Origin of the sequence: Erythrobacter aureus, assembly GCF_003355455.1 — a bacterium.
GTDB lineage: Bacteria > Pseudomonadota > Alphaproteobacteria > Sphingomonadales > Sphingomonadaceae > Qipengyuania > Qipengyuania aurea.
Genome location: NZ_CP031357.1, coordinates 1,515,552 through 1,742,479 on the forward strand (window position 1 = coordinate 1,515,552; position 226,928 = coordinate 1,742,479).

Genomic DNA, 226,928 nt, shown 5'->3' on the forward strand with positions numbered 1-226,928 from the left:
GAGACCGTGCCGGGCCTGTGAGAATCCTCCTGCGGCACGAACCGCGTTCCCTGCCGCGCATCGACGCGATAGCGAACTCTGATCAGGGACGCGTTTCTCAGTGAACCGGGATCGAAGGTCACATAATGGACGTGCCCGTCAGCCTTGGTGGAATTCGGGAAATTGAACGCCCAGCCGCCCTCTGTCTGCATCGGGGCCAGCGGCATGTTCAGTGAATAGTTCTGGCCACGGATGATCGGACCGATTTCCCAATCCATAGCGGGAGGGGTGGCATGAGCCGCGATGCCGGTCTGGGCCAGCGCCAATGCGATCAGGGCGAAGAAGTATCTCATAGACGCACAATAGGCGCGCTGGCCTGTTTCTGCGCTGAACGCTGCGTTCTGGCTCTCTCAATGTCAGGCGCTCAGCCGGGCGGTTCGATCACGCTGTCCGGTTGACGTCGCCCGCGCGGGCGCGCCTGCGCGCAATGACAAACAGGATGGTGGGCCAGAAGACGGTGTTGAAGATATCCAGCCATGGTTCCAGTCGGCTGGCGTTCGGGCTTGGTCCGAAAATGTCCACGATCTCGTTCCCGACCGCGAAAAGATAGACGAGTGCAATGGGCACTCTCGATCGCATGCGATGGCGGAAAAGCAGGGCTGCCACGACAAATATCAACAGGCCGGCATGGATGTGCAGCAGATCCTCTGATGCCCCGAAGGTGTCCGACAGCCACCGCTTCCCATCGCTATATAACCAAGCCAGCTTCGTCATGGTCGGCAGTTAGGTCCAGCGTGCGAGTTTGTCATGCGGTAACTGGCTTTCTGGGACGGCCTGCGGGCAGGCACCCACCCGGCCACCCATTGGCGACGGGTGTCTCCGCGCACGAATGATGGCGAGTGGGCGCAAATCCTCGCTGTCCGCGCTCCACCTCATTGGGAATTACCTCGTGAGCTTTTTGTAAGCCAGCCGGGTGGGGCGGTCCGCCGCATCGCCCAGACGCCGCCGCTTGTCTTCCTCATAAGCCTCGAAGTTCCCCTCGAACCACTCCACGTGGCTATCGCCTTCGAAGGCGAGGATGTGCGTGGCGAGCCGGTCGAGGAAGAAGCGGTCGTGCGAGATAACCACGGCGCAGCCTGCGAAATTCTCGATTGCCTCTTCCAGCGCGCCCAGCGTTTCGACATCGAGGTCGTTCGTCGGCTCGTCGAGCAGCAGGACGTTACCCCCCTCCTTCAGCATCTTGGCCATGTGCACGCGGTTGCGTTCGCCGCCCGAGAGCTTGCCGACATTCTTCTGCTGGTCCGGCCCCTTGAAGTTGAACGCACCGACATAGGCGCGGGTCGAGACGTCGTGGCCGTTGACCTTCATGTAATCGAGCCTGTCCGAGATTTCTTCCCAGACATTGTTCTTCGGATCGAGGTGGTCGCGGCTCTGGTCGACATAGCCCAATCGTACGGTGTCGCCGACTTCCACCGTGCCGCTGTCGGGTTCTTCCTTGCCGGTGAGGATCTTGAACAGTGTGGACTTGCCTGCGCCGTTCGGCCCGATCACGCCCACGATGCCACCCGGCGGCAGCATGAAGGACAGGTTTTCGAAGAGCAGCTTGTCGCCATAGGCCTTGGAAATGTTCTTGGCCTCGATAACCTTGCCGCCCAAGCGTTCGGGGACCTGGATGACAATCTGCGCCTTGCCCGGCTTGCGATCGCCCTGGGCATCCTGGAGCTGTTCGAACTTGCGGATACGCGCCTTCGACTTGGTCTGGCGCGCCGAAGGGGTCTGACGGATCCATTCGAGTTCGCGCGATAGCGCCTTCTGCCGTCCGCTTTCCTCACGGTTTTCCTGCTCGAGGCGTTTGGCCTTCTTTTCGAGGTAGGTCGAATAATTGCCTTCGTACGGATAGTAGGAGCCGCGATCGAGCTCGAGGATCCAGCCCACCACATTATCGAGGAAATAGCGATCGTGGGTTATCATCAACACCGCACCGGCATATTCCTTGAGGTGGTTTTCCAGCCATTGCACGCTTTCGGCGTCGAGGTGGTTGGTCGGTTCGTCGAGCAGCAGGATCGAGGGCTTCTGGATCAGTAGGCGAGTGAGCGCCACGCGGCGCTTCTCGCCGCCGGACAGGTCGGTGACCGGCCAGTCTCCGGGAGGGCAGCGCAGGGCTTCCATTGCGATCTCGAGCTGGTTGTCGAGTGTCCAGCCATCGACCGCATCGATCTCCTCCTGCAGCGTGCCCATCTCTTCCATCAGGGCGTCGAAGTCGGTGTCTTCCTGGGGATCACCCATTTCGGCGCTGATGGCGTTGAAACGGTCGACTTTGTCCGCGATTTCGCGGGCACCGTCCTTGACGTTTTCCAGGACGGTCTTGCTCTCGTCGAGCGTAGGTTCCTGAGGCAGGTAGCCGACCGTGATATTTTCGCCCGGCCACGCTTCGCCGGTGAAATCGGTGTCGATCCCGGCCATGATCTTCATTAGCGTCGACTTGCCGGCCCCATTGGGGCCGACAATGCCGATCTTCGCGCCCTGATAGAACTGCAGGTTGATATTGCTGAGCACCGGCTTGGAAGCGCCGGGGAAGGTCTTGGTCATGTCCTTCATGACAAAAGCGTATTGGGCGGCCATCGGGCTGGGTCCTCGGGATAGAAATGGAAGGGCGGGCACATCCGCCCGCGAGATTTGCAGGCGCAGATAGTCGCACCGGGGCCAAGGGGCAAGCACTCCGGAAGCTCGACAGGTTGCAAGCTACACTTGCCGATCATTTCAAAAATAAAGTCGCATCTTTAGTGGACTTTTCCACCAAAACAGCCGATTTCGGGCGAGAATCGGGGGTATTACTTACACCAACAATTAACCGCGCCTGCCTATTCGATGGGCAGGAGGGGCAGGGGCATTCCATGCGCGAACAGATTATGGGTCTGATCACACCGACGATGGCGATCGTGTTTCTCGCGGTCTTCGTCATCATGTGGTGGCGTGGGAAGATGGGCGCTTATGTGCTTGGTTTTGCTGCGGGCTACCTCTTCTTCGCGCTCGGCTTCGCGGCTACGCATCTGCTGGACACCGGTTCACCTTACGTTTTTCACGTCACGCAGTTCTTCTACTCTATGAGCGTCGCATCGGGTGCCTGGGCGCTTACCAAGCGCGCAAACCAGCCCAATTACCTCGGGGTTCTGCTGACGATCTACGGGTTTTCGGCGGCGACACTGGCGGTCGCCGTCGCGACAAGTCCGGATATTTCGTCCCGCCTCATTATCGTCAATGTGGGGTATGGGGCGATGTATCTCGTGCTCGTCATGGCGCTGCTCGGTGCCCAGCGGCGAGAAGCGATCGACAAGCTACTCATCCTGATGCACGCATTGCTGGCTGCGCAGTTTATGATCCGCCCCGTGCTCACGCTTTTGGTCGAACAAAGCATCCCGGCTGACGTTTATCGGCAGTCGATCTATTATTCGGTTCTCAACCTGTCTTTAGCGGTGATCTCGCTTATGACCGCGATGGTGCTGGTTGGGGCCTGCGTCTACGACCAGATCAAGGCTGTGCGCGAACAGGCCGAGCTGGACGGGTTGACCGGCCTGCGTACGCGGCGCGCGTTCGAGCAGAACGTGGTCGAAATGATCGAACGGGCGAAGCTGGAATGCGTCCCCGTTGCCCTGGTCGTGGCCGATATCGATCATTTCAAGGCGGTAAACGATGTCTGGGGCCACCAAGTGGGCGATATGGCGATCAGGCAGTTCGGCGATGTCATCAAGAGCACCATCCGCGAGACGGATATTGCAGGACGAATCGGCGGCGAGGAATTCTGCATTCTCGCCTGGAACTGCAACGCAAAGGCTGCCGAGGCGCTGGCCGAGCGTATCCGTAGCGATTTCGCGCAGGTCCAGGTCGTCGGAATGCCGGACGACCATCGCCTCACCGCCAGTTTCGGCGTCGCCGGGCGCGGCGAGGGCGAAGGGTATGGCAGGCTGTTCGCGCGGACCGATGCGGCGCTTTATCGGGCGAAGGAAGGCGGGCGGAACCGCACGGTACGCGACGGTGCGGGCAAGAAGCGCGCCATCATCACTCCGATCAACAAGACAGCCGGCGAATTGCGCGAGGTGGGCACCTAGCCGAAGCTCTTGCGTAGCAGCGCTGGCAGCATTGCCAATTGGAACGCCGGACGAAGCAGCAGAAAAGCGATGAAGCTAGCCCAGAGGCCATGGTTTCCGAGCGGCCAGCTCAGCCACAGAAAAAGGCCGTAAGCCGCCACAGCCCCCGCCATTGAGCTCAGAAGCGCACGAGTCCAGCTCGCGCCCACGAACACGCCGTCGAGTACGAAGCCGGCGAAGCCTGCCAGCGGTATCGCCACCAGCCACGGCCACAGCCTGCGCGCCTCGGCCGCAACCGCAGGCGTCGCGGCGAAGCTGTCGGTGATCATTCCGCCGAAAAACGAAAAGACGATCGCCAGCAAGATCGCCACGCCGAGGCAGCGCAGCAATATCGCCCGAATATGAGCGGTGAATCCTTGCCTGTCCGCGGCTCCGGCGCGCTCGCCATTGAGAACCTGAGCGGCGTTTTCGAACCCGTCGAGCAAGAGCGCGGCGAGCACGAAAAGCTGGTAGACTATGCCATTCGCGGCCAGCACCACCGGGCCGCGTTCGGCGCCCAGGCGAGTGAGGGCGGCAATTGCGATCATCAGCACGACCGTGCGCAGAAACAGATCGCGATTGACGGCGAGGAAGGGCCTTAGTGCGCGGGGCGACAAGCTTGTCCTAGCCGCCAGCGCGGCGCGGATGTCGCGACCCGCTAGGTGCCAGATCAGCGCGGCAGTCACGGTCAGCTTGGCGAACTCCGCGATGAAGCTGGACCAACCGATTCCCGCGATTCCCCAGTCCAGTCCCAGCGCCAGAAAGAGGCCCAGGGCGACGTTGAGAAGATTGTAACAGACCTCGATCGCCAAGACTTGTCGCATTTGTCTGCGCCCGATGAGAAAACCGATGAGGGCGAAATTGACCAACACCGCAGGGGCGCTCCAATAACGGATATCCGCATAAACGATGGCGGCGGAGCGAACCTGGGCCTGCGCGCCCAGCGCATCGAGCAGCAGCGGCATCAGGAACGGTTTGGCGACCAACAGCAAAGCGGCGATCGACAGACCGACGACGAGCCCCTTCAGCAGCACTTCAGCCTGCGCCCGCGCGCCCGAACGTGTGCTTTCCTGCGCGACCAGGCCGGTCGTGCCGGTCTTGAGAAAGTTCATCACGGTGAACAAGGCGGCAAACAGTTTCGCGCCGACGTCGACCGCGCCTTGGGTCGGCGCATCCCCGAGGCGCCCGACGATCCACATATCGCCCACGCCGATCAGCGCGGTCGCAACATTGGTAAGCATGGCGGGCAGCGCGATTGCCCAGATCAGGCGGGCATCGATGCTGGAAGAGCCGGAGGTGTTCAAGCGGTGCAACTCCCGCGCTGTCGCTCGAGCATTTCCGACGAGATCCGCCCGTGGGCGGCTTGGGTCATGAAATGCTGGTCGGGGAGACTGGATTCGAACCAGCGACCCCTTGTACCCAAAACAAGTGCGCTACCAGGCTGCGCCACTCCCCGACCGATTTCTTCCGCAAGGCGCCAGGCTTGGTGGGCCCGGCAGGACTCGAACCCGCGACCTAGCCGTTATGAGCGGCCAGCTCTAACCAACTGAGCTACAGGCCCCAGCCACGCCGTGCGGAACAGCGCGCCTAGCCTCGCCGAGAGAGGCTTGCAAGCGCTAGGAGTCGACTGCCGCCATGATTTCCGCAACCGTGGTCGGCCGCACCCCGCGCGAATCGAGATAGGCGTAGACACCCGTAGCCAGTCATAGAGGGTGTCGAGGTCGTCCTCGTCGCGCACATAGGGCGTATGACCCGGGGCCAAAGACGGGCTGTGGAAGCTCAGCACCAGAACCGGGAGGCCATCGTCGATCGCGATGTCGCAGCCGCGAAGAGCCTCGTCCAGCGAAACTCCCTCGGGTGTCAGGGCTATGCGTTCGAGCATGCCGGTCTTGGCGAGGAGCCCCCCTAGTCGAGGCAGCTTTTCGACAAGCGGAAAGATCTGCGGTCCCTGTTGGCGCAGCATGCCCCAGAAAACCGTGGTGAGTGGAAGTTCGAGCAATCGTCTTTCGGGATCGACCCAGTAGGGCGTCACTGGGTGGCGGCTGTAGTCGGGTCCATGACGGCGCGAATAATTGTAGCGTGAGCGGACCGAACTATCTATCGCAATGCCCTGTGCGCAAAGATAGCGGGCGGTCTGTGTGCCGAGGCCATACCGTCCAGCACGATAGATCAGCGGTGCTGCCTCGAACCCCCTTTCGATCGCATCGCGCAGGCGCCGGAACTTCTCTTCTTCGAGCGAGGGAGGCAGGTTGCCGGCAAAACTGTTTCGAGTGCAGATTTCCTCTTTCAGCGGGGGATTGACCCAGGGGTGCAGTTGTACCCCCACTTCGGCTTTGCCGCGCGCCACGGCATCGCCGATAATGTCCTGCGCTTGCCGATCTTTCGCGATTGGCCAGTCCACAAGATAGACCGGCACCACGCCGATCCCTTCACAGAATTGCTGGAACTTCGCGATCCAGCGCACATGGGCAAGGCCATACCCATCGCTGCGGAAGCTGTCGTTCCACTCGAACTCTTCCTCGGTATCGACCGTCAACAATGTGCGTTGGCCGAAGCCATCCGCGAACCTGGCCATCTGAGCAGGCTTCGGCGGATCGAGGAGATTGGCGTTTGAAATAGCGGACGTATCCTAGCCGGTTGCGCGATCTGGCGCATCGGCAGGGCTAGGCAGCGTCCGGTTGTCGGTCAAGAGCGGGAGGCTCAGGACCAAGACGTCTTCCATGCGTGAGAGGTCGCCGCCGGCTGCGCGGGCCTCCGCACGGGCAAGCCGCAGCGAGAAGCCTGCCCCGAAAATACCCGAGCTCAAAGTGCTGCCGCCCGAGCGGACTTCCGATGCGAAAATGTTGTCCGCATCCGCCAGCTTGGCGGGAAGTCCCGCGCGAAGCGTTACCTGTTCATCGTCGAGTCCCATGACAAGCGATACGGTTTCCCCGGCACCGGTCGCGCCGGCGAGCGTTGCCAACACCCGCCAGCCGAGCATCTCCGCTTCTTTCTGTGCGAGCGCGAGCGCGGCGGGTCGGTCGGCGATGCGAGCGTCGAAACGCGCCACGCGCGGGCCCAGCACGGTTTGCAACTGGTCCAGTTGCGCGCGGACGATGGCCGCGAAATCGCTTTCGCCCGACTCCAGGTCGAGCTCTCCGGTTTCAAGCCGGGCCAGCCGGTCCAATTCATCGAACCCGGCCAGGATATGCGCGGAATCCCCTGCGATCGACGCGGCAAGCGAGCGGTATTCATGCGGTGTCGGGCCGAAAACCTGCTGCTGGATGACCTCGGCATAGCCTTGCATCGCATTGACCGGGGTGCGCAATTCGTGAAGCAGTTGGCGCAGGCGGTCGGCCCCCCGCTGGGCTCGATTGTCGAGGGGAGCAACCGCGCGGCGAAACCGCCCGACATAACCATAGAAGCGGCCATCGCTGTGCGTGAAACGGGGGGCGGCATCGACGATCCACTCACCCTCGATCGTCTCCGCACCGCGCAGATGAACCGCCACGCCCCGCACGGGCTGGCGATTGACGAATGCCGTCGCAAAATCTTCCCCGGCTTGCGTACCGTTGCGGCGCTGCGACAGGTCGATCCCGACAACCATCGGCGCAATATGCGGCTCTGCCCAATCGACGCGGCCTTCCGAATTGGTCCCGAAACTGAAGGTGTCGAGCGGTTTGCGCTGGGGGATATCGTCGAGTTCAGCCAGTGGGAGCGTCGGCGCGTCGCCTGAGGGCGAAGCGGGGGCGCGCGTCTTGCGAAAGCTCTCTATCCGTTCGACCAAGGCCCGGATGTTTTCCGATTTACCTGCGGGCTCGCTTGGCCCGCGCTGCATGGAAGCTTCCCCAACCGCGCCAGGTGGGGCGGAAGGGGGGGGCTCTTCCAGCGGATCGTCGGAGGCGCCGTTTTCATTCGCGGGGCGCAATACCAGCGGTTCGGGCTCATGCAGGTCGAGAGGGCGCGCCTCCGGCTCTTCGATCTGTTGGGGCCGCTCCGGATGGACCGGCACGGGCAATGCGCGATCCGACACGCCGAGCCGATCGAGAATACGAATCGCCGCCTCTGGCAAATCCTTGCGATGGCGCAGGAAACCACGCGCGCGGATCGGCAAACGGGGAATGAGCTCTGCCCACTCCTCCCCCGTGAGCCGCGCACGATAAAGCGCGGCCCCGGCGATCGAGGGATGGGCTTCGCCGAACCAGCGGACCAATTCGGGATTGCGGAAGCGCCAACCATTCTCGCTCAGGATGGCGGCCCGATCAGCCACGGATATGACTTCCGCCAGCGCGATCAGGCGCAGATATGCCGCCGCCTTCAGCGCTGGATCGCCCGCCTGCGGACGCTCTCCGAGCAGATCGAGCAACTGGCGGAACTGCGTTTTCGCCGCACGCTCGCCGGCGGCGCGGTGGCGCAGCACGGTGGCAAGGCGGTCGTCGAAATGCATCGGTTCTCCGGAATCGGTGGCGGCAGGCGGGCCTTACCTTGTCGCAGCCCAGGGTTTCTACAGCTGTAAAACTTAGGCTGAACGGAAAGTTGCCTGCGCGTTGCAAAGCGGGACAATTGCTGGCAAAGATAATAATGTTAGCCAAGAGGGCTGCATCGCGTTGTCAACATTTCGTGGAAGTTTCGCGATGCCCTGCCTTTGGCAAAAGGGTAGCAGGGACACAATCTATGGCCAATCTCGACGATATAGACCGCCGGTTGCTGGGTGAACTCCAGGATGAGGGGCGGATCACCAATGTCGAGCTAGCCCACCGGGTGGGATTGACGGCTCCGCCATGCCTGCGCCGCGTGCGTGCATTGGAGGAAGAGGGGGTTATCAAGGGCTATCATGCCGATCTCGATCCTTCGAAGCTGGGCTTTTCGATCACGGTCTTCGCCATGGTCAGCCTCAAGAGCCAGGCCGAAGATGCGTTGCGTGAATTCGAAGCGGCCATGAAGGACCTGCCCGATGTGCGCGAAGTGCACATGCTCAACGGCGAGATCGATTTCATAATCAAGATCGTCAGCAAGGACCTGCAGAGCTTTCAGGAGTTTCTGACCAGCAAGCTGACCCCGGCGCCCAATGTCGAGAGCGTAAAGACCTCGCTCACCATCCGCACCAGCAAGCACGAACCGGGTGTTCCGTTGTGAGCGGCGCCGAGCGGATCGAGGGGCATTGCCTGTGTGGCGCGGTCACCATCGCGCTCGATGGCCCCAAGCACGAGATTGAAATCTGCCAATGCGACATGTGCCGACGTTGGGGCGGTTCTTTCTACAGCGCACAGACGGGTGAAAATGCCGAGGTTTCCGGCGATGATGCTATTACTGCTTACCGTTCGAGCGAATGGGCCGAACGCGCCTTTTGCTCGAAATGCGGCAGCAACCTCTGGTACCGCTTTTTACCGACCGGCAATCGCAGTTTCTCCGCCGGCCTGTTCGATGCGGCGGTTAAATTCGCCGTCGAGAAAGAGATTTTCGTCGATGAGCGCGCCGATTGGTGCCGGATCGAAGGCGACCATCCGCGCCAGACCGGTCAAGAAGTGATTGCCGAGGCAGAGGCGGCGGGCTTTCGCTTCGACTGATCCGCGCGATGGCGGGACCGAAAGCGATAAGCCCGCCTTCGCTCAGTCTCGATCCCCGCTCTTGATGATGAGCGTGTCTATGGGAAGGCTGCGTAGCAGTTCGCTGGCCGTGCTGCCGATCGTCGCGTGCCTAAGGGCGGATTCTCCATGCGTTCCCAGCACAAGCAGACCCGCTTCGCTTTCACGGATTTCTTTCGCCAGCGCACCGCCGGGACTTCCATAGACGAGGTGGGGCGTGACCCTCTTTTGCGTTTCAGGTCGCAGCTCGTTCATGAACTCCCTAAACACCTTGCTTTCGGCCTCTCTCACCTCGTTACGCACATATGCGGCCTTCTGCCACCCTTCGAACGGCACACGATACGCGTGGATCAACTGGAAATCGGCATCGGGAAACAGGTCTGCGGCATCTTCGAGAGCATAGCGGGAGGGTGGATAGAAATCCGTTGCTGAAGCGATCTGGTTATAGGAATCGACCGGGCGGCTCTTGACCACCAATGTGGGTATCGAGGAGTGGCGGATTACGTAATCCACTGCCGTTCCCAGAAAGAAGTCCCGCATGTTGTTGAACCGTGCCACACCGAGCACGATCAGCATGGCCTGTTCTTCTTCGGCAATGCCAACGATTGCCAGATCGGCGCGCTCTATCGGGTATCGGAATGTGACCCGCGCATCCGGATGCGGAAGTACCGAGCGCATCCGTCGGTCAAGCTCGCCTCTCGATGGAGGGTCGCCCAAAGCCGGGTCGAGAGCATGGACGAGTATGACCTCTGCGTCCCACTCCTCCGCCAGGCTCAACGCCCGGTCAATTGCCCGATCCGCTTCTGCCCGGAAGTCCGTACCGACTACTATCTTTTTACTCATGGCTATACCTTTTGAATGATATACCCATCCTCGGTTTCCGGGTACCACGCGATTACCGGGGGGACAAGAAATTCAGCCGATCGCGTATCGACAAGGCAGGCTGTTTTCCCGAAGGTCGGCGCAATGGAATCTCAGCTACACATCCCTTATTTGAGAGAGGTCATCCTCTTCCTTGTCGTGGCCGGATTCGCGGTTCCGCTACTGCAACGCAGGGTCAGCCCGGTTCTTGGCTATCTGATGATAGGCGGACTGATCGGCCCGTATGGCCTGGGGCTTCTGGCAGAAGCCTTTCCGCTTGCCGCGTTTCTGGTGATCGACGATCTCGACGGCGTACGGGCCTTGGCGGAGATCGGCGTCGTCTTCCTCCTGTTCGCAATCGGTCTCGAATTGTCGCTCGATCGCTTGTGGTCAATGCGCCGCCTGGTGTTCGGACTGGGCAGTGCCCAAATTCTCCTGACGGGCGTGGTGATCGGCGGGGTGGCGTATGCCTGGGGCAATTCCGGTCCGGCTGCGCTCGTGCTGGGTGCTTGCCTTGCGCTCTCGTCCACGGCGATCGTCATGCAGTTGCTGATCGAGAAAAGCCGCCTCACCACCCCGGTGGGACGATCGGCGTTTTCAGTCCTCCTGATGCAGGATCTGGCGGTCGTGCCCATCCTTTTCATTGTCGGAGTGCTGGGCACGGTTTCCGAAGGGCAAGGGGTTCTGGGTGGGCTGGCCCTCGCGCTCGGCGAGGCGGCTATCACTGTCGTGGTCATCTATGCGGTAGGCCGTTTGGTGCTGCGGCCCCTGTTCCGGGCCACCGCGCAATCCGGAAGCCGGGAAGCGTTCATGGCCATGATCCTGCTGATCGTTCTGGGTACCGCAGCCATTACCGGAGCAGTCGGCCTGTCCATGGCGCTCGGGCGTTCCTTGCCGGTCTGCTCATTGCGGAGACCGAATACCGGCATCAGGTCGAAGTCGATATCGAGCCGTTCAAGGGCTGATGCTCGGGCTGTTCTTCATGTCTGTCGGCATGGGTATCGATTGGCGGGTTCTGATGGAAACGCCCCTGTTGATCGCTGCGTCGGTCATCGGCCTGATCGCCATAAAGGCGGTCTTGAATGTGAGCCTTTTCCTCCTTTGGAAAACCCCGATCCACCGTGCGGTGGAAGCCGGTCTCCTTCTGGCCCAGGCTGGTGAGTTTGCCTTCATCGTGGTGGGCCTGGCGATGTCTCTTGACCTGCTCCCGGGAAGCACGGGCCAGTTCATGTTGATCGTCGCGAGCCTGACCATGGTTCTGACTCCGGGACTGGCCGAGCTTGCCCGCAAGCTGGCGGACAGGATCGAAAATCGCCAAAACGAAAGACATCCGGATGCGGCGGATCAGATGGAGGATATGGAGGGACATGTTTTGATCGCGGGCTTTGGAAGGGTGGGCCGGATGATTGCCTCGATCCTCGATCGGGAAGGGCTCCCCTATATCGCGATCGACAAAGACCCGATCATTGCCTCCGGAGCCCGTGCATCCGGGTTGCCCGTGCGATTTGGCGATGCGTCGCGGCTGGAGATCCTTCAGGCCAACCATGTAAGGCAGGCCGCAGCCTTGGTCATAACCCTCGGGGACGCGAAGAATACGGAATTGCTGACCCAGCGCATGCGAGAAGCGGCGCCGCATGTTCCGCTGTTCGTAAGGGCGCGGGACAAGGAGCAGGCCGATCGCCTGACCGATGCGGGGGCAACCGCCGCAGTCCCGGAAACGGTCGAGGCAAGCCTCCAGCTCGCCGCCAGACTGCTCGAGGGATGTGGTTTGGATGACGAAGTCATCCAACGCCGCCTTCAGCTCGAGCGCGCCTGAGAGCGGTTCCCGGTACGACGGAATAGATCGACGTGGGGCAGAACGGTGTCGGCGGGGCGAGTTTCCGCGTCGACACGAGGAATTCCGGAATATGCGTGGCACCGCCCCTGCCGGGCCGGGGTGCCGACGTTAGCTCTCGCGTGTTTTAAGCCACTCTTCCAACCACTTGATCGAATACTGGCCGCTCTTCACGTCTGGTTGCTGGAGCAGTTCCTGGTGTAGTGGGATCGATGTCTTCACGCCTTCGACCACCATTTCCTCCAGTGCGCGCTTGAGGCGCATCATGCAGCCCTCGCGCGTGCGCCCGTAGACGATCAGTTTCGCGATCATGGAATCGTAGTAAGGCGGAATGCGGTAGCCCTGATAGAGGCCGCTATCGACGCGCACATGCATGCCGCCGGCCGCGTGGTAATAGGTCACCTCGCCCGGGCTGGGGGCAAATGTCCAAGGGTCCTCCGCGTTGATGCGGCATTCGATCGCATGGCCCTTGAACTCGATTTCGTCCTGCTTGACCGAGAGCGGATGACCCGCCGCGATGCGGATCTGCTCGCGCACCAGATCGACTCCGGTAATCGCTTCGGTCACAGGATGTTCGACTTGCAGGCGGGTGTTCATTTCGATGAAGTAGAACTCGCCGTTTTCCCACAGGAACTCGATCGTGCCCGCGCCGCGATAGCCCATGTCACGCATGGCCTGCGCGCAAACCTCGCCCATGCGCATGCGATCGTCCTCGCCCAGCACGGGGGAGGGGGCTTCTTCCAGCACCTTCTGGTGGCGGCGCTGGAGCGAACAGTCGCGTTCGCCGAGATGGATGGCATTGCCATTGCCGTCGCCAAAGACCTGAAATTCGATATGGCGCGGATCGCCGAGATATTTCTCGATATAGACGGTGGCATCGCCAAAGGCTGCCTTTGCCTCGCTACCGGCCTGTTTCATCAGGCTTTCAAGCTGGTCTTCGCTCTCGCAGACCTTCATCCCGCGCCCGCCGCCGCCGCTGGCGGCCTTGATGATGACCGGGTAGCCGATTTCCGCCGCGATTTCGCGCGCTTCTTCGATCGTTGACACTGCGCCATCGGAGCCGGGGACAAGCGGCAGACCCAGCGCGCCCGCAGTCTTCTTCGCCTGCACCTTGTCGCCCATCGTGCGGATATGCTCGGGCTTGGGGCCTATCCACGCGATATCGTGCGCCTCGACGATCTCGGCGAATTTGGCGTTTTCAGAGAGGAAGCCATAACCCGGATGGATCGCATCCGCATGACTCACTTCGGCTGCCGAAATGATGTTCGCTATATTGAGATAGCTGTCGGTGGCGGGGGGCGGGCCGATGCAGACGGCATGGTCGGCCAGGCGCACATGCATGGCATCGGCATCGGCGGTGGAGTGCACCGCGACCGTCTCTATGCCCATCTCATGCGCGGCGCGGTGGATGCGCAGCGCGATTTCGCCGCGGTTGGCGATCAGTATGCGGGAGATACTCACGATCGACCTCAGCCGACGACGACGAGCGGCTGGTCGAATTCGACCGGCTGGGCGTTCTCGATCAAGATCGCCTTGACCGTCCCAGCCTTGTCGGCGGTGATCGGGTTCATGACCTTCATCGCCTCGACGATCAGCAGCGTCTGGCCTTCCTTGACGCTGTCGCCGACCTTCACGAAATCGGCCGCGCCGGGTTCGGGGGCGAGATAAACCGTACCGACCATGGGCGACTTGATCGCACCCGCGGTGTCGGCGGCCGGCGCGGTGTTTTCGGGGACGGGGGCGGCAGGAGCGGGCGCTGCGGCCGCCGGGGCGTGCATCGGCGCTGGAGCGGCAGCCATTGGAACGCCGCCTCCCCGCGCAACACGGATCTTGCGATCGCCATCTTCGACTTCGATTTCGGTGAGCCCGGTGTCGCCCAGCATCTCGGCGAGTTCGCGCACGAGTGCGGTGTCGACATTCATGCCGGATTTGCCGGCGCTGCCTTTACGATCGGCCATGGAACCCCTTGTGTGTTGTTTGCGCCGCCTATGCTCTGCGCGGAGGCGTAGGGCAAGGGGTGAGCGCGCGAATTAGAGCGCCGCCGCCTTCTCCAACGCTACGGCATAGCTGCGCGGACCCAGCCCCTTCACTTCGTCCACCGCGCCCATGCCGACATACGATATGTGACGGAATTCCTCGCGTGTGGCAGGATCGGAGAGGTGAACCTCGATTACCGGCACGTCGATTGCCCGGATTGCATCCAGCAGGGCGATGGACGTGTGGGTATAGGCGGCGGCATTGAGCAGCACAGCCTTGGCGCCCGTTATACGAGCCTCGTGCAGCCAGTCTACCAGCTCGCCCTCATGATTGGTCTGACGGAAATCGATAACGAGCCCGAGTTCGCGCGCCTTGTCTGCCAGCATCGCTTCGATATCGATCAGCGTATCGGAGCCGTAAATATCCGGCTCGCGCGTGCCGAGCAGGTTGAGGTTGGGGCCGTTGAGGACGAAGACGATGTCGGTCATGCGCCGGGGTTAGCGGCTGTATGTCCAGGCGAAAAGCGAAAGGTCGGCTCACGACGCGATTGCGGACATTCTCTACCCCGCTAAAACGAAGAGATGAAACGCCGACTTATTCTTGTTGCCTCCATTGCCGGAGTGGTGGGTATGTGGGCTGGCTGGGAGCTTCAGACCTTCTTCTCGATAGATGGCTGCCTCGATGCCGGTGGGCGCTGGGACTATCAGCGCGGGCTTTGCGAGGGCATTATACCCGATGAATGATAAGCGTCCGCCAACGACCCGATAGCGGACTTAGTCGTCTTTCTTGGTGGGGTCAGGTCCAAACATCGTCTCGTTGAACCATTCGCTGAGTCTCAGGCCGCCCTGCCAGAGAAACCAAAAGGCGATCCCACAGCCGAACATTATCAGGCCGATTTTAACATCGCTCCAATTGTAACCCCACCCAAATTCGAAGAAGGAGTCGGCGACAGCAGCGATCGTGAATAGCCCAACGAATGCCAGCCAAATCGGTATAAAAATTCGACCATAGCCTCGGTTGAAACGAGCCATTTTATGAGCGAACGAACCGAGCGACATAATTTTAGACTAGTATCGTAAGTGGCAGCTTTCCACCCCGTAGTCGACTTCTCAACTATTGATCCACCCCTTTCACCTTCCCCCATTGGCGCGCGGCGGTGTAGCCGAGGTAGCCGGTGCCGAAGAGGGCGTAGAGCGCTTCGGGGAGGGCGGCGAGGTAGCGCGTCATGCCTTCCCCGATTGCACGCGCCGCGATGGGGTCGAAGGCGGCGATCACGCCCATCGGCACGCTGAACAGAATCAGTGCGTACATGACGTAGAGAAAGCTCGGCCGTGCGCGGCTGGTCCAGGGATCCCGGCTCTGCGCCTCGGCGATGATCGCCGACAGGCGGGCTTCGATCTGCTTCAATTCTTGCGTGCCTTCCAGCGCGAGCAGCTCCAGCTTCGCTTTTGCGCGCGCTTCCTTGTCGGGAATCACCTTGTCGATGATCGAGGTGATGGGACCAATGAGCGTTTCCAGTAGCGACATGGCGTACCTCCGATTAGGAAAAAGGTTGCGAATAACCATATCGGTTCGTGTAGGAAAACGGTATGTCCGGAACCGGTCCTTCCGATAGGGCGGTAAGGGCCGGTCGTGGCCAAATGACCATCGACCATCAGGCCGATTCCTCCTTCTGCCGAGGTGCGACAAGCATATCTTCGCATCCGCAGGCGCATCGTCGGGCACTACAACCCTGAAGGTCTCGCTCGGCTCCGCGCCTGCGAGTGATCGGAAGGATCCTAATCGTGAAGGGAAACCACTGGTCGGGATGACTGGATTCGAACCAGCGACCCCACACCCCAGTATGGTGCGCTACCAGGCTGCGCTACATCCCGAAACCAGTGGAGGCGGCCCTATAGGGTGCGGTTTTGTGCATGGCAAGCACAGTTCGCAGGCAATTCGTTGCCCCGGTCCCGCATTGCTGCTAACCGCCCCGCACTTCCGCATGACGGAGCGTATCAGCCGCTTGAACGCGCGGCTGACATCTCCCAATTACGGATCAGACAGACACACTTCTCCGACAGGTATTCCTCACGATGATCGATATTCTCGCCGCCGCCGGAAGCGCCGCCGCCGAGCCGCCCGCCTGGACCGGCTGGGTTCTGCCGCTGGGTATGCTTCTGATCCTGTGGTTTCTCATCCTGCGTCCGCAAATGCGTCAGCAGAAACAGCATCGCGAACGGGTTGCCGGGCTCAACAAGGGCGACGAAGTGGTCACCGCGGGCGGCCTCGTCGGAAAAATAACCAAGGTCGAAGAGCAATTCGTCCATGTCGAACTTGCCAAGGGCATGACCGTCAAGGCGGTTCGCAATACGATTGGCGATGTGCTGTCGTCGCGCGGCAAGTCCGCCGCGAACGACTGAGGCGGGAGCGCAGTTTTCCATGCTCGACTTTCCCACCTGGCGTAAGATCTGGCTCTGGCTGATCACCGGCCTGTGCGTCTTTGCCGCATTGCCCTCGCTGTTGTCGGCAACCAGCGTGCGTTGGCCCGATGCGCTGCCCGATCCGATGGTCAATCTCGGTCTCGATCTCGCCGGCGGCAGCCATATCCTGCTTGAGGCGGATGCCGCGCAGGTTGCGGCGCAGCGGCTAGAGAACATGGAAGAAAACGTGCGCGGCACCATGCGCCGTGCCGAACCGCGTATCCGTATCGGCGACGTTTCGACCCGGGACGGCAGGCTGAGCTTCATGCTCGACGATTCCAGCGAAGTGGATCGCGCGCGTGAATTGCTGCTGCCTTCAATAAATGGCACGGGCCTCGTGCGTGAATGGGATCTGACGGTCGAGGACGGCAACCGCATGATCCTCACGCCCACCTCTGAGGGGATCGACCAGGCCGTTAGCGATGCCATGGAGAGCGCGACCGAAGTGGTGCGCAAGCGCATCGACGAGCTGGGTACGCGCGAACCGACGATCATCCGCCAGGGCGATACGCGTATCGTGGTTCAGGTCCCCGGCCTTCAGGACCCCGACCAGCTCAAGGCGCTGCTTGGCCAGACTGCCAAGCTCGAGTTCAAGCTGGTCGACCAGAACGCCCTTCCTTCCGACGTGCAGCAAGGCCTTGCCCCTCCGGGATCGGAGATCTTCCCCTACGCGGAAACGAGCGATTTCGCGGGCAGCTCGCTCGCGGTCCGCCGCTTGGGCGGCATTCGCGGCGACAATCTCACCGGCGCCCAGCAGAGTTTCGACCCGCAGACCAATGAACCGGTGGTCAACATCCAGTTCGACACCGACGGGGGCCGTCGCTTCGCCAAGCTGACGACCGACAATGTCGGCAAGCCTTTCGCGATCATCCTCGACGGGCAGGTTCTGTCGGCGCCCAATATCAACGAACCGATCCGCGGGGGATCGGCGCAGATTTCGGGTGGCTTCTCGGTCGAAACCGCGAACCAGCTGGCGATTTCGCTGCGTTCGGGCGCGCTGCCGGTCGATCTGGCCGTTATCGAGGAACGCACCGTCGGGCCTGATCTGGGCGCGGATTCGATCAAGCGCGGCATGCTGGCCATGGCAGTCGGTTCGGTCATGGTGATCGTGTTGATGATTGCTACCTATGGCCGCTTCGGTGTCTATGCGACCGCGGCGCTGGGTATCAACGTGGCCATGTTGCTCGGCATCATGGCGGCGCTCAACACCACGCTGACGCTGCCCGGTATCGCCGGCTTCGTGCTGACCATCGGTGCGGCGGTCGACGCGAACGTGCTGATCAACGAACGTATCCGCGAGGAACGCAAGCGCGGACGGCGGGTCATCGCGGCGGTCGAGAACGGCTATAACGAGGCCAGTCGCGCGATTTACGATGCCAACATCACCAACTTCATTGCCGGTGTGCTGCTGTTTCTGTTCGGATCGGGTCCGGTACGCGGTTTCGCGGTGGTGCTGATCATCGGACTGTTCACCAGCGTCTTCACCGCAGTCACGCTTACCCGCATGTGGGTTGCCGGATGGCTGCGCAAGGCCAAGCCCAAAGACATCGTGCTGTAAGGAGGGCGACGATATGAAACTGCTCAAGCTCGTCCCCGACGACACCAACATCAAATTCCTCAAATGGCGCGTGCCTTTCTTTGCGATCAGTATTCTGCTGATCGCGGCGAGCTGGGCGCTCGTACTCACCAAGGGTCTTAATTACGGCGTCGATTTTGCTGGCGGCCTCGAGGTGCGCGCGACCTTCACGCAAAGCACGGAGGCACCGATCGCGGAGCTGCGCAGCGAGGTCGAGGCCCTCGGTTATGGCAGCCCCGTGGTCCAGCGTTTCGGCGAGGACAATCAGGTCTCGATACGCGTACGCCTTCCCGACGAGGTTTCGGCCGACAAGGAAGCCGCGCAGGAAGCGGCCAATACCATCGTCAGCACGTTGCAGGCCGAGTACGACGATTTCCGGCTCGACGGGAACGACAACGTCTCGGGCAAGGTCTCGGGTGAATTCCGTGAGAAAGCCGTCTTAGCATTGCTCGCGGCGATGGGCGCGATCGCGCTTTACATCTGGATCCGCTTCGAATGGCAGTTCGGCGTGGGTGCTCTGTTCGCGCTGTTCCACGACGTCAGTCTGACGCTGGGCATGTTCGCGCTGTTCCAGCTCGAATTCAGCCTGCAGATTATCGCGGCGATTCTGGCTATCATCGGTTATTCGCTCAACGACACCATCGTCATTTATGACCGTATTCGCGAAAACCTGAAGAAATTCCGCAAGATGGAACTGCCTGCGCTGCTCGATCTGTCGGTCAACGAAACGCTGGCCCGAACAGTTATGACCTCGCTCACCTTGCTGGTTGCATTGCTGCCTTTGCTGCTGTTCGGCCCGGCCAGCCTGTTGGGCATGGTCGCGGCAATCACGCTGGGGCTATTCGTGGGTACGTACAGCTCGGTCTATTCCGCCGCGCCGATCCTCGTCTGGCTGGGCGTCACCAGTGACAGCTTCGTGCCGACCGAAACGGTTGCGGACCAGCAGGAAAAGAAGGCGCGCGGTCTCGTTTGAGAACGGGTTCGATGCCGTCGCTTCTCGGCGCTTAGGCGTGCGAGGGGCGGCGCATCACCCTATGAGACGGGCGTAGTACTCGGCCAGCGCGCGTCCGTTTGCTTCCCAACTGAAATTCGCCGCGGTTGCCGCGACTACCTCGGGGGAATGTGGCCGGTCGGCGACCAGTTCGATCCCCTCGCGGATCGCGCGGCAGTTGCGCGCCACGATGACGCCTGCCTCGGGTGAAGTCACGACCTCGCGCGCGCCGCCCGCATCGGTGATGACGATCGGTGTGCCGCAGGCGAGTGCCTCGATCCAGGCATTGGCCAGTCCTTCGCTGGCAGAGGGCAAGACCATCGCATCGGCCGCGGAAAGGATCGGCGGGAGCATTGACGGCGCCAGGCTGCCGAGAAAATGGACGCGCTCGGCCACGCCAACCTCTTTCGCCAGAGCGCGCAGGCTCGTTTCGTCCTCTCCCTTGCCGACGAGCAGCAACCTTGCTTTCGGCAGGTCTGCGAGCGCCTTTATAACGAAAGCCTGGCCTTTGCGCTCGATCAGCGCGCCCACCGTGACGAGCAAGAGGTCGTCTTTGGCGATCGGGACCGAAAATGTGTTGGTTAACCGGGCACGCAGCCCCAGGTGATCGAGCGGACGGAACAAGTCGCGGTCGAGCCCGGTATAATGCACGGTGATCTTCTCGCGCTCCATCCCAAGCGTAGCCATGTCGTCGGCCAGCGCCTCGCAGACGGCCAACACGCCCGTCGCTTCCCGCGCGGTTTCGAGTAGAGCTTCTCTACCGTAAGCGCGTGCACCCCAGTGATGGATGTCTGCGCCGCGCGCCTTGACCGAAAAGGGCAGGCCCAGATCGCGCGCGATCATCATCGCTGCCGGACCGTCCGGATAGAAGAATTGTGCATCGACGAGGTCGAATGGCCGGTCGGCGTGCAGACGCCGCGCAAGTGGGAGAACCGACTTGGCGATCAGCCTCGGGTTAAGCCGGCCGCCGACCTTGGGAAGCAGGCGGAAGATCGGGCGATGGATCTCGAAGCCGAATTCGTGGCCGTTCCGGGCCGCTGCTGCCAGCGGTTTGTACCGTCCCAGGGCCACGGGTGGCAGGCCGATCGGGTTGATGACGGTCGCGTCCCACTGCGTATCGCGCTGCAGCGCTTCCAGCGATTTCGCTACGAAGATACCGAAACGCGGATGGAGCGAGTTGGGGAACAGTGTCGAAAGCGACAGGACACGGCGGGTTTTTCGCACGCTCACAGGCGCCGCACGAGCATTTCGGCAACCGCAACCCACGCTGGATTGTCGACGACCTGCTGTTTCTCGCCGTGGCCGGGAGGGAGGAGGCCAACGAGCGATCCCTGCCGGTCGATAAGGCGCCCGAAGGCAAATCGGCCGCCCTTTTTCGGTACGAGCACATCGCGGTTGATCGCGCGTCCTAGCTCGGCGAGGTCGAGCTGGCGCAACCAGAGCTGGTCGCCGGGTCGGTATTCGCCGTGAGGATAGTCGATGTCGAGCACCATCAGCACACCGTCGCCGCCGAGGTCGATTGCAAGCAGCGCATCGCGCGTCGCGGGCAGGGCTTCCGGCCCGTCCTTGGCCAGCGCGGCGACCACTTGCGGATGATCCGCCTTCTCGCTGCGCACCAGCATTTCGGGATCGACCTCGAGCGCGGCGGCGATACGCTCCATCCATTTGAGCGAGAGATTGCGCATGCCGGTTTCCAACCGTCCGACCGTTTGAGGCGTAGTCGGCGGATCGCAAGCCGCAGCCAGATCGGCGAGCGTCCAGCCCTTCTGCTTGCGGATGTCGCGGATACGGTTGATCACTCGGCCAATCCCCTGATAACCGATTTGGTTTTTGACCTTTCCTACATGAACCGAAGCAGCGCAAGGAAAAATCTCCCCACAAGGAGATCCCGATGCCCCGCCAGCTTGTCGAACGTGAATTGACCCCCGAAGGCCCCCGCCGCGGAGATGGACGGCGTGCGCGGCAGCGTAGCGTTACCGTCAATCTAGCCGAAAACCCGCTCACATGGTTGCATGCGCGTGGTCATCTGACCGATCGCCAACTGGACGCTGGTGAGCGGGTGCGCGCCGATTACGAGCATGCGCAGCTCGCGCCATCGGTGACCATGCGCTGGGACCCGGTTCGCGTGGATGGGGGCTCGGCCGGCAATGGCCTTACCGAATCGGAACGCAAGATCGCGGCGAAGGATCGCTTCGATCGAGCGATGGCGGCGGCGGGGCCGGGTTTGCGCGATATCCTTTGGCGCGTCGCCTGTGCGGGCGAGGGACTTCCGGCGGCCGAAAAGGCGCTGGAATGGCCCGCCCGCAGCGGTAAGCTGGTGCTCAGTCTAGCGCTCGACCGGGTGGCTGAATTCTATCGCATCCGGTGAGGCGGGCTCTTTATTCCAAGACGGTGGTCCATGCGGTCCATATCGGGGGAAACGCTTTCCACCGGTCCTATTCCAGACATCCAGCCTATTGCTGTCCGTACATGAAGCGTTCCTCGGCGATCTTGCCGTCCTTCACGGTGTAGAGACCGACTTCCTTCATTTGGCTGCGTTCGCCGTCGATGGTCACGTCCATCTCGTAATTTACCGCGAACTGGTCGCCGAAGACATAGGGGCCATCGGTGTTGCTCGAATGGACCTCGGCATTCTCGTTCCACCAGGCATGTTTCTGCAACAATTGCTCGCGTCCCTCGACGCGCGACATGGGGCCGTCATTGGGTTCGAGGCTGACGATATCATCGGCCCAATAGGCCTGGTAATCGTCGGCCCGTTCTTCCGCGACAGCCTGGGTGAAGTCTTTCGCCATCTGGTCGATTGCCATCTCGCATTCCTTTCGGTGCCCGTCCGCGAGCGAGAGTATCACACATGCTCCGAGTCGGCGTCGACTAATCGAGGCTGTCGGAAACGCGTCGCCGTAGCTCGGGCAAGACCTCGTCCGCAAACCACGGGTGCTTGCGCATCCAGATGGCGGAGCGCCAGGCGGGATGGGGCAGGGGGAGGTAGCGCGGTAGAAAATCGCGGAAGGCGTGAACGCGATCGGTCATCGAAAGCTTGCTTGCGTTCGGCAGGTAATGCGCCTGTGCATAAGTGCCGACGAGCAGCGTCAGCCGCTCTTCGGGCAGTTGCTCCAACACGCGGCCATGCCATTGCGGCGCGCATTCGGGGCGGGGCGGCTTGTCGCCGCCGCTGGCCTTACCGGGATAGCAGAAGCCCATCGGCACCAGCGCGACACGAGCCGGATCGTACATCTGCTCCTTGGTAAGCCCGGTCCATTCGCGAAGGCGATCGCCGCTGGCATCATCCCACGGAATACCGCTTTCATGGACCTTCGATCCCGGAGCCTGGCCGATGATGAGCAGCCGCGCGGTGGATGAGAAACTCGCTACCGGCCGCACGCCATGCGGCAGGTGCTTGGCGCAGGTTCGGCAGGCCGCAATCTCGGCCTGCAGAGTCATGCCTCCACTTGCTCGGCGAGTTCCAGCCAGCGCTCCTCGGCCGCATCTTTCTCGGCGCGCGCGTTCTCCAGGCCCTTGGAGATATTGGCGAATTTCTGCGGGTCGGCGCTGTAGAGATCGGGGTCGGAGAGGATCGCCTCGCCCTTTGCGATCGCCACTTCGAGTTCCTCTATCCGCGCGGGCAGCAGCTCGTAATCGCGCTGGTCCTTGTAGGAGAGCTTGCTCGACTTGGGTGCCGGGGATGGGGCTGGTGTCGGCTTGCTGGCCTGCTTGGCGGCCTTCGCCTTGGTTGGGACGGGCTGGCGGCGCTTGCGTTCCCAGTCCTCGTAACCACCCGCGACCACATCGACCTTGCCCGTGCCGTCGAGGCCGAGCGTGATGGTCACGGTGCGGTCGAGGAAGTCGCGGTCGTGGCTGACGATCAGCACGGTGCCCTCGTAATCGGCGATGACCTCTTGCAGGAGGTCGAGCGTCTCGAGGTCGAGATCGTTGGTCGGCTCGTCGAGCACTAGGAGGTTCGAAGCCTTGGCGAACTCGCGGGCGAGCAGCAATCGCGAGCGTTCGCCGCCTGACAGCACCGCGACCTTCATGTCGACGATCTTTGGGTCGAACAGAAAGTCCTTGAGATAGGCCTGCACATGCTTGCGGTTGCCCCGCACGTCGATCCAGTCGCCGCCTTCTGCCAGCACCTGCCGCACGGTCTTGTCCGCCGTGAGAAGCTGGCGTTGCTGGTCGATCATCACGCCCGTCAGCGTCTTGGCGATTTCCACCGAGCCGCTGTCTGGTGCCAGTTCGCCGGTGAGCATTTTGAGCAGCGTCGTCTTGCCCGCACCGTTCGCGCCGACAATGCCGATCCGGTCGCCGCGTTGAATACGCAGGCTGAATGGCTTGACGATCGTGCGGTCGCCGTAAGCTTTGGTAATGTCCTGCGCGACGATCACCGATTTGGACTTGAAGTCTTCCTCGGTCGCCAGCTTGAGCTTGGCGGTGCCGCCAGCGGAGATCATCGATGCCCGTTGGGCGCGCATCTGCCAGAGCTTTTCGAGCCGCCCCTGATTGCGCTTGCGCCGCGCGGTCACGCCGCGTTCGAGCCAGTGCGCTTCCAGCTTCAGCTTCGCGTCCAGCTTCTCCGCCGCGCGTGCTTCCTCGGCATAGACCTGCTCTTCCCAGGCCTCGTAGCCGCCGAATCCCACTTCCTTGCGCCGCAGATTCCCGCGGTCGAGCCACAGCGTTGTCCGCGTGAGGCGCTTGAGAAAAGTGCGGTCGTGGCTGATGACGAGGAAGGCGCCGCGATAGCGCTCGAGCCACCCTTCCAGCCAATCGATCGCGCCGAGGTCGAGATGGTTGGTGGGTTCGTCCATCAGCAGCAGGTCGGGGTCCTGCGCCAGCGCGCGGGCGATCGCGGCGCGGCGTTTCTCGCCGCCGCTCGCGCCCTTGGTCTCGCGGCTCATATCGATGCCGAGCTGCCCGGCGATTGCCTCGACTTCGTGTTCCTGCGGCGCGTGTTCGCCCGCCAGCGCCCAGTCCATCAGCGTGGCATGGCGGGACAGGTCGGGGTCCTGTTCGAGCAGGACGATGCGCATCGCGGGCTTGGTCTTGCGTGTTCCGGAATCGGTTTCGATCACCCCGTCGATCATACGGAACAATGTGGTTTTTCCGACGCCATTGCGGCCGATCAGCGCGATCCGGTCGCGTGGGCCGATATGGAGGTCGAGCGGATCGCGATCCGGCCCGCCGAACAGCCATTTGCCGCCCTGTTGCAGGGCCATGCCTTCGAGGCTGAGAATGGGAGGCTGTGCCATAGGCCGCGCGAGGTAGGCGCGCGCGGCCCCGGCTGCAAGCGTCTAGCGTTCGCCGTGCTGCTCCTCGACCATGCGGGCAACGTCGGCCAGCAGCGCGGGCGCGTCGTAGACGATGCCGTCCTTGATCGTCCAGCGCACGCCGCCGACCTGTTCGATCGCGCCGGTCTCGTAATTGAGCCGCGTATGGCCGGTGCCGTAAAGCACCTTCAAGTTGGCCAGCGGGTTTTCGGGCACGATCACGAGATCGGCGAGCTGGCCCACCGCGATCCGCCCCATCGGTGGTTCCTGCCCGCGCGGTTCGTAAATCTCGCGCGCGCCGTCGATCGTGGCGGCCCGGATGACCGCGAGCGGGGAAAGCCCCGCCTCGCGCAGCATTTCGAGCTCGCCGATATAGGCGAAACCCCAAGTCTGGTAGATATAGCCGGGATCCGATCCCGCCGTGACGCGCCCGCCGCGATCATGGAAGTCCTTCGTCAGCTTGAACCATTTGGAATAGAAATTGCGCCAGGCGGTCTCGTCCTCGCTGGTCCAGTCCTTGTAATAGCTACCATGATTGGTCGCGCTGGGCGCGTAGAATTCCATCAAGGAAGGCAGGCTGTATTTCGCATGCCAGTCGCGGGTTTTGGCCGCCATGACATCGCGGCTGGCAGAGTAGATATTGAACGTGGGGCTCAGCGTGACGCCGCTTTCGACGAGCGCATCGACATAGTCGTCCCATTTCTCGCTTCCCGGTTCGACGGCCTGCGGGGCAAGCCGCGCCACCCAGCCGAAGCGCGCCTGTTCGTCGAAGTAATTGTAGTCTTCCGGGTAGTGGGGAAGACCCTCCTTCAGCAGACTTTCGAAATGCCCGTAAAAATGGGTTGCTCCGCCGAGGCCCAGTTCCACGGCCTTGCGGGCGTTCACTTCCGCCACGCCGGTCTGCGCGAGATGGGCAACCGTGCCCATCTGTTGTAGCTTCGCCTCATCGAGTGCGGCTTCGAGCACCGCTGGAGTGGCCGAATTGAAGAATTTGATGCCCCAATAGCCCTGCGCCTTGGCCCAGCGGACCCATTCACGCGCCTTGGCGGGGGTATCGGGATTTCCACCAGACCATTTGTCGCCAAAGACGGCGTAAGGGATCAGGCGCGGGGCAACGATGGTGTTGGCGGCGCTGCGGCGGGCATCGGATAAATCCGGTTTTCCGGGACCGAAGTAGAAGCTTACCCCGCGCACCGTGGTGACGCCATGAGCAAGCCAGAGTTTGTAGCCGTAGGAGGGTTGGGGCGCCTTGGCCGGATCGCCATTATGTCCGTGCGTGTCGACGAAGCCGGGCAGGACATACATGCCCTTGGCATCGATAACGCGTTGGACTGTCCGGGCCTCGTCCTTCGGCGCGCCGCCAGGGTAGAGCGCGGCAATCCGGTTGCCTTCGACCAGGATATCGATCGGGCCGGCGGGCGGGGCGCCGGTTCCCTCGATCACGGTCGCGCCGCGGATCAGCAGTTTGTCGAAGGGGCCTTCGCCTTCCTGCGCCGAGCGGTCGGGCACGGATTCCATCTGCGCGGCGAGCGGTTGCGCACCCATTGCGGCCAGCGATGCGAATACGACTTTCCAGAATTTCATCCGTTTCCCCTCTTTCGATCCAGGGGCTAGCGGCATGTGCGTTTGGAGGAAAGCGGGAACACATCCGTTCAGCAAGCCGTAAAGCGGAAAGGCCGACAACCGGTTCGACCAGTGAGGAGCACCTTTATGATCCGTTTCGCCATCCCTCTTCTTGCCGCCGCCGCCATGGCCCCGGGCGCTCAGGCCGCCGAAGTGCAGATTGCCAGCCAGGGGCCGGTCGTCGAGCTGACCGTCAACGAGATCGTCCACCGTGCACCCGACGTCGCGCAGATCGGAGCGGGGGTATCGACGCGTGCGCCCACTGCGAAAGCGGCGGTGCAAATGAATGCTGAGGCAATGGATAAGCTGATCGCGCAACTGCGCAAGCTCGGCATCGAACGCCGCGACATCCAGACTTCAAACTTCAACCTCAATCCAAATTACAATTACAACCGGGAGACGGGCGAGCAGACATTCGCTGGCTATAACGTCAACAATCAGGTGAACGTGAAACTGCGCGACCTGAAGCGCGCGGGCGAGGTTCTCGATGCGCTGGTCGGCGCGGGCGCGAACAATATCTATGGTCCCAATTTCATGCTCGAGGACGATGTCGAGGCCAAGGCCGAGGCGCGTCGGAGCGCGTTCAAGAGCGGGCGCACCATGGCTGAAGACTATGCAAAGATGGCGGGATATTCCGGTGTGCGCCTGCTCGAGATTTCGGAGAGCTTCCAAAGTTATGGGCCGCGCCCGGAAGCAATGGTCAAGATGGCGAGCGATGCCGGATCAGATCAGGCGACACCCATCGAGCCGGGCGAGGTGGGCACCGGTGTCACTATCACGGTCAAATACGAGATGACCCGATAGGCTGAATGCCGAGCGTCGTGGACATTCACACCTTGTTCAATGCGTCGGGCTTAGGCAGGTAGGCATCATGAAACGCATTGCTACCTCCTTGTTGGCCTTCGGGCTGATCGCGGGTCCGATCATGGCCGAACCTGCTTTCGCGCAGCGTCGTTCCGAACAGGGCGAGGCGCGTCGCGAGATGAGTGCGGGCAATATCATGCAGTTGCGCGATATCGAGGCACGCATCCTGCCGACGATGCGGGGCGCGGAATATCTCGGCCCGGCTTACGACTCCACGGCGATGGCCTACCGGCTCAAGTTCTTGCGTGACGGACGGGTCATGTATGTCGATGTCGATGCACGCACCGGCAGGGTGCTGCGCCGCAGCCGCTGAACCAGTGCGGCGAAACTGCGTTCAGGTTGACGCGTTCATCTACATGAACGAAACGCGGACCAAACTATCCGAGGACGGACATATATGCGTATCCTGATCGTCGAGGACGAGCCCACGCTCGGCCAGCAGCTCAAGTCGACGCTCGAACAGAACGGCTATGCGGTGGACCTGTCCACCGATGGCGAGGATGGTCACTTTCTCGGCAGTACCGAAGATTACGACGCGGTCATTCTCGACCTGGGCTTGCCGGAAATCGACGGGCTGACCGTTCTGGGCATGTGGCGTAAGGAAGGGCGGAAATTCCCTGTCCTGGTGCTTACCGCCCGCGATAGCTGGAGCGACAAGGTGGCCGGCCTAGACGCCGGCGCCGACGATTACCTCGCCAAGCCCTTCCAAACCGAAGAGCTGATCGCCCGCTTGCGTGCGCTGATCCGCCGGGCATCGGGTAACACGTCGAGCGAGCTTACCGCGGGCGACGTGCGTCTGGATACGCGCTCGGGCCGCGTTACGCTGAAGGGCGAGCCGGTCAAGCTGACCGCGCAGGAATACAAGCTGCTGAGCTATCTCATGCACCACAAGGGCAAGGTGGTCAGCCGAACCGAACTGATCGAGCACATTTACGATCAGGATTTCGACCGCGATTCGAATACGATCGAGGTTTTCGTTACCCGCATCCGCAAGAAGCTGGGCGCGGAAGTGATCACGACGATCCGTGGACTTGGGTACAGCCTCGACGACCCCGCCGACCAGCCGCGCGCCTGAAGGAGCGTCTGGCGGGCGGTTGATCGGCGGGCTGGCCCCGCCATCGGGCGCTGCTGCCGAAAATTCGGCGACCATCGTCACGCCAAAGGCGAAACGCAGCCTCGCGCGGCGGATGATGGCGATTGCCGCGTTATGGATAGGCGTGTTGCTGCTGGCGGGTGGGTTTGCGCTCGATCGCACCCTGGTCCGACTGGTCGAGGACAATTTCGACGAGCAGCTCGAATATGTGCAGACGGCGCTGATTACCTCGGCGGAAATAGACAGTTTCGGCGACGTCCAGCTTTACCGCTCGCTCGGCGACCAGCGTTTCCTCGAGCCCAATAGTGGTGTCTACTGGCAGATCACGGGGGAAGGGCATCAACCCTTTCCGAGCCGCAGCCTGTGGGATCGCAGCCTGGAGGTCGAAGGGGGGTATGTCGATGACGAGCCCCATTTCTACGATTCCGATCAGTTCGAGGGCGAACCTCTGCGGATGGTCGAACGTACGGTGATCCTGCCCGACAGCGATACGCGCTGGACCTTCGCAGTGGCGTCGGCGCGCGACGAGCTCGACTTTCAGATCAGTCGTATTCGATCGATCCTGTTCTGGAGCTTTGCTGTCCTGGGCATCGGCCTGCTGGCGATGGCGATGCTGCAGAGCTGGTATGGTCTTTCGCCCCTGCGCCGCGTGCGTAATGCAATCCAGGCCATGCGCAATGAAGGGGCCAACCGCATTACCGAGCCGCTTCCGCTCGAAGTCGAACCCCTGGTCGACGAAATCAACGCGCTGCTTGCCCATACCGAACAGCAGGCCGAAGAAGCGCGGATGCATGCCGGCAATCTTGCCCATGCACTCAAAACTCCACTCACCGTGCTCACCAATGCTGCAACCGCGCGCGATCCGAAGCTTTCCGATCTCGTTTGCCGGGAAACCAAGACCATGCAGCGGCACGTTGAGCATCATCTGGCGCGTGCACGCGCGGTTGGCAGACGTGCTTCCGGACATTCGCGCGCCGAAGTCTGGCCGAGCGCTGAAAGCGTGCTGCGCGCGGTAACCCGCATTTACGAGAACACCCGCTTCGATCTCGATGGTAATCGTCAGGCTGTGGTTTCGATCGAGCGCCAGGATCTCGACGAAATTCTCGGTAATCTGATCGAGAATGCGGCGAAATACGGCGGGGGCAGTGTTTTCGTCACCATCGATGCCGATCGCGAGGCGCAAGACTGCATAATCTGGATCGAGGATGACGGTACAGGGATCCCGCAAAACGAACGGACGCGGATCTTCGATCGCGGCGCCCGGCTGGATACGGGCAAGCCCGGGACGGGGCTGGGCCTTGCCATCGTTCGCGATGTGGCCGAGATCTACGGCGGGTCGGTGGAGCTGGATACAAGCGAGGATTTGGGTGGCTTGCTGGTGAAGCTGACATTGCCAAGAAGTGCGCAGTAAACGGCTTGGCGCCGACCGAGTACGGTCGCTTCAGACGAAGCCCGTTAGCGAGTTGCAGCCTGTTCGTGGTGGCGGATAACCTCGTCGATGATGAAACGCAGGAATTTCTCGCTAAACTCGGGGTCGAGCTCGCTTTCCTCGGCAAGTCTGCGCAGCCGCGCGATCTGTTCCTGTTCGCGCGCAGGGTCGGCCGGGGGCAGGGTCACCTTTGCTTTATATTCGCCGACGGACTGCGTAATCCGGAAGCGCTCGGCCAGCATGTGGATGAGCGCGGCATCGATATTGTCGATACTCTTGCGAAAACGGGCCAGGATCGGATCGGGCTGGGACGATGTGGTCATGCGATCAGGCTAACACCAAATCCCGGCTTGCCAAGAAAGCTTGGGCAGACCATGGCCAAGCCGAAATGTCTGCCGACGTAATCCCCCTGAAGCGCAAGGAGCCGGAAGGCTCCATCGAACCCATGCTGGCGTTGACCGCGAATGGCATGAACCAGGTCAATCAGGTTATCCTCGACCGGATGCAGAGCGAGGTGCCGCTGATCCCGGCGCTGGCGGGTCATCTGATTTCGGGGGGCGGCAAGCGCCTGCGCCCCATGCTCACGCTCGCCGGGGCGGAACTGGTGGGTTACAGCGGGGCGCGCCACCACAAGCTCGCCGCCGCCGTGGAGTTCATCCATACGGCAACGCTGCTTCACGACGATGTCGTCGACGGCAGCGATTTGCGGCGCGGCAAGGCGGCGGCCAATATCATCTACGGCAATCCCGCCACCGTGCTGGTGGGCGATTTCCTGTTCAGCCGCAGCTTCGAGCTGATGACCGAGGATGGCAGCCTCAAGGTCCTCAAAATTCTGTCGGGGGCCAGCGCGATCATCGCGGAAGGTGAGGTCGACCAGCTTACTGCTCAGCGCAAGATCGACACCAGCGAGGAGCGTTATCTTCATATCATCCGCGCCAAAACCGCTGCCTTGTTCGCCGCAGCCAGCCGGATTGCCGCCGTCGTAGCCGAATGCAGCGATGAAAAGGAGCGCGCGCTCGACGAATACGGCCGCAATCTCGGCGTCGCCTTCCAGTTGGTCGACGATGCGCTCGATTACGATTCCAACGCTGCCGCCATGGGCAAGGATCGTGGCGACGATTTTCGGGAAGGCAAGATGACGTTGCCGGTGATCCTCGCTTATGCGCGCGGCAGCGAGGAGGAGCGCGCCTTCTGGAAAGCCGCTATCGGTGGTTTCAAGACGAGCGACGAGGATCTCGATCACGCCATCGCGCTTATCGAGCGCCACAACGCCGTGGACGATACCAAGGCCCGTGCCCGCCATTTCGCGCAGCGGGCAATCGATGCGCTGTCGATCTTCCCCGACAGCAAGGCGCGCCAGGCGATGACCCAGGCCGCGCTGTTTGCGGTAGCGCGCGGGTACTGATCCGTCTTAGGGCCGCAGGCGTGCCCGATTTGCCCATCCATTCCGTCCTGCCCGACCTGCTCGGGGCTGTGCGCCAGCAGAGCGGAGCGGTCCTCGTCGCGCCTCCGGGGGCGGGCAAGACGACGGCGGTCGCCCCGGCGCTCTTGGGCGAAGACTGGTGCACGGGGACCATCATCCTGACATCGCCGCGCAGGGTCGCTGCGCGCGCCGCTGCCGAACGGATGGCCCAGATGCTTGGCGAAAAGCCCGGCGAGACGATTGGCTACCTTACCCGGCTCGACAGCAAGCGCTCCGCAAAAACGCGCGTTCTAGTCGTGACCGAGGCGATATTCGTGAACACGATTCTCGCCGATCCGGAACTTGCGGGTATCTCCGCCGTGCTGTTCGACGAGGCGCATGAGCGGCATCTCGACAGCGACCTCGGTCTTGCGCTCGCGCTTGAGAGCCGCAGCATTCTGCGCGAAGATCTGCGTGTGCTGGTCATGTCGGCGACTATCGACGGCGCGCGGTTTGCCGAGCTGCTAGGCGCCGGTGCATCGGTCATCGAAAGCGAAGGCCGGGCACATCCGCTGCGCGTGGAATGGCTCGGTTCGTCGCCGCAGGTGCCGGTGGAGGATGCCATGGCGCAGGCCATCGCGACCGCATGGCGCGAGGAGGAGGGCGATATCCTCGCCTTCCTGCCCGGCGTGCGCGAAATTGAACGGACGCGGGAGCGCGTGGAGGCGCGCTTACCGTCGGCAATCGTGCTGCCGCTCCATGGCCAGGTCGACCCGGCCGGTCAGCGCGCCGCGATCCGCCGCGATGCTGAAGGACGGCGCAGGATCGTTCTGGCAACGGCCATCGCCGAAACGTCGCTGACGCTGGATGGCGTATCGGTTGTGGTCGATGCCGGATTGTCGCGCCGGGCCGAATTCGATCGGGCGGCGGGGACCACGCATCTCGTCACGCATCGCGCAAGCCAGGCGGCGGCTGCACAGCGTGCCGGGCGCGCGGCGCGGCAAGGGCCGGGCGTAGCCTATCGGCTGTGGGAAGAAGCGGGCCATGGTGGACGTCCCCGCTACGATCCACCCGAAATGCTGACCTCCGACCTTGCGCCCTTGGTGCTGGCGCTCGCACAATGGGGGAGCACTGATCCCGCAGAGCTGGCGTGGCTCGATCCACCGCCCTCCGCATCGGTCAGCGCGGCGCGGGAAACATTATCGGCCTTGGCAGCGCTCGACGCGGAAGGCCGGATCACCGAACGCGGCAGAAAGCTCGCGCAACTCCCGCTCGACCCGCAGGGAGCGGCGACCGTGCTGTTCGGTGCCGAGCATGGGGCTGCCGATCAGGCTGCGCGGATCGCCTTGTTGCTGCAGGAGCGCGGGCTTGGGGGGCGGGGCGACGATCTCGAAGCGCGCTTGTCCCGCTGGAATACCGATCGCGGGCCGAGGGCGGAAGCGAGTCGGAAGCTTGCAGGACGCTGGGCGAAACGTGCCAAGGCACTTGCCGATGACCAGCGATCGACCGCGCTGCCTCCACCCGGGATACTGCTCGCGGCAGGGCGACCCGAGTTTATCGCCAAGCGCCGCGACAATTCGGGAGAGAACTGGGTTGCTGCTGGTGGGCGCGGTTTCGTGCTCGATCCTGCATCGTCCCTGGCGCGAGCGGAGTTTCTGGTCGTCGGCGATGCGCAGGGGCAGGCGAAAGGCGCGCGAATTACCTCGGCCATCGCGCTCGAAGAAATCGATATCGAGCGATGGCTGCCCGATCGGATCGAGCGCAGGCAGGTGTTGCATTGGACCGGAGAGCGCGTCGAGGCGCTGCTCGAACGAAAGCTCGGCGCGATCACGCTTGCGCGCGGCCCGGACCCCGCGCCCGATCCCCAGGCCATTGTGGATATGCTTATGGAAAAGGCTCTGGAGAATCCGGCAAAATTGCTTCCCGCCGAGTTGCTGGCTCGCGCGCGTTTCGCTGGTGTCGAGGGGCTGACAGGCCACGGACTGGCAGACACCGCGGAGATCTGGCTGGCGCCCCTGCTGCAAGGTCGGCGCGATCTTCGCCTGTCCAAGGGAAAACTGGTCGATGCTCTGCTCGGTCAACTCGATTGGGACAGCCGCCAGCGGCTCGACCGGCTTGCTCCGCGCGAATTCACCTCGCCCGCAGGTACGAGGCACCGTATCGACTATACCGGCGACGATGCCCCCAGCGTCGAAGTCCGCGTACAGGCGCTGTTCGGGCTAGAGCGCCACCCGATGGTCGGCGACACGCCGCTTCTGCTGAAGCTCACCAGTCCCGCCGGGCGACCGATCCAGTCGACTCGCGACTTGCCTGGTTTTTGGCGGGGAAGCTGGGCGGATGTGTGCAAGGATATGAAGGGCCGCTACCCGAAACACCGCTGGCCCGAGGAACCTTGGGCGGAAAAGCCCAGTTTGAAGACGAAGAACGCCTTTTCACGTTCGGAAGGTTGAATTACAGGGCAGTTCCATGACCGCGAGAATCTACCAGCGACCGAAAAACGCCATGCAGTCGGGCAAGGCCCGCACCGATGAATGGGTGCTCGAATTCGAGCAGTCCGAAGCGCGCCATGCCGATCCGCTGATGGGGTGGACGGGCAGCGGCGATACGCAGGCGCAAGTCTCGCTGACCTTTCCGAGCAAGGACGAGGCGAAGGCCTATGCCGAAAAATATGGCGTATCTGCCCGTGTGCACGCGCCCCCTCCGAAGAGCCTCAAACTCCAGGCCTACTCCGATAATTTTCGGTAGCTGATAGTCATTGCGAGGAGCCGTAAGGCGACGCGGCAATCCAGTAAGCACAGGACTGGATTGCTTCGCTTTGCTCGCAATGACTGAGAGCTTGAAACTGTGCCAACATACCGCCATATGGCGCTTCGGGAGTCGGTCGGACGTTAGCGTTCGCTCACCGGGTCAGGTCCGGAAGGAAGCAGCCCAGGTGGATTGCGGCGGGTCGGTCGGCTCCTTTATATTCCTTTTATGACCGAAAAGACCAGCATATCGGCAACGCGATGGCCGACGCCGTTCGAACGCTGCGATAGCGACTGCCTGCATCTTGTGCGGGTCCATTATCCATCGTGTAACTCTATCTCCTACCCCGATGGCCCGCGCTATGATCTCAGCAGCTATGTCGGTGACGATGTATGCAGGATCACGGTCTTTTCGGAAGCGGATCGGACGGTTTACTGTATCATCGCCAACGTGGAGGCCTTGCGCATACATGACGAGCGCGACCTTCCGCAGTTCGACTGGGCCGGAGATACCGGCACGACGGTGCGTCTGGTAGGTTCCGAGCTGCAGCGAAGCGTCAGCGGGATCGTATGCGGGAATGCCCCCTCCTATCTGATCATTACAGGAAACGACTGCGTCGAGTTTCTTGCGACCGGCGAGGTGATGATCGAGGAAGTGGGGGCCGTCGCCGATAGCGGTTGAACATTGCCGATGTCGGCATGACTTTTGCCGCGCCAATGCCTACCTAGTGAGGCATGGGTGATTCACCGGACAATCCAGATGGTCTTCCTTGGGAGAGTGGGGCCGAAGAGGCCGACGCGCCGAGCGCGGCGGAACTCGAGGAGGCTGGGCAGGAATCGATCTTCGGTGTGACGCCGACTTCGGGAACCGGCGCGCAACCCGTTCCCGAACCCGCAGGCGCTGATCGGGCCGATAGCGAGGCGCCGAAGGCCGCACCGGCGCAGCCTTACCGCGTGCTCGCTCGCAAATACCGCCCGCAGACCTTTGCCGAACTGATCGGCCAAGAAGCGATGGTGCGCACACTGGCCAATGCCATCGCCCGCGACCGGCTGGCGCATGCCTTTCTGATGACCGGCGTGCGCGGGGTGGGCAAGACTTCGACGGCACGCCTGATTGCCAAGGCGCTCAACTGCATCGGTCCGGATGGGCAGGGTGGTCCGACAATCAGCCCCTGCGGCGAATGCGAGCCATGCCGTGCGATTGCGGAAGGCCGCCATATCGATGTGATCGAGATGGATGCCGCGAGCCACACGGGCGTCGACGATGTGCGCGAGATCATCGAGGCGGTGCGCTATGCTGCGGTTTCGGCTCGCTACAAAATCTATATCATCGACGAAGTTCACATGCTTTCGCGCAATGCGTTCAACGCGTTGCTCAAAACCTTGGAAGAACCACCCGCGCATGTGAAACTTCTGTTCGCGACGACCGAAGTCGAGAAGCTGCCTGTCACGGTTCTCAGCCGCACACAGCGTTTCGATCTGCGGCGCATTCCGGTCGAATTGCTCGAAAGCCATTTCGCCGAAATCTGTCGCAAGGAAGGTGTCGAGGCCGATGCCGAAGCGCTGCATATCGTGGCCAATGCGGCCGAGGGTTCGGTTCGCGATGGACTATCGATCCTCGACCAGGCGATCGCCCATGCCGATCTGGATACGGAAGGCAGGGTCACCGCGGAGCGTGTTCGCGACATGCTCGGCCTTGCGGACAAGGGTGCGCAGCGCAGACTCTTCGCGCATATGCTGGAGGGCGAGGGCAAGGCGCTTCTCGACGCGATCGACGAGCAGTATGCGCTGGGCGTCGAGCCTCTGGCGCTTATGCGCGCCCAGATGGACCTGGCCCACCGCATTACCGTGGCGCAGGTTTCTGGGGGCGAGCCCGAAGGAGTCAGTCCCGACGAACGCGGCGAGCTTGCGGGCTGGGCCAGCCGGGTTCCGGTGGCGCAAATGCACCGTCTGTGGCAGTTGCTGCTGAAAGGACATGAAGAGGTACGCGTAGCGCCCGATCCCCTGGTGGCATTGCGGATGGCGCTGTTGCGCACCCTGCATGCCGGACAGATGCCCGATCCCGGCAAGCTCGCGAAGAAAATCGAAGCGCTGGCCGAGGCGGGACCCGTGCCCGCGCCGACGGGATCGGATACCGCCCCCGCCGATACGCCTCGGGCGTCACTCGATTGGGAGCGCCTTGTCGAGGCGATTGACGCATCCGGCCTGATGCAGGAAGCCAGCATCATGCGCTTGCAGGTACGCGTGGTCGAGCTTGAGGATGGCGTGCTGCGATACGGACGCGATGCCAAGTTCTCGGACGATATCGCTCCCGTGCTGAAAGAAACGCTGCACCGCCACACCGGCAGGCGCTGGACGGTGGAAGAATTGCCCGACGGTGCGGGACGGCCATCGCTGGTCGAGGTGCAGCAGGCGGAGCGTGAAGCCGCTGCTGCTGCCACTCGTGCGCATCCGCTGGTAAAGGCCGCCTTCGATGCCTTTCCCGATGCCGAATTGATCGAAGACAGCGGCGCATCCTCCGAGCGCCGCGAAGTACCATGGAGTAGAAAAGCATGAACATGGAAGAGATGCTCGCGCAGGCTCAGAAGGCCGCGGAAACCATTCAAAAACAGATGGGCGATGCCCAGGCAAAGCTTGACGAAATCGAAGTGGAAGGAACGGCCGGAGGTGGCCTCGTCAAGGTGCGTGCCAGCGCGCGCGGTCGTATCATCGGCGTGACGATCGACGAGAGTTTGATGAAGCCCGAAGAGAAGCAGATCGTCGAAGATCTCGTAACGGCGGCGTTCAACGATGCGCGTGATCGGGCAGACCGCGTATCGGGCGAAGAAATGGCCAAGATCCAGCAGGATGTCGGCCTGCCGCCGGGGTTCAAGCTTCCCGGCATGTGAGGCCGTGGGTGTGGCCGACGCTGCACATTCCGCGAAAATCGCCCCCCCCCCGCTTCGCCTCGCTCCGCTACCGTACCGCGTCGGTCTTAAGCACCGCGCACATCGATATCGGGTGCACCCGCCTCACGGTCTTTCACGTGGACATGAACCTTTGGTACTCATGCAGCGGGCACGCGGAGACGCGCGCGCGACACGTCGGGTCATTTTTCCTAAGAAATTTACAGGAATGACCGTCAGCATCCCGGTCTGAGATGCTGACGGTTGTATACGGCCCCTATGCGTTGCGCGGGTGAGGCTGGCGCTCGAACACGAGGTCGCGCTCTTCGTCGAAACGTCGCCATCCGTCCTGCAAATCGCGGATCAGCGGCGTATCGCATCGGGTGCATTTCGTCCGAAAGTGCACACCATCGTGCCAAACACGCCGCCGATTCACGCGATGATCGCTGATCCTGCAAACCATCGAATCGAACATCATTTTGACTCCAATGGGAAATTGATATTTCCTTGCGCTTCGAACTAGAGTTAATAGATTATAATCATGACGTCCGGATTGTAATTTCACGTCATCCACATGACTTTAATTGCCGACGTTGCGCTGTGGGACAGGGCTCACCATATTCCCGAGGAATGGCCAGACCGGCTCCATTGGAATTGATAGATGACCCAGACCTTTCCCCTCCTTCCCCTGCGCGACATCGTGGTGTTCCCCGGCATGGTGGTTCCCCTGTTCGTCGGACGCGACAAATCTGTGGCCGCCCTTGAGGCGGCCATGGAAGGCAGCAAGGATATTTTCCTGCTCGCCCAGCTAGATCCCGGTTGCGACGATCCTGAACGCGACGATCTGTTCGATGTCGGCGTTGTCGCGCAGGTTTTGCAGTTGCTCAAGCTGCCCGACGGGACGGTACGCGTGCTGGTACAGGGAACCGCGAGGGGGGTATTGAGCGAGTTGACGCCGAAGGGCGGTTATGTCGAGGCTGCGGTTTCGATCTCCGAGACCATGACGGCATCCGGCAGTGAAGTCGTTGCGATGATGCGCCAAGTGGTCGAGCAATTCGGTGAATATGCCAAGCTCAACAAGAAGTTGGGCGAGGAAGCTGCCGAACAACTGAGCGACATCGACGATGCGGGCGAATTGGCCGATACGATCGCCGCGGCAATCAGCGCCAAGGTTTCCGACAAGCAGGCGCTGCTGGTCGAAAAGGACCCGCTAAAGCGGCTGGAAATGGTCATGTCCTACATGGAGGGTGAGCTTTCGGTCCTGCAGGTCGAGCGCCGCATTCGGGGCCGCGTGAAGCGGCAGATGGAAAAGACCCAGCGCGAATATTACCTGAACGAGCAGCTCAAGGCAATTCAGAACGAGCTTGGCGGCGACGATGACGGCAGCAACGAAATTGCCGAGCTGACCGAGAAGATCGCCAAGACCAAGCTCAGCAAGGAAGCGCGCGAAAAGGCCGAGGCCGAGCTCAAGAAGCTGCGCAGCATGCAACCGATGAGCGCCGAGGCGACGGTCATCCGGAACTATCTCGACGTTCTGCTCGGCTTGCCATGGGGTAAGAAGAGCAAGGTCAAAAAAGATATCGGCAAGGCGCAGGAGGTGCTCGATGCCGATCACTATGGCCTTGAGAAGGTCAAGGATCGGATTATCGAATATCTCGCGGTTCAGGCGCGCACGCGCAAGCTGAAGGGGCCGATCCTGTGCCTCGTGGGGCCGCCGGGCGTCGGCAAGACCTCGCTCGGCAAGAGCATCGCCAAGGCGACCGGGCGCGAATTCGTTCGTCAGTCCCTGGGCGGCGTGCGCGACGAAGCCGAAATCCGGGGCCATCGGCGCACCTATATCGGATCGCTGCCAGGCAAGATCGTCACCAATCTCAAGAAGGCAGGTAAGAGCAATCCGCTGTTCCTCCTCGACGAGATCGATAAGCTTGGACAGGATTTCCGTGGCGATCCCGCTTCGGCGCTGCTCGAAGTGCTGGATCCGGAGCAGAACAACCGGTTTCAGGACCACTACCTCGAACTTGATCTAGACCTCTCGGACATCATGTTCGTCACCACCGCGAACAGCCTCAACCTGCCGCAACCCCTGCTGGACCGGATGGAGATCATCCGTCTGGAAGGGTATACGGAAGACGAGAAGGTAGAAATCGCGAAGCGCCACCTGCTGCCCAAGCAGATCGAGGAGCACGGCCTCAAGAAGGGCGAGTTCGAGCTGACCGAAGACGGACTGCGCGACTTGATCCGGTACTATACGCGCGAGGCGGGTGTCCGCACGCTCGAGCGCGAACTGGCACGGCTGGCGCGCAAATCGCTGCGCAAGATTCTGGAGAACGAGGTCGAGAGCGTCACGATCACGCCCGAAAATCTCAGCGACTTTGCCGGTGTCCGCAAGTTCAAGCACGGCATGAGTGAGGAAGAGCCGCAGGTCGGGGCCGTTACCGGCCTCGCATGGACCGAGGTCGGCGGCGAACTGCTGACGATCGAAAGCGTGACGACCCCCGGCAAGGGCGAGATAAAGACTACCGGCAAGCTGGGCGAGGTGATGAACGAATCCGTTGCGGCCGCCTTCAGCTTCGTCAAGGCACGCGCGCCGCATTACGGCATTAAGCCGAGCCTGTTTCACCGGCGCAATATTCACATCCACCTTCCCGAGGGCGCAGTGCCCAAGGATGGGCCGAGCGCGGGTGTGGGAATGGTCACGTCCATCGTCTCGACGCTTTCGGGCATTCCGGTCAGGGCGGATGTCGCCATGACCGGCGAGGTAACCTTGCGGGGACGGGTGCTTGCTATCGGCGGCCTGAAAGAGAAGCTGCTGGCCGCCCTACGTGGTGGGATCAAGAAGGTCCTCATTCCGGAAGAGAATGTCAAAGACCTCGCCGAAATTCCGGGCAATGTGAAAGACGGTCTCGAGATTGTACCGGTCGCTCATGTCGATGAGGTGCTGGCGCAAGCCTTGTGTCGCGTCCCCGAGCCCATCGAATGGACCGAGGCGGACGACCTCGCCAGTCAGCCCGACCACGCGCACCAGGTGCCATCGCCAACCGCGCATTAACATAGGACATGCTGCGCTGCAGCGAATCGTGAAGCTTGCCTCGGGGTTGCCGAGGCCCTTTTCACGGCGGTGCGGTGCAGCATTGTATGGTGAACCCGCGCTTCATCCTGTTTTTGTTCGGTCTGGCCCCGAAAACCGCCGGTTTTTACGGAATTTGCCTTTGACACTTCGGCTAAAAAACTCTCAATTCGTCCGCCTTCACCGAGGCGATTCAGCCAACCTAATCTGACGATAAGAACAAGGGGGTTTACACCGATGAACAAGAACGACCTGATCAGCGCAGTCGCCGATTCCAGCGGCCTTTCCAAGAGCGATGCCTCGAGCGCCGTCGAAGGTGTTTTCGATGCAATCACCAAGTCCCTGTCGAGCGGCGACGAAGTCCGCCTGGTCGGCTTCGGCACTTTCTCCGTTGCCAAGCGCAAGGCTTCGACCGGTCGCAATCCGCGTACCGGTGAGCCGATGACCATCAAGGCTTCGAACCAGCCGAAGTTCAAGGCAGGCAAGGGCCTCAAGGACGCTGTGAACTAAGCGGAACCTCCTGACCGACGCACCGCCACGCCTCGCGGTGCAACGATAGGGATCGAACTTCGCCGCGCTTTCCAGAACGGGAAGCGCGGCGTTTTCGTTGGCATTGTGAGACTGAAGCTAGTCGAAAGAAATCAGGGCCATGGGGGGCTGTTCGGTGCGCGGCGTTATTTCCCACGTCAGGACCTGATCGCCGGAATGATGGCTGGGACCGGCGTCAGTATTGTTCGCCAAAATACGCCCATCGGTCACGATCGAAAACCGGCCCTCGGCGATTGCGATCCGGGGAGGGGTTTCCTCGTCTTTCGGGGACAGGTCGGCTAGTCCGGCCATGCCGGCTACCATCCCCTGCATCGGATTGCCGTTGCCTTTCGCGGCAAAGCCCGGCGCATCGATCCGCACTTGCCTTTGGTCGCGCAAAATGACGCTGACGAAGGTATTCGCCATGGCGAAGCGTTCGATCGTCGGAAACGAGAAGTCGTGCGTCAGTCGGCCGGAGATCGCGAAATCGACCTCGAACAGGCCGTCGCCTTTATATTCCACAGTGTTCCAGCCGCGCTGACGCTCCAGTTTTTCGGCGAGCTCCTGCGCAGCGTCCGGATCCGACGGATCGATCCCGCCCAGGAACGCCTTCATCTGCTCGGCCTTGCGCTTCTTCCTGGCACGGCGGCTTTCGGCTTCTGCATCCCACTCGCGCTTTTGCTCGGCAATTTCCGCGCTAGTGCATTCGCGGGCTTCGTAATCGTCATCGAGGCACGCGGCCTCGAATGGTTCGTCCGTTTCGCTACCCATCTCTGCCAGTTTGCTCAGCGCGAGCATCTGGATTTCCCCATCGTAGCGATAGGCAAAGCTACCGTCTTTCATGAGCTCCAGTTCGCTCGTGAACTGGCCTGGCGAGAGAAAGCAGCCCGACAGCGCCAGGCTCCCCACACCGGCGAGCGCGACCGTGCGAAACCTTTTGGTCAGCATTGTTTCCTTCCCCAATGGATTACTCCCGCGTGGCGACGGCGTAGAGCGCGATCGCGCCGGCATTGGAGACGTTCAGGCTTTCGATCCGGTCCCCGATCGGTAGCTTGGCCAGCGCATCGCAATGCGATTCGATATTATGGCGCATCCCTTCTCCTTCGGCACCCAGTACAAGCGCGACGGGGCCTGCGGGCAGGGCTTCGGCCAGCGTTGCCTCGGCCGTTCCGGTCAGGCCGATGCGCCAGTATCCGGCTTCGGCCATCTGTTCGAGCGCGCGGGCCAGGTTGACGACGCGCACCCATGGCAAGATTTCGAGCGCACCCGAAGCGGCCTTGCCGATGACGCCGCCTTCGGGCGGGGCGTGGCGATCCTGCGTCACCAGCGCCGCGGCGCCGAAGGCAGCGGCGGAGCGCATGATCGCGCCGACATTGTGCGGATCGGTGACTTGGTCGAGCACGACGATGGGCCTGGAGGGGTCGCCATCGAGGATCTCGTCGAGATGCATGTCTTCCAGCGGAGCGCATTCGAGCACCAGACCCTGATGCGGGGCATCCTTCGCTACCAGGCGTGCAAGATCCGTGACATCGGCGTATTCCAGCGGGAAATCGTCGGGCAACTCTCCGTCGAGCGCCTCAATCGCTTCGCGGGTAGCCCATAGCTTTCGATGCACCCGATCGGGATTTTTGAGCGCGGCCTCGACCGCGTGTCGCCCCCATAATCGGACCTGGCCCGTGCTCGCGCGCCCGCTCCCGCGACCGCCCTTCATCCGGCCTGCCCGTCCTCTCAGTGCGCGCTTGCGCTCACCCTTCGCCATCGAATTCGTCCTGTATGCAGCTTTGGTTGCGCCTGTGCCAGCGAGGGCATTGACAGGCAAGGCTCGCTTCGCCAAAGGGGCGCCTCTCGGCACGGGATCGTCAACGCGATCCCTCGATTTCCTAAGCGAAATGGCCCGTGTGGACAGGTGGCCGAGTGGTTAAAGGCAGCAGACTGTAAATCTGCCCGCGCAAGCGTACGCTGGTTCGAATCCAGCCCTGTCCACCACCGCCATCCAAAAACCCCGTGATTTGAAGATCTGATGGATATTCGCCCTTCGCTCGGTTTCCGCCTGCGCAAATTGCTCAGAATTTCCTCGTTCGCGCAGGACACGGTGACCCCGCTAGTTGGGGGCTCGTCGCAGATTCCTGGATGCTGAATGGTCTCACGGCAGACAGCTCCCGGCTCGCTATTCTGCCTCAAGAGATTCCCAAATACGCCGCACGACCGGGCGCTTATTGTGGCGCGAGCCGAAGATCATGATTTCGAGCTCGGCCGAATAGTCGTGCGAAATCGGATCGAGAGCCGTGTCCCCGCGAATGTGCTCCGCGATCGATTCCGGCAACCAGGCTATGCCTAGGCCTTCGCGCGCAGCCGTGGCCAGGCTTTCGGCTAGAGTGGCTCGGTAAACAGTCCGTAATCGACGCTCAAACTCGGCACCGCTGAGCACGTTTCGCAACACTCTCGCCATGATGGAGGTCGGACCATATTCCAGCAGCGGTATCGGCCTTTCGTTATCGGGTTCGAGAATGTCGGCGAACTTCGCCGCATTGCCATAGGGCAGGACGCGGTCGCGCGAGATAACCAGCCGCGGATAATCGTCGACATCGACATTGAAGGGAATGGCCGCGTGATTGTAGCAGATGAAGAAGTCGCACGTGCCGTTGCGCAAGGCGTAGAGATATTCCTCGATGGTACGCGTTTCCGGAACGATGGCTGCTTCGAAGGGGGAGACCTTGCGGTGAAGCTCTGCGACCAGGCGTGGAAGGAAGTTCAGCGCCAGCGTGTGCAGGCAGGCGATCGTTATGCCGCGCTCGCCGATACGGGCATAATTGGCTGCCGCAGCCTGCGCCTCGCTTGCCTGTTTTATGATCGCGCTTGCGCTGCTCATGAATTCGGTTCCGGCGGCAGTCAGGCGGATCGGATGCTCGGTCCGGTCGACCAGTTCCGCACCCGCCCAGGCCTCGAGTGCCTTGATGCGCCGACTGAGTGCGGATTGGGTAACGTAGCGCGCTTCCGCAGCTCTGGCGAAGTGGCCAATTCGCGCAACCGCGGCCAGGTCTTCCAGCCATTTTAGCTCCAAAGCCCTTGCCTTTCATGATCTTGCATTTTTCGCATTGAAGGTAACGAAATCGGAACTGGAAGTCGATTTCAATTTGCTGCCTCGTTCGGACCGGCTCGGCGGATTGGCGCCGCACCCAAACGGAGGGGGCAAATGGGGAAATTATCGTCAATTCGCGGCTCGTTGACGGTCCTTTCGATGTCGGCGATGGCGATGCCGATTCAGACCTACGCTCAGGACGCGACGCAGGGCGACAACAGTCTGGATCCGGTCGAATTCCTCGAACTGCCACGCGTGGCGAGCGTATCGGCGTCACACGACGGCCGCTATCTGAGCTATGTCCTCTCGGCGCCCGACTGGGCCGAGGACGAGACGGTCGAGACGCTCCGAATCCTGCGCTGCGGAGATGACGGATGTGCCGGGACGGCGCTGAACAATCTGCCCGAAAGCCCCGAGACCGAAGCGATTTGGCGCCCCCGATCGCATCAATTCGTCGTCGTTGCCGAAGTCGAGGAGGAGGGTGGTGACCAAATCCATTTCTTCGACCCGGAAACGGGCGAAGCATCGCAGGTCACCAATCATCCAGGTGGTGTGCGTCAGGTGAGCTGGCTGCCCGACGGGAGTGCGCTGATCTACGAAAGCGATGCAGAGGCCGAGGACGACGCGGCAAACGAATGGAGCATCGAACCCTTCGGGAGCGCCGATGCCGACGCGCTCTACCGGGTCGACATGACGAGCGGCGAAACCAGCGTGGTTTTCGCGAGCGCCGGCTTGATCGAGGGCTATTCGCTTTCCGAAAATGGCCGCTACCTGATCGTGCGCCAGCGGTTCGACCCTGTAGCGGAAGACCGCGATGCAGCCGAACTTTGGCGGATCGACTTGCGCAGCGGCGAATCGCGCCAGCTGACCGACAACCGTATCCGGGAAAACGGCGCCCGTCTCGCGCCCGATGGCGAGACGTTCGCTTACATCGCCTCCGTCAATGCGGGGGCGAGCCCTATTACGAAGACAATCTGTTTGTGCAGGCGGTTGGCGAGAAGGCGCCTCGCCTGCTGTTTCCGCATGAGCCGCTCGAAGTGCAGGACTTCGAGTGGGACCGGTCAGGGAGTCGATGTGGGTGGTGGGCAACAGTGGCCTGCGGTCACAGCTCTATCGCGTGCGCGTCCGGGATGGCGCACTGACTCAAGTAACCTTCGGCGATCACTCGCTGAGCGATTGGACCTATGACTCGGAGAGTGGGCGGCATTTCGGGCGCTTCGCCAACGAGCACAGCCCGGGTGAAATCCATGAGATCGACCCGCGGACAGGCGTCTTGCGGCAAAGGTCTGCAATCTACTCGACTGCGCTCAGTGGGGTTACGCTACCGAAACAGCGGGCGTTCACGTGGTCGGCCGCCGACGGACAAGAGCTCGAGGGACTGTTGGTGTATCCGGTCGGATACCAAACGGGTCAACGCTACCCCTTGGTGACGATCACCCATGGCGGCCCGCGCTCTTCGGCGCAGTTCGGAAGCTGGAATGCATCGCGTTATGTGCCGGTGCTCGCCGGGCAAGGTTACGCCGTTTTCCTGCCCAACCATCGGGGCGGCACTGGCTATGGCGATGCATTCATGCGTGCAATGGTCGGGAATTACTTCCGCAATGCGCATACCGACGTGCTGAGCGGAGTGGACGCATTGGTCGCGAACGAGATCGCGGACGCGGACCGCCTGATCAAGATGGGGTGGAGCGCGGGCGGTCACATGACCAACCGCTTGATCACCATGACCCATCGTTTCGTGGCGGCCTCGTCCGGTGCCGGCGTTGCCGACTGGGTTTCGCTGTTCGGCGAGAGCGACCGCAGGTCGGGCAGGATACCCTGGTTCGGCGGGACGCCCTGGCAGGAAAACGCCCCGCTGCCATCCTACCGTTCGCAATCGCCGGTGTTCGACGCCTGGAAAGTCCGCACGCCGACATTGTTCTGGAGCGGCGGAGATGACGAGCGCGTACCCCCTACCCAGGCGATCCTGATGTTTCGTGCAGTGCGTGACACGGGAACACCGACCGCGCTCTATCTGGGTAAGGGCGAACCGCACAATTTCCGGCAACCGTCGCATAAGCTGTTCAAGATCAATCGCGAACTTGCGTGGTATGCGGAGCACCTTGGACGGGACGCCTACGAAGCGGACCTTCCGGCAATCGATCCCCGCACCGAAGACAGCGGCAGCGATGGGACCGCGCCATGATAACCGACGACAGCGTGACCCTCGGTCTCGGGCCGAAGGCGCTCATCATGGTGTTCTTCACCACCGCGGTCGGTGTCCTGCTGGTGGTGCTTGGGTATGCCTTGGGTACCTACGCGGAGATCCTGACAGCCGAGTTGATGGGCATGATCGGCGGATAGGCTGACGAATCATTATGCAGAAACGCAAACAGATCTTGGCGATGAGCAACTCGTCCGCGTTCTTTGTGGAACCGCCGGACCCACCCTGTCTTGCCCGCTATCTCGTCGGGCTTACAGGCAAGGAACGCCCGGTCATCGTCCATGTCGGCGCGGCGAACGGCGACTCATCGGAGAAGGTCAGCAAGTTTTGCGACCTCGGCAGGCGCGCCGGTTTCGACCCACGCCATCTCAATCTCTTCGCGCTCGAGGACGACAATCCGGACACGTTCTTCAAAGGCGCAGATGCAGTATATGTCGATGGCGGTTCGACGCGGAATCTCCGCACTTTGCTTCGCGAATGGTCTGCCGACGACGCATTGAGGCGCGCCTATGAGAGGGGGGTAGTGCTGTCGGGGGCGAGTGCGGGCGCGAACATCATGTTCGAATGGGGAATGACGGATTCGGTCAAAACACGGATCGAAGCGATACGCGGGATAGGCCTGCTCAAGGGAACGATCTCGGTCCATTCCGACGCGCGCAGCGATCGCGGCGAGGCGCTGGAAAGGCACCTTGGTGGCGCGGATGCGACCTATCCGGCCTATGCCCTTGAAGACGGCACGGCGCTGCATTTCGAGGATGACGCTTTTGCGCGGGCGCTAGCCATAAAAACTGGCGCCTGCGTGGCGATCGACGAATATGGTAACGGCGCCACGCCCGCGCAGGCCGAAGACCTGGCGCTTATACGCGGGGCAGACATATTATGACAAATTTGTCGCAGCTAACGCATTTTCACGCGCGCAGCCTTGCATTGTTAAGAAATTATCTTTCAGTTTGAACGTCTTGCGTTTTCTGCATCACCTTCCGCTTTTTCGGAATTAGATGAGGTTCAGGGTTTTGGTCAGTCTTGTTCGGACGGAACCAGCGACGGGTTCCGTTCGGGGCTGGCCAATGAATGTCGGACAGGGAGTATAGTAAGATGAAACGATCGCATACGGTAGCTGTAAGCACATCGGCGCTTGCGCTCGCATTGTGCATGGGTGGGCAGGCTTCGGCGCAGGATGCGGCCACGCAAGAGGCGCCCCCCACAGGCCAAGATGTCGAGCTGGCCGCCGATGGTGCGCAGAACGCCATCGTCGTGACAGGTACACGTATCGAGCGTACGATCGAAGAGAGCGCGGTGCCTATCCAGGTGCTTGGCGCCCAGGACCTTGAGGAATCCGGCACCACCGACCTGGCTGAGGCGGTACTCCAACTGCCCGGCGTGTCTGAAGCGGTATCGCCGCAAGGGTCGAACAACCAAATCCAGACCAGCGGCCTGTCCACAATCAATCTGCGCCGTTTGGGCGATGACCGCACTCTGGTGCTGGTCAACGGAAAACGCGCGGTTTCCAATTCAGGAAACTCCGACCGCGTGAGCCTGTCGACGCTACCGTCCGGTTTCGTCGAGCGGGTGGAGGTGCTGACCGGCGGCATGTCGGCTGTTTATGGATCGGATGCCATCGCCGGGGTAGCCAACTTCATTCTCGAGGACGATTTCACCGGCGTGAGATTGGACAATCGCTTTTCCTGGGCCGATGCGAATGGCGGGGAGGAATATCGACTCAACCTGCTCGCCGGCACCGATTTCGCCGATGGTCGGGGCTATGTTCTGCTGGGCATGGAATATCGCGACGAAGAGGAAGTATTCGCCGATGCGAGCCGTCCGCTGAGCATCGCCGCACTCGAATTCGACGATCCGATCCCGTCGACTGGGAGCGATGGCTGGACCAATGAAATCAACTATCCGGGGTGCTTCGGCGAAGACACCGATCGCCACTGTATCCTGCCCAGCGGCAGCATCTCAACCCCTGGCGGCGTGTTCGAAGGTGACGCTTGGTTCGTTAACGGGCGCTGGTTCAATGACAAGTCGTTGAACCCTGGCGATCGCCCTGCTGGTTCCGATTTTTATTCCGATTTCGATGGATACAATCTCCGGCCCGGTCGCTCCAATCTGCCCCAGCGGAATATTTTCAACGCCGCGTTGACGACAAGTTTCGAATTTTCCGAGGCAGCAAAGTTCTCGTTCATCGGGTCTTATTCGGACGTCGATACAACCTATTACACTGGCTACGAGACTCTCAACGACAACGATACGCTCGGCGACGGCACCGATATCGGTAACATCTCGAGTAGCCACCCCTTCATCCCGCCAGAGGTTGAAGAGACGCGTAGCGGATCGGTGAGCTTCGACCGTCGTTTGGTGGAACTCGGAGAACAGGCCCGCATAAACGACCGCAGTACCTGGCGGTTCATCGCCGATGTCTCTGGGGCGCTCACCGACCAAATCGATTACGAGGTGTTCGGTACATATGGCCGCTTCAAACAGAAGCAGCGCAATCCTAATGAATATAACTTCCGCAATGCGCGTTTCGCACTCGATATAGAGTCGGACGGCAATGGCGGTTTTCAGTGCGTGAGCGAGGTTGCTCGTTCCGAAGGCTGCGTCCCGCTGAATATCTTCGGTGAGGGAACCATTTCGGCGGCGGCGGCCGATTACATACGGTACAACGGCTATGCGGAGCAGATGCGCGAGCAATACACGGCTGGCGCATTCGTCAACGGGACACTGTTCGAAATGCCTGCGGGCGGCGTGAAGTTTGCCGCCGGTGTGGAGTGGCGGCGCGAAAGCCAGGAAACGTTTGGCGATCCCGATGGCGACGATTTCGCCGGGGTCAACGGCATTCGCGATCGCGACGACGGGGCGGTGCGTGGTGGGACTTATGTCCCAGACATCGATTTCGACGTAACCTCGCTTGCCACCTTTCCGAGCGTCAAAGCGAGCTACGAGGTCAAGGAAGCCTATGCCGAACTCGACGTTCCGGTGTTCGATGGCTTCAACATCCAGGCTGCGGCGCGCGCTGGCGATTACAACACGATCGGCACGATTTTCAGCTATAATCTCGGTGCCGTTTGGCAAGCGAGCGACGATATCCTGTTCAGGGCACAGTTCTCGCGTTCGCAGCGTGCGCCGAATTTGACCGAGTACTTTTCGCCCCCGCGTCCCGATGCTGACGATCTCGACGATCCGTGCGATGGCCTGCGGCCCGACGGCACCGGAATCTCCAGCATCGAAGGCAGCGGCGCCGAGAATGCCGATATTGCTGTCGTTACTCGAAATTGCCTCACCGTTCCGGGAATTCAGAACTTCTTCAACGAACTCGCGACCGATGACGACCCGAACAACGACAACGATCCTTTCGATCCAGGCAGTTCGACGCAGGGGCCGAATGCAGGCAATCCCAACCTGTTCGAGGAAACAGCCACGACCATTACCGCTGGCTTTGCGTTTACACCGCGTTTCATCCCGGGCCTGACCCTTGCTGCGGATTATTACCGCATCAAGATCAAGGATGCGATCGCGTCGGTCGACACGCAGGACATTGTGTCGCAATGTTTTGCATCGCCCGAATACGATCCTTCCAACCCTGCTGGAAGCAACCGTTTCTGTGGCTTGATCACACGTGACACGATGGGTGAAGTCATCGAGGTGCTGAATTTTCAGGAGAACCTCGAAACGGAAGTGGTCGAAGGGATCGACGCACAACTGCTCTATCGGTTCGAGCCCGAGTTCATTCCTGGGCGTTTCGACATCGATTTCCGCTATGCTCACTTCTTTAAGCAGGAAACCGAATTCGTCGGAATCGGCGATGTCGTGCTGACGAATAGCGAGCTAGGCGAGATCGGTAATGGCGAAGACGAGTTCCGTCTGCGGGTGGGCTATCGCACCGGTCGCTTCCGGGCGAGCTACACGGTCACCTATCGCGGTGGCGGAGTGGACGATATCCTGAACCATCCCAATTCCACCGATGACCAGTACTTCAAGGTCGGAGATCAGGACTTTCATCGGATCTACCTGGCCTATAATTTCGGACCGGACGAACAGTTCCGCCTCTATGGAGGTGTCAACAATCTGTTCGACAATAAGGGGCCTCTGGTGCCATCCGGTCTGGACTACGGATCGAGCTACAACCTCGACACATCGCTCAACGATGTTCTGGGCCGCGAATTTTACGTGGGTGCGCGCGTCCGGTTCTGAGGCTTCTTGGCGATTCTTTCCTTTGCGCTCCGTCGGTGTCGAACCGGCGGGGCGCTTTCTTCTTCAACGTTCGCGCAGCTAGGAAAACGTCGGTGCCGACGTCGATGCGGATCGGAACCGGAATTCGCCATTTTGGGTTGGAATTGAGGGGTATGCGGCACCCTGCGGCAGGACGGTAGCATTTCGGGTATCCCGTTCGTCTCCGACCACGTTCGCATTTCCAGCGTGGCGAGACCGAGCTTAGCTTCGCTCGAACCAATAGAGAGTGCGGGTGGGCAGGACATCGACTGTCTTGACGATCCGAGCGCGCGCGGAAAGTACTTTGGCGAACATGTCGTTCCGGTATTCTGGAAATATATCCGGCCGTTGAGAGAGCAGCACCTGCACCATCGGGTCGTCCTTATGGGGAAACTCGATCACTCCGGTCGGGGCGAGCGAGAGCAGCCAGTCGACGGCCATATCCAGGGGGACGTTTCGTCCGATCGCGATATGGTGGATGAACGCCAGCGCGAGGAGGGCGTCGGGTTTGGCCCTTTGCGCGAGGCCCTTGCGCTCTGCCTGGCCCCAGCCCTGGTTCGGACTGGGATTCGCCGCGTCCAGCCACACCGGGAGTAGATCGAGGCCCTCGGATTGGGCACGGCGATAGGCGACTTCCAGCGCACCGTGATCGAAATCCAGGCCGATCACTTTCTTCGCACCCGCATTTAGCGCGGCTTTCGAATAGTCTCCGCTGTTGCATCCCAGATCGTACAACAGGTCGGGTTCGACCTTGGCGACCATTTCCTGGACGAATTCATGCTTGGCCTGCGTTTCGGGCGCGGCATAGCTGGTATTCTGGGCGTAATCGTTCCAAACCGTTTTGTGAGACGGCACATCAAGTTTCGCGATCGTCGACCGCAAGCCGCGCAGCATCGCTTCGAAACTTTGCTTTGGCAGCCGCGATTTGCCGAACTTCGCCGAACTGGCGGCCGAATTCGAATATCTGCGCTGCATCGCCGCCTGGGCAATTACGTGGGTTAGAATTGTCCAGTTGAACCGCTTGCTCCACGGGAGCAGCTTGGCCAGATCCTCGGGGGCTATCCCCTCAAGCGAACCGCGAAACCAGTGATTGGGCTGCACGTCGAGCACGGACCACATGAGCAGAGGGTTGAGGAACTGCATGCAGAACTGACGGTGCCCCGCCCAGATTTCCCCATCCTCGTAAGGCCGGATGGAAAGGTGGTCGATGAACTTCGGCCTGACGCCATCGAACTGGATATTGTATGCCGTTGCATCGCTGAGCGTGAACCCCGACCTCAGCAGGTCCAAATGCAAGTCCAGATGTGCCAGTGCGGCTGCCTTGTGCAGGCTGAAGCTCCATTCATAAGGGTATGATACGAAGGGGAGGCGGGGGTGTTCCAGGAGCATGTCGGCTTCTTCGAGGCCCCATGCCGGAGCCTGGTCGGTTATATCCGCGAAGTCGACCAGCATCCCATCAGCGATGAGCTTGCGGAAAATGCCCGATGTTTCAGCCTGGCGAAAGCTATCGGCAGCGGTCCCCATGACCGTGCGAAACACCCTGTCATCCGCATATATTACCCGGCCGCTGGGATCGCGAAACGATCCCGCTTCGACACTGACTGCCGGATTCATTCATCGACACTCGTGTCTTTGCGGGAAAACAGCGCTTTGACTTTGAAAAGCGACGTTCGGAAAAACAGGGTAGCACCGGCGACCGCCCCGATCGCGGCTTGCAGAATAATGCTGCCGGTAGCGGGATCGATATAGGCATGAGCCGGTGAGGAGAGGCTCAAGATTGCCATGCCGCCCGTGATCGAGATGAGAACTTTAGTCTGCATTGGAAACCCCGTTGGAACAGTTCGAATTCGCCCGAAATATGAACGAAATCACCTAACATCTCCTTAAGTCAGGGTTCGAAACTCGGTAATTCCCGCCATTCTGTCGGTGTACCCATAGCGTCGATATAGGCGGCGCGCGGCGCGATGGAGGGTGGCCGTGGGGCGGATGCAAAATCCCGGTTCCGGAAGTCCGCCATCAGCTCGTCGAGCGCATGGGTGCCCGGGATTTCGCCGGAAGCTTCGCCGGGGATACGAATTGCGTAGAATGTCGAAAACGACATGATCTCTTCGCGCGGTGAGAGTGGTGGCGCGTCGACTATCGGCTGGCTAGGCGCGATCCGCGACCCGTGATCCCCATGAAACAGGATTATGGCCTCGCGTCCCGCCGGTGTTCGATCGAGTTCGTTCAGAAGGTCGCTCAGCTTTGTCTGCAGGCAGCGGACCTGATCGGCATAAGCGCGTTCTCTGGCGCTCGTTGCGCCCGGACCATGTTCGTCCAGCCATTCGGATTCCGGTTTGACCGTGCAATCGGGCCGGAGGATATAGGGATCGTGTGGCAATAGAATATGAGCGAAGCGTGCCTCGCCACGGCGCAAGGTCGCCAGATCGTCGATGAAGGTGTCGAGCATTTTGAGCGATGCGAGGGGAAACAGCTCACTGCGATTTGCTAGCAGTCGGGTGTTATTCCCACCCCGGTTTTCCTCGAGGACCTCGAACACGCTTACAACCATTCTGACGGTCTGCGAGAGGTTGAGGATCGTGTATCCGAAAACCTTGATGCGATCCGTCATGCTCAAATCGGTATCGAGCATGGACGTGAGATGCGAACTTTCGAAGGTCCGGCACTGGCTCATCTTCTGATTTACGCAAAGGTCGAAATAGGCCGGAAGGACCGCGCTGATAGCGTAATCGCGCTGATCGAGGTCGGTGAAATACGGCAATTGGGCGGGAGCGACATACTGCACGCCGGCTGCAAATTCGGAATCTTTCCGCGTTCCATAGGTAAAGAGAGTGGGGAGGGAGTTCAGCGTCCTGGCATGACGGCTGTAGGCACGGGGATAGACCTGGAAGCCCTCGCGGATGAAGAAATCCGCCTGCTCCTCCCGGAGATCCCTGTAATATTGCGGGCCTAAGGCCATCCCGTCCAAACCGAGGTAGGAATCGAAGATGATGTGGATCAGGGCGGGGCGATCCGACGGCCCGTTCGGCCGTTGCTGGGTGGCTGCCGTCTCCCTGGAGGGATCACCGGCACCATGATCGGCGGACGCCATGCCGAACGCTTGAAACACGATGACCGACAGCGACGCAGAGAAGAAGACCGTCAGGAAGAGATCGTACCAAAGGTAGGAAATGAGCGCGAGGGCGGCAAACGCAATGAAGAAATGAAGCGGATCGATCCCAAAACCGAGGTCGATCGCTATCGTTGCGAAAAGGGGAGTCAAAACGTGTCTGAGAACTGGCCCGAGTTCTTGAGTGAGCACTCCGAGCACCGCACCGATGGCGCCCAACCCCAGAAAAGCCAATGCGACTTCGCCAGTATCGATCGGATATCCATTGAAGGTCAACAGGTTGAGTAGAATGGCCCACAGAACCAAGACCCAAACGATATGACCCATCATTCGCGCACGCTTGGGCCTGGCGCTTGTGCTCATGGCTTTGGCCTTGGTGATGCAGGGAGATTTTGCTTTCGCCGCCTTCGCGAAGGCCTCGGTAGGCAGGCGTGGGTTCGACCTTGGCTCGACATTCTGCCGCTTTTGCGAAACTTGGTTAATTTCGCGTTGATCGCCCCGCATCCCGTCGGTGCGGCAACGAATATCGGGGTCAGCCCGCTCGCGATTCCAGGTCGGCCGTGTCGCGCAGGACAATTTCCCGGCGGGACGGCAAATCGATCGCCCCGGCACCGCGCAACCGGGTCAGTTGCCGACTGACCGTTTCGATCGTGAGGCCGAGCACATCGGCGATCTGCTGCCGGGAAAGCGGCAGGGATACGGTGGTTTCCGGCCCCGAAGCCTGGTTCGTGCCGAGCCGTTCGGCCATTTCCAGCAGGAAGCTGGCGACTTTCTGTTCGGCATTCATTCGACCCAGAAGCAGCATCCAGCGCCGGGTCCGATCGAGTTCGCTCAGGGTTCTTTCGAGCAATTTATGCTCGAGACGCGGATGTTCGCGGGCAAAACGGTCGAAATCCGTCCGTTCGAAAACGCAGATATGAGCATCGGTCAGCGCCTCGACCCCATAGGGCGAGGTTTTACCGAAGGGACGACCGAGGAAGTCGGAAGGATAGACGAGCCCCAGGATCTGTTCCTTGCCATCGGCGGAATGCGAAGAGAGCTTCAAAACGCCTTCGATCACATTGGCCACGAGAACTGCCTCGTCGCCTTCCCACATCAACTGCTCGCCGGCAGACAGTTTCCGGCGCCGTCCGATTCCGTTGAGCAGGGCGATTTCGCGCTCGTCGAGATCGGCGCAGATCGCTCGGTTGCGAATGGCACAGGCGTCGCAATAGCTCTTGGGAAGGGGATTCTGCGTGTCGTGCATCGTCCCAGCAGTATCGGTTGCCCAGGGCTATGTGAAGTGGGTGTTTCGGATCGCACGCTCCTCATGCTTGCGGGCGGGCCAGAGCGCGCCTAGTCAACCGTCATGACCAAGAAGATCGAATTAACCGGGCGCCCTGTCATATCTTCCACCGGGCTTTTCACGCCTGAAGAGACCATCACGAACGAAGAGCTGGTCGAAAGCTTCAATGCCTATGTCGAGCGGTTCAATGCGCAAAATGCGCAAGCGATCGATGCCGGCGAGATGGAACCGCTCCAGCCGAGTTCGGTCGAATTCATCGAAAAGGCCAGCGGGATCAGGGCGCGCCATGTGATGGCGAAAGACCCGATCCTCGACCCCGAGGTCATGGCGCCGCGCTGGCCCGAACGGTCGAACGAGGAGCTTTCGATTCTGGCCGAAATCGGGGTGAAGGCTGCGCGTCAGGCACTGGAGCGCGCCGGGCGCGATGCCGCCGATGTCGATGCCGTGCTGTGCGCCGCATCGAATATGGAGCGGCCCTATCCGGCCATGGCGATAGAGATCCAGCGGGAACTGGGCATCGACGGTTTCGGATTCGACATGAATGTGGCCTGTTCCTCTGCCACCTTCGGTATTCAGACGGCGGCGGATTACGTCCGTTCGGGCAATGCCAGAAGCGTCCTGGTTGTGAGCCCGGAAATCACCAGCGGGCACCTCAATTGGCGCGATCGTGACAGCCATTTCATTTTCGGCGATGTGGCCACGGCGGTCCTAGTCGAAGATGCCGCAATGGCTCCGGACGAGCACTGGGATATTCTCGGGACCAGGCTCAAGACGGTCTTTTCCAACAACATCCGCAACAATTTCGGCTTCCTCAACCGCGCCTCTCCCGAAGGACAGGGGAAGGCGGACAAGCTGTTCGTCCAGGAAGGGCGCAAGGTGTTCAAGGAAGTCGTTCCGATGGTCGCCGAGATGATCGTGACCGAGGCAGACAAGCTCGGCCTCGACCCCCGGGGGCTCCGGCGTTTGTGGTTGCACCAGGCCAATGCAGGGATGAACCGCCTGATCGCGCAGCGTGTTTTGGGGCACGAGGCCAGCCCGGACGAAAGCCCGACCGTGCTCGACACCTATGCCAACACGTCGAGTGCAGGCTCGATCATCGCCTTCCACAAGCACAATGAAGACCTTGCGGAAGGCGATGTCGGCCTGATCTGCAGTTTCGGGGCCGGCTATTCCGCCGGTGCGGTGTTCGTGCGCAAGATGGCATGACACCTTGTGACCCTTCGCCACAGGGCCTAGGGCTCGGCAATGGCAGGTAACCTTCTCGATAATCGTGGCCGTGGCGATGTTCGCTGGTCATGGCCTCCGATCCATCCCGAGGGACGCAAGTTCGGCATCATTGCCGTGGTCATCAGCCTGGTCTTCCTGATCGGCCTCGACTGGGAAATCGTGGGCTGGCCGCTATTGTTGCTGTCGCTGGGCGTGTTCGCCTTCTTTCGCGACCCCGAACGCGTGGTCCCGCAGGACGACGGGCTGATCGTCGCGCCGGCCGATGGGCTCGTGACCCTGATTGCCGAAGTCGATCCTCCCACGGAAATGATCGTCGATGATGGCAGCGGGCATGCCGGGCTCGAACCGGGCAAGGTCACCCGTATTTCGATTTTCATGTCGGTATTCGACGTCCATATCAACCGCGCGCCGATCGCCGGGACGATCCTGCGGGCAGTCTATATACCGGGCAGCTTCGTCGATGCAGGTCTGGACAAGGCGAGCGAGGAAAACGAACGGCAGCACATTCTGATCGAGCGGACGGACGGGCTCAAGATCGGTTTCACGCAGATCGCCGGACTCCTGGCGCGGCGGATCGTGCCTTTCGTGAAACCCGGCGATATGGTCGGCATTGGCCAGCGCGTCGGACTGATCCGTTTTGGTAGCCGGGTCGATGTCTATCTTCCCTCCGGCACCGATTCCAAGGTCCTGCTCGGCCAGCGGACCGTCGCGGGCGAGACGGTTCTGGCGGAGATCGGCTCGCAAAAACTGATCGAAGGTGTTTCTCAATGAATGGACTGTCGGACGATCCACACGGCGGTAGCCGACTCGGGCCGAAGGCGAGCGAGGACGAGCAGCCGACCCAGGTTCACACGCGCGCATTGACGCTGCGCGCCATGATACCCAACGCTATCACGGCTGCCGCATTGGGATCCGGCTTGACCGGAATCCGGTTTGCCATCGACGCCAATTGGGGCGCTGCCGTGGTGGCGGTGATCATTGCGGGCTTGCTCGATGGCCTCGACGGCCGGATCGCCCGGGCGCTCAAGGCGCAATCGCGGTTTGGGGCCGAACTCGACAGCCTTGCCGACTCGTTGAGTTTCGGCACGGCGCCCGCCATCATCATCTTTCTCTGGTCGCTATCGGCGGAGCCGCGCATCGGATGGTTCGCGGCATTGGCGTTCGCGATCTGCTGCGCCTTGCGGCTCGCGCGGTTCAATGCGCAGATCGACGTGTCCGACCAACCGCACAAATCGCTCGGTTTTCTGACCGGTGTGCCGGCGCCGTTGGGGGCAGGGCTGGCCTTTGCGCCGTTCTATTTGTGGATGGCGACCGGGCTCGATGAGTTACGCAATCCGATTTTCGTCGGCGTCTGGCTGGTCGCTATCGCGCTGCTGATGATTTCCAACATGGCGACGCCGAGTTGGACATCGATTCGTCCACGCCGCGGAATCCGTCTCGAGGTGCTGGCGCTGGTAGGGCTGCTGTTCGCCGCTCTGCTGGTCGAGCCCTGGTGGACGCTCAGCGCTATTTGCGCAGGCTACCTTCTGCTCTTGCCCTATACGTTGTTTCGCTACGCGCGGATCAAGCGGCGCGGCTGACTCTGCCTGTCGGACTGCGCGCCGGAGCGAAGCGGTTGGCGGTACTGGAACCGCAAACCGGCACTGCCGGGCGCAAGCTTGGCAGAAGCGGGGCGTTCTCGCCGTTCAATTCGCGCCGAAGCGTGCCGAAAGCGGACCACCAGCGCAATCCGCCGTCGGCAAGCACGCCCGCAACCACCACCGCGGCGGCGGCGAAGAGGGTGATGAGCAACAGTGCGAACATTTCAATTCTCCTTTCCCGGCTGTCGACAAAGCTGTTGACAGCGCGGGGAAACTTGGTGGACAAACCCGTCATCGCCGCCGCCAGTTCCGGCGAGGAGAACAATGTTCTCTTTTTGTTCCTGAGTGTCAAGCGCTTTTCGCGTCCGGATTCCAGATTTTTGCGGTGAATCGAGGGTGGATTTCTCTCTTCGACGAGGCTAAAGGCGCGCGGTCCGCAGAGAATGGGTCGATTCCCGACCGGTTTCATGCGGGCAAATCCACATGGAAGGCGCACATACCGGTGCCCGCCGCGGGACATGACCGCATTCGGGTTCCAGCTTTCCAGAGGTATAACCGGAAAGGAATATGACTATGGCGGCTCCTACCGTCACGATGCAGCAATTGATCGAGGCCGGCTCGCACTTCGGCCACCAGACCCACCGTTGGAACCCGCGCATGAAGCCGTACATTTTCGGCGCGCGCAACGGCATCCACATCATCGACCTGTCGCAGACCGTGCCGCTCTTCGCCCGCGCGCTCGACTTCGTGCAGCAGACCGCGCGTTCGGGCGGCAAGGTGCTGTTCGTCGGCACCAAGCGCCAGGCGCAGGACGCGATCCGCGAAGCTGCGCTCGCTTCGGGCCAGCACTACGTCAACCACCGCTGGCTCGGCGGCATGCTGACCAACTGGAAGACCATCAGCGAACGCATCAAGCACCTCAAGTCGCTCGACGAGCGCCTCTCGGGTGACACTGCGGGCCTGACCAAGAAGGAAGTGCTCGACCTTACCCGCAAGCGCGACAAGCTCGAAATGTCGCTCGGCGGCATCCGCAACATGGGCGGCATTCCCGACGTGATGTTCGTGATCGACGCCAACATGGAAGACCTGGCCATCAAGGAAGCCAACGTCCTCGGTATCCCGGTGGTCGCTGTGCTCGACACCAACGTCGATCCCGAAGGTATCGCCTTCCCGGTCCCGGGCAACGACGACGCTGCCCGCGCCATCCGCCTCTACTGCGAAGCGGTCGCCGAAGCTGCCAAGAGCGGCAAGGGCGAAGGCATCCAGGATTCGGGTGCCGATGTCGGCGCCATGGAAAACCCGCCCGAAGAAACCGTAGCGGCCTGAGGCCCGGAAATGTGGCCGGGGAGCGCAATCTCCCCGTCACACAAGCGATCTACGCGCCGGGCGGCTCGAGAAGGGCAGGCCCGGTGCCCGCACACTGACTTTATACGAAGGAAATTATCATGGCTGCATTCACTGCCGCTGACGTGAAGGCCCTGCGCGAAAAGACCGGCGCGGGCATGATGGACGCCAAGAAGGCCCTCGAAGGCGCCAATGGCGATATCGAAGCCGCTGTCGACGCCCTGCGCGCCAAGGGCCTCGCCACCGCTCAGAAAAAGTCGAGCCGTACCGCCGCCGAAGGTCTCGTCGGCGTTGCCGTCGAAGGCACCAAGGGCGTCGCCGTCGAGGTGAACTCGGAAACCGACTTCGTCGCCAAGAACGACAAGTTCCAGGATTTCGTGCGCAAGACCACGCAGGTCGCGCTCAACGCATCGAATGACGACGTCGAAGCACTCAAGGCCGCCGCCTATCCCGATGGTGGAACTGTTGCCGACAAGCTGACCGACAATGTCGCGACCATCGGCGAGAACCAGCAGGTTCGCCGCATGAAGACCGTTTCGGTCACCAAAGGCGTGATCGTGCCCTACATGCACAACGCGGTCGCACCCGACCTCGGCAAGATCGGCGTCCTGGTGGCGCTCGAGAGCGAAGGCGATGCCGCCAAGCTCGAAGAGCTCGGCAAGAAGCTGGCGATGCACATTGCCGCCGCCTTCCCGCAGGCGCTGACCGCCGAAGGCCTTGATGCCGACGTGATCGAGCGTGAGCGCGCGATCGCCCGCGAAAAGGCTGCCGAGAGCGGTAAGCCCGAAAACGTCCAGGAAAAGATGGTCGAAGGCGCGATTGTTAAATACGCCAAGGAAAACGCTCTGCTCAGCCAAGTCTTCGTGATGGACAACAAAACCCCCATCGCGCAAGTCGTCGAGCAGGCCGCCAAGGATATCGGCGCGAAAGTCGAACTGGTGGACTATGTCCGTTTCCAGCTCGGTGAGGGCATCGAAAAGGAAGAATCGGACTTCGCAGCGGAAGTCGCGGCGGCCGTTGCTGGATAATCTTGGGCACTGTGTAAAATACCGGACTGGAAAAAAGACTCCGAGTATGACCAATTAGCCCGGCCCGTACTTTTCGGGTCGCTCGTATTCGGGAACGGTCGTCGTGCTTCGGTGCGGCGACCGTTTTCGTGTCGACGGACGGATTTATGCGGGTTTGGTAGGCGCTTTCGATCTGCAGCCTTACGCTGCCAGCGTGGAATTCACGGCGCCAACAGCGAATCGCAACCGGCGAAAAACCAGCGGGATCGTCGCAGGCGCGTGGGTCGGGGAAATCGTCCGGCCCACAGTCCACTTACCGCTGGCGCACTTGGCAGCAGCCCGCTGGGGCTCTAAGGCCGCGCAAACTTGATGCCGAGCGAGAATCCATGCCCTTATCGACCATGAAACGTGTCCTGCTGAAGCTTTCGGGCGAGGTGCTGATGGGCGATCAGCAGTTCGGTATCGATCCGGCGTTCGTCATGGAACTGGCCAAGGAAGTGAAAGCGGCCAAGGAGACTGGTCTGGAGCTCTGCCTGGTCATTGGGGGGGGCAACATCTTTCGCGGGATGGCCGGCGCGGCTCAGGGGATGGACCGCGCCCAGGCCGACTACATGGGAATGCTGGCCACGGTGATGAATGCGCTGGCGATGCAGAGCGCGCTGGAGCAGCTCGGGGTTCAGACCCGCGTACAGAGCGCCGTGCAGATGGATCAGGTCTGCGAGCCGGTGATCCGCCGCCGCGCCGAACGTCACCTTGAAAAAGGTCGCATCGTGATCTTCGCTGCGGGCGTCGGCGCCCCCTATTTCACCACCGATAGCGGCGCGGCCTTGCGCGCTGCGGAAATGAATTGCGACGCGTTGCTCAAGGGCACCAGCGTCGATGGGGTCTACGACAGCGATCCCAAGAAAAACGCCGATGCCAAGCGCTACGACACAGTGACCTACGGAAAAGTCCTCGCCGATAATCTGAAGGTGATGGATGCCAGCGCGGTCGCCCTATGCCGTGACAACAATATCCCGATCGTCGTCTTCTCGATCCGCGAGAAGGGCAACCTTGCCCGGGTCATCGCGGGTGAGGGCACACAGACGATCGTGCAGAACTGAGACAATTCAGAGAGATAGAGGAAACCGCCATGGCCAAATACGACAAGACCGATATCGAGCGCCGCATGAAGGGCGCCGTGGAAAGCCTGAAGGGCGATTTGTCGGGCCTGAGGACGGGGCGGGCGAATACCAGCCTTCTCGATCCCGTGGTGGTCGAGGTCTATGGTTCGATGATGCCGCTCAATCAGGTCGCCACCGTCAGCGCGCCCGAACCTCGCATGCTCAGCGTGCAGGTGTGGGACAAAGCGAATGTGACTGCGGTCGAAAAGGGTATCGCCAAGGCCAATCTCGGACTCAATCCGATGATCGACGGGCAGAATGTGCGCCTGCCGATGCCGGATCTGACCGAGGAACGCCGCAAGGAACTCGCCAAGGTCGCGGGAGAATACGGCGAGAAGGCCAAGATCGCGATCCGCAATGTACGCCGCGACGGCATGGAAGCGCTGAAGGACGACGAGAAGAAAAAGGAAATCTCGGAAGACGAGCAGAAGCGCGGCGAGACCGAGGTGCAGAAGCTCACCGATCAATATGTCGCCGAATGCGATGCCACGGTGCAAAAGAAAGAACAGGAAATCCTGTCGCAGTGATCGGCTTGCTCCCCGCCTCCATTCGCCTCGGGCGAAGCCGAGAGGCGTCGGCGCAAATGTGTCTCGAATTCCTCTCGAGGCTGTGTTTCGCAACCGCTCGATACGAACGGAAATTTGCGTGAGGTCCCCTGACAGAACCGCTCGTCACGTCGCCATCATCATGGATGGCAATGGCCGCTGGGCGAAGCGCAAGCACCTCCCGCGGGCGATGGGGCATCGCAAGGGTGTGGAGGCAGTGCGCGAACTCGTGCGCAGCCTTAAGGACACGTCTATCGAGTGCCTGACACTCTACGCGTTTTCGTCCGAAAACTGGAAGCGACCCGAAGACGAGGTCGATGATCTGATGAACCTGATGCGCAAGTTCATCAAATCGGATCTGCCTGAATTCATTGCCAATGACATAAAACTCCATATTCTCGGGAATTGGCAGGGGCTTGCGCCGGATATTGTCGAAATGCTCGAGGATGCGCTGCAAAAGACGTCGAAAGGGTCACGCACGCTGGCAGTCGCCTTGAACTACGGTTCTCAGGCCGAAATCACGCAGGCGGCGCGCAAGGCCGCCGAAGCAGGCGAAGTGACCGAGGAGGCGATCGAGCGTCACCTCTACAGTGCCCCGCTCCCCCCGCTGGACCTGCTGATCCGCACCAGCGGCGAAGTACGCTTGTCGAATTTTCTCTTGTGGCAGGCGGCTTATGCAGAGATGCTGTTCATCGACGTGCTGTGGCCGGACTTCACGCCCGATCACCTGAAACGCGCGCTGGCCGATTTCGCGGAGAGGGAGAGGCGATTTGGCGGACGCTGAGACAGTGGCGGAAGGGACCGTTCGGAAAAACCCCGATCTTCCCGTGCGGATCGTTTCCGCCGCGGTGATGATCGCGCTTGCGGTCGGGGCATTGCTGGCGGGCGCTCCATGGTTTGGCTGGTTCATCCTTGCAGTGGCGCTCGTCACCATGCTCGAATTCGTCCTGCTGGTGATCAAGGCTACGCCGAACGTGTCCTATCGCCTTGCAGGCATACTGGCCGGTGCGATCTATATCGGCATAGCGGGCTATATGCTCTCGCGGTTTCCGATCCCGATCGTCGTCGGCGTTGTTGGCGCGGTCGTCTCCGTCGATACCTTCGCCTATTTCTTCGGCCGCACGCTCGGCGGGCCGAAAATCGCTCCCTCCATCAGCCCGTCGAAGACCTGGGCCGGGCTGTTGGGCGGCATTGTCGGAGCGTCGGTGTGGATCGCGGGCTGGATCTATTTCGTGGCCAGAGCGACGTCGGGCGACAGTACGATGTTCTTCGATCTTGCCGAAGCGGGGCAGATTCTTGCTCTTGGGGCAGTGACGGCGGTTGCGGCCCAGGCTGGCGATTTTTTCGAAAGCTGGCTCAAACGCAAGGCCGGGGTCAAGGACAGCTCCAAGCTCATCCCGGGACATGGCGGCGTTTTCGACAGGACTGACGGGATGATCCCCGTAGTGTTGCTGGCGGGCGCGTTGCTGGGCGCGGCGCGGTGAAGCGTTCGATTTCGATCCTTGGCGCGACCGGTTCGGTCGGTGAACAGACGCTCGATCTCGTGCGCCGCAATGCCGAGAGCTGGAAGGTGACCGCCCTGACCGCCAATTCGAACGTCGCCGAGCTTGCCAGGGCGGCGCGCGAATTCCGCGCGGATATCGCCGTTGTGGCGGACGAACGCTATCTCGGCGACCTGCGCGATGCCTTGGCGGGAAGCGGGATCGAGGCGGCCGCCGGCCGCGCTGCGCTGTGCGAAGCGGCCTCGCGCCCGGTCGACATCACCATGGCGGCGATCGTCGGCTGTGCCGGGCTCGGTCCCGTCATGGCGGCGATAGAGCAGGGCGGGACAATCGCGCTCGCCAACAAGGAAGCGCTGGTTTCGGCGGGCGAAGTGATGACCGCGGCTGTTGCGAAACACGGCGCGACGCTGCTGCCGGTCGACAGCGAACACAATGCGATTTTTCAATGCCTGCAGGGTGGCGAGATTGGGGATGTCCGGTCGATCACGCTGACCGCCAGCGGCGGCCCGCTGCGCATGATCGAAGACCTTTCCGCTGTGACGCCCGAACAGGCGATCGCGCATCCCAATTGGGACATGGGCGCCAAGATCAGTGTCGATAGCGCGACCATGTTCAACAAGGGGCTCGAGCTGATCGAGGCGCATCACCTTTTCCCGCTCAAGCTCGACCGAATTCGCATTGTTGTCCATCCGCAGAGCGTGATTCACTCTCTGGTAGAATACCGCGACGGGTCGACGCTGGCCCAGCTTGGTCCGTCGGACATGCGCGTTCCCATCGCCTCATGCCTCGCCTGGCCCGCGCGGATGGATACGCCGATGGAGCCGCTCGATCTGCCTGCCATCGGCGAGATGACCTTCTTCGCCCCGGACGAGGTACGTTTCCCCGCGACCAGACTGGCGCGCGAGGCGGCCGAGGCGGGCGGGGCCGCCCCGGCAGTGCTCAACGCCGCAAACGAGATCGCGGTGGCGGCCTTTCTCGATCGTAAGATTGCGTTCAGCAGGATCGCGGTATTGGTCGAAAACGTTCTGAACCAGAACGATCTGCCCGATGCACCGCGAACCCTCGAAGAGGTCTTGCGCGTTGACGAGGATGCACGCCGCCGCGCCACCCGTATTCTGGAGCCTGTCTGACCCGTGGAAGTGAACCTGCCTCTTTGGCTCTATTATGTCATCGGGTTTCCGTTGCTGCTTGGGCCGCTCGTCACGATTCACGAGCTGGGTCACTATATCGTCGGCCGCTGGTTCGGCGTTCATGCCGAAGCGTTCTCGGTCGGATTCGGTAAGGAAATCTGGGGTTTCACCGATAAACGTGGCACGCGGTGGAAGCTTTCCGCACTCCCGCTCGGGGGGTATGTGCAGTTCAAGGGCGATATGAACCCCGCCAGTATTCCCGATGCCGAGGCGGTGGCGCAGGCCAGCGTTGAAGAGCGCCGGGGCAGTTTTCACCATGCGGCGCTGTGGAAGCGTGCGCTGATCGTATTCGCGGGACCCGCGACCAACATTCTTCTCACCCTGGCGATCTTCGCGGGGTTTTTCGCCTTCTACGGCAAGCCGGTTCCGGCCGATGCGGACGGCCAGCTCACCGTCGCCCGGTTCGCCGAGATATCGCCCGCACGTGCAGCCGGGATCGAGGTGGGTGACCGGATCGTGGCGGTCGAAGGTGAGCGGATGGAGGATTTCCGGGATGTGCAGGATTCGATCATGCTCTATCCTGGTCGCACGCTCGACATCACGATCGAACGCGACGGTGCCGAACAGACCTTTGCGGTGCCCGTGCGCAGCGTGGAGATGGAGGATCGCTTCGGCAATGTGTCGAAGGTCGGGCTGATCGGGGTCGCCTCGGGTGCAGCCGGTTTCGAGTTCGAACCACAGGGTATCGCCTCCTCGCTGGGGCTGGCTGTCGACCATTCCATCGGCATCGTCGACATGATGGTCACCGGGATCGGCCAGATTTTCACCGGCGAGCGTTCGGTTCAGGAGCTTGGCGGCCCGGTCAAGATCGCCAAGTTTTCGGGCGAGCAGCTCAGCCTTGGGGCCATGGCCTTCATCAATTTCGTCGCACTGATTTCGCTTAACTTGGCATTCATCAACCTCCTGCCAATCCCCGCTCTCGACGGCGGGCACCTGGCTTTCTACGCGGCGGAAGCAGTTCGCCGGAAGCCGGTGGGTCCCCGTGGAACCGAAGTGGCGTACCGCGCCGGCGTGGCCCTCGTGCTTATGCTGATGGTGTTCGTCACGATCAACGATCTGGTGACGCTTCCCGTATTCGGGAATTAGCCGGGGAAAGGGAGCGGGATACCGGCAATTCGCCGCAGCAAAGCTTGATTGGTGGAGACGCATCGGGCAGGGGACGGCATGGCCGCCCCGCACTGTGCGGCCTGACGCCGGATCGGGGCTGCGACAGCCGGATCTGCTTGTATGGAAACGAGGACGGGAATCTCCTTGTCGATGACTAATTTTGCTTATGCCGCCACGCGACGCAAGAATCCTGCCGCGCGGCTGGCCATGGGGTTGCTGGCCGGGACCATGCTTGCCGGGGTGCCGACCATGGCTTTCGCGCAGGAAGAAGCTGCCGAAGCTGCGGCTCCGGCGGTCCAGCAGGACATCGTCCAAACGATTGCCGTCAGCGGCGCGCAGCGGCTCGAACCGCAGACCATTCTGTCCTACATCAAGCTTCGTCCGGGCGATGCCTGGTCTCAGGCTGCTGGCGACGGGGTCCTGAAAGATCTCTACGCGACCGAGCTGTTCTCCACCGTCAGCGTGGTGAACAATGACGGCAATGTAGTCATCACCATCGTCGAAAACCCGGTTATCAACCGCATCATTCTCGAAGGTAACAAGCGCCTCAAGAACGACAAGATCCTGCCCGAGATCAAATTGTCTCCGCGGCAGATATTCACCCGGTCGAAGGTGCGTGCGGACGTGGCCCGCATTATCGAGCTGTACAAGCGTCAGGGCCGTTTCGCGGCGACGGTCGAACCGAAGATGGTCGAGCTGTCGCAGAACCGCGTCGATATCGTGTTCGAGATCAGCGAAGGTCCCAAGTCCAAGGTCCGCCAGATCAACATCATCGGCAATGAAGCCTTTTCCGATGGCAAATTGCGTGGCGAAATGGTCACCAAGCAGGCGCGGCTGACCAGCTTCCTCAGTTCGAACACCAGTTACGATCCCGACCGGCTGGCCTTCGACCAGCAGAAGCTGCGCCGGTTCTATCTGACGGAAGGCTATGCCGACTTCCGCGTCGTTTCGGCCGTCGCCGAATTGACGCCCGACAAGCGCGATTTCATCATCACCTATGTCGTCGAAGAAGGTGAGCGGTACAAATTCGCCGACGTGACCGTGGATTCCCAGATCCGCGATTTCGACGACGACGCGATGGCGGCCCGGCTGCCGATGCGGGCTGGCGACTGGTACGACGCCAAGCTGGTCGAGGATACGGTCGAGCAGCTCACAGAGCTGGCGGGTACTTTCGGCTATGCCTTTGCCGAAGTGCAACCGGAGTTTCAGCGCAACGCTGAAGACCTGACGATGGAGGTCAACTTCGTCCTGCGCGAGGCTCCGCGTGTTTATGTCGAGCGGATCGACGTCAACGGCAATACGCTGACGCAGGACAAGGTCGTGCGGCGTGAATTCCGTCTCGCCGAAGGCGATGCGTTCAATTCCTTGTCCGTCGCGCGTTCGGCCGCGCGCATCAATTCGCTCGGCTATTTTCAGGAAAACTTCGAGATCAATCAGGTCGAGGGCAGCGCGCCCGACAGGATCGTTCTCGAGGCCAATGTCGAGGAACAGGCGACTGGCGAGCTGCAGCTCTCGGCTGGTTTTTCCAGCATCGAGAATTTCATTCTCGCGGGCTCGATCCGTCAGCGCAATTTTCGCGGTCGCGGCCAGACCATCGGCCTCAGCCTGAACTATTCGCGCTATTCCAAATCGGCGCAGGTGAGCTTCAGCGAACCCTATGTGTTCGATCGCAACATTTCGGCCGGCGTCGATATCTATCGCCGCGATCTCAACAGCTTCAACTTCCGCAATCAGGAACGCAATACAACGTATGAGCAGTCGACGACCGGCTTCTCGGTCCGTGCCGGTGTACCGCTGACGGAGTATCTGAGTGCGATCGGCAGCTACACATTCAACTATGACGATGTGTCGCTCGGGGACCAGTTCTTCACCAACGGTGAATGCGACATCACGCGGGCCAGCCGTTTCCTATGCGAAGCAATCGGCGAACGTTCGAGTTCGATCCTTGGTCTGACCTTCAACTACAATACCCTCAACAGCCGTCTGCGTCCGAGCCGCGGTGAAACCATTAGCTGGACTACGGAATTCGCTGGTCTGGGCGGTTCGGAAAAATATGTGCGCATGCGTACCCGCATGGCGAAATACTGGCCGCTTGGCAGTGGCTTCGTTTTCTCGCTGGCAGGGGAAGGCGGCTGGATTCGCGGCCTCGAGGACAGCAATCGGCCGGGTGTCGACGATGTGCGCCTGACCGACCGCTTTTTCCTAGGCGAGCCGCAAATGCGTGGCTTCGACATTCGCGGTATCGGACCGCGTATCGTTCGCCTCAATTACATAACCGATCCGGACAATCCGGATGGTCCGCGCATCCTCACCCCCCTGGAAGAAGCCCTTGCATCCGATCAGCGGTTCGACGACTCCGTGGGTGGTAAAGCCTATTATCTCGGTCGCGCGGAGCTGGAGATTCCGCTCGGCAGCGGGGCTCGCGAAATGGGTATTCGCCCGTCGATCTGGGTCGATGTCGGTTCGCTGTTCTCGGTTGTCCAGCCGCTTTTGGTCGATCAGCCTAACGGGCGCCAGATCCGCGTCGGGGACCAGCTGGTGTATACGGGGCCGTTGCTCGATGCCGATGGGGACCCCATCCTCGACAATAGTGGCAATCCGGTAATTGGCGAAACATTCGATCCTACCGCGCCTGACGGTACACCCAACCAGCCGGCAATCGATCCCTTCAGCTTCTATCGAGAGGTGTTTGTCGGGGATTCGGCCAGTCCGCGCATATCGGCGGGTATCGGGGTGAACTGGAACTCGCCCTTCGGTCCGTTCAGGATCGATATATCGCAGGTTATCAAGAAGCAGCCTGGCGACGACACAAAGACCTTTTCCTTCAATGTAGGAACACAATTCTGATGAAACTTTTCAGCAAGACCATGGCAGTCGCGGCCATCGCCGGCGCTGCCGCCATCGCCACTCCCGCCGCGGCGCAGATCAGCGGCAATATCGGCATCGTGAATGCGCCAGCGACCATCGCGGCAAGCGACGCGCTGCGTACCGCCTTCCAGCAGATCGGCACGACCTATTCGGCCCAGATCACCCAGATTCAGGAAAAGCAGCAGCAGGTTCAGACCCTGTTGCGCCAGCTCGATACGAATGGCGACGGCAGCCTGGATCAGGCAGAGCAGCAGGCCGCTCAGAGCGCGCCGCAGGCACAGCAATTGCAAACGCTCGAGCGGGAGATCGCCCAGCTTTCGAACCAGGTCGAATCGGCGCGTGTTTATGCCATTCAGCAGATTCTGCAGCAGTACAGCGCCAGCCTGCAAACCGTCGCTTCGCAGAACTCGGTTCAAATGATCCTCGCGCCCGATGCCGTGATCTACACCGATCCGGCGGCCAATATGAACGACAAGGTAGTCGCCGTGCTTAATCAGCGCGTACCTTCGGTCCAGATCACGCCGCCCGAAGGCTGGCAACCGGCGCAGCAGGCGGTCGGTATCTACCAGGAAGTCCAGCAGATTCTCATGATCGCGTCAGCGCGCCAGCAGCAGGCTGCTCAGCAGCAACAGCAGCAAACGGCCCAGCCGACCGGACGCTGACGATAAAGAACGACGGGGGCAGGGTGATGAGCGAGACTGGTTTCGACATCGTCGAGGTGCTTAAGCGGTTACCGCATCGCTATCCTCTGCTCCTGGTCGATCGGGTCGCGGAACTGGTCGCCGACGAGCGTATTCACGCGGTCAAGGCGGTCAGCTTCAACGAGGATTTCTTCCAGGGGCATTTCCCCGGCGCGCCGATTATGCCCGGCGTCCTCCAGATCGAGGCGTTGGCGCAGGCTGCGGGTGTGCTCGCGGTGGAAAGCCTCGGCCTCGCGGGCTCGGGCAAGCTCGTCTATTTCATGGCGATTGAGAATGCGAAGTTCCGAGCGCCCGTGACGCCGGGCGTGCTGCTCGATCTCAAGGCCGAATTTGTCCAGAAACGTGCCCGTGTGTGCAAATTCGCGGGCGAGGCTTCGGTCGACGGCAAAGTGACCTGCGAAGTTCAGTTTACCGCCATGATCGCGGACGCGCCCGAATAAGGTTGCCAAATTCGGCGCTCGCCGCTATGCGCGCGCCTTCTCCACAACACAGCTGGACCGGTCGGAACCGTTCCGAGGCTAGAAGGACGTTTACAATGAAAGCCGAAGGTCACCCCGATTACCACATGATCACGGTCAAGATGACCGATGGCAGCGAATTTCAGACGCGCTCCACCTGGGGCAGCGAAGGCGATACGCTGACGCTCGATATCGACCCGACCAGCCACCCGGCATGGACCGGCGGCACCAAGCAGATTCAGGAAGGCGGCCGCGTCGCAGCCTTCAACAAGCGTTTCGGCGGCCTGTCGCTCAAGAAGAACTGAGCGCGGCAAGCCTCGATGGCATTGCGAAGGGCGGTCCTGCCGGGCCGCCCTTTTTGCGTTAAGGGTTCATTCGGCGCAATCGATACAACGCGTGGCGATGGGGCGGGCCTCCAGGCGTTTGCGCGCGATCTGTTTGCCGCACTGGCCGCAAATGCCATAGGTGCCGTTTTCGATCCGCAACAAAGCCATGCGGATTTGCGCGATTTCCTGGCGCAAAACTTCATCGATACCCTCAAGCGCTTCGTCATCCGCAAGGTCGACGGCTTGCTCACTCGAATCCGCTTCGAGCGGATGGCGCAAGTCGTCTTCGATGACTTCGGCACGCTCCAGCAAATCCCCTAGTCGGTTCTGCAATTTTTCGCGGATGTCGCTGTACTCGGTCATGAATGCACTCCCATTATCGTGTCTGGGGATCAAACTAACACGAAATATGGGAATGAAATTTGTGCTGCATCAATTTTCATTCGGCTCGAAACGCATGACTCCTACATATGGATAAGCCCCGCCATTCGCCGGATGGTCCTGTCCATCGAAAACGGGAATCTCGGGCAGGTCATAGATCGTCATGCCGTTGCCACAGGTCAGGTTTAGGCCGTAACGATCGGGCTCCGATCGCAACTGATGAAAGGGATGGATGCCACATTTGCGGCAGAAGCGGTGCTTCGCCTTCGGCCATCTCACCACCCCCAGGGCTTTTCGCGGTACCATTTGGTAATCACGTATTTGAGCCCTTTGCGTACTTTCATTCCGTGATGGATCGTGTTCGGATTTTCGCTGAGATCGGGGCGGCGATTGTTCCAGCAGACCAGCTTCCCGGCTTCGGGTTGAAAAGTCTTGCGAACCGCTTTGAAGCGGGTTGCGCCACCGGCTTCGACCTCGTTCAGATAGATCATGAAGGTCCAGGTGCGCTGTCCGGCAACCGAGCAGTATCGCGCCCAGTCGGCCCCACCGGGATTGAAGTAATCGCAATGCGCCTTGAATTCCTGCCCCACGTCATAGCGCTGTCCCTGCAGAGGCTCGCCATGGGCGGGATCGATGCCATTGAGATCGAACAGTAGCGCTTCGAGCCGTTCGACCGCCGCTTCATCTCCATCCAGGTCGCATGTCTCGCTGGTGCGAAAGTAACGGTCGTCGCCGGCGTCGGCGAGGGTGGAGGGCCGCCGCCCCTGTTCGATGAGTCGAATCAGTTCGGCCCGCAGTTCCGGGGGCACGAAATCGCGCAACTGGAAAAGGTCGAGCTTGTCACTCGGCACACGCTGCAGACCGTCGCGCTCGAGCAGTTTTTCGACGGAAGATTCGCCCGGTCCCTTCATGCCCGCAAGGATAGCGTCGGCGATGGCGCGCACAACTGCGAAAGAAAATTGCGCGCAATTGCGCCTTTGACGTTTTTCGCTTCCCAATCCCCGCTCATTGTGCAACAGGCACGCGCCGTTACGCAGGGCGGCTTGACGCTGCCACACTCATGCGTATCAGGCCCCTTCCCGGACGGTTCCGGGGGCATGTGGCGATCGTAGCTCAGTTGGTTAGAGCGCCGGTTTGTGGTACCGGAGGTCGCGGGTTCGAACCCCGTCGATCGCCCCATCTTTTCCCCCTGTCGCAGCCGTCCTTCACAGCTCTTTGGGGGCACGCAAGGCATGACGGCTTTCTGGACCGAAGCGGATTTCGATGACCATGAACTCGTACAGGTTGTACGAGACGCGAAAAGCGGTCTGACTGCCATTATTGCACTTCATTCGACTCACCTCGGCCCGGGCGCGGGCGGGACCCGTTTCTGGCACTATGCGGAACCGGCCGATGCCATGCGCGATGCGCTGCGCCTGTCGCGTGGCATGAGCTACAAGAACGCGATGGCCGGACTGCCCATGGGCGGCGGTAAAGCGGTGATCCTGGCGGACAAGGATAAGACGAAGACGCCGGAAATGCTTGCGGCTTTCGCCGATGCGGTCGAAGCGCTGGGCGGCCGGTATGTCACAGCCGAGGATGTGGGCATCTCGGAAGCCGATATGGCCGCCGTGGCTCAGCGCACCCAACATGTTTCCGGCCTTCCCGTGGAAGGAGAGGATACGGCGGGCGGCGATCCCGGACCGTTTACCGCCTTGGGTATCTTTCTCGGCATCAAGGCTGCGGTGCGGCACAAGCTGGGCAAGGACAGCGTCGAGGGTGTTCATGTCGCGCTGCAGGGCACCGGAAGCGTCGGCGGCGGCGTTGCGCGCCTGCTCGCCCGCGACGGCGCGAAGCTGACTCTGTCGGACATCCACCAGGACCGCGCCGAAGCGCTGGCCGCCGAACTGGGTGCCGCCACCGCTGCACCCGATGCGATCATGTCGGTGGCCTGCGACGTGTTCAGCCCCAACGCCTTGGGGGCGATTCTCGACGAAGAGGGTATCGCGCGGCTCGATTGCCAGATTGTGGCAGGCGGCGCGAACAACCAGTTGCGGCGTCCCGAACACGGCCCGATGCTTGCCGAGCGCGGTATCCTTTACGCGCCGGATTACGTGATCAATGCGGGCGGGATCATCTCGGTGACGCTCGAATATCTGTGCCGCCAGGACAAGGCGCCCTGCGACATCAACGAAGTGCGCAAGCGCATCGCGCTGATCCCAGGCCGGCTCGAACGGATCTGGCAGGAAAGCGATCGCGGTGGCGGTTCGCCCGATCAGGTTGCCGACCGTATGGCTCAGGAACTGATCGGTCGCTGAACTGCGCTCTTGCGAGGCCGGATGAGCGCTGCCAAAGCGGAGCTGGACGGTATATTTCGATGCATGGCTTCGCCAATCCCAAGCGCTTTCTATCGCTCGCAAACTGGCTGACCCCGCTGTTGCTGGTCGCCGGTTTGCTGGTGAGCGCGGCTGCGCTCTACTGGGGGCTGTTTCGCGTTCCACCGGACCGTCTCATGGGTGAGACAGTACGAATTCTCTTCCTCCATGTTCCCACCGCGTGGCTGGGGATGGGGGGGTGGACCGCCATTGCCGTTTCCAGCCTCGTATTTCTGGTCTGGCGTCATCCCCTGTCCGCGCTGGCCGCACGCGCCGCAGCGGTGCCGGGCCTCGTTTTCACGCTAATCTGTCTTGCCAGTGGTTCTATCTGGGGACGGCCGACCTGGGGCACCTGGTGGGTGTGGGACGGGCGGTTGACCAGCATGCTGGTGCTTGCCTTCCTTTACCTTGCCTATATGGCGTTGGCGCAGGCGGCTGAGCGTGAAGGCGTATCCCCGCGCATTCCGGCGATTTTCGGGCTGCTCGGGGCGATCAACATCCCCATTATCAATCGCAGCGTGGTATGGTGGAATTCGCTCCACCAACCGCCCAGCATCACCATGGGCAAGAGCGCCATCGATGGCGAGTTTCTCGTCCCCCTGCTGGTCGCCGTCGCGGGGTTTTCCCTGCTGTTCGGCGGCGTGGTTTTGGCCCGCATGCGGGCGCTGCTCGCCGATATTCAGGCGGAGGCGCGCCTGCGCCGCAAGGCGATGGAGGCTGCGTGATGCGCGAGGCGCTCGACCAGTGGGATTTCGTGATCGCGGCCTATGCGGTTGGCGTGGTGGGCACACTCGTCATGATCGCCTGGGCGTGGATCGACATGAAGCGCGCGGAGAAGCGCCGCGAAGAGAGCAGGCGTAAATGAGCGCATTGAAACCCAAGCATCAGCGTCTCGTACTGGTCGTTCTTGCGCTCGTCGCGCTGGTCGGCGCGGGGCTGCTGGCGGCCTACGCGTTGCGCAGTCAGGCGAGCTATTTCTACCTCCCCGAGCAAATGCTGGCCGACCCGCCCGAAGTGGGGCAGGCGGTGCGGCTTGGCGGAATGGTCGAAGAGGGGTCTCTTCAAACCGCAGATGACGGGATCACATTGACCTTTGCCGTTACCGGCAACGAGGGGTCACGCGTACCGGTACGCTTCAGCGGGATCGCGCCGGACCTGTTCGTCGAAGGCTCGGGCGTGGTGGCCGAGGGGCGCCTGGGCGCCGATGGCACCTTTGTCGCCGACAATCTCCTCGCCAAGCATGACGAGAACTACGTTCCGCGCGAATTGCAGGAAATGGAACAGCATCAGGCGGCCAAAATGGCCGAGGAAACTACCGTAGGCCTCGAATGATCGCCGAACTCGGTCTTGCCGCCCTGTGGCTCGCCGCCGCGCTTGCCGCGTTGCAGATGATCGCCGGCTTCATGGCGGTGCGCGATGACGGCAAGGGTGAACTGGCCGGACTGATCCGCCCTGCGGCCATCATGCAGGGCGTGCTGGTGACTCTATCGTTCGCCATGCTCGTCTGGCTGTTCGCGATCACCGATTTGTCGGTGAAGTTGGTTGCATCGAATTCGCACTCGATGAAGCCGTTGATCTTCAAGCTGTCGGGCAGTTTCGGCAACCATGAGGGCTCCATGCTGCTGTGGGTCATGGTCATGGGCTTGGCGGGCGCGCTGATCGCGCTGGTCGAGCGACGCCTCCCCGAGCGCACCATGAACGCCACGCTCGCCGCGCAAGGGGTGGTTGCGCTTGGCTTCTACGCCTTCTTGTTGCTCAGCTCGAACCCGTTCGAGCGCATGCCGAACCCGCCGGCGGAAGGAATGGGACTGAATCCCCTGCTGCAGGATATCGGCCTCGTCTTCCATCCGCCGACGCTCTATCTGGGCTATGTCGGCCTGTCGGTTGCCTTCAGCTTCGCGGTCGGCGCGCTGCTGACGCGGCAGGTGACACCGGACTTCGCACGCGCAATGCGGCCCTGGGTGCTGGGCGCCTGGGTGCTGCTGACGATCGGCATCACGGCGGGCAGTTACTGGGCCTATTACGAGCTGGGCTGGGGCGGCTGGTGGTTTTGGGACCCGGTGGAAAACGCCTCGCTGATGCCATGGCTAGCCGCGACCGCGCTGCTCCATTCGGCCAGCGTGCTTGCGAGCCGCGATGCGCTGCGGACCTGGACCATCATGCTCGGCGTGGTCGCCTTTTCGATGAGCATGGTCGGTACCTTTCTCGTGCGTTCGGGCATTCTTACAAGCGTCCACGCCTTTGCCGTCGATCCGGAACGCGGGACGTTCATTCTCGTCCTGCTCGGCATCTTCATCGGCGGCGCGCTGCTCCTGTTCGCGATGCGCGCGAATACGATCAACGAGGGGCAGCGCTTCGCGCTCGCCAGCCGCGAAGGGGCGTTGGTTTTCAACAATGTCATGCTGAGCGCGATCCTGGCCATTGTGCTCCTCGGCACGCTCTATCCGCTGTTGACCGAGGCCTTCGATGTACGCGTTTCGGTCGGGCCGCCCTATTTTAACCCGGTTGGGGCGATTTTCACTATCCCCATGCTGGCGGTGATGGCGGTCGGGCCACTGCTACGCTGGCGGCAGGACCGGGTGGACCGGATCGGCAAGGAGATTGCGCTTTTCGCGGCGTTGGTGCTGGCCGCGCTGATTTTGTTCAGCCTGTTGGCGGAAATTGCCCTGCTCCCACTGCTCGGGCTGGCGCTCGGCCTTGGCCTTGCGGTTGCGAGCCTGCTGCCGCTGCGCGGGCGCAAACTCTCGCGTACACCTCTCGCGACATGGGGCATGGTCGTTGCCCATTTCGGCATCGCGGTCGCCCTGATCGGCATGGCGAGCGAAAGCGCCTTTACCGAGGAACGGCTTGCGGCGGTGGAGGAGGGGGGAAGCGCGACGGTTGGTCCGTGGACAGTGGTGTTGCAAGGCGTGGAACCTGTCGCCGGCCCCAACTGGACGGCGATCGAGGGGCGTCTCTCGGCAAGCTATAATGGCGGTGAAGCGAAGGTCCTCGCCCCGCAGGCCCGCAATTTCTGGGCGCCGCCACAACAGACGACCGAAAGCGCGCTGGTCACACGCTGGAACGGCCAGCTCTATGCCGTGGTCGGCGATCGCGCGGCTGATGGCCGGTGGCAGTTGCGTTTATGGTGGAAGCCCTTCGTCACGCTGATCTGGTATGGCGGGCTACTTGTCGCGCTCGGCGGTGTCCTGGCGTTGATCGGCCGGTTATTGAGCGACCTGCGCCATCGCCGCCTGGCGGCGCGTATCGCCGAACGGCGCGCCGATAGGGAGGCTGTAGCATGAGCTGGCGCTTGTGGGTTCCGCTATTCGTTTTCGCGCTGTTCGTCGGCCTTGCCGCCTATCAGCTCACTCAGCCGAAAGACGATTTCGTCGAGAGCCGTATGGTCGGCGAAGAGTTGCCCTATTTCGATCTTCCGCCGGCGATGGAGGGTGCCGAGGGTGTCTCGAACGCGACATTCGCCGATGGCAAGCCGCGCCTGCTCAACATCTGGGCGAGCTGGTGCCTGCCCTGCATCGCCGAGGCGCCGCATCTCGAAAGCCTGAAAGAGCAGGGGGCCGAAATCGTCGGCGTCGCGATCCGCGACCGGCCCGAGGATATCGCGCGCTTCCTCGCCCGGCATGGCAATCCCTACAGCCGGATCGGGCGTGACGATCTATCCGAAGTCCAGCTTGCCATCGGTTCGTCCGGCGTGCCCGAAACCTTCGTGATCGATGGCAAGGGCGTGATCCGCTATCAGCATATCGGGGATATTCGTGCCGACGATGTGCCGGTGTTGCTCGCCGAACTGGAGAAAGTGCGATGATCCGCGCACTCGTTTCGTCGATCGTTCTGGCTCTGGCGATCCCGCTCGCCGCGCAGCAATCCATGCCGCCCGCGCCCTATGCGTACCGTCAGCTCGACGATCCGGCACAGGAGGCGGCGGCGCAGGAACTGATGGAAACGCTGCGCTGCCTCACATGCCAGTCGCAATCGATCGCGGATAGCGACGCGCCGATGGCGGGCGACATGCGTCACCAGGTCCGCATCCGCATCGCCGCAGGCGAAAGCCCTGGCGAAATTCGCAGTTGGCTGATGCAGCGCTATGGCGATTATGTCAGCTACAAGCCCGAAGTCAGTTCGACCACCTGGCCGCTATTCGCCATCCCGCTGCTGATCGTACTTGTCGTGGGCGCTGTCCTGCTCGGTCGGTTCCGGAGGCGGGCGTGAACTGGCTCCCGATCCTCGTCCTCGCGCTCCTGGTCTTCGTACTGGCGATCTATGCGCTTAAACTGCGCCGCAGCCTGTGGATGCTGTTCGGTTCGACATTGCTCTTCGGGCTTGCGGGCTACGCCACTCAGGGCAATCCCGGCCAGGCATCCGCTCCCGCCGGGGCCGCACTGACGGCGGCGCCGGAAACCGGTGAACTGCTCGTCGAGGCTCGCCGCGAATTCTACGGCGGCGGCCGTGCACCCTCCCGTTTCGTCGTGACCGCCGACGCGTTCACGCGCCGCGGCCAGCATGACCAGGCGGCCAATTTCCTGCGCAATGCCGTTGCTGAGAATCCCGGCGATGGCGAAGCATGGGTCGCGCTGGGCAATGCCTTGGTGGAACATGCCGACGGACGGCTCACCGCAGCGGCCCTCTACGCCTTCTCGCGGGCCGAGCAGGTGGCACCGAACAATCCGGCGCCGACATATTTTCTCGGCCTTTCCTATTTGCGAGCGGGAGAGCCGGGCAAGACGCTTTCCTTGTGGCGCGAATTGCTCGAATCCGCTCCCGCCGATGCGCAATGGCGTCTCCCGCTTGCCGCGCGACTCGCGCGCCTTGAAGGCCTTTTGGGCGTTTCGCCTCGTGGAACGGCGGAAGAGCAGGAGTAAAAACAGCGGTTTGCGCGATATGTTGCGAGCGCAAACCTAGGCTGCTAACGCCCGCGCCTTCGCCCTAATGGCTGAGTGACACGATGCTGTCGGAACCCAATCTTTCATGAACGACACCGCGCAAGCGCAAGACCCGGTCCCCGAAGGTAGGCTTTCCAAAGCGGGGCACGGCCATGGGCACGGTGCGTCGAAAGGCGCACTGGCGATCGGGGCGATCGGTATCGTCTTCGGCGATATCGGGACGAGCCCGCTTTATGCTTTTCGCGAAACCTTTTCCGGCGCGGCGAATATCGCGATCGACCGGATGCACGTGCTTGGCGTGGTCAGCCTGATCTTCTGGTCGATGCTAATCGTGGTGGCGATCCAGTATGTCACCATCCTGATGCGTGCGGACAATAAGGGGCAGGGCGGCAGCCTGGCCCTGGTCGCGCTGCTCAGCCGTCATATCGGCAAGTCCCGGTGGGGCTGGCTGGTCGTACTTCTGGGCGTGTTCGCCACCTCGCTGTTCTATGGCGACAGCATGATTACGCCCGCGATTTCGGTGCTCTCGGCGGTCGAAGGGCTAACCGTGGTCGATGAAGGTCTGACCTCCTACGTCATCCCCATCGCCCTCGTTCTGCTCGTATGCCTGTTCCTTCTGCAACGGCGGGGCACCGCGAAAGTCGGAGCTCTGTTCGCGCCGGTCATGATCGTCTGGTTCCTCACGCTCGGCGGTCTCGGGCTCAACCAGATCGTTCAGAACCCCGACATTCTGTGGGCGCTCAACCCCTACTACGCGGTGATGTTTTTCGTAACCGACGGGTTCATTGCCTTTCTCGCGATGGGCGCGGTTGTCCTGGCGGTGACGGGGTCTGAAGCCCTCTATTCGGATATGGGGCATTTCGGCCGCGGGCCGATGCGTTTGTCGTGGTTTGGCTTCGTCATGCCGTGCCTGCTGCTCAACTATCTCGGGCAGGGCGCGATGATCGCGGGCCTTCCGCCGGAGCAGGCGGCGGCAGTGGTCAAAAACCCGTTCTTCCTCCTGGCCAGCGAGGAGTTCCGTCTGCCGCTGGTGATTCTCGCCACGGTCGCCACTTTCATCGCCAGCCAAGCGGTGATCTCGGGTGCCTTCAGCATCACCCATCAGGCGATGCAATTGGGCTTCATGCCGCGCCTGTCGATTCGCCACACCAGCGAGACCGAGGCCGGGCAAATCTACATCCCGGTTGTGAATTGGGCTTTGATGGTGGCGGTTGTCATCCTGGTGCTCACTTTCCAGAGCTCATCCAATCTTGCGAGCGCTTACGGTATCGCCGTAACGGGTGCGGTCACCATCGACACGCTGCTGATGGGCGTTCTGTTCGTGGGCGTGTGGAAATGGAAGTGGTGGTACGCGGCGCCGGTCGTGATCTTCTTCCTGATTATCGATGGGGCGTATTTCGCGGCGAACCTGTTCAAGGTTCCAGATGGCGGCTGGTTCCCGCTGGTCGTCGGCCTTGTCGCCTTCACCTTGCTCACCACCTGGGCGCGCGGGCGCAAACTGATGCGCGACCGCATGAGCGAGACCGCGCTGCCGATCGAAATCTTCGCCAAAAGCGCCAAGAATTCCGCCACTCGCGTGCCGGGCACCGCCATCTTCATGGCCAGCCAGACGGCCGGGGTGCCTTCCGCCCTGCTGCACAATATCAAGCACAACAAGGTGCTGCATGAACGCGTGGTGATCCTGACCGTGCTGATCGCCGATGCGCCCTATGTCGATCCCGAGGAACGCTGCGAATATCACGATCTCGGCGACGGCTTCTATCGCGCCATCCTGCATTATGGCTTCATGGAAGAGACCGACGTGCCTCAGGGGCTGAAGAAGATGCAGCGTTGTGGCGGTGAATTCGATATGATGCACACCAGCTTCTTCCTGTCGCGCCAGACGCTGCTGGCCAGCGACAAGCCCGGCATGCCGATCTGGCGCGAGAAAATCTTCGCCTGGATGCTGCGCAATGCCGCCACTGCAATGGATTTCTTCCGCCTGCCGACCAACCGGGTGGTCGAACTGGGCAGCCAGGTGGAGATTTAGCGGCTTGGTGGGACCAGGGATTTTCGCAGATAGTGCGAAGCGTGTCCTCTGGGGCGGCCTTCCAATGTTGCCATAAGCTCGTAACCGCTTTTTTCGTAGAACGGCTTGGCTTGCCAGCTCGTCGTCTCAACCAGCGCCAACTCACAGCCCTGTTCGCGTGCAAGTGTCTCGGCTCGCTCGACGAGTTGCGCGCCGATCCCCGATCCGCGTGCATCCTCGGAAAGCCACAGCAATTCAATGTGCAGCGTGTTCCAGTAACAGGTTCCACGCAGGCCGCCGACGACCTGACCCATCTCGTTTGATGCGACGACGTGAAACCGAACCTCATCCTCATTCGGTTCAAGATCGGGAATTGCGCTGCGATTGAAGGTGGCGATGCCATCGCTCAGGGCCTGTGCGACGGCATCGGGCGGTGTCAGGTAAACTTCAATCGACATTCAAGTACGCTCCCGGTTGCGGTCACGCCGTCGGCGGTTCGTCCTTTATCACCTCGTCCTTTTCCGCCAGCGCCAGGCCATGCTTCAGCAGCATCGGGATCTGGGTGAAGGTGAACAGGAACGAGAGTGGCATGAACACCCACAGCTTGGCCCAAAGCCAGCTTTCGAAGCTCAACTGCATGCGCAGGACTTCGTTGAGGCCCGCCATGAATAAAAAGAACAGACCCCAGTTGCGCGACAGCTTGAGCCAGCCTTCGCGGTTCAATCCTTCGAAGGCGGCCTCGAGCAGGATTTGCAGCAGCGCCTTGCCACGCAGCCAGCCGCCAATCAGCAGCACGCCGAACAGCAGGTAGATCGCGGTCGGCTTGATCTGGATGAATTTTTCGTCCTGCAACCAGATGGTCAGCCCGCCAAAGCCCACGATCAGCGCGGTCGACAGGATCAGCATCGGGCTGACATGGCCGAATTTGAACTTGCTGAAAACCAGCGCCGCGACAGCCGCGATCATGAAGGCGATGGTGCCGTAGATCACCGCGGCGATCTCGCCGAAGGTCGAAGTCTCCGGCGGCTGGTAGAACTTGTAGACGCCGAGGAAGACCAGCAACGGGCCATAGTCGACGAGGATGTTGAGCCAGCCCGATTTCGGTTTGGGATTGGTTTCAGCTTCGGTCATTTCTTCCCAATCAGTCATTGCGAGGAGCCGCGGGCGTCGCGGCAATCCATGGTGCATCGGAGGCCGCAGGTTCCCGGGTGATCGATTGCCGCGCGGCCGCGCCGCTCGCAATGACGCTGAAAGGACCCATCATGCCACTCCCGCGATCACACGGGCGACGAGGTCGGGATCGAAGGGGCGCAGATCGTCGATCTTCTCTCCCACGCCGATGGCATGGATTGGCAGGCCGTATTGCTCGGCCGCCTGCACCAATACGCCGCCGCGCGCCGTACCGTCGAGCTTGGTCATGACGATGCCGCTGACGCCTGCGACCTCCTTGAACACATCGATCTGGTTCAAGGCGTTCTGGCCGTTGGTGGCATCGAGCACCAACACAACGTCATGCGGCGCTTCGGGATTGAGACGGCCGAGGACCTTCCTGATCTTGGCCAGTTCGTCCATCAACTCGCGCTTGTTCTGGAGGCGCCCTGCGGTATCGACGATGAGTACGTCGGTACCGATCTCGGTCGCCTGCTTGACCGCATCGAAAACGATACTGGCCGGATCGCCGCCTTCCGGCCCGCGCACGATCGGCACACCGACACGGTCGGCCCAAGTCTGTAGCTGGCCGATGGCGGCGGCGCGGAAAGTGTCCCCCGCCGCCAGCATCACCGCATAGTCGTCTTCCTGGAACAGGTGGGCGAGCTTGGCGATCGTGGTGGTCTTGCCGCTGCCATTGACGCCGATCACCAGCAACACTTGCGGGCGCGGGAAAGCGGTGATTTCGAGCGGCTTGGCGACAGGGCGCAATATCGCGGCGATTTCCTCGGCAACGGCTTCCTTGAGTTCCGTCTCGCTGATTTCCAGACCGAAGCGCTTATCGCGCAGCCTCTCGCGGATACGCGCGGCAGCCGAAGGGCCGAGGTCCGACAGGATCAGCGCGTCCTCGACATCGTCCAGTGTCGCATCGTCGAGCTTGGCCGTGCCTACGACCTCGGTGAGATTGCTCGTCAGCTTTTCGGAGGTCTTGCGAAACCCTCCGAACAGCCGGTCGGTCCAGCTTTGCTTGTCACTCATTGCAGAAGGCCATTCTCGAATGTGGTCGGCGTCACAGTGACCAGGTCACCGGCGGGAGTGCCCTCGGGCACGGAAACACGAGCGAAATGCGGCGTGTAGCCGGTCCCGTCGCGTTCGGCGAGGACCGCGTTCGGCTTATCGACGAGCGACGCCAGCCACTCATCGCGCCTTGCACTCACCGCCGCGCGCAGTTCGGCGGCCCGGCGCCTGATCTCGCCACGCTCGACCTGCGGCATGCGCGCGGCGGGCGTGCCTGGGCGGGGCGAATAGGGGAAGATGTGTCCGTGCACGATTTTCAACTCGTCGATGATCGAGAGGTTTGCCGCGTGATGCGCGCCGGTTTCGGTCGGGAAGCCCGCGATCAGATCCGCACCCACCGCCAGATCGGGACGAAGTTCCCTCAGACGGGTAATCAAATCCACCGCATCGCCGCGAAGGTGTCGGCGTTTCATCCGTTTCAGGATCAGGTCGTGCCCGTGCTGCAGCGAAAGGTGGAGGTGCGGCATAAGGCGCTGTTCGTGCGCGAACAGTTCGAACAACAGCGGATCGATTTCGATCCCGTCGAGCGACGACATCCGCAACCGCCCAAGTTGCGGGAAGGTGTCGAGCACTGCGAGAGCCAGCTTCCCCAGCTCAGGTGTGCCGGGTAGATCGTGCCCCCATGATGTCACATCGACGCCGGTCAGCACCACTTCGCGCGCGCCAAAGTCGAGATGGCGTTCCACCTCGGCAAGCACCTGCACGATCGATAGCGAGCGGCTCGGCCCGCGCCCCTGAGGGATGACGCAGAACGTACAGGCGTGATCGCAGCCATTCTGCACCGCGATGAAGGCGCGGGTGCGGTCCTGCGGGGCAGGGGGTGCTTCGGAAGGTACGTTCCAGGCGCGCGGATCGAGCTTGGCTTTGTTGGCGACGAGGCCGTCGACTTCCGGCATGGCGGCGATTTGGCCGCGTTCGATTTCGGCGGCGCAGCCCGTGACAAGCAACCGCGCATCGGGATTCGCGCGCCGGGCGCGCCGGATCGCCTGGCGAGTCTGGCGCACGGCTTCACTGGTTACCGCACAGCTATTGACGACCACGAGATCGCGTTCCGCCGAAACCATTGCGCGGATCTGCTCGCTTTCGGAGATATTCAACCGACAACCGAGCGAAATGACCTGCGCCTCGCTCACGCGAAATCGTCCCATTCGAAACTGCCGCGATAACTTTCGCTGGCCGGCCCGGTCATGCGGATGCGCTCGCTATCGTCCCATCCAATGATCAGATCGCCGCCGGGCAGGGTCACTGTCACCTCGCGCTCGACCAGGCCGCGGCGCATGGCGTGTACTGCGGTTGCGCAGGCGCCGGTTCCGCAGGCGCGTGTGAGACCGGCACCGCGTTCCCATACCCGCAGGCGGATATGCCGGCGGTTCTCGATAGTGGCGACATTGACGTTGATGCGCTGCGGGAACAGCGGATCGGTTTCGATCTGCGGTCCGATCACGTCGAGCGGAACCGCATCGGTGTTTTCGACAAAGAAGACTACATGCGGATTGCCGACATTGACCGCGCCGGGCCGGTCCAGGCCTTCCCAGCCGACCGGCATGACCGCTGTGTCCATGCCATAGGCAAGGGGGATCGCTTCCCAGTCGAAGCGCGGTTTGCCCATATCCACGCTTGCGCCCCCATTTGTCGGTTCGACATGGATCGTCCCGCCGGACGTTTCCACGCTCGCAGCAGATCCGTGGAGCAGTGCGGCGGCACGGCTGGCATTGCCGCATGCCTCCACTTCGCCGCCATCATGGTTGAATATTCGCATCCGGAAATCGGCAGCATCGCTGGGCTCGAGCAGGATCAGCTGGTCGCAGCCGATTCCGGTGCGCCGGTCGGCGAGGGCGCGCGCTAGCGCTGTATCGATAGCGGGAACGGGGTGCACCCGGGCATCGAGCACGACGAAGTCGTTGCCCAGTCCGTGCATTTTTGTGAAATCGACGCGCATTGCGCCGCTGCATCTATGCACTTGGCGCCACAGCGTCCAGTGTATGCGTCAGCCCGCGAGCTTGCCGCCCCCGCTTCGCGCTTCGCGAGAGGTGAAATCGACCTTCGTGACGTTGTCGTGTCCGTCCTTGGCCAGAAGGTTCTTGGCCCGCAGCCTTTCGATGACCTGTTCGGACGGCTCGGGCCGTCCATAGTGATAGCCTTGGCCCTTCATCTTGCCCATGCGCTTGAGCGCCTCGAGAACCACTTCGTCCTCGATACCCTCGGCGGTAACGGGCAGTTTGAGCCCGTCGCTCATGGTCAAAATGGCGTCGATCAGCTTGGCGCCGTGCTCTTGGTCCTTGAGTTCGGAGATGAAGGCGCGGTCGATCTTGAGACGGTCGAATGGCAGGCTGCGCAATTGCGCCAGACTCGAATAGCCGGTGCCGAAATCGTCCAGGCTCACGCCTACACCCTGATTGCGCAGGCTGCTGATCATCGAACGGACCATGCCGACATTCTCGTGCAGACAGCTTTCGGTAATCTCGATATCCAGCCGGTGGGGCGGGAAATTGTGGCCGACAAGCAGCTTGAGCAGCTTCTGTGCGAACCACGGATCGCGCATCTGCACGGGAGAGATGTTGACCGAGAGGGTCAGCTTGGGATCCCACGACAGGGCATCTTCGAAAGCCCGCGCGATAAGCGCTTCGCTCATGTCGCCGATGACGCCGATCTCTTCGGCGATCGGGATGAAGATGTCGGGGCCGACCACGCCCATTTCGGGCGATTCCCAACGCGCCAGCATCTCGAACCCGACCAGTTCGCCGGTCTCCAGATCGATCTGTTGTTCGTAATAGGGGCGGAATTCGCCATTCGCGATTCCCCGGCGAATGCCCGCCTCGAGTTCATTGCGGAAGCGTAGCTCGTTTTCCATCGACGGTTCGAACCAGTAAAAGCGGTTCTTGCCCTGCTTCTTGGCATGATACATGGCGATGTCGGCCTTGTGCATCAGGTCCTGCGCCGATGAAGTGCCTTCGCGCACGTTATCGAGTTGCATACTGGACGCCAGTCCAAGCGACATCGTTACGTCGATCGTCGCTTCTCCGCTTTCGACCGGGCGCGCGACATGCTGGATCATCCGCGTGGCGAGCTGGTCGATGCGGTTGGGTACTTGCGGATGATAGGGGACAACGCACACGAATTCGTCGCCGCCCAATCGTGCCAGCACACCGCCCTCCGGGAGTATCCGTTGGATCCGCGCAGCCGTGTTCCGCAGCACTTCGTCGCCCGCTTGGTGGCCATGAAGGTCATTGACCTGCTTGAAGTTGTCGAGATCGATAGCGATCGCGGCGAGCGCCCGTTCGCGGCGTTCCAGACCGACGAGAAGATCGGCCAACACCCCAGTGAAGCTCCGCCGGTTGTGGCAGCCCGTCAAATGGTCGATCTGGGCAAGGCGCCGCGCCTCCTCTTCGGATACGCGCCGGGTTCGCAGTTCTTCGGTCAGCGCCTTGTAACGATTCCAGCCCAGCAAAATCAGCGCGATATTCAGCAGAAGAGCATTGCTTAGTGCCACATCGGGCGAAGCGGCCTGACCGTTCCATGCTTTGACGAGGTTTGGCACGACTATTCCCGCCGTGCCCACGAAGAGGATTATGGCCGCGAACGCGATTCCCAGCGTGACGAGGTCGTGATCTTGACGAGCGCTGGCTTTGCCCGTTCCGGCGGGTCCATTACTGGCCATATTTGCGCTCCTCCCGACCAAACCGTCCCGTGGGACCGTGTCACGCAGAGACCGATAGGGCTTATCGCCTAAAAACCCGTTAATCGGGTGTTTTTCGCGGGGGGCCGGTTACACGGTCTGGCCATTGTGTGCAGGGCGCGTTACCCGCGCCGTTACGGAACCGAAATTGAAGGAGCAGCTTTCCCGATGCGCTATTGGCTGATGAAATCCGAACCCTTCAAATATAGCTGGGACGATCTCGTCGCCGAAGAGGAGGGGACTTGGGACGGAGTGCGCAATCATCGCGCCAAGAACAACCTCGCCGCGATGGAAGTGGGCGATCAGGCATTCTTCTACCATTCGCGGGAAGGCCTCGAAATCGTCGGCATCTGCGAAGTGAGTGTCGCGGGGATTACCGATCCGACCGATCCCGAAGGCAAGTGGGCGGCGGTCAAGGTCAAACCCAAGACCAAACTGCCGCACCCGGTAACCCTCAAGCAAATCAAGGCCGAACCCAAGCTCGCGGATTGCGAACTGGTCAAGCTGTCGCGCCTCTCGGTCGCCGAAATCAAGCCCGACGAATGGTCGGTGATCTGCGCCATGGCGGGGATCTGACCGAGCCAGCCGAAAGAAGGAGGCGGGCGCGTGCAAAAGCGAAGCTCCCTCCGCGGCGAGGTTCCGCCGCTTGACCTAGCGGTTGCGTAATCCGCTAACGCTCGCGCCGCTTGCGGCGAGCTGCTCGATATCGATCGTGCAATGGATCAGCCGCAATCCGCCACGCCCCTGCGCATCGACCAGCGCATCCTTGAACTCCTGAGTGGTCGCCGCGCGGGCAGACCAGCCGCCGAAAGCGTTCGCCAATGCCGCAAAGTCGGGATTGGCGAGGCGGGTGGCGCTAATTCGCTCCTCGCCCGGGAATTCGCGTTCCTGATGCATGCGGATGGTCCCGTAGGCGGAGTTGTCGACCACGATGACGATGAGGTTCGCGCCATGCTGGACGGCGGTTGCCAGTTCCTGTCCATTCATCAGGAAATCGCCGTCGCCCGCCACGGCGACGACCGTGCGCTGCGGGAAACGCAGCGCGGCCGAGACCGCTGCGGGAACGCCATAGCCCATCGCGCCGCATGTCGGCGCGAGCTGTGTCGGAAGGCCCTCGTAACGCCAGTAGCGGTGCCACCAGCCGGAGAAATTGCCCGCGCCGTTACAGATGATCGTGTCGGCGGGGAGCGTGTCGCGCATGAACTGGACGGCCTGACCCATGTCGAGCGCGTGATCGTTCGGATGCGCGGTCGCCCAGGCTTCCCACTCGGCATGCGCCTCGCGACCCGCGTCGAAATCGATCGCATCGCCCTGGTCCCATAGAGCCGCGCTTTCCGCGAATTCGTCCATACTCGCACAGATCGCCAGATCGGCCGGGTACACGCTGCTCGGCTCGTTCGCATCGGGATGGACATGGACTAGCTTGCGATCCGATGCGGTAAGCGGGGGTACCGTGTAGCCGTCGGTCGTGGCCTCGCCGAGCCGTGCGCCGATGGCGAGGACAAGATCGGCACTCTTCACCCGTTGGACGAGTTTGGGGTTAGGGCCATAGCCGAGATTCCCAGCATAGACCGGGCTCGAGGGCGAAATCGCATCCTGCCGCCGGAAGGCCGTTGCGACGGGGATGCCGAGGCGCTCGGCGAAGAGTTGGAAGTTCTCGCGTGCCTTCGCGTTCCAGCCCGCCCCGCCGATGATCGCGATGGGTGAAGCGGCATCGGCGATCAGCGCCATCATCGCCTGCATCGCATCGGGGCAGGGGGCCTGCGCGGGACGTGCGACGCACGGGCGCGGCTTGCTATCCGTATCGCGGCTCAGCATGTCTTCTGGTAGAGCGAGCACCACGGGACCGGGGCGACCGGACATTGCTGTGGCGTAGGCGCGGGCGACATATTCGGGGATGCGATCCGCGCTGTCGATCCGTGCCGCCCATTTGGCGATGGGGCCGAAAAAGGCGCTGAAATCGACTTCCTGAAACCCTTCGCGATCGCGCATTTCGCTATCGACGTCACCGACGAACAGGATCATCGGCTGCGAATCCTGCATCGCGACATGGACACCGATGCTGGCATTCGTCGCCCCCGGCCCGCGGGTGACGAAGGCTACACCGGGCCGGCCGGTCATTGCCCCGTCTGCGCAGGCCATGAACGCGACGCCGCCTTCCTGCCGACAGGTGACCACATCGATCGCATCCTGCCGACCGAGCCCGTCGAGCACTTGCAGGAAGCTTTCTCCCGGAACGGTGAAGATGCGATCGCAGCCCTGCTCGGTCAGGCAATCGATCAGGAGCTGGGCGGCTTGCGGTGTGTCGGGCGCTGTCATGACAGCGGCGATTAGCTCGCCAATCGGAGCGGTGCAATCGCTGCAAACATGGTTAATTTTTGCCAAAGCGTGCCAATTGGGGACAGGTCGGACTCGAGAGGATACCGAATGGTTAAAATTTCGTTAACCCGGCATCATGAGACGCGCATTGGTCCTGACGAGCGACGGCAACCGGCACTGGTTCCGGGCCACCCTGCCGCAGCGACGCCGTGGTTTTGCGGATCTACCCCAGGGCAAGACGATCGACTGGCGCCTGACCGCCGAGGATGTGCGCGGCGTGGCGACGACTTATTTCGCCACCGTGGCCGCGGTGCTGGCCTTCATCGTCTAGGTTTCAGACTCTGACTGTCGCAACCGCTTCGGCGGCTTCGTTCTCTGCGGCGATCAGGCGCTTCGCCAGCCATGCCGAAACGAGACACATGGCTGCGCACAGCAGGATCTGTTCGGTTATCGGCACGCCTGCCGCGCTCAAGCCCATGGCCACGAGCGACCCGACCACCATTGCTCCCGAGTTTACGATATTGTTGGCCGCGATAGTGCGCGAGGCCTTGTCGGGCGAAACGCGTGTGGTGAGGAAGGCGTAAAGCGGCACCACGAACATCCCGCCTGCGACCGAAATCCCCAGCAGACACAGCAAGAGGACGTTGGCCATCGGCCAGGCAACGAATTCACCGACGCTCAGCAGGCGGCTTGGCTGGTCGGCCTCCCACAGCTTCGCGACGACGTAGAAGGCCACGACGAAGACGCCCATCGCGATGACCGAAACCGGCGAGTACCGTGCCGATACCCGTCCCCTGAGCAGCGCATTGACCGCCACCGATCCGATCGCCACGCCGACCGAGAAGACCACCAGAAACAAGCTCGCCACTTCGGGGCTGGCCATGATCGTGTTCTTGGCCAGCGGCGGGAACTGGATGAACAGCACTGCGCCAATCGTCCAGAAGAAGCTGATCGCAAGGATGGCGTAATAGACTTCCGCATTGTGCATCGTATCGCGCACCAGCTTCACCGAAGCGCGCAGAATGTGCCAGTCGAGCTTCTCGACCTCGCCCATGGGCGGAGCGGGTGGCACCTGGCGGCTGACCAGATAGCCGATACAGGAAATCACGATGATCCCGATCGCCGCCCACCCCGTGTAATCGACTGCCAGCGGGCCGGCGAGGATCGTGCCCATCAGAATGGCGATATAGGTGCCCGCTTCGACCAGCCCGGTGCCTGCCAGAACCTCGTCCTTCTTCAGGTGCTGCGGCAGAATCGCGTATTTGATCGGGCCGAGAAAGGTCGACTGCACCCCGGTCAAAAACAGGGCCAGCAGCAGCAGCGGGATGGCCACCGTGTGGACGAGGATGCCCTGCCAGGCCATGTAGAGGCCGGTCGCGCCGATCATCATCAACCCGATCTCGCACAGTTTCACCGTGCGGATGATCTTCGCCTTGTCGCGCATGTCGGCGAGCTGTCCCGCCAGCGCCGAAAGGATGAAGAACGGCAGAATGAACAGGCCCGAGGCCAGGCCGCTGAAACTCGCTTCGGTGGCCGGGTCGCTGTAGACCGCATACACAACGAACAGGACCATGGTGGTCTTGTACAGATTGTCGTTGAATGCGTTGAACAACTGCGTGACGAACAGCGGCAGGAACCGCCTGCGGCGCAGCAAATGCGTGGATGTAAGCATGACCCCCCGGGGCGAAACCCATTCTTCCGATCGACTCTAGTGACCTCGCCGTGGCGGACAAGGAAATTGAGCGGCTTTTGCGACGGGGCGAATGCCGCTAGGCAGACCCACACGATGCTGAACCTGCCCAACATCCTTACGCTTTCGCGCATATTCGCGATCCCGCTGCTGGCCTATTTCCTTTGGTGGCCGGGCTGGGAAGCGGGCTATCTGATCGCTTTCGGGCTTTACTGCCTGATGGGCGTTACGGACTATTTCGACGGCTATCTCGCGCGGACAAGCGGGACGGTGTCGAAGCTGGGTATCTTTCTCGATCCGATCGCCGACAAGATCATGGTCGCCGCGGTGATCCTCGTCCTGGCGGCGCAGGGCGTGCTGCGCGGTCCCTATGTCGGCGACATGCATGTCATCGCCGGGCTGATTATCCTGATGCGAGAGATTGCGGTGTCGGGCCTGCGCGAATTCCTCGGCCCCTTGCAGGTGTCGGTGCCCGTGTCCAAGCTCGCCAAGTGGAAAACGACCTTCCAGATGGTCGCGCTCGGCTCGTTGATCCTTGGTCAGGGCCTGCCGAGATGGGCCGTGATGCTGGGCGAAGTGGAAGCGAATGTCCCGCATACTGTAGGGCTCACGACGCTATGGGCGGCTGCCGTACTGACGGTAATTACCGGCTGGGATTATCTGCGCGTCGGCCTCAAACACATGGATTGAAGGCCCTCGCGGCGGGAGCCTAACCCGCGCGCAGTTCTTCGGCCAACAGTTCGAAATCGTCGCGGCGGGGCGAATTCTTGCGCCAGATCAGGGCGATTTCGCGCGTGGCGTTCTTGCTCTTGAGCGGGCGAGCGACGACTTCCGTGCCGTTGAGAATGCCCGCATCCACCGCCATTTTGGGCAGCATGGTCAGGCCGAGATCGTTGTCGACCATTTGTACCAGCGTATGGAGGCTGGTGCCGATCATCGTCGCAGAAGCGCGCAATTCGGGGCGGTTGCAGGCGGCCAGCGCGTGATCCTTGAGACAATGGCCGTCTTCGAGCAGCAGCAGGCGCCCTTCGTCGATCATGCTCGGCGGAATGATGTCGGGCGGATCGCGCGGATCGTCCTTGGGGAAGGCGACATAGAGTTCGTCATCCGAGATATGCGCCTTCTCGACCTCGCCGGTGGCGAAGGGAAGGGCGAGCAGAACGCAATCGACGCGCCCGTGCTGGAGCGATTCGACCGCGTCCTGGCTGGTTTCCTCGCGCAGGAACAGCTCAAGGTCGGGCCGTTCCTTGCGCAGGCGCGGCAGAAAGCGCGGCAGCAGGAAGGGCGCGATTGTCGGGATGACGCTCATGCGTAGCTGCCCGGCGAGTGGCTTGCCCGCGGCCTGGACCAGGTCGGCCAGTTCCTCGGCCTCCCGCAAGATGCGGTGCGCCTTGTCGACCACCTGATTGCCCAGCGCCGTGAAGCGCACAACGCGGCGGCTGCGCTCGACCAGAGTCACGCCGAGCAGCGACTCTAGCTCGCGAATGCCCGCCGACAGCGTCGATTGCGACACGAAGCTGGCCTCCGCCGCGCGGCCGAAATGGCCGTGCTCATGCAGCGCGACGAGATATTGGAGCTGCTTGAGGGTCGGAAGGTAGGTGCTCACTCTGCTGCCTGCGCTTCGACCATGCCCGCATGAACTTCGTCGACATGGGTCATCAGCAACCGTCCGTCCTTGACCGCGAAAGCGAGCCTGCCTTCGACCAATTCGAGCGCATCCTTGCCGAAGACGTCGTAGCGCCAGCCTTCGAGGATCTTGAGGTCGCGCACGCCGGCGGCAAGCGCTTCCATTTCGTCGGCTTTGGTCAGCAGACGGGCAGCGACATCGATTTCGCGCGCGCGGATCTTGAGCAGCAGCTTGAGCAGATCGGCGACCAGCGCGCCTTCCTTGCCCAATGGCGCGCCGCGTTTCGGCTTATCGGGCATTTCGTCTTTCGGCAGCGGCTCCGCCTTTTCGAGCACTTTCATAAGACGCTTGCCGATGTCGTTGTCTTTCCACGCATTCGACAAGCCGCGAACCTTGGTCAGATCGGCCTGCTTCTTGGGGGGGTGGCTGGCGATATCGGCCAGCGTTTCGTCGCGCATGATGCGCCCGCGCGGGATGTTCTTGTGCTGCGCTTCGCTCTCGCGCCAGGCGGCCAGCGCCTTGAGACGCCCGAGCACGGCAGGGTTGCGCCCCGGCGAACGGATGCGCTGCCAAGCCTTGCCCGCGTCGTTGGCGTAATTTTCAGGATCGGCGAGTTTTTCCATCTCGGCATCGAGCCAGGCCCCGCGACCGGTCTTGATCAGCTTCTTGAGGATGCGCGGGAAGATCTGCGCCAGATGGGTCACGTCGCCGATCGCATATTCGATCTGGCGGTCGGTCAGCGGGCGGCGGCTCCAGTCGGTGAAGCGCGCGCCCTTGTCGATCGTCAGGCCAAGCCAGCTTTCGACGAGATTGGCATAGCCGATCTGTTCCGACTGACTGATCGCCATCATCGCGATCTGCGTGTCGAAGATCGGCTGCGGTGTCCGCTGCGTGAAATTGTAGACGATCTCGACATCCTGCCCGCCGGCATGGAAGACTTTGAGCACCTCGTCATTGTCGCACATCAGATCCCACAGCGGGGCAAGGTCGATTCCGTCGGCCAGTGGATCGATCGCCGCCGCTTCTTCCGTATTGCCTATCTGCACCAGGCACAGTTCGGGCCAATAGGTGTTTTCGCGCATGAATTCCGTATCGACGCAGACGAAATCGCTTTTCGCCAGACGCTCGCACAATTCGGCGAGCGGTTCGGTCTCGGTAATCAGATCGTGTATTTTCATCGTGTCTTTTCGTGTTCTGTCGGGCGGAGTACCGCCCCCGGGGCAAAGCCCATACGGTGGCGCGGGGTCATCCCGCATGCGCAAGGTAGCGGGATTTGCGCCCGGCCTGCAATCGCGCGGGCGGCGCTATGCACCGCCGTGACGCGCGCCGCTTTAGACCTGCCATATGCGCGGTCAAGCGAGTCTTAACGCTTGCGAGCTATCGCTGCGGCGCATGGGACGGATCGATTCACTCGAGCATTTCCACGCGCAGGCGGCAGGCCGGCCGTTCGATCATGTGCGCTTCCGGCTCGCCTATCCTCACGCTGCGCAACTGCTTGGTCATACGCTCGCGACGGAGCGCTGCTTCGCATGGGAGAATCTCGGGGCTGTCATCGACGAGGGCGACCGATCGCTGATCGAGATTCGCGAAGACGGTCCGGCGGGGCGTTTCAGGCCGCTCGCCGAATTGCCAGCGAGACTCAGCCCTCTGGTCTCCTCGCTCGGCGAAGCGAAGCGCTGGATCATGCTGCGCGATCTGGGGCGCTGGCCCGAGTTCAAGGGGCTGGTCGAGGAAGTGCTGGCGGGCATTGCCCCTATCGCAGGCCCCGTGACGGGCGATCTGCTCAAGCCTGTTGCGTTTCTTTTCGTCAGCTCGCCCGGCCTGCTCACTCCGCTGCATTTCGATCCCGAATACAACATCCTGTTCCAGATCGCGGGGCGCAAGCGCTTCAGCGTGATCCCGGCGGAATGCGGGCTGCCCGGCAAGGCCGATAATGAGCGGTTTCATCGTACGGGCGACAATCTCCTGCCGTGGACGCCGCAGCTAGCCGAAAGCGCGCTTCATTTCGATATCGGGCCGTGCGATGCCCTGCATGTCCCGTTCAAGGCGGCGCATACGGTAACGGTTGGCGATGCCCCATCGATCTCGCTCTCGGTGACCTGGCGCTCACGCGACAGCCTGTTGCAGGATGATGCCTGGGCGATGAACGGGCTTCTGGCTCGTTGCGGGGTGCGGGTGCCCACACCTGGCAAACGGCCCTGGGTCAGGGCCGGGACGTTGCGGGCCTTGCGCCGCGCCCGTATCGCCTAGTTCCAGGCCAGACGAATCTTGACAAATCGGCCCCCGATGGCTGTTAGGGGCGCGTTTTCGCGCGGCGCCCGGATGCGCGCGCGGCCCCAATCAATTTCCGGCAGAAAGATCGAGCTTTTCATGCACGCCTACCGTACCCATACCTGTGCCGCGCTGACCAAGGACAATGTCGGCGAAACCGTCCGCATGTCCGGCTGGGTGCACAACAAGCGCGACCATGGCGGCGTGCTGTTCGTCGATTTGCGCGATCATTACGGCATCACCCAGATCGTGGCCGACGAAGACAGCCCGGCGCTCCCGATCCTCGATAAGATCAAGCTGGAATCGGTCGTCACCATCGACGGAACCGTCAAGGCGCGCGCCGACGTAGCGGTGAACCCGAACCTGCCAACCGGCGCCATCGAGGTGTTCGCGCGCGAGGTGAGCGTACAGAGCCGTGCAGACGACCTGCCGCTGATCGTCAATTCGGCGGAAGACTATCCCGAGGAGACGCGCCTCAAATACCGTTTCGTCGATCTGCGACGCGAGCGGGTGCACAACAACATCATGCTGCGCAACCAGGTCATCACCAGCCTGCGCCGCCGCATGACCGACCAGGGCTTCAGTGAATTCCAGACCCCGATTCTGGGCGCTTCCAGCCCCGAAGGCGCGCGCGACTATCTCGTGCCCAGCCGTCTTCACCCGGGCCGCTTCTATGCGCTCCCCCAGGCGCCGCAGATGTTCAAGCAGTTGCTGATGGTCGCCGGGTTCGATCGTTATTTCCAGATCGCGCCCTGCTTCCGCGACGAAGACCTGCGCGCCGATCGCAGCCCCGAATTCTACCAGCTCGACTTCGAAATGAGTTTCGTCACGCAGGAAGACGTTTTCCAAGCGATCGAACCGGTGCTCGCAGGGGTGTTCGAGGAGTTTTCCGGCGGCAAGAGCGTGACGCCCGCCGGTGAATTTCCCCGCATCCCTTACGCCGAAGCGATGCTTAAATACGGCACCGACAAGCCCGATTTGCGCAACCCGCTCATCATCTCCGACGTTACCAGTCACTTCGAAAAGTCGGGCTTCGGCCTGTTCGAAAAGATCGTCGGTGGCGGCGGCCGCGTCCGCGTGATCCCTGCTCCGGACACGCATGAAAAGAGCCGCAAGTTCTTCGACGAGATGAACGACTGGGCGCGCAAGGAAGGTTTCGCCGGCCTCGGCTACGTCACCCGCAAGGGCGGCGAGTTCGGCGGGCCGATTGCCAAGAACCACGGTACCGAAGGCATGGAAAAGCTCTATGCCGAACTCGGTCTTGGCGAAAACGATGGCCTGTTCTTTGCCGCGGGCAAGGAGAAGGACGCCGCCAAGCTGGCCGGCGCTGCGCGTACCCGCGTCGCCGAAGTGCTCGAACTGATCGAGGAAGGCTGCTTCAAGTTCTGCTGGATCGTCGACTTCCCGATGTTCGAGTATGACGAAGAGCTCAAGAAAATCGACTTCAGCCACAATCCCTTCTCGATGCCCCAAGGGGAGATGGACGCGCTGGAAACCAAGGATCCGCTCGATATCCTCGCCTGGCAGTACGATATCGTTTGCAACGGCTACGAGCTTTCCTCGGGCGCGATCCGTAACCACCGCCCGGACATCATGTACAAGGCGTTCGAGATCGCGGGCTACAGCCAGGCCGATGTCGATGAGAACTTCAGCGGCATGATCGAGGCGTTCAAGCTCGGCGCGCCGCCGCATGGCGGCTCGGCACCGGGTATCGACCGTATCGTGATGCTGCTGGCCGACGAGCCGAACATCCGCGAAGTCATCGCTTTCCCGATGAATCAGCGCGCGCAAGACCTGATGATGGGCGCGCCCAGCATCGTTTCGCCCCGACAATTGCGCGAATTGAACATTCAGCTATCCCAGCAGGCGCGCGAAGCGGTATCATCCGGTAATGCCGCCGAAGCCACCGACGTAAATGGAAATGGCGCCAGTCGTGACGAGCTAGGGCGCGACGAGAACGGCTGACGAGCAAAAAAGGCGCGGGGGAATCCGCGCCTTTTTTCTTTAAGTCGAGCCCTGATCAGTCGTACTGTTTCTCGATCATGTCGCCGAAACGCTCGCCTTCGCAAATCTCGCTGTAGCACTGTTGTACGATGGTCCGTTCCTGCGCTTCGAGCTGGCCGCTTTCCAACGCTTTTTCAAACTTGCCCTTGATGTAATCCTCGCCTTCTTCGACCCGTTCGGCGGCGGCTTCGTCATTGCTTTCGAATGCCGAGGTGATCGATTGCCACAGTTGGTGCGCTTCGCCAGTCAGGGTGCCCTTGGTAGTAAGTTCGTCGCCCTGCCGCTCGAGCTCGGCATTCATCTGCGCAAGCGTCTGTTCACGCTGTTGCAGGCGTTGGGTGAGGGCCTGCTTTAGTTGCGGACTGTCGGCTTTGTCGGCAGCTTGGCGATAACCTTCGACCGAGTCGAAGGTGGTATCGGTGAGACTTTTGAATACGGTACTTGCCATGATTTCGCTTCCCTTTGCAGTGTCGTGCATATCGAATAAACGACCGGGAGAGACCATGGGTTCGAGCTATCGGACGAGTTGCCCTTGCGCTGCGCCGCGCCGTTCATTAGGGCGACAGGCAATTCAATAACCCCCAAATCTGAGAGGGACAAAAATGAGCGATACTGCCGACCGCGTGCAGAAGATTGTCGTCGAGCACCTCGGCGTCGAGGCCGACAAGGTCACCCAGGAAGCCAGCTTCATCGACGATCTGGGCGCAGACAGCCTCGACATCGTCGAGCTGGTGATGGCGTTCGAAGAAGAGTTCGGCGTCGAAATCCCCGACGATGCGGCCGAGAAAATCACCACCGTCGGCGACGCGACCAAGTATATCGAAGAGCACAAGGGTTAAGCCCAGCGCTTTTCAGAACCCGCGCTTGTTGCGGGAACGGACAGGCCCGACCCGATAACGGGCCGGGCCTGTTGTCTTATCTGCGGAGAATTACATGCGTCGTGTGGTCGTAACCGGACTTGGCCTCGTCACTCCCCTGGGCGGTGACGTAGAGACCTCATGGAAGAACCTGATCGCGGGCAAGAGCGGGGCTGGGCCTATTACCCGTTTCGATACCACCGGGCAGAAATGCACCATCGCCTGCGAGGTGAAGCCGAAAGACCATGAGGACGGGTTCGATCCGGATAAGCGCGTCGATCACAAGGTCCAGCGCCAGGTCGATCCGTTTATTGTCTACGGTATCGATGCCGCCGGCCAGGCGCTCGAAGATGCCGGGCTCGCCGAGATGGACGACGATCTCAAGCTGCGGACCGGCGTATCGATCGGTTCGGGCATCGGCGGCCTACCCGGGATCGAGAGTGAATCGATCGTCCTGCACGAGCGTGGCCCGGGCCGAGTTTCTCCGCACTTCGTCCATGGGCGCTTGATCAACCTCATCAGTGGCCAGGTTTCGATCAAATACGGGCTGATGGGGCCGAACCATGCCGTGGTAACGGCGTGTTCGACCGGTGCGCATTCGATAGGCGATGCGGCACGCATGATCGCGCTCGATGATGCGGATGTGATGCTCGCTGGCGGTGCGGAAAGCACGATCAATCCGCTGGGTGTTGCCGGTTTCGCACAGGCGCGTGCGCTCAACATGAGCATGAACGACCGCCCCACCGAAGCAAGCCGCCCGTATGACAAGGATCGCGACGGCTTCGTTATGGGCGAGGGCGCCGGTGTCGTGGTGCTGGAGGAATACGAACACGCCAAGGCGCGCGGCGCGACGATCTATGCCGAAGTGGTGGGCTATGGCCTGTCGGGCGACGCCTATCACGTCACCGCGCCGCATCCCGAAGGCAAGGGTGCGGAACTCGCCATGCGGATGGCGCTGAAGAAGGCGGGGCTCGACGCGACCGATATCGACTATGTCAACGCGCACGGCACCTCGACCATGGCGGACACGATCGAGCTGGGTGCGGTCAAGCGCGTTTTGGGCGACGATCTCGGCGGCGCTTCGATGAGTTCCACCAAGTCGGCTATCGGCCACCTGCTCGGCGGAGCGGGCGCGGTAGAGGCGATCTTCTGCATCCTCGCGATCCGCGATCAGGTGGTTCCGCCCACGCTCAACCTTCACAATCCCGATGAGGGCACCGAGGGCGTGGACCTGGTCCCGCTCAAAGCCCGGCAGCGCGAGGTAAAAGCAGCCCTCAACAACAGCTTCGGTTTCGGCGGCACCAATGCGTCGCTGATCGTCAAGAAGGTCGATTGATGTGAAGAAAGTCGGCTGCCTTGTGGCAGGCGTCCTCGCGCTGCTCTTGGCGGTGGGTGCGATCTGGTTCCTTTCCGGCTGGTGGGGCGATGCAGAGGTCGAAGAGGATACGAGCTTCATCGTCCCTTCGGGCGCAAGCTTGACATCGGTCGCCGAAAAGCTGGCGGATGAAGGTCTGATCGGCGACGTCGACGGCTTTCTGATTCGGGCCAAGATATTCGGATCGTCCGATCCGATTATGGCGGGCGAGTTTCTACTTCCCGCTGGCGTGAGCAATGCCGCGATTCTCGATACCTTCCAGCATGGTGAGGTAATCCGCCGGTTCGTCACGATACCCGAAGGCATGCCCTCGATCCTGGTACATGAGCGCCTGATGGCGGAGGAGTATCTGACGGGCGAAATCCCCGTTCCGGTCGAAGGCTCTGTCTTGCCGGATACGTACGATTTCGAGCGCGGCGAGGCGCGTAGCGCGGTGCTCGCACGGATGCAGGCGGCGATGCAGAATTACCTCGCCGAAGCGTGGCCCAAGCGCTCTGCCGATATCGCTGTCGATAATATCAGGGACGCCGTCATCCTGGCTTCGATCGTCGAAAAGGAAACCGGAAAGCCGAGCGAGCGGCGTATGGTCGCAGGGCTATATTCGAACCGGGTGAGGGACGGCATGTTGCTGCAGGCCGACCCGACCATCATTTATCCGATCACAAAGGGTAAGCCTCTGGGCCGCCGCATCCGCCAATCGGAAATCGCCGCGATCAACGATTACAACACTTACACGATGGTGGGGTTGCCCAAGGGGCCGATCACCAATCCCGGTCGCGAGGCGATCGCAGCGGTGCTGAATCCCGCCGAAACAAGCGCACGCTACATGGTCGCGGACGGCACGGGCGGCCATGCCTTCGCCGAAACGCTGGAAGAGCATAACCGCAATGTGGCAAAGTGGTTCGAAATCCGCCGCGAACGTGGGGAAATGTGAACGAAGCCGGTGACGCGCCGCTGATCCTTACCGCGCTGCTTCCGCGGGATTTGCATGCCCGCTTCACCGCCCTGAGGGACGCGCATTTCCCGCCGGAGCGCAATTTTCTCGAAGCCCATGTGACGCTGTTTCATGCCTTGCCTGCAATGTGCGAGGCCGAGCTGTGCAGCCATCTGAAGAGGATTGCCGGTGAATTCGCGCCGGTAAAGGGGCGGGTCGATGGTCTGATGCCGCTCGGCGGTGGTACCGCTATCAAGCTGTCGAGCCCCGACATGCTTTATCTGCGCGACATGATCGCGGACCATTTCCATGGCATGCTCACCGGTCAGGATCGGCATCGTCCCGCGCTTCATGTCACGATTCAGAACAAGGTTGCCGTCACGGAAGCACGGGCTTTGCAGACGGCGCTGGCGGACACCATCGAACCGCACGCCTTCGTCTTTCGTGGCCTCGCTTTGTTCCGCTATCGCGGGGGACCCTGGGAGGCGGTGAAAGATTTTGCGTTCAGGGGGAGCGGCGGGGCGTAGCACGTCGGCGAGGGGCATCGGTGCGCCGCTTTCGCGGGGGCGATGATCGATGGTTATGTACTGGCGCATGGTGCCGCTGCCATGCCTAGGTGGATACGGCGTCGCCCGATGTGTTTGGTCGCGGGCTGGTGACCGGGACCGGGCGCGTGACCGAAGCCGTTTCGCAGCCCATCACAGAAAAGGCGAGCGGCACGCAATTGCGCGGTTGACCACATGCCCCGACCGCCCTAAATGCGCCGCCTGCCGAGCGGATTGTTGCCCCGGCAGGCCTCTTCGGGGCGGAGTAGCTCAGGTGGTTAGAGCAGCGGAATCATAATCCGCGTGTCGGGGTTCGAGTCCCTCCTCCGCTACCATTCAAGTCATTTATCTAATTGAAATAAATGGATAAATGCAGATTTTTCCAGAATCGATACCACAGGCGTTCCCACAATTTGCGTGGGACCGGGTGGTATGACTTCGGAAGTGGCTGGACTGGCGTAATTCGATTCTGACCAATTCGGTGGGTACGCCTGTTTAGGCGTTCGCCTTATGAAAACTCACAGATTGAATTTCCCCAACTCTTCCTCTCGATCATCTGAGTTGGTTTAACTCTGAGCAGCGAGGTGGTCGGGGTCTTTCGCAGCCATCACTCGCGTCACTGACGCCCGGAAGCCGGACGGATCATCCCCTTGCTTCGTTAGCTGGGCCTCCACGAACTTGATGCCGCTTTCGTAGTGAGGTCCAAATTTGGCAGACAGCGCGATGGATTTGGCCTTCGCGGTTACGTCGGCATACAACAGCTCGATCATTGTTGCTGGGATCGTACCGTCGCCCGTACCAGCCTTGAACGCTGCCAGCCTGGGCCGCAACTCGGCGCACTCTGATTCGATCCGGTCGAGGATGGACCGCCCTTCCAGCTTAAGCCCAGCCCGATCTGTTTCCCTATCGGCTACCTCCGATCCGGCTGCGTCGAGGTAGAGATAGACCTGGAACATCCCCTGTATGGTGTCGGGGATCACCGCGCCACGCGGCTGAGGCATTTCGAGGTGGGCCCGGTCGTCGAGGAAGCAGGCCAACAAATCCTCTTGGCGGCGCTGATCGGACAACAAGAAGGGGTCCGACTGCCCGAAGTTGAACATCTTGTGGAGGGCTTCAATCCTGAGGTCCGCCCATATCTCCACGACGCTCGCACCTTCGCGGCGGTGGGCTGGATATGAGAGCTTCCCGGCTTGAACGGCGGCGGTATAGTCGCGCACAGTTTCAGCCAGAGCTACGGCAAGCGACTGTGGCCCAATGAGCTGTTCCGCCAGCGCCCGCAATTCATCGTCAGACTGGCGTGGCTTCTTCTTAAACCAATTCCACACAGGCCCCTCCCCTTCGCCTAGCCGTCCGCAGCGGGCAGAGCAGGCGGTTCGTGATAAGCCTCTAGCTGCCACGGGCCTTGATATTCAGCGAGCACACCTTCGCCTAGCGCTGGCATTCCAGCGATGGCCGCGATCTGCCCAAGGCAACGGCTGAGGTGGCCGCGCAAAATCTCCAACCCGTCGAAGTAGGCCTGCCGAGTATCCGGCGGCCGGTGGAAATCTCCGAAGCGCGGGTGCGGCGGCGCATCGTCATCGCGGCGCAGTAGCTCCTCGAAGGTTTGGAACTGGCGAATGCCCAAGGCCATCGCATCGAGTAGCAGATAAAGCGGCCCGTCTTGTAGCTCTGCTAGCTCCACCTGCTTGTCCACTATGATCTGCCGTACTTCGCCCAGCGACTTGAGGGCGTTGTCAATGCAGCCGTCGCAACATTCCCATGCGGACAACACCCGCCGGTCCCGCAGCCGGATAACGAGCTCGCGCGCCACCTGGCGCTCCCGATCTTTCGGGCTGACCGCAATGCTGACGAAGGGCAGGTTCAGTGTCACGTCGCCCAAGCGGCCCTTCACTTGCCGTCGAGCCCGCACCACCAATTCGCCCATGTCGAACTTGAAAGGAATTTCCCCGCTTCTCATTGCGATTCAATAACAAGCCGATGTCGATTGTGCGAGCGATTGAGACAAGATTGGCCAAGGTAATTGCAGGTGCTGGACAGTCCGAATTGGCAGATTGTTGCATTTAGTGAATTCTGAAACACGCTCACGCTGCCTTCACGCCGTGCGCTTCAAATTCCACGCCCAATTGCTTTCGAACCGCGCCGAAGATGGCGGCGAGATTGTCCATGCTCGGATTGCCTTTCTCTGAAAGCATCCGGTGCAGGCTCTTGCTCGGTCGATTGGTTTCAGCGGCAAGGCCTTCAAACCCGACCGACGCATTGACGAGGTCGCGCAGAATCAGGCGCGCAACGTGTGGTTCGCCGTTGAGAAATGCGGTCGCAGCTTCATCCAGCATGGCCTTGGCAAATTCCGGATCGCGCGCGGCGCGTTCCTTCACCGTCTCCTTGAAATCGCGTGTCAGTGCCACCTTGCTCAACTCCTTGCCTTCTTTGCCCTGGCCTTCCGGTTCTTGTATTCATCCAGCAAAGCGGTTGCTTGTCTGATGTCCGCCTGCTGCCGCTTCTTGGTCCCGCCAACGAAGAGAATGACCAACTGATCTCCGTCCCGTGTCAGATAGAGGCGGTATCCTGGCCCCCAATCAATCCGGTATTCGCCAAGCCCTTTGCCGATCCATTTGACGTTCAACAGATTGCCCAGCTCCATGCGGACGATAGCAGTGGCCACCTTGGCAGATGCCTGGACATCGAGATCGTCAAACCAGCCCCGGAAAGGGCAGGAGCCATCCTCGCGGACATACTCTTCAATAATCACATTACACCGCCTTAGGTAACATATACGTTACCATTTGTCCAGAACGCGATTGCCTTGCTTTCAGGCACCTATGAACGAGAATCTCCCGCATTCACAATGCGTCTGGTGGGTCTAGCTGAATTGAACAACTGACCGACCTTTCCTCCTTCCGCGCCTTCTCGGCACATCGGTCCAATCTTTCGCGGTTCGCGTTCAGTGTGTTGTGCGTCACCATCAACTCCTCCCACGCCTCGGGATTCTGGGACCGGATCAATCGTATTCCGGCCTCAAGAATGGTCGGTTCGCCTACAGCCTTGCGAGCCATCCACTCGGGCCATTGCCAGCTTTCGGGCATGGCGCGGGCGATGGTGCCTGGGAGGATCGCCCAAAGGAGGATGCCAGCGAGCAGGCCTGCGCCTGCCATGTGCTGCAATTTGCGGTTCTGTGCTTCGATGGTGCGGGCGCGCCCTACCAGTGTGTGCATCTCGGCAGTTGCCTGACGGTGGAAGTTTTGGGCTTTCATGAGCTGGTCGCTGTCGTAACGACGCGAACCTTCGGAGGCGTGGGCGATCTGATCGGCAATCGTCTCGGGGGTGAGTTTTATTGCTGGTTTGCCGCTGATGTCTGCCAGGTTTTCGGAGACCTGTGCCAACTGATCGGCCATCTGGCCGAGTGTCGCCGTGTAGTCCGGGATTACGATGTCGGCTCGCTCTCTGGCCATGTTCTGGACCGTATGGCGCACCATTGCCATTTCCCCTTCGAGACGGGCGAATGCTTCCGTTGCCGGATCGGCTTCTGTCACGACCTCCGGTTTTGGTACCAACGCTGGCGGTTCCTCGACTTCGAGGTCCAGTTGCACTTCTTCGATGTGGTCGTCTTCCATGTCGGTTCTCCTAAATGCCCATGTCGAAGGCGCGGGTGCGCTCGCGGGTGAGGGTTGCGGTGAGTTCATTGGCGATGCTGCGTTCGGGCTTTGGATCGACGCCGAGTTCGCGCGCCTTGCTGCGCAGCAGGCCTTCAACCTGCGGATCGCGTTCAAGCCCCTTCGCCAGCTCGGTCAGTTTGGCCGACACGCGGGCAGCGCCTGCGCGGTCGCCCTGTTGCTCAAGCTGATTGCGCGCCGTGCTGAGTCCTTGCCAGTCACTGACAAAGCGTTCAGTTCGCAACGCCGGATCGGTGCGCACGGCGGCCTCGTGCTGCATGGCGCGCATGGCCTCCTGGCTGCGCCCGCCAACGGCTTCTGCAATCAGCTCAGGACGCCGCTCCAGCGCTTTGTCGAGATCGGTGACGGCATGGGGGCGGATCGCTTCGAGCGCCTTTCCTGCCTTCTCCAAGGCGTCCTTCTGGTGCGGGAGAATTGGCAAGCCCTGGGCCTTCATTGTGCCGATGTCGCCAAGCGCACGGGCGTAGCGCTCGACCGCGCGGCGCTGGTCGTTCTGTGTGTTCGACTGGACCGGGATTGGTTGGAGCTTACGGCCCTGCGGACGGAAGTTTCCGAAGATCGATTTCGCCTTTTCCGGCACCTGCCGGACCAACTCCACGATACGCTCGCGGAAGCTAATGCCGCGCAGTTCGGCGAAGGCCTGCTCGGGCTTGTAATCACCCGCCATGTCCTTTCCGCGCTCGCGGCTGAGTGTGCGAACAAGTTTCGACTGGTCGGCAAAATCATCGCGGCCATGGTGCAGCGCCAGTCCTTCGCGATGGCGCGACATGGCGACATAGGCAGAATGGCTGTCCATCCCCGGTGTGGCGAGCACATGGACGCGGTCCACGGTCATGCCCTGCGCCTTGTGGATCGTAGCCGCATAGCCATGATCGATATGAGCGTAGTCCTTGGTGTCGAAGGCAACCTCGTGGCCATCGTCGGTGCGCACCGCCATGCTTTGCGTGCTGGCCATCGCGACCGTGCCAAGTGTCCCGTTCTTGACCCCGAGCCCGCGCTCGTTGCGCAGGAAGATGATGCGGTCGCCTGATGCAAATTGCCGTTCGCCACGCGCTGCCTTGATCGTGGCATCGGCTCCCAGCCCGCCCGCTGCACGCATCTTCTCGCGCGCCATCTGGTTCAGTTCGCGCACTTCATCATTGGTGTGGGTAAGGATAATCCGGCTGTCTTCGGGGCTGACTTGCCGTTCCCGATCCCAGCGCTCGATCAGAGCGGTGCGCGCGACCTCGCGCGTATCGGCGACATGGACCATGCCACGTTCCTTATAGGTCCGGATGGCTTCGCCCGGGCGGCCCGTTGCAAGTTGCCGCGTCGCATCCTGCTGCCATGCGGATAGCTGGCGGCGGACTTCGCTGATCTCGACCCCGCCGTGGCGCTCGTGGATCGCCCGGAAGGCAGCACCTGCTTCGATGGCCTGGAGCTGTTGCTGATCGCCGACCAGGACAACCTTCGCCCCGACCTTCGCAGCATAGGAGAGTACGCGCTCCATCTGGCGGGTGCCGACCATGCCTGCTTCGTCGATGACGAGCACGTCGCGCGAAGTGAGTTGCTCGCGTCCTTTGCCCCATTGATGCTCAAGGCTGGCGATGGTGCGCGATGCGATGCCTGAGCCGTTCTCCAGACCTTCGGCGGCGATACCAGAGAGCGCCGCGCCGCGCACATTGTAGCCCGCGCTTTCCCATGCCTCGCATGCCACGCCCAGCATCGCGCTCTTGCCGGTTCCGGCATATCCGACGACCACGGCAAGGCCAGTCTTTTTGGTGACGTGCTCGAAGGCGGATTTCTGCTCGCCGGAGAGGACCAGACCGCGCTTTGAAGCGTTCGCGAATGCGGCATTTCGCTGCACATCTTTAACGGCGTGACCGTTGCGCTGCGCCATCGCGTCGGCAGCGCGGTGCAGGCGCTGCTCGGTCTCTATCATTGCCCGCGACGTGAAGCGGTCCTGCCCGCGTCCGTCTGTGCCCAACGCAATCAGGTCGCGGGAGCTGCGCACGGCATTGTAGGCGGCGTCAAACTGCTCCTTGCCGTCGCTGTGCCGGTGAACAAAGGCGGCAAGGTCGCGCCTGGTGAAGGTGGCCTGCTGGTGCGTGATCGCATCCAAGGCCAGCGAGGGATTGGCGATTATGCGCGCGCCATTGCGCTGGGCGATGGCGCGGTGTTCCTCAATCCGCTCTGCTTCGAGGCCGCGTCCGCCAATGCGTGAGGCTGCGGGTCCAATCTTGTCCTGCGGTTCGAGCGCAATGCCTTGCGCTTCCAGGCTGCGGTGATCGATCCGCGCGTCGATATCGCGTTCCGCCAGGGCGCGGTTCACATGATCGGCCCAGCGCTCGCGCCATTGTTCAATGAGCGCGGTCTTGTTCCAGTCGCGGACCTTTGCGCCAAAGCCATCCTTCGTGACCTCTCGCATGGTGAGCATGACATGCGCATGAGGCTTGGCCTTGCCGTCCTCGCCGATATCCCAATGGACATTGAGATCGGCGATCATGCCTTTTTCGACAAATTCAGCTTTGGCGAACTCGCGCGCCAGCCTGATGTTGTCTTTCTTCGACAGCTCGCGGGGCAGGGCGAACTCGACCTCGCGGGCGAGCTGGGCATCCTTGCGCTTCTCGGCGGCCTCGACCGCGTTCCACAAGGTGGCCCGGTCGGCGAAGGTTACCACTAGCAGCTTGCATGACCTAGTGAGGCGGCGGCGCGCGCGCGACCAACGCGCTTGATGCCGGTCATTCAGGAAGCTGGCCCAGCGCCGTTGCGGATTCTTCCAAACGGGACGGAACCTCATACATGGTAAGTGCTAAGTGGTTATTCGGCCGGACCTTCCAGCCGATGAGGAGTCGAGAGGCGTGTGCCGTCCGCCTGATTTGCCAACAGGCAACACGGTGACCGCCTTGGCGGTCAGAGGTGCGGGCAGCCTGTTGCAAACCGAAGGGCATCGGCGGCGGTCAGCTAGAGACATGAAACGAATGGCAGGAAAAGTCGGTCGAATATGAAATGCGTGTCTGTGAGGGACGCGGATAAACACTGAGGGATGCCACAAAGAAAAGCCCCGCCTGGGCATGGCGGGGCAGTAACAATCGGGACCAAGTCGCTAAACCATAAGGTGAGAGGCGGGTGGCTCTTCTGCGATGATTTGAAGATAGGCATCGAGAATCTGCACCCGAAAATCATCACTCCGGCGACCTTCGAAGAAATGATAGAGGTTCTTCACCGAAAGCTGGTCAACGTGTAAACCGGCTTTGCCGTAGCCCTTGAAGATGCGCTTATTGTTGGCAGCGAAGCGCTACGCGGAACAGATCGAACGCGGCATGTCCGACGATGAACTGTCGGAAGCCTTGAAAAAGTCTTTGGGGATTTTCGGCGGCAGTGGAGGTCCGGGACGTATTCACGTTACCCGACAGGGTTCCGGCCTCAAAATCTGGGCTAGCCACGAGATTCACAATCATGTGACCGCCAAGCCGATCTTCGAAGGCAAGGCAACCATCGAGATGGCGCGCTACATCTATAATATTGGCAATCCCGCCGATATGCAGCTTCCGCTTCTCTAGCGGAGGCTGGGGGCGTACATTCATACGGAATAGCGTATATTTCCTATTTATGCGGAAAACCGTATAAATCTACCTGATACGCTAAATCGTATATTGACAATTTATACGGTAAAGCGTATCATACTGCATGAAGGATTAAATCATGCAGCAGCTTATCAGAACCTCAAAACCATTCGGAGCAGCCATCGCTCGTCAGCGCAAAGCCAAAGGCCTTACGCAATCGAGTTTGGCATCAAAGGTGAACACCCGGCAAGCGACCATTTCCGACCTCGAGAATGGGAAGGGGGGAACGCGGCTCGATATCGTGTTTGCCATACTCGCGGCACTCGACCTCGACATCTGCTTGCAGTCGCGCAGCGCCGCTAAGACAAGAATGTCGGATATTTTCTGACATGCCGCGTCAGCCGACCCACCCACCGCTCAGCGTCTATCTGAACAACCGGCTCGTTGGCCGCCTTCGTCGGCAGGCCAATGGTGCAGTGGACTTCCAGTATGATGAGGGCTGGCTTGCCTGGGAGCATGCCATGCCCGTTTCCAACTCGCTCCAGCTTCGCGAGGACCGTTATGTCGGCGCTCCGGTCATCGCCGTCTTCGATAACCTTCTCCCTGACAATCGCGATATCAGAAGCCGCGTTGCAGAAAAGATGGGCGCTAAAGGCACCGATGCCTACAGCCTCCTATCTGCCGTAGGCCGGGATTGTGTCGGCGCACTCCAGTTCCTGCCGGACGGTGAAGAGCCTAGCGCTCTTGACGCAATTGAAGGTGAAGAGATTGCCGAGGCGGGGATCGCAGAGATACTCTCCAATCTGAAAGCCGCGCCATTGGGCCTAGAGCGAGAGCGCGATTTTCGCATCTCGATTGCCGGTGCTCAGGAGAAAACGGCCCTGACCCATTGGAAGGGGAAATGGCTGCTTCCTCACGGCACGACGCCGACCACACACATATTCAAACCGCAGATCGGCGAACTGCCCAACGGTATCGATCTTAGCAACAGCGTCGAGAACGAATTTCTCTGCCTCGAAATCTGTCGCAACTTTGGCATCCCGACAACCGAGTGCGAGATACAGCACTTTGAAGGCAAACCTGCTCTCATCGTTCAGCGCTTTGACCGGGAAATCGATGGCGACAGAATCCTGCGCCAGCCGCAGGAAGATATGTGCCAGGCAATGGGCGTTCCCCCCGATATCAAATACCAGTCCGATGGCGGACCTTCGATGTTCGATGTCCTTACCTTCCTGCGAGGGAGCGACACGCCAACTGAAGACCAAGCTAATTTTCTGAAAGCCAACATCCTGTTTTGGCTTCTTGGTGCGACTGATGGCCACGCCAAAAACTTCAGTGTCGCAATGGGGCTGGGCGGCCGCTTTTCCCTCACACCGCTTTATGATGTTCTAAGCGCGGAGCCGAGTTTCGCGGACGGGAAAATCCCACAGGGCAAGTATCGTCTCGCTATGTCAGTAGGAAAGAACCGTCACTATCGGATCGACGAGATTATGCCGCGCCACTTCATGCAGACCGCCGACCGTGCCGGTTTTAGCGTTGACGATGCGCGTGCGCTATTTGAACAAATCAAAGCACAGGCAGAAGAGGTGTTACAGACAACCTTCGATAGCTTGCCAAACGAATTTCCGAGTGCGCTTGTAGACGGTCTCAGTGCAGGGTTCATCGACAGACTGCGCTTGCTTGAGCACCTCGACTAAGCGGAATCGCCGCATGTGATTGGCGGCGATAAGTCAATTTGCCGATGTCTCCGAAATCGCCAAAGCCTGCCTCACTCGTTTCAATACTTGAAACTTATGTGAAACAGGCATTCCATATTTATCTAACTGAAACAGTAGGTTATTGCCTATATTTTCATTGTTCTTAAGTATCGTGAGAAACTGGAAGTAGGAGCGTTGCAAGCCATGTCGCGGAAATCCGCGACGGCTTGGCAAAGGGGTCTCAATTGCCGACCCCGTTTGCATTCCCCGGCTTATCGGAGCGCGAAGGGTATCGAACGCCATTCCTATTCTTGCTCTCCACTGTCCACCTTTCGCCTGGCGTTCTTCTTGAACTCCGCGTCACGTGCTTCAATGGCTTCCTGCGTGTCGTGGCAAGCGTCAGGAACTTCTTCCCAAAGGTTGAGCAGAATTTGATAGGTGACCAACGTATCCAAGTCCCAACGATCTCGAAGAATAGCTCCGTTTAGCTGGCAAAGCGCTTGCGCAGTCTTGTGGGCAGGTTCGAAGAAACCGACATTGCTTCGTCCCGCAAGCAAGACCTCATCCTGATCGACCAGACCGAGCCTGTAGTTCACGCCCTTGGACGAGGCATGTACATTGTAGCTGGCAAACTTGTAATACGACCTCGCTGCAATCTGACCCACGGCATTTTCAAGGTCGATAAAGCGAACGCGCTTCTCTCCCAAATGCGGTGCAGCCCAACCGAACTCCGCGCCAAAACCATGTCCGTAATCTCGGTGACCGCGAAAAGCAGTCCCGATTTGTACAACCAGGTTGTCCGAAAATATGCGACGCAGCTTGAACAACTGAGGCCTTCAATCGAGATTCGTTGCGTCCTAGCGGGATTTTGATGTCCATCACCCAGAAGTCTTGAAGACTAAGATGGCCAACTGTCAGATTGTAGACACCCGTCACTGAGGCAGAAGTTCCGTCCCACAAAAGAACCTCCGCGCCAACAAGTTGGTTTGGGTCGCGCGGCACCTCAAACATCGGTTCCCGCTTCTTCCTGAACTTGTTGCGGCTTCCTGCCCGTTGAGCGTAGCGATACCGACATGGCACTCGCCCCTGGATGGAGATCAGCCCGAAAGCTCCGCCAACGCTGCTCGTGCATGCGATGGATGATCCCAGCAATGATCCACGTCACGCGATGGCATATACGATGGCGCTCGATAAAGTCGGGGTTCCGGTGGACCTGCGGATTTTTGCCGAAGGCTGTCATGCATTTGGGTTGCGACCGGCTTCGGCCCCGTAACCAGACGATGGCCTGATCTCGCGGTGCAATGGCTGCGCGACCGAGGCATCCTTTGAATACCCCAGAATCAGGAATAGAGTGTCTGGCTTTGGGTTGATCGCCGAATGGCGGCTATGCGATATCAAGCCACGAAAAGCGGACCGACCGCTTCCGGCCCAACTTCGGCCGAATCAGCATTCTGCGTAGCCGCATTTGAATCTGGATCGGAAGTGGACTGCCCTTTCCGTTCGTAGCACCGCGATACCAGACACTTTACAAGCTCACCTGAAACCCTGGTGGCTTTCGCCAACCCAGGTGCGTCCTCGACATCGCTTGTTGATGTATGGGGCGAAACGACTACCCCCGTCCTCTCCGGTTGCCTGGCTGGCTTTAGCCCGCCTTGATACTGCGCTCGGATTGGATAGTCCCGTCCACCGCGATCAAGGATCCGGACGTCAGCGCATCGTCGGGTTCCACAATGTCCAAATGGTGTCCCTCGATCAGCTTGCACAGGCGATACCAGACAATCCCGTCATCGACATTGTTGGCCTCACGCGAAAGGATTCCGAGTGTTTCCCCCACAAGCCGAGCGGCCGACAGCGACTTGTGATCGCGGAACGATGCCAAGATTGCACCATCCACAAGCGTCCATGGCACCGGAGCGATGGTGTCGCGCGCGACCCACCAGCGCAGCGGCAGATCGGCGTATCGTGTGGCGAAGGCCAGGTTGCCGACCATATGTCGCAACTGTCCGGCATCCGGGCTGACAGCCGTTCCGACCAGCGGAGCAAGCTGCTGAGGTGCGATCTCGCCAACGCTCGTTACGTGAGAATCGTCGAAATGCGTATCGACATCTATCAGGCGCAGTTTTGCGATCGATTGGCTATCGCGGAGGACAACCGCTACGGCGCAAATATCGGGTGCCGAGCACGAAGAGTACCAAAGGGTCCGCTCCTGATCGGCCAGCGCGGCCTGCCAGAATTCGCGTATACACTTACGTGCCTCGCGCCCCATCCCCTCTTCCTCCCATGCCGCGATCGGGTTGGCCTGATCGATCATTTGCTGGAATGCGAAAAAGTCGTCTCCGCACGGATCGGTGATCGGCCCGGCGTTCATCCGGTTCGGCAGACCGAAGACCACCGTGCCTTGAGGCAAGGCCTGCCGCAGGGAACCCGCAGCGGACATGGATAGGGCGAGGTGGATCACGACAGTCACAGCTCCAGTTCACGAGTGGGAATTCGGGGAACCCGATCACCGCAAAGCGGTATCAAAAATGCGGCTGCCACAGCATGAACCATGCCCACTAGCGATCCAGAAAAATGCCAGACCAGCCTAACGGTTTATCGCAGTTAAGACACGGTTCACCGAGTCAACAGCAATGCATGAAACTTCAATTCAAGTCCGAGAACCAGACACTTACGAAAAGGGCCACGTAGAATGCCAGTACCGCACCTTCTCCTCGCGCCATCACTGATGGCAGCCTCTGCGACAGCTTCCCTTGCACCGGCAGAATTCCAGCCGGTTTTCGAGCAGCTGGAGGCAGAGAAGAAATCGTTCTGCACCGCACTAGAAGGCGAGATGGCCGTCGAGGATCGACCGGTCAGCGCCGTGGTCGACTTCAACGCGGACGGCGTTGTCGACCCCATCGTTCCCGAGGCCGTGTTTTCATGCTCGACCTCCGCCACGCTTTTCAAGGGCGGCACGGGCGGCGCGACGCATCATGTTTTCGTTTCGAAGGCCCAAGGCGGATATGACCGCTTCGACCTGCTTGGGCATGACTACAGGATTTTCGTCTGGAACGATTTTCCGGTAATTCTGATGGGCGTGCACTTTTCGGTCTGCGGGCTCGACCGGGTTTCGACATGCATCGTCTCCTACACCTACGAACAAGGTTATTTTCAGGCGGCTGGAGATCTCGTGTCGCCCGAAGGACAAACGACAGAAGAGGAAGAACACAAGCAATGAATTCAAAGCTAAAACTGTTCGGCATCGCCGCGCTGATTGGCGCGGTGCTGAGCTACATCGCCGAAACGACTTTCTACAACGGCGTCGATGCAGATGGCGAATTGCAGGAAAGCTTTTTCCTGCCTTTGACCTTCATTTTGGCCGCGCTCGGCATAGTGATGCTGCTGGCATCGCTGTTCGTCCGCAAGCACAAGTGATTGCGCCCTACCTTCACGGAGAATTTCGAATGAAAAGACCAAACATCACCAACGCCTTCTTAGTCATGGCCGGAGCTCTCGCCCTTGCCGGATGCGAAGCGCAGGAGACCGCCGAGGATCCCTCAGCGACCGCAACTGGCACCGCAGAGCAAGCTGCCGAGCAAAACACGGACGAGACCCAGACCGGCACCCTTGTTTGCGACGATGGCAGCACGATCGTGGCGACCTATCGTGACGATCTCGGTCCCGATGGCGGAGTGGATCTGGCAATCGACGGCAAGACGTATCAGCTTTATCTGGTTCCGAGCGGCTCAGGCAGCAAGTACAGCACCGAACAGGGCCTGACCCCGGATATGCTGCTGGTGTACTGGGAAAAGGACGACGAGGCGATGCTGATCGAAAGCCCGCTGGACGACAGTGCGACCGAGGATGAAGAGGTCATCCGCGCGCGATGCAACGTCGCCAATCCGGGCAAGTAATCCGGAAACGGCGGGCAGGGTGATCGCGAGCAAAGTCGCAAAAGCACTGTCCATGCTATCGGCTATGGTGCTGCTGGCCGGTTGTGCCGACAGCACCACAGGCTCGCCACCACAGGTCAGCCTCGACGCAATCCCTCTAGACCTGCTCGAGACTTTCGAAGGATGCCGTCTGCGCGGAGGCGCGGTAAGCGAGGGCTACCCGAGCACGTGTCTGTGGGGAGGCAAGAACTTCAGACGCGATGAGGCAAACGGTACTGTAGGCGATATGCGTGTCATCCTGTTCGACATCGCCCCGCAAACAGCGTCATGCGATTTCGGCCATGGACCGGTCCAGAGCTGCCTGATTGTCAATGGCGGGCTGTTCTACGACACGATCAAAGGGTATTCGCATCGCGAAGGCCAAGGCGCGGTGATTGCCGTCCGCCGAACGCAAATCTGCGATCCGGCGGAGATCAATTCCTGCCCGGCGGATGCAGGTATCTTCCGCTTCGAATTTGTCGAAACCTACATGACCCATCGTTGAAGGTGGGCGCCGCTATCCTTCCTTCGCGCTGTAGTAGAGGTCTCTTACATTGCCGCTGTCGTCGGTGGTGCACGACCACGGTGCCGCCGCGCCATCGATCATCAGGCTAACTGCTGCTCCGGTGGGGGTCGATGCGCTTTCCAAGACAGTGATTTCTGTCTCCGCACGGTTGGCCAGTTCATAAAGATCCGCGGTGCAATTTTCGCGTGCGGCATCAAGAACCGAAGAAGATGCGACCGTGGTCGCGGATGCGGACTCCGACGCTCGTTTCTTCGGCTCGACTGTCCCAGCGCCCTCTGCGTTTGCGATCGGAGGTGACTCCGCGGCATGCGCGACATCGTCTTGCGCAGACGTGCTGTCGTTCGACCCGCAGGCGGCCAGCGTTGCGAGAAGGACGGATGCGGCGCTCGCCGCCAAAAGTTTATTTTTCATTATGGCGAAACATCGACTGTCGTTAAGTGTTCCGCGACATGCAGCAAGAACGATGAGGATGGTCCCATACCCTGTTTGAGAATGACTAGAAGCAAGCGCGCCGCCGGATTCTTTCGTGACGATGGCGGGCACTGTTCGATCAATGATCCCACAGTTCATGGTAAGCCCCGCCCAGCGCTGCAGACCTAATGAAACTAATGGCTGGCCTATAGCCAGGTCCGGTTTCTTTCCAAAAGCAGACGGTCCGCTTTCGGCCCGAAAAAGGTCGCAATGCTCTGATCTCAAAATTTTCTTGCTCCTTGTGGGCGCTACAAATATTCAGTCCGTGCGATGGTTGTTCAACTGTCGCTGACCGCGTCCGTAACGGGAAGGCAGTGAGGTTCTTCGAGCCAATTCTGCCGCTGTCCCTGCAACTGTAAGCGACGAGCGCGGAGCGCAAGCGGGACGATCCCGTGCCACTGGGCCGATATTCTCGGCCTGGGAAGGTGCGCTCCGGGCGACGACCCGCGAGCCAGGAGACCGACGGGCACGGGTCGCTCTTGCCTTGGTTCAGGGATTGGCCGGGCGCGAAACTCTTCGTCTGAGCGGCGACTGGCGGCCGGAGCCGCACCGTGACCCGCAGGCTGGCGCTCGCGTCCGCCGACCTGCGCGCGCGGCCGCTTTTGCGGAGGATCCGGCCTTCTCGCTCGGCGCCGAGGAGTGCATATTTCATGAAACCGGTATATCGTTCAATTTTTCTGGCAGCCATCTGCCTGCCCAGCGCGGCCTTCGCCCAATCTGCTACCGAAGCGGACGATCCGCCCAGAGATGTGCTGATTGTAACCGGCACCCGGTCGCCCGAACCGATTGCGACCGATCGCATCGGTGGTTCGGTCACGGTAATCGGCGATGAGATGCTTAACCACCGTCAGGTACGGACAATTTCCGATGTGTTGCGCGACGTGCCGGGGATCGCGGTCAGCCGCGTTCCGGGGCAAACGCAAGTCCGCATTCGCGGCGCCGAGGGCAATCACACGCTCGTTCTCGTCGATGGAATCGAGGTCTCGGATCCCTTCGCCGGCGAGTTCGACTTCGGCACGCTGATCGCGGACGAGGCGGCACGGGTTGAAGTGCTGCGCGGGCAGCAAAGCGCGCTCTACGGATCCGATGCCATCGGCGGCGTCATCCACTATCGCACGCTGTCGGGGCGCGATGCGCCCGGTACTACTGTGCGGATCGAGGCAGGCTCTTTCCGCACGGTCAATGCGGCGGCCCGGCTTGCAGGCGCAGCGGGCGCACTGGATTACGCTTTGTCGGCTACTCTCAACAGCACCGATGGCACGCCGGGTGCGCGCGGCGGGACGCGTGACCTGTCCAGCGATACCGGCTCACTCTCGGCCAAAGCCAACTGGTTGCCTTCGGCGAACACGCGGTTGACCGCTGTGGTGCGGTATGCGAGCGCCGAGGGCGAGTTCAACGACAGCGACAATGACCCTGCAAGCCCGACTTTCGGTTTCCAGATCGACACCCCGGGCAACCGGTTCGAGAACGAAGCGATCTATGCGCTGCTGCGTGGCGAGTTGGGTCTGCTCGACGGACGGTGGACGCATGCGCTCTCAGGCCAGATCGCCGATACCCGTCGTGACGGTTTCAACGCCGCCGGACGATCCTTCGGCAGCGAGGGCCAGCGGCTGAAGACTTCGTATGAAAGCACGCTACGCTTCGGCGATGACCGCTTGCAACATCGTGCCACCGTTGCGGTCGATATCGAGCGCGAAAGGTTTCGCAACACCGACCCTTCGGGTTTCGCCTTCACCGGGCTAAGGCAGATCGACAGTGCCGGCCTTGTCGGCCAGTACGAGTTGTTCATAGCTGACGCGGTCAGCGTTGGTGCATCGCTTCGCCGCGATTGGAACGGGCGTTTCGCCGACACGACGACGTATCGCGTGCAGGGCAGTTATCGCGTCACGCCTGCGACCCGGCTCCGCGCAGCGGCAGGCTCCGGAGTCAAGAACCCCTCCTTCTACGAAATGTTCGGGTTCGTCGATGGACGCTTCATCGGCAATGTCGATCTGGAGCCGGAGCGGTCCGGGGGCTGGGAAATCGGGATCGAGCAAGGCTTGTTTGGCGATAGCTTGTTGCTCGGCGCGACCTACTTCGAAAACGAGCTTACCGGCGAAATCTTTACCACTTTCCCGCCGCCCGATTTCATTGCCTCACCGGCCAACCGGGACACGATATCGACACAGCGCGGCGTGGAGGTATTCGCGACGGCACAATTCGGCGAGGCCTGGCGGGTCGACGGAATGTACACCTATCTCCACGCGCGGGAGAACGGCGTCGAGGAAGTGCGGCGGCCTGCTCATACCGCCAGCCTCGCCGTCGATTGGCAGGCATCGGGCGATCGTGGCGGCGTCACGATCGTCGCCCGCTACAATGGCGATGCGGTGGATGTTGCCTTTATCGACCCGTCTTTTGTTCCGGTGCGCGTCGCCTTGGACGATTACCTGCTCTTGAGTGTAAACATGCGGTACGCGTTGAGCGAAAGCGTCGAATTGTTCGGGAGGATCGAAAACGCGCTCGACGAAGAGTACGAAGACGTCTTCAGCTTCGCCACGCCGGGTCGCTCCGCCGTGATTGGGGCGCGGGCTCGGTTCTAGCGCATGTCTGACTGCCTGCCCGATCGCACTGCGGCCGGGCAGTCAGCTGCCCTGGTCGAAGGTCACGCGCGTATGGAACTCGCCATTCTCGCCGAAAGCGTCGATCCCGCGCGGCAGTTTAGCGACGCAATTCGCATCGAAGATGTCGCCGACAGACACGCTTTCGAGATCGTGTCGTACTGCGCTGATCGCGCATATCGCGCCGGATGCGGCCAGCTTAGCGAGCAGCAGCGCATAGTCCTGCTGCCAGAGCGGGAAAGACAGCTGCATGCCGGACGTTGCCGGGTGCTTTCGGAATGCTTCCTCCCGCCAGCTTCGGATATGCGTGAGATGAAGGTCGCCGAAACATAGCCCGGAGCAGCCCGGCACGAGAGCGAGCGCAGGCGCAACCTGGTCGAGATAGTCCGGCCCGGATTGAAGCGGCACTCCGATAAGAGGCAGGCCAAGATGCTCGGCTTGCGCGACCACTTCGGCGATCGCCATTTCCTGATGCGCGATGATCCGGCTGCGCGCATCGAAAGTGGTCAGGAGAACGATCGGCGTGTCGGCCTCCGCTGCCAGGGTCAGATAGGCCAGATAGCTGTCTTTCCCACCGCTCCAGAACAGGATACGCGCAGCGGGGTCGGCCGCAGGACGCGTCCGTGTCAACCACGCCGCCTGCTGGATGCGGTCCGCGCGATCCTCCGTGCGCACCTGTTCATGGTCGAACGGGCAATGCCTGCATCCTACCCCGCAGCACCGTTCGCGCTTACGCAGGCCGATACGGGTGAAGACCTGATAGCCGGTTTCGGGATCGCGGTAGGTGTCTTCCCCGCGCGCACAGGCCTCTTCGTGCAGGGTCCAGTATCCTGGTTCAGGCAACCGCCATGAACTCCGTCACTGCATCCGACAGCATTTCCAGACTCGGTAGGAGCGCGGGGCTGGGTCGGCTGAAATGCAGATGGCCGTCGAGAAGGATGATGGGACAGCCGAGGGGGATGGTTTCATCGCGCGCGCGCATCTCATCGAAGCCGCAACATGCGACGATCACAAGGTCGGGATCGGCACCGGCAATCGTTTCCCATGTGGTCGCGAAAGAGCGATCACCCGCCCGGCCAAGCAGGTTCGTGATGCCGAGCAGATCGATCATATCGGGGATCCAGTGACCGGCGACGAAGGGCGGATCGAGCCAGTCGAGGAAGAGGATGCGCAGCCTGTTTGTCGCATGGCGACCACGAAAAGCGTCGAGAGTGCGGTCCCAGCGCTTCTTCAGGGCAGCAGCCTCGTCTTGCCGGTCGATCACATCCGCCACCTGATCGAAACAGTGCGGCACATCGGCCAGACGATGCGGGGAGAGATCGACTAGCCTCGGCTGGCTCGACAGGCCAAGCACTGCCTGTTGCACGTCGCCGGACGGAACCGCGCATACGTCGCATAGCGACTGGCTGATAACGACATCCGGCGCGAGCGCTTCCAGCGTCTCGATATCGAGTTCGTAGAGCGGCCTCGTCGCCGTCTTCACCTGCCGGTCGATTTCCGCCGACGAAGCACCCTTGTCGATCCAGGTTCTTGTCAGTTTGGGAAGATGATCCCAATCGCCCGAACAGCTATGGCTGACGCCGACCAGACTCTGGTCGGCGCCAAGTGCGACGACGATGTCAGTCGCGCTGGGGAGCAAGGATACGATGCGCATCGAGCTTCTCCAGCAGCGCGATCAGCCCGAAGGCCGCTCCGCCATAGATGACATTGGCGAGAATGCCTTTGAGCAGGAACGGCAGACCGGCGACATAACAGGCAAGCCAGCCCTCTGCCGTGTTCGGATAACAGCCCATCGCGATCGGCGTCAGGTTGGAAACCAGGTAGAAGACGACCGCGTTGACGACCGCGGCAACGCCAACGGACCGAACGCCTATCGATACGAGCGGCTTGCTTACCGACAGCGTTGCCAAACCATGGGCGAGATAGACGAAGCTCATAGCTAGGAGAGCGTAAAAGCCGCTCATCGCGTCCACGATAGCAACCGTCGCAAGAACGGGAATGCATGCGTAGCGTTTCGGGAGATAGGCGGCGGCGAGCATACCGACTGCCCCGACCGTCGAGACACCCATTACGTGCGGTAAAGCGTGTGAGGCGACGCCAGCGAGCGTCAAAGACGCCGCAAGCGCGCCATATTTGGCGTGCTGGTTCATGAAACCTGCTCCATCGACCGCCAATCCTCGAGCGGCTGCTTGAAAGGTTCGAGAGGCCGGTCTCCGGACTGACGAGTCTCGATCGGCAGCGCCTTCCCATCCATCGGACAGTGGCGTGCTGCTGCCGGTCACCCGATTACCGTTGCGAGGACAGTACCGGAATTGCACCGGTTTCCCGTTCGCCGTCTCGAATGCGCTCTTGCGAGCGACGCATGCTGCTAGCTCAATTTGCCGAATGATGGAACACAAACCTTGTTCAGATTGAAGTCTGCTGAAACTGCAATGACAGGTGTATGCGCGCGGAGAGAGCTCCTTCAGCTTTTGGGTAACCAATGAATAAGCCTGATTGTCCCACTTGGAGGGTCGGAAATCGACCGACAGCTTTCCGCATTTGCTGCCCAAAACCGGACCGTCACCTTCCGGCTCGAATTCCGCCGTTTGAGGGACGGTTGGCTGGTGCTTTGCTACGCGCCAAACCGTTTGACCGCAGCATTGTCACGACTTGACGCAAAGTCCAGTTGTCGGGGATATCGGCGGGGGTATTTTCACGAGGCGAATTCGGAATTAGTGAGCAGAATCAAATTCATACTTGTTCTCAATATGCTCCTCCTCCGCTACCAGGAAATAGCGTCCGTATAGGTTCGTATGCGTCCGCATGTGTTCGCCTGAAGCCGCGGCCTTGGGCGTGTTTCTCGTCCTCGTGGAATCAAGCGATGCCCCCCAACTGCGCGGTCGAGCCGGGGGGCTTTTCTCGCCTGTGCAATCGCTTGTTGAGGGCATGCCCCAACGGGGTCCTTCGCAGGGGTCCCAATTTACTGTTTGAGTTCGAGTCCCGCCTGAGGATCCGAGCAGAAGCGACCGAATTGGGGCAGGGGAGGACCCAGCCTTTTATCTCCTGAAATGACCGCTTCGCGGCCAAATCCAAGACCTTGGCTGCCGAGTTCCTGGGTCCTGAAAGCAGATAATATTGCTTGTCAGTCGGCCAGCATGGAATGAGCATTTTCGAGCTTGGTCAAATCTCTCGGCTCGACTTCTATCAGAGAGTTCGGGATTGAATGAGGTTCGACAAGCGTTCGGCTGTCCAATAGGCTGAGACGATGGATCAAATCACGTTCTCAGACTTCCTCAAGATCGATATTCGCTGCGGCAGCGTTCTTCGCGCCTAACCTTTTCCGGAAGCGCGCAAGCCCGCGCTCGAGCTGTAGGTCGATTTCGGCGGGAAGATCGGCGAACGCAAGAGCTCTCCGCAGATCACCGATCTTTACGCGCCGGGAGATATTGTCGGCCGACAGGTCATGGCCGTCGTGAATTTACTACCGCGCCAGATCGGCCCGTTCATGTCACAGGTGCTGGTGTTGGGCTTTACCGATGCCGAAGGGCGGATCGTGCTCGCCGCGCCCGATGGCGAAGTGTCCAATGGCGCGCTAATAGCCTAGGAGGCGAGAGAACCGAGCGCTTCTCTCAGCGGATCGAGCCAAGGCTCGAATGGCTTCCAGGCATTTTGCCCGCTGCGGTTGATGGGTTGGCGCACCTGTTCGCTGCTGGCCGTTCGAACCGCGCGCTCGCTCTTGTGAAAATCGAGGCAGGCTTCCTCGAACGGTAGTTCCAGATAGCCAAGCATCCGCCGGGTTTGTTCTTCGAGATCGTCGAGCACGTCTTCGTGCTGCACGCGCAGGACCTTGCCCGGTAGCACGCGGTCCCAATGGTCCATCAGGTCGACGTAATCGGCATAATAACGGCCAATCTCGGTCAGGCCGTAGGTGAACTCCTGGCCCTCCGCGAACAACTGCTTGAAGCTCGAAAAACAGCAGTCCATCGGATCGCGGCGGGCATCGATGATCTTGGCATTGGGCAGTATCAGGTGGATCAGCCCAATATGGCGGAAATTGTTCGGCATCTTGTCGATGAAAAATGGCGCGCCCTGCCGATGGATACGTGTGTCTTCGATGAATTTCTCACCGAAGCTGTCGATCTGCTCCGAGGTCAGCTCATGCAGGATTTCAGGATAGCGTGATTGCGCGACCTTGCGCCCACGCAGGCGATGCGCGAGCGCGAGGATATCGACGCCGCCTCTACGCCCGTCATCGGCAGTTTGCGCGTCCTGGGCGACTGCTGGCGCAGCTATGGCGATGGCAATTGCGCCGACTACGAGATACTTCATGACTGGAGAGCCCCCTCGGTTCTTGGCTAGTCAGGATCCGAATAAAATCCGGATAGGAATAAGTTCAACCGGCAGAAATCCTGAAATCTCCACCGAAATTTTCCAATGACCACCGAATTTCTGGACCACCACAGGCGCTCTGAGAATCCGTGAAATCCATTTTTCAGTATTGCCAGGAGTCAACAATGTGACAAATGCGAATCCATATTTCCGGCAATTTTCGAGTGTACTAAAATATTTACATAATTTATTCAGAGTTTTGCTGATTCATGTATTTTTAGTTCTTGAAGTATGCCAAAGTAGGCGTCAACCCTATAGGTTGACCATTGAATTTCTTAGGTCAACCTGTTGTTTGGCTGTTACTTGGAGTTAGCCATCGCGGCGCAATCCTCTGCAGTAGCGGGGGCTCGGTGGCGTTTGCGAACGAGGTCGAATGCAATCGCTTTGAGGATGCTAACGGCCATCATCGCGACGACGAAGGAGAACGGAAGCGCGCCGATGATCATCGTGATCCGGATTGCATCGATGCCTCGAAGGATGAGCATGCTGCCCACGACGAAGGCGAGCGCCGCTCTCCAGAAAGTGATATGATGCCTGCGCTCGCCACCGCTTTCGCCAATGGTTTTGGTGCCTACAAGTGAGACGCCGGCAGTCAGTTCTCCGCCGAGAACTTGAGGAACGGTGAGATAGAGCTGCGGTTCGATCGCGAATTCAGTCCATCCGTCGGTGTCGACGCCGATATTGGCCTCCGCCTCGCCGAACCAGGGGTTGTTCTGTATGAAAACCACGGCTGCCGCATCGAGGCCGACGTCCAGTGAGAACTCCTCTGTCTCATAAACGGTCGTTTGCGCAGCGACCTGAGCAGGCGCCATCGACATGGCGGCCAATACGAGCGCCCCAAATCCGACACATCGCAAGCGGCGATAGGTGCAGATGGCCGCCCCTTGAGTTTGAGCAGGTGAGACACGAGGCGGATGGTGATTTCGGAGGTTCTGCAACTAATCGTTTCCCTGGACGAAGCCGACCGGATGGCCACTCTGCACAGGCAATGACGTCGAGACGTCCGAGACATTACGCTCTTACGTCATTTGAATCCTAAAAAAACGGATGCGACCGGGTACCCCAAGAATGCAATCCGCGAGCAAACGCTACCGTCACGCTCCCTGCATGAGCATCCGCGAGACTGCCTTGCGCGCGGGGGCGAAGCGGGCAGCCCGGAAGCTTAGCTGGCGAGCGAGCAGTCCCGCGCGACGCTCGTCGGTATATAGGCCGACAATCGCGTTGGTCGCTGTATAAAGCGGCCATGTCGCAGCGCGGTGCTCGCGTTGATAGCGTCGCAAGAGAGTGGAGTGCCCTGGGTCTAATTCATGCCGGAGCGCGGACTCAACAATGCGGGACAGGCATTCTGTCCCTGTCAGGCCGAGGTTGAAGCCATGCGCGGTTACTGGATGCATACCTACTGCCGCATCGCCGACCAGCGCGGAGCGCTGCGTGATAAAGCGGTGGGCATAGGTCGTGGTGAGCGGATAGAGATGCAGCGGCGTCAGGATCCGCATCTCGCCAAAGCGCCGGGCGAAGCGGTGGGTCAGCTCCGCACCCATCGCATCTTCATCCAGCCCGGCAAGCCGCTGTGCCTGCCCGTCCGGGAGTGTGACCACCGCCGAGGCCTGTCCCTCGCCCAGGGGCAACAAGGCCAGCGTCTGCCCGTGGTCGAACCATTCGGTGGCGACGTGCCCGTGATCGCGCTCGATCGCTACCCGCCCGACGAGCATCGACTTGCCCAGCCGGTTCATCCGGGCAGAAATGCCGAGTTGCCCGCGAATGGCCGAGAAGCGCGAATCCGCAGCGACGAGGAGCGAGGCGGCCCGGTCGCTGCCATCGTCCAGCCATATGCGCGCCTCGTTCTCGCAGGTGGCGACCCGCGCGACACCGATTCCGCTGACCAGTTCGATGGAGGGGAATTCGCTCGCTGCCGCGAACAGGGCGCGGCGGATGTCGCAATTGGACACCAGCGAACCGAGCTGCCGCGTGCCCGATCTGTCCGGTGCGAAAGACAGGGCCAGCGGCGATGCGCCATTGAACACCCGCGCTTCGGCCAGCGGGTGGATCGCGTCCGCGCCGATCCGCTCCCACGCGCCGAGCCGTTTCAGCGCCGCTATCGAGGCATGGGTCAGGGCGATCTCGCGCCCGTCGAAAGCGGGTTCGGCAAGCTCGTCCTCAGCCTGTCGTTCCACCAGTGTGACAGCGATGCCCGCCTTGGCGAGCCCGATGGCGAGTGCGAGCCCGGCCGGGCCTGCGCCGACGATCAGCACGGAATGGGTCATGGGTACATGTCCTTGTTTCGAAGTGGGGTCAGCGCACGGTAAGCTCCAGCGGGCTGAGCCGGGCCAGCCGCACGGTGTCGAAGGGGTGGGGATTGGGAGGCAGGTCGCCCAATGTGGGCCGATCCGGCCCGGCAATCGCCCGTTGCAGGGCATAGGTTCCGCGATAGCCGCGCCGGGAAAGGTCGCGGGCCATGTCGAGGATATCCTCCTCGCCCAGAAGATCCGAATGGATGGTGCTGCGCACTTCGACCGGGATCCGATCCTGCCCGCACAGCAGGTCGAGCGAGCGGGCGAAGCGGGCAAAGGCGCTCGCCCCGGTGACCGTGCGGAATTTGTCCCGGGGGGCCTTGTAGTCGAGCGCCACCCGGTCGAGCAGATTCCGGTCGAGCAGGCGCGCGATCACATCCGGCCTGAGGCCATTGGTGTCGAGCTTGATCGCGTAGCCCAGCGCTTTCACCCGGGCCATGAAGGCAGCAAGGCCGGGCCATGTGGTGGCCTCGCCGCCGGAAAAGACCACGCCTTCGAGCAAGCCCTTGCGCTTGCGCAGGAATGCCAGCGCCTGCTCCTCGCCGATTGTGCCCCTGCCGGTAACGATCTGCGGGTTGTGGCAATAGAGGCAGCGCATATTGCATCCGGCGATCCACAATATGCAGGCGATGCGGCCCGGATAATCGAGCATGGTGAAGGGGGTGATCGCGTGGAAGGGGGATATGGCTCGCCCCGCCACCGCCCCTTCGCCCTGCGCCGTGGCACACCGCGTCATTGTCGCCTCACTCCATCCCGCCGAAGAGGTTGCGGACACTGCCCGCATCCTCGGTGAAATGCCGCCGCGCCCGGTGCTCGCCCTGCTTGCCCTTGTTGAAGCTGTCGACCGGGCGGAAATAGCCCATCACCCGGGTCCAGACCTTGGTGCGCTCTCCGCAGGTGGGACATTCGGGCTGCTCGCCGTCGAGATAGCCATGCGTGTCGCAGACCGAGAATACCGGGGTCAGCGTGACATAGGGCAGGCGGTAATTGGTCAGCACCTTTCTGAGGAAGGAGCGCGCGGCATCCGCGCTCGACAGCTTTTCGCTCATATAGAGGTGCAGCACCGTGCCGCCGGTATATTTGCATTGCAGATCGTTCTGCAGGTCCAGCGCCTCGAACGGGTCGTCAGTCAGATCGACCGGGATCTGCGAGGAATTGGTGTAGTAGATATTCTCTCCGCTGCCCGCCTGGATGATATCGGGGAAGCGCTTCACATCCTCCTTGGCGAAGCGATAGGTCGTGCCTTCGGCGGGCGTGGCTTCGAGGTTGTAGAGATTGCCGGTACGCTCCTGATAGCCGACCAGCCGCTGGCGCATGTGCTCCAGAATATCGAGCGCCATGGCGATGCCGCGTTCATCTGCGAGGTCGGACGCGTCGCCGGTGAAATTGCGCACCATCTCGTTCATCCCGTTGACCCCGATGGTCGAGAAATGGTTGCGCAGGAACGGCAAGTAGCGCGCGGTGTAGGGATAGAGCCCGCGATCGTACATTTGCTGCACAAAGGCGCGTTTCTTTTCCAGCGTCGAACTGGCGAGATCCATCAGCCGATCGAGCTCGCGCATCAGACCGGGCAAATCGCCTTTGAAGCGATAGCCGAGCGCGGCCATGTTGATCGTCACCACGCCCAGCGATCCGGTCATCTCCGCCGAGCCGAACAGGCCGTTGCCGCGCTTCAGCAATTCGCGAAGGTCCAGTTGCAGGCGGCAGCACATGGAACGGACCGCGCCGGGGGAGTAGGCCTCCGGATTGCGCCTTCTTTCGCCGGTCTCGGGATCGACGATGAACTGGCTGCCGATGAAGTTCTGGAAATAGGACGAACCGACCTTGGCCGCGTTGTCGAAAATGGCGGTGGCGACCTTGCTGTCCCAGTCGAAATCCTCGGTTATGTTGACTGTTGGAATGGGGAAAGTGAAGGGCTGCCCAGTGGCATCGCCTTCCGTCATCACTTCGTAATAGGCGATATTGATCATCTCCATTTCGGGTTCGAAATGGGCAAAGCGCAGATCGTCGAGCGTGCGGATACCCATGTCGCGCGCCTGTGCGCGTGCGATCAGGGCATCGTCTTCGATACCGTCGAACAGATGCAGGTCGCGATAGGTGGGATAAAGATTGCGCAGGTCTTCGGGCACGACGATGTCGAGCGTGATGTTGGTGAAGGGCGACTGGCCCCAGCGCGCGGGCACGTTGAGGTTGTAGACGAACTGGCGGATCGCCTTCTTGACCTCGGTGAAGCTGAGCTGGTCGTAAAAGACATAGGGCGCGAGATAGGTGTCGAAGCTGGAGAAGGCCTGTGCGCCTGCCCATTCCGATTGCAGGATGCCGAGGAAGTTGCTCATCTGCCCCAGCGCCTCGCGGAAATGGCGCGGCGGGCGCGAGGATACACGGCCCGGCACGCCGTTGAATCCATCGTTCAGCAGCGCGCGCAGCGACCACCCCGCGCAATAGCCGGTCAGGCAGTCGAGATCGTGGATATGCAGATCGGCCTGGCGATGGGCATTGCCTTCCGCCGGCGAGTAGATTTCGTCGAGCCAGAAATTGGCGATGACCTTGCCCGCGACATTGCTGACCAGGCCTGCATGCGAATAGCCGACATTGGCATTGGCCTTGATGCGCCAGTCCGCGCCCGTGATGTATTCGCCGACCGTTTCGGAGCAGTCGATCGACCGTCCGGAGAATAGCGTGTCGAGCGGAGAACCGGACAGGGAGACCGACGAGGCCCCGAAGCGGTGCTCTCCATCGAAAATTGCGTGGCGGTCATGGTCATGGCGAATTCCCCTCAGTGTGAGTTGCCGTCGATCGAGCCGGAGCGAACTCAACATATGGTATGATGCCGCAACACATATACTTCATGTGGTGCGATTGATTTGACAAATATCAAGGACAGGAAATCTTTTTCGATTAGGTGCCACCGCGCGCTCTCCTGTCCACCGACGCCATCGAGTTGGGCGGGTGAGCATCGTTATTCCAGCAGGTGGAGACAGAGCATTGCATCAGATTGCACCAGTTGCGGCCGTGGAAAACCGCCGGGCGAATGGCAGGACGCTGGCGACCGCGCTCCTCGATGCGCTGAAGGATCGCGGCGCTCGGCAGGCATTCGGTCTACCCGGGGATTTTGTCCTGCCGTTCTTCCGGGCAGTCCAGGAAAGCGGTATCCTGCCGCTTTATACGCTCAGCCACGAACCTTCGGTGGGTTACGCCGCCGATGCCGCAGCGCGGCTGGGCAGCACATTGGGCGTGGCGGTTGTGACCTATGGAGCCGGGGCGCTCAACATGGTCAACGCGGTTGCCCAGGCCTATGCCGAGAAATCGCCGATGGTCGTCATTTCGGGCGGTCCGGGGGCGGAAGAAGCGCGGATGGGGCTTGGGCTGCACCACCAGGTCAAATCGCTCAATTCGCAATTGGAGATCTTTCGCGAGGTGACCTGCGCGCAGGCGATCCTGAACGATCCCGACACCGCACCGTCCGAAATTGCCAGAGTGCTCGACACAGCTCTCGCCCTGTCGCGCCCGGTCTATCTGGAAATACCGCGCGATCTGGTCGACAGGCCGTGCAAACGCGTACCGCAGCTATCGCAGCCGCCGGTCGACACAGGGGCGGCCCGTGCCTGCGCCGCCGAGATCCTGAGCCGGTTGCAATCGGCAGAGCGTCCGGCGATCCTGATCGGCGTCGAAGCGCGGCGCTACGGTCTCGAGGGCAAGCTTGCCTCGCTATGCAGAACGCTCGGAATTCCGGTCGCGACGACGTTCATGGGCCGTGGCCTGTTCGCCGGCGAAGTGTTGCCGCTCCTCGGGACCTATCTGGGCTCCGCCGGTAAGGCGAGCATAGCCGAGACGATTGAGGGTGCCGATTGCCTATTGATGCTGGGCGTGATCCTGAGCGACACCAATTTCGGCGTTTCGCATCGCAATGTCGATTTGCGTGCATCGATCCGGGCCTTCGGCAGCGCGGTGGCATTTTCGCACCACAACTATCCCGATATCACTTTGGAAGCCTTGGTCGATGCCCTGGCGGAAATCGCGGGTCCGATCGGAGAGGCTTCGGCGGCGGCGGCCCCTTGCTATGCGACCGGATTGCCGTGTGACGACACCGCTCTTGAACCTTCCGACGTGGCGATGGCGTTGAACGATCTGTTCGCGGCGTCGGGAACCATGCCGATGGCCGCCGATGTCGGCGATAGCCTCTTCGTGGGGCTGGAGGTCTGCGATACCGATCTCGTCGCGCCAGGTTATTATGCGTCGATGGGCATGGGCGTGCCAGCCGCACTGGCGATTTGCGCTTCGACCGGGCGGCGGCCGGTTGCTCTGGTGGGTGATGGAGCCTTCCAGATGACCGGCTGGGAATTGGGAAATTGCCGCCGTAATGGCTGGGCGCCGATCGTTATCGTGCTCAATAACCGGAGCTGGGAAATGCTGCGCTGTTTCCAGCCGGGCCAGCCCTACCACGATCTCGACGACTGGCATTTCGCGCAGATGGCCGCGCCGCTTGGCGGGAAGGGCGTGCGGGTGACAACTCGCTCGCAATTGAAGCAGGCACTCGAGGCAGCGCGGGAGGATTCCGGGAGCTTCCAACTGATCGAAGTCATGCTTCCACGCGGAAAGACGTCGAACTCGCTGGAGAGATACTCCTCTGCCTTGCGCCAGATATCGGTGCTCAAGGACGAATGACGCGGACCGGGTGTGCGTTCCGGGATGATCCCGTTTGCAGTTTCTCCGGGGGCGTCAGACTCAGGGGTAGATCAGGAACCGTCGCCAGCGATCCGCGCCAATCCTTTCGAACCCCACCCGATCATGGAGACGGCCCGAACGGTTGGTCCAGAATTCCATCCGGTCGGGCGTCAGCCTGAAACCCGACCAGAAGGGCGGTCGGTGAACCTCTCCCGCAGCAAAGCGGGCTGCCGTTCGCGCTATCCGGCCCGCCAGTTCGGTACGGCTTACGAGTTCTTCCGACTGGCGCGAGGCCCAGGCCCCGATCCTGCTATCGATCGGGCGCGTGGCGAAATAGCTGTCCGCCTCGCTGTCGCCGACGTGGCTCACCGGCCCCTCGATCCGCACCTGTCGGCCGAGTGGAGCCCAGTAGAAGCACAGCGAGGCCAGAGGATTGGCTTTCAGCTCCTCCGCCTTTCGACTGGACAGATTGGTATAGAACACGAACCCCGCCGGGCCGAATTCCTTGATCAGAACCATTCTGTTGGACGGCGCACCGCCGGGTGACGCGGTCGCCAGATTGACGGCGGAGGCGTCGGGAATATCGGCATGGCCCTGCGCTTCGCGATACCACGCGACGAAGGTCGCGAAGGGATCGGCGGCGTCCTTCGCCATCCTCATAGCGATCCGCTTCCCGTGCGGCGCCAGTCTGCGAGCCGAGCCTCCGCCCGGCTGAGTTCCATGCGCGCGATGGAGCGCAGGTGAACCTCGTCGGGACCGTCCGCGATCCGCAGGGCGCGCATACCGGCATAGACTTCGGCGAGCCCGAAATCGTCCGACAGGCCGGCCGCGCCATGCGCCTGGATCGCGTGATCGACCACGCGCAGCGCGGTGCGCGGCGCGGCGACTTTTATCATAGCGATTTCCATCCGCGCAGCCTTGTTGTCGGTCCTGTCCATCATGTCGGCGGCCTTGAGGCATAAAAGGCGCGTCATTTCGATGTCGAGCCGGGCTTCGCCCAGGCGCTGTTCCCAGATCGACTGGTCCGACAGGCGCTTGCCAAAGGCGATGCGCGCCTGCAGCCGTTCGGACATCTTGTCGATCGCCCGTTCCGCTGCGCCGATGGCTCGCATGCAATGGTGGATGCGCCCCGGACCCAGCCGGCCCTGCGCGATCTCGAAGCCGCGCCCTTCGCCCAGGATCATATTGTCCACCGGCACCCGCACGTTGCGCAGCACCACTTCGCCATGGCCGTGAGGAGCGCCATCGAAGCCGAGGACCGGAAGCATCCGCACGATCTCCACCCCGGGCGTGTCGAGCGGGACCAGCACCTGCGATTGCTGCCGGTGCCGCTCGGCCTCGGGATCGGTCTTGCCCATCACTATCGCCAGCGCACAGCGGGGGTCGCCAATGCCCGAAGACCACCATTTGCGTCCGTTGATGACATATTCGTCACCCTCGCGCCGGATCGAGGTCTGGATATTCGTCGCATCGGAAGAAGCGACGTCGGGCTCGGTCATCAGGAATGTCGAACGGATCGCGCCATCCATCAACGGCCTGAGCCAGCGCGCCTTCTGCTCGGGCGTGCCATAGCGGTGCAGGACCTCCATGTTGCCGGTATCGGGCGCCGAACAGTTGAACGCCTCGGACGCGAAGCTGACGCGTCCCATTTCCTCGGCGCACAGCGCATATTCGAAATTGCTCAGCCCCGCGCCGCGAAAATCTTCGGTATCGTGTTCGGATGGGGGCAGGAACAGGTTCCACAGCCCTTCCTGATAGGCGCGTGCCTTCAGCTCCTCGATCACCGGAGGGATCTGCCACCGCGCTGCCCCTTCCTGCCGGGCGTGGGTGTGATAGGCATTCTCGGCACGATAGACGTGGTCCTGCATGAAGGCCCGCACACGGTCGCGCCATGCGATCTGCTTGGGCGAGAGTGTGAAATCCATCCTGTTCTCCTGCGAATCCGCTGTTTGCCGTCGACCCTAGGGGGTGGTCCCGAACGCGCTTTGACCTGGGGCAAAGAATTCCGCCCGCCGCATTCATTCACCCGGGCGGGAGCGCAGCATCACAGGGGCATAGGCGAGCACGAAGAGCGCGAAGGCGGCGATCCACAGCGCGCCGGCAAGATGCAGCAGCGACTGATAATACGCCGGGACGAGCGAAGCTGCCACGCGCGCCAGCACGGCGAGGTGGAGCGCCAGATAGCTTGCCCGCGTTGCCGGCCCGGCATGGAGCGCGCGGCCCGTATGGCCGAGCGTCGCGCGGGTCATCACCGCCAGGATCATGCCCGCCAGCGCGCCCACGCTCAGCGCGTGGACCCCCGCGCTCGCGGGGATCGGCGCGCCAAACCCGGTCGCGCCGAGTAGCAGCAGGCCCAATGGTATCCAGACATAGCCGAGATGGAGCACCAGCACGATCGGCGAGGCGAGCGTGCGCCATCCCCGCCACCGCGCTAGGCGGACCAACTGGATGCTTCCGGCAAAGACCAGCGCCGCCCCGACCGGGGCACCGCACCGGCCAGCATCCATGCCCCCAGCGCGAGGGCGGTCGCCAGCACCACAGCAATATCGAAACGGGTCGGTTGCGAGGGCAGGCTGCCGGTCAGCCCTTCGCGCTGCATCCAATTGCGGGTGAAGGAGGGGACGATGCGCCCGCCGATCAGCGAAACCAGCGTCACGGCCAGCGCGATGCCCGCACGGTGACCGATATCGTATCCGATCAAGCCCGCCGATCCGGCATAGTCCAGCAGGTCGGCAAGGCCGAACAGGGCGATCGCCAGCACGACAGGCAGATTGCGGTTCTTCGCCAGCACGATCTCCCGCAGGATAAGCGCGGCGAGGGCGAGGTAGAACCCGCCATCGACCAGCGCCAGCAGGGCGAGCGGCAGCTCGGGCGCGGCGAAGGGCAGGGCGCGGGCTAGGAGCCACCACAGCGCCAGCGCGGCCAGCGGCGCGCCCGCGATCGGCAGGCGGCCGGTCCAGTTGGGCACGGCGGTCAGCGCGAAACCGGCTATGGCTGCGCCAACAAAGCCGAACAGCATTTCGTGGCGATGCCAGGCCAGCGGATCGAGCGCGCCGATCTGCGGCACGCCGACACTGAAAGCCCACAGCCAGATCGCGATGGTGATGGCGGCCCAAATGCCCGCGCCCAGAAAGAACGGCCGAAAGCCGCCGCGCAGTACCGGCGGGGCCTGTTCCATCCGGCGGCGGCGCAATTCGAGCCGGTCGCGATTGTCGAGCGTTCCTCCCATCATCTCTCCTCGTCGAGAAAATCGACTCGACCGGTATCGAGGTGGTAATAGGCCCCGACCACCCGCAAGGCCCCGCGCCGCTGCGGTTCGAGCAGGGCGGGCGAAGCCTCCTGCTGCAATTCCCGGACCACCTTGCGCACATTGCACAGCGCCGCGGCGTCGACAAGATTCTCGGCCCAGGGATCGGCCTCCAGCACGGCCGGGAGCAGCGATTGCAGCACCTTGCTGACATTGCCCGAGAACTGGCGCTGTTCGCGCGTTACCGCGACCGCCGCGCGCAATGCGCCGCAGGCCTCGTGGCCCATGACCACGATCAGCGGAACGCCGAGCTGCGTCACCGCGAATTCCAGGCTGCCGAGTGCGCTGGTGCACAGCGTGTTGCCGGCATTGCGCACGATGAACAGCTCGCCCAGACCCCGCTCGAACAGCAGTTCCGGCGGCACGCGCGAATCCGAACAGGATAGATAAGCCGCGAAGGGCCGCTGGGCCGCCGCCAGGTGCAGCCTACGCATGCGGTCTATCGGAGGCTGATAAGTCGCATCGTCGAGAAAGCGCCGATTGCCGTCTTTCAGCAGGGCCAGCGCCTCATCGGGGGAGAGTTGCGGGAGGGTATCGTCGGGCATGTCGACTATATTGCATATGATATACCCATTTACTTTGACTAATATCAATTACACCAGTGAAGAATCGCGTATCTGGGCGATATGAAGCAAGCCACACTTCTCGCTGCACCGCTTCTCGCCGTGTCGCTCTCGCCTGCGGTTCTTCACGCGCAAGCTGCTGAAGAGCCCGTCGTCACCCCCTATGCGGACATCCGCTACCGGCTCGAACTGGTCGATCAGGGCGGTGTGCCCGAAGACGCCACCGCATCGACGCTGCGGGTCAAAGCGGGTGTGAAGACAGGATCATGGCAGGGCCTGAGCGCGCTGGTCGAAGGTGAAGCGATCATGCGCATCGGCCCCCGGCACTATAACGACACCACCAACGGGCTCACCCGCTATCCGGTGGTGGCCGACCCGACCGACGTGCTGCTCAACCAGGCCTATGTGCGCTTCAATCCCGGTAAGACGGTGGACGCTATCGCCGGTCGCCAGGTCATCAATCTGGACAATCAACGCTGGATCGGATCGGTTGGTTGGCGTCAGAACGACCAGATCTTCGATGCGGGCCGGATCAGTGTCACGCCGGTCGCCGGGCTGACCGCGCAATATATCCATAGCTGGCGCGTCAACCGCATCTTCGGCCCGGACTCGCCGCAGGGTATCTGGCGCGATACCGCGATCAATGCGGTCAATATCGGCTATAAATTGGGCGAGGCCGGGACGCTGACCGGTTATGGATATTGGCTGGATATTCCGCAGGCACCTGCGGCAAGTTCGCGCACGCTGGGCGGGCGGCTGGCCGGGCAGTATCCGGTGGCGGAGGGGGTGAAGGTGCTCTACGCCGCCGAATATGCCCGCCAGACCGATCTCTCGCCCAACCCGGCAAATTTCGGCCTCGATTATCTCGCGCTGGAGCCGGGTGTTGCCTTCAAAGGATTGACCCTGAAGGCCGGTTACGAACGGCTGGAAGGCAATGGTGCGGTCGCGCTGCAAACCCCGCTCGCGACGCTGCACGCCTTCAATGGCTGGGCGGACGTTTTCCTGAACACACCGGCCAGCGGATTGCGCGACCTCTATGCCGATGCGGCGTACAAATTCGCCGATGGCCCCGTGAAGGGGCTGCTGCTACGCGCGACCTATCACGACTTCCATTCGACCGTTGGAGATGTGGGCTACGGGCATGAGTTCGATGCGCTCATTGCCTACCCGCTCACCAAACAGATCGGCGTTTCTGCGAAATTTGCCCAGTACAACTCAAACGGCTTTGCGACCGATCGAACCAAAGCCTGGTTCACGATCGAAGCGAAATTCTGAACCCCGCAGCCACTCTCTCCCGGCTAGCGGGGAACCTTGTCAGGCCGCGCGAACGTTTCCAGCTTCGCGCGGTCTGACATCCTTACCATCCTTCCCTTGAGGCTTACCCCCTGCTTGCCGAGCAGGCCGAAAGCGCGCGAGAGATTTTCCGGCGTCATGCCCAGCAGCGATGCCAGAACGCGCTTTTCGGCGGGGAGAACGGTCGTCTCGGGCAGACCCTGCACATCGTGTTGCTGCAGGATGAAATGCGCCAGCCGTTCGGCGGACTGGCGCAATTTCATATCCGCAAGCGCTAGAACCAGATCGCGATAGCCGAAGGCCAGTTCGCGCATGGTCGCTTCCATCAGGGCCGTGTCCTTGCGCACCACCTCGCGCATCAAGGCGGCGGGGACGAGCAGGACGCGTGACGATTCGAGTGTACGCGCGGACATCAGATAGGGCAGGTCGGTGACCACCGCCGCCAGGATGAAGCTGCGAACCGGTTGGACGATCCGCATGGTCGTGTCGCGATCGCCGACCGAAGTATAGAGTTCGGCGAGACCATCCACCAGCACGTGAAGGAAATCGGCGCGCTGCCCGACTTCGAAGAGCACGAGCTGCGGCGGGAATACCTGCAGGAAGGAGCCGGAGAAGATACGGTCGCGCTCCTCCTCGTTCATTGCGCGAAAGAGGGGAAGATTGGCGACTTCGGGTTTTTCGGCGGGGCGCAGTGTCAGACTCCTGGCTTGTCGAATAGCTGGACTGAAATTGATAATTATCAAGTGGTGGATTGATGTGACGCCTTCACCTACCTCACATGGATCAGTGCGGCCACCTTTTTCCCCGAACGATCCTGTTTTCTTGACCTGAATCAAGGGATGGGCGGGCTGGCTCCTTTCTGGAAGATGCACGAACACGTAGCCAAGGGAGGCCAAAATGCAGCTTGGCTCAGCCGCTAGCAAGAGTGACCAGAATCGGGCCTTGGGGCTCAGCACGATCGCATTCACGATATGTTTCGCGGTCTGGACGATTTTCGCGATCATTGGGATTGAAATCAAAGGCGAACTCGGCCTCAGCGATACGCAGTTCGGTCTGCTGGTCGGCACTCCGATCCTGACCGGATCGCTCACGCGTCTTTTCCTTGGTGTGTGGACCGACCAGTATGGCGGACGGATCGTTTTCCCGCTGACGATGATCGCTTCGGCGATCGCGACATATCTTCTCTCCTTCGCCGACAGCTATTTTCTTACCCTGCTGGCGGCGCTTGGCCTTGGGGTCGCGGGCGGTACCTTCGCAGTCGGCGTCGCCTATGTGTCGAAGTGGTATCCCCCCGAAAAGCAGGGCTCCGCGCTCGGCTTCTTCGGCATGGGCAATGTCGGCGCGGCAGTGACCAAGTTCGCCGCGCCCTGGGTCATGGTGGCTCTGGGCTGGCAGGCCGTTGCGCAGATTTGGGCAACGGCGGCTGCGGTGATGGCGGTGGTGTTCTTCCTGTTTTCGAAGGACGATCCCGACCTTGCCGCGCGCAAGGCGAGCGGCGCGAAGCCCAAAACCCTGCGCGAGCAGCTCGAGCCGCTCAAAAAGGAACAGGTCTGGCGTTTTTCGCTGTACTATTTCTTCGTGTTCGGTGCCTTCGTCGCGTTGGCGCTCTGGCTGCCGAAATATCTGATCGGGGTCTATGGCGTTGACGTGAAGCTGGCCGGTACCTTGGCCGCCGTCTTCTCGCTTTCGGCCAGTGTCTTCCGCGCTTACGGCGGCATCCTGTCGGATCGCTACGGCGCCCGCAAGGTAATGTACGCCACTTTCGGCGTATCGCTGGTCTGCCTGTTCATGCTGTCCTATCCCTCGACCGACTATATCATTCACGGTTCGCGGGGCGACATCGCCTTTTCCACCGAGATGGGGCTAGTGCCTTTCGTGGTGACGATCTTCGTGCTCGGCTTCTTCATGTCGCTGGGCAAGGCCGCGGTCTACAAGCACATTCCCGTCTACTATCCCGACCATGTTGGCTCGGTCGGCGGCATGGTCGGCCTGGTCGGCGGGCTGGGTGGTTTCATCCTGCCGATCATCTTCGGCGCGGTAAGCGATCTTACCGGTATCTGGACGAGCTGTTTCATGGTGCTCTTCGCACTGGTCGCCGTGGCGCTGGTTTGGATGCATATCGCGGTGCGCCAAATGGAGCAGAAGGCCGCCCGCGTGGAAGGGCGCACACTGCCCGAATTTCCCGAAATGGCGGAGCTGCATGAGGATGCCAAGCACGAGCCCCATGCTTACGAGCCGGATGGCAAGGTACTGAAGGAGTGGCGCCCGGAGGATGCCGAGTTCTGGGAGAAAACCGGCGAGAAGATCGCGCGGCGCAACCTCTATATCTCGATCCCCGCGCTGCTGCTCGCCTTCTGCGTGTGGATGGTGTGGTCGGTCGTCGTGGCCAAACTGCCCTCGATCGGCTTCGACTACAGCACCAATCAGCTGTTCTGGCTGGCTGCGCTGCCGGGGCTTTCGGGCGCGACGTTGCGGATATTCTACAGCTTCATGGTGCCGATCTTCGGCGGACGCCTGTGGACCACGCTGTCGACAGCTTCGCTGCTGATTCCGGCCTTCGGTATCGGCTATGCCGTCCAAAATCCGGACACGCCCTATCTGATCTTCCTTGTGCTGGCGCTGCTGTGCGGCTTCGGCGGGGGCAATTTTGCCTCGTCGATGGCGAATATCAGCTTCTTCTTCCCCAAGGCGCAGAAGGGCAATGCGCTGGCGCTCAATGCAGGGCTGGGCAATCTCGGCGTGTCGGTGATGCAGTTCTCGGTCCCGCTGGTGATTGCGGCGGGTGTGTTCGGCGCGCTGGGCGGGATGCCGCAACAGACCGCAGAAGGCGGCCAGCTGTGGTTGCAGAATGCGGGCTTCATCTGGGTGCCCTTCATCATCGCCTCCACGCTGCTCGCCTGGTTCGGGATGAACGATATCGCCGATGCCAAGGCCAGCTTTGCCGAACAGGCGGTGATCTTCCAGCGCAAGCACAACTGGCTGATGAGCTGGCTCTACACTGGCACCTTCGGCAGCTTCATCGGCTTTTCCGCCGGGCTGCCGCTGCTGGCCAAGCACCAGTTCCCCGATGTCGACGTGCTCAAATTCGTCTTCCTCGGCCCGCTGGTGGGTGCGCTCAGCCGCGCCGCCACCGGGTGGATTTCCGACCGCTGGGGCGGCGGGCGCGTCACCTTCTGGGTGTTCGTGGGCATGATGCTGGCCGTGGTCGGGGTGGTCTATTTCCTCGAAGCGGGCAGCTGGTGGGGTTTCCTCGGCATGTTCATCGCCATGTTCTTCCTGACCGGCGTGGGCAATGCCTCCACCTTCCAGATGATCCCGATCATCATGCGCCAGGAAGTGCCCCGGCTGATGCCCGAACTGAAGGGCGCCGAACTGACCCGGCAGGCGGAGAAGGAGTCGGCGGCCATCGTCGGCTTCACCTCGGCGGTCGCGGCCTATGGCGCCTTCTTCATCCCCAAGAGCTTCGGCAGCTCGATCGAGGCCACGGGATCGCCGATGATGGCGCTCTGGGGCTTCTTCGCCTTCTACGCCAGCTGTGCGGTGCTGACCTGGTGGGCCTACACCCGCCGCAGCGGCCTGCTCCACGACATCGAGCGCGGACGCGCACCCGCCCCGGCGGCCACCCCTCACATTCTCAAGGAAGCCTGAGATGAGCTATATTCTCGACCGCCTGACCTTCTTCCGCAACGCGAAGCAGGACTTTGCCGACGGGCACGGCGTTACCACCACCCAGTCGCGTGCGTGGGAAGACGGCTATCGCAAACGCTGGCAGCACGACAAGGTCGTGCGCTCCACCCACGGGGTGAACTGCACCGGATCGTGCAGCTGGAAGATCTACGTCAAGAACGGGATCATCACCTGGGAAACGCAGCAGACGGACTATCCGCGCACCCGCCCGGGCCTCCCCAATCACGAACCGCGCGGCTGCCCGCGTGGGGCGAGCTATAGCTGGTATCTCTACTCCGCCCAACGGCTGAAATATCCGATGGTCCGCTCGCGGCTGCTGAAGCTGTGGCGCGAGGCGAGGGCGGTGCGCACGCCGGTCGGCGCCTGGGCCTCGATTGTGGAGGATCCGGTAAAGCGCAAAAGCTATACCGCGATCCGCGGTCATGGCGGCTTCGTTCGTTCGACCTGGGACGAGGTGAACGAAATCATCGCTTCGGCCAATGCCTATACCGCCAGGACCTATGGCCCCGACCGGGTGATCGGCTTCAGCCCGATCCCGGCCATGTCGATGGTCTCCTATGCGGCCGGTTCGCGTTACCTCTCGCTGCTCGGCGGCACCTGCATGTCGTTCTACGACTGGTATTGCGACTTGCCGCCCTCCAGCCCGCAGACCTGGGGCGAGCAGACCGACGTTCCCGAAAGCGCCGACTGGTACAATGCCGGCTTCCTGATGATGTGGGGCTCCAACGTGCCTCAGACACGCACCCCCGACGCGCATTTCATGACCGAGGCGCGTTATCGCGGGACCAAGGTCGCCGTGGTCAGCCCGGACTATGCGGAGGCGACCAAGTTCGGCGACATCTGGCTCAACCCCAAGCAGGGCACCGATGCGGCGCTGGCGCTGGCGATGGGCCATGTGATCCTGCGCGAATTCCATCTCGACCGGCAGGCCGATTATTTCGAGGATTACTGCCGCAAATATTCCGACATGCCGATGCTGGTGCGGCTGGTGCGGCAGGGCGATGGCTACGTGCCGGAGCGCCTGCTGCGCGCCAGCGACTTCGACAACTCGCTGGGCGAAGAAAACAATCCCGAATGGAAGACTGTCGCGATCGACGATGCGACGGGCAAGCCGGTGGTGCCGCTGGGCTCTGCCGGCTTCCGCTGGGGCGAAAAGGGCAAGTGGAACCTCGAGGAGAAAACCGGCGAGGGTGCGGATGTCCAATTGCGCCTGTCGGCGATCATGGACGATCAGCACGACCTGGTCGTCCCGGTAGACTTTCCCTATTTCGGCAATCGCGAGCACGACCATTTCGAAGGCACCGATCATGCCAGCGTCCTGCCCCGCAATGTCCCCGTTCGCGAGATCGAGCTCGCCGACGGTAAGACGTTGGTGGCAAGCGTCTTCGACCTGTTCTGCGCCAATTACGGTCTCGATCGCGGCCTTGGCGGGGAAAACGTGGCCAGCGATTATTCCGAAAACGAGCCATACACGCCCGCCTGGGCCGAAAAGATTACCGGTGTTCCGGCAGAGCAAATCGTCACCGTGGCGCGTGAATTTGCGTCCAATGCCGAAAAGACCAAAGGCAAATCGATGGTCATCCTTGGGGCCGGTCTCAACCACTGGTACCACATGGACATGAATTATCGCGGCATCATCAACCTGTTGGTGATGTGCGGTTGTGTGGGCCAGTCGGGTGGCGGTTGGTCGCACTATGTCGGGCAGGAGAAGTTGCGCCCGCAGACCGGCTGGCTGCCGCTCGCTTTCGGTCTCGACTGGGGCCGTCCGCCACGCCAGATGAATTCGACCAGCTTCTTCTACGCGCATACCGACCAGTGGCGCTACGAGACGCTGGATGTGGAGGACATCCTTTCGCCCACAGCGCCAGAGGGCGAATGGGATGCGAGCCTGATCGACTACAACGCCCGCGCCGAACGCATGGGCTGGCTGCCATCCGCGCCGCAGCTCAAGACCAACCCGCTGGAAGTTGCCAAGGCCGCCCGCGCCGCGGGGATGGAGCCGAAGGATTACGTGACCGACAGGCTCAAATCGGGCGATCTGGAAATGTCCTGCTTCGATCCGGACGATCCGGCCAACTGGCCGCGCAACATGTTCGTCTGGCGTTCGAACCTGCTCGGCTCCTCGGGCAAGGGGCACGAATATTTCCTCAAACACCTGCTCGGCACGGCGCATGGCGTGCAGGGCAAGGATCTGGGCGAAACGGGCCGCAGCAAACCGAAGGAGGTGCGCTGGCATGACGAGGCGCCGCAGGGCAAGCTCGACCTGCTGGTCACGCTCGACTTCCGCATGTCGACCACCTGCGTCTATTCCGACATCGTCCTGCCGACCGCGAGCTGGTACGAGAAGGACGATCTCAACACCTCGGACATGCACCCCTTCATCCATCCGCTGACCGCGGCGGTCGACCCGGTGTGGGAATCGCGCAGCGACTGGGACATCTACCGCGGCATCGCAAAGAAATTCTCGGAGGTCGCTCCGGAAGTTCTGGGTGTGGAAGAGGACGTGGTCCTCGTGCCGATCCAGCATGACAGCCCGAACGAGATCGCCCAGCCCTTCGGAGTTGCGGACTGGGGCCAGGGACAGGCCGAGCCTGTCCCTGGTACAACCATGGCCAATGTCGCGGTGGTGGAACGGGATTATCCTAATCTATACAAACGCTTCACCTCGCTCGGCCCGCTGATGGAAAAGCTCGGCAATGGCGGCAAGGGGATCGGCTGGAACACCGATCACGAGGTCGAACTGCTGCGCAAGCTCAACGGTACGGTAAGCGAAGAGGGGCCGACCCAGGGCCTCGCCCGGATCGACAGCGCGGTGGACGCCTGTGAGGTGATCCTGAGCCTTGCGCCCGAAACCAATGGCGAAGTCGCGGTCAAGGCGTGGGAGGCGCTGTCGCAGAACACCGGGCGCGATCACCGGCATCTGGCCCTGCCCAAGGAAGAGGAGAAGATCCGCTTCCGCGACGTGGTGGCGCAGCCGCGCAAGATCATCTCCTCGCCCACCTGGTCGGGGCTGGAGAGCGAGCATGTCTGCTACAATGCCGGCTATACCAACGTCCACGAACTGATCCCCTGGCGAACGCTGACCGGGCGTCAGCAGCTCTATCAGGACCACCTGTGGATGCGCGCCTTCGGCGAGGGGTTCTGCGTCTATCGCCCGCCGATCGACACCCGCGCGATCAATCCGGTGATCCACGAGACGAAGGACGAGAAACATGTCGTCCTCAACTTCATCACCCCGCACCAGAAATGGGGCATCCATTCGACCTACACCGACAATCTGCTGATGCTGACGCTGTCGCGCGGCGGACCGATTGTCTGGCTGTCCGAAGTGGACGCCGCCAAGGCGGGCTTGGTCGATAATGACTGGGTGGAAGTGTTCAATTCCAACGGTGCGCTGGTCGCGCGCACGGTTGTCTCGCAGCGCATGAAGGAAGGCACGCTCTTCATGTATCACGCGCAGGAGAAGATCGTGAACGTGCCGGGATCGCCGCTCACCGGACAGCGCGGGGGCATCCATAACAGTGTCACCCGTGCGATCCTCAAACCCACCCATATGATCGGCGGCTACGTCCAGCTCGCCTACGGCTTCAACTATTACGGAACAGTCGGGTCGAACCGCGACGAATATGTCGTGGTACGCAAGCTGTCTAAGGTCGACTGGCTCGAAGATGCCCTTCCTGAAGGGGAGAATGCAGCATGAAAATCCGCGCACAAATCGGCAAGGTCCTGAACCTCGACAAATGTATCGGCTGCCATACCTGCTCTGTAACGTGCAAGAACGTGTGGACCAGCCGCGAAGGCATGGAATACGCCTGGTTCAACAATGTCGAGACCAAGCCGGGCATCGGTTATCCCAAGGATTGGGAAAACCAGGACCGCTGGAATGGCGGCTGGGTCCGTACCCCCTCGGGCTCGATCCGCCCGAAGATGGGCGGCAAGTGGCGGGTGCTGGCGAATATCTTCGCCAATCCCGACCTGCCCGAGATCGACGATTACTACGAACCCTTCACCTATGATTACGCCCATCTGCAACAGTCGGGCGAAAGCAAGGCCTTCCCCACTGCGCGCCCGCGTTCGCTCGTTTCGGGCGAGCGGATGGAAAAGATCGAATGGGGGCCGAACTGGGAGGAAATCCTCGGCGGCGAGTTCGCCAAACGGTCGAAGGATTACAATTTCGAAGGTGTCCAGAAAGAGATTTACGGCCAGTTCGAAAACACCTTCATGATGTATCTGCCGCGATTGTGCGAACACTGCCTCAACCCGACCTGCGTCGCGGCGTGCCCTTCGGGTGCGATCTACAAGCGGGAAGAAGACGGCATCGTCCTGATCGATCAGGAATCCTGCCGTGGTTGGCGCATGTGCGTCTCAGGCTGCCCGTACAAAAAGATCTACTACAATTGGAAAACCGGGAAGAGCGAGAAGTGCATCTTCTGCTATCCGCGCATAGAAGCCGGCCAGCCGACCGTGTGCAGCGAAACCTGCGTCGGGCGCATCCGCTATCTCGGCGTGATGCTCTATGATGCCGACCGGATCGAAGAGGCGGCGAGCGCGGAGAATGTCGAGGACCTCTATCAGGCCCAGCTCGACATTTTCCTCGACCCCAATGATCCTGCGGTGATCGAGCAGGCGCGCCGCGATGGCGTGCCCGACAACTGGCTGGAGGCCGCGCGCCATTCGCCGATCTGGAAGATGGCGATGGAATGGAAGGTCGCCTTCCCGCTGCACCCCGAATACCGCACCCTGCCAATGGTCTGGTATGTCCCGCCGCTCTCGCCGATCAGCGCGGCGGCGGAGGCCGGGGATATCGCCACCAACAATGGCATGCCCGACATTCGCAGTTTGCGCATTCCGCTCAAATATCTCGCCAACCTGCTGTCCGCTGGCGACGAAGAACCGATCGCCGACTGCCTTGAGCGCATGATCGCCATGCGCAGCTATATGCGTGCCAAGACTGTCGAGGGGGTGACCGATGAAAGCATTGCCGAAGCAGTCGGCCTCACCGGCCTACAGATCGAGGAAATGTACAAGGTCATGGCGCTGGCCGACTACGAGGACCGCTTTGTTATCCCCTCCGGCCACCGCGAGGATGCCGAGGACATGTATGACGAGCGCGGGGCCTGCGGCTTCTCCTTCGGCAATGGCTGCTCGGGTGGCAGCACGCAGGCCAATCTGTTCGGCACGAACCCGCGCAAGAAACTCCAAACTCCTACGGAGGTGTTCTGATGCGTAATCTGCATTTGCTTTCGCTGCTGCTGCAATATCCGACGCTCGAACTGACCGGCGCGATGGATGAATTGCGCGAGCGGCTCGCCGCCGACCCCGCAATGCCGACAGATACCGTCCAGCGCCTCGCTCCGCTGCTCGACCGGCTGACCACGCAGGATATCTACGCGGCGCAGGAAACCTATGTCGAATTGTTCGACCGAGGCCGGGCGCTGAGCCTGCACCTGTTCGAGCACGTTCATGGCGAAAGCCGTGACCGGGGCCAGGCCATGGTCGATCTGCGTGAACGCTATGTCGCGGCAGGGCTCGACCCGGTGGCAAACGAACTGCCCGACTACCTCCCGCTGTTCCTCGACTATTGTTCGATCCTGCCCGAAGAAGCCGCGCGCGAGGCACTTGCCGAACCGGGCATCGTGCTGGTGGCGCTGGCCGCGCGGCTGGCCGATCGCGAATCCGACTATGCGCCCGTCTTCGCGGTGCTGTGCGACATTGCCGGTGTCGAGATGGACGAAGAGGCAGCCAATTCACTGCCGCCGCCGGAGGACCCCGAGACGCTGTCCGAGCTGGATGCGCAATGGGAAGAGGAGGAAGTCCGCTTCACCAATGAACTTCCCGACCCCAATGCCGCCTGCCCGCAGGCGAGCGCGATGATGCGCCGCATTCTCGAGCCCGAGGGCGATGCTGCCGAGATGAGGAACTGAGCCATGAACACCTATCTCAACCACCTGCTTTTCGGCATTTATCCCTACATCGCCCTTGCCACGATGGTGGTCGGCACAATCATCCGCTTCGAACGCGAACCCTATTCATGGCGAGCCAGTTCGAGCCAACTGCTCAGGCGCAAGCAGCTCGTTCTGGGATCGATCCTGTTCCATACCGGCGTGCTGTTCGTGCTGTTCGGCCACATCGTCGGCCTGCTGGTGCCGATATGGGTTTTCGATTCGCTGGCAGTGAAGCACGAATGGAAGCAGGCTCTGGCGGTCTATGGTGGCGGTACTGCGGGTCTGGTGTCCTTTATCGGCGCTTCGATGCTGCTCCACCGCCGCCTGTTCGATTCCCGAATCCGCGTGAATTCCGCCTTTGCCGACACCGGTATTCTGGTCTTGCTCTGGGTCCAGCTTGCTCTCGGCCTGGCCACCGTGCCGATCTCGCTTGGCCATATGGATGGCGAACAGATGGTCAAGTTCATGGCCTGGGCGAACGGCATCTTCACCTTCAATCCCACGGCCTCGTTGTGGATCGATGGAGCACACTGGATTTTCCGCACCCACATCTTCCTCGGGCTGACGATCTTCCTGGTTTTCCCGTTCACGCGCTTGCCGCACATGCTCTCGGTGCCGGTGCGCTATATCTGGCGAGGCGGTTATCAGATCGTGCGCAGCCGTCGGAGCCTGATCAATGGTTGACCAGATCGAGAAGGACGCAGTCTGTGTGGGAGGGGAGGTTATCTCTGCCGATCGGATCGCCGCAGAGATGCAGAACCACCCGGCCGACGATGCGGAGGCTGCCTGGGAAGCGGCGGCGAGGGCGCTTGTAGTGCGCGAACTGCTGCTCGGCGAAGCGCGGCGCTTGGGTATCGAGCCGGAAGAGACGAGCGACCACTGTGGTCGCAAGATGACCGAGGAAGATGCCTTGGTCGAGACGCTGATCGAACGTGAGGTCAGCGTTCCGGTGGCGACCGAGGCCGAGGCGCGCCGGTTTTACGAAACGCATCCCGATCGTTTCACCAGCGAGCCGTTGGTCGAGGCGGAGCATATACTCTTCTCCGCCTCGCCCGATGACGCAATCGCCTGGAACATGGCGCTGAGCGATGCACGCGGACTGATGCGCCGGCTCAGGGACGATCCAGACGGTTTTGCCGAACTTGCCCGGACGCATTCGGCTTGTCCCTCGCGCGAGCAGGGGGGCAATCTCGGCCAGATCGGCCCGGGCCAGACCGTGTCGGAATTCGAAAAGGCGCTTTTCGTTCTCGGCGAGGGCGAATTGTGCGCCGAGCCGGTATGCACACCCTATGGCGTGCACATTGTACGGGCAGGGCGCAAGGTGGAAGCCCAACAGCTTCCTTTCGAGGCGGTCGATGCCTCGATACGCGCCTATCTGGAGGAATCCTCGCTGAGGCGCGCCATGGCACAATACCTTGCGATCCTTGCATCGCAGGCCGATATTCGGGGGGTTGCACTTCCGGCCAGTGAAGGACCGCTTGTCCAATGACTATCGATCGCCCACGCGATTACCTCCCGCTCGCCGAAGCGCGGCGCCCGCGCTTGCGCGACGGTTTGGGGCGCCGGTTCGAATATCTGAGGTTATCGCTCACGGAAGTCTGCAACTTCCGTTGCAGCTATTGTCTGCCGGATGGCTATCGACGACCGTGCGGCAAGTCCGCCGAACTTACAGTCGAGGAAATCGAGCGCGCCGTGCGGGCCTTTGCCGAACTGGGTTTGTGGAAGGTGCGGCTGACCGGTGGCGAGCCGACCATCCGGCGCGATTTCGAAGATGTAGCGCGTGCGGTCTCCGCCGTATCGGGTATCCGCCGTGTGGCCATGACCACCAATGGCTATCGCCTCGCAGAAAGGGCGCAGCGCTGGCGAGACGCAGGGGTCGATGCGCTCAATATCAGCGTCGATTCTCTCGATCCGGAAAGGTTCCTGGCCATCACCGGTCACGATCGATTGGGTGAAGTGCTCGCCGGTATCGACGCCGCCCGCGATGCGGGGTTTTCCAGTATCAAGCTCAATGCTGTGCTGATGCGGGGGGTCAACGACGATGAACTCGATGCGATGATCCGGTTCGTCACCGCTCGCGATCTCTCGCTACGCTTCATCGAAGTCATGCGGACCAATGACAATGCGGCGTTCTTCGCTGAGCGGCACGTGCCTGGTGAAAGCGTCGTCGAACAATTGCAAGCGGCAGGCTGGCAGCGTCTTCCGCGTGAAGACGGTGCCGGGCCTGCGGTCGAGTTCGGCCACCCCGAAGCGCGTGGACGGATCGGCATCATCGCACCCTATGCCAAGGATTTCTGCGCCGACTGCAATCGGCTCCGCCTAGGTTCCGATGGCAAGTTCCACCTGTGTCTGTTCGGCGATGGCGGGTTCGATCTGCGCGACCTTCTGCAGTCCGACAGCCAGCAGGACGAACTCGTTGCGCGCATTGTGGCCCTGACGAGAGGCAAGGCCCCGGGGCACCGCCTGCATCAGGGCAATAGCGGCGCGACACCCCATCTCGCATCCATCGGAGGTTAGCGTGACGATTGCGGACGAGGCACAGACCGTGCTGGAGCTAGAACTATGCGGGAAGCTCGCCGATGTCGGCGGAGCATTTGTGAAGACCGTCATTCCCGCAGAGGGATGCAGCGTCGCCGAACTGTTCGCCATGGTGGCGCGGCAACACCCGGCGCTAGCGCCATCGCTTGACGCCAGTCGGATCAGGGCCTGTGTCAACGAGGCAGTCGTCGCACCGAATGCGCGCGTTATGCCGGGGGACGAGGTGGCTCTGTTCCCCCCGGTTTCGGGCGGATGAGCGCACAGGTTACCCTTGCCACGGAAGCCTTCGACCCTGCGGAGCTGCTGGGCAGGTTCTCGCGCGAGCTTGAGGGGGAGGGGGCAGTCGTCAGTTTCACCGGCCATGCGCGAGATAGGGCTAAGGATGGTGCACTGGTCGATGCCCTGGTTCTGGAGAGCTACCGTGGCGTTACACTCGCCTCGATGGAAGACATCGCTGCCGATGCGATGGCGCGCTTCGATGTCACGCGTTGCCGGGTGGTTCATCGGGCGGGCCGTATCGCGCCGGGCGAAGCCATCGTTTTCGTCGCCACCGCTTCGGCCCATCGCCGCTCCGCGTTCGAAGCTGCGGACTATCTCATGGACCGGCTCAAGACCGAAGCGGTGTTCTGGAAACGCGAGGAAGGCCCGCTGGGACGCCGATGGATCGAGCCGCGCGAAAGCGATCATGAAGATGCCCGCCGCTGGCATCCGTGAACAGGAATGACAATGCCAGGAATAGACGAGAGCCTGCCCTTCCATCCGCTGAAGATCGCAGTGCTGACGGTGTCGGATACCCGCACCGCTGAAACCGACACATCGGGAGGATTGCTCGCCTCTCGTTTGGTAGAGGCGGGGCACGAACTGGTAGCGCGGGCGATCGTGAAGGACGATGTCGACGCGATCCGAGCGCGGGTACGGGCCTGGATCGACGATCCCGATGTGGAAATCGTGCTAAGCACGGGAGGTACCGGCTTCACACCGCGCGATGTAACGCCGGAGGCGGTCATGCCTTTGCTGCGCCGGGTGATGGACGGGTTCAGTGCAGTCTTCCATCAGGTCAGCATGGGCACGATCGGGGTTTCAACTCTGCAATCACGCGCCTTTGCGGGGCAGGCGGGCGACAGCTTCGTTTTCTGCGTGCCCGGTTCCACCGGCGCCTGTCGCGACGCCTGGGACCTGGTGCTGCGCTATGAGTTCGACAGCCGCTACCATCCCTGTTCGATTGCCGGGCAATTGCCGCGGTTGAGGGAGGTATGCGCATGAATGGTCTGTCTCATCTGGACGATCAGGGCCGGGCGCGCATGGTCGATGTCGGCGATAAAGCTGTCACAGCCCGCCGGGCGCGAGCTCGGGGCGAGCTACGATGTACCGCCGCGACGCTTGAAATGGTCAGGGCGGGAAAGACGCCCAAGGGCAGCGTGATTTCAACCGCCGAACTTGCCGGTGTGATGGCGGCCAAGCGTACGGCGGATTTGATTCCCCTGTGCCACCCGCTGGCGCTATCGCAGGTCGATGTCGCGATTGCGGTGGAGGATGCGCTACCCGGCTTCTCTGTCGTCGCGACTGTGAGGACCGAGGGGCGCACCGGGGTCGAAATGGAAGCGCTGACCGCAGTCTCGGTCGCCTGCCTCACCCTGTTCGACATGCTCAAGGCAGTCGACCGGACAATGACGATCGGTGCGATCCATGTGACAGCCAAGGAAGGGGGCAAGTCGGGCGCATGGGAGCAGATATGATCCCTTTCGCAGAAGCACTGGCGCGCATAGCAGACCATGTCTCGCCACTCGGGACGGAAACGGTCCCGCTGGCCGAGGCAAGCGGGCGAAGGCTCGCGTGCGATCTGACGGCCCGCCGCGCCGCGCCGCGCGCTCCGGTGTCGGCCATGGACGGGTATGCCGTGATCGAGGCAGCAACGCAGCCGGGTCGCGCTATCGCTGTTATTGGCGAAGCGGTCGCCGGGCGACGCTTCGAGGGGCGCGTGGGCGAGGGCGAGGCGGTGCGCATCTTTACCGGCGCCCCGATGCCCGAGGGCAGCGACTATGTGATTATGCAGGAATATGCGACCCGCACCGGCGATAGCGTGACTTTCGCCGAAGGGTACGGTCCGGCAGGGCATGTTCGCGCCATGGGCAGCGATTTCGACGCGGGCGATGTGCTCGTTCCTGCCGGTACCTTGCTGAATGCGCGGGCCATGATCGGTGCCGCGGCGGCCGATGTCGCTGAAGTTGAGGTGGCGGTGCGTCCGCGCGTGGCAATCATCGGTACGGGCGACGAGCTTGCAGTGCCCGGCTCGGCTCATGCAGTGCGCGACGCGATCCCCGAAAGCGTGAGCTATGGCGTAACCGCATTGGTCGAAGAAGCGGGCGGTTGCGTAGTGCACCGGGCGAAGTGCCCCGACGATCTCGATGTGCTCACTCGTGCGGCGGGCGAGGCGCTGGTGTGCGCTGATCTTGTTATCGTCACCGGGGGCGCATCGGTCGGAGACCGCGATTTCGCCAAGCCCATGTTCAAGCCGCACGGTCTTTCGGTGATTATACCCAAGGTCGCGATTAAGCCTGGAAAGCCGGTCTGGTTGGGAAAGGCGCGGGGGAAAATCGTGCTTGGCCTGCCAGGGAATCCGACCTCGGCCATGGTTACCGGGGCGCTGTTTTTGCGCCCGATCTTCCAGGCGCTGGGCGGGGCGAATGCGTCCCATCGTTGGCACAGCCTTCCTCTTGCCGCACCGCTGAAGGCAACTGGCGGACGAGAGACGTTTGTTCGCGCGCGTTTCGATGAAGGCGGACTGGTTCCCATCGGCAACCAGGACAGCGGTGCACAAGCAGCTTTGCTGGAAGCCGACTGGCTGATCCGCTGCCCGCCGGATCAAGCGGCTCTTGCGCCGGGATCGACCGTTACCGCCGTGTCCTTCTGAACCGCCGCTCGGCTTCCTCCAGGGCCACCGGGTCGTTGACGTTGAAAAACGGATCGCAACTGGGTTCGGTCTCCCATTCGACGGTCACCACATTGACGCGATGCGCAAACCCCCTCAGCGATTGCCCGCCCTTTCCCAGATACTCCGTCAGCGCGCCGCGATCCGCGCGCCAGAGCGTGGCCAGCGGCTGTTCGCGCCCGAGGCTCGTTGGCATTGCGGCCCCGCGATCGCCGATGGCCGCTGACAGGCGCGCAACGAGGTCGTTGGGTAGGAAAGGCTGGTCGCAGCCTATCACCAGAACATACGCGCGTTTTGTTGCCAGAGCGAAATCGAAGGCGCTCGCCAAAGCGCTGATGGGTCCGATTCCGGTATGACGGTCGATCAACAGGGGGAACTCCTGGTCGAGCAACTGACTGTCATGGCGGACAGCCAACGCGACCTGATCCGACCAAGCCGTGGCCCAGTCACACGCGTGTCTGAGGAGTGTTGCCCCACCCAGCATGCGCAGCGGTTTGGAACCGCCCATGCGCTTTCCAAGCCCGCCGCAAGCAATGACGATGCCCGGTTTTACCATCTGATATCAGCGAGCCGCTTCATGCCATGCAGACTTTCCTATGCGGCTATCGCGTCGCCGCAGTCACCGAGTTCACCAGCGAGGAAAGCGACCTCCCTATCGAGTGCCCCTGCCTAATTTTCTGCGCGATATAAACGTATATCGGATGATCAGAAAGACTTTCGCAGGGAGATCGGGACCAGGCAATGGGGTTCCGATACTCTGTCTTCACTTGGTGAAGAGGGGCGATCCACGCGGTGGTCAAACCTGCAGGGTAAGAGGCTTCAGGCGCGGCTCTTCGAAATCGACGCCACTCCTCACGGTTCGCTAGTAATTTCACTAGAGACCGGTTTACCATAAGGTTTCAAACTACTGACATATGCCGTCCGGATAGGAGAACCGGGTGACAGCTTTGCGGCGCATCGACAGAATAATCGGCTTCGAATCCGACAATGCGATTGCTGTGGAATTCGGTCGCGAACGCATCAGGTCGGTGCGCAAGATCATACATCTTTACTACCTTGCGATCCTCGCTCCATTCGTGGGAGTTGCCTGGGTCAAATGGGATCATCCGGCAACCAGGCTGGTTGGCATGATCTTGCTAATCGCAGTCGCCTTGCGTTTTCGGCACTGGATGGTGCCGCAGCCATCCGGAAAATCCGAAGATGTAAATCCCATAGCCGCGCGGATCACAGGGGGGATGGTGATCCTCCTTTCCTGCGCGCAGACATATTTTTATCTATCGGTCGCTTTCGCCATCGCTGCTGCATCCCCACAGGGTGTAGGGTGGTTGCAGGTCTTGGGCTTAGGGCTGCTCACGGCCCTCGCTCAGGGCGCTGCCCTCACAGGGATAATTTTCGCATCGAGAGTGATCTTCTTCTGTTTCGTGCTGCCGCTGGTATTGGCTATCCTCTATCTTTTTGCGGCCGAAAACCTGGTTGCCTCCTCGGCGGTGGTCGTGCTCACCGCGGTCAGTTTCTACCTCGCGGAGACCAGCCACAAGATGCAGCTGCGCCTGTTCAAGGCTCAGTACGATGCGGATCAGGCGCTTTTGCGGATGGAAAAGGTCAATCTCGAACTGACCGACGCGCGCAGGAATGTTCAGCACCGGGCGGAGTATGACGATCTTACTGGGGTGAGAAACCGGTTTGCCTTCATCCGGGATGTGGAAGAGATTCTGGCAGACGGGCGCTGCGGGCTACTGGCTCTGGTCGATCTCGACCGGTTCAAGCCGATCAACGATCTATATGGCCATCACGCCGGTGACCAGGTGCTCCGCTATGTTGCCCGGCGATTGCAGCGTGTCGTGCCGCCCCACGCCATTGTGGGGCGCCTGGGTGGAGACGAATTCGGATTGTTCGTCAGCGCTCCCGATTGTGTAAACGAGCTGTCGAGCCTGGTGGCGATGTGCGATCGGGCGCTCGATCATCTGCGCAGACCCATCCGGCTTTCGAACACTGTGGTCAGGGTGGGAGCAAGTGCCGGCGCTCGCCTGGTCGCATCGGACACGACCGATGTCGGTCAGGCGCTTCGCGAGGCTGACGTGGCCCTGTATGTCGCCAAACGCGAAGGGGACGAGACAACCAAGCTTTTCGATCAGAAGATCAGCGACGAAACCTTGCGTACCCACGCGATCGAGGCTGAGCTGATAAAGCTGGACTCGGACGAGTACCTGTCGCTCGCTTACCAGCCGATAGTGAACCTCCGGACGGGCGATCTGGCGTCGTTCGAAGCGCTTGCCAGATGGTACCACCCCACGCTGGGTGAAGTTTCGCCGGTACAGTTCATTCCGATAGCCGAGAGGCTTGGCCGGATACGGGAGATAACGCTCACCTTGCTGGACAAAGCGTTGGAATTCGCTGCGGATTGGCAACCACCATGCCGGTTATCCTTCAACCTGAGTGCCGCGCATATCTGCGGCGAGGACGCGGCCGACGAAATCGTGGCGCTCATCTCCCGCAAGCAATTTCCCTCCAACCGCTTGCAATTCGAGATTACCGAAACCGCCATGTTGGTGAATTTCGAGGTTGCGCGAAGAAACGTTGAAATCCTGCGCCGTGCGGGATGCAGGATCGCCCTCGATGATTTCGGTGCCGGTTTCGCCTCGCTGGTCTATCTGCGCGAAATCAAATTCGACAAAGTAAAGATAGATGGTTCGCTGATCCGGGAAGCGCGGCATCCCAAGGGGCGCGACATGCTGCGCGGTGTGATCAAGATGATCGAGGCGATGAAGCTGGAAAGCGTTGCCGAATACATTGCTACGGCGGAAGACCATGAGGCGGCGCTGGCTTTGGGTGCGGGATTCGGCCAGGGTTTCTACCTCGGCCGCCCTCTATCCCGGGGCGGAGTGCTCGATTTGCTGCGCAAGCACCGATCACGCCCACCAGCCAATATTGACAGTCTCCCGGGCCACCATGCAAGTGTGCGGGGTGCGCTCAAAACCGATGCCATGGGCAAAATGCGATTGCTCCCTGTCCTGGCAAACCGATAGTAAGGACACAGTCCACGCTAAGCATCGGTGTTCGGGCTTCAGTTTGCAGCCAGTGCCGCCCAGGTCTTTTTGCCGACCACGCCATCGGCGGAAAGGTCTTTCGATTTCTGAAAAGCGATCACCGCCCGTCTGGTAATCGGACCGAAATAACCGTCGGCGAGAATATTCAGGAGGTTCTGCATCGCGCGGACCGAGTCTCCCCGATCTCCTTGACGTAGCAACGGGCGTGCGGGGTGCACACGTGGTTCGCCCGCCGCATGGAAGCGATAGGAAGCTTCGAGCTTCTCGTCATATCTGTTGGCGCGATATGCCGGGCCGTTATAGCCGCGCGCGAATTGCGCCCAGTCACGGCGAATGAGCGCGGCGTCCAGATTGCTCGACTTCACGAAAGCGACGAATGCGCGGAGCTGAGCAGGCTCGCCCGAGACCATGGCGGAAACGAAATCTTCGACATCGTCGAAGCCGCATATGCGATAATTATCACCCATGATCTGGAAGGCCCCCCAACTTGCCGAGCGCAACGCCGCGTCGCGATCGAGGTCGATTGCCTGGGCAAGTCGGTCGTATTCCTTCCTACCTCCCTTATATCCGCCCGGGTCTGGCTGCGAAATGGCCGGATGCGAACGGTCGTACCGGCGTTTCGTCAGGCGCGAGAAATAGTGTCTCTCGAAAAGGATCTTCGGGCGCTTGTCGGCGAGGAAACCGCCGCGACTTTCGACATCGATCACCGCGCGCACGGCCGCGACCCGGCAGCCGATGTCGCGAGCGGCTTTCTCTATGGCTTCTTCATCGAGTGGCGATGCCGGGCCGGCAAACTGCAAGGGCATGGCTTTTCTCCATCCAGCGTGTGTCCGAGACGACCGGCGTGAGGCAAATGCCCACCCGGTTCATCTCGGTGCGACTCGTGATGACGCCCCTTCGGCGTGTAGGAAAGCGGCCCGATCGCCTGGCAGGGCTTGCGACGGCGCGGCTGGATCATCTTGCGAGAACCGGCCGCATTTACTCCAGGCGATTGCGCGATGCTGGGTGAGCTTTCCCGGCTCGAACTTATGCCAAGAACCGATAAAGCACTGCGAGGTTCATCGTCGAGGCGACGATATGAACAGCCCGGATCACATCAATCGACGTCCCAGATAGCGATATCGTCACCGTTACGGTGAATCGATCCGCTCGTTCCGACAGGCTCCGCCTTTCCATCGGTAAAGAAGGCGATCGTCTCTACATCGTCGGCGGAAATGCGGGCAAGGGTTCGAGCCCCCTCGGGTGTCCGTGCAATGACGACGCCCGATCGCGGCACTCCGCCGCGATCGTAATGCACCGTATAGGTTTCGACGGTGGCGGGGCCGCTATAGTGTTCATCGAGAGACGGGATCTCCCTGCGCCCTCGGTCCGCCTCCGCTTGGTAATCGAAATCCTGCGGGAATTGCGCGTCGGTGGGACATCCGGACAGAAGGATCGTATGGTTGTGCGTGGCATAGCCGCCATTGGCGAATAGCAGGCCCCTATCCGCCGTTCCGCGAAGGACCTCGACCATCGCGGCAACGGCGTGGCTCATATAATTGCCGATCGGCCCACCGCCGAAAGTGAGCCCGCCGAAGACGGTGGCCGGCTTGTCGACCGGCCATTCGAGGACGCGGCGGGCCATCTTCGGCACGCAGGGAAAACAGCTATAGAGTTCGACATGCGCGAGATCGCCCACCGTGACGGCGTTCAGTTCCATCGTTTTCTCCAGCGAGACCACCAGGCTGGGCGATGCATCGTAGCGATCGCGTTCGAGAAAATTGCCGCTTTCGTGCGCGGCTGCGCCGTAACCGACATAGACAAGACGATCGCTCACGATTCCCCGTCGTCTGGCTTCGGCAAGCGAGGTCATGATGAAGCCGGCGCCCTGGTTGACCGAGGCATTGGCGACCTGCAGCTTGGTGTAGGGGAAGGCGATCGGTCGGTTGTTCTCGGACGGCGTGACGATGTCTTCGGCCGTGACGGGAGTACGGATCCATGCCCCTTCGTTCGTGGCCGCGACCTCGCTCATTCGCGCCCATATCTGGCCGCTCTCGGCCTGTCCTTCGGCGAGGGATTGGCCATATGCGGCGCGGCCTGCATTTTCGTATAACGGATAAACATCGGTCGGGACGACCAAACCATAGCTTTGTGCATAGCCCTTGCGCACGCGGTGCGTCGCATCGCGCAGGGCATTGGGTTTTTCGCCAGTCGCGTCCTTTTTCATGGCGACAAGCCCGGCTGCGGTGCGGAGAGCTTCGCCGCCGGTAACGGCGCAGATCTTCGCGTCCCCCCGACCGATCCGGTTGGCCGCCTCGTTCAGCAACAGGATCGGGCTGTCGCCATTGGGCATGGCGGTCTGCATGCGGTGGGACGGATCGATCCCGAGGCTGTCTGCCACCTTTTCATCGACGGGGTTGAGTTGCGGCCAGCCGAGCTGTGCGACCACGGCCAGCGAATCGCAATCGGCAAGCAGGCCGTGTCCGGCATTCGCATTCGCATCGGCGCGGCGCAGCGCCTCGGCCATCAGGCCCACAGGATCGAGGCCGTCGCCGGGCTGTTCGGGCCGGTCGTTGATCTGCCCCACGCCGACGATGACGGGAATTCTATCGGGGTCCTGATCTGGCACGTAAGCTCTCCTCTCGCTGCCATGCGTAGCAAGCGGGTTTCAAGCTGCAACCGAAAGTTCAAAGGGAGCTGGCTGGGGTGGCAGGGATCGAACCTGCGAATGTCGGTACCAAAAACCGATGCCTTACCACTTGGCTACACCCCAGCAGGTGCGCGCCCCTATAGCGTGTCCGGCGCGGAAGGGAAGGGGGTGGGCTCGGATTGCATGCGTCGTTCGGCAAGCTCGCCTTCGAATCGCGCAATCGTCCGGCGGTCGAGCTTGTAGAAGAACATCGCAACGCCAGCGGGAATGATGATTGCGGCGGGTACTATCGCGAAGGCGAGGTCGATACCGAACTTCGCCGAATCGGTCTGCACAGCCCCCGCCTCGAACCCGGTCAGCGCGAACAGCATACCCGGCAACGCCGCCCCGACCGCCACACCGGTCTTGATCGCAAAAACCGCGCCCGACACGGCTAGGCCGGTCATCTGGCGGCCCGTCGACCAGTCGAGATATTCGGCAATGTCGGTAAACATCGAATAAGCGAGCATCATCATCATGCCGAGGCCCACCCCAACGAACACTTGCGCGATCGTTTGCGGCCAGATCGCGTCAAGCGGCATCAGATGGAAGATCGCAATCGCAGCGACTTCGACCGATCCGGCGAAGATCAGGAGATGGGCCTTGTCGAACCGGCGCGCCATCGATGCCGCGAAAACGACACCGGCCAACTGGCCCACTGCGAAGGCTGTGTAGAAGAGACCGATCCTGTCGAGAAACAGGAAGATTGGCGTGCCATCGTCGCCCGCCACATAGCGGAACCAGAACAGTGCACTGCTCGCGCGCGAGGCGAGGGCTACCGGGGTCAGCATCGCGGCGACGGCAACGGCTATCCAGGCTGGCGTGCGGACGAGCAATCTCACATCGTCGCGAATGCGCCCATTGGTCCGGGCCGGTGGAATTCTCTCTCTGCTCGAGGCGAATGCGATCAGCAGCGAGAGCGATCCGGCACCGGCGATAATGAACATCGTCAGCATGATTCCGCGCCGCTCGTCTCCCGCGCCCAACTCACGTACCAGCGTTGTCGCGATAACCGCCACCGCCACCACGGCCAAAGCGGAGAAAACCATGCGGTAGGCGGCGAAGGACGAGCGTGTATCGGCGTTGGGAGATACCACCCCCATCAGCGCCGAATAAGGCACATTGGTTGCGGTGAATGCGACCATCGTCAGCGTATAGGTCACATAAGCCCATACGAGCATTCCATTTTTCGACATGTCGGGTGCCGCGAAGATTGCCGCGCCGAACAGGCCGAAGGGAACCGCGCCCCACAGCAGATAGGGGCGATAGCGCCCCCACCGGCTGCGTGTCCGGTCTCCGATCGCGCCCATTACCGGGTCGGTTATGGCATCGAAGAACTTTGTCAGCAGCAGCATGAGGCCCATCGCCGCCGGGCCAACACCGCCCAGCTCCACGAAAAAATAGAGCAGGTAGATGTTGAAGAAGTTGATGTAGAAGGACGATGCGAGATCGCCGATCCCGTACCCGATCTTCTCCAGTCGCCCGGCGGCGGGGATCGGCTTACTCACAACTCGGTTCTCCCATGAAACCTATTGGGAGGTCATGGAAGGCGCGAAGTCAAGTCCGCGGCGGTGCGATCAATATCGCTTGTCTTCGAAATCTGCGGCCGAATGGCGTTCGCGTAGCTGTTCGTCATCCTCGCCCCAGATTTTGTTGACGATGCGTCCGCGCCGCACTGCCGGGCGCTTGGCGATCTGTCTCACCCAGCGTTCCACATGTGTGTATTCCTGGATGGAAAGGAAGGTCTTCGCTTCGCCATAAATTTCGCCGAAAACGAAGGGAGCGATCCATGGATAGGCGGCGATGTCGGCGATCGTGTAATCCTTGCCGCCCAGGAATTCGCTTTCCGCCAGGCGTTTGTCGACGACGTCGAACAGGCGTTTGGTTTCCATCGCATAGCGATTGATCGGATATTCGTATTTCTCCGGAGCATAGGCGTAGAAATGGCCGAAGCCGCCGCCGATGAAGGGCGCGCTGCCGACCTGCCAGAACAGCCAGCTCAGCACTTCCGCGCGGCTGCGGTCGGTGGGCAGGAAAGCGCCGAATTTTTCGGCCAGATGTATCAGGATCGCACCGCTTTCGAACACGCGCAGGGGCTCGCTGCCGCTGCGGTCGAGCAGGGCGGGGATCTTCGAATTGGGATTGAGGCCGACGAAGCCCGAACCGAACTGGTCGCCATCGCCGATATCGATCGTCCAGGCATCGTATTCGGCGCCCGCATGGCCCGCCTCGAGCAATTCCTCGAACATGATCGTTGCCTTCACCCCGTTGGGCGTGGCGAGCGAATAGAGCTGGAAATCGTGCTGACCGACAGGCAGCTCCTTCTCCTCGCGCGCACCGGATGTGGGGCGGTTTATCCTGGCGAAGCGGCCACCGTTTTCGGCGTCGTGGGTCCAGACTTCGGGCGGGGTATAGGTGGGATCGGCCAAACTCGTTCTCCTTTGGGCGGGATGGCTAGTTCACCCTGCCATTCGTCACAAGGTGGGGAACCGTCACTGCGATCCCACGGTTGTTCCCTACGCTATGACGAAGCTCATCTATGTCGACGACGATCTGCCCGGGATCACCCGCAAGGGTGCGGGAAAGGGATGGGCCTATTACGATGCCGAAGGCCGGCTGATTACCGATCCGCAGGAGAAGCAACGGCTCAACGCAATTGCGCTGCCCCCAGCCTATAGCGATGCCTGGTTCTGCCCTGCGCCCAACGGTCATATCCTTGCCACCGGCGTAGATGCCAAGGGCCGCAAGCAATATCGCTATCATCCCGATTTCCGCGCGGCGCGAGAGGGCGAGAAGTTCGACAGCTGCGTCACCTTCGGCAGCCTGCTGCCGCTGGTGCGCAAACGTGTAGAAGACGATCTGCGGGGCCGCAAGCTGACGCGCGAGCGGGCGGTCGCCAGTGTTGTCCGCCTGCTCGATCTCGGCGCGGTGCGGGTCGGGAACGAGGGGTATGCACAGCGCAACCGGAGCTTCGGGGCAACCACCCTGCGGAAGCGCCATGCGGAGCTAACGGGCAGGACACTGCGGCTGCGCTACAAGGGCAAGGGCGGCAAGCTGCGTGAAGTAACCCTGTCGGATGGCAGTTTGACGCGGCTTGTGCGCAAGATGCAGGATCTGCCCGGCCAGAACCTGTTCAAATATGTGGACGAGGACGGAGATGTCCAGGCGGTGGGCTCGTCCGACGTCAACGAATATCTTGCCGAAACCATGGGCGAGCGGTTCACGGCCAAGAATTTCCGCACCTGGCATGGCAGCGTGATGGCGTTTCAGTGCCTGCTCGAAGGCGAAGGGAAACTGCCGATCAAGGCGCTGCTCGATTGCGTCGCGGACAGGCTCGGCAATACTCCCGCGGTCACCCGCAAGAGCTATATCCATCCTGCCGTGATCGATCTGGTCGAACGGCAGGAAGAATGGCGCGCCGATATACGTCTGCCACGAGCGACCAAATGGTTGAGGCCCGAGGAGCGCGGGCTGATCGAGTTGCTTCAGAATAGTCCTGCGGCGGCGGTATTGCTGGCGGCCTAAAACTTCTTGCGGATTTTCGTCTTAAAGAATAATCGAGCGTGATGACAACTCTCGCAGGTCTGAAAATTCGAAACTGGCGTGCGGATCACGATCCCCCCCTATCCGCAGAAGCGTTTGGCAAGCTTTACGGTGCTCCTTCTGCTTGGAAGGGCCAAACGGTTTATAACTGGGAATCGAAGGGAAAGGTCGCGCGCCCAACCGTCCAGAAGCGTCTCGCCGAACTCGGGATTTGCAAGCCGGCGGACTGGCTCGAGCCCGCTCCGAAAAACATCGACCAGAAAGGTCACGCCCCAATGAGCGGTAACGACGCCCATCCCTTTTACGACCTGCACACTCACGGTTTCGTGCGTGTGGCGACGAGCACTCCTAAAGTGCGCACCGCCGATATCGCCTATAACGCCGAAGGAATCCTGGAACAGGCACGGATAGCGGATGCGCGAGCCGTCGACCTGCTGCTCTATCCCGAGCTTTCCCTCTCGTCCTATGCCCTTGATGATCTCCACCTGCAGTCGGCACTGCTCGATGCAGTCGAAACGCAGATCGCGGCGATCTGCGAGGCATCGCGCGACCTGTCACCCGTGCTTGTTTTCGGCGCGCCCTTGCGGCGCAATGGCCGGATCTACAATTGCGCACTGGTCGTGGCACGCGGCGAGTTGCTCGGTGTCGTGCCTAAAAGCTACCTGCCGAACTACCGCGAATATTACGAGAAGCGCTGGTTCGCCCATGGCCGCGAATGCATTGGCTTGACGATCCGCTGCGGCGGGCGGGAGGTACCGTTCGGGACCGACCTGATCTTTTCCGCCAGCGACTTAGCCGGATTTACCTTCGGAATCGAAATCTGCGAAGATTTCTGGTCGCCCAATCCGCCGGGCACGATGGCTGCGCTTGCCGGGGCGACCATCCTGCTCAACCCATCCGCGTCGAACATCACGATCGGCAAGTCCGACGAACGCCATCTCCTCAGCCGCGCAAGCTCGAGCCGTTCGGTCTGCGCCTATGCCTATTCGGCCAGCGGACACGGCGAGAGCACGACCGATCTCGCCTGGGACGGGCAGGGGATGATCTACGAGCTGGGCGATCTGCTTGTCGAAAGCGTCCGGTTCGAGCTGGAGCCTGAATTGTGCATCGCCGATGTGGATACGCAGCGCATCCTGTCCGAGCGCATGCGGATGCAGACCTTCAACGATGCAGCCGAGGCGGCAGGGCGCCCGGAAGATTGGTATCGCCGCATCGAATTCGACCATAGTGCCCCGCGCGCGGATATCGGCCTGGAGCGGCCCGTGCGGCGTTTTCCCTTCGTGCCCAACCGCGCGCACAAACTGGATGAGGACTGTTACGAGGCTTTCAACATCCAGGTCGACGCGCTGATGCGGCGTATCCAGGCGACCAACCCAAAATGCCTGGTGATTGGCATATCGGGCGGGCTCGACAGCACGCATGCCCTGATCGTTGCAGCCAAGGCGATGGACCGGCTCGGTCGCCCGCGCACGGACATCCGGGGGTATACTATGCCCGGCTTCGCGACGTCCGAAGGGACCAAGTCCAATGCCTGGCGGCTGATGGACGCTTTCGGCATCACGGCCGAGGAAATCGACATCAAGCCAACCGCGACCATGATGCTGGAGAACATTGGCCACGCCTTTGCCGAGGGCGAGCCAGTCTATGACGTGACGTTCGAGAATGTGCAGGCGGGGCTAAGGACCGATTACCTTTTCCGTCTTGCCGGCCAGCATGGAGGCTGGGTGATCGGGACGGGCGATCTGAGCGAGCTTGCACTGGGCTGGTGCACCTATGGCGTGGGCGATCATATGAGCCATTACGGCGTCAATGCGGGCGTGCCCAAGACACTGATTCAGTATCTTATCCGCTGGACAACCCAGACCAGCCAGTTCGACAGCGGGGTCGATGCCGTGCTGGCCGGTATCCTCGATACCGAAATCAGCCCCGAACTGGTCCCGGCGGGCGCGGACGGGCAGATTCAGAGCACGCAGTCGATCATCGGCCCTTACGAGCTCAACGACTTCTTTCTCCACCACATTATCCGCTGGGGGCAAAAGCCGAGCCACGTCGCCTTTCTTGCCTGGCATGCCTGGAAAGACGCGAAATCAGGGCTTTGGCCCATCGAATTGCCGGACGATGCGAAGAATGAATACGATCTCGCCACGATTGCCAGGTGGCTGGAAAATTTCCTCAAACGCTTCTTCGGCTTCAGCCAGTTCAAGCGCAGCGCCTTGCCCAACGGGCCGAAGGTTTCCGCCGGAGGTGCGCTGAGCCCGCGCGGCGACTGGCGCGCACCAAGTGATGCAGTGGCCGATACCTGGCTGGCGGAATTGGTGGCTGCCTTGCCCGATCTGGACGATTGACGATGCCGCTGCGGGCGCTGCTGCTCATGACGTTCTGCAATGTGGTCTGGGCGCTCAATGTCGTCGTCAGCAAAATTGCTATCGCCGATCTCGGAACGCCGCCACTGTTCTACGCGCTGCTGCGTTCGGTGATCGTTGCGGCAGTTCTCATACCGTTGCTGCGCCCGTTGCCGGAAAAGCTCTGGCAGGTGCTCCTGATCGGTCTCGCGATCAGTGGCGGTTCGTTCGCACTGCTCTTCATGGGACTAGCGACGGCAAGTCCGTCGGCGGCGGGGGTCGTCAGCCTGACCGGGGCACCGATGACCGTTTTGTTTGCGATCATTTTTCTCGGCGAGCGGATTCGCTGGCGGCGCGGCATGGGGATCGGACTGGCCTTCGGCGGCGTCCTGTTCGCTATGGCCGGAGACAATCAGATGGAGACCGGCACGGGTCTCCTGCTTGTGTTCGCCTCGGCGGTCGTCGGCGCGCTCGGATCGGTCTTCGTGAAGCGGCTCGATATACCCTCGATCCGATTGCAGGCCTGGGCGGCGGTCGCATCCGTCGCGGTGCTGGTGCCGCTGACCGTAGCGATGGAAGTTGGTCAAGTGGCGGCACTTTCGAAAGCCCCGTGGGAACTTGCCGCCTGCCTGTTCTTTGCCGCGATTATCGTCTCGGTCGGCGCGCACACAGCCTACTATCGCCTGCTGCAAGAGCACGACGCGAACCTCGTCGTCCCGCTTACGCTGTTCACGCCGATCCTGACCATTCTTTTCGGGGCCTGGTTGACCGGGGATGCGATCGGCGAACGACTGGTAATCGGCGGCGCTATCGCGCTAGCGGGGGTGGCGATCATCGTCTTGCGGCCAAGCGAAACCTTTACCCGTCGCTTCCTGGTGCGCCCACGCTTCTGATCAGTCGAGTTTGACCGTCCAGCCGTGGATATCCTCGATGGCGCCCTTCTGGATGCCGACGAGTTTCTCGCGAATCTTGTGGGTCATCTGCCCCGTGCCGCCCGTGCCGATCGTGAATTCGCCATCGGGGCCGAGCACGGTTCCGACCGGCGTCACGACCGCGGCGGTGCCACATGCCATCGTTTCGAGCAGACGCCCCTCGGTCGCATCGGCGCGCCACTGGTCGATCGAATAGGGTTCTTCGCGCACTTGGAGGCCTTCTTCGCGCAGCAACTGGATCAGGCTGTCGCGCGTAATTCCGGGCAGAATTGTGCCGGTGAGCGGGGGCGTGATGACCGTGCCGTCCGCGAACACGAAGAACAGGTTCATACCGCCCAGTTCTTCGATCCATTTCTTCTCGACCGCATCCAGGAACACCACCTGATCACAGCCCTGATCGATGCCTTCCGCCTGTGGAACAAGGCTGGCGGCATAATTGCCGCCGGTCTTGGCGGCGCCCGTGCCGCCGGGGGCTGCGCGGGTGTAGTTGCGGCTGACCCAGATCTTCACCGGCTTCGCGCCGCCCTTGAAGTAGGGGCCGACCGGGGAAGCGATGAGAATGTACTTGTATTGCCGCGCGGGCCGCACACCGAGAAAGGCCTCGGAAGCGAACATGAAGGGGCGCAAATAGAGCGAACCGTCGGGATCGGAAGGAACCCAGTCGCGATCCTTCGCGACCAGTTGGCGGATCGATTCGAGGAACAGTTCCTCGGGCAATTCGGGCATCGCCATGCGCCGCGCGCTTTCGTTGAAGCGGCGCGCGTTCTGCTCGGGCCGGAATAGCGCAAGGCTATCGTCGCCCTGCTTATAGGCTTTCATGCCCTCGAAGATTTCCTGCGCATAGTGCAGCACCGCCGCCGCCGGATCGAGGCTGATCGCCTCACGCGGCCCCAGGCTCGCCTTGTGCCAGCCACCTTTGTCCTCGTCATAGTCGATCACGACCATGTGGTCGGTGAATAGCTGGCCGAAGCCGGGATTTTCCAACGCTTGCTGGCGCGTTCCGGAAGGAACCGGGGCTGGGTGGGGAAGGTGCTCGAAATCCATGGATGCGCGGGTAATGGGTGAGGGCGCCAGAGGCAAGGAGGAGTCTTTTGTTCGGTGCGCTATCGACATCAGTCGATAGCTTGCTGTTCCTTCCCGCGCCCCTCCCGGCCACCCATTCAGCATAGTCCCGTGGGTGGCCGGGAGGGGGCGCGGGAAGGAACAGCCGAACAGCCGAACAGCCGAACAGCCGAAGGGCCGGAGCGACGTGCGGCACGCACGCAGCACGAAATCCGGGTGGGGGCGAGGGCCGGTGCCGAAGGGACGGACGGATGTCCGGCCCGCACCCAACAAAATGACCCGCACCCATCCTGCAAAATGAGAAGGGCGACCCTCGCCCGTAGGAGGATCGCCCTTCGCATGGTCAGCGGCGGGAAGTGCCGCTCACGAAGTCTCTATCGGTTCTGCTTACCGATAGTACCTCGCGCGGAAACTTGCCGACCTCTCTGCTGAACCATGAGACATCGGATCACCTCCTTTCGCGCTGTTTAGAGCCAAAGTACCCCGTTTCCGGAGAATTAAGACCGCGTTTTGCCGCTGATCTTGAATGCTAATTTGTTGCCCTCAGCGCGCGAAAACAACCCTTGAAAAAAAGTTTTCCCACGTCAGAATTGGCGTTTGTGGCTCGGAGCAACCTCCGGGCCTTTTTCTTTGTCCGATCCGGTCGGGATCAGGAGGGCCGCGGTTTCGGGAATCGCATCAGCGGCAGTCTTCGATCACTCTGGTCACTTCGGCCCAAGGCGGCAGGTAGAGTGTAGACAGTCCGGGGATTTCCACGGCGAATCGTCCACGGGTCAGCGCCATGGCATCGAGCAGCGGATCGGTGCGGCCGAGGTAGGCGGCGATGGCCGGGCGCCCCGCTGTATCGGGTGAAACGCCACTCGTGTTCAGCATGCGATCGCTCGTTTCGGTGCGAATGGTCATTGCGGGTGTATCGCTGCCCGCGCCATGGCGGACCAAGGCAATCCTGGCATCGTCTGCCATACAGAGAATCGAAAAGACCGGCGCGCCCCGGCTGTCCACATACTGAGCCGAACCATCGGCGCCGCCACTTCTATAGGTCCACTCGCCCGGACTACGCGCCTCGTCGATCCAGTCCTTTGACGGCGGTGCCGGGGCCGGAGCGGACGGCGGAGGGGCTGTCTGCACCGGGGGCGGCGTGGGGGTCGGGGTCGGTGCGGGGGTGGAATCCGGAGCGGGTACGCAGGCCGCGATGGTGAAGCTGAGCGCCAATGCGCCGCCGAATGGGAAATAGATCGGTTTCATGCCGCTTCAATGATCGCTAAGCGCCAAGTTTCCAATGCCGAAGAAGAAACGTCTCGATCAGATGCTGGTGGACCGCGGTCTCGTGGAAAGCCGCACGCGCGCGCAGGCGCTAGTCATGGCGGGGCTGGTTTTCTCCGGCGAACAGAAGCTCGCCAAGCCGGGGCAGCAGCTTGCCGAGGACGCGCCGCTCGATGTGCGCGGGCGCGATCATCCCTGGGTCTCGCGAGGCGGGATCAAGCTTGCACATGCGATCGAGCATTTCGGGCTCGATCCGGCGGGCGTCACCGCGATGGACATTGGCAGTTCGACCGGCGGGTTCACCGATGTGCTTCTCCAAAACGGCGCGGCGCATGTTTTCGCGGTCGATAGCGGGACCAACCAGCTCGCCTGGAAGCTGCGGCAAGACGAGCGCGTGACCGTGCTCGAACAGACCAGCGCCCGGATTCTCACGCCGGATCTTATCGATCGGCCCGTTAGCTGGGTGGTGTGCGATGCGAGTTTCATCGGCCTCGCCAAGGTGCTCGAGGTGCCCTTGCAACTGGCCGAGCCGCGCTGCCGCCTGGTCGCGCTGATCAAGCCGCAATTCGAAGTCGGGCGTGAAGAGGTGGGCAAGAAGGGCGTTGTCAGCGATCCCCTGCTGCACGATCGGGTTTGCGGCGAAGTCCGCCAATGGATCGAAGGGCTTGGTTTCGATGTGCAGGGCATAGTCGAAAGCCCGATTAAGGGACCGGAAGGAAATATTGAGTTCCTCATTTCCGCCCAACGCGACCAAAGGCGGAATTGACGCTGCGGCACACTTGGCCCTAGGCGCTCGTGCAACCGCATTTCACGGAGAGAGCATGTCTTCAAATATCGCCGAGATGGAACGCCGCCGCGAAGCTGCCCGCATGGGTGGCGGACAGAAGCGGATCGATGCCCAGCACGCCAAGGGCAAGCTGACCGCGCGCGAACGGCTCGATGTCCTGCTCGACGAAGGCAGCTTCGAGGAACTCGACACCTATGTCGAACATGACTGCACCGATTTCGGCATGCAGGAACAGAAGATTCCCGGAGATGGCGTGGTCACCGGATCGGGCACGATCAACGGCCGCCTCGTCTATGTTTTCTCTCAGGATTTCACAGTCTTCGGTGGCTCTCTTTCCAAACGCCATGCAGAAAAGATCTGCAAGGTCATGGATACCGCGATGAAGGTTGGCGCGCCCGTGATCGGCCTCAACGACAGTGGCGGCGCGCGCATCCAGGAAGGCGTCGCCAGCCTCGGCGGCTATGCCGAGGTGTTCCAGCGCAATGTTCTGGCCAGCGGCGTGGTGCCGCAGATCAGCCTTATCATGGGGCCGTGCGCGGGCGGCGCGGTCTATTCCCCCGCCATGACCGACTTCATCTTCATGGTCGAGGACAGCAGCTACATGTTCGTCACCGGCCCCGACGTGGTGAAGACGGTGACCAACGAGGTCGTTACGCAGGAGGAGCTGGGCGGGGCGAAGACGCACACCACCAAGACCAGCGTCGCCGACAACAGCTTCGAAAACGATATCGAGACGCTGCTCGCGACGCGCGATTTCGTCGATTACCTGCCGCTGTCGAACCGCGAAGAGGTGCCCGAGCGCCCGACCTCGGATGCATGGGACCGCGAGGAGCCGAGCCTCGACACGCTGATCCCCGACAACGCCAACCAGCCTTACGACATGCACGAGGTGATCCGGAAAACGCTGGACGAGGGCGATTTCTTCGAGATCCAACCGAACCACGCGGCCAATATCCTGTGTGGATTCGGCCGGATCGAGGGGCGCACGGTGGGCGTGGTGGCGAACCAGCCGATGGTGCTGGCCGGGGTGCTCGACATCAATTCCTCGAAGAAGGCCGCGCGCTTCGTGCGTTTCTGCGATGCTTTCGAAATCCCGATCCTGACCTTCGTCGACGTGCCCGGCTTCCTTCCCGGCACGGCGCAGGAGCATAACGGCATCATCAAGCACGGCGCGAAGCTGCTCTTCGCCTATGCCGAGGCCACCGTGCCCAAGATCACCGTCATCACCCGCAAGGCCTATGGCGGCGCTTACGACGTGATGGCGAGCAAGCACCTGCGCGGCGACCTCAACTACGCCTGGCCCACCGCCGAGATCGCCGTGATGGGCGCTAAAGGCGCAGTGGAGATCATCTTCCGCCAGGACCGCGACGATCCCGAAAAGATCGCCGAGAAGACCAAGGAATACGAAGACCGCTTCGCCAACCCCTTCGTGGCAGCGCAACGCGGCTATATCGACGAAGTGATCTACCCGCACTCGACCCGCAAGCGGATCGCGCTGGGGCTAAGGAAGCTGCGGACGAAGCAGCTCGAGAACCCGTGGAAGAAGCATGACAATATTCCGCTGTGACTGAGCCACTCCTTATCGCGATTTTTGGAATTCTCTCGGCCGCGCTGGGAGGAGTAATTCACGCTCTATTCCAACGCTGGCAAAAGAAGGGCGATGACCTTCTCGAGCAGAAAGTGGCGGCCTATGCCGCTTATTTCAACGGAATAGCTCAACTTTCTCATGCTTCTAACGAGGCAGAGATTGCGAAATCCAATGCAATTGTCGCGGAGGCCCGCGGACGAGTCGCGCTCTATGGTTCGACAGAGGTTCTGGAAGCAATGACGGCTGCCTTTCACTGTGGTCCCATTCGGGACGAAGACTACCGAATCCACGCGCGGGTGGTGCGGGCCATGCGCAAAGATGCCGATTTGGCCAGCGGATCGCCGAGCGATACTGTGTTATTTGAAATGCTATTTGGTACGAATGATAAGAGGATATGAAGCTCGGCCATCTCAACCGTCATTGCGAGCGTAGCGAAGCAATCCAGAGTGGCGCGCGGATCGCTCTGGATTGCCGCGGCGACTGCGTCGCCTCGCAATAACGAAGGAGCCTTGTGTCTACATCATGGCCAGCAGACGCAATGGAACGATCTATACCGGTGTGACTTCGAACCTGCCGCAGCGGGCATGGCAGCACCGTGAGGGTGTCGCGGACGGATTTACCAAACGATATGGGTGCAAAGTGTTGGTCTGGTTCGAATGCCATGAGACCATGGAATCGGCCATTTTGCGCGAAAAGCAGATCAAGGCAGGGAGCCGACAAGACAAGCTCGCGCTGATCGAGATGGAAAATCCGACGTGGCGCGACTTGTTCGAGGAAATCGCCCAAGGCTAAGGTCGAACTGGATTACCGTGCTCGCAATGACGGAAGAATGAAATGAAACTGGGACGATTGAATCACATCGGAGTGGCCACACCGAGTATCGCGGAATCGCTGCGCTATTATCGCGACGTCATGGGCGCCACGATCACGCATGAGCCTTTCGATCTGGAGGAACAGGGCGTGAAGGTCTGCTTCGTCGACACGCCGGGCGAAAACGGTACGCATGGCACGCAGATCGAGCTGATCGAACCGCTCGGCGAACAGTCGACACTGACCGGTTTCCTCGCCAAGAATCCCGCCGGGGGGCAGCACCATCTCTGCTACGAGGTCGAGGATATCGAAGACGCGCGCAAATGGTTCGAGGACCTCGGCAAGCGCATCCTCGGCCCCACCCGCATCGGCGCGCATGGCACGCCCATCTTCTTCCTCCACCCGAAGGACATGATGGGCCAACTGACCGAGATCATGGAAACGCCCAAGGAAGGCGCGCACTGGTCGAACTGAGAGCCGAAGGCCGCGCGCCGTAGCGTCCTTGCACTCTAGCTTGACGTTAGCGTAAACCTCCTGCCGAGATAAACCTTCGGGGAGAGACGCGTGAGCTACGAAACCATTATCGTCGAAAAGGACGGCCCGCTTACCACCATCACGCTCGACCGGCCCGACCGGCTGAATGCGATGCCGCCGCAGATGGCGGACGAGATCGGTGCGGCTTTCTATGATCTGGGCGATAGCCGCGCCGTGCTGATAACCGGTGCGGGCAAGGGTTTTTGCTCTGGAGCGGATTTGTCCGCCCGGGGCGAGGGTAGCGTGCTCGATAATAAGGGGGGCAGCCACCGCGCGTTGCAGAACCATTATAATCCGGCGATCAGCATGGTGTTGCGCGCGCCGGTCCCGGTAATTTGCGCGGTCAACGGACCGGCTGCGGGGATCGGTTGCAGCCTGGCCCTTGCCGGTGATTTCGTGCTGGCGGGCAAGAGTGCCTATTTCCTTCAGGCTTTCGTGAATATCGGCCTGGTCCCCGACGGCGGTTCCACCTGGCTGCTGGCCCGCGCCATCGGCCGCGCACGTGCCACGCGCATGATGATGCTGGGCGAGAAGATCGGTGCGCAGCAGGCCGAGGATTGGGGCCTCATCCACAAGGCGGTCGATGACGAGGCACTGATGGGCGAGGCAAGGGCACTGGCGGAAAAGCTCGCGAATGGCCCCACACTGGCTCTGCGCACCATGAAACGGAATATCTCCGCCGCTCTCGACGGAACGGTAAACGAAGTAATGCTTGCGGAGGCAGAGGGGCAGCGCGTGGCCGGAGCGAGCCAGGACGCGATGGAAGGCGGAATGGCCTTCCTCCAGAAGCGCAAACCCGCATTCAAGGGCGAATGAGCCCATGTTTGGGGCGCCCTCGAGATCGGAAACCTTGCAGCGATACCGGTAAAGGTGGCCGGATAGGCCTAGATAGAATGGATAGATTGGCATCGTAGGAACACCGCGCTAGGGGGTCTCCCATGAGAGAGAAGACTCCCGGATACGATGACTGGAAGCCCCTCGCCGACAAGGAAGTGAAGGGCCGCGACCTAACCTGGCACACGCCCGAAGGGATCGAGGTCAAGCCGCTCTATACGAGCGAGGATACTGCGGACATCGATCCCGGTGTCCCGGGGATCGCGCCGTTTACGCGCGGACCCTATGCCTCGATGTATACCGGTCGGCCGTGGACGATCCGGCAATATGCGGGCTTCTCGACCGCCGAGGAATCGAACGCCTTCTATCGCCGCAATCTGGCTGCGGGGCAGAAGGGCCTCTCGGTCGCCTTCGACCTCGCCACCCACCGCGGCTATGACAGCGACCACAGCCGCGTGGTCGGCGATGTCGGTAAGGCGGGCGTCGCGATCGATACCGTGCGCGACATGGAAATCCTGTTCGACCAGATCCCGCTTGACCAGATGAGCGTGTCGATGACGATGAACGGCGCGGTGATCCCGGTCATGGCGTTCTACATCGTCGCGGCGGAACGGCAGGGCGTTTCGCAGGACAAGCTTTCGGGGACCATCCAGAACGACATCCTCAAGGAGTTCATGGTCCGCAACACCTATATCTATCCGCCCGAACCGAGCATGCGGATTATCTCGGACATCATCGCATATACTTCGGCCAATATGCCGAAATTCAACAGTATTTCGATCTCGGGCTATCACATGCACGAAGCCGGGGCGACGGCGGTGCAGGAACTCGCCTTCACCATTGCCGACGGCAAGGAATACGCCAAGCGCGCCATGGAAGCGGGGCTGGATATCGATGCCTTCGCGCCGCGCCTGTCCTTCTTCTGGGGCATCGGCATGAACTTCTTCATGGAGATCGCCAAAATGCGCGCCGCGCGTGCGCTGTGGCACGATGTGATGGAAGGGCTGGGGGCGCAGAACGAGAAGTCGAAGATGCTGCGCACGCACTGCCAGACCAGCGGTGTCAGCCTGCAGGAGCAGGACCCTTACAACAACGTCATCCGCACCACGGTGGAGGCGATGGCGGCGGTGCTGGGCGGCACGCAATCGCTCCACACCAATGCGCTGGACGAGGCGATCGCCCTTCCGACCGACTTTTCCGCCCGCATCGCGCGCAACACGCAATTGGTGATCCAGGAAGAAACCGGCATTACCAATGTCGCCGACCCGCTGGGCGGCAGCTATTACATCGAAAGTCTCACCGCTGCCCTGATAGACGAGGCCCGCAAATTGCTGGACGAGGTCGAGGCGGCGGGCGGCATGACCGAGTATGTCGCGAGCGGGAAGCCCAAGGCGCAGATCGAGGAAGCCGCCGCCGCCAAGCAGGCGAGCGTCGACAAGGGCGAGACGGTTATCGTCGGCGTTAACAAGTATCGCCTGCCCGAAGAGGCCGAAATCGACACGCTCGACATCGACAACCATGCCGTGCGCCAGAGCCAGATCGCGCGCCTCAAGAAAGTGCGCGAAGGGCGCGACGAATTCGCCTGCAAGGCTGCGCTCGACGCGTTGGCGCGCGGGGCAGCGCAGCGCGAAGGTAATTTGCTCGACCTCGCGGTGGAGGCCGCGCGCCACGATGCCACGCTCGGCGAAATCAGCCAGGCGATGGAAGACGCCTATGGCCGCTACGATACCGTGCCCAAGCCCGTGCGGGGAGTCTATTCGCAAGCTTATGCCGATGACGATCGCTACCGGCAGGTGGTCGAGGGCGTGAAGGCGGTCGAGCGTCGCCTAGGCCGCGCGCCCAGGCTGATGGTCGCCAAGATGGGACAGGACGGTCACGATCGCGGCGCCAATGTGATCGCCAGCGCCTTTACCGACATGGGCTTCGAGGTGGTCTCTGGTCCGCTGTTCCAGACGCCTGCCGAAACCCGCGACATGGCGCTGGAAAACGATGTCGACGCCATCGGCGCGAGCAGCCTCGCCGCTGGTCACAAGACGCTGATCCCCGAACTCATAGGCTTGCTCAAGAAAGCCGACCGCCCCGACATCAAGGTGATCGCAGGCGGCGTGATTCCCCAGAAGGATTACGACTTCCTGCGCGATGCCGGGGTGCAGGGCATTTATGGCCCGGGAAGCAATGTGGTGGAATGCGCGGCTGACGTGCTGCGCCTGCTCGGCCACAACATGCCGCCTGTGGGTGAGGATCTGGACGAGGCGGCGGAGTAATGCCCACCGTTATGCGGATCGGGTCGTTCCGGTTTTACTTCTACAGCCATGAGCCGAACGAGCCGCCGCATATCCATGTCGATCAGGGCGACGCGACGATCAAGGTCTGGCTGGACAGCGGGGAGGTCGCGAAAAGCCGAGGCTTTCGCGCGCATGAGATCAATGACATTATCAAGCTCGTCGCGAACCATCGCGATGCGCTGACGGAGGCGTGGCATGAATATTTCGGCTAAGGTGACCGATGAGCGCGTTCTCGACGTCCGGTTCGACGAGGCCAGCCTGATCGTCGACCTGATGGACGGGCGGACGATTTCGGTGCCGTTGGCTTGGTATCCGCGATTGCTGAGGGCGACACCCGAACAGCGAGCTGGATGGGAAAGGGCCGGGGCGGGCTATGGCATTCACTGGCCCGACATCGATGAGGATCTGAGCACCGAGGGTCTTCTCCGTGGCGCTCCGGCTCCGAGGGCGGCGTGAACCTGCAAAAGGATTACGTCTTCCTGCGCGATGTCGGGGTGCAGGGCATTTACGGCCCGGGCAGCAACGTGGTCGAATGCGCTGCGGAAGTGCTGCGCCTGCTCGGTCACAATATGCCGCCGTCCAGGGAACGGCTTGGGGGCGAGAATATGGATGAGGCGGCGGAGTGATGAAACGATGACGGAAATCGCTCAAATCCTGGGCAAGGCGGGTGTCCTTCTCTTCACCCTCGGCCTGCTGATCGGCTTTGCTATGGCGAAGTTGCGCAATCCGAGGCTTGGCCTTTCAGCGCACCTGACAGCGGTTCAAGTGGGGGCTATGCTGATCGCTCTCGCGCTGTTTTGGCAGTATCTGGGAATACCGGACGGATGGGCGACCATCATCGTTCTGGCCGTAATCGTATCATCCTATGTTCTGACCTTTGGCATTCTCCTTTCTGGCGTCTTTGGCGCCAGCCAAGCTTTACCAATGGCAGGCGCGGGTCACACCGCTTCCAAGTCGCGCGAAACGCTTGTTACTTTTCTAGTCTATGGCAGTTCTGTCGTCATGGCTCTCGCCTATGTAGCGATCTGCTGGTTCGCCTTTTCCTGAACTGCTGGAATTCTGATTCGACCATGACCCAAATCCGTACTGACTGGACCCGCGACGAGATCGCGGACCTTTTCGACCTTCCTTTCACCGAGCTGCTGTTCCGCGCGGCGAGCGTCCACCGCGAGTTTCATCCGCCCGAGCAGGTTCAGCTCTGCACGCTTCTCTCCATCAAGACCGGCGGGTGCCCCGAGGATTGCGGCTATTGTTCGCAGTCGGTGAAGGCCGATAGCGGGGTCGAGGCGACCAAGCTGATGGAGGTGCAATCGGTCCTTCAGCGCGCGGCGCAGGCGAAGGATGCGGGCAGCCAGCGCTTCTGCATGGGCGCCGCCTGGCGCAACCCTAAGGACCGCGACATGCCCGCGATCGTCGAGATCGTGAAAGGCGTGCGCGCCATGGGGCTGGAGACCTGCATGACGCTGGGCATGCTGACGCCGAAACAGGCGGACATGCTCAAGGAAGCGGGCCTCGATTACTACAACCACAATGTCGATACCGGGCCGGAATATTACGAGCGCGTGATTTCGACCCGCAACTACCAGGACCGGCTCGACACGCTCCAGAACGTGCGCGATGCAGGGATCAATGTGTGCAGCGGCGGGATCGTGGGCATGGGCGAAACGCGCGAGGACCGGGTGGGCTTCGTCCACACGCTTGCCACGCTTGAGCGGCATCCCGAAAGCGTGCCGGTCAACGCACTGGTCCCAGTCAAGGGCACGGTGCTGGGCGACATGCTGGAAGGTACGCCGATGGCCAAGATCGACGATATCGAATTCGTCCGCACCGTGGCGGTGGCGCGCATCACGATGCCGATGAGCATGGTGCGCCTGTCGGCAGGCCGGGAGTCGATGTCCGAAGCCACGCAGGCGCTGTGCTTCATGGCCGGCGCGAATTCGATCTTCACCGGCGACAAGCTGCTGACCGCACCCAACGCTGGTGACGACACCGACGCCGCGCTGTTCGCCAAGCTCGGCCTGACCGCGCTCGAGCAGGAAGAACCGATGCGGGCGGCCGCTTGCCGCTCCCAGGCCGTTCCGGCCGAATAGCGAATTTGAGGGAACCGATGTCCGACCAGAAACTCGATACGCTAGCCATTCACGCCGGATGCGAGCCCGATCCGACCACGAAAGCGCGGATTACGCCGATTTATCAGACGGCAAGTTATGTCTTCGACGATCCCGAGCATGCTGCACGGCTTTTCAGCCTGCAGGAATTCGGCAACATCTACACCCGCATCATGAATCCGACCAACGATGCGCTGGAAAAGAAGATTGCGGCGCTTGAAGGCGGTGTGGGCGCTTTGGGGCTCGCATCGGGCCATGCGGCGCAGTTGATCGCATTCCACACGCTGATGGAGCCGGGCTGCAATATCGTCGCGGCGAAGAAGCTTTATGGCGGATCGCTCAACCAGCTTGGCGAGAGCTTTCGCAAATTCGGCTGGGAAACCCACTTCGTCGATGCCGATGATCCGGAAAATGTCGCTGCCGCCATCGACGACAAGACGCGCTGTGTTTTCATCGAAAGCCTGGCCAATCCGGGCGGTGTCGTCAGCGATATCGCGGCCATCGCCGAGGTCGCGCATGACGCCGGGGTACCGTTGATCGTCGACAATACGATGGCGACGCCCGCGCTGTGCCGCCCGTTCGACCATGGTGCCGACATCATCGTCCATTCCTGCACCAAGTTCCTCAACGGGCACGGCAATGCGGTTGGCGGGCTGATCGTGGATTCGGGCCGTTTCGACTGGAAGGCGAGCGACAAGTTTCCCAGTCTCACGGCGCCCAACGGGTCCTATCACGGTGCGGTGCTGGTCGACGCGCTGGAGCCGGTCGGACCGATCGCCTTCATCACCGCCTGCCGGGTGCTCGGCCTGCGCGATCTCGGCCCGGCCATGGCGCCGATGAATGCCTTCCTCGCGCTGACCGGGATGGAAACGCTGGCGCTGCGAATGGATCGGCATTGCAGCAACGCGCTGGCCGTGGCGCAGTGGCTCCGCGCGCATCCCAAGGTGGCCTGGGTATCCTATGCCGGGTTGGAGGACGATCCATACAGGCCGCTTGCGGACAAATATCTGGGCGGCCGCGGCGGAGCCGTCTTCACCTTCGGCCTCAAGGGCGGATTCGAGGCGGGCAAGCAGCTCGTCTCCAGCGTCAAGCTGTTCAGCCACCTCGCCAATATCGGCGATACGCGAAGCCTGATTATTCACCCCGCATCGACCACGCATAGCCAGCTTTCGGCGGAAGAGCTGGTCGCGGCGGGCGCCGGTCCGGACGTGGTGCGGCTGTCGGTCGGGATCGAACATATCGACGATATCGTCGCCGATCTCGATGCCGCACTGGCACAGATTTAGGGACACTGGGAAGATAACGATGTTCAAGAAAATCCTCATCGCCAATCGCGGCGAAATCGCTTGCCGGGTCATCAAAACCGCGCGCCGCATGGGTATCCAGACAGTGGCCGTCTACTCCGATGCCGATGCCCGCGCGCCTTTCGTGCGGATGGCGGACGAGGCGGTGCATATCGGTCCGGCGCCTGCGGCGGAAAGCTATCTGATCGCCGACAAGATCATCGCCGCGGCCAAGCAGACCGGCGCCGAGGCAGTGCATCCGGGATATGGTTTCCTCTCCGAACGCGCGAGTTTCGTCGAGGCGTTGGCGAAAGAGAACATCGCCTTCATCGGTCCGCCGGTGAATGCGATCGCGGCGATGGGCGACAAGATCGAATCCAAGAAGCTCGCCAAGGAAGCCGGCGTGAATGTGGTCCCCGGCTTCGTCGGCGAAATCCGCGATACCGACCATGCGGTCGAGATCAGCAACGACATCGGCTATCCGGTAATGATGAAGGCCAGCGCAGGCGGCGGCGGCAAGGGCATGCGCCTTGCCTGGTCGGAAAAGGACGTGCGCGAGGGTTTCGAGGCGACCAAGCGAGAGGGCCTCAATTCCTTCGGTGACGACCGTGTCTTCATCGAGAAGTTCATCGAGAACCCGCGCCATATCGAGATCCAGATCCTCGGCGACAAGCATGGCAATGTGATCTATCTTAACGAGCGCGAATGCTCGATCCAGCGGCGCCATCAGAAGGTGGTCGAGGAAGCGCCGTCGCCTTTCGTCACGCCCAAGATGCGCAAGGCCATGGGCGAACAATGCGTCGCGCTGTCCAAGGCAGTGAACTACCACAGCGCCGGTACGGTCGAACTGATCGTCTCGGGCGCCGACCCGACGGGCGAAAGCTTCTACTTCCTGGAAATGAACACCCGCCTGCAGGTGGAGCATCCCGTTACCGAGGCGATCACGGGCGTCGACCTCGTCGAACAGATGATCCGGGTCGCGGCCGGCGAAGAACTCCAGATCAAGCAGGACGACGTCAAGATCGACGGTTGGGCGATCGAGAACCGGGTCTATGCCGAAGACCCCTATCGCGGCTTCCTGCCCTCTACGGGCCGCCTCGTGCGCTACCAGCCGCCGGTCGAGCCCTGGGCCGACGATGGCGAGGAGAACGGTCGCCGCGGTGTCGACGGTATCCGGGTGGATGACGGCGTGTTCGAAGGCGGCGAGGTGTCGATGTTCTACGACCCGATGATCGCCAAGCTGGTCACTTGGGGCGAGACACGCGACGAGGCCGCCGATCTCCAGATCGCCGCGCTCGACGCTTTCCGTATCGAAGGGCTGGGCCATAATATCGATTTTCTCAGCGCGATCATGCAGCACGACCGCTTTCGTTCGGGCGAGCTGACCACCGGCTTCATCGCCGAGGAATATCCCGATGGTTTCGAAGGCGCGCCCGCATCCGCCGGGCTGACCAAGGTTCTGGCCGCTGTGGGCGGCGTGATCGCCACCGCCGATGCCGACCGGGCTCGGCGGATCGACCAGCAGCTCGCCGGCGAGAATTACGCGCCGGGCGACTGGACGGTTCGCATCGGCGAACGCGAGGAAGGGGCGACCTCGCATGAGGTGCGGCTGGAGGAAAACGCGCTGACCGTCGACGGCGAACAGGTTACCATCGAGATGCGGTACACGCCGGGCGATGCAATGGTGGATGTGGCGCTGTTCGAAAACGGCGCGGACGAGGATGCCGAGCCGCTCGATCGCTACACCTTCCAGCTCGAACCCACGCGCATGGGCTACGACATCACCACACGCGGCGCGACGCACCATCTGCGTATCCTGCAGACCCGCATCGCCCCTCTCGCATCGCATATGATCGAGAAGACCCCGCCCGACCTTTCCAAGATGCTGATCTGCCCGATGCCGGGCCTGCTGGTGAAACTGCATGTGAGCGAAGGCGAGGAGGTTCAGCCCGGCCAGCCGCTCGCCACGGTCGAGGCGATGAAGATGGAAAACATCCTGCGCGCCGAAAAACAGGCGACCGTCGGCAAGGTCAACGCCGCCGAGGGCGACAGCCTGGCAGTGGACGCGGTGATCCTGGAGCTGGAATAGGATGCACCTTTCGCATTCGCCCGATGCACCCGCAGCCGAGGAAACCGACTTCGCGACCTTTCTGAAGGCGGATATCCGCATCGGCACGGTGGTCTCGGCCGAGGATTTCCCCGAAGCGCGAAAACCGGCCTACAAGCTGGTGATCGATTTCGGCCCGGTCATCGGCGAAAAGAAAAGCAGCGCGCAGATCACCGCGAACTATTCCGCCGACGAATTGGTCGGGCGGCAGGTCGCGGCAGTGGTCAATTTTCCACCGCGACAGATCGGCCCGCTGATGTCGCAAGTGCTCACGCTGGGCTTTGCCGACGAGGCGGGCGAGGTGGTTCTGTTCGCGCCGGACAAGAAAGTGCCCGACGGATCGCGCCTGTTCTGATTTGCCGCGGGTTCAGTGCGCTTGCAGTTGCTCGTCCAGAAAGGCGGCAACATCATCCAGCGCGACGTCCCGTGCCAAACATGCTGCACCGATGCTGCGCAGCAGGATGAAGGGCAGCGTGCCCGCATCCATCTTCTTGTCGTGCAGCATGTGGTCGGCAAGCGCGCGCCCATCGCAGGGCAATTGCATCGCGGCGATTTCCGATGGCAAGCCCGCGGCATCGACGGCGCGCGTCAAGCGCTCGGCATCGGTCAGCGAAATGTCGCCGCGCCGGGCGGAGTAGCGCGCGGCCAGCACCATGCCCAGCGCCACCGCCTCGCCGTGGAGCAGGCGGTTGGAAAATCCGGTTTCCGCCTCCAGCGCGTGGCCGAAAGTATGCCCGAGATTTAGCATTGCGCGCGCGCCGCTGGTCTCGCGCTCGTCCTCCGCGACGATGCGCGCCTTGGCAGCGACGCTGGTCGCCACTGCCCGTTCCAGATCGGCCGGATCCAATGCGAGTACCGCCTGCGCATGTGCCTCGAGCCAGGCGAAGAAGTCGCGATCGCCGAGCACCCCGTATTTGAGCACCTCGGCAAAGCCCGCGCGCAGTTCGCGTTCGGGCAGGGTGGCAAGCGTATCGAGATCGGCCAGCACCAGCGATGGCTGGTGAAATGCGCCGATCAGGTTCTTGCCCGCAGCGGTATTGATTGCGGTTTTCCCCCCCACCGAACTGTCGACTTGCGCGAGCAGGGTGGTCGGGAGCTGGACGAATCCGCAACCGCGCTTGAGAATGGCACAGGCAAAGCCGGTGAGATCGCCGACCACGCCGCCGCCGAGAGCGAAGACATGATCGCCCCGTTCGACGCCCTGGCCGAGCAGCCAATCGGTGAGATGTGCGAGGCTCTCCCAGCTTTTGGAGGCTTCTCCCGGCGCGACATCGTACCATCGCGGCTCGATACCTTCGGCCTGCAATGACCGGGCGACCGTCTCGCCCCAGTGCTTTCGCGCATTTCGGTCGGCAACGATGCAGGCATGGCTCTTGCGCAGGAAAGGCTTCGCGTGCGCGCCGAGATCGGCCAGCAGGCCGGGGCCGACGCGGACTTCGTACCGCCGTCCGGCCAGTTCGACAGGTATTACAGCCATGCGTCGATCGCCTCCAGAATGCGTTGTGCGGTTTCGGAATGGGGTCCGTTATCGGTCACCAGATGGATCTGCGCCTCGGCATAGGCTGCGCCGCGCCTGTCCTTGAGGTCGGTCAGGATCTCGCGCGCATTGCCATTGCGCAGCAGGGGCCGATCATTGCGGCGGGATGTGCGCTCTACCAAGGTGTCGATATCGCAATCGAGCCAGACCGCGATGGCTTGATCGAGAATCAGCGCGCGTGTTTCCGGATCGACGAAAGCACCGCCGCCGGTGGCAATCACGCCATGCGCCTCTTCCATCAGACGGGCGATGACCCTGCGTTCCCCGGCGCGGAAATAGGCTTCTCCATGCGCTTCGAAAATTTCGCTTACCGTGCGGTCTGCAGCGCGTTCGATTTCGTCGTCGACATCCACGAAATCGGTCCCGAGCATGGCCGCCAGCCTGCGCCCGACGGTCGATTTTCCGACACCCATCAGGCCGACAAGCACCACCGGGCGGTCGATCCGCGCGGCGATCTTGGCGATTTCGCCAGGCGTAAGGGCGGTTGCATCGGTCATTGCCGCCGTGCCTAGAACTGGGCTAGGGCGCGGGCAAGGTATCAGCACTTGGAGCGGGACGCGAAAAACTTGGCGATGAGCGGCAAACGGATCGGAGCTATCTTGGCGATGGTGTTCTTGGTGCTGTTGGTAGCTGCCCTGATCCATGGCGGCGAGGAGCCGCTGCACCCGATCGAGGAAGCGATCGAAGTTCCGGGGATCGGCCGGTGAAGACCGCGTGGTTCCTGGGCACGGCGGCCCTCGTCTTCACTTCGGCCATGGGTCTTGCCCAGGATGCTCCGGTCGACCTGCTGCCCCCGGGATTTAACCAGCCTGCGCCCAGCCCCACACCTACATCGACGCCGACGGCGCGGGCTACGCAAGCTTCGGAATCCGGCCCGCCTGCCGCCGCCGAAACGCCCCGGCCGGGCGCGACGCAATCGGGCGAGATCGTTCAGCCCCTGCCGACACAAACGGCTCCGTCGCGCGCGAATCTGGACTTGTCGAACCTGCCGACAGTCGAAGAGCTGGAGGCAATGTCAACCGACGAGCTTGACGAACTGCTTGGCCTGAAACCCAAGTTCGACATACCCGACGCGGCCCGCCGTTCGACCGAACGGGTCGGTATCATCGCAGCAGGCGAGGGAGGGCTGGCAGCCGGTTCGCTCGCCCGCCAGCCGGCTCCCCTGGTTCGGGCTATCCTCGCCGGGACTAATCGTCAGATGGTATCGCGCTGGGGACATATTCTCCTGCGCCGAGCCCTGGTCAGCAGGCTGGAAGCTCCCTCGGGAATGGACTCGGTCGAGTTCGCTACGCTGCGGGTCGAGGTTCTCAACGCTCTGGGCGAGCATGTCGTGGCGCGGGCATTGGTTCAGGATGTCGACACGGCGGACTATTCCCCCGCGCTAGCCAATGCCGCGGTCAGGGCCTATGTCGGCAGTACCGATATCGTCGGCGCCTGCCCCGCCGTGCGGTTGGTCGATACCGGGCGCGAGGATACCGAGTGGCAGATGCTGGCGGGTATCTGCAATGCCTACGCAGGCGAAGAGACCCGCGCTCAGAACGATCTGCGCCGCCTGCTCAATCGAACCGAGGACGATCGCATCGACGTGTTGCTGGCGCAACGCTTTGCCGGTGCCGCCGGGCGCGGGCGGCGTGCGGTGACGATCGAGTGGGAGGATACCGGACCGATCACTCCGTGGCGATTCTCACTGGCCAATGCTCTGGGTGAGCCGGTCCCGTCCAACTTGCTCGAAGACGCGGGGGCGGACCTTCACCGCATGGCGGCGCTGACACCGGCGCTGTCTCCCGCCCAGCGCGCTCCGGCGGTCGACATTGCCGGGGCAAGCGGCATTCTCTCGGCTTCGGCGATGGTCGATCTCTACAGCCAGATTTTCGCCGAAGAGGGCGTGGAGGGCGATCCCGCGCTGACCGCCTCGCGTCTGCGCGAGGCCTATGTCGGCAGCGAACCCGTGCAGCGGCTGGCAGCGATCCGGGACATATGGTCGGGCGGAGGCGAGTTTTCCTATGGCCGTGTGGTCCTCACCGCTTATGCTGCGGCGCGCGTGCCGGTGCGGGCCGACTTCGCCGACGAGGCGGGAAATCTCATCGCCTCGATGCTCGCGGCCGGGCTCGACGGCGATGCCATGCGCTGGTCGGGCGAAGTCGAACAGGGAAGCCTTGGCTGGGCCTTGCTCGCTCTCGCCGATCCGAACCGGAGCACTCGGGTAACCGACGGCCAGCTCGACAGCTTCGTCGACGACGATGATTCGTCGGGGCAGCAAAAGTCGCGCATGCTGCTGGCAGGACTGGCCGGTCTCGATCGGATCGACGATGCGGAAATCGGAGAATACAGCGATCGTCTCGGCATCGATCTGTCCGCCCCGACACGCTGGACACGGATGATCGAGGGCGCGGCTGCGGTCGACAATCCCGCTCTGGTAGCGATGCTGGCGGGGCTGGGCATGCAGGGCTCCGGATGGGATCAGATGACCGCTCGCCATCTGTTCCACATCGTGGCGGCGCTGCGCCGGGTGGGGCTGGATGCCGAAGCCCGCATGATCGCCGCGGAGGCGGTCGCCCGCGCCTGACGTGAGCGCGCCGGGATCATCGACAGACGATTTCCTCGCCATGCTCGCTGCCGAGCGAGGCGCGGCGCGCAACACTATCCTTGCCTACGGGCGTGATCTCGAACAGGCCGAGGCGCTGATCGGTGGGGCGCTGGACACAGCAACGCCCGCGCAACTGGCCAGGCTCGGCCAGGGCTGGTCTTCGCTTGCCCCGGCCACGCTCGCGCGGAAAGTGTCGGCTTTGCGGCAGTTTTTCGGCTTTCTCGTCGACGAAGGTCTGCGCGAGGACGATCCCACCCATGCCCTTCCTCGTCCGACAGCGCGCCGCCCGCTACCGAAAATTCTTTCGCATGACCAGGTGGAGGCCCTTTTCGCTACAGCGGAGGAAGAGGCGGTGACAGGCACACCTGCCGCTGTTCGACTGCTAACACTTATCGAGATGCTCTACGGGTCGGGCCTGCGCGCGACGGAGCTGGTGTCGTTGCCGGTTTCCGCCGTGCCGCGCGATGCCCCGTTCATGACGGTCATGGGGAAAGGCGGGCAGGCCAGGCTGGTCCCGGTCAGCCGCCGTGCCGACAAAGCGCTGAAACGCTGGCTGCCGCTTCGGGATGCTGATTCGCCGTGGCTGTTCCCGTCGCGCAATGGCCATCTTTCGCGTGTGCGGCTGTTCCAGCTCCTCAAGGAACTGGCAGTGCGCGCCGATTTGCCGCCCGAAAAGTTGAGCCCGCATGTCCTGCGACATGCTTTCGCGACGCATCTGCTCGAAGGCGGGGCGGACCTTCGCGCTTTGCAGACGCTGCTTGGACATGCGGATATTTCGACAACCCAGATATACACTCATGTCGATGCGGCGCGTTTGGTAAAGCTGGTGAACGAGCGGCATCCGCTTGCGCGCGCGCCATCTTCGGACTAGCGCGAGCGCATGATTTCCTATCTCGAATTCGAGAAGCCGGTTGCCGAGCTCGAACAGCGCATCGCCGAACTGCGCAGCGCCTCGGAAGGCGACGATGTCGATATTTCCAACGAACTTCAACGGCTCGAACTGAAAAGCGCCAATTTGCTCGCGAGCACTTACGAGTCGCTCAGTCCGTGGCAGAAAACGCAGGTCGCGCGGCATCCTTCGCGCCCGCATTTTCGTGATTACGTCGAACACGCGTTCGAGGAATTTGTGCCGCTGGGCGGTGATCGCTGTTATGGCGACGATGAGGCGATCCTCGGTGGTCTCGCCAAGCTGAACGGTCGCAAGGTGGTGCTGATCGGCCACGAAAAGGGTAACGATACCGCCAGCCGGATCCGCCACAATTTCGGCATGGGCAAGCCCGAAGGGTATCGCAAGGCGATTCGCCTGATGGAATTGGCAGGCCGATTCGGTCTGCCGGTGGTGACGCTGGTGGATACGTCCGGGGCATTCCCGGGAATCGAGGCCGAGGAAAGAGGTCAGGCCGAAGCAATCGCCCGGTCCACCGAAGCCTGTCTTGCGCTTCCGGTCCCCATGGTCGCCGCGATTGTCGGTGAAGGGGGCTCCGGCGGCGCCGTCGCGCTGGCCAGTGCCGAGCGGGTGCTGATGATGGAGCATGCGGTTTATTCCGTCATTTCGCCCGAGGGGTGCGCCTCGATCTTATGGCGTACGGCGGAGCGGGCGCCGGATGCGGCGGAGGCGATGAAGGTCACTGCGCAGGATCTCGAGAGTCTCGGGGTGATCGATCGCATCGTGGCCGAACCTGTCGGAGGTGCGCATCGCGATCCGCGACTGGCCGCGACGACGCTGGGATCGGCAATCGGCGAAGAACTCGACAAGCTGGGTCAGCTCCCCTCGGATAAGCTGAGGCGCATGCGCGAGGAACGCTTTCTCGCCATGGCGGGCTGAAACAAAGCGCCGGGGCGCGGGAACCACGCGCGCCTGCTCAGGTTCTTCCTACCGTATACGAACACAGCCGTGCGGGTCGCAATGGACGGTTCGCGCGCGCTTGCAGATCGGGGAGAACCGTTCATGTCGCGCATAAGACTCGCCGCCGCCACTTCTGTCACCGCACTATCGCTTGGTCTGTCCGCCTGTATGGGCGGGGGAGACATTCCCAGCGCATCCACACCGATTACGCAAAGCGAGGCGCAGATGGGGGCCAAGGCCCATCCCCAACTGCTCGACGAGTTCGGCGGTGCGATGAGCGGTTCGCATGCCCAATATGTCGCGCAGGTCGGCAAGAATATCGCCGTCCAGTCCGGGCTCGGAAACGCCCGCGAATCGTTTACCGTCTCGCTGCTCAACAGCCCGGTAAACAACGCCTTCGCCATTCCCGGCGGCTATATTTATACAACTCGTCAGTTGGTCGCGCTGATGAACAACGAGGCCGAGCTGGCCGGGGTGCTGGGGCACGAGGTCGGCCATGTCGCCGCCCGCCACTCGCAGCGTCGCCAGGCTGCGGCCCAGCGCAATACGTTGCTTGGTGCCGCCGGAGCGATCCTGTCCGGACTACTGCTGGGCAATAGCGGGTTGGGGCAGCAGCTCGGCCAGGCGGCCCTGCAGGGGTCGCAGCTCCTGACGCTGAAATTCTCGCGCAGTCAGGAACTCGAGGCTGACGAACTGGGTATCCGCTATCTGAATCAGGCCGGATACGACCCGAGGGCCATGGGAACCGTGCTTCGCAGCCTGGCTTTGCAGAATGCTCTCGACGCGCGTGTTCAGGGGCGCGACAATGCGCGGCTCCCCGAATGGGCATCGACGCATCCCGACCCTGCCAGTCGGGTGCAGACCGCATTGTCCAAGGCCCAGGCAACCGGTGGTGCGGGTGGCATTACAAATCGCGACACGTTCCTGTCGCGGATCGACGGGCTGACCTATGGCGACGATCCGTCGCAAGGCGTCGTCGAGGGGCGCCAGTTCATTCATCCCGATTTGCGGCTCGCCTTCACCGCGCCACAAGGCTTTTACATGATGAACGGCACGCGTGCGGTATCGATCAATGGCCAGAGCGGGCAGGCGCAGTTTACGCTCGCACCCTACAACAACAATCTCGACAGCTATGTGGCCAGCGTATTTGCAGGATTGAGCAAGCAGCAGCAGGTGCGACCGCAATCGATCCAGAAAACGAGCGTGAATGGCCTGCCGGCCGCGTATGGCACTGCGCGGGTCAATTCGAACAGCGGTCAGGTCGACGTCACGGTTTTCGCCTACGAGTTTTCCAATGATCGGGCTTACCACTTCCTCGCCATTACACCGGCGGGACGGGCGTCCACGTTCAACCAGATGTTCTCCTCGATGCGGCGGATCGATGCGCGAACTGCGGCCAATGTCATACCGCGCGTGATCGATGTGGTGACGGTGCAGAGCGGTGACACGGTTAAATCGCTCGCACGGCGGATGGCTTACAGCGACAGCCAGGTGGAGCGCTTCCGCGTATTGAATGGACTAACCTCGAACGAGAATGTCCGGCCGGGCCAGAAGATAAAAATCGTCGTCCGGGGTCGGTAAGGCCGGACGACCACATCATGCACGAAAAAGGGCGGCGGGTTCTACCCGCCGCCCTGATCTTTAGTTCCTGATCTCTTAACTATTCTTTCGCTTCTTTGTTCGCCTCGCTCATCGTGGTCGAGACCTTGTTGAAGGTCGAGCTCAGTTCGCCCCCGAGGCTGTTCATCGCGGTAATCGCGGCAACGGCGATCAGCGCGGCAATGAGGCCATATTCAATGGCGGTTGCACCTTCTTCGTCGCGGCGCAGCTTGCGGAAAAACTTCATCTGTCGTCTCCTGGTTCAGTCTTCGTACCCGGCTCGTTCCGTAAATACGGTTCGAGCAATTTCGCTTTCTGCATGGAAGAGATTGAAAAACTCCTAATCCCCATGGCCATGCCGATTGCCCCGTTAGATGCCTATCGCCGCAACCACCGCGGTTTCGACTTTCGACCACATGGCGATTACCGAAGCACCGAATGATTGGATCGCACCAACCATGGCGAGAAAGATCAGAGCGAGGATCAGCCCGTATTCGACGGCAGTGGCACCGCGTGTGTCACGTCCCAGTTTGTGCAGGAAATTGACCATTCGCGTTGCCCCAATCGCCACTTGTCCAAGCTGACGGTAGGGGAGTACGGCCAAGCCGGTTAAAAAAGCGTTGAGAAGGCCTGAGGTTTTGGAAAAAATCCCGACATGGACCTGTGTCGTCGCCTTGGCCCTGTCCGACGGTCGGGGGCAATGGCTGATGCAGCGGAGACCGGACGACAAGCACCATGGCGGCCTGTGGGAATTTCCCGGCGGCAAGGTCGAAACGGGCGAAAAACCGCGAGATGCGTTGGTGCGTGAGATCGACGAGGAACTCGGCATTACGATTCGAAAAAGCGATCTCATGCCCGTTGCCTTCGCGGAAGAAGGCGCAGTTGAAGGTCGTCCGCCGATTGTCATATTGCTTTACAGATCGCTGTATGACGGCAGCCCGCTATGCGCTCGGGAAGGCGGCGAACTCGGCTGGTTCGACCCACAGGGGGTTGCGCGACTGGACAAACCGCCATTGGATATCTCACTGACGACGCAGTTGTTCGAAAAACTGTGATTTAGGGATTGCCAAGACGCAGGCGCCTGCCTATTTGGCGCCCTCCAAGCGCGCCCGTAGCTCAGCTGGATAGAGCACCAGACTACGAATCTGGGGGCCGGAGGTTCGAATCCTTCCGGGCGCGCCAATTTCCCATGGAAGTACGCACTGGGGGCGTGTTGCCTTCGAGAGTGCTCACCGCCTGAACCAGGCTAGCCACCGGACCGCGCACGACGGTGATACGGGGCCTTGCGATTGCGTGTTCGCGGGCGGATGGTCTGCGTAGTTGTCTCGCAAAATATGACTGCTTGGCCTGGACGTGTGGACGATGAAGCGAATTTGGCTGCTTGCGAGGTGTTCGCTCGATCACCGTCCTAATGGTCAATTTCGGCGGAGCGAAGCCCCGGCATAGGGATCGTAGTCGGCCGACGGCAGTGGTCCGCGCGTCTCTTTCGGGATGAACACCATGGGCTGTGGCGCGGGGGGCGAGGCCGACTGCCATGCCCCGGCAAGCCCCACCGCGATCACAGGGGCACCGAGAAGGACGAAGCAGCCGAGGATGACCCGCATGCCTTGTCTTATGGGCATTTGGCCCATCAACATAAGCAGGCCGACAAGGCTGACGGCAAGGATGGACAGTCCGGTCGCCAGGCTGCCAAGCAGAAGATCGTTTATCCACCCGATGGCTCCGGCAAGAGCGGTTTCGGATCCGGGAGGCGCGGCGGGTCCGTTCATTCGGCCACCATGACCTGCGACACCTGGCGGCGGCCGCTGCGCCGCTCGAGCTGGACGAAGACATCGATGCTTTCGCGCACGTAGTGCCGCACATCGTCGCGCGACAGCCGCGAGCCGGTCTGGAGGACAAGCAGGGCAAGCTGTTCGTTCGCCCTTTGCGGCGTATCGGCGTGGATCGTGGTCATCGAGCCGGGATGGCCGGTGTTGACCGCGCGCAGGAAAGTGAAGGCTTCCGAGCCGCGCAGTTCGCCCAAGATGATCCGGTCGGGGCGCATACGCAGTGCGGCGATGAGCAGATCCTCCGCGCTGACATCGGCTTCCGCGAGGCGTCCGCGCGCCGCAATCAGGCCCACGGCATTGGGATGTTCGATCCGCAATTCCTCGGTATCCTCGATCGTCAGCAGGCGCTCGTCGCGCGGGATCTCTGCCAGCAGGGCATTGAGGAAGGTCGTCTTGCCACTCGAAGTCCCACCCGAGACGATGATGTTGCGCCGTGTCCTGACAGCCTCGGCGAGGATGGCGGGCGCATCCTTTTCACCGAGAGTATGCCAGCTGCGCTCGCGGTCGAGCGCGGTATCGCCCTCGGCGAGACCCTCGAAAGCACCGCTATCGCGCCAATCGGCGAGCGAGAATTCAGCCTTCACGTGCCGCCGGATGGCGAGCACATGCCCACCGCGGGTCGCCGGAGGGGCGACAATCTGGACGCGCGATCCATCGGGCAGGGAGGCGGCCAGCAGCGGCGCGGCGCGGCTGATCCCCTGTGATCCGTGCGCAGCTATCTGGCGGGCAAGGCGGGCGAGGAGTTGCTCGGTCAGCGCGGGATCCTCGTGGTGTTCGATCCCGCCTTCTAGACTCTCGATCCAGATCTCGCCGGGCCGGTTCACATAGATATCGGTGACGTCCGCGCGGGCGAGCCATGTGGCAAGCGGAGCCAGGAAATTGTCGAGGTAAAAGCCCGGAGCCTCCGTAGGTGGGGTGACTTCCATCACGGTTCGACGCTCGAGAAATCGAGGTCGTTGGCGACGAAGACCGACACGCTGGTGCCGTGGCGGACCTTGAGCGTCGGCCGGATTTCGCCCTCCGCGATGCGCGGTGTCACATTCTGTGTGCTGCCCGGAAGCGCGACGATCACGCCATCGGTCGCCTCCCGGGTCGCAACCCCGACGCCGATATCGAGCACGGATTGCAGCAGCGCGCCGCCGAAGCGCTGGAAGAACTTGCTGTCGACCTTGCCCCTGACCCCGGCGCGTCCCAGCGGGTCGGAGGCAGGCGAATCGAGCGCGATGGTCACGCCGTCGGGGCGGATCAGCCGCGTCCAGCGAATGAGCGCGCGGTTCTGCCCGCGCTGCAGTTCGGCATCGTATTCGCCGTAGAGACGGCTGCCACGCGGGATAAGGACGCGCGATCCATCGAAGCCGTGAATGTCGCGTTGAACGAGCGCGCGCACGCCGCCGGGCCGTGTGGAATCGAGCGCGGTTTCGAGCACGGCGGGGATCACCGTGCCCTGCGGAACGGTGCGCGAGGGTTTTTCGAACCGGGCTGCGTTGATCCGCTCCACCGTACCGGCTGCCGCTGGCGATGCCGATTGTGCCGCCGAAGGGACGGGAGGCGCGGAAAATATCACCGGCGGTTCGACCGGGCGGAATGGCTCTCGCGGAACATAGGGAGGATCGGCGGGGGCCGCTTGAACGATCACGCGCGGAGCTTGGACGGGTGCGTTGGGCGTGGGCGCCGCCCGTGTCGGTGCCGCTTGCGCAAGCGGCCCGCGTTCGCCGAGAGGTCCGCGCCCGAAATCCCCGGGCAAGGCCAGTGGTGGCGGGGATGCGATGCGAGCGCCGGGCTCCGGAACCGTGCCGAGCGGGCCTTCCTGTTCGAGCGTCGCGCGCCTCTCGCTCATCAGAGACACGATCCAGCCCCCGCCGATGAGCAAAGCGATCAGGAAGGCAGCCAGGCCGAGCTTGCCGGAGCTACCGGTAGCCACCACCGGTCGGACATCGTTGGTCCGAGGTGTCTCGTTCGATGTCGAGGATGCCGTGGTCATGATGCTTCCTCGGGTGTGTCGTTGCGCCGCGCGGTTGCCTTGTCCTTGTCGATCCGGAACACCAGCTCGCCATAGACCCGATCGATGACGAAGACGCCGTCGCGCATGTAGCCGTTGACGACCTCTTCTTCGCCCGTCGGGCCAATGGCGAAGACAGCCGGCAAAGCCTGTCCGGGAGCATAGGTTATGCGGGTCTTGATACCGTCGTCGAAAAGGCTCGCCGGTTGAACTTCCCGGTCGCCGCGCAAGCGATAGCGCCAGCTCTGCAGCGGGCGGGGGTCTGCTTCGGATTGGGCCTCATGAGCGGCATCAACGAGCGCATCCTTTACAAAGCGTACAAGCAAGGCAGCGGAATGGCTGGGCTCGACACGCAGGGAAAAATTGTAGCTCCGCCCCGCGTACCGATATCGAGCGTTCCCATGCGTGCATTTTCGGTTGGAAGGATCATGAAGGAATTGCGGTCCGAAGACACGCGGATCCGGAAATCGTCACCTTCGCCCGGCGTCACGCCCGTTATATACTCGCCGGGTTCGAGTAGAACCGTGATCGGCGTTTCGGGCAGCATGGTGAGCAGCACGGGCGAGCCCGGGATGAACCGCAGACTCTGAATGCGGGGCGTATCGGCGCCCGGTTGCGGCGTGGTCTGCGCTGCCAGAGCCATCGGCCAAACGGCCAATCCTGCGAGGGTCGCCAGTCTCATCATGCGGCGGGTTCGGCAAGCGGAGCGGACTGGGGCAAACGCGGCCCCCTTGTTTCCGGAAGAGCTTCTTGATCCCGGCGATAGCGCGATACCTGAAATCCGAGCGGATTGACGAGCCGATCATCGGCGCTCATTTCCGCGCCGCTGAATCGATAATTGATGACCGCGGCCCAGTGCTCGGGAGCCTGCTCGCGGCCACCGCGATCCGTGCGGACGGTGATGAAGCGTACCAGTGCACTGTCGCTCGAAAGCGAGGAGACGCTCTTCACCTCGGTGCGCAGGGTCGCCCCATTGCCCAGTTGCGCGATCGGGCTCGAAGGGTTGGAAGAGTTCATCGAGGCGACGTAGCGCTGGCGGGCATCTCCTTCGCTCCACAGTGCCACCTTGCGGTAATCGCGCTGCAGATTTGCTGCATCGAAGCTCTCGCGCGCGATGACATATTGCGCGAGAAACGAGCGGGTAAGCGCGGTGTCCGGGCTTACCGATGCCGCACCGAGCGGGGCCAGCTCTTCGACATAGCCGGTCTGGCGATCGACCAGAAGTGTATAGGGCACCACCGTTTTCAGGGGCAGCATGATAACGAGTGCGAGCGCCAGCAGCAGGGCAATTGCTCCTGCGCAGGCGGCTACGATCCATGCGATGCGGCGCGAACGCTCGAGATCCTCGGTGATGCTGGCGCCCCAGCTATCCGAAATCTCGACCTTTTCGCCATCGATAGTGTGATGTGCGTTCATACGCCTTGGTCCCTACGTGTGCCTGCGAGAGAGCGTCGCTGCGAGGTGCGGCGCCAGGAACTGCCCAAGGGCTCGACGCTACGCTCGCGGCTCGTGGCGGCATTGCCTTGCGAAGCATCACCGCCTGTCCGTGTCAGAAGGCGATGATCGGTGCGCTCGTGATGGAAACTCTCTTCGCGCCTTAGCTGCGTTTCCATGTGATCGACCAGACGCTGCGAGCGCGATTGGGCAAAGGTCGGCGCTGGGTCGCCGCGAAGGGCCGGGGAGCGCTCTGTCGCCGACACCCGCAAGTCCGACAGCGCCGGAAAAGTCATCCAGCCTCGATTGAAGGCGATTTTGGCCATGAGCCAGATCGACCCGAACTGGATCAGCGCGAAACCGAGGGTCAGCGCGAGCAATTCGGTCGGCGCAGCGGGCGTTGCATAGCCGAGGCCCCGGAGCCGGAGCGCATCGCCGAGCCACGGCAGCAAGATGGCGAGTTGTCCAGCCGCCGCGACGCTCACCGCTGCGGATCCCATCAGAGCCAGCACCAGCGCGCGCAGCCAGCCTGCGAAAATTCCACGCGTCGCCTCGAAGAGCAGCAGGCCCGCGGCCAGGGGAGCCAAGGCCAGCAGTAGTCCGGCGATAATGCGGAGCAGCCCGTAGCTGCCCAATATTCCGGTCAGATAGAACAGGCGGGCAAGGCCGAAGGAGTCTTCATCCTCCAGAGCCTGGCCTTGGAACGTCCCGCCGGGTTCGTCGGCGTCGACATAGGCGCCGGTCTGCCGCCCGGTCCCCTGCTCGATCAGCCGGAGCATGGCGTCGTCGGCTTGCTGGAGACCGCCGACGAGAGTTGTCTGCTGCGGCATGATCGAAGCGCCCGCGCTTGCTGCCAATTCTCCCGGCCCATCGAGCACCACATCGTGGATCATCGTGCGAAAGGCGGGCCAGGAAAACGCAAGGGTAAGGACGATCCCGACTTTGATGACATCGCCCACCACGTCGCGCCCCCCCGGCGCAGGGCCGAACAGCAGGCGGATGCCGAACAGCGCGACGAACAGGGTTAGCAGCCCCGTCATGACCGTGGCCGCAAGCGAACCGGGGTGTCCCAGCGCCTGCCAGCCATAGCTGCCCAGATAGGCTGCCTGGCAATCAATGGCCCCAAGCACACGGGTGAGGAATTGATCGCCGGTCAGGATTGCGGGACAGGCCATCTGTGTCAGGCCGCCTTGCCCAGCAGCGGGCCCATCCATTTGGCGGGGTCCTCGCCGTGCTGCTTTACGAGTTCGTCGAACAGGCGGACCGTGCTTTCACGGCCCGAAAGGATGGTCAGAAGCTCTTTCTCGCCCGATAGGTCGAGCCTGGCGACCACGCTGTCCTTGCCGTGCCGGATAAGGAAGCAGTGCGCGCTGTCGGGCAAAGTGCGTACCAGCTCGAACTCGTGGCGCGAGAGGCCAAAGCCGTTGATATAGTCCTCGGCGCGCGCCTTGGGGTTGATCATGAAGATCTGCGTTGCCGCCTGCTCGATGATCGCGCTGGCGATCCGGCTTTCGAGCGCATCCTGTGCGCTTTGCGTAGCAAAGCCGACGATGCCGTTGCGCTTGCGGATGGTCTTTTCCCAATCCTTGATCCGGCGCACGAAGACATCGTCGTCGAGCGCCTTCCAACCTTCGTCGATGACGATGATCGCCGGCGTTCCGTCGAGCCGCTGTTCGACCCGGTGGAAGAAGTAGAGCATCGCGGGCGTGCGCGCGACGGGATCGTCGAGGATCGCCGTCATGTCGAAACCGACGGTCTCTTGTGACAGATCGGTCAGGTCACGCTCGTTGTCGAACAACCAGGCGCGGTCTCCCTCGCCCCACCAGTCCCGCATGCGCGAATAGAGGTCTCCTGCTCGTGGGCGGTCGCCCCCTCGGAACAGCTCGACCAGATGGCGTAGGCGTCGCCGTTCCGGCGGTGCTGTGAAGTTAGTGTCGATCGCCTCGCGCACCTGTTCGGCTTCGCTTTCGTCGAGCCCGCCGACGAGTAGCCCGAGCCATTCGGCAAGGAATACGCGTGCCTGGGGCGTATCCTTCAGCTGGAGCGGATTGAGGCCGCTGGGCGCTTCGGGGCGAAGGCGGTCATAGGTGCCTCCGATAGCGCGGATAAACAGTTCCGCACCCCGGTCCTTGTCGAAGAAAATCGTGCGCGGGCGATATTTGCGCGCTTGCGCCAATAGGAAATTGAGCACCACCGTCTTGCCCGATCCCGAGGGGCCGATAACAGTGAAATTGCCCAGGTCATGCGCATGGAAGTTGAAGAAATAGGGGCCGGCCGCGGTCGTTTCGAACAGCGTGACCGCTTCGCCCCAATGGTTGCGTGAAGCCTTCCCGACCGGGAAGTTATGCAGGCTGGCAAACCCTGCGAAATTGGTTGTCGAGACGAGGCCACGCCGGGCGATATAGCGGAAATTGCCCGGAAACTGCGCCCAGAAGGCGGGCTCGAGCGCAATGTCCTCGCGCACGGCGGTGATGCCGAGATCGGCGAGCAGGGCGATCACTTCGGCAACATGGCTGTCGAGCTCGGCAAGGCTGTCGGCATGTATCGCCATGGTGGTGTGGTGTTCGCCGAAGCCGGCGCGACCCGCCGCAACCTCGTCCTTGGCGATCGCCAACTCGTCGCGCAGCGACAGCGCCTCGTCTTCGGCGGATTTCATGCGCCGCAACGCCAGGTTCATCCGGCCCAGCGCCGCGCCGCGTTCGACGAAGGCGAAGCTCTGGCTCATCGTCATCTCGAAGGGCAGGCGGGTCAGTTCGTCGAACATGCCCGGCATGGTCGATTGCGGCCAATCCTTGACCGAGACCAGCGCGACGAAGCGGCGGTCGAGCGGGCCCGTGGGCGCCAGTTCGACCGTATCGATTCCGAAGCTCGCCCGTCTCGCAGGCAGGTGATGGCCGATATCGCCATGCGGCACGACGACGGGACGCATATCGCCGTTGTACAGGTAAGAGAGAAACTCCAAGGGCTCGGAGCGTGTACCATCGTCGCTCTCGTAGGTGGACAGCACCTGCGGATCGTATTGGCCGAGCGCTGCAACCAAGGCTTCGCGGGCGTTGTCGAGCGAGTGTTTTTCCGCCGCGAGCAGGGCGGCCCGATTATCGGTCGCCGAAGCAAACAGGCCCTTGAGCCTGTCGGCAATCCCCATCCGCCCCTGTGTCGGACGGCGCATGATGGTGAGGAAGAGCTCGTTCACATAGAGCTGGCGGCGAGACAACCGAGCCCGCCAACGCTCGTCGAGCCGCTCGGAGAAGGCATCGGGGAACTCGGCCCGCATGGCCACATCGGCCCGCCGCCTCACGATATGATGGTAGATGGCGAAGCGTGAATTGCCGATCGCGCGCAGCATCGCATCGCGCAATTCGGCCCGGTAGTTCAATTCCTCGCTATCGGCGGTTTCGAACAAGAGGCCGCCCAGACGGATGGTCTGCATCAGCAGTCCATCGCGCGTCTCGATCGTCCGCTCGTCTAGGTGACGGGCATAGGGAAGATGATTTCCAGCCGGCGCCTCACGGGCGATGACTTTCGGATCGCGCGTCAAGGCCGGTAGGAGTTGCATTTCCACAGATCGTAATTCTTTACCCGCGGGCAATTGCGCACGCGCGTGATCCACAGATCGAAAAACCTCGGCTCCCTCAGGCACAGAAGCGCGCCGATGCCGTGCAGCGCGACCGCGACCAGCAGCACCCACCAAGAACGGAACAATAGGAAGAGCTCGACCGCGATCACCGCATTGATAACGAAGAACGTGTAGGTGACGCCCGCGAACATCTGCGGACGGGTTAACGCAGTAAAGCAAACGTCGCGGCGTAACTGATCGGTCATTGCGAAGGTTTCTGCGCCCCATTCCCTGTTGGACTGCAGCTTCCCCTGTTTCCTCCGAAATTACAAGAGCGAAACGTAATGACCGGTCCGTCAGCTCATGGTATATCACTAAATAGAATAGGACTTAGGTTGTTTGCGGGCTTTAACTTCGGTCGTTTGAAAAAGTTTGTCAGCTTGCGATTGCTGTGACTTGCATAACCTTAAAATTCCGTCATGATTGCGCGAATCAGGGGGCTATGATGATGAAATCAAATCCGTTGAAGTATATATTGGGCTGTCTAGTCCTGACTATGGGATTCCCATCTTCAGGGGCCGTAGCATCGGAAACTGTAACCTATACGTACGACGCAAAAGGAAGACTGGTGAAAGTGGAGCGTACCGGAGGCAGCAATAACAGTGCGAAGACTGAATACGAACATGACAGGGCGGATAATCGAAAGCGAGTGAAAACGACCGGTTCGAATCAATGACTCAATGATGATGTGGGCTCATGCCGGTGGAGAGCCAAATGGGAAACGCTGTGGGGATTGCAGCTAAGAATTGAGGAAGGCGCCGTCGGGCGCATCTGAAAAAGAAATGGGGGTTGCGTGTGAAAAACGGTTCGTCTCGCTGCTTGAAAAACATTCTTCTAGCATCGACAATTCTTTGCGCAGGTCTATCGTCGCCATCGCTCGCACAGCAGACGGCGGCTCCTACCGAGAATTGGGTCGCAACGGACGAAAATGGTGTCGATCTGGCCAATGGCCGATATTATCTCGATATCGTCGAGGGTAGCATCGGTTCGGGCGATGGTGCGCTTTCGCTCGTCAGATATTACGGGCAGGCTGGATTGCAGGACAATTGGTCGGGCACGCTGCAGCTGTGGGGCACCGGGCAGACAGCCGTCGTTTCGCTTGGCAAGATTTCCGAGAAGTTCACCAAAAGCGGTTCGACTTGGATTTCGGCGAAGGCGAATGGCGGCAATTTGACGGATATCCCGGGTGGTTGGCTGTATCGGTCGTCGGACGGTATTGCGATCAAATATCAGAAGCCATCCACAATGACTTATGACAGTGGGTCCATCCCGGTTTCTTATGGCGGTCCCGGATGTTCTCAAGACGGCAATAGGTGCGGGCTGCCCGTCGAAGTGACTGCACCGAATGGTGTTGTCTATGAGATGGTATGGGACGTCCGATTGCATTGCACGTCGGGGGACAACCGGTTATAATTGGCGGGTGGGAAGAGCCAAGCAACCAATCGTGTATCGCACCATTCCGACTACAGTCGGTAAGTAGCAACTCCAACTATTCCATGGAGTTCGCCTTCGAGTCAGATCAGGCGACTTTCAACGGTGGTTTCCCCCCACCAACCTTTTGGAATCGCAAGTCGGTCAAGTTCTATCAAACCTCGCAGGGACCAAACGGCGCCGGCTCCCAGATCGTCACCTATCAGCGTCCGTCGAGCAATGTTCTGGTAATCGCCAACAGCCAGTCCGGAGACTGGCGTATCACCACCAATGGCGGAAATCTGGCGATCAGAAAGCCGGGACGCAGTACCGATACTCTGTTCGTCAATCGCGATACCGCCAATCGCGTCACTTCGGTAACCGACGATGGCGCGACGACATCCTACAGTTGGAATTCCATCGGAGGGAATACGGTGCTCGATCGGAGCGATGCGAGCGGCGCTGATGGCCGTGTCGTGACCGACCCGAGCATCGGTCGCCCAGGCACCGTAACGGACTCTCGCGGTGCGTCGACGGTGAACAGCTACGATTCCAACGGGCGGTTGACACGCGCTACCTATCCGGAAGGCAATTATATCCAGTATGTCCGCGATGCGCGCGGCAACGTGACCCAGACGCGGAGAGTCGGCAAAGACGGCAGCGTGATTTCGTCGAGCGCCGGTTACGACACCACATGTTCGAATACGCTTAAATGCAACAAGCCGAACTATATCATCGATGAGCGTGGCAAGCGAACCGACTATGTTTATGGGCCTACCCACGGCATGGTCACTGAAATCCGGCGTCCGGCGCCTGCCAGCGGGCAAACACGGCCGACGACCTATTTCGAATACAGCCAGATCGCAAACAAGTGGAAGCTCACCAAGAGGCGAGACTGCAGCTCTGCTGCAAACTGCGCGGGTTCGGCGAACGAGCGCGTTGCAACCTATGGCTACGATACCTACGGTCGACATCCGGTCACGATCACTACCGCCAGCGGCAACGGCGCGGTCAGTTCCACCAGCCAGCTCGGCTACGATGCTCGCGGCAACGTGACCAGCGTCGACGGCCCTTTGTCGGGCGGCGGCGATACCACGCATTATTTCTATGACGCGCGCGACCGGCGTCGCGGCATCATCGGCCCTGATCCGGACGGCGGCGGGGCGATGTTGCGCCAAGCGATTCGGTATACATTCGATGCTGGCGGCAACATCCTGTTCGCCGATGTCGGAACGGCGACCGGAACGGGCGAAACACATTTGAACACCATGACGGTTCGCCAGCGGATCGAGAACATTTACGACAGCAAGGGGCGCCGAACGCAGCAGCGGCTCGTTTCCGCCGAACAGATCTACAACCTCACGCAATACAGCTACGATGCCGAGAACCGGCTGTCGTGCCAGGCGATCCGGATGAATCCGGCGACCTATGCCACGCTTCCGTCTTCGGCCTGTGTGCTCGCGGCGCAGGGATCGCACGGACCGGATCGAATTACACGGTACCACTATGATCGCGATGATCGCGTTGTGCGGGTCGAAAGCGGTGTTGGGACGGCAGCGGCATCGAACGATTTCGTGGCGACCTTTACCCTCAACGGACTGACCCAGACGCTGACCGATGGTGAAAGCAACCGCACGACCTACACATACGATGCCTTCGACCGGCTGTCGCGCACACTCTTCCCGCATCCGACCGCGAAGAATACCTCGAACGGAGCGGACTACGAACAGCTCGGCTACGATGCAGCAAGCAATATCGTAAGCCGGCGCCTGCGCGACGGGCAGACGATCGGTTATGGCTATGACAATCTGAACCGGCTCGTCTCGAAGAACCTGCCCGGCTCAGAGCCGGATGCAAGCTACGCCTACGATTTGCTAGGGCGGCTGACGCAAGCGGTGCAGAACGGCCAGACCCTGACTTTCGGTCATGATGCGTTGGGAAGAAACACGAGTCAGTCAGGCCCGCATGGCACGCTGGGCTATCAATACGATGCAGCGGGCAGACGCACGCGGATGACCTATCCCGATGGGTTTTTCGTCACTTATGAATATCTGACGGATGGGTCGATTCTGCGGATGCGCGAAAATGGTGGCGCGACCATTCTGGCGAACTGGGGTTATAACAGCGCCGGTGAACCGACCGGTCTGACCTATGCCAACGGGACTTCGCAATCGGTTGCGCTTGATCCGCTCGGGCGCTTGAGTTCGCTGGTGACCAATCTCGTGGGTAGCTCAGCGGACAACACACGCGGCTTTGCCTACAATCCCGCCGGACAGATCGCGCAGACGACGCAGTCGAACGACAGTTACGCGTTCAACGCGCTCGCCAATGCCGACCGGCCCTATACGGTGAATGGACGCAATCAGTACACGCAGGTCGGATCGACCGCCCTTGGCCACGATGCGCGCGGTAATCTGACCGGTTCGGGCGGCGATACGTTCGGTTATTCGAGCGAGAACTTCCTCACCAGCTACAGCCATGCGCAAGGGTCGGGCACGCTGTCCTACGATCCGCTGGGTCGGCTCTATCGCTATACCGCGCCGCAGGTCGATACGCGCTTCGCCTATGACGGTATCGATATGATCGGGGAATACAATGCCTCGGGCACGCTGCTGCGGCGTTATGTCCACGGCCCCGGGATCGACAACCCGCTGGTCTGGTACGAAGGCGCGGGGACGGCCGGTCGGCGCTATCTGCACAAGGACGAACGGGGCAGCGTGATTGCGGTGAGCAATGCCTCTGGCGCGATGCTGGCGATCAACAGCTACGATGAACACGGCATTCCGGGCACGGGCGGGCTGGGGCGGTTCCGCTATACCGGGCAGACATGGTTGCCGGAACTGGGCCTCTACTATTACAAGGCCCGTATGTATTCGCCCACGCTCGGCCGGTTCATGCAGACCGATCCGATCGGCTATGCCGACGGGATGAACATGTACGCCTATGTCGGCGGCGATCCGGTGAACATGGTCGATCCGCTGGGGCTTAGTTGTGTGACGATTGGACCTGGGGTAAATAGTGCCGGGGAAATCTCGCCTGCTGTAACATATTGTGACGACGGCGGTGGCGGTGGCGGTGGCGGCGGTCCCCCGCCACGTTCACGCGGGCCTTCTGGTCCCCCGTCCGGTCCATTTGGTCCTGGTGGAGGTGGAGGTGCTCCACCGCCGAAAAAAGAAGAGCCGCAAAATGATGAGCCTTGCCCCACCACTTCTGCTGGCGATCTCGCAACCGCTGTTGGGCATGCAGAGACAGCTCACAGTGCTTTCGAAGAGCTTGCTGAAGTAGGTGGTGGGGGAAAGTATCTCCGCCCAACAGGCGTTGTTGGCAGCGTCGTTAGTTCGACAGCAACCGCAGTGGACAGTGCTGCACGCGGGGAGACAATGGATGTCACTTTCGCTCGCGTAGTTCTTCCTGCGATCGGAGGCATTGCAGGGGGCGCGATAGGAGCAGTTGGCGGCACAGCGCTGGCTGGGCCATTCGGTGGTGCTGCCGGTGCCGTCGCGCTGGGAGCCGGTGGGGCTGAATTAGGTTCCTACCTTGCTGATCTCTATGCCGCCGATGCGCCTAGGCCGAGAGGTTGCAGGTAAAACTATGATGAGGAGCGAGACCACATATCGGAAGTTGCCTGTCGTGATGTGGGCTGCCGTCTTCTTCGCCTGCTCGGTATGGTTATACCTCGCCCCGCTTTCCGCCGGTAGAATGAGGGGTGTGTTGAGGACAGAGGATGGACTAACACTTCTGGGGATGGCGGCGCTGGCGGCTTCGGTCGCAATCACGGTATTAGCTTTGATATATGCAGTTCGTGCCCTCTTTGGTTTGCCCGCCATATCGAGCGATGGTCAAAAGCTGCGAGTTTACCTATTTCCGTTTAAGACCATTCTGCTCTCCGAGATTGATCGGATTGTGGTAAAGCCAAACGACACCGAGATTTACGATAAGGATGGCAAGAAGCATAAAATAAACACGCGTCTGACGAATGATGCCGAATCCTTCTTTGAGGAAATCAGTACAGGTCTGCCCTAGGACCTGCCGAAAAGTGACAAACCAGTTGACTGCAACATCTTCCAAAATCTCTCAGGAGCTATTGCTCAAGGGCTGGAAATTGGTTCGGATGTAACGAATGGCTTATCCGATCTCGCCTATATCGCGGCGCTATCGGGTCTTGCGCCATCGGCAGTTTTGGGAGCGGCTGCTGATCTGACCTCGGCAGGAACCGATGGTCTATCCTATCTCTTCGATCTAGCTGCAGGTAACGATATTAGAGGTCGCCTTGGCGCGTCTGGACTTAAGTTAATCCCAGATTCGGCGGCTGCCAAGGCTCTAGGTAAAGGGTTGAAAGGAACCGAGCTTGAGAACCGTATCACGGAGGGAATCGTCGACGCGATGACGCCAGAGACAAAGCGTAGGTGTGGGATCTGATTATGGGTGAGAGTTTGCCACGCTTTCTATCGTGCGTTTGCTCAATCTTGCTGATCCCAGCATCGCTGTTTTTCGATGCTACGGTCTTCTATGCCTTATGTGCCGTGAATTTCATTCTGTTCCATAGCATCTGGCTCTCTCGATATGTCACCGAGGAAGGCTTTGCCTTTACAAACGATTTTTTTATGCGCGAGATGAGACTGCCGATCATCCTGTTCGCGGTTTGCGGCCTAGTCGGCTTGGTTTTGACCTTCGAAAGTTAGCTACGCAAATCTTCTTATTGACCATCCCGGCTCAGTAACCGGATCGGCCCTCGCAGTATGGAAAGCCTTAGGGCGCACACCGACAGCGCCGGTGAACCGACCGGTCTGACCTATGCCAACGGGACTTCGCAATCGGTCGCGCTTGATCCGCTCGGGCGCTTGAGTTCGCTGGTGACCAATCTCGTGGGTAGCTCAGCGGACAACACACGCGGCTTTGCGTACAATCCCGCCGGACAGATCGCGCAGACGACGCAGTCGAACGACAGTTACGTGTTCAACGCGCTCGCCAATGCCGACCGGCCCTATACGGTGAATGGACGCAATCAGTATACGCAGGTCGGATCGACCGCCCTTGGCTACGATGCGCGCGGTAATCTGACCGGTTCGGGCGGCGATACGTTCGGTTATTCGAGCGAGAACTTCCTCACCGGCTACAGCCATGCGCAAGGGTCGGGCACGCTGTCCTACGATCCGCTGGGTCGGCTCTATCGCTATACCGCGCCGCAGGTCGATACGCGCTTCGCCTATGACGGTATCGATATGATCGGGGAATACAATGCCTCGGGCACGCTGCTGCGGCGTTACGTGCATGGCCCCGGGATCGACAATCCGCTGGTCTGGTACGAAGGCGCGGGGACGGCCGGTCGGCGCTATCTGCACAAGGACGAACGGGGCAGCGTGATTGCGGTGAGCAATGCCTCTGGCGCGATGCTGGCGATCAACAGCTACGATGAACACGGCATTCCGGGCACGGGCGGGCTGGGGCGGTTCCGCTATACCGGGCAGACATGGTTGCCGGAACTGGGCCTCTACTATTACAAGGCCCGTATGTATTCGCCCACGCTCGGCCGGTTCATGCAGACCGATCCGATCGGCTATGCCGACGGGATGAACATGTACGCCTATGTCGGGGGCGATCCGGTGAACATGGTCGATCCGCTGGGGTTGTGCGGCAAAGAAAGTGCCGGATCCACCGAAAACGGGGTAAAGGGTGAATGTGCGACTGACGACGGCGGCAGTGGTGGCGGCGGCGGAAGTGTCATCGTCGTAACTGGCACCCGTGGTGGTGGTGGTGGTGGTGGTGGCGGAAATGTTATTGTCGTCACCGGCCGCCGCTGGCAAGCGAGCTGTAGCGTATGTGGAAACACCGCTGCCCTTGGGTTCGGCGGCAATGGACGCGTCATCGACACGGGACAGGGAAGTGTCGGAGGAGCGCCGCCTCCGCCCCCGCCGCAAATTGATGACAACGTCATCGTCGTTACGCCTCGTCGTAATCCTTATACAGATGAAATTGAATTGGACCCCTTCGGAGATTTCGGACGATACATTTTTTCGCGGGTGGAGAGATATCGAAAAAAGGTAAATCGATGCCGAGCGGAGAGTGGCCTGTCACAGGAACAGGCCGATACTGTGGTCGGTCTCATAGGGCTTGGGTCCGAACTTGGGCGGATAGGGGGAGCCAACGGTGTTTTGGCAGGAGCAGCAGGAGCTGGTGTTCTTGGAGCCAGTGCAGCGACGATAAGTAATTTTGCGAACTGCATGTCGAATTGAGATGGCGAAGCGTGGTCTTAAAAGACCTCCCATCGTGATATTCGCTGTGATGGCGTTTATTGCTACGGTGTATGTTTACAATGAACACTCACGCAGCCCATTTTCTCGGCATGATTATACCTTTAAAATGAAATCGGAAAAGAGAAATTATGACTTTGCAGATTGTGTAGTCCGATCAAGCGGAAGCGATTCTGGGAATCCGATCCAGTATATAGGGCGATCGACCATTTATGGAGGCCCACCTAGCAAAGATATCGTATTGATATCTAAGGATAGAACTATAATTATAAATATTAATCAAAGCGATGTGGCTTTCATATCTGCCCGCATGACGAACAGAGACAGTCGTATGATTAAAATACTAGAGGAATGCGCGTGATATTTGAAAATTTATCGCAGTTCTCGAAAGTGAACTTCATCACTCTTGTGGTCGCATCAAGAGCGCTTGTTCATACTGGATATTACGGTCTAGAGCCTGATAGGCTTTTATCTACCGTAGTGATTTTAGGGTTTTCGGTTCTTCTGATAGTATGGACCACGAAAACTCTCAAGTGGACAACATTCTTTATTATTTTTGTACCCATATCTTTTTCCGCCCTACAGTTATATCGCCTGATTTCGATAGGGGAGGCTGTGTCTGCGGTTTCTTGGGTCTCCCTCACCTTATTGGCTGTTGCCCTAGTGCCACTTTCGCAAATGCCGGTTCGTCAGAAGGTCGATAAAGGTACTTCTTGAATCGCCGATAGCTAAAAGCGGTGAAGTTCTCACCGAACGATCCGGCTCAGTAACCGGATCGGCCCTCGCAGTATGGAAAGCCTTAGGGCGCACACCGACAGCGCCGGTGAACCGACCGGTCTGACCTATGCCAACGGGACTTCGCAATCGGTCGCGCTTGATCCGCTCGGGCGCTTGAGTTCGCTGGTGACCAATCTCGTGGGTAGCTCAGCGGACAACACACGCGGCTTTGCCTACAATCCCGCCGGACAGATCGCGCAGACGACGCAGTCGAACGACAGTTACGTGTTCAACGCGCTCGCCAATGCCGACCGGCCCTATACGGTGAATGGACGCAATCAGTATACGCAGGTCGGATCGACCGCCCTTGGCTACGATGCGCGCGGTAATCTGACCGGTTCGGGCGGCGATACGTTCGGTTATTCGAGCGAGAACTTCCTCACCGGCTACAGCCATGCGCAAGGGTCGGGCACGCTGTCCTACGATCCGCTGGGTCGGCTCTATCGCTATACCGCGCCGCAGGTCGATACGCGCTTCGCCTATGACGGTATCGATATGATCGGGGAATACAATGCCTCGGGCACGCTGCTGCGGCGTTACGTGCATGGCCCCGGGATCGACAATCCGCTGGTCTGGTACGAAGGCGCGGGGACGGCCGGTCGGCGCTATCTGCACAAGGACGAACGGGGCAGCGTGATTGCGGTGAGCAATGCCTCTGGCGCGATGCTGGCGATCAACAGCTACGATGAACACGGCATTCCGGGCACGGGCGGGCTGGGGCGGTTCCGCTATACCGGGCAGACATGGTTGCCGGAACTGGGCCTCTACTATTACAAGGCCCGTATGTATTCGCCCACGCTCGGCCGGTTCATGCAGACCGATCCGATCGGCTATGCCGACGGGATGAACATGTACGCCTATGTCGGCGGCGATCCGGTGAACATGGTCGATCCGCTGGGATTGTGCGAACAGAACACGGGGAGCCGTATCTGCGGCGGCGGGGAAGCCTCATGGTCTCAACCCAATTAACTGGCAAGACCGGCGGAGGCGGCGGCGGTGGCGGTGGCGGCGGTGGCAAGGTGAGCGGAAATAAGATCGTGGTCACCGGGCGACGGTTCGCGACACCGGGAGGAATAAACCTCAACAACTTTCTCGGACTCCGCGTGGGACGGTCCACTCCAGAGAACTTCATCTTTGTAACAGCAGGCAGGCCGCAAAGTGATGGGCCGTGTCCTCTCCCAGCTGATGTGGCTCAGACCTACCGCAACAATCGGGAGACAGCGCTGGACCTTTTTCGATCCATTGGCTCGGATAAGGAGGTCGCCTACACGATTTACCGGAACAACAGATATGGCAATCTAGAGTCCTATTTCGAAATTGGTGAGAGCGGCCGAGTAGCGCCGACCATCAATCGACCAGGTCTTACCCCGGTACTAATTGGACATATCCATGATGTGCCGGTGGGGCCAACAGGCTTGTTTGGCTGGGCGCATAGAGGAGCATCTGGCGGAGATATTAGAAGCAAATCGTACTACCCTCCCTCGACGAAGTTTGTTTTGCACGAACAGGTAGCTGGTGAATGTAAAGATAGCTGTTTTTAAATGCTATTCGGATCAAACTATGTTGTTAAGCAGGTAATGCGATGATCGGACAGGCGCAAAATTTTGCAAAGCGTGACAGGAGGCTTTTAATATCAATCGCCTTTCTCATTATTTCAGTGGCATCATTTTCTTATCAAGCTCTGATAATAAAATTATATATCGATGGAGCAGTGACTGGGAACTGGGATTATTTCTCAAAAACTTTCTCCGCACCGCTTCTCTACGGACCAAATCAGGCTTGTTTCGACTATTGTGCTCCAGAACTTCCGTTCGTTTGGGGGTGGATTGGCATCGTCAGCGTCCTGTTAGGGGTGGCCACCCTTGCTTATAGCTGGTGGAAACCTCAATCACCTGGCGGTCAATGATAGCTGCTCTCGCTACTCATACCTTCATTGAACGGCCCCGTTGAGTTACCGGATCACCCGCGCGCAATGGTGGAATTTGTCGAGCACGCCGTACGCAGCGTGGAGTCCAGTTAATTTCTCCAAAGCAGTGCTTATTGGCTCGGATCCTCACGTAAAGGCGGGAAGTGAACCGAAACCTCCAAGTGCATAGGCTGCCTATCTCATTCAAAATATCAACCGCAATATTGTTATAAGTGACTGGACACACCCTATAGGTGATGAAATACTCCCTGTTTAGAAGTATCGAACAGGGGCGTGGCATCGTGAAGCAACTATTTTTGAGTGTGTCTCTGGCTGCCATCGCCTGCGCAGATGTTGCCTCAGCGCAATCGAGCACCGAGGTTTACGACTACGACGCACTAGGTCGACTGATTTCGGTTGTAACCACTGGTGGCGCGAATGATGGCGATGCGCATGCAATCTGCTATGATGCTGCGGGGAACAGAACGAGTTACGACGCGCGGAGTAACCGGGCGATTCCGGCCTGCGCAGAGGGCTCATCTCCTCCGCCACCTCCGCCACCTCCTCCTCCTCCGCCTCCACCACCGCCGCCTCCGCCGCCGTCTGCTCCGTCGCTGAGCGTTTCGAACGCTTCGACCACGGAAGGCGGAAGTATGACCTTCTTCGTGAACCTGAGCGCCGCCCACACGTCGAGCGTCAGCGTCAATTACGCCACCGCCGACAATTCAGCGGGCTCTGCCGACTATTACGCGGTCTCGGGCACGCTCACATTCTCGCCAGGGCAGACCGGTAAATCGGTCGTCGTGACGACCAAGCAGGATATGTGGATGGAGGGCAGCGAGACCTTCTACCTAAACCTCACAAATCCGACCGGAGGTGCAACGATATCCGATGGTTCGGGCCTCGGCACTATCAATGACGATGACGGAAATTGCGGGATGGCTTGCCAATGAGTTCTTTTACTGAACGCCTGCAGACGCTGTCGCAGAAGGGCTCGTGGGGTATTGGCCTCCGTTCGGAAAGGATAGTCTTGGTCGCGTTTGGAACCGGACATGCGCCAAGTGGGAAATTGCGAACCGGAGCAGCTTCAATACAGAATATTTCTAAGCATTTTTCGCACCTCATATTCCTCTTGCTCGGATTACTTAGCGCGACAATTGCGAATGCGCAGGCTCCAGCTAATCTTCCGCCAGATGTAGCCGTCGAAAGCCCAGGAGGCATTAACCTTCGAAGCGGAGCCTATTCCTACCGGACAACCGACTTGTCGATCGGTACACCTGAAAATGGGGGCTTCGAACTCGTGCGCACACCGTATGTGGGGGACTCCTCTCCGGGCGGATTTCCTGGAAATAGCAGAACGATCACGACGAGTTGGGACTACAAGATAACGCGGCGGACGAGAACCGATTACGGCCAATGCACCGGAGGTGTCTCGTGCAGCGCCTTTGCTGGATACGATTACACGGTCGAGAACATGGCGATCGGCAAGAGTTTTTATACCTCCGACCATTCCTATTTCCTACCGTCATCAATCGAACAGTCCAAAAGCGGAACTCTTCAACGCTACCCAAGTGGATCGAACTACTACTTCGTCTACACCAGCGCCGATGGTGTGAAATACACCTTCGACCCGTCTCCGACGGGCATGGCGCCGGTGTCCGAAATCCTCCACCCCAACGGCATAAAGTATAGTTTCACGAACAGCGCTTCCGGAATCCGCATTCAGAGCAACACGGGCTACATGCTGATTTTCGACCGCGCGTCCAGCACGGTGCAGAAGGCCTGCGTTCTCAATCTGGCGATAACTGCCGCTCCATCCGGTTTCACGTGTCCGGCCGGCGTGCCCACCGTCACCTATACGTTCTCGCCAACGTCCTACGGGATGAAGTTTACTTCGGTACAGCATTCGATCGGAGGCACAACGACGGTTTCGAGCAATTTCACAAGCCGGAGCGCGCCTTACACCGAAAGCTATACCCGCCCGGGTCAATCGCAGCCCTATCTCGTGAACGAATATGCCGTCGAAACATTTTGCAGCATGGCAACCGGCCCTTCTCGCCAGACCTATGCCGATGGCCACGTCATAGATTATATCTGGGACATGACCGGCTCCGGCGAGTGCTTGGGCGGCGTAGTACCGCTCGTGCATGGCTGGACCGACAATCCCGGCACCTCGATGGCGGCTTCGACCAGTTTGGGTTGGGGAGTCGTGCAACTCAGCAGCCGGAACACACCTGCTGTGACGCCCACTCCGGTTACGGTCAGCGATCCCCTCGGGCGTGTTTCGGGGACCACATACAGCGGGGATCATCGCCGGGTAACATCGACCACCAAGCCAGGGGGGGTGAAGCTCCAGCTGGGCTATTCGGGCGATTCGCTGACGTCGCGCACGGAAATCGCATCGGGCGGTGGGCAGTCGCGCGGCGTGAGCTGGACCTATGATTGCAGTGTTGCAATCAACTGCGACAAGCCCATAACGCACACCGATCCCAGTGGCAATGTCTCGAACTACAGCTACAGCCCGGTCCACGGGGGCATTCTGACCTCAACCGCGCCGGCCCCCACGCCAGGGGCTGCGCGGCCCCAAACCCGCACAACCTGGCGGCAATATACCGCATTCTTTAGCGGGGGATCCGGAACGATCTGGCTGCCGTCGTCGACCTCGTCCTGTATCTCTCAGGCGAGCTGCGCCGGGACAGCGGACGAGATCAAGACGACCTATACCTACGACACGTCTCGAAACCTTCTCCCCCTTTCCGTTACGGTGGCCAGCGGCGATGGCAGCCAGAGCCGCACGACGAGCTGGACCTACGATGGGGCCGGCAACAAGCTGAGCGAAGACGGCCCTGCCGCAGGCACCGCGGATACGCGTCACTGGCGCTATGACATCGGTCGCCGGGTCGTCGGAGAAATCCTCCCCGATCCCGATGCGTCCGGTGCATTGCCACGGCCCGCGACGCGCAACACCTATGACATCGGCGGACGCCTGATCCGTGTGGAAAGCGGAACAATGACTTCGGTCCCGGCGTCCACGGTGGCACCTGCCAGTTGGTCCGGCTTCGCCATACTTACCACCGTCGAAACGGATTACGACATCATGGACCGCAAGACGGTCGAGCGCGTGCGTGGATCGGATGGCGTGATCGTTGGGCTCACGCAATATAGCTACGATGCCTTCGGGCGGCTGGAGTGTACGGCAGTCCGCATGAATGCGGCTAAATACGGCTCGCTACCTTCAAGCGCTTGCACCTTGGGTCTGCCGGGGAATGCCGGGCCGGATCGGATTACCAAGAACATATACAACAAGGCCGGCGATCTGCTGCAAATTCGCAAGGCCGTGGGCACACCGATCGAGATCGCCGATGTTACCTACAGCTATGGAGCCAATGGCAAGATCGAGTATGTGGTCGATGCCAATGGCAACCGCGCCAGGCTCGAATACGATGGCTTCGAGCAACAGACCAAGTGGTTCTTCCCGTCCAAGGCCCGCCCTTCCGCTTTCAATCCCTCGACCCCCGCGACCGCCTTGGCGACAGCCGGACCGATCAATCCCGCCGATTACGAGCAATATGGCTACGATGCCAACGGCAATCGCACCTCGCTGAGGAAGCGTGACGGGGCGACGCTGACCTATCAGTACGATGCGCTGGGCCGGATGACGCTCAAGGTCGTGCCCTCGCGTGCGCGCCTTGCACCGGCGAACACGCGCAATGTGTATTACACCTACGATCTGCGCGGGCTGCAGACCAGTGCCCGGTTCAACAGCACAAGCGGTCTCGGCATCGGCTATAGCTATGACGGGTTCGGGCGGCTGACTGCCGAGACGCAGAACACCGATGGGATCAGCCGTACGGTATCCTCGCAATATGATGCGAACGGCAACCGCACGCGCGTGACGCATCCGGACGGGCAATATTGGACGTTCGACTATGACGGCCTCGACCGTGTCATCAGGGTGCGCCAGCAGGGAACCGTGCTGGGCGTGGCGAGCTACAATGCACGGGGCCTTCCGTCGCAAATGGCCTGGACCTATCAGAAGGCCAGCAGCCATGCGAAGACGCTGGCCTATGACAGTGCCGGTCGGCTCGGCTCGATCGCGCTCGACCTGCACGGCTCCACGCGCGATGTCAGCTGGAGCTACACGCGCAATCCGGCGGGCCAGATCGCGTCCGAGACGCAGTCGAACGATGCTTATAGCTGGGATGGCCATGTCGATGCGGTCCGCGCCTACACCACCAACGGGCTCAACCAGTATAGCGCAGCGGGATCGGCGCAGTTCTGCTACGATGCCAATGGCAATCTCACCGCCGACGGGACGAGCGTCTATCTCTACGATGTCGAGAACCGCCTGGTCGAGCGGCGCGTGCAGGGCAGCACCAACACCAATTGCGCCGCGCTATCCTATACCGGCGCGCTCGAGGTTCGGCTGCATTACGATCCGCTCGGGCGGCTCCATCAGGTCAGCGGGGCAGCCTGGGCACGCAAAGGTTCCTTTACGATGGCAATGCGCTGATCGGCGAATACAGCTATCCCGGCACCTTGCTGCGGCGATACGTCCATGGCTCGAATGCGGAGGCCGACGATCCGCTGATTGTTTACGAAGGCGCGGGGTGAGCGATGCCTCGCGGCGCTATCTCCACGCCGATCCGCGCGGCTCGATCGTGATGGTGACGAACTATCAGGGCGCCCCGCTTCATACCAACAGCTACGATGAATACGGCATCCCCGACACCGCCTCGGGCGACGACATCGCCACCAAGGGCCGGTTCCGCTACACCGGCCAGGCCTGGATCCCCGAGCTGGGCATGTATTACTACAAAGCCCGCATCTACTCCCCCACGCTGGGACGGTTCCTGCAGACCGATCCCATCGGATACGAGGACCAGTTCAACCTCTACGCCTATGTCGGGAACGATCCGGTGAATGGGGTCGATCCGACGGGAAAATGGGGCTGGCTCATCGTTCGCGGTGCTCAGTGGGCCGCGCAGAAGTGTGCGGGGAATGCAGCATGTCGAGGCGCTGCTGTGAAAGCCGGTCGGACTATCAAGCGCGGTATTGACAGAGTAAGAGGGCGTGACCGTGGAAGGGAAAGGTCGACCCCGCGCAACGAGAACGGGACAGAACCAACAAGCGAAGCGCGGAATACCCCTGAAGGGACGGAAGATATTTATGAAGTAGACGGCGAGCATACGGAAAGCGGGCTAGGTTATCGTGGCCGAACTTCGGACCGTCAAAGGCGGTTTAGGGACAGTCGAGATGGACGTGACCGAAGCCGAGCTCGAGTAATCAGGAATGTACCATCGGAAGAAGCCCGCCAGGCGGAGCAAGAAGCAATGAATGAGGCTGGAGGGGTCGAAAATTTGGACAACAAGCGGAATGAAATTGCTCCCTGTCGTTGGGAAGAATGTGGAATTTCGCCACCAGACAGATCGTAACAGAACGTATGAAAAGCGATGAAATAATTGACGATTTTTGGCGTTGGTTCACCGAGCACGAGAATACGTTTTCTCAGCCGCTTTCCGATCAAGCTCAGTGGCGCGAACTCGATGATCGATTAGCAGCACTAGGTATAGCGAACTGGGAAATTAGGAGTGGCGGTGATGAAATTTCTGAGTTTATCATCTCATCACCCAAGATGAGAAATTATATGGCATGCCGAAGGGTTTTGGACCGAGCGCCAACACTCGACCGCTGGCAATACTTTGAAGAGAAGCCCCCTAAAGATTGGAAGCGAATTTTTCGTTGGGGGGGGCAGGAATTGAAATTGATGCGAGGCGTTGGCTTTTCCGCGTTTTACAATATCCGGACGGACTTTTTGAAATAATCCTTTTGGGAAAAGTATTTGAAGGTGGGTATCAAAAAGAAGAGCATTTAAAAGCTTTGGATTTTGCTCTGGAATGTGAGCTTGGGGAGCGTCTTTTGAATGAAAAAATTTATGCTATTGATATTTGTGAAAGTCCAACTCGGGAAGATTTGGGTGACGCTCTGAATTTTGATGCTCTTGCTCGACTTTTAAGGGGAGGGTTCACTAAAAGTAGGTCGCCCATATAGTTATTTCGTTATTTATTTCTGCATTTTCCGCCCTGGGCAGCAATTGGCCCGACGGTAACGCGCGGTTGTTCGCCGGGATGAGGCGGTGTGCGGAGTGCAAGGCAACAGGCGCGGCACTATCGCCAAAGGCATGGTGCCGTCGCTATGCGTAGAGAGTTGATGTTGCTGGTGTTGTAGCGGTGTCATGGCGATCGAGGCGGTGTCGCGGAGTTAGGTTCCGCTCTTCAGCGGCCCCTTCCAAGCGGAAACCCAGTCCACTTCTCAGGAGCCCGACCGGTCGGGGATCGAGGAGAACGAGCCAGCCCCTCTCAGGAGTACACCGAACACGGCAGAGTAGTGGGTAGAGTCAGCGTATTATGCGTGTGATTATAGATGATTAGGTGAGAGGTGGGCCGGTTGCAGCCTGCTGCATCTTTTGCGTGAATGGGAGGTTCTGGTTCTACATTAGCGACTTGGTACTGTAGTCGGCTGCAATAGGCGGTGCTAGACGGGGCGTGTTGCAACTGGGAAATGCCGTTCGCTTCACCTTCCGATAGAGCAGCCCAAGGGCTCTACCGAGGGGTCGCGGGTTTTGCCCCGGCCTCCTGACCTATCCTGATGCTGTAGCGCCGCTGAGAAGCGGCTGAGAGGGGATTGGGCGACGTTGGCGCTTTCCTGTCTGTGCTGTGCGGCGAGGTTGTCGAGCAATCCCGCTTCCCAGATCGCGTCCGAGACGCAGTCGAACGATGCCTATAGCTGGGATGGCCATGTCGATGCGGTCCGCGCCTACACCACCAACGGGCTCAACCAGTATAGCGCGGCGGGATCGGCCCGGTTCTGCTACGATGCCAATGGCAATCTCACCGCCGACGGGACGAGCGTCTATCTCTACGATGTCGAGAACCGCCTGGTCGAGCGGCGCGTGCGGGGCAGCGCCAACACCAATTGCGCCGCGCTATCCTATACCGGCGCGCTCAAGGCCGAGTTGCGCTACGATCCGACCGGTCGGCTCTATCAGGTCAGCGGGGCAGCCTGGGCACGCAGCGCTTCGCCTATGACGGCAATGCGCTGATCGGCGAATATAATGCTGCCGGCGCTTTGCTGCGGCGATACGTCCATGGCTCGAATGCGGAGGCCGACGATCCGCTGATCGTCTACGAGGGCGCGGGGGTGAGCGCTGCCTCGCGGCGCTATCTCCACGCCGATCCGCGCGGCTCGATCGTGATGGTGACGAACTACCAGGGCGCCCCGCTTCATACCAACAGCTATGACGAATACGACATCCCCGACACCGCCTCGGGCGACGACATCGCCACCAAGGGCCGGTTCCGCTATACCGGCCAGGCCTGGATCCCCGAGCTGGGCATGTATTACTACAAAGCCCGCATCTACTCCCCCACGCTGGGGCGGTTCCTCCAGACCGATCCGATCGGATACGAGGACCAGTTCAACCTGTACCTGCGGCATTCAATATATAGCTGAAGACTGTTTGGGTGAGACTGCGGCCTGCTCTGAAATCGAAACCGTTCCAACTGCCGGTCGTGGACCATTCTTAGAATGAATAGGGCAATTTTTTGGGGAATCTATCTATGAATTCTATTTGATTATATATAGTAGATGCGTGCCGGATAGATCAAGGTGTAGTGAATTCGCCGAGGGGATTGCATGAGAATTTTTTGGGGTTTTGCTTTGGGAATTGGCTGCATCGCGACAGCCGCCGTAGGTCAAACAACGGCTGGCGAAGAGTTGAATAAAGAGTTCATTCCCAATGAAGACATGATGATGTCCGCCGGTGGGGTGGACGTGTTGTCCGGCAAATATCAGCCTTCGGGTCCGGATCTAGCGTTTGGTTCTGACTTTGGCTTCTCGCGACAGGCGCCGCCTGGAATTCCCGGTCACTTCAATTCCATGGGCGTTTTCGGGCATAATTTCGACATCATGATCACGGAGCGAAAGTTCGACCATACCAAGGCGAACCCCAATGTTTCTGGGGATGATTATCGAATGGGGGTGCGATTTGGCCCGCTGTCAGCGAGCTTCGACTCCCTGTCGTACGAAAGTGGGTTTACGCCGACTGGCCAGGGCCGTGAAGGGAAGTTGGTAGTCTCTGGAAATCGAGCAAGTTCGACCGCCAAATACACCTACACTTCGCGCAACGGAACCGTGGCAACATTTCGCTCCATCGGGCTGGGAGACTGTTCGACCGAATATCGATGTGCCTATGTTGATCACGTGAAATACCCTGACGGTACCGTCTTGAAATTCAGCTATGTAAACGTCGGCGGGAGTTACAATCCGACGGTATTGAAAAGTGTAGTCTCCAGCATCGGCAATGCCTTCGTTTTTGACTACGGCAATGTTGGCGGCAAAAATGTGATTGCCAAAGCGTGCGCGGTCAACCTCGCCGTAGATCCTCTTCCGGCCAATTGTCGGCAGGAAACGGTGAACGTTGCTGTCTATACCTATTCCGCCATTGGCGGGACGCCTCACATGACCTCGGCGACGCGTCCCGGCAATGAAGAGGAAGTCTATACATACAGTAGCAACGGACTCACCCAGACATACAAACGCACGGGCGAAGCTACTCCTTGGCAAACCATTCAGTTCGCCCTCAGGCAAAATGTCGAGTTGATAAACGAGCGTGTGGTCACCTCCCAGACATTCTCAACCGGTGAAAGCCTCTTGTATACCTCCACGCCCGCCCCTGTTTTCGTACCCGGTCAGCCTCTACCTCGCGGCAATCTGGTGATAACGGATTCGCTGGGCGGCGAGACCCAGTATCTCTACGATTTCCCAGTCAACGCGTTGGCGGAGAAGCTCAGCGGCTCGCCAACGCCGGGGATTCCGCCGGATTTCGATTTCAATAACTATCGCCAGGTTGAGGGCGGCCCTTCCAGGATCGTCGACGAACTAGGTAGGACGACCCATTACAACTACTGCGACCGCTTGGCAGCGCAATATGATGTTAATGGCGATGGAGTCAGCGACTGCCAAGTGGGCTATCTGCAGGATTTTACCCTACCCTCCGGACACAAGACAGAGCTCTACTACGTCGGTCCCGGGAAGGTTGGAGAATATCGTCAGATCGACTCCACGGGCCAGCTCCCGACGCGTTCGCTTGTCCAAGAGTTTGCGTGCACGGTGCCCGTCTGCGAGCAAAAGCCTACTAAGAGGCAGGACCCCAACGGTAGTACGACCGATTACGTCTACAGCACGAACCACGGTTCAGTGATCGTAGAGACTCAGTCGGCCGACGCTGGAGGAGTTCGCCCCCAGCGGCGCTATACCTTCGCCAAAAAGTATGCATGGATCAAAAGCGGAACCGGGTTTGTTTCCAATACAGACGGTAAATGGGTGCCTATTAAGGAAGAGTATTGCCAGACAAGCGCATCTGCGAATTTAAATGTTAGTGCCAACAGCGCGTCCGCCGATTGCGCTGCAGGCCCTGCCGATGAAGTCATAACGACATACGAGTATCAGGAGGGCAGTGCGTCACGTGGGAGCAATGTCCTTCTTGTCGGCAAGGCAGTGACTGCCGATGGGCAGTCACTGCGCACGTGCTACGGATACGACGCGATGGGCCGCAAGATCAGTGAGACTGGGCCGAGGGCTGGTCTGGCGAGCTGTCAGTGAGGAGGGCCCGGATGATGAAGCGTTGCTCCGCACTGACGCTTGGTGTTCTAGTTGCTGTTTGTTTGCCGCAGCTGGCGAATGCCCAGGCCGCGCCGTCCGATTACACATCTGCAACGCGTTACGATGCGATGGGCCGGGTGACGGGCACAATCGCGCCCGATCCCGATGGTTCGGGGGCTCTCGGATATCTTGCCACCCGCACGACTTACGATCAGGCGGGAAGGCCGATCAAGGTCGAGACGGGCGAGCTTTCGAGCTGGAGGAGCGAGGCGATTGCGCCTGCTTCCTGGGGCAGTGCATTCACCGTCCAGACCATCACCGACACCACCTACGATGCGCTGGGTCGAAGCTCACCGAGAAGGTTAGCGGCAAGAGCGGCGGCACGGTCGCCCCGGTTGGCCTGACGCAATACAGCTATGACAGTGTCGGTCGGCTCGAATGCACGGCGGTGCGGATGAATCCTGCCAGGTTCAATTCTCTTCCTGCCAGCGCTTGCACTCCTGGTGTTGCGGGCTCGCAAGGCCCCGATCGCATCACCAAGACCATCTACGACGCCGCCGGCCAGGTTCTACAGGTCCGCAAGGCGGTCGGCACTTCGATCGAGATTGCCGATGTAACCTATAGCTACACGCGCAATGGCAAGATCGAATATGTCATCGATGCCAATGGCAACCGGGCCAAGCTGGAATATGACGGGCACGACCGTCAGACCAAGTGGATCTTCCCGTCCAAGGCCCGCCCTTCCGCTTTCAATCCCTCGACCCCCGCGACCGCCTTGGCGACAGCCGGACCGATCAATCCCGCCGATCACGAGCAATATGGCTACGACGCCAATGGTAATCGCACTTCGCTGCGCAAGCGCGATGGGAAGAAGATCGCTTACACTTATGACGCGCTGAACCGTGTGACCAAGAAAGACCTGTGCTCAAGCGGGACCGCAAGTTGTTCGGCGATTCCATCCACCCACAGGCGCGATGTGTTCTACGAATACGATCTGCGTGGGCTCCAGACCAAGGCGCGATTCGATAGCCTAACGGGTGCGGGCATCACCTACACCTATGACGGCTTCGGGCGGCTGACTGCCGAGACGCAGACCACCGATGGGATCAGCCGTACGGTATCCTCGCGATATGATGCGAACGGCAACCGCACGCGCGTGACGCACCCCGACGGGCAATATTGGACGTTCGACTATGACGGTCTCGACCGTGTCACCAACGTCAAGCAGGCGACGACCACGCTCGGTATAGCAAGCTACAACAATCGAGGCTTGCCGCTGCAGTTTGCTTGGACCTGGTCGACTGCCTCCAGCAACAAATCGACCTATGGCTATGACAGTGCCGGTCGGCTCGGCTCGATCGCGCTCGACCTGCACGGCTCCACGCGCGATGTCAGTTGGAGCTACACGCGCAATCCCGCTTCCCAGATCGCATCCGAGACACAGTCGAACGATGCCTATAGCTGGAACGGCCATGTCGATACGGTCCGTGCCTACACCACCAACGGGCTCAACCAGTATAGCGCGGCGGGATCGGCGCGGTTCTGCTACGATGCCAATGGCAATCTCACCGCCGACGGGACGAGCGTCTATCTCTACGATGTCGAGAACCGCTTGGTCGAGCGGCGCGCGCAGGGCAGCGCCAACAGCAACTGTGCCGCGCTATCCTATACCGGCGCGCTCGAGGTTCGGCTGCATTACGATCCGCTCGGGCGGCTCCATCAGGTCAGCGGGGCAGCCTGGGCACGCAGCGCTTCGTCTATGACGGCAATGCGCTGATCGGCGAATACAGCTATCCCGGCACCTTGCTGCGGCGATACGTCCATGGCTCGAATGCGGAGGCCGACGATCCGCTGATTGTTTACGAAGGCGCGGGGGTGAGCGATGCCTCGCGGCGCTATCTCCACGCCGATCCGCGCGGTTCGATCGTGATGGTGACGAACTATCAGGGCGCCCCGCTCCATACCAACAGCTATGACGAGTACGGCATCCCGACACCGCCTCGGGCGACGACATCGCCACCAAGGGCCGGTTCCGCTATACCGGTCAGGCCTGGATCCCCGAGCTGGGCATGTATTACTACAAAGCCCGCATCTACTCCCCCACGCTCGGCCGGTTCCTGCAGACCGATCCGATCGGCTATGAGGACCAGTTCAACCTTTATGCCTATGTCGGGAACGATCCGGTGAATGGGGTGGATCCGACGGGGTTGGAGTGCAACAGTCCTCGTGGCGGGACAAAGTGTTCTGAAACTTCTAGCCCTGCGGCGACCACCGCTACAGCCGCTACTGCTGTAGCGGCTCGGGAGGGAATGGGGTCAGAACGTGCGCGCGGTCAGTATCGCCAGCAAGTGTCTCGACTCGCGCCGAACGACAGCCAAGGAAGATCGGCAGCAAAGGCGAATGCGAGGGCGGCCACTCCGCCAATTACGAGAGGTGTTGTTGAAGGGGCACGACCCGGAACAGGCGCGCAACCAGGTTCTGGAGGAACAGCAAATCGAACCAACGCCGGAGCTGACAGACTAGCTGGCCAATTAGGCACAGCTGGGCGTGTTGCCGGGGTTGCGGGAGTTGCCGTCGGGGCTGTGCGTATCGCAAATTCTGATACGCCCGGACAAGAAGCTGCCAGAGTTGGGGGTGGCGTTGCTGGTGCATTGGCGGGAGCGGAAGCAGGGGCTCTTGTTGGTGGCGCGGTCGCTGGGCCGTGGGGAGCCGCTGTCGTCGGAGTTGTAGGGGCATCGCTGGTGGATTTGCCGGTGAAGCCGCAGTAGATGAATTGCTGGATTGGTAGACCGATGGGCGTGATAACTGCTAAAAAAGTAGAAATAGATGGAGAAGAGATTCGCCTAAGTAGTCGATTTCGGAAGTTCTATATTCGGAAGGGCGATATCAAAGAATTCCGAATTAAGAGAATACCATCTCTTTTCGACGAGATAGGGATCGAATTTTCAGGCGAGAAGACATTTTTAGTCTCTGAACGGGCGCGAGGATTTTTCGATCTTACCGAATTTCTCAACGTGGAAACAGTTTTCGGGGCGTTCTGGTATCGAGATGCAGAAGATGGCCGTGAGCTTCGGCATAAGGTGCTGATGGTATAACCTTGCCGATTTATACCGCCAATTATCGTTGCGCGGTCATCCCAGCGCCCCCTCCACTTCCTGCCTCGCCCCATCAATCGCGCCTACCTGCGCGCCATCGCGTAGACCGAGGGCTTCGGTGAGCCTGGCGCGGCTGTCGGTGTAGAGCGCGACCGCATCCTTGGCGCGGCTGTAGGCGACGTAGACGGCGGGCGCATCAACGGTGTTGGCGCGGAAGCTCTCCAGATGGGCCATCACGCGATCGGCGGTAGCGCCCTGGGCGGAGTGGATGGTGCGCACCCATCCGGGCCGGATATGCCGATCGGCGAGCCGGGTGAGGTCAAGCGCCTCCTGCTTGCCGTCCTCACGCTCGATCTGCACGGCTCCACGCGCGATGTCAGTTGGAGCTACACGCGCAATCCGGCGGGTCAGATCGCGTCCGAGACGCAGTCGAACGATGCCTATAGCTGGGACGGCCATGTCGATGCGGTCCGCGCCTACACCACCAACGGGCTCAACCAGTATACTGGCGCCGGGAGCGCGAGCTTCTGCTACGATGCCAATGGCAATCTCACCGCCGACGGGGCCAGCGTCTATCTCTACGATGTCGAGAACCGCCTGGTCGAGCGGCGCGTGCAGGGCAGCGCCAACAGCAACTGCGCCGCGCTATCCTATACCGGCGCGCTCGAGGTTCGGCTGCATTACGATCCGCTCGGGCGGCTCCATCAGGTCAGCGGGGCAGCCTGGGCACGCAGCGCTTCGTCTATGACGGCAATGCGCTGATCGGCGAATATAATGCTGCCGGCGCTTTGCTGCGGCGATACGTCCATGGCTCGAATGCGGAGGCCGACGATCCGCTGATCGTCTATGAGGGCGCGGGGGTGAGCGATGCCTCGCGGCGCTATCTCCACGCCGATCCGCGCGGCTCGATCGTGATGGTGACGAACTATCAGGGCGCCCCGCTTCATACCAACAGCTATGATGAATACGGCATCCCCGACACCGCCTCGGGCGACGACATCGCCACCAAGGGTCGGTTCCGCTACACCGGCCAAGTGTGGATCCCCGAGCTGGGCATGTATTACTACAAAGCCCGCATCTACTCCCCACGCTGGGGCGGTTCCTGCAGACCGATCCCATCGGATACGAGGACCAGTTCAACCTCTACGCCTATGTCGGGAATGATCCGGTGAATGGGGTGGATCCGAGTGGGATGTATACGTGCGATGAGACAGCAGATTGCGAGCAATTCGAAAATGCTCGGCAGGCGCTCATCCAATCGCGAGACCATTTTGAGGCGGGTAGCGACGACTACAATCGGATCGATGGAAGCCTCCAGAATATCGGAGAACCAGGAGAGGGTGACATGGTAATCTCAGGCGCGACAGCCTTCCAAAACGCCGATGGATCGATAAACACGAGCGTTACTGCCACAATGCAGGGCAACACAATGACGGTTTACTCGGTAGGCGTCGACGGTCACGACAATTTCGGACTGACTGAAAGTGAGCATCTCGGTGCCACTCTTGCGCATGAAGCGGATACTGGTCACATGTCAGACCCGCGTTCAACCAGTGATCAGTTCATAAGCGCTGAGAAGAGTGGTTATCGCACCCAAGATGCCGCGCTGAGAGGCTTCGATAGAAGGGCTGGCCGAGCAGAGAGTACGCCGCAAACTGACGGTCAACTCCAAGGACGCGCACGCGGCTCACTATTCGCTGCCTGTGCTGCCAGCCCAAACAGTTCGGTGTGCCAATGATGAACTTTGTGAGAGTCTTGATTCCGTTACTGCTGCCCCTTGCTGCTGGGTGCGCTCATACAACCGATGCTGCTGCAACCTACCGCTGTGAGACGCGAGAGATAAGGTCGGGTGATGAAGTTGTCGGGACACTAAAGATAACTTCTACCGTGCATGGCGATTTTGGCACATTCGAACGCTGCGATGAGAAATTCAGCGTAGGATATGGCGAATATATTCTGTCTCCAAAGTTTGAGGAGTTGCGTTCTTTGTTGGCTCGCCAAGCACAGGGAGGGAATTTGGAAGTTACCGTCACTGGACTAATGAGAATCGATGTCCGGGAGAACCCCCAGTATCCTGGTTCCATCCGCTTCCTCTCTATTGAAAACTGGACTTCTGCAACGCCGAGTCCCGATGAGGGTTAGCTTCATCGCCTCGTTGAACGATCCGGCTCATTCACCGGATCGAACCTGCCAATTGAGGAAGCCTTAGGGCGCACACCGAACACAGCGGCTGCTGTTGGTGAAGGTGAGTTAGGTCAGTGAGTTATTGTTGATTTTTGCACCCGCCATCTTCTGTGCCAGTGGTGACCCGGTGGTAAGTCTGCGGCACAGAGTGTGCCAGTGGCGCTCTAAATCATTGTCATAGATGGCAAATCTCGTACTCCTCTACTATGCCACTTTTAGCCGGAGGATGGCCGGTCGCCAGATGTGATCGAGGCGGTGCAGCCGAGAGCTAGGCTGCGCCGCGCTGTCCTATGCCGGCGCGCTCGAGGTTCGGCTGCATTACGATCCGACCGGTCGGCTCTATCAGGTTTCTGGCGGAAGCCTGGGCACGCAAAGGTTCCTTTACGATGGCAATGCGCTGATCGGTGAATACATCAGCACCGGCGCTTTGCTGCGGCGATACGTCCATGGCTCGAATGCGGAGGCCGACGATCCGCTGATTGTTTACGAAGGCGCGGGGGTGAGCGATGCCTCGCGGCGCTATCTCCACGCCGATCCGCGCGGCTCGATCGTGATGGTGACGAACTACCAGGGCACCCCGCTCCATACCAACAGCTATGACGAGTACGGCATCCCCGACACCGCCTCGGGCGACGACATCGCCACCAAGGGTCGGTTCCGCTATACCGGCCAGGCCTGGATCCCCGAGCTGGGCATGTATTACTACAAAGCCCGCATCTACTCGCCGACGCTGGGGCGGTTCCTCCAGACCGATCCGATTGGCTACGAGGACCAGTTCAACCTCTATGCCTATGTTGCAAATGATCCGGTGAATGGCACCGACCCGACGGGGATGTATGAATGCGGAGATTCCAAGGGTGACGCCTGCAAGGCTGCTGCGGCAGGTGTGAATGAAATACGAGCTGCTCGTGATTATTATGCTTCGCCAGAAACGGGCAGCCGCATTCCTCGGAATGCTGGCGCGGCCGCTGCGTTGGACAAGACACTTTCTACCCTTGGCAGCGAGAACGATGGAAACGGGCTGACCATAATAGTGGGTGAAACTGTCAACGAGGGTGCAAGAGGAGAATACGATGGTTCCACTCGGACGATAACTTTAGATACTGAGAGGATTTCCCGGTCTGGAGGGCGCACTGGAGAAACGCTGGCGCATGAGGTGCAGCATGACAGGCAAAGAAATGAAAACCTGCCGAGACTCAGCGAAGAAATACGTCCTTTCATGATACAATTCTTGGTCGGACGCGCTCCAGGAGGGACGGTTGGCCATACAAGTTGGGAAGCCTATGTTCGGTATCGGGCTTCGGGTTACTGCCGACTACCCGCTAGGCATTGTAGTGCTCCAATAGAACGAGCTTTGAGACAAGAGAGGAGGAAGCCGTTTTGAAACGTCGCTTCTTACCCGCCTTATTCCTCATCTCTTCCCTTATTGGATGTAAGGCTGATGCACGTCTTGTCTCAGACGTGGAGGATTACCTCAGTGATCCCGTTTGCTGGGGCGGCGATCTCGAAAATCGAAGAGGGAAGCTGGTTCTTGTAGAGAGCGATAAAAGCGCAACCATTTATATCGTCTCATCGACTTGCGAGATTCGGGATGCTGTCGGAGAGAATTCTATACTAGATCATCTCTCATTCTTGAGAATCGATGGCGATGAGGATGTTATACGCGAAGCTCTCGGCCTATCGAGAAATATTCGAGTTGTGCCGAATTTCATTTCATCCAGCAAGCTTCCAGAAATGCAAAGCCCCGTCTTCAATGTTGAATTTGGGGTTAAACGACAAGAGAATGATGGGTTCCAGTTTTTTGAATTGACTTACTTGCGCGTTGACGATGAAAGTCGCTCTCTTTTCAGTAATTTATTAGACACTGATCCTCATTAATTGGCTTCTTGCGGTTCTAGGTCGCGCTGGCAGAAAGGCGGACACCGGACACGTCAGGGGCTAATTATCCCACCGCCATCCCCGCCTCCCGCCGCACTTCGTCGATCGCCCCGACCTGTGCGCCGTCGCGTAGGCCGAGCGCCTCGGTGAGCTTGGCGCGGCTATCGGTGTAGAGCGCGACCGCGTCCTTGGCGCGGGAGATGGCGACATAGACCGCAGGCGCATCGACGGTGTTGGCGCGAAAGCTCTCCAGGTGGGCCATGACCCTGTCGGCAGTCGCGCCCTGGGCGGAGTGGATGGTGCGGACCCAACCGGGCCGAATATGCCGATCGGCGAGGCGGGAGAGGCCGAGCGTGTCCTGCTTCCCGTCTTCGCGCTCGACCTGCACGGCTCCACCCGCGATGTCAGTTGGAGCTACACGCGCAATCCGGCCTCGCAGATCGTCAGCGAGACGCAGTCGAACGATGCCTATAGCTGGGATGGCCATGTCGATGCGGTCCGCGCCTACACCACCAACGGTCTCAACCAGTATACTGGCGCCGGGAGCGCGAGCTTCTGCTACGATGCCAATGGCAATCTCACCGCCGACGGGACGAGCGTCTATCTCTACGATGTCGAGAACCGCCTGGTCGAGCGGCGCGTGCAGGGCAGCACCAACACCAATTGCGCCGCGCTATCCTATACCGGCGCGCTCGAGGTTCGGCTGCATTACGATCCGCTCGGGCGGCTCCATCAGGTCAGCGGGGGCAGCCTGGGCACGCAGCGCTTCGTCTATGACGGCAATGCGCTGATCGGCGAATACAGCTATCCCGGCACCTTGCTGCGGCGATACGTCCATGGCTCGAATGCGGAGGCCGACGATCCGCTGATTGTTTACGAAGGCGCGGGGGTGAGCGATGCCTCGCGGCGCTATCTCCACGCCGATCCGCGCGGCTCGATCGTGATGGTGACGAACTATCAGGGCACCCCGCTTCATACCAACAGCTACGATGAATACGGCATCCCCGACACCGCCTCGGGCGACGACATCGCCACCAAGGGCCGGTTCCGCTACACCGGCCAGGTGTGGATCCCCGAGCTGGGCATGTATTACTACAAAGCCCGCATCTACTCGCCCACGCTCGGCCGGTTCTTGCAGACCGATCCCATAGGCTACGAGGACCAGTTCAACCTCTACGCCTATGTCGGGAATGATCCGGTTAATGCGGTGGACCCTGACGGGCTGCAAGATCGGAAGTTAGAGGAGAATTATGTTCGCTCTCGGATGACAGAGGAGCAGCGCGCTGGGGTCGATGCTGTAGAAGATGCAAACAGCGAGATGGCGGCAATTGGGGTTGCGACAGGTGCCACACTAGCTCTCCCAGGTCCGGAAGATTTAGCTATCGTGGGTGCACTCGCCACCAAAGCCGGGCAGGCAATCAAGGGCTCTTTAGCTCAACAAAAACGGTGAAAGTATCTCGCTCGGCAAGCCCAGAGTCAGCCCGTCACCTCGAAGAATCCGGAGCAACTGGCAGAACCTTAACTGTGGACCGCGCAGGTCGTGATCAACGACGCCGAGATAACATGAGGGGTACCCAGACAAGGTCGGGAACGGACCGTGATGAGTCTCCGCCTGCAGTGTTCCGAGAAAGTCAAAATGCTAGTGTTCGTAACATTCCCAGTTCAGACAACCGCAGCTCGGGCGCGCAAATTGGCAACCAAATCCGCAATGTGCCAGATGGAGGTCGTTGTAGGATCGAGATTTGTGATTAGATTTTGAGCATGGAGAATATTCAGAGCTTAGTCGATCTAGCAAGCGATCCGATTGGCTCAGGTTTTGAAGAGGCGTTCCTCCCTCAAAGCCTGAACTCGCAGGCGCTCAAGCTGCTATCCAAGAAGGACGGATTCTATGCGTTTGAGGGCGCACTCTTGGTTCGACCATTGCGCGATGCGCCAAGTGTTTTGGGCTTGGTTACGTGGAACTCGTTCGACCTGTGGAAAAGTCATTATTCCGATGCGGGAACCAATATTCAGAGTTACACTTTCTTCGCCGAGAATGTCTTCGGGGAGCAGTTCTTTCTAGCCGACGATTGGGTCGGTCAATTTGACCCAGAGACCGGTGAGAGTCACAAGATTGCTGATAATCTTGATGCGTGGGCTGGTGAAGTTCTCGCAGACTGCGACTACCTGACCGGGCATAATCTAGCCCGCCAATGGCAAGAAATTAACGGTCGATTGCCCGATGGTTCGCGTTTGATCCCCAAGGTTCCGTTTGTGTTGCAGGGCGAATTTGATGTCACCAACCTTGTCGCCAAGCCAGAGTTGGAAGCCATCACAATCCGTGCCCAACTTGCTTCACAATTGATCGGACTGAAAGATGGTGAGACCATCGCTTTTGAGATTACCGACTAAAGAAGTTCCGCCATTGAACGTACCGGCTCCTTCACCGGATCGAGCCTTGCAATTTGGGAAGCTTTGGGGCGCACACCCTACGCATCGCTGATGCTGAAAGATATTGTTTACCAGTATCTTGCTCGAATTTGATCCTCAAAAACGAGGAGCAAATCGATGGACCGAAATGGCCATGTGTTACCGCAAGAATCAAGCCCGAATCATGCGCTTTCCGCAGTGCGGCGTGAGCGCCACGATGAGGGTGAGCAGAGCATCCAGCATGTAAGACTGAACGGAAATATCGTCCGGCGCAGGCCTGGCAAACAGATGATTGAATACTGGGATCGCGATTTGCCCGGCTTCGGGCTGCGCGTGCATCCCTCGGGGCGCAGAACCTGGTTCGTGATGTTCCGTCAGCGCGGCAAGCAGCGCCGTGTCTCGCTTGGGACGACCAGGCAGAATACTGCGACCGAGGCGCGTCGACTTGCGCGCGGGAAGCTGGCGGAAGTGGCGCTCGATGGACTGCCTTCGCGCAAGACCACGAAGTCTCGCGCGAAGGAAGCTCCGATAATGCGCGAATACGCTGAGCGTTTCTGGACTGACTATGCGCACCACTGGAAACCGAGCACGCGCCAACGGAACCGCACCGGGATCGATCGGGACATCCTCCCAACCTTCGGTGATCGCCGTGTCGATGAAATCACCAGGGCCGATATTTCGTTCTGGCGTGATGGCTTCGCCGAACGCACAGGTGCCTTCAACCGGACCATTCCGATCCTCTCGGTGATGATGGGGTATGCCGAGAAGCTCGGATATCGCCACCCTGGATCAAACCCTTGCAGAGGGACTCCGCGCTACAAGCGCAAGCGGATGGAACACTTCCTGTCTGCCCGTGAATACGGTCAGCTTGCGACCGCGCTAAACCTCTTTGAAGCCGAACATCCGGCTGTCGTCGCTGCGATACGTCTCTTGATCTACACAGGCGCGCGCTGCGGAGAGATCGAGAACCTGCGCTGGGAATGGGTGCAGGAGCCGCGCGTCATGCTGCCTGACAGTAAGACCGGCGCGAAAATCATCTATCTCAACCGGCAGGCCGCCGAAGTGATCGCTTCGATCCCCGATCGGAGGGCGACGGGGTTGGCTTTTCCATCGGTTCGCGACCCAGAGAGGCCGATGAAGCTGGGCATGCATTGGCCGGAAATCCGCAACCGTGCCGCACTGCCTGACGTCCGCTTGCACGACCTTCGGCACAGCTTCGCGTCAACCGCCATCCGCGACAACATCTCGCTGATGGTGATCGGCAAGCTGCTGGGCCACGCACTTGCCGAGACGACTTCGCGCTATGCGCATTTGTCCGATGAGGTCATCGCCGATGCCGCCGAGCGCGTGTCGGGATCGATCGCGAGCCTGATCGGAGTGGGCCAATGAATGCGCTGACCCTCCAGACCATCGTCACCGAAGAACTCGGCACTGCGCGTATCGGCGTGGTCGGCAAGACCAACGGCGATAGCAAGCTGCGCCGAATAGTCTGGTCGAGACGATTGCCGGGATTCGGGACGCGCTACTACGCGAGTGGACGCACCATCTACATTGTCCAGGCCGCAATGCAGGGACGCACGCGGACCGTCACGATCGGCAACGCCAAGATACTGAGCGAAGTACAGGCGATGGATGTGGCGCGGCGCGTACTCTTGCGCGCGCAAGTCGGCCAGAATCCTGCGGAGAAGCGAAAGAAGCGCCGAAAGGTGCCGCTCTATGCTGACTTTCTCGATACCTACTGGTGCAAGGTTTCGCCAAGCTGGAAGACATCAACGCTGCACACTCATGGTTTGTATCGGCAGAACTACCTCCAATCGGCCTTTGCGGGGATGTTTCTCGATGAGATCGAGCAGTCCCATGTGCAGGAGTGGTTCAACCGTGTGACAGAAATTGGAGGGCCGGGTGCAGCAAACCGGTCGTGCGAAATCCTGCGAGCACTGATGAACAAAGCCGAAGACTGGGGCATCAAGCCAGAAGGCTCAAACCCATGCACTTCGATCCGGATGAACAAGCGACGTAAGTGCGAGCGGTTCCTCTCCGACCAAGAGTTTCGGCGCCTTGGTGCGGCGATAGACAAACACCGTAGATCGAGACCGGTTCATTGCGCGGCATTACAGCTCTTGATCCTGACTGGATGTCGACGATCCGAAATCACCGGATTGACTTGGAGCGAGGTCAAGGGCCGCCGCTTGCTCTTGACCGACAGCAAAACCGGACCGCGGCTCGTCTGGCTGGGTGAAGCCGCTTGGACCATCATCAAATGCCTTCCACGTCACAAGCGCCGGCCGGAAGTGTTCTACAATCCGAAAACCCGCAGGAGCGTTGATCTGACTTGCCTTTGGAGAGACGTCCGCGAAGAGGCGGGTCTGCATGGTGTGCGCCTTCACGATCTGCGCCACAGCTTCGCCAGCCACGCGGCCGCGCGCTCGGAAACACTCCCGATGATCGGCAAGCTGTTGGGACACAGGCATGTGACCACCACGGCTCGCTACGCTCATCTGGATGATGGGCCGGTGATCGAGGCTGGGCAGCGCATCGGCGACCTGACTGAAGAAATGATGGGTTCGAACCGTTCATTGAACCATAACACTATGTGTGATAGATCGGTGTTGCTGTATGACTAGGAACCGGCGCATACGCATTTACGCAAACCGCTGGTTCGCCAAGTTCGCAGCGAAGGGAAAGATCAGCGATGCCACGCTTGCTGATGCCGTACGTCGAGCTGAGAGCGGCCTGATCGATGCCGACCTTGGCAGCGGTCTCATCAAGCAACGCATCGCGCGCGAAGGCGGAAGCAAATCGGGTGGCTATCGCTCGATCCTGATCTTCCGCTCAGGGGAACGCGCCATATTCGTGTTTGCCTTTGCCAAGAGCGCCAAGGCGAATCTGAGTAGGTCGGAATTGAAGGTCTATCGCAAGGCGGCCAGTGTCATGCTGGAGCTGGGCGATGACGAAATTGAAATGGAAGTTGAGACAGGCCGATTGGTCGAGGTGAAAAGACGATGAGCAAGGCTAAGGCAAAGACCTACAAGAGCGAGGCGATGGCCGCCGTCCACGAAATGATGGAAGGCCTCCACGATGCTGGCACTATCGACAAACGCACAATGCGCGAGTTCGATGAAGCGTGCCTTGCGCCTGCTCCGGTTCTTTCCCCTGATGAGATCAAGGCGATCCGTGAGGCTGAGCATGTCTCGCAGCCGGTCTTCGCGCGCTATCTCAATGTGTCGAAGAACCTCGTGTCGGACTGGGAACGTGGGGCGAAGAAGCCTGGAGGTCCGGCGCTTCGTTTGCTGTCGATCATTCAGCGCAATGGGCTGGATGCAGTGGCTTAGCACAAACTGAGTCCCGCATCTGCTCCTAACGGCCAGCCCAAACTAAGTTGCTATTCTATCCTAGGCCAATCCATCCTTTGCTGGTTCCTGTCGAATTAAGCGTACAGAGGCAATATGACTGCGGCGCCGACGCTCAACAAGCAGTCAGCAAAGTGTCTCCCTTTGTCACAATTCTTGGATTAGTCTTTTTCAGCGTTCCCCGAGTTTTCAGATCAGTCAGCCTGTTCGAAGGTTGAGCTTGGCTACGTTACAATTGGGAGAAAGCGCGCTTGCCACCTCCAACCCCAAAGTTGCATCTAATCTTGCCAGACATAACCACGACAAAAGGATTGATGACAGGATAATCGTTCTCCGTTCATCTGCCGACTCCAGTTGGACCCGTGATAATATTGCGAACCGGTTGTTGCTACCTATGGACAAAGAGCGCAGTATTAGCGGCACACAGGGCGATTATTTCAATCACGACCAAATTTTGTTTGACATCAAAAGAATCGCTGGCAGACTGGCCGTACAGATTGAGTCGCTTCAAATAAATATTTGATTTCCCGCCTGCCGCTCAGGCGAGCTGGTCGTTCGTCTGATTTTAGTAAGGCCGAATAGTACTTGTCGAACGATGTCGGGTTAATGCCCGGTTTCGTACGCTGGCGCGCTCGTGTCGGCGTGAGAGGGGTGAAGAAGGGGCTGAGCTACTCTTTGAAATCCCAGAATATCTGCTCGCAGCTCTGTTAATCGGAGCGGCTTGGCTCGGGTGCATGCTTGGTGACTTTGGCTTGGATTTTCAAACTTGGGTCCATGCCGGGAGTTTGCTTCGCGAGCACTGGAGTGAAGTGCGGGTGGAAACAGGAGTAAGTCAAAATGACTGATCTGACTACAAACAGGCGAGTATCGTTCCACTGCTCAAGTGAAAGCAATCCAGGGATCGTTTTCGGTCGAAAAGGCCACGGAATGGCGGTGACTGCCGGTCGCTGTTCAAGCTCGAGTTCGAGCTCGTGCACGAGTTGTGCCGTACCGGTCTAGCGTAAACATCCATCACCCGACTGCGTGGGCTTCACTACCGCAAGTGCACTTTTGAAAGAACAGATCGATTTGCTCGACTTCCAGAAGCGCGCGTTTCGTGCGGCTACCAAGTGAGTGCTCGAGTTGCGTTGGGTTAATTGGAGTGAACAATATGCAAAATCGAAGAAGGGACAACCGCACCCGTTTCTTTGACCCAGTTCGATCTGATGAGCCGCGCACTCGATACGGAGTTCGGAATCATCGAACAGGTTTCGCGTATGGGACTACAGCCCGGAGAGTCCGACCTGCACTATGCGGTTGCGGTTTCGCAAAATCCTTCCGCCATTTCGCCTCATAGCCGCGATATGCCATTGCCGAGAGCGGACCGGCAAGCAGCGGGTGCAGGCATGGGCTGGGATGCAGCCCTTTGGTCCACTCTCGGAGAATCGCTCGAACGCTATTCTGCGTCGGTCATCGAGCCCGACAGCGTCACGATTGCCCGCGGCGAGGATCTTGAAGGACCGATATTGTCTCCGCTCTCGTTCGTGTTGTTCAGCGAGGAACAGTACGCCCGTGAGGGTTTTCCGTATTTGAAGTGGACACCGCAGGAAGTGTTTGCCTGGACCAAGACCATGCGGCTCGCCACAGGCGAAGAGTACTGGGTTCCGGCCGACTTTGTCTATCTGGCGCATGCGGGCGGGAATCCGAGACGGCTCGACAAGGGATACAGCACAGGACTTGGCGCGCATCGCACACCGGCTTTAGCAGCCACGACGGCAATTAAGGAACTGGTTGAGCGGGACGCCTATATCGGGCGTTTCCTGGTCGGTGCGAAGCCGCCGCGTGTACCGCAATCGATATTGCGCAGGGTAGCGGGCCAGGCGGTCGAGCGTCTTGAGCAGAACGGCCTGGAATTGCTTTGCTTCGACCTTACAAGCGATGTCGGGCTCCCCACGGCGCTGTGCCATATTATCTTGCCCGATGGCCTCGGGATCGCGTCCGGCGCCAGCTGTCAAGTGTCTCCCAAAGCTGCGCTGAAAAAAGCGGCGACCGAGTGCCTTCACACCTTCAACTGGCTAATAGACATGAACCGCTGGCCGGTGGAGACGACGCTGGAGGATATCCATGATTTCGTTGATCATGTGACCTATCACCGCCGACCGGAGGCCGTTGCCCAATATTCGCTTTTTCTTGACGGTCCGGAAGGTGCACCGATGATGGATGTGACCCCCTTCGAAGGTTCACCGGGAGAAGAACTCGATCATATCGTGGCCGCTGTCGAAGGTGCCGGTCATCCAGTCTACCTCTCCGACGTCACGTCGAGCGATATAGCCGACCTCGGCTTCACAGTCTTTCGCGCCATCGCACCGACGTTGCAGCCGATGTACGCAGGCGGAGACGCGCAGCATCTCGATCGCCGACGATTGCGACAGGTTGCCGAGTTCAACGGGCTAGAGTGGAGCGAAAGTCTGATCAATACCAATCCCCATCCCTTCCCGTGAGGCTGCCATGACCCATCGCCCAGAAGACAAGCTCGTCAATCCAGGCATTCAACCGATCGGCCTCGATGAAGTGATCGACTTTCATGAATCGACCAAAGGAACGGTCGAGAGCGACTACCTCTTCGCTGAAAACGTTTACCAGTATCTGTTCGAGTACCGCGGGAAAATGGAGACGTCCGCAAACCGCAAGAACTACTTCGCTTTTCGTCGTATCGAACTGCCTCAAGTCGCATTGCCCGATGTCCCCTATTCCGAGGTCATTGCAAAGCGGGTTTCGCAGCGCGATTTTACCGGGGCAGCACTATCATTGGAGCGCCTTTCGCAGTTGCTCGCGCCGTTCCGCAGTACGCGCGAAACCGTCGTGGACGAAGACTTCGATATACGGCTGAATTTGCGGCCCTATGCGTCCCCTGGAGGACTGTATCCGTGTGAATTGTATGTCGCGCTTCTGACGGTGGAAGATCAGCCGCCGACCATCTGCCACTACAATCCGCGCGAGCACGCGCTGACGCCAATTTCAAAGATCGATCCGAAGACGTTCTGGGCAGCGTTGGGAGAGCGCGGCAATGCCGGGCTTGCGGGCAGCGGAGCTTGCTTCCTGATTTCCTCGATGTTCGAACGCACGGTCGCGAAATACGGACCTTTGGGTTACAGATTTGCGATGATCGAAAGCGGGATAATGGCTCATCATCTCACGCTGTCGGCTGCTGCATGCGATCTGGGTTCGCTGGTTTGGGGAGGCTATTTCGATGAAGAAGCGAACGCCCTGTTCGATGCAGACGGTTTCTCCGAAACGATAGTGAATTGTGTTTTCGTCGGCCACTCAAGCAACCCGACGGTCCCGTTTGATGGGTAAGATTTCACCCTTCGCCCAGTTTGTCGCCGGCGCTGCCAACGGGCGGGTCACCGGGCAGTTCGAAGCGATTGCCCCGTTTCTCAGCGCATCTCATCACGCGCGCATGCTGGGGCGCGTCGAACTGGAGGGCGTCGCCGGAGGTGGTGATCAACCGGTTTATTGGATCAGGGGTGAAGAACCGGATTCTGAGACGCAAAAAACGGTACGGGAGGCCTACGAATTCGCTTCGAAGCTTTTGTCGGCGCGGCCTACTGTCCTCATTTCGATTTCGCCGCAGGGTACGAGATCGCGACCGGAATGTGTTCGGTTGGCTGACGATTTCGGCTGTGCGCTGATCCCCTTCAACTCGCTTGAGCCGGAAGTTTTCGTACATGAGATCGCCCATCTCTGTTGCTTTTCAGGGCACCCGATCCTGGACGAAGGCATAGCATTCTATGCCGAGCATGAGTTTACAAGGGCGCGTCAGTTCGTTGATGCGCCGCCGATGAATCTGACGGATGCGTGCCGGAATGTGCGCACACATGACGATCTGGCCGAGTTCCCGCACGCGTTTCAGGTTGCTTTCGGTCGCGCGTCATCGCGTATCATCGGTGCGCTGGTGAATGCTGAAATCGAACTTGATGTTCTGTGTGGAAAGATGAAGTTCGTAGAGCCGGGCGATCAATTACTCGCGAAGCTGGAAACCATCATCGATCGCAGGCAGCT

222 protein-coding genes, 8 tRNA genes, 1 other RNA gene, 4 pseudogenes and 2 riboswitches (2 of these 237 cut by a window edge) are annotated in these 226,928 nt (G+C 61.0%); of the genes and pseudogenes, 147 read left to right on the plus strand and 88 right to left on the minus strand.

All coding sequences use genetic code 11. The annotated features are described in order from the left end of the window. The 3 genes from DVR09_RS07400 to ettA all read right to left on the minus strand — a co-directional run. A protein-coding gene (locus DVR09_RS07400; RefSeq protein WP_115416369.1) for a hypothetical protein crosses the window boundary here: on the minus strand, positions 1 to 332 show its 5' portion. The gene continues 313 nt to the left of window position 1, outside the view; only the first 332 of its 645 coding nucleotides appear in the window; the start codon lies at positions 330 to 332; its stop codon lies off the left edge, out of view. Positions 333 to 420: 88 nt separating this feature from the next. Continuing rightward, positions 421 to 753, minus strand: coding sequence for a hypothetical protein (locus tag DVR09_RS07405; protein ID WP_115416370.1), 333 nt, complete (start codon positions 751 to 753; stop codon positions 421 to 423). A 168-nt stretch (positions 754 to 921) separates the two neighbouring features. Beyond that, complete coding sequence (gene ettA, locus DVR09_RS07410; RefSeq protein ID WP_115416371.1) at positions 922 to 2,601, minus strand: energy-dependent translational throttle protein EttA; 1,680 nt, start codon at positions 2,599 to 2,601, stop codon at positions 922 to 924. Between the two features lie 272 nt (positions 2,602 to 2,873). Between ettA and DVR09_RS07415 the strand changes: the two genes are divergently transcribed. Continuing rightward, positions 2,874 to 4,085 (plus strand): GGDEF domain-containing protein, encoded by a 1,212-nt coding sequence (locus DVR09_RS07415; protein WP_115416372.1) that lies wholly within the window; start codon positions 2,874 to 2,876, stop codon positions 4,083 to 4,085. Here DVR09_RS07415 and DVR09_RS07420 read toward each other — a convergent pair. The 3 genes from DVR09_RS07420 to DVR09_RS07430 form a co-directional block, all read right to left on the minus strand. Then, positions 4,082 to 5,407 carry an MATE family efflux transporter gene (locus tag DVR09_RS07420; RefSeq protein ID WP_115416373.1) on the minus strand — a complete coding sequence of 442 codons (1,326 nt, stop codon included), beginning with the start codon at positions 5,405 to 5,407 and terminating at the stop codon, positions 4,082 to 4,084. The two genes, DVR09_RS07415 and DVR09_RS07420, sit on opposite strands and share 4 nt — an antisense overlap. 75 nt (positions 5,408 to 5,482) lie before the next feature. After that, positions 5,483 to 5,559: transfer RNA gene (locus DVR09_RS07425), tRNA-Pro, on the minus strand. A gap of 28 nt (positions 5,560 to 5,587) precedes the next feature. Further along, positions 5,588 to 5,664: transfer RNA gene (locus tag DVR09_RS07430), tRNA-Ile, on the minus strand. Positions 5,665 to 6,411: 747 nt separating this feature from the next. Here DVR09_RS07430 and DVR09_RS17890 point away from each other — a divergent pair. Beyond that, the gene (locus DVR09_RS17890; protein WP_162814878.1) at positions 6,412 to 6,717 is read left to right on the plus strand and encodes a hypothetical protein; all 306 of its coding nucleotides are present in this window, start codon (positions 6,412 to 6,414) and stop codon (positions 6,715 to 6,717) included. A gap of 15 nt (positions 6,718 to 6,732) precedes the next feature. On the opposite strand, the gene DVR09_RS07440 is transcribed toward DVR09_RS17890, so the two are convergent. After that, positions 6,733 to 8,529 (minus strand): sensor histidine kinase, encoded by a 1,797-nt coding sequence (locus tag DVR09_RS07440; protein WP_115416374.1) that lies wholly within the window; start codon positions 8,527 to 8,529, stop codon positions 6,733 to 6,735. Positions 8,530 to 8,756: 227 nt separating this feature from the next. Here DVR09_RS07440 and DVR09_RS07445 point away from each other — a divergent pair, with 227 nt between their 5' ends. Further along, positions 8,757 to 9,218: an Lrp/AsnC family transcriptional regulator gene (locus DVR09_RS07445; protein ID WP_115416375.1), complete on the plus strand. Its 462-nt coding sequence runs from the start codon at positions 8,757 to 8,759 to the stop codon at positions 9,216 to 9,218. After that, positions 9,215 to 9,649 (plus strand): GFA family protein, encoded by a 435-nt coding sequence (locus DVR09_RS07450; RefSeq protein WP_234041360.1) that lies wholly within the window; start codon positions 9,215 to 9,217, stop codon positions 9,647 to 9,649. The genes DVR09_RS07445 and DVR09_RS07450 overlap by 4 nt, the downstream gene beginning before the upstream one ends. Before the next feature lie 42 nt (positions 9,650 to 9,691). Here DVR09_RS07450 and DVR09_RS07455 read toward each other — a convergent pair whose 3' ends face one another. After that, positions 9,692 to 10,510 carry a universal stress protein gene (locus tag DVR09_RS07455; protein WP_115416376.1) on the minus strand — a complete coding sequence of 273 codons (819 nt, stop codon included), beginning with the start codon at positions 10,508 to 10,510 and terminating at the stop codon, positions 9,692 to 9,694. Between the two features lie 123 nt (positions 10,511 to 10,633). Between DVR09_RS07455 and DVR09_RS17550 the strand changes: the two are divergent. Together DVR09_RS17550 and DVR09_RS17760 are read left to right on the plus strand one after the other, a co-directional pair. Then, a pseudogene (locus DVR09_RS17550) lies at positions 10,634 to 11,353 on the plus strand (cation:proton antiporter domain-containing protein); the annotation flags it as partial. 193 nt (positions 11,354 to 11,546) lie between these two features. Beyond that, positions 11,547 to 12,344: an NAD-binding protein gene (locus DVR09_RS17760; protein ID WP_267899690.1), complete on the plus strand. Its 798-nt coding sequence runs from the start codon at positions 11,547 to 11,549 to the stop codon at positions 12,342 to 12,344. 129 nt (positions 12,345 to 12,473) lie between these two features. Here the strand turns inward: DVR09_RS17760 and accC are convergent, their stop codons facing one another. The 3 genes from accC to DVR09_RS07480 form a co-directional block, all read right to left on the minus strand. Beyond that, positions 12,474 to 13,823 carry an acetyl-CoA carboxylase biotin carboxylase subunit gene (accC, locus tag DVR09_RS07470; RefSeq protein WP_115416379.1) on the minus strand — a complete coding sequence of 450 codons (1,350 nt, stop codon included), beginning with the start codon at positions 13,821 to 13,823 and terminating at the stop codon, positions 12,474 to 12,476. 8 nt (positions 13,824 to 13,831) lie between these two features. After that, positions 13,832 to 14,320, minus strand: a complete 489-nt coding sequence (gene accB, locus DVR09_RS07475; RefSeq protein ID WP_115416380.1) for an acetyl-CoA carboxylase biotin carboxyl carrier protein — start codon at positions 14,318 to 14,320, stop codon at positions 13,832 to 13,834. Positions 14,321 to 14,392: 72 nt separating this feature from the next. Next, the gene (locus DVR09_RS07480) at positions 14,393 to 14,827 is read right to left on the minus strand and encodes a type II 3-dehydroquinate dehydratase (RefSeq protein WP_115416381.1); all 435 of its coding nucleotides are present in this window, start codon (positions 14,825 to 14,827) and stop codon (positions 14,393 to 14,395) included. Positions 14,828 to 14,920: 93 nt separating this feature from the next. Between DVR09_RS07480 and DVR09_RS17120 the strand changes: the two genes are divergently transcribed. After that, complete coding sequence (locus DVR09_RS17120; protein ID WP_162814881.1) at positions 14,921 to 15,082, plus strand: hypothetical protein; 162 nt, start codon at positions 14,921 to 14,923, stop codon at positions 15,080 to 15,082. A 30-nt stretch (positions 15,083 to 15,112) separates the two neighbouring features. On the opposite strand, the gene DVR09_RS07485 is transcribed toward DVR09_RS17120, so the two are convergent. From DVR09_RS07485 to DVR09_RS07495, 3 genes are all read right to left on the minus strand, one after another. Next, positions 15,113 to 15,370: a hypothetical protein gene (locus DVR09_RS07485; RefSeq protein WP_162814882.1), complete on the minus strand. Its 258-nt coding sequence runs from the start codon at positions 15,368 to 15,370 to the stop codon at positions 15,113 to 15,115. Positions 15,371 to 15,452: 82 nt separating this feature from the next. Beyond that, complete coding sequence (locus DVR09_RS07490) at positions 15,453 to 15,866, minus strand: holin family protein (RefSeq protein WP_115416383.1); 414 nt, start codon at positions 15,864 to 15,866, stop codon at positions 15,453 to 15,455. Between the two features lie 272 nt (positions 15,867 to 16,138). After that, a tRNA-OTHER gene (locus tag DVR09_RS07495) sits at positions 16,139 to 16,213 on the minus strand. 201 nt (positions 16,214 to 16,414) lie between these two features. On the opposite strand from DVR09_RS07495, the gene yajC reads away from it, so the two are divergent. From yajC to secF, 3 genes are read left to right on the plus strand one after another with little or no spacing between them, the layout of a single operon-like run. Then, positions 16,415 to 16,741, plus strand: a complete 327-nt coding sequence (gene yajC / locus DVR09_RS07500; protein ID WP_115416384.1) for a preprotein translocase subunit YajC — start codon at positions 16,415 to 16,417, stop codon at positions 16,739 to 16,741. 19 nt (positions 16,742 to 16,760) lie between these two features. After that, positions 16,761 to 18,359: a protein translocase subunit SecD gene (gene secD, locus DVR09_RS07505; RefSeq protein WP_115416385.1), complete on the plus strand. Its 1,599-nt coding sequence runs from the start codon at positions 16,761 to 16,763 to the stop codon at positions 18,357 to 18,359. A 13-nt stretch (positions 18,360 to 18,372) separates the two neighbouring features. Then, on the plus strand, positions 18,373 to 19,350 hold the full coding sequence (gene secF / locus DVR09_RS07510; RefSeq protein WP_115416386.1) for a protein translocase subunit SecF: 978 nt from the start codon (positions 18,373 to 18,375) through the stop codon (positions 19,348 to 19,350). A gap of 54 nt (positions 19,351 to 19,404) precedes the next feature. Here the strand turns inward: secF and DVR09_RS07515 are convergent, their stop codons facing one another. Both DVR09_RS07515 and DVR09_RS07520 read right to left on the minus strand, forming a co-directional pair. After that, entirely contained in the window at positions 19,405 to 20,592 is a 1,188-nt protein-coding gene (locus DVR09_RS07515) for a glycosyltransferase (RefSeq protein WP_369692514.1), read from the minus strand. Between the two features lie 2 nt (positions 20,593 to 20,594). Continuing rightward, on the minus strand, positions 20,595 to 21,167 hold the full coding sequence (locus tag DVR09_RS07520; RefSeq protein ID WP_115416388.1) for a helix-turn-helix transcriptional regulator: 573 nt from the start codon (positions 21,165 to 21,167) through the stop codon (positions 20,595 to 20,597). Positions 21,168 to 21,259: 92 nt separating this feature from the next. Here DVR09_RS07520 and DVR09_RS07525 point away from each other — a divergent pair, with 92 nt between their 5' ends. Continuing rightward, entirely contained in the window at positions 21,260 to 21,736 is a 477-nt protein-coding gene (locus DVR09_RS07525) for a DUF6456 domain-containing protein (protein WP_115416389.1), read from the plus strand. Between the two features lie 85 nt (positions 21,737 to 21,821). On the opposite strand, the gene DVR09_RS07530 is transcribed toward DVR09_RS07525, so the two are convergent. From DVR09_RS07530 to DVR09_RS07545, 4 genes are all read right to left on the minus strand, one after another. Next, positions 21,822 to 22,175 (minus strand): nuclear transport factor 2 family protein, encoded by a 354-nt coding sequence (locus DVR09_RS07530; protein ID WP_115416390.1) that lies wholly within the window; start codon positions 22,173 to 22,175, stop codon positions 21,822 to 21,824. Between the two features lie 64 nt (positions 22,176 to 22,239). After that, the gene (locus DVR09_RS07535; protein WP_115416391.1) at positions 22,240 to 22,809 is read right to left on the minus strand and encodes a uracil-DNA glycosylase family protein; all 570 of its coding nucleotides are present in this window, start codon (positions 22,807 to 22,809) and stop codon (positions 22,240 to 22,242) included. Then, complete coding sequence (locus DVR09_RS07540; RefSeq protein WP_115416392.1) at positions 22,806 to 24,611, minus strand: ABC-F family ATP-binding cassette domain-containing protein; 1,806 nt, start codon at positions 24,609 to 24,611, stop codon at positions 22,806 to 22,808. The genes DVR09_RS07535 and DVR09_RS07540 overlap by 4 nt, the downstream gene beginning before the upstream one ends. Positions 24,612 to 24,653: 42 nt before the next feature. Continuing rightward, positions 24,654 to 26,213, minus strand: a complete 1,560-nt coding sequence (locus DVR09_RS07545) for an amidohydrolase family protein (protein ID WP_115416393.1) — start codon at positions 26,211 to 26,213, stop codon at positions 24,654 to 24,656. Between the two features lie 126 nt (positions 26,214 to 26,339). On the opposite strand from DVR09_RS07545, the gene DVR09_RS07550 reads away from it, so the two are divergent. From DVR09_RS07550 to DVR09_RS07565, 4 genes are all read left to right on the plus strand, one after another. Next, complete coding sequence (locus DVR09_RS07550; RefSeq protein WP_115416394.1) at positions 26,340 to 27,056, plus strand: SIMPL domain-containing protein; 717 nt, start codon at positions 26,340 to 26,342, stop codon at positions 27,054 to 27,056. Positions 27,057 to 27,123: 67 nt separating this feature from the next. Continuing rightward, positions 27,124 to 27,429, plus strand: coding sequence for a PepSY domain-containing protein (locus DVR09_RS07555; protein ID WP_115416395.1), 306 nt, complete (start codon positions 27,124 to 27,126; stop codon positions 27,427 to 27,429). 84 nt (positions 27,430 to 27,513) lie between these two features. Beyond that, positions 27,514 to 28,191, plus strand: a complete 678-nt coding sequence (locus DVR09_RS07560) for a response regulator transcription factor (protein WP_115416396.1) — start codon at positions 27,514 to 27,516, stop codon at positions 28,189 to 28,191. Continuing rightward, the gene (locus tag DVR09_RS07565) at positions 28,142 to 29,620 is read left to right on the plus strand and encodes a sensor histidine kinase (protein WP_370459140.1); all 1,479 of its coding nucleotides are present in this window, start codon (positions 28,142 to 28,144) and stop codon (positions 29,618 to 29,620) included. Before DVR09_RS07560 ends, DVR09_RS07565 begins: the two co-directional genes overlap by 50 nt. A 44-nt stretch (positions 29,621 to 29,664) precedes the next feature. Here DVR09_RS07565 and DVR09_RS07570 read toward each other — a convergent pair whose 3' ends face one another. Beyond that, the gene (locus DVR09_RS07570; protein WP_115416397.1) at positions 29,665 to 29,961 is read right to left on the minus strand and encodes a chorismate mutase; all 297 of its coding nucleotides are present in this window, start codon (positions 29,959 to 29,961) and stop codon (positions 29,665 to 29,667) included. A 65-nt stretch (positions 29,962 to 30,026) separates the two neighbouring features. On the opposite strand from DVR09_RS07570, the gene DVR09_RS07575 reads away from it, so the two are divergent. The 9 genes from DVR09_RS07575 (at position 30,027) to DVR09_RS07620 (ending at position 40,246) form a co-directional block, all read left to right on the plus strand. After that, positions 30,027 to 31,043, plus strand: coding sequence for a polyprenyl synthetase family protein (locus DVR09_RS07575; RefSeq protein WP_115416398.1), 1,017 nt, complete (start codon positions 30,027 to 30,029; stop codon positions 31,041 to 31,043). A gap of 20 nt (positions 31,044 to 31,063) precedes the next feature. Beyond that, entirely contained in the window at positions 31,064 to 33,490 is a 2,427-nt protein-coding gene (gene hrpB, locus DVR09_RS07580; protein ID WP_115416399.1) for an ATP-dependent helicase HrpB, read from the plus strand. Positions 33,491 to 33,506: 16 nt separating this feature from the next. Next, positions 33,507 to 33,785 carry an ETC complex I subunit gene (locus DVR09_RS07585; RefSeq protein WP_115416400.1) on the plus strand — a complete coding sequence of 93 codons (279 nt, stop codon included), beginning with the start codon at positions 33,507 to 33,509 and terminating at the stop codon, positions 33,783 to 33,785. 125 nt (positions 33,786 to 33,910) lie between these two features. Continuing rightward, positions 33,911 to 34,005: signal recognition particle sRNA small type (gene ffs, locus DVR09_RS07590), an RNA gene on the plus strand. An 8-nt stretch (positions 34,006 to 34,013) separates the two neighbouring features. After that, the gene (locus DVR09_RS07595; protein ID WP_115416401.1) at positions 34,014 to 34,466 is read left to right on the plus strand and encodes a hypothetical protein; all 453 of its coding nucleotides are present in this window, start codon (positions 34,014 to 34,016) and stop codon (positions 34,464 to 34,466) included. 53 nt (positions 34,467 to 34,519) lie between these two features. Further along, positions 34,520 to 36,340: a DNA polymerase III subunit gamma/tau gene (locus DVR09_RS07600; RefSeq protein WP_115416402.1), complete on the plus strand. Its 1,821-nt coding sequence runs from the start codon at positions 34,520 to 34,522 to the stop codon at positions 36,338 to 36,340. Beyond that, positions 36,337 to 36,672, plus strand: a complete 336-nt coding sequence (locus DVR09_RS07605) for a YbaB/EbfC family nucleoid-associated protein (protein ID WP_115416403.1) — start codon at positions 36,337 to 36,339, stop codon at positions 36,670 to 36,672. Before DVR09_RS07600 ends, DVR09_RS07605 begins: the two co-directional genes overlap by 4 nt. Before the next feature lie 658 nt (positions 36,673 to 37,330). Then, entirely contained in the window at positions 37,331 to 39,718 is a 2,388-nt protein-coding gene (gene lon / locus DVR09_RS07615; protein ID WP_115416405.1) for an endopeptidase La, read from the plus strand. Positions 39,719 to 39,973: 255 nt separating this feature from the next. Beyond that, positions 39,974 to 40,246 carry an HU family DNA-binding protein gene (locus tag DVR09_RS07620; protein ID WP_115416406.1) on the plus strand — a complete coding sequence of 91 codons (273 nt, stop codon included), beginning with the start codon at positions 39,974 to 39,976 and terminating at the stop codon, positions 40,244 to 40,246. 117 nt (positions 40,247 to 40,363) lie between these two features. Here the strand turns inward: DVR09_RS07620 and DVR09_RS07625 are convergent, their stop codons facing one another. Together DVR09_RS07625 and rlmB are read right to left on the minus strand one after the other, a co-directional pair. Further along, on the minus strand, positions 40,364 to 41,212 hold the full coding sequence (locus tag DVR09_RS07625) for a hypothetical protein (RefSeq protein WP_115416407.1): 849 nt from the start codon (positions 41,210 to 41,212) through the stop codon (positions 40,364 to 40,366). Positions 41,213 to 41,231: 19 nt separating this feature from the next. Next, positions 41,232 to 42,023 (minus strand): 23S rRNA (guanosine(2251)-2'-O)-methyltransferase RlmB, encoded by a 792-nt coding sequence (gene rlmB, locus DVR09_RS07630; protein ID WP_115416408.1) that lies wholly within the window; start codon positions 42,021 to 42,023, stop codon positions 41,232 to 41,234. A gap of 141 nt (positions 42,024 to 42,164) precedes the next feature. Here rlmB and DVR09_RS07635 point away from each other — a divergent pair. Then, positions 42,165 to 42,250 (plus strand) — tRNA-Tyr (locus DVR09_RS07635). Between the two features lie 181 nt (positions 42,251 to 42,431). Here the strand turns inward: DVR09_RS07635 and DVR09_RS07640 are convergent. After that, positions 42,432 to 43,325 carry a LysR family transcriptional regulator gene (locus tag DVR09_RS07640; protein ID WP_115416409.1) on the minus strand — a complete coding sequence of 298 codons (894 nt, stop codon included), beginning with the start codon at positions 43,323 to 43,325 and terminating at the stop codon, positions 42,432 to 42,434. Positions 43,326 to 43,517: 192 nt separating this feature from the next. Here DVR09_RS07640 and DVR09_RS07645 point away from each other — a divergent pair, with 192 nt between their 5' ends. The 5 genes from DVR09_RS07645 (at position 43,518) to DVR09_RS07660 (ending at position 49,740) form a co-directional block, all read left to right on the plus strand. Next, a complete protein-coding gene (locus DVR09_RS07645; RefSeq protein WP_162814883.1) occupies positions 43,518 to 44,531 on the plus strand; it encodes a TolB family protein in 1,014 nt (337 codons plus the stop codon). After that, positions 44,422 to 45,528, plus strand: a complete 1,107-nt coding sequence (locus DVR09_RS07650) for an alpha/beta hydrolase family protein (RefSeq protein ID WP_234041361.1) — start codon at positions 44,422 to 44,424, stop codon at positions 45,526 to 45,528. Before DVR09_RS07645 ends, DVR09_RS07650 begins: the two co-directional genes overlap by 110 nt. Then, complete coding sequence (locus tag DVR09_RS17125) at positions 45,525 to 45,686, plus strand: hypothetical protein (protein ID WP_162814786.1); 162 nt, start codon at positions 45,525 to 45,527, stop codon at positions 45,684 to 45,686. The genes DVR09_RS07650 and DVR09_RS17125 overlap by 4 nt, the downstream gene beginning before the upstream one ends. A 14-nt stretch (positions 45,687 to 45,700) precedes the next feature. Continuing rightward, entirely contained in the window at positions 45,701 to 46,429 is a 729-nt protein-coding gene (locus tag DVR09_RS07655; RefSeq protein WP_115416411.1) for a Type 1 glutamine amidotransferase-like domain-containing protein, read from the plus strand. 212 nt (positions 46,430 to 46,641) lie between these two features. Continuing rightward, on the plus strand, positions 46,642 to 49,740 hold the full coding sequence (locus tag DVR09_RS07660; protein WP_162814886.1) for a TonB-dependent receptor domain-containing protein: 3,099 nt from the start codon (positions 46,642 to 46,644) through the stop codon (positions 49,738 to 49,740). A 240-nt stretch (positions 49,741 to 49,980) separates the two neighbouring features. Here DVR09_RS07660 and DVR09_RS07665 read toward each other — a convergent pair whose 3' ends face one another. The 4 genes from DVR09_RS07665 to DVR09_RS07680 all read right to left on the minus strand — a co-directional run bounded on the left by DVR09_RS07665 (position 49,981) and on the right by DVR09_RS07680 (position 54,113). Further along, a complete protein-coding gene (locus DVR09_RS07665; RefSeq protein WP_115416413.1) occupies positions 49,981 to 51,372 on the minus strand; it encodes a class I SAM-dependent methyltransferase in 1,392 nt (463 codons plus the stop codon). Then, entirely contained in the window at positions 51,369 to 51,578 is a 210-nt protein-coding gene (locus DVR09_RS07670) for a hypothetical protein (protein ID WP_115416414.1), read from the minus strand. The genes DVR09_RS07665 and DVR09_RS07670 overlap by 4 nt, the downstream gene beginning before the upstream one ends. Positions 51,579 to 51,646: 68 nt before the next feature. Continuing rightward, positions 51,647 to 53,230 carry a hypothetical protein gene (locus DVR09_RS07675; protein WP_162814887.1) on the minus strand — a complete coding sequence of 528 codons (1,584 nt, stop codon included), beginning with the start codon at positions 53,228 to 53,230 and terminating at the stop codon, positions 51,647 to 51,649. Positions 53,231 to 53,399: 169 nt separating this feature from the next. After that, positions 53,400 to 54,113, minus strand: a complete 714-nt coding sequence (locus DVR09_RS07680; protein ID WP_115416416.1) for a Crp/Fnr family transcriptional regulator — start codon at positions 54,111 to 54,113, stop codon at positions 53,400 to 53,402. A 102-nt stretch (positions 54,114 to 54,215) separates the two neighbouring features. On the opposite strand from DVR09_RS07680, the gene DVR09_RS07685 reads away from it, so the two are divergent. Genes DVR09_RS07685 through DVR09_RS07695 form a run of 3 tightly spaced genes read left to right on the plus strand, consistent with a single transcriptional unit; the run spans position 54,216 to position 56,959 of the window. Beyond that, positions 54,216 to 55,358 carry a beta-ketoacyl-ACP synthase III gene (locus DVR09_RS07685; RefSeq protein ID WP_115416417.1) on the plus strand — a complete coding sequence of 381 codons (1,143 nt, stop codon included), beginning with the start codon at positions 54,216 to 54,218 and terminating at the stop codon, positions 55,356 to 55,358. Positions 55,359 to 55,397: 39 nt separating this feature from the next. Continuing rightward, complete coding sequence (locus tag DVR09_RS07690) at positions 55,398 to 56,150, plus strand: phosphatidylserine decarboxylase (protein WP_115416418.1); 753 nt, start codon at positions 55,398 to 55,400, stop codon at positions 56,148 to 56,150. Beyond that, positions 56,147 to 56,959: a CDP-alcohol phosphatidyltransferase family protein gene (locus DVR09_RS07695; RefSeq protein WP_115416419.1), complete on the plus strand. Its 813-nt coding sequence runs from the start codon at positions 56,147 to 56,149 to the stop codon at positions 56,957 to 56,959. The genes DVR09_RS07690 and DVR09_RS07695 overlap by 4 nt, the downstream gene beginning before the upstream one ends. Here the strand turns inward: DVR09_RS07695 and DVR09_RS07700 are convergent. Beyond that, on the minus strand, positions 56,943 to 57,428 hold the full coding sequence (locus DVR09_RS07700) for a hypothetical protein (protein WP_162814888.1): 486 nt from the start codon (positions 57,426 to 57,428) through the stop codon (positions 56,943 to 56,945). The two genes, DVR09_RS07695 and DVR09_RS07700, sit on opposite strands and share 17 nt — an antisense overlap. A gap of 104 nt (positions 57,429 to 57,532) precedes the next feature. On the opposite strand from DVR09_RS07700, the gene rpsB reads away from it, so the two are divergent. From rpsB to rpmE, 12 genes are all read left to right on the plus strand, one after another. Continuing rightward, the gene (gene rpsB, locus DVR09_RS07705) at positions 57,533 to 58,285 is read left to right on the plus strand and encodes a 30S ribosomal protein S2 (protein WP_115416421.1); all 753 of its coding nucleotides are present in this window, start codon (positions 57,533 to 57,535) and stop codon (positions 58,283 to 58,285) included. Positions 58,286 to 58,404: 119 nt separating this feature from the next. Beyond that, positions 58,405 to 59,331 carry a translation elongation factor Ts gene (tsf, locus tag DVR09_RS07710; RefSeq protein ID WP_115416422.1) on the plus strand — a complete coding sequence of 309 codons (927 nt, stop codon included), beginning with the start codon at positions 58,405 to 58,407 and terminating at the stop codon, positions 59,329 to 59,331. A 365-nt stretch (positions 59,332 to 59,696) separates the two neighbouring features. Further along, positions 59,697 to 60,413, plus strand: a complete 717-nt coding sequence (gene pyrH, locus DVR09_RS07715; protein ID WP_115416423.1) for a UMP kinase — start codon at positions 59,697 to 59,699, stop codon at positions 60,411 to 60,413. A 29-nt stretch (positions 60,414 to 60,442) separates the two neighbouring features. After that, positions 60,443 to 61,000, plus strand: a complete 558-nt coding sequence (frr, locus tag DVR09_RS07720; protein WP_115416424.1) for a ribosome recycling factor — start codon at positions 60,443 to 60,445, stop codon at positions 60,998 to 61,000. Between the two features lie 160 nt (positions 61,001 to 61,160). Then, complete coding sequence (gene uppS, locus DVR09_RS07725) at positions 61,161 to 61,802, plus strand: polyprenyl diphosphate synthase (RefSeq protein WP_234041607.1); 642 nt, start codon at positions 61,161 to 61,163, stop codon at positions 61,800 to 61,802. Continuing rightward, positions 61,789 to 62,502: a phosphatidate cytidylyltransferase gene (locus DVR09_RS07730; RefSeq protein WP_234041362.1), complete on the plus strand. Its 714-nt coding sequence runs from the start codon at positions 61,789 to 61,791 to the stop codon at positions 62,500 to 62,502. The genes uppS and DVR09_RS07730 overlap by 14 nt, the downstream gene beginning before the upstream one ends. Beyond that, positions 62,499 to 63,650: a 1-deoxy-D-xylulose-5-phosphate reductoisomerase gene (gene dxr / locus DVR09_RS07735; RefSeq protein ID WP_115416425.1), complete on the plus strand. Its 1,152-nt coding sequence runs from the start codon at positions 62,499 to 62,501 to the stop codon at positions 63,648 to 63,650. The genes DVR09_RS07730 and dxr overlap by 4 nt, the downstream gene beginning before the upstream one ends. A gap of 9 nt (positions 63,651 to 63,659) precedes the next feature. Then, entirely contained in the window at positions 63,660 to 64,796 is a 1,137-nt protein-coding gene (gene rseP, locus DVR09_RS07740) for an RIP metalloprotease RseP (protein ID WP_115417853.1), read from the plus strand. Between the two features lie 171 nt (positions 64,797 to 64,967). Continuing rightward, on the plus strand, positions 64,968 to 67,664 hold the full coding sequence (gene bamA / locus DVR09_RS07745; protein WP_115416426.1) for an outer membrane protein assembly factor BamA: 2,697 nt from the start codon (positions 64,968 to 64,970) through the stop codon (positions 67,662 to 67,664). Then, positions 67,664 to 68,347, plus strand: coding sequence for an OmpH family outer membrane protein (locus DVR09_RS07750; protein WP_115416427.1), 684 nt, complete (start codon positions 67,664 to 67,666; stop codon positions 68,345 to 68,347). Before bamA ends, DVR09_RS07750 begins: the two co-directional genes overlap by 1 nt. A 26-nt stretch (positions 68,348 to 68,373) precedes the next feature. Then, the gene (gene fabZ, locus DVR09_RS07755; protein ID WP_115416428.1) at positions 68,374 to 68,826 is read left to right on the plus strand and encodes a 3-hydroxyacyl-ACP dehydratase FabZ; all 453 of its coding nucleotides are present in this window, start codon (positions 68,374 to 68,376) and stop codon (positions 68,824 to 68,826) included. 95 nt (positions 68,827 to 68,921) lie between these two features. Beyond that, positions 68,922 to 69,149 carry a 50S ribosomal protein L31 gene (gene rpmE / locus DVR09_RS07760; protein WP_115416429.1) on the plus strand — a complete coding sequence of 76 codons (228 nt, stop codon included), beginning with the start codon at positions 68,922 to 68,924 and terminating at the stop codon, positions 69,147 to 69,149. A 66-nt stretch (positions 69,150 to 69,215) separates the two neighbouring features. Here rpmE and DVR09_RS07765 read toward each other — a convergent pair whose 3' ends face one another. After that, complete coding sequence (locus tag DVR09_RS07765) at positions 69,216 to 69,533, minus strand: TraR/DksA family transcriptional regulator (protein ID WP_115416430.1); 318 nt, start codon at positions 69,531 to 69,533, stop codon at positions 69,216 to 69,218. A gap of 293 nt (positions 69,534 to 69,826) precedes the next feature. After that, positions 69,827 to 70,462: a prolyl hydroxylase family protein gene (locus DVR09_RS07775; RefSeq protein WP_115417854.1), complete on the minus strand. Its 636-nt coding sequence runs from the start codon at positions 70,460 to 70,462 to the stop codon at positions 69,827 to 69,829. A gap of 191 nt (positions 70,463 to 70,653) precedes the next feature. Here DVR09_RS07775 and DVR09_RS07780 point away from each other — a divergent pair. The 10 genes from DVR09_RS07780 (at position 70,654) to DVR09_RS07820 (ending at position 78,814) form a co-directional block, all read left to right on the plus strand. Continuing rightward, positions 70,654 to 70,730 (plus strand) — tRNA-His (locus tag DVR09_RS07780). 53 nt (positions 70,731 to 70,783) lie between these two features. Beyond that, a complete protein-coding gene (locus DVR09_RS07785) occupies positions 70,784 to 71,848 on the plus strand; it encodes a Glu/Leu/Phe/Val family dehydrogenase (RefSeq protein ID WP_115416432.1) in 1,065 nt (354 codons plus the stop codon). 59 nt (positions 71,849 to 71,907) lie between these two features. Next, positions 71,908 to 72,630 carry a heme ABC transporter permease CcmC gene (gene ccmC / locus DVR09_RS07790; RefSeq protein ID WP_115416433.1) on the plus strand — a complete coding sequence of 241 codons (723 nt, stop codon included), beginning with the start codon at positions 71,908 to 71,910 and terminating at the stop codon, positions 72,628 to 72,630. Continuing rightward, complete coding sequence (locus tag DVR09_RS17375; protein ID WP_174223734.1) at positions 72,630 to 72,770, plus strand: hypothetical protein; 141 nt, start codon at positions 72,630 to 72,632, stop codon at positions 72,768 to 72,770. Before ccmC ends, DVR09_RS17375 begins: the two co-directional genes overlap by 1 nt. Further along, positions 72,767 to 73,237 carry a cytochrome c maturation protein CcmE gene (ccmE, locus tag DVR09_RS07795; RefSeq protein WP_115416434.1) on the plus strand — a complete coding sequence of 157 codons (471 nt, stop codon included), beginning with the start codon at positions 72,767 to 72,769 and terminating at the stop codon, positions 73,235 to 73,237. Before DVR09_RS17375 ends, ccmE begins: the two co-directional genes overlap by 4 nt. Then, complete coding sequence (locus DVR09_RS07800; protein ID WP_115416435.1) at positions 73,234 to 75,189, plus strand: heme lyase CcmF/NrfE family subunit; 1,956 nt, start codon at positions 73,234 to 73,236, stop codon at positions 75,187 to 75,189. Before ccmE ends, DVR09_RS07800 begins: the two co-directional genes overlap by 4 nt. Next, entirely contained in the window at positions 75,186 to 75,710 is a 525-nt protein-coding gene (locus DVR09_RS07805; RefSeq protein ID WP_115416436.1) for a DsbE family thiol:disulfide interchange protein, read from the plus strand. Before DVR09_RS07800 ends, DVR09_RS07805 begins: the two co-directional genes overlap by 4 nt. After that, positions 75,707 to 76,114 (plus strand): cytochrome c-type biogenesis protein, encoded by a 408-nt coding sequence (locus DVR09_RS07810; protein ID WP_115416437.1) that lies wholly within the window; start codon positions 75,707 to 75,709, stop codon positions 76,112 to 76,114. The genes DVR09_RS07805 and DVR09_RS07810 overlap by 4 nt, the downstream gene beginning before the upstream one ends. Then, positions 76,111 to 76,764 carry a tetratricopeptide repeat protein gene (locus DVR09_RS07815; protein ID WP_115416438.1) on the plus strand — a complete coding sequence of 218 codons (654 nt, stop codon included), beginning with the start codon at positions 76,111 to 76,113 and terminating at the stop codon, positions 76,762 to 76,764. Before DVR09_RS07810 ends, DVR09_RS07815 begins: the two co-directional genes overlap by 4 nt. 106 nt (positions 76,765 to 76,870) lie before the next feature. Beyond that, positions 76,871 to 78,814 (plus strand): potassium transporter Kup, encoded by a 1,944-nt coding sequence (locus DVR09_RS07820; RefSeq protein ID WP_115416439.1) that lies wholly within the window; start codon positions 76,871 to 76,873, stop codon positions 78,812 to 78,814. Here the strand turns inward: DVR09_RS07820 and DVR09_RS07825 are convergent. The 6 genes from DVR09_RS07825 to DVR09_RS07850 form a co-directional block, all read right to left on the minus strand. Then, entirely contained in the window at positions 78,811 to 79,251 is a 441-nt protein-coding gene (locus tag DVR09_RS07825; protein WP_115416440.1) for a GNAT family N-acetyltransferase, read from the minus strand. The genes DVR09_RS07820 and DVR09_RS07825 overlap by 4 nt on opposite strands. Positions 79,252 to 79,273: 22 nt before the next feature. Next, entirely contained in the window at positions 79,274 to 79,942 is a 669-nt protein-coding gene (locus tag DVR09_RS07830) for an inner membrane-spanning protein YciB (RefSeq protein WP_234041363.1), read from the minus strand. Positions 79,943 to 80,053: 111 nt separating this feature from the next. After that, complete coding sequence (ftsY, locus tag DVR09_RS07835) at positions 80,054 to 80,980, minus strand: signal recognition particle-docking protein FtsY (RefSeq protein ID WP_115416442.1); 927 nt, start codon at positions 80,978 to 80,980, stop codon at positions 80,054 to 80,056. Further along, positions 80,977 to 82,152, minus strand: a complete 1,176-nt coding sequence (locus DVR09_RS07840; RefSeq protein ID WP_115416443.1) for a MiaB/RimO family radical SAM methylthiotransferase — start codon at positions 82,150 to 82,152, stop codon at positions 80,977 to 80,979. Before DVR09_RS07840 ends, ftsY begins: the two co-directional genes overlap by 4 nt. Beyond that, positions 82,149 to 82,958, minus strand: a complete 810-nt coding sequence (gene dapF, locus DVR09_RS07845; RefSeq protein WP_115416444.1) for a diaminopimelate epimerase — start codon at positions 82,956 to 82,958, stop codon at positions 82,149 to 82,151. The genes DVR09_RS07840 and dapF overlap by 4 nt, the downstream gene beginning before the upstream one ends. 48 nt (positions 82,959 to 83,006) lie before the next feature. Beyond that, positions 83,007 to 84,677: a putative bifunctional diguanylate cyclase/phosphodiesterase gene (locus DVR09_RS07850; protein WP_115416445.1), complete on the minus strand. Its 1,671-nt coding sequence runs from the start codon at positions 84,675 to 84,677 to the stop codon at positions 83,007 to 83,009. 186 nt (positions 84,678 to 84,863) lie between these two features. On the opposite strand from DVR09_RS07850, the gene DVR09_RS07855 reads away from it, so the two are divergent. Beyond that, a complete protein-coding gene (locus DVR09_RS07855) occupies positions 84,864 to 85,271 on the plus strand; it encodes an EVE domain-containing protein (RefSeq protein WP_115416446.1) in 408 nt (135 codons plus the stop codon). Positions 85,272 to 85,346: 75 nt separating this feature from the next. On the opposite strand, the gene DVR09_RS07860 is transcribed toward DVR09_RS07855, so the two are convergent. After that, positions 85,347 to 87,014 (minus strand): thiamine pyrophosphate-binding protein, encoded by a 1,668-nt coding sequence (locus tag DVR09_RS07860; RefSeq protein WP_115416447.1) that lies wholly within the window; start codon positions 87,012 to 87,014, stop codon positions 85,347 to 85,349. 136 nt (positions 87,015 to 87,150) lie between these two features. On the opposite strand from DVR09_RS07860, the gene DVR09_RS07865 reads away from it, so the two are divergent. Beyond that, positions 87,151 to 87,345: a hypothetical protein gene (locus DVR09_RS07865; RefSeq protein ID WP_162814889.1), complete on the plus strand. Its 195-nt coding sequence runs from the start codon at positions 87,151 to 87,153 to the stop codon at positions 87,343 to 87,345. A gap of 3 nt (positions 87,346 to 87,348) precedes the next feature. On the opposite strand, the gene DVR09_RS07870 is transcribed toward DVR09_RS07865, so the two are convergent. Continuing rightward, positions 87,349 to 88,686, minus strand: coding sequence for an MFS transporter (locus DVR09_RS07870; RefSeq protein WP_115416449.1), 1,338 nt, complete (start codon positions 88,684 to 88,686; stop codon positions 87,349 to 87,351). A gap of 114 nt (positions 88,687 to 88,800) precedes the next feature. Between DVR09_RS07870 and pgsA the strand changes: the two genes are divergently transcribed. Next, positions 88,801 to 89,394, plus strand: a complete 594-nt coding sequence (gene pgsA, locus DVR09_RS07875; RefSeq protein WP_115416450.1) for a CDP-diacylglycerol--glycerol-3-phosphate 3-phosphatidyltransferase — start codon at positions 88,801 to 88,803, stop codon at positions 89,392 to 89,394. Between the two features lie 19 nt (positions 89,395 to 89,413). On the opposite strand, the gene DVR09_RS07880 is transcribed toward pgsA, so the two are convergent. Both DVR09_RS07880 and rnd read right to left on the minus strand, forming a co-directional pair. Beyond that, a complete protein-coding gene (locus tag DVR09_RS07880; RefSeq protein WP_115416451.1) occupies positions 89,414 to 90,310 on the minus strand; it encodes a LysR substrate-binding domain-containing protein in 897 nt (298 codons plus the stop codon). Then, entirely contained in the window at positions 90,307 to 91,509 is a 1,203-nt protein-coding gene (gene rnd, locus DVR09_RS07885) for a ribonuclease D (RefSeq protein ID WP_115416452.1), read from the minus strand. Before rnd ends, DVR09_RS07880 begins: the two co-directional genes overlap by 4 nt. A 214-nt stretch (positions 91,510 to 91,723) precedes the next feature. On the opposite strand from rnd, the gene DVR09_RS07890 reads away from it, so the two are divergent. Next, positions 91,724 to 92,581, plus strand: coding sequence for a cupin domain-containing protein (locus DVR09_RS07890; protein WP_115416453.1), 858 nt, complete (start codon positions 91,724 to 91,726; stop codon positions 92,579 to 92,581). A 120-nt stretch (positions 92,582 to 92,701) separates the two neighbouring features. After that, complete coding sequence (aspS, locus tag DVR09_RS07895) at positions 92,702 to 94,567, plus strand: aspartate--tRNA ligase (protein ID WP_115416454.1); 1,866 nt, start codon at positions 92,702 to 92,704, stop codon at positions 94,565 to 94,567. A 55-nt stretch (positions 94,568 to 94,622) separates the two neighbouring features. Here aspS and DVR09_RS07900 read toward each other — a convergent pair whose 3' ends face one another. Further along, positions 94,623 to 95,054: a ferritin-like domain-containing protein gene (locus DVR09_RS07900; protein ID WP_115417855.1), complete on the minus strand. Its 432-nt coding sequence runs from the start codon at positions 95,052 to 95,054 to the stop codon at positions 94,623 to 94,625. Positions 95,055 to 95,208: 154 nt separating this feature from the next. Between DVR09_RS07900 and DVR09_RS07905 the strand changes: the two genes are divergently transcribed. The 5 genes from DVR09_RS07905 (at position 95,209) to DVR09_RS07925 (ending at position 98,652) form a co-directional block, all read left to right on the plus strand. Then, positions 95,209 to 95,445, plus strand: a complete 237-nt coding sequence (locus tag DVR09_RS07905; protein WP_006834437.1) for an acyl carrier protein — start codon at positions 95,209 to 95,211, stop codon at positions 95,443 to 95,445. A gap of 94 nt (positions 95,446 to 95,539) precedes the next feature. Further along, complete coding sequence (gene fabF / locus DVR09_RS07910; protein ID WP_115416455.1) at positions 95,540 to 96,799, plus strand: beta-ketoacyl-ACP synthase II; 1,260 nt, start codon at positions 95,540 to 95,542, stop codon at positions 96,797 to 96,799. Position 96,800: 1 nt separating this feature from the next. Next, positions 96,801 to 97,772, plus strand: coding sequence for an endolytic transglycosylase MltG (mltG, locus tag DVR09_RS07915; RefSeq protein WP_115416456.1), 972 nt, complete (start codon positions 96,801 to 96,803; stop codon positions 97,770 to 97,772). Then, positions 97,769 to 98,299: a 2'-5' RNA ligase family protein gene (locus DVR09_RS07920; RefSeq protein ID WP_115416457.1), complete on the plus strand. Its 531-nt coding sequence runs from the start codon at positions 97,769 to 97,771 to the stop codon at positions 98,297 to 98,299. Before mltG ends, DVR09_RS07920 begins: the two co-directional genes overlap by 4 nt. A gap of 277 nt (positions 98,300 to 98,576) precedes the next feature. Next, positions 98,577 to 98,652: transfer RNA gene (locus DVR09_RS07925), tRNA-Met, on the plus strand. Between the two features lie 231 nt (positions 98,653 to 98,883). Here DVR09_RS07925 and DVR09_RS07930 read toward each other — a convergent pair. The 6 genes from DVR09_RS07930 to traA all read right to left on the minus strand — a co-directional run bounded on the left by DVR09_RS07930 (position 98,884) and on the right by traA (position 104,647). Continuing rightward, positions 98,884 to 99,534: a hypothetical protein gene (locus tag DVR09_RS07930; RefSeq protein WP_234041364.1), complete on the minus strand. Its 651-nt coding sequence runs from the start codon at positions 99,532 to 99,534 to the stop codon at positions 98,884 to 98,886. 125 nt (positions 99,535 to 99,659) lie between these two features. Further along, on the minus strand, positions 99,660 to 100,274 hold the full coding sequence (locus DVR09_RS07935; RefSeq protein WP_115416459.1) for a DUF6650 family protein: 615 nt from the start codon (positions 100,272 to 100,274) through the stop codon (positions 99,660 to 99,662). A 124-nt stretch (positions 100,275 to 100,398) separates the two neighbouring features. Beyond that, entirely contained in the window at positions 100,399 to 100,692 is a 294-nt protein-coding gene (locus DVR09_RS07940) for a helix-turn-helix domain-containing transcriptional regulator (protein ID WP_234041365.1), read from the minus strand. A gap of 35 nt (positions 100,693 to 100,727) precedes the next feature. After that, positions 100,728 to 101,066, minus strand: a complete 339-nt coding sequence (locus DVR09_RS07945) for a type II toxin-antitoxin system RelE/ParE family toxin (protein ID WP_115416460.1) — start codon at positions 101,064 to 101,066, stop codon at positions 100,728 to 100,730. A gap of 91 nt (positions 101,067 to 101,157) precedes the next feature. Then, complete coding sequence (locus tag DVR09_RS07950) at positions 101,158 to 101,928, minus strand: DUF6118 family protein (RefSeq protein WP_115416461.1); 771 nt, start codon at positions 101,926 to 101,928, stop codon at positions 101,158 to 101,160. Positions 101,929 to 101,938: 10 nt separating this feature from the next. Further along, a complete protein-coding gene (traA, locus tag DVR09_RS07955) occupies positions 101,939 to 104,647 on the minus strand; it encodes a Ti-type conjugative transfer relaxase TraA (RefSeq protein ID WP_234041366.1) in 2,709 nt (902 codons plus the stop codon). A gap of 643 nt (positions 104,648 to 105,290) precedes the next feature. On the opposite strand from traA, the gene DVR09_RS07965 reads away from it, so the two are divergent. The 3 genes from DVR09_RS07965 to DVR09_RS07975 all read left to right on the plus strand — a co-directional run bounded on the left by DVR09_RS07965 (position 105,291) and on the right by DVR09_RS07975 (position 107,230). Beyond that, positions 105,291 to 105,530 carry a hypothetical protein gene (locus DVR09_RS07965; protein WP_162814890.1) on the plus strand — a complete coding sequence of 80 codons (240 nt, stop codon included), beginning with the start codon at positions 105,291 to 105,293 and terminating at the stop codon, positions 105,528 to 105,530. Positions 105,531 to 105,672: 142 nt separating this feature from the next. After that, entirely contained in the window at positions 105,673 to 105,921 is a 249-nt protein-coding gene (locus DVR09_RS07970; RefSeq protein ID WP_115416463.1) for a helix-turn-helix domain-containing protein, read from the plus strand. Position 105,922: 1 nt separating this feature from the next. Beyond that, complete coding sequence (locus DVR09_RS07975) at positions 105,923 to 107,230, plus strand: type II toxin-antitoxin system HipA family toxin (protein ID WP_115416464.1); 1,308 nt, start codon at positions 105,923 to 105,925, stop codon at positions 107,228 to 107,230. Positions 107,231 to 107,535: 305 nt separating this feature from the next. Here DVR09_RS07975 and DVR09_RS07980 read toward each other — a convergent pair whose 3' ends face one another. Further along, positions 107,536 to 108,057, minus strand: a complete 522-nt coding sequence (locus DVR09_RS07980) for a hypothetical protein (RefSeq protein ID WP_115416465.1) — start codon at positions 108,055 to 108,057, stop codon at positions 107,536 to 107,538. 308 nt (positions 108,058 to 108,365) lie between these two features. On the opposite strand from DVR09_RS07980, the gene DVR09_RS17895 reads away from it, so the two are divergent. Beyond that, on the plus strand, positions 108,366 to 108,503 hold the full coding sequence (locus tag DVR09_RS17895; protein WP_435867812.1) for a hypothetical protein: 138 nt from the start codon (positions 108,366 to 108,368) through the stop codon (positions 108,501 to 108,503). Positions 108,504 to 108,872: 369 nt separating this feature from the next. On the opposite strand, the gene DVR09_RS07990 is transcribed toward DVR09_RS17895, so the two are convergent. Beyond that, on the minus strand, positions 108,873 to 109,688 hold the full coding sequence (locus DVR09_RS07990; RefSeq protein ID WP_162814891.1) for a DUF3658 domain-containing protein: 816 nt from the start codon (positions 109,686 to 109,688) through the stop codon (positions 108,873 to 108,875). Between the two features lie 231 nt (positions 109,689 to 109,919). Here DVR09_RS07990 and DVR09_RS17130 point away from each other — a divergent pair, with 231 nt between their 5' ends. From DVR09_RS17130 to DVR09_RS08005, 4 genes are read left to right on the plus strand one after another with little or no spacing between them, the layout of a single operon-like run. Further along, positions 109,920 to 110,447 carry a hypothetical protein gene (locus tag DVR09_RS17130; RefSeq protein WP_162814892.1) on the plus strand — a complete coding sequence of 176 codons (528 nt, stop codon included), beginning with the start codon at positions 109,920 to 109,922 and terminating at the stop codon, positions 110,445 to 110,447. Continuing rightward, positions 110,444 to 110,644, plus strand: a complete 201-nt coding sequence (locus DVR09_RS07995; RefSeq protein ID WP_162814893.1) for a DUF3955 domain-containing protein — start codon at positions 110,444 to 110,446, stop codon at positions 110,642 to 110,644. The genes DVR09_RS17130 and DVR09_RS07995 overlap by 4 nt, the downstream gene beginning before the upstream one ends. 29 nt (positions 110,645 to 110,673) lie before the next feature. Further along, positions 110,674 to 111,123, plus strand: coding sequence for an MliC family protein (locus tag DVR09_RS08000; RefSeq protein ID WP_115416469.1), 450 nt, complete (start codon positions 110,674 to 110,676; stop codon positions 111,121 to 111,123). Between the two features lie 19 nt (positions 111,124 to 111,142). Next, complete coding sequence (locus DVR09_RS08005; RefSeq protein ID WP_234041367.1) at positions 111,143 to 111,646, plus strand: DUF4377 domain-containing protein; 504 nt, start codon at positions 111,143 to 111,145, stop codon at positions 111,644 to 111,646. A 12-nt stretch (positions 111,647 to 111,658) separates the two neighbouring features. Here the strand turns inward: DVR09_RS08005 and DVR09_RS17135 are convergent, their stop codons facing one another. Then, the gene (locus DVR09_RS17135; RefSeq protein ID WP_162814895.1) at positions 111,659 to 112,363 is read right to left on the minus strand and encodes a hypothetical protein; all 705 of its coding nucleotides are present in this window, start codon (positions 112,361 to 112,363) and stop codon (positions 111,659 to 111,661) included. Positions 112,364 to 112,395: 32 nt separating this feature from the next. Continuing rightward, positions 112,396 to 112,620: riboswitch (cobalamin riboswitch) on the plus strand. Positions 112,621 to 112,788: 168 nt separating this feature from the next. Here DVR09_RS17135 and DVR09_RS08015 point away from each other — a divergent pair. Continuing rightward, positions 112,789 to 114,717 carry a TonB-dependent receptor plug domain-containing protein gene (locus DVR09_RS08015; RefSeq protein WP_115416472.1) on the plus strand — a complete coding sequence of 643 codons (1,929 nt, stop codon included), beginning with the start codon at positions 112,789 to 112,791 and terminating at the stop codon, positions 114,715 to 114,717. 42 nt (positions 114,718 to 114,759) lie between these two features. On the opposite strand, the gene DVR09_RS08020 is transcribed toward DVR09_RS08015, so the two are convergent. The 3 genes from DVR09_RS08020 to DVR09_RS08030 are packed head-to-tail and all read right to left on the minus strand — an operon-like array spanning position 114,760 to position 116,885. Next, positions 114,760 to 115,578 (minus strand): Dph6-related ATP pyrophosphatase, encoded by an 819-nt coding sequence (locus DVR09_RS08020; protein WP_115416473.1) that lies wholly within the window; start codon positions 115,576 to 115,578, stop codon positions 114,760 to 114,762. Beyond that, a complete protein-coding gene (locus tag DVR09_RS08025; RefSeq protein ID WP_115416474.1) occupies positions 115,571 to 116,389 on the minus strand; it encodes an ABC transporter substrate-binding protein in 819 nt (272 codons plus the stop codon). The genes DVR09_RS08020 and DVR09_RS08025 overlap by 8 nt, the downstream gene beginning before the upstream one ends. Beyond that, a complete protein-coding gene (locus DVR09_RS08030; protein ID WP_162814896.1) occupies positions 116,355 to 116,885 on the minus strand; it encodes a DUF6580 family putative transport protein in 531 nt (176 codons plus the stop codon). Before DVR09_RS08030 ends, DVR09_RS08025 begins: the two co-directional genes overlap by 35 nt. Positions 116,886 to 116,922: 37 nt before the next feature. Next, a riboswitch (cobalamin riboswitch) is annotated at positions 116,923 to 117,088 on the minus strand. A gap of 894 nt (positions 117,089 to 117,982) precedes the next feature. Here DVR09_RS08030 and DVR09_RS08035 point away from each other — a divergent pair. Next, positions 117,983 to 118,321: pseudogene (locus DVR09_RS08035) on the plus strand (tRNA-binding protein). Here DVR09_RS08035 and DVR09_RS08040 read toward each other — a convergent pair. The 5 genes and pseudogenes from DVR09_RS08040 to DVR09_RS08060 all read right to left on the minus strand — a co-directional run. Then, a pseudogene (locus DVR09_RS08040) lies at positions 118,318 to 118,947 on the minus strand (sulfotransferase family protein); the annotation flags it as partial. The pseudogenes DVR09_RS08035 and DVR09_RS08040 overlap by 4 nt on opposite strands. Before the next feature lie 458 nt (positions 118,948 to 119,405). Continuing rightward, positions 119,406 to 120,044, minus strand: coding sequence for a BCCT family transporter (locus tag DVR09_RS08045; RefSeq protein ID WP_234041368.1), 639 nt, complete (start codon positions 120,042 to 120,044; stop codon positions 119,406 to 119,408). A gap of 156 nt (positions 120,045 to 120,200) precedes the next feature. Continuing rightward, positions 120,201 to 121,370, minus strand: a complete 1,170-nt coding sequence (gene ubiM / locus DVR09_RS08050) for a 5-demethoxyubiquinol-8 5-hydroxylase UbiM (RefSeq protein ID WP_115416477.1) — start codon at positions 121,368 to 121,370, stop codon at positions 120,201 to 120,203. 28 nt (positions 121,371 to 121,398) lie between these two features. After that, positions 121,399 to 122,133 (minus strand): anaerobic ribonucleoside-triphosphate reductase activating protein, encoded by a 735-nt coding sequence (locus DVR09_RS08055; protein WP_162814897.1) that lies wholly within the window; start codon positions 122,131 to 122,133, stop codon positions 121,399 to 121,401. A 7-nt stretch (positions 122,134 to 122,140) separates the two neighbouring features. Continuing rightward, positions 122,141 to 124,216, minus strand: a complete 2,076-nt coding sequence (locus DVR09_RS08060; RefSeq protein ID WP_115416479.1) for a ribonucleoside triphosphate reductase — start codon at positions 124,214 to 124,216, stop codon at positions 122,141 to 122,143. A 166-nt stretch (positions 124,217 to 124,382) separates the two neighbouring features. On the opposite strand from DVR09_RS08060, the gene ipdC reads away from it, so the two are divergent. After that, complete coding sequence (gene ipdC / locus DVR09_RS08065; RefSeq protein WP_199798559.1) at positions 124,383 to 126,062, plus strand: indolepyruvate/phenylpyruvate decarboxylase; 1,680 nt, start codon at positions 124,383 to 124,385, stop codon at positions 126,060 to 126,062. A gap of 60 nt (positions 126,063 to 126,122) precedes the next feature. Here the strand turns inward: ipdC and pdxH are convergent, their stop codons facing one another. The 5 genes from pdxH to DVR09_RS08085 form a co-directional block, all read right to left on the minus strand. Next, a complete protein-coding gene (pdxH, locus tag DVR09_RS08070; protein ID WP_115416481.1) occupies positions 126,123 to 126,716 on the minus strand; it encodes a pyridoxamine 5'-phosphate oxidase in 594 nt (197 codons plus the stop codon). 2 nt (positions 126,717 to 126,718) lie between these two features. Next, positions 126,719 to 127,987, minus strand: a complete 1,269-nt coding sequence (locus DVR09_RS08075) for an acyl-CoA dehydrogenase family protein (RefSeq protein ID WP_115416482.1) — start codon at positions 127,985 to 127,987, stop codon at positions 126,719 to 126,721. Positions 127,988 to 128,080: 93 nt separating this feature from the next. Further along, a complete protein-coding gene (locus DVR09_RS17765) occupies positions 128,081 to 128,506 on the minus strand; it encodes an NnrS family protein (RefSeq protein ID WP_199798560.1) in 426 nt (141 codons plus the stop codon). Next, positions 128,494 to 129,294: an NnrS family protein gene (locus tag DVR09_RS17770; protein WP_267899691.1), complete on the minus strand. Its 801-nt coding sequence runs from the start codon at positions 129,292 to 129,294 to the stop codon at positions 128,494 to 128,496. The genes DVR09_RS17765 and DVR09_RS17770 overlap by 13 nt, the downstream gene beginning before the upstream one ends. Then, complete coding sequence (locus tag DVR09_RS08085; protein ID WP_115416483.1) at positions 129,291 to 129,914, minus strand: carbonic anhydrase; 624 nt, start codon at positions 129,912 to 129,914, stop codon at positions 129,291 to 129,293. Before DVR09_RS08085 ends, DVR09_RS17770 begins: the two co-directional genes overlap by 4 nt. Positions 129,915 to 129,995: 81 nt before the next feature. Between DVR09_RS08085 and DVR09_RS08090 the strand changes: the two genes are divergently transcribed. Next, entirely contained in the window at positions 129,996 to 131,207 is a 1,212-nt protein-coding gene (locus DVR09_RS08090; RefSeq protein ID WP_115416484.1) for a hypothetical protein, read from the plus strand. Between the two features lie 23 nt (positions 131,208 to 131,230). On the opposite strand, the gene DVR09_RS08095 is transcribed toward DVR09_RS08090, so the two are convergent. Continuing rightward, entirely contained in the window at positions 131,231 to 132,229 is a 999-nt protein-coding gene (locus tag DVR09_RS08095; RefSeq protein WP_115417857.1) for a helix-turn-helix domain-containing protein, read from the minus strand. Here DVR09_RS08095 and DVR09_RS17845 point away from each other — a divergent pair. The 12 genes from DVR09_RS17845 to DVR09_RS08155 are packed head-to-tail and all read left to right on the plus strand — an operon-like array spanning position 132,168 to position 146,306. Further along, on the plus strand, positions 132,168 to 134,873 hold the full coding sequence (locus DVR09_RS17845; RefSeq protein WP_199798562.1) for a nitrate/nitrite transporter: 2,706 nt from the start codon (positions 132,168 to 132,170) through the stop codon (positions 134,871 to 134,873). The genes DVR09_RS08095 and DVR09_RS17845 overlap by 62 nt on opposite strands. 1 nt (position 134,874) lies before the next feature. Then, positions 134,875 to 138,612: a nitrate reductase subunit alpha gene (locus tag DVR09_RS08105; RefSeq protein ID WP_115416486.1), complete on the plus strand. Its 3,738-nt coding sequence runs from the start codon at positions 134,875 to 134,877 to the stop codon at positions 138,610 to 138,612. Beyond that, positions 138,609 to 140,135 (plus strand): nitrate reductase subunit beta, encoded by a 1,527-nt coding sequence (gene narH, locus DVR09_RS08110; RefSeq protein ID WP_115416487.1) that lies wholly within the window; start codon positions 138,609 to 138,611, stop codon positions 140,133 to 140,135. The genes DVR09_RS08105 and narH overlap by 4 nt, the downstream gene beginning before the upstream one ends. Next, positions 140,135 to 140,836: a nitrate reductase molybdenum cofactor assembly chaperone gene (gene narJ, locus DVR09_RS08115; RefSeq protein ID WP_115416488.1), complete on the plus strand. Its 702-nt coding sequence runs from the start codon at positions 140,135 to 140,137 to the stop codon at positions 140,834 to 140,836. Before narH ends, narJ begins: the two co-directional genes overlap by 1 nt. 3 nt (positions 140,837 to 140,839) lie before the next feature. Continuing rightward, positions 140,840 to 141,541, plus strand: coding sequence for a respiratory nitrate reductase subunit gamma (gene narI / locus DVR09_RS08120; protein ID WP_115416489.1), 702 nt, complete (start codon positions 140,840 to 140,842; stop codon positions 141,539 to 141,541). Further along, positions 141,534 to 142,346: a peptidylprolyl isomerase gene (locus DVR09_RS08125; protein ID WP_115416490.1), complete on the plus strand. Its 813-nt coding sequence runs from the start codon at positions 141,534 to 141,536 to the stop codon at positions 142,344 to 142,346. The genes narI and DVR09_RS08125 overlap by 8 nt, the downstream gene beginning before the upstream one ends. Next, positions 142,343 to 143,374: a GTP 3',8-cyclase MoaA gene (gene moaA, locus DVR09_RS08130; RefSeq protein WP_115416491.1), complete on the plus strand. Its 1,032-nt coding sequence runs from the start codon at positions 142,343 to 142,345 to the stop codon at positions 143,372 to 143,374. The genes DVR09_RS08125 and moaA overlap by 4 nt, the downstream gene beginning before the upstream one ends. A gap of 1 nt (position 143,375) precedes the next feature. Continuing rightward, positions 143,376 to 143,651 carry a MoaD/ThiS family protein gene (locus DVR09_RS08135; protein WP_177822619.1) on the plus strand — a complete coding sequence of 92 codons (276 nt, stop codon included), beginning with the start codon at positions 143,376 to 143,378 and terminating at the stop codon, positions 143,649 to 143,651. After that, positions 143,648 to 144,109, plus strand: a complete 462-nt coding sequence (locus DVR09_RS08140) for a molybdenum cofactor biosynthesis protein MoaE (protein WP_115416492.1) — start codon at positions 143,648 to 143,650, stop codon at positions 144,107 to 144,109. Before DVR09_RS08135 ends, DVR09_RS08140 begins: the two co-directional genes overlap by 4 nt. Before the next feature lie 12 nt (positions 144,110 to 144,121). Beyond that, complete coding sequence (moaB, locus tag DVR09_RS08145; RefSeq protein WP_115416493.1) at positions 144,122 to 144,658, plus strand: molybdenum cofactor biosynthesis protein B; 537 nt, start codon at positions 144,122 to 144,124, stop codon at positions 144,656 to 144,658. Beyond that, on the plus strand, positions 144,655 to 145,131 hold the full coding sequence (moaC, locus tag DVR09_RS08150; protein WP_115417859.1) for a cyclic pyranopterin monophosphate synthase MoaC: 477 nt from the start codon (positions 144,655 to 144,657) through the stop codon (positions 145,129 to 145,131). The genes moaB and moaC overlap by 4 nt, the downstream gene beginning before the upstream one ends. Next, positions 145,128 to 146,306, plus strand: coding sequence for a molybdopterin molybdotransferase MoeA (locus DVR09_RS08155; protein ID WP_115416494.1), 1,179 nt, complete (start codon positions 145,128 to 145,130; stop codon positions 146,304 to 146,306). Before moaC ends, DVR09_RS08155 begins: the two co-directional genes overlap by 4 nt. On the opposite strand, the gene mobA is transcribed toward DVR09_RS08155, so the two are convergent. Further along, a complete protein-coding gene (gene mobA / locus DVR09_RS08160) occupies positions 146,287 to 146,832 on the minus strand; it encodes a molybdenum cofactor guanylyltransferase (RefSeq protein WP_162814899.1) in 546 nt (181 codons plus the stop codon). The two genes, DVR09_RS08155 and mobA, sit on opposite strands and share 20 nt — an antisense overlap. A 430-nt stretch (positions 146,833 to 147,262) precedes the next feature. On the opposite strand from mobA, the gene DVR09_RS08165 reads away from it, so the two are divergent. Further along, entirely contained in the window at positions 147,263 to 149,350 is a 2,088-nt protein-coding gene (locus DVR09_RS08165; protein ID WP_162814900.1) for a putative bifunctional diguanylate cyclase/phosphodiesterase, read from the plus strand. Positions 149,351 to 149,388: 38 nt separating this feature from the next. Here DVR09_RS08165 and DVR09_RS08170 read toward each other — a convergent pair whose 3' ends face one another. The 5 genes from DVR09_RS08170 to yghU all read right to left on the minus strand — a co-directional run bounded on the left by DVR09_RS08170 (position 149,389) and on the right by yghU (position 154,468). Then, positions 149,389 to 150,177 (minus strand): N-acetylmuramidase domain-containing protein, encoded by a 789-nt coding sequence (locus tag DVR09_RS08170; protein WP_115416497.1) that lies wholly within the window; start codon positions 150,175 to 150,177, stop codon positions 149,389 to 149,391. Positions 150,178 to 150,467: 290 nt separating this feature from the next. Continuing rightward, positions 150,468 to 151,979, minus strand: a complete 1,512-nt coding sequence (locus tag DVR09_RS08175) for an acetyl-CoA acetyltransferase (protein WP_115416498.1) — start codon at positions 151,977 to 151,979, stop codon at positions 150,468 to 150,470. Positions 151,980 to 152,048: 69 nt separating this feature from the next. Continuing rightward, positions 152,049 to 152,123: transfer RNA gene (locus DVR09_RS08180), tRNA-Gln, on the minus strand. A 14-nt stretch (positions 152,124 to 152,137) separates the two neighbouring features. Then, the gene (locus tag DVR09_RS08185; RefSeq protein ID WP_115416499.1) at positions 152,138 to 153,547 is read right to left on the minus strand and encodes an MFS transporter; all 1,410 of its coding nucleotides are present in this window, start codon (positions 153,545 to 153,547) and stop codon (positions 152,138 to 152,140) included. 69 nt (positions 153,548 to 153,616) lie between these two features. After that, entirely contained in the window at positions 153,617 to 154,468 is an 852-nt protein-coding gene (gene yghU, locus DVR09_RS08190) for a glutathione-dependent disulfide-bond oxidoreductase (RefSeq protein ID WP_115416500.1), read from the minus strand. Between the two features lie 94 nt (positions 154,469 to 154,562). Between yghU and DVR09_RS08195 the strand changes: the two genes are divergently transcribed. From DVR09_RS08195 to DVR09_RS08205, 3 genes are all read left to right on the plus strand, one after another. Beyond that, a complete protein-coding gene (locus DVR09_RS08195) occupies positions 154,563 to 155,564 on the plus strand; it encodes a DNA topoisomerase IB (protein ID WP_115416501.1) in 1,002 nt (333 codons plus the stop codon). A gap of 293 nt (positions 155,565 to 155,857) precedes the next feature. Continuing rightward, complete coding sequence (locus DVR09_RS08200) at positions 155,858 to 157,927, plus strand: NAD(+) synthase (RefSeq protein WP_115417860.1); 2,070 nt, start codon at positions 155,858 to 155,860, stop codon at positions 157,925 to 157,927. Positions 157,928 to 157,929: 2 nt separating this feature from the next. Next, a complete protein-coding gene (locus DVR09_RS08205) occupies positions 157,930 to 158,817 on the plus strand; it encodes a DMT family transporter (protein WP_115416502.1) in 888 nt (295 codons plus the stop codon). On the opposite strand, the gene DVR09_RS08210 is transcribed toward DVR09_RS08205, so the two are convergent. Together DVR09_RS08210 and DVR09_RS08215 are read right to left on the minus strand one after the other, a co-directional pair. Beyond that, entirely contained in the window at positions 158,818 to 159,900 is a 1,083-nt protein-coding gene (locus DVR09_RS08210) for a branched-chain amino acid aminotransferase (RefSeq protein WP_115416503.1), read from the minus strand. 696 nt (positions 159,901 to 160,596) lie between these two features. Continuing rightward, positions 160,597 to 161,163: a hypothetical protein gene (locus DVR09_RS08215; protein WP_115416504.1), complete on the minus strand. Its 567-nt coding sequence runs from the start codon at positions 161,161 to 161,163 to the stop codon at positions 160,597 to 160,599. A 34-nt stretch (positions 161,164 to 161,197) separates the two neighbouring features. Between DVR09_RS08215 and DVR09_RS08220 the strand changes: the two genes are divergently transcribed. From DVR09_RS08220 to DVR09_RS08285, 15 genes and pseudogenes are all read left to right on the plus strand, one after another. After that, entirely contained in the window at positions 161,198 to 161,947 is a 750-nt protein-coding gene (locus tag DVR09_RS08220) for a TlyA family RNA methyltransferase (protein ID WP_115416505.1), read from the plus strand. Positions 161,948 to 162,002: 55 nt separating this feature from the next. After that, positions 162,003 to 163,535: an acyl-CoA carboxylase subunit beta gene (locus tag DVR09_RS08225; protein WP_115416506.1), complete on the plus strand. Its 1,533-nt coding sequence runs from the start codon at positions 162,003 to 162,005 to the stop codon at positions 163,533 to 163,535. Then, positions 163,532 to 163,954 carry a hypothetical protein gene (locus tag DVR09_RS08230; protein WP_115416507.1) on the plus strand — a complete coding sequence of 141 codons (423 nt, stop codon included), beginning with the start codon at positions 163,532 to 163,534 and terminating at the stop codon, positions 163,952 to 163,954. Before DVR09_RS08225 ends, DVR09_RS08230 begins: the two co-directional genes overlap by 4 nt. A gap of 124 nt (positions 163,955 to 164,078) precedes the next feature. Further along, positions 164,079 to 164,348: a GIY-YIG nuclease family protein gene (locus DVR09_RS08235; RefSeq protein WP_115416508.1), complete on the plus strand. Its 270-nt coding sequence runs from the start codon at positions 164,079 to 164,081 to the stop codon at positions 164,346 to 164,348. Positions 164,349 to 164,390: 42 nt separating this feature from the next. Further along, positions 164,391 to 164,840, plus strand: a complete 450-nt coding sequence (gene mce / locus DVR09_RS08240) for a methylmalonyl-CoA epimerase (RefSeq protein ID WP_115416509.1) — start codon at positions 164,391 to 164,393, stop codon at positions 164,838 to 164,840. Between the two features lie 90 nt (positions 164,841 to 164,930). Further along, entirely contained in the window at positions 164,931 to 165,716 is a 786-nt protein-coding gene (locus DVR09_RS08245; RefSeq protein WP_115416510.1) for an enoyl-CoA hydratase-related protein, read from the plus strand. Between the two features lie 122 nt (positions 165,717 to 165,838). Next, complete coding sequence (gene scpA / locus DVR09_RS08250) at positions 165,839 to 167,998, plus strand: methylmalonyl-CoA mutase (RefSeq protein WP_115416511.1); 2,160 nt, start codon at positions 165,839 to 165,841, stop codon at positions 167,996 to 167,998. After that, positions 167,998 to 168,231 carry a DUF4160 domain-containing protein gene (locus DVR09_RS08255; protein ID WP_115416512.1) on the plus strand — a complete coding sequence of 78 codons (234 nt, stop codon included), beginning with the start codon at positions 167,998 to 168,000 and terminating at the stop codon, positions 168,229 to 168,231. The genes scpA and DVR09_RS08255 overlap by 1 nt, the downstream gene beginning before the upstream one ends. Beyond that, positions 168,215 to 168,475, plus strand: a complete 261-nt coding sequence (locus DVR09_RS08260) for a DUF2442 domain-containing protein (RefSeq protein ID WP_115416513.1) — start codon at positions 168,215 to 168,217, stop codon at positions 168,473 to 168,475. The genes DVR09_RS08255 and DVR09_RS08260 overlap by 17 nt, the downstream gene beginning before the upstream one ends. Further along, positions 168,466 to 168,645: pseudogene (locus tag DVR09_RS17140) on the plus strand (hypothetical protein); the annotation flags it as partial. The gene DVR09_RS08260 and the pseudogene DVR09_RS17140, both read left to right, overlap by 10 nt. 7 nt (positions 168,646 to 168,652) lie before the next feature. Beyond that, on the plus strand, positions 168,653 to 169,066 hold the full coding sequence (locus tag DVR09_RS08265) for a styrene oxide isomerase (RefSeq protein ID WP_162814902.1): 414 nt from the start codon (positions 168,653 to 168,655) through the stop codon (positions 169,064 to 169,066). A gap of 23 nt (positions 169,067 to 169,089) precedes the next feature. Continuing rightward, positions 169,090 to 170,109 (plus strand): biotin synthase BioB, encoded by a 1,020-nt coding sequence (gene bioB, locus DVR09_RS08270; protein WP_115416515.1) that lies wholly within the window; start codon positions 169,090 to 169,092, stop codon positions 170,107 to 170,109. Positions 170,110 to 170,126: 17 nt separating this feature from the next. Beyond that, entirely contained in the window at positions 170,127 to 171,413 is a 1,287-nt protein-coding gene (locus DVR09_RS08275; RefSeq protein ID WP_115416516.1) for an O-acetylhomoserine aminocarboxypropyltransferase, read from the plus strand. A 19-nt stretch (positions 171,414 to 171,432) separates the two neighbouring features. Continuing rightward, a complete protein-coding gene (locus DVR09_RS08280; RefSeq protein WP_115416517.1) occupies positions 171,433 to 173,499 on the plus strand; it encodes an acetyl-CoA carboxylase biotin carboxylase subunit in 2,067 nt (688 codons plus the stop codon). A 1-nt stretch (position 173,500) separates the two neighbouring features. After that, positions 173,501 to 173,872, plus strand: coding sequence for a tRNA-binding protein (locus DVR09_RS08285; protein WP_115416518.1), 372 nt, complete (start codon positions 173,501 to 173,503; stop codon positions 173,870 to 173,872). Between the two features lie 12 nt (positions 173,873 to 173,884). Here DVR09_RS08285 and aroB read toward each other — a convergent pair whose 3' ends face one another. Together aroB and DVR09_RS08295 are read right to left on the minus strand one after the other, a co-directional pair. Then, the gene (gene aroB / locus DVR09_RS08290) at positions 173,885 to 174,994 is read right to left on the minus strand and encodes a 3-dehydroquinate synthase (RefSeq protein WP_115416519.1); all 1,110 of its coding nucleotides are present in this window, start codon (positions 174,992 to 174,994) and stop codon (positions 173,885 to 173,887) included. Beyond that, the gene (locus DVR09_RS08295) at positions 174,985 to 175,551 is read right to left on the minus strand and encodes a shikimate kinase (RefSeq protein WP_115416520.1); all 567 of its coding nucleotides are present in this window, start codon (positions 175,549 to 175,551) and stop codon (positions 174,985 to 174,987) included. Before DVR09_RS08295 ends, aroB begins: the two co-directional genes overlap by 10 nt. Positions 175,552 to 175,626: 75 nt before the next feature. Between DVR09_RS08295 and DVR09_RS17775 the strand changes: the two genes are divergently transcribed. The 5 genes from DVR09_RS17775 to DVR09_RS08315 all read left to right on the plus strand — a co-directional run bounded on the left by DVR09_RS17775 (position 175,627) and on the right by DVR09_RS08315 (position 181,068). Beyond that, entirely contained in the window at positions 175,627 to 175,761 is a 135-nt protein-coding gene (locus DVR09_RS17775; protein ID WP_255703934.1) for a hypothetical protein, read from the plus strand. Continuing rightward, positions 175,758 to 177,620 (plus strand): hypothetical protein, encoded by a 1,863-nt coding sequence (locus DVR09_RS08300; RefSeq protein ID WP_234041369.1) that lies wholly within the window; start codon positions 175,758 to 175,760, stop codon positions 177,618 to 177,620. The genes DVR09_RS17775 and DVR09_RS08300 overlap by 4 nt, the downstream gene beginning before the upstream one ends. 40 nt (positions 177,621 to 177,660) lie before the next feature. Then, complete coding sequence (locus DVR09_RS08305) at positions 177,661 to 178,512, plus strand: tyrosine recombinase (protein ID WP_234041608.1); 852 nt, start codon at positions 177,661 to 177,663, stop codon at positions 178,510 to 178,512. Positions 178,513 to 178,521: 9 nt separating this feature from the next. Further along, positions 178,522 to 179,466 (plus strand): acetyl-CoA carboxylase carboxyltransferase subunit alpha, encoded by a 945-nt coding sequence (locus DVR09_RS08310; RefSeq protein WP_115416522.1) that lies wholly within the window; start codon positions 178,522 to 178,524, stop codon positions 179,464 to 179,466. A 123-nt stretch (positions 179,467 to 179,589) separates the two neighbouring features. Next, positions 179,590 to 181,068: a M48 family metalloprotease gene (locus DVR09_RS08315; protein ID WP_115417862.1), complete on the plus strand. Its 1,479-nt coding sequence runs from the start codon at positions 179,590 to 179,592 to the stop codon at positions 181,066 to 181,068. Positions 181,069 to 181,147: 79 nt separating this feature from the next. On the opposite strand, the gene DVR09_RS08320 is transcribed toward DVR09_RS08315, so the two are convergent. After that, positions 181,148 to 181,333 (minus strand): Flp family type IVb pilin, encoded by a 186-nt coding sequence (locus tag DVR09_RS08320; RefSeq protein WP_115416523.1) that lies wholly within the window; start codon positions 181,331 to 181,333, stop codon positions 181,148 to 181,150. 123 nt (positions 181,334 to 181,456) lie between these two features. Further along, positions 181,457 to 181,636, minus strand: a complete 180-nt coding sequence (locus DVR09_RS08325; protein ID WP_115416524.1) for a Flp family type IVb pilin — start codon at positions 181,634 to 181,636, stop codon at positions 181,457 to 181,459. Positions 181,637 to 181,793: 157 nt separating this feature from the next. Here DVR09_RS08325 and DVR09_RS08330 point away from each other — a divergent pair, with 157 nt between their 5' ends. Next, complete coding sequence (locus DVR09_RS08330) at positions 181,794 to 182,141, plus strand: NUDIX domain-containing protein (RefSeq protein WP_234041370.1); 348 nt, start codon at positions 181,794 to 181,796, stop codon at positions 182,139 to 182,141. Positions 182,142 to 182,191: 50 nt separating this feature from the next. Continuing rightward, positions 182,192 to 182,268, plus strand: a tRNA-Arg gene (locus tag DVR09_RS08335). Between the two features lie 233 nt (positions 182,269 to 182,501). On the opposite strand, the gene DVR09_RS08340 is transcribed toward DVR09_RS08335, so the two are convergent. The 9 genes from DVR09_RS08340 to DVR09_RS08380 are packed head-to-tail and all read right to left on the minus strand — an operon-like array spanning position 182,502 to position 190,170. Continuing rightward, entirely contained in the window at positions 182,502 to 182,855 is a 354-nt protein-coding gene (locus DVR09_RS08340) for a TrbC/VirB2 family protein (protein WP_115416526.1), read from the minus strand. Further along, entirely contained in the window at positions 182,852 to 183,841 is a 990-nt protein-coding gene (gene virB11, locus DVR09_RS08345) for a P-type DNA transfer ATPase VirB11 (RefSeq protein WP_115416527.1), read from the minus strand. The genes DVR09_RS08340 and virB11 overlap by 4 nt, the downstream gene beginning before the upstream one ends. Further along, the gene (locus tag DVR09_RS08350) at positions 183,841 to 184,896 is read right to left on the minus strand and encodes a TrbI/VirB10 family protein (RefSeq protein WP_115416528.1); all 1,056 of its coding nucleotides are present in this window, start codon (positions 184,894 to 184,896) and stop codon (positions 183,841 to 183,843) included. Before DVR09_RS08350 ends, virB11 begins: the two co-directional genes overlap by 1 nt. Further along, on the minus strand, positions 184,893 to 185,240 hold the full coding sequence (locus DVR09_RS08355) for a TrbG/VirB9 family P-type conjugative transfer protein (protein WP_234041371.1): 348 nt from the start codon (positions 185,238 to 185,240) through the stop codon (positions 184,893 to 184,895). Before DVR09_RS08355 ends, DVR09_RS08350 begins: the two co-directional genes overlap by 4 nt. Continuing rightward, complete coding sequence (locus tag DVR09_RS08360; RefSeq protein WP_162814903.1) at positions 185,222 to 185,557, minus strand: hypothetical protein; 336 nt, start codon at positions 185,555 to 185,557, stop codon at positions 185,222 to 185,224. The genes DVR09_RS08355 and DVR09_RS08360 overlap by 19 nt, the downstream gene beginning before the upstream one ends. 38 nt (positions 185,558 to 185,595) lie before the next feature. Then, on the minus strand, positions 185,596 to 186,330 hold the full coding sequence (locus DVR09_RS08365; protein ID WP_115416531.1) for a VirB8 family type IV secretion system protein: 735 nt from the start codon (positions 186,328 to 186,330) through the stop codon (positions 185,596 to 185,598). Further along, entirely contained in the window at positions 186,327 to 187,523 is a 1,197-nt protein-coding gene (locus DVR09_RS08370; protein WP_162814904.1) for a type IV secretion system protein, read from the minus strand. The genes DVR09_RS08365 and DVR09_RS08370 overlap by 4 nt, the downstream gene beginning before the upstream one ends. A 5-nt stretch (positions 187,524 to 187,528) precedes the next feature. After that, positions 187,529 to 189,904, minus strand: coding sequence for a VirB4 family type IV secretion/conjugal transfer ATPase (locus DVR09_RS08375; protein ID WP_115416533.1), 2,376 nt, complete (start codon positions 189,902 to 189,904; stop codon positions 187,529 to 187,531). After that, a complete protein-coding gene (locus DVR09_RS08380; protein ID WP_115416534.1) occupies positions 189,883 to 190,170 on the minus strand; it encodes a VirB3 family type IV secretion system protein in 288 nt (95 codons plus the stop codon). The genes DVR09_RS08375 and DVR09_RS08380 overlap by 22 nt, the downstream gene beginning before the upstream one ends. 589 nt (positions 190,171 to 190,759) lie before the next feature. On the opposite strand from DVR09_RS08380, the gene DVR09_RS08390 reads away from it, so the two are divergent. The 18 genes from DVR09_RS08390 (at position 190,760) to DVR09_RS08465 (ending at position 213,066) form a co-directional block, all read left to right on the plus strand. Further along, on the plus strand, positions 190,760 to 191,377 hold the full coding sequence (locus tag DVR09_RS08390; RefSeq protein ID WP_162814905.1) for a hypothetical protein: 618 nt from the start codon (positions 190,760 to 190,762) through the stop codon (positions 191,375 to 191,377). A gap of 83 nt (positions 191,378 to 191,460) precedes the next feature. Further along, the gene (locus DVR09_RS08395; RefSeq protein WP_162814906.1) at positions 191,461 to 194,961 is read left to right on the plus strand and encodes an RHS repeat-associated core domain-containing protein; all 3,501 of its coding nucleotides are present in this window, start codon (positions 191,461 to 191,463) and stop codon (positions 194,959 to 194,961) included. Positions 194,962 to 195,007: 46 nt separating this feature from the next. Then, positions 195,008 to 195,397, plus strand: a complete 390-nt coding sequence (locus DVR09_RS08400) for a hypothetical protein (protein WP_162814907.1) — start codon at positions 195,008 to 195,010, stop codon at positions 195,395 to 195,397. A 716-nt stretch (positions 195,398 to 196,113) separates the two neighbouring features. Continuing rightward, positions 196,114 to 197,607 carry an RHS repeat-associated core domain-containing protein gene (locus DVR09_RS08410; RefSeq protein ID WP_115416539.1) on the plus strand — a complete coding sequence of 498 codons (1,494 nt, stop codon included), beginning with the start codon at positions 196,114 to 196,116 and terminating at the stop codon, positions 197,605 to 197,607. Between the two features lie 807 nt (positions 197,608 to 198,414). Next, complete coding sequence (locus tag DVR09_RS08415) at positions 198,415 to 199,371, plus strand: RHS repeat-associated core domain-containing protein (RefSeq protein ID WP_115416540.1); 957 nt, start codon at positions 198,415 to 198,417, stop codon at positions 199,369 to 199,371. Further along, positions 199,353 to 199,943, plus strand: coding sequence for a hypothetical protein (locus DVR09_RS17145; RefSeq protein WP_162814908.1), 591 nt, complete (start codon positions 199,353 to 199,355; stop codon positions 199,941 to 199,943). The genes DVR09_RS08415 and DVR09_RS17145 overlap by 19 nt, the downstream gene beginning before the upstream one ends. Before the next feature lie 41 nt (positions 199,944 to 199,984). Then, a complete protein-coding gene (locus tag DVR09_RS17150; RefSeq protein ID WP_162814909.1) occupies positions 199,985 to 200,308 on the plus strand; it encodes a hypothetical protein in 324 nt (107 codons plus the stop codon). Positions 200,309 to 200,961: 653 nt separating this feature from the next. Continuing rightward, on the plus strand, positions 200,962 to 201,261 hold the full coding sequence (locus tag DVR09_RS17155; protein ID WP_162814910.1) for a Calx-beta domain-containing protein: 300 nt from the start codon (positions 200,962 to 200,964) through the stop codon (positions 201,259 to 201,261). A gap of 521 nt (positions 201,262 to 201,782) precedes the next feature. Further along, the gene (locus DVR09_RS08425) at positions 201,783 to 204,821 is read left to right on the plus strand and encodes an RHS repeat domain-containing protein (RefSeq protein ID WP_199798563.1); all 3,039 of its coding nucleotides are present in this window, start codon (positions 201,783 to 201,785) and stop codon (positions 204,819 to 204,821) included. A 97-nt stretch (positions 204,822 to 204,918) separates the two neighbouring features. Continuing rightward, complete coding sequence (locus DVR09_RS08435; protein WP_199798564.1) at positions 204,919 to 205,743, plus strand: RHS repeat-associated core domain-containing protein; 825 nt, start codon at positions 204,919 to 204,921, stop codon at positions 205,741 to 205,743. Between the two features lie 289 nt (positions 205,744 to 206,032). Beyond that, positions 206,033 to 206,359 (plus strand): hypothetical protein, encoded by a 327-nt coding sequence (locus DVR09_RS17160; protein ID WP_162814911.1) that lies wholly within the window; start codon positions 206,033 to 206,035, stop codon positions 206,357 to 206,359. A 676-nt stretch (positions 206,360 to 207,035) separates the two neighbouring features. Then, positions 207,036 to 207,410 (plus strand): hypothetical protein, encoded by a 375-nt coding sequence (locus DVR09_RS17575; RefSeq protein WP_234041372.1) that lies wholly within the window; start codon positions 207,036 to 207,038, stop codon positions 207,408 to 207,410. A 26-nt stretch (positions 207,411 to 207,436) separates the two neighbouring features. Then, a complete protein-coding gene (locus DVR09_RS17580) occupies positions 207,437 to 207,820 on the plus strand; it encodes an RHS repeat-associated core domain-containing protein (protein WP_234041373.1) in 384 nt (127 codons plus the stop codon). Between the two features lie 183 nt (positions 207,821 to 208,003). Beyond that, entirely contained in the window at positions 208,004 to 209,971 is a 1,968-nt protein-coding gene (locus tag DVR09_RS08450; RefSeq protein ID WP_115416544.1) for a hypothetical protein, read from the plus strand. An 11-nt stretch (positions 209,972 to 209,982) separates the two neighbouring features. After that, positions 209,983 to 210,375, plus strand: coding sequence for a hypothetical protein (locus tag DVR09_RS17165; RefSeq protein ID WP_162814912.1), 393 nt, complete (start codon positions 209,983 to 209,985; stop codon positions 210,373 to 210,375). 50 nt (positions 210,376 to 210,425) lie between these two features. Next, entirely contained in the window at positions 210,426 to 211,748 is a 1,323-nt protein-coding gene (locus DVR09_RS08455; protein WP_162814913.1) for an RHS repeat protein, read from the plus strand. 292 nt (positions 211,749 to 212,040) lie between these two features. Next, the gene (locus tag DVR09_RS17900; protein WP_435867791.1) at positions 212,041 to 212,739 is read left to right on the plus strand and encodes an RHS repeat-associated core domain-containing protein; all 699 of its coding nucleotides are present in this window, start codon (positions 212,041 to 212,043) and stop codon (positions 212,737 to 212,739) included. Beyond that, positions 212,740 to 213,066 (plus strand): hypothetical protein, encoded by a 327-nt coding sequence (locus tag DVR09_RS08465; RefSeq protein ID WP_162814914.1) that lies wholly within the window; start codon positions 212,740 to 212,742, stop codon positions 213,064 to 213,066. 36 nt (positions 213,067 to 213,102) lie between these two features. Here DVR09_RS08465 and DVR09_RS08470 read toward each other — a convergent pair whose 3' ends face one another. Then, entirely contained in the window at positions 213,103 to 213,345 is a 243-nt protein-coding gene (locus tag DVR09_RS08470) for a hypothetical protein (protein WP_369692515.1), read from the minus strand. Between DVR09_RS08470 and DVR09_RS08475 the strand changes: the two genes are divergently transcribed. The 5 genes from DVR09_RS08475 to DVR09_RS17170 all read left to right on the plus strand — a co-directional run bounded on the left by DVR09_RS08475 (position 213,292) and on the right by DVR09_RS17170 (position 217,128). Further along, the gene (locus tag DVR09_RS08475; protein WP_177822620.1) at positions 213,292 to 213,828 is read left to right on the plus strand and encodes a hypothetical protein; all 537 of its coding nucleotides are present in this window, start codon (positions 213,292 to 213,294) and stop codon (positions 213,826 to 213,828) included. The two genes, DVR09_RS08470 and DVR09_RS08475, sit on opposite strands and share 54 nt — an antisense overlap. A gap of 26 nt (positions 213,829 to 213,854) precedes the next feature. Next, complete coding sequence (locus DVR09_RS17585; RefSeq protein ID WP_234041374.1) at positions 213,855 to 214,238, plus strand: hypothetical protein; 384 nt, start codon at positions 213,855 to 213,857, stop codon at positions 214,236 to 214,238. Next, entirely contained in the window at positions 214,184 to 214,804 is a 621-nt protein-coding gene (locus DVR09_RS08480) for an RHS repeat-associated core domain-containing protein (RefSeq protein WP_234041609.1), read from the plus strand. Before DVR09_RS17585 ends, DVR09_RS08480 begins: the two co-directional genes overlap by 55 nt. 873 nt (positions 214,805 to 215,677) lie before the next feature. Next, the gene (locus DVR09_RS08485) at positions 215,678 to 216,634 is read left to right on the plus strand and encodes an RHS repeat-associated core domain-containing protein (protein WP_234041375.1); all 957 of its coding nucleotides are present in this window, start codon (positions 215,678 to 215,680) and stop codon (positions 216,632 to 216,634) included. Then, on the plus strand, positions 216,631 to 217,128 hold the full coding sequence (locus tag DVR09_RS17170; RefSeq protein ID WP_162814915.1) for a hypothetical protein: 498 nt from the start codon (positions 216,631 to 216,633) through the stop codon (positions 217,126 to 217,128). Before DVR09_RS08485 ends, DVR09_RS17170 begins: the two co-directional genes overlap by 4 nt. Positions 217,129 to 217,192: 64 nt before the next feature. Here the strand turns inward: DVR09_RS17170 and DVR09_RS17780 are convergent, their stop codons facing one another. Next, positions 217,193 to 217,516 (minus strand): ATP-binding domain-containing protein, encoded by a 324-nt coding sequence (locus DVR09_RS17780; RefSeq protein ID WP_162814916.1) that lies wholly within the window; start codon positions 217,514 to 217,516, stop codon positions 217,193 to 217,195. On the opposite strand from DVR09_RS17780, the gene DVR09_RS08495 reads away from it, so the two are divergent. The 9 genes from DVR09_RS08495 to DVR09_RS08540 form a co-directional block, all read left to right on the plus strand. After that, positions 217,451 to 218,578: an RHS repeat-associated core domain-containing protein gene (locus DVR09_RS08495; RefSeq protein WP_162814917.1), complete on the plus strand. Its 1,128-nt coding sequence runs from the start codon at positions 217,451 to 217,453 to the stop codon at positions 218,576 to 218,578. The genes DVR09_RS17780 and DVR09_RS08495 overlap by 66 nt on opposite strands. A 311-nt stretch (positions 218,579 to 218,889) precedes the next feature. Beyond that, the gene (locus tag DVR09_RS08505; protein WP_115416551.1) at positions 218,890 to 219,519 is read left to right on the plus strand and encodes an SMI1/KNR4 family protein; all 630 of its coding nucleotides are present in this window, start codon (positions 218,890 to 218,892) and stop codon (positions 219,517 to 219,519) included. Between the two features lie 306 nt (positions 219,520 to 219,825). Next, the gene (locus tag DVR09_RS08510; protein WP_115416552.1) at positions 219,826 to 220,926 is read left to right on the plus strand and encodes a tyrosine-type recombinase/integrase; all 1,101 of its coding nucleotides are present in this window, start codon (positions 219,826 to 219,828) and stop codon (positions 220,924 to 220,926) included. After that, positions 220,923 to 222,161, plus strand: coding sequence for a tyrosine-type recombinase/integrase (locus tag DVR09_RS08515; protein WP_115416553.1), 1,239 nt, complete (start codon positions 220,923 to 220,925; stop codon positions 222,159 to 222,161). Before DVR09_RS08510 ends, DVR09_RS08515 begins: the two co-directional genes overlap by 4 nt. Next, the gene (locus DVR09_RS08520) at positions 222,154 to 222,543 is read left to right on the plus strand and encodes a type II toxin-antitoxin system RelE/ParE family toxin (protein ID WP_199798566.1); all 390 of its coding nucleotides are present in this window, start codon (positions 222,154 to 222,156) and stop codon (positions 222,541 to 222,543) included. The genes DVR09_RS08515 and DVR09_RS08520 overlap by 8 nt, the downstream gene beginning before the upstream one ends. Continuing rightward, positions 222,540 to 222,869: a helix-turn-helix domain-containing protein gene (locus DVR09_RS08525; RefSeq protein ID WP_115416554.1), complete on the plus strand. Its 330-nt coding sequence runs from the start codon at positions 222,540 to 222,542 to the stop codon at positions 222,867 to 222,869. Before DVR09_RS08520 ends, DVR09_RS08525 begins: the two co-directional genes overlap by 4 nt. Before the next feature lie 1,403 nt (positions 222,870 to 224,272). After that, a complete protein-coding gene (locus tag DVR09_RS08530) occupies positions 224,273 to 225,367 on the plus strand; it encodes a YcaO-like family protein (RefSeq protein ID WP_162814919.1) in 1,095 nt (364 codons plus the stop codon). Between the two features lie 7 nt (positions 225,368 to 225,374). Beyond that, on the plus strand, positions 225,375 to 226,223 hold the full coding sequence (locus DVR09_RS08535; RefSeq protein WP_115416556.1) for a SagB/ThcOx family dehydrogenase: 849 nt from the start codon (positions 225,375 to 225,377) through the stop codon (positions 226,221 to 226,223). Then, positions 226,216 to 226,928 carry the 5' portion of a hypothetical protein gene (locus DVR09_RS08540; RefSeq protein ID WP_115416557.1) on the plus strand. 529 nt of this gene lie beyond the right edge of the window, so 713 of the gene's 1,242 nt are visible here — the first part of the coding sequence; the start codon lies at positions 226,216 to 226,218; its stop codon lies beyond the right edge, outside the window. Before DVR09_RS08535 ends, DVR09_RS08540 begins: the two co-directional genes overlap by 8 nt.

Excerpts from the sequence above, each read along its gene's own strand:
- frr (WP_115416424.1), top strand. The coding sequence starts at position 60,443 with ATGGCCAAATACGACAAGACCGATATCGAGCGCCGCATGAAGGGCGCC.
- DVR09_RS08090 (WP_115416484.1), top strand. The coding sequence starts at position 129,996 with ATGAAGCAAGCCACACTTCTCGCTGCACCGCTTCTCGCCGTGTCGCTC.
- DVR09_RS08055 (WP_162814897.1), bottom strand. The coding sequence starts at position 122,133 with ATGACGCGGTGTGCCACGGCGCAGGGCGAAGGGGCGGTGGCGGGGCGA.
- DVR09_RS08125 (WP_115416490.1), top strand. The coding sequence starts at position 141,534 with ATGGTTGACCAGATCGAGAAGGACGCAGTCTGTGTGGGAGGGGAGGTT.
- ftsY (WP_115416442.1), bottom strand. The coding sequence starts at position 80,980 with ATGAGTGACAAGCAAAGCTGGACCGACCGGCTGTTCGGAGGGTTTCGC.
- DVR09_RS08380 (WP_115416534.1), bottom strand. The coding sequence starts at position 190,170 with ATGACCGATCAGTTACGCCGCGACGTTTGCTTTACTGCGTTAACCCGT.
- DVR09_RS08510 (WP_115416552.1), top strand. The coding sequence starts at position 219,826 with ATGATTGAATACTGGGATCGCGATTTGCCCGGCTTCGGGCTGCGCGTG.
- DVR09_RS07865 (WP_162814889.1), top strand. The coding sequence starts at position 87,151 with ATGAGACGCGCATTGGTCCTGACGAGCGACGGCAACCGGCACTGGTTC.
- DVR09_RS07850 (WP_115416445.1), bottom strand. The coding sequence starts at position 84,677 with ATGGCCAGTAATGGACCCGCCGGAACGGGCAAAGCCAGCGCTCGTCAA.
- DVR09_RS07530 (WP_115416390.1), bottom strand. The coding sequence starts at position 22,175 with ATGGCAATCGACCAGATGGCGAAAGACTTCACCCAGGCTGTCGCGGAA.
- DVR09_RS07675 (WP_162814887.1), bottom strand. The coding sequence starts at position 53,230 with ATGAGCACAAGCGCCAGGCCCAAGCGTGCGCGAATGATGGGTCATATC.
- DVR09_RS08235 (WP_115416508.1), top strand. The coding sequence starts at position 164,079 with ATGGCCAGCAGACGCAATGGAACGATCTATACCGGTGTGACTTCGAAC.
- DVR09_RS08015 (WP_115416472.1), top strand. The coding sequence starts at position 112,789 with ATGAAACCGGTATATCGTTCAATTTTTCTGGCAGCCATCTGCCTGCCC.
- DVR09_RS08350 (WP_115416528.1), bottom strand. The coding sequence starts at position 184,896 with ATGACCACGGCATCCTCGACATCGAACGAGACACCTCGGACCAACGAT.
- rlmB (WP_115416408.1), bottom strand. The coding sequence starts at position 42,023 with ATGGCGAAGGGTGAGCGCAAGCGCGCACTGAGAGGACGGGCAGGCCGG.
- DVR09_RS08325 (WP_115416524.1), bottom strand. The coding sequence starts at position 181,636 with ATGGTCAATTTCCTGCACAAACTGGGACGTGACACACGCGGTGCCACT.
- bamA (WP_115416426.1), top strand. The coding sequence starts at position 64,968 with ATGACTAATTTTGCTTATGCCGCCACGCGACGCAAGAATCCTGCCGCG.
- DVR09_RS08425 (WP_199798563.1), top strand. The coding sequence starts at position 201,783 with ATGGCGATCGGCAAGAGTTTTTATACCTCCGACCATTCCTATTTCCTA.
- ettA (WP_115416371.1), bottom strand. The coding sequence starts at position 2,601 with ATGGCCGCCCAATACGCTTTTGTCATGAAGGACATGACCAAGACCTTC.
- DVR09_RS07575 (WP_115416398.1), top strand. The coding sequence starts at position 30,027 with ATGTCTGCCGACGTAATCCCCCTGAAGCGCAAGGAGCCGGAAGGCTCC.
- DVR09_RS07680 (WP_115416416.1), bottom strand. The coding sequence starts at position 54,113 with ATGCACGACACGCAGAATCCCCTTCCCAAGAGCTATTGCGACGCCTGT.
- DVR09_RS17895 (WP_435867812.1), top strand. The coding sequence starts at position 108,366 with ATGGATGATCCCAGCAATGATCCACGTCACGCGATGGCATATACGATG.
- moaA (WP_115416491.1), top strand. The coding sequence starts at position 142,343 with ATGACTATCGATCGCCCACGCGATTACCTCCCGCTCGCCGAAGCGCGG.
- DVR09_RS07950 (WP_115416461.1), bottom strand. The coding sequence starts at position 101,928 with ATGGAAGACGACCACATCGAAGAAGTGCAACTGGACCTCGAAGTCGAG.
- DVR09_RS07625 (WP_115416407.1), bottom strand. The coding sequence starts at position 41,212 with ATGCTGACCAAAAGGTTTCGCACGGTCGCGCTCGCCGGTGTGGGGAGC.
- DVR09_RS08305 (WP_234041608.1), top strand. The coding sequence starts at position 177,661 with ATGCTCGCTGCCGAGCGAGGCGCGGCGCGCAACACTATCCTTGCCTAC.
- DVR09_RS08155 (WP_115416494.1), top strand. The coding sequence starts at position 145,128 with ATGATCCCTTTCGCAGAAGCACTGGCGCGCATAGCAGACCATGTCTCG.
- rpsB (WP_115416421.1), top strand. The coding sequence starts at position 57,533 with ATGGCGGCTCCTACCGTCACGATGCAGCAATTGATCGAGGCCGGCTCG.
- DVR09_RS07800 (WP_115416435.1), top strand. The coding sequence starts at position 73,234 with ATGATCGCCGAACTCGGTCTTGCCGCCCTGTGGCTCGCCGCCGCGCTT.
- DVR09_RS08520 (WP_199798566.1), top strand. The coding sequence starts at position 222,154 with ATGACTAGGAACCGGCGCATACGCATTTACGCAAACCGCTGGTTCGCC.
- DVR09_RS07995 (WP_162814893.1), top strand. The coding sequence starts at position 110,444 with ATGAATTCAAAGCTAAAACTGTTCGGCATCGCCGCGCTGATTGGCGCG.
- DVR09_RS08105 (WP_115416486.1), top strand. The coding sequence starts at position 134,875 with ATGAGCTATATTCTCGACCGCCTGACCTTCTTCCGCAACGCGAAGCAG.
- ccmE (WP_115416434.1), top strand. The coding sequence starts at position 72,767 with ATGAGCGCATTGAAACCCAAGCATCAGCGTCTCGTACTGGTCGTTCTT.
- DVR09_RS07595 (WP_115416401.1), top strand. The coding sequence starts at position 34,014 with ATGACCGAAAAGACCAGCATATCGGCAACGCGATGGCCGACGCCGTTC.
- DVR09_RS08225 (WP_115416506.1), top strand. The coding sequence starts at position 162,003 with ATGTCTTCAAATATCGCCGAGATGGAACGCCGCCGCGAAGCTGCCCGC.
- DVR09_RS17155 (WP_162814910.1), top strand. The coding sequence starts at position 200,962 with ATGACCTTCTTCGTGAACCTGAGCGCCGCCCACACGTCGAGCGTCAGC.
- DVR09_RS08395 (WP_162814906.1), top strand. The coding sequence starts at position 191,461 with ATGGAGTTCGCCTTCGAGTCAGATCAGGCGACTTTCAACGGTGGTTTC.
- DVR09_RS17130 (WP_162814892.1), top strand. The coding sequence starts at position 109,920 with ATGCCAGTACCGCACCTTCTCCTCGCGCCATCACTGATGGCAGCCTCT.
- DVR09_RS07855 (WP_115416446.1), top strand. The coding sequence starts at position 84,864 with ATGCGCTATTGGCTGATGAAATCCGAACCCTTCAAATATAGCTGGGAC.
- secD (WP_115416385.1), top strand. The coding sequence starts at position 16,761 with ATGCTCGACTTTCCCACCTGGCGTAAGATCTGGCTCTGGCTGATCACC.
- DVR09_RS08095 (WP_115417857.1), bottom strand. The coding sequence starts at position 132,229 with ATGATCGCGAAAATCGTCCAGACCGCGAAACATATCGTGAATGCGATC.
- DVR09_RS07445 (WP_115416375.1), top strand. The coding sequence starts at position 8,757 with ATGGCCAATCTCGACGATATAGACCGCCGGTTGCTGGGTGAACTCCAG.
- DVR09_RS07700 (WP_162814888.1), bottom strand. The coding sequence starts at position 57,428 with ATGAAACCGGTCGGGAATCGACCCATTCTCTGCGGACCGCGCGCCTTT.
- DVR09_RS07775 (WP_115417854.1), bottom strand. The coding sequence starts at position 70,462 with ATGAAGGGACCGGGCGAATCTTCCGTCGAAAAACTGCTCGAGCGCGAC.
- DVR09_RS08370 (WP_162814904.1), bottom strand. The coding sequence starts at position 187,523 with ATGGCCTGTCCCGCAATCCTGACCGGCGATCAATTCCTCACCCGTGTG.
- DVR09_RS17770 (WP_267899691.1), bottom strand. The coding sequence starts at position 129,294 with ATGATGGGAGGAACGCTCGACAATCGCGACCGGCTCGAATTGCGCCGC.
- DVR09_RS08210 (WP_115416503.1), bottom strand. The coding sequence starts at position 159,900 with ATGGATTTCGAGCACCTTCCCCACCCAGCCCCGGTTCCTTCCGGAACG.
- DVR09_RS07935 (WP_115416459.1), bottom strand. The coding sequence starts at position 100,274 with ATGAGAAGCGGGGAAATTCCTTTCAAGTTCGACATGGGCGAATTGGTG.
- DVR09_RS07685 (WP_115416417.1), top strand. The coding sequence starts at position 54,216 with ATGACCAAGAAGATCGAATTAACCGGGCGCCCTGTCATATCTTCCACC.
- narJ (WP_115416488.1), top strand. The coding sequence starts at position 140,135 with ATGCGTAATCTGCATTTGCTTTCGCTGCTGCTGCAATATCCGACGCTC.
- mce (WP_115416509.1), top strand. The coding sequence starts at position 164,391 with ATGAAACTGGGACGATTGAATCACATCGGAGTGGCCACACCGAGTATC.
- DVR09_RS07695 (WP_115416419.1), top strand. The coding sequence starts at position 56,147 with ATGAATGGACTGTCGGACGATCCACACGGCGGTAGCCGACTCGGGCCG.
- DVR09_RS08505 (WP_115416551.1), top strand. The coding sequence starts at position 218,890 with ATGGAGAATATTCAGAGCTTAGTCGATCTAGCAAGCGATCCGATTGGC.
- DVR09_RS08330 (WP_234041370.1), top strand. The coding sequence starts at position 181,794 with ATGCAGCGGAGACCGGACGACAAGCACCATGGCGGCCTGTGGGAATTT.
- DVR09_RS08415 (WP_115416540.1), top strand. The coding sequence starts at position 198,415 with ATGGAAAGCCTTAGGGCGCACACCGACAGCGCCGGTGAACCGACCGGT.
- DVR09_RS08365 (WP_115416531.1), bottom strand. The coding sequence starts at position 186,330 with ATGAACGCACATCACACTATCGATGGCGAAAAGGTCGAGATTTCGGAT.
- DVR09_RS08375 (WP_115416533.1), bottom strand. The coding sequence starts at position 189,904 with ATGCAACTCCTACCGGCCTTGACGCGCGATCCGAAAGTCATCGCCCGT.
- DVR09_RS08030 (WP_162814896.1), bottom strand. The coding sequence starts at position 116,885 with ATGAACCAGCACGCCAAATATGGCGCGCTTGCGGCGTCTTTGACGCTC.
- DVR09_RS08265 (WP_162814902.1), top strand. The coding sequence starts at position 168,653 with ATGACGGAAATCGCTCAAATCCTGGGCAAGGCGGGTGTCCTTCTCTTC.
- DVR09_RS07900 (WP_115417855.1), bottom strand. The coding sequence starts at position 95,054 with ATGGCAAGTACCGTATTCAAAAGTCTCACCGATACCACCTTCGACTCG.
- DVR09_RS08450 (WP_115416544.1), top strand. The coding sequence starts at position 208,004 with ATGAGAATTTTTTGGGGTTTTGCTTTGGGAATTGGCTGCATCGCGACA.
- DVR09_RS07665 (WP_115416413.1), bottom strand. The coding sequence starts at position 51,372 with ATGAATCCGGCAGTCAGTGTCGAAGCGGGATCGTTTCGCGATCCCAGC.
- DVR09_RS07690 (WP_115416418.1), top strand. The coding sequence starts at position 55,398 with ATGGCAGGTAACCTTCTCGATAATCGTGGCCGTGGCGATGTTCGCTGG.
- ubiM (WP_115416477.1), bottom strand. The coding sequence starts at position 121,370 with ATGACCCATTCCGTGCTGATCGTCGGCGCAGGCCCGGCCGGGCTCGCA.
- aspS (WP_115416454.1), top strand. The coding sequence starts at position 92,702 with ATGCACGCCTACCGTACCCATACCTGTGCCGCGCTGACCAAGGACAAT.
- DVR09_RS08025 (WP_115416474.1), bottom strand. The coding sequence starts at position 116,389 with ATGCGCATCGTATCCTTGCTCCCCAGCGCGACTGACATCGTCGTCGCA.
- fabF (WP_115416455.1), top strand. The coding sequence starts at position 95,540 with ATGCGTCGTGTGGTCGTAACCGGACTTGGCCTCGTCACTCCCCTGGGC.
- DVR09_RS08530 (WP_162814919.1), top strand. The coding sequence starts at position 224,273 with ATGGGCTGGGATGCAGCCCTTTGGTCCACTCTCGGAGAATCGCTCGAA.
- DVR09_RS08200 (WP_115417860.1), top strand. The coding sequence starts at position 155,858 with ATGAGCGGTAACGACGCCCATCCCTTTTACGACCTGCACACTCACGGT.
- DVR09_RS07765 (WP_115416430.1), bottom strand. The coding sequence starts at position 69,533 with ATGACCGAGTACAGCGACATCCGCGAAAAATTGCAGAACCGACTAGGG.
- DVR09_RS07660 (WP_162814886.1), top strand. The coding sequence starts at position 46,642 with ATGAAACGATCGCATACGGTAGCTGTAAGCACATCGGCGCTTGCGCTC.
- DVR09_RS07525 (WP_115416389.1), top strand. The coding sequence starts at position 21,260 with ATGCCCCGCCAGCTTGTCGAACGTGAATTGACCCCCGAAGGCCCCCGC.
- DVR09_RS08000 (WP_115416469.1), top strand. The coding sequence starts at position 110,674 with ATGAAAAGACCAAACATCACCAACGCCTTCTTAGTCATGGCCGGAGCT.
- DVR09_RS07870 (WP_115416449.1), bottom strand. The coding sequence starts at position 88,686 with ATGCTTACATCCACGCATTTGCTGCGCCGCAGGCGGTTCCTGCCGCTG.
- DVR09_RS08310 (WP_115416522.1), top strand. The coding sequence starts at position 178,522 with ATGATTTCCTATCTCGAATTCGAGAAGCCGGTTGCCGAGCTCGAACAG.
- bioB (WP_115416515.1), top strand. The coding sequence starts at position 169,090 with ATGACCCAAATCCGTACTGACTGGACCCGCGACGAGATCGCGGACCTT.
- DVR09_RS07480 (WP_115416381.1), bottom strand. The coding sequence starts at position 14,827 with ATGACCGACATCGTCTTCGTCCTCAACGGCCCCAACCTCAACCTGCTC.
- DVR09_RS08260 (WP_115416513.1), top strand. The coding sequence starts at position 168,215 with ATGAATATTTCGGCTAAGGTGACCGATGAGCGCGTTCTCGACGTCCGG.
- DVR09_RS08535 (WP_115416556.1), top strand. The coding sequence starts at position 225,375 with ATGACCCATCGCCCAGAAGACAAGCTCGTCAATCCAGGCATTCAACCG.
- DVR09_RS07455 (WP_115416376.1), bottom strand. The coding sequence starts at position 10,510 with ATGAGTAAAAAGATAGTAGTCGGTACGGACTTCCGGGCAGAAGCGGAT.
- DVR09_RS08465 (WP_162814914.1), top strand. The coding sequence starts at position 212,740 with ATGAATTGCTGGATTGGTAGACCGATGGGCGTGATAACTGCTAAAAAA.
- DVR09_RS08215 (WP_115416504.1), bottom strand. The coding sequence starts at position 161,163 with ATGAAACCGATCTATTTCCCATTCGGCGGCGCATTGGCGCTCAGCTTC.
- lon (WP_115416405.1), top strand. The coding sequence starts at position 37,331 with ATGACCCAGACCTTTCCCCTCCTTCCCCTGCGCGACATCGTGGTGTTC.
- DVR09_RS07600 (WP_115416402.1), top strand. The coding sequence starts at position 34,520 with ATGGGTGATTCACCGGACAATCCAGATGGTCTTCCTTGGGAGAGTGGG.
- DVR09_RS08060 (WP_115416479.1), bottom strand. The coding sequence starts at position 124,216 with ATGTTGAGTTCGCTCCGGCTCGATCGACGGCAACTCACACTGAGGGGA.
- DVR09_RS17165 (WP_162814912.1), top strand. The coding sequence starts at position 209,983 with ATGATGAAGCGTTGCTCCGCACTGACGCTTGGTGTTCTAGTTGCTGTT.
- DVR09_RS07965 (WP_162814890.1), top strand. The coding sequence starts at position 105,291 with ATGTCCGACGATGAACTGTCGGAAGCCTTGAAAAAGTCTTTGGGGATT.
- DVR09_RS07620 (WP_115416406.1), top strand. The coding sequence starts at position 39,974 with ATGAACAAGAACGACCTGATCAGCGCAGTCGCCGATTCCAGCGGCCTT.
- DVR09_RS08275 (WP_115416516.1), top strand. The coding sequence starts at position 170,127 with ATGTCCGACCAGAAACTCGATACGCTAGCCATTCACGCCGGATGCGAG.
- DVR09_RS07585 (WP_115416400.1), top strand. The coding sequence starts at position 33,507 with ATGACCGCGAGAATCTACCAGCGACCGAAAAACGCCATGCAGTCGGGC.
- pgsA (WP_115416450.1), top strand. The coding sequence starts at position 88,801 with ATGCTGAACCTGCCCAACATCCTTACGCTTTCGCGCATATTCGCGATC.
- DVR09_RS07540 (WP_115416392.1), bottom strand. The coding sequence starts at position 24,611 with ATGGCACAGCCTCCCATTCTCAGCCTCGAAGGCATGGCCCTGCAACAG.
- DVR09_RS08170 (WP_115416497.1), bottom strand. The coding sequence starts at position 150,177 with ATGCCCTTGCAGTTTGCCGGCCCGGCATCGCCACTCGATGAAGAAGCC.
- DVR09_RS07970 (WP_115416463.1), top strand. The coding sequence starts at position 105,673 with ATGCAGCAGCTTATCAGAACCTCAAAACCATTCGGAGCAGCCATCGCT.
- DVR09_RS08195 (WP_115416501.1), top strand. The coding sequence starts at position 154,563 with ATGACGAAGCTCATCTATGTCGACGACGATCTGCCCGGGATCACCCGC.
- DVR09_RS17375 (WP_174223734.1), top strand. The coding sequence starts at position 72,630 with ATGCGCGAGGCGCTCGACCAGTGGGATTTCGTGATCGCGGCCTATGCG.
- DVR09_RS17150 (WP_162814909.1), top strand. The coding sequence starts at position 199,985 with ATGATCGGACAGGCGCAAAATTTTGCAAAGCGTGACAGGAGGCTTTTA.
- DVR09_RS08075 (WP_115416482.1), bottom strand. The coding sequence starts at position 127,987 with ATGGATTTCACACTCTCGCCCAAGCAGATCGCATGGCGCGACCGTGTG.
- DVR09_RS07820 (WP_115416439.1), top strand. The coding sequence starts at position 76,871 with ATGAACGACACCGCGCAAGCGCAAGACCCGGTCCCCGAAGGTAGGCTT.
- DVR09_RS08515 (WP_115416553.1), top strand. The coding sequence starts at position 220,923 with ATGAATGCGCTGACCCTCCAGACCATCGTCACCGAAGAACTCGGCACT.
- DVR09_RS07825 (WP_115416440.1), bottom strand. The coding sequence starts at position 79,251 with ATGTCGATTGAAGTTTACCTGACACCGCCCGATGCCGTCGCACAGGCC.
- tsf (WP_115416422.1), top strand. The coding sequence starts at position 58,405 with ATGGCTGCATTCACTGCCGCTGACGTGAAGGCCCTGCGCGAAAAGACC.
- DVR09_RS07405 (WP_115416370.1), bottom strand. The coding sequence starts at position 753 with ATGACGAAGCTGGCTTGGTTATATAGCGATGGGAAGCGGTGGCTGTCG.
- DVR09_RS07535 (WP_115416391.1), bottom strand. The coding sequence starts at position 22,809 with ATGACTCTGCAGGCCGAGATTGCGGCCTGCCGAACCTGCGCCAAGCAC.
- DVR09_RS07975 (WP_115416464.1), top strand. The coding sequence starts at position 105,923 with ATGCCGCGTCAGCCGACCCACCCACCGCTCAGCGTCTATCTGAACAAC.
- aroB (WP_115416519.1), bottom strand. The coding sequence starts at position 174,994 with ATGGCTGTAATACCTGTCGAACTGGCCGGACGGCGGTACGAAGTCCGC.
- dapF (WP_115416444.1), bottom strand. The coding sequence starts at position 82,958 with ATGCGCGTCGATTTCACAAAAATGCACGGACTGGGCAACGACTTCGTC.
- yajC (WP_115416384.1), top strand. The coding sequence starts at position 16,415 with ATGATCGATATTCTCGCCGCCGCCGGAAGCGCCGCCGCCGAGCCGCCC.
- moaC (WP_115417859.1), top strand. The coding sequence starts at position 144,655 with ATGAATGGTCTGTCTCATCTGGACGATCAGGGCCGGGCGCGCATGGTC.
- DVR09_RS07805 (WP_115416436.1), top strand. The coding sequence starts at position 75,186 with ATGAGCTGGCGCTTGTGGGTTCCGCTATTCGTTTTCGCGCTGTTCGTC.
- fabZ (WP_115416428.1), top strand. The coding sequence starts at position 68,374 with ATGAGCGAGACTGGTTTCGACATCGTCGAGGTGCTTAAGCGGTTACCG.
- DVR09_RS08140 (WP_115416492.1), top strand. The coding sequence starts at position 143,648 with ATGAGCGCACAGGTTACCCTTGCCACGGAAGCCTTCGACCCTGCGGAG.
- DVR09_RS17775 (WP_255703934.1), top strand. The coding sequence starts at position 175,627 with ATGAGCGGCAAACGGATCGGAGCTATCTTGGCGATGGTGTTCTTGGTG.
- DVR09_RS07555 (WP_115416395.1), top strand. The coding sequence starts at position 27,124 with ATGAAACGCATTGCTACCTCCTTGTTGGCCTTCGGGCTGATCGCGGGT.
- pyrH (WP_115416423.1), top strand. The coding sequence starts at position 59,697 with ATGCCCTTATCGACCATGAAACGTGTCCTGCTGAAGCTTTCGGGCGAG.
- DVR09_RS07645 (WP_162814883.1), top strand. The coding sequence starts at position 43,518 with ATGCCGATTCAGACCTACGCTCAGGACGCGACGCAGGGCGACAACAGT.
- DVR09_RS08285 (WP_115416518.1), top strand. The coding sequence starts at position 173,501 with ATGCACCTTTCGCATTCGCCCGATGCACCCGCAGCCGAGGAAACCGAC.
- rpmE (WP_115416429.1), top strand. The coding sequence starts at position 68,922 with ATGAAAGCCGAAGGTCACCCCGATTACCACATGATCACGGTCAAGATG.
- secF (WP_115416386.1), top strand. The coding sequence starts at position 18,373 with ATGAAACTGCTCAAGCTCGTCCCCGACGACACCAACATCAAATTCCTC.
- pdxH (WP_115416481.1), bottom strand. The coding sequence starts at position 126,716 with ATGGCGAAGGACGCCGCCGATCCCTTCGCGACCTTCGTCGCGTGGTAT.
- DVR09_RS07490 (WP_115416383.1), bottom strand. The coding sequence starts at position 15,866 with ATGTCGCTACTGGAAACGCTCATTGGTCCCATCACCTCGATCATCGAC.
- DVR09_RS08205 (WP_115416502.1), top strand. The coding sequence starts at position 157,930 with ATGCCGCTGCGGGCGCTGCTGCTCATGACGTTCTGCAATGTGGTCTGG.
- DVR09_RS08315 (WP_115417862.1), top strand. The coding sequence starts at position 179,590 with ATGTCGCGCATAAGACTCGCCGCCGCCACTTCTGTCACCGCACTATCG.
- DVR09_RS08220 (WP_115416505.1), top strand. The coding sequence starts at position 161,198 with ATGCCGAAGAAGAAACGTCTCGATCAGATGCTGGTGGACCGCGGTCTC.
- DVR09_RS07605 (WP_115416403.1), top strand. The coding sequence starts at position 36,337 with ATGAACATGGAAGAGATGCTCGCGCAGGCTCAGAAGGCCGCGGAAACC.
- DVR09_RS07485 (WP_162814882.1), bottom strand. The coding sequence starts at position 15,370 with ATGGCTCGTTTCAACCGAGGCTATGGTCGAATTTTTATACCGATTTGG.
- scpA (WP_115416511.1), top strand. The coding sequence starts at position 165,839 with ATGAGAGAGAAGACTCCCGGATACGATGACTGGAAGCCCCTCGCCGAC.
- DVR09_RS07830 (WP_234041363.1), bottom strand. The coding sequence starts at position 79,942 with ATGACTGATTGGGAAGAAATGACCGAAGCTGAAACCAATCCCAAACCG.
- DVR09_RS07415 (WP_115416372.1), top strand. The coding sequence starts at position 2,874 with ATGCGCGAACAGATTATGGGTCTGATCACACCGACGATGGCGATCGTG.
- DVR09_RS07750 (WP_115416427.1), top strand. The coding sequence starts at position 67,664 with ATGAAACTTTTCAGCAAGACCATGGCAGTCGCGGCCATCGCCGGCGCT.
- moaB (WP_115416493.1), top strand. The coding sequence starts at position 144,122 with ATGCCAGGAATAGACGAGAGCCTGCCCTTCCATCCGCTGAAGATCGCA.
- DVR09_RS07560 (WP_115416396.1), top strand. The coding sequence starts at position 27,514 with ATGCGTATCCTGATCGTCGAGGACGAGCCCACGCTCGGCCAGCAGCTC.
- DVR09_RS07440 (WP_115416374.1), bottom strand. The coding sequence starts at position 8,529 with ATGCATTTCGACGACCGCCTTGCCACCGTGCTGCGCCACCGCGCCGCC.
- DVR09_RS08295 (WP_115416520.1), bottom strand. The coding sequence starts at position 175,551 with ATGACCGATGCAACCGCCCTTACGCCTGGCGAAATCGCCAAGATCGCC.
- DVR09_RS08320 (WP_115416523.1), bottom strand. The coding sequence starts at position 181,333 with ATGAAGTTTTTCCGCAAGCTGCGCCGCGACGAAGAAGGTGCAACCGCC.
- DVR09_RS07810 (WP_115416437.1), top strand. The coding sequence starts at position 75,707 with ATGATCCGCGCACTCGTTTCGTCGATCGTTCTGGCTCTGGCGATCCCG.
- ccmC (WP_115416433.1), top strand. The coding sequence starts at position 71,908 with ATGCATGGCTTCGCCAATCCCAAGCGCTTTCTATCGCTCGCAAACTGG.
- DVR09_RS17125 (WP_162814786.1), top strand. The coding sequence starts at position 45,525 with ATGATAACCGACGACAGCGTGACCCTCGGTCTCGGGCCGAAGGCGCTC.
- DVR09_RS08495 (WP_162814917.1), top strand. The coding sequence starts at position 217,451 with ATGCCGATCGGCGAGGCGGGAGAGGCCGAGCGTGTCCTGCTTCCCGTC.
- DVR09_RS08360 (WP_162814903.1), bottom strand. The coding sequence starts at position 185,557 with ATGGCTCTGGCAGCGCAGACCACGCCGCAACCGGGCGCCGATACGCCC.
- DVR09_RS07550 (WP_115416394.1), top strand. The coding sequence starts at position 26,340 with ATGATCCGTTTCGCCATCCCTCTTCTTGCCGCCGCCGCCATGGCCCCG.
- DVR09_RS07860 (WP_115416447.1), bottom strand. The coding sequence starts at position 87,014 with ATGACAGCGCCCGACACACCGCAAGCCGCCCAGCTCCTGATCGATTGC.
- DVR09_RS08340 (WP_115416526.1), bottom strand. The coding sequence starts at position 182,855 with ATGAACGGACCCGCCGCGCCTCCCGGATCCGAAACCGCTCTTGCCGGA.
- mobA (WP_162814899.1), bottom strand. The coding sequence starts at position 146,832 with ATGGGCGGTTCCAAACCGCTGCGCATGCTGGGTGGGGCAACACTCCTC.
- accB (WP_115416380.1), bottom strand. The coding sequence starts at position 14,320 with ATGGCCGATCGTAAAGGCAGCGCCGGCAAATCCGGCATGAATGTCGAC.
- DVR09_RS07785 (WP_115416432.1), top strand. The coding sequence starts at position 70,784 with ATGACGGCTTTCTGGACCGAAGCGGATTTCGATGACCATGAACTCGTA.
- virB11 (WP_115416527.1), bottom strand. The coding sequence starts at position 183,841 with ATGGAAGTCACCCCACCTACGGAGGCTCCGGGCTTTTACCTCGACAAT.
- DVR09_RS08085 (WP_115416483.1), bottom strand. The coding sequence starts at position 129,914 with ATGCCCGACGATACCCTCCCGCAACTCTCCCCCGATGAGGCGCTGGCC.
- uppS (WP_234041607.1), top strand. The coding sequence starts at position 61,161 with ATGGATGGCAATGGCCGCTGGGCGAAGCGCAAGCACCTCCCGCGGGCG.
- DVR09_RS07570 (WP_115416397.1), bottom strand. The coding sequence starts at position 29,961 with ATGACCACATCGTCCCAGCCCGATCCGATCCTGGCCCGTTTTCGCAAG.
- DVR09_RS07655 (WP_115416411.1), top strand. The coding sequence starts at position 45,701 with ATGCAGAAACGCAAACAGATCTTGGCGATGAGCAACTCGTCCGCGTTC.
- DVR09_RS17900 (WP_435867791.1), top strand. The coding sequence starts at position 212,041 with ATGTATTACTACAAAGCCCGCATCTACTCCCCCACGCTCGGCCGGTTC.
- DVR09_RS08255 (WP_115416512.1), top strand. The coding sequence starts at position 167,998 with ATGCCCACCGTTATGCGGATCGGGTCGTTCCGGTTTTACTTCTACAGC.
- DVR09_RS07890 (WP_115416453.1), top strand. The coding sequence starts at position 91,724 with ATGGGACGGATCGATTCACTCGAGCATTTCCACGCGCAGGCGGCAGGC.
- DVR09_RS08475 (WP_177822620.1), top strand. The coding sequence starts at position 213,292 with ATGGGCCATCACGCGATCGGCGGTAGCGCCCTGGGCGGAGTGGATGGT.
- DVR09_RS08280 (WP_115416517.1), top strand. The coding sequence starts at position 171,433 with ATGTTCAAGAAAATCCTCATCGCCAATCGCGGCGAAATCGCTTGCCGG.
- rnd (WP_115416452.1), bottom strand. The coding sequence starts at position 91,509 with ATGAAAATACACGATCTGATTACCGAGACCGAACCGCTCGCCGAATTG.
- DVR09_RS07545 (WP_115416393.1), bottom strand. The coding sequence starts at position 26,213 with ATGAAATTCTGGAAAGTCGTATTCGCATCGCTGGCCGCAATGGGTGCG.
- DVR09_RS07905 (WP_006834437.1), top strand. The coding sequence starts at position 95,209 with ATGAGCGATACTGCCGACCGCGTGCAGAAGATTGTCGTCGAGCACCTC.
- DVR09_RS08525 (WP_115416554.1), top strand. The coding sequence starts at position 222,540 with ATGAGCAAGGCTAAGGCAAAGACCTACAAGAGCGAGGCGATGGCCGCC.
- narH (WP_115416487.1), top strand. The coding sequence starts at position 138,609 with ATGAAAATCCGCGCACAAATCGGCAAGGTCCTGAACCTCGACAAATGT.
- DVR09_RS17145 (WP_162814908.1), top strand. The coding sequence starts at position 199,353 with ATGGTCTCAACCCAATTAACTGGCAAGACCGGCGGAGGCGGCGGCGGT.
- DVR09_RS17120 (WP_162814881.1), top strand. The coding sequence starts at position 14,921 with ATGAAACGCCGACTTATTCTTGTTGCCTCCATTGCCGGAGTGGTGGGT.
- DVR09_RS07670 (WP_115416414.1), bottom strand. The coding sequence starts at position 51,578 with ATGCAGACTAAAGTTCTCATCTCGATCACGGGCGGCATGGCAATCTTG.
- DVR09_RS08400 (WP_162814907.1), top strand. The coding sequence starts at position 195,008 with ATGTGGGCTGCCGTCTTCTTCGCCTGCTCGGTATGGTTATACCTCGCC.
- DVR09_RS08410 (WP_115416539.1), top strand. The coding sequence starts at position 196,114 with ATGGAAAGCCTTAGGGCGCACACCGACAGCGCCGGTGAACCGACCGGT.
- DVR09_RS08455 (WP_162814913.1), top strand. The coding sequence starts at position 210,426 with ATGAATCCTGCCAGGTTCAATTCTCTTCCTGCCAGCGCTTGCACTCCT.
- narI (WP_115416489.1), top strand. The coding sequence starts at position 140,840 with ATGAACACCTATCTCAACCACCTGCTTTTCGGCATTTATCCCTACATC.
- DVR09_RS17760 (WP_267899690.1), top strand. The coding sequence starts at position 11,547 with ATGGAAACGCCCCTGTTGATCGCTGCGTCGGTCATCGGCCTGATCGCC.